The following is a 230,686-nucleotide window of genomic DNA, read 5'->3' as shown; positions in this document are numbered from 1 at the left end:
TATATCCTATTTGACAACAAAACAACAACCACTAAGGAAAAACCATGAGTCGCAAACAATTTTGGATTACCGCCCTACTGTCATCGTTCACTATGGCCCTATTCATGTCGGGGCTGATCTCTGGTTATCGACTGGGCTTTAGTAGTGACTGGCCTGCTATCTGGCGCGAGAGCTTTGTTGTCGCATGGCCAGTGGCATTGACCCTGAATCTGACGGTGCTGCCACAAATACGCAGACTATCCATTTGGCTAGCCGGGACAAATCCGGTTTCACAGGCATAAAAAAACCGAGCAAAGCTCGGTTTTTCGTTTAATGATTGACGCTATTACAGCTCAGCGTTGTGATAAACCTGCTGAACATCATCACAGTCGTCTAGCATATCCAAGAATTTTTGGAACTTCTCGGCGTCTTCACCTGCAACTGGCGTGTGCGTTTGAGGAACGAAAGTAATTTCTTCAACGTCTAGAGTCAAATCTGGGAATGCAGCGTTCAACGCGGTTTTGGTTTTGAAGAACTCAGTGTGAGGCGCAAATACCGTGATCACACCATCTTCTAACTCAACGTCAGTGACATCCACGTCTTCCATCATTAGGGTTTCGAGAATGATTTCGTCATCATCGCCCTTAAATTGGAATACCGCTTGATGATCGAACATGTGAGAAACGGAGCCTTCTACACCAATTTTTGCACCTGTCTTAACAAAGCACTGGCGAACATCTTGGAATGTACGGTTACCGTTGTCTGTTAAACAGTCAACAATCACACTTGTTCCACCTGGGCCAAAACCTTCGTAGCGTGCAGGTTGGTAATCTTCACCGCCGCCACCGTTAGCTTTATCAAGCGCTTTTTCAATAACGTGTGCTGGAACTTGGTCTTTCTTCGCCTTAGCAATCAGGTGCTTTAGCGACAGGTTCATATCTGGGTCTGAACCACCGTTTTTCGCGCACATGTAAATTTCTTTACCGTATTTGGAATAAACTTTAATTTTTGCGCCAGCAGTTTTCGCCATTGAGGCTTTGCGCACTTCAAAACTTCTTCCCATCGGGATGTTCTCTCTAATTCAATTTAACGCGGAAGATTCTAGCAAAATACGAGCGCTTTTCAATTTCTCGCCTTGCAGAGGAAAAGGCAGGTTACGCCACGCCCATTACTCGTTTGTATTTTTCAACAGACTCTAAGAATGAGGCTTTCTCATCATCGTCAGCAATTTTCGCGGCTTGCTGATCGATTTCATCAGGCATAGCCTTCGCTTCTCGGAGTTTCCAAACCAAAAACGACGCTTGTTTATCAAGCTCAATTTTGTTCTTCTCGCTCGCTGGAAGAGTAGACAAGTTGATCGACATACCTTGGCTCTAATCTGTAGAAATATGGAGTGGGAATATACCATACCGAAGCCGATTGTAGAGAGCCAATCTCAGTATGTGTCGCAGAATAGATCAAAAAAATGGCAAAAATAAAGGGCGGTATTCCAGTGCCACCCTCTAGTGTTCGTGTTAGTTGGTCGAACTAATGCAAAATGCCCAGTTCTTTTGCCTCTTCAATGGTCAAACCGCTTTCGCGAATCTCTCTCAGTGCTTCGATGCGACGACGAGCTTCGGCAGATTTGACACCTTTAGATGGCGCTTTCTCTTCAACTTCTTCCGTGAAGTCCCAAGTACTAGCAATTTTACTGATTTCATCATGGTCAATAGAATTAATGGACATAATCACCTCCGAACAAACCATGCTAGGGACGCTTAATCTGTAGCAAAACCTATCGCCCCTTGTTAAGAATTTTAGCTCCAGAATGTGATTGTGCTAATAGTTCGGTAACTCTTATTGTTTTTTGTATAAATAACTTTTGCACCCCTGTGTGTGGCGAAGTACATTTAAAGGATTACCCCTACAGAAATGAAGGCGATCAGCGTCTCACTTTCTTGCCCCCACTCTCTTGGTTAGAACCGCGCGGCATCAGCGCAATACCCAATGTGGCAAATCTCTCCAATCCGAGCCAAGCTTAACCAAAGCCCATAGTCGCCAACGGATGCATCATGACCCCTTTGACCATTGAAAACTGGCTCGTTCAAGTGAACGATTGGCACCTAAAGCGGAAGCATGATCAAGTACAAGAACTCGAGCAGCTTTTGCTCGCTACCCCCAAAGCGGTTTGGTCATCTCCCACTCATTCGTTGAGCCAACAAGTTCTTCCACTGTGGCTGGACGCGTGCCTGCGGCTCTATTTACATTACCGAGAATCAGCGCCGCTGCGCGCCTATTCGTTTATTCAGCTTGCTTACGGACGCTTGCAGCAACTGACCAGCCAATCCGGTGCCGAATTCGAGATAAAAAACTGGGCTATTCAGCGCACGCAACACTTGGTTGTGCTAAGTCTGGAGTTTTGTCAGCAGCAAACACAGGATCAATGGCGACAAGAGTCTAAACAGTTGATCGAGAACCATGTGCGATTTATGCAGCAACAGGCTTGGAATGAATCTCGAAACGATGATCAAGGCGGTGAGTTACGTCATTAGCAGAAAGTGAGTGGAACAATGATCAATATCGTCCTTGATCATTGTTCCAGTAGACCTGGTTAATTCACTGAATTTTAGGCAAAAAAAAGCGAGTTCAGAGAACTCGCAAAACAATTCAGAATGAATGTAACAATATGAGCCAATCTATTCGGGATAATCCTATCCCTCATTCATCAGAAAGGACAAAAGGTTGTCTATTCGGGATAAATAATAGCCAACACCAGTGGTGCCATTGTCAGTGCGATGTCAGGGGAATGTCGTAGGTTTGTATATATCGGCGTAGAGTGTAACAGGGTGTGAAAGGCGGTAACCGAACATAAAAAAGCCAGCAAATTGCTGGCTAAGTGAGTCGACATCGCTTGATCACACCGCCACTTCATCCAGTGCGCGAAACACGGTTTCGTCTAAGTGACCTTCGAATACCTGTTTACACACTTTACGCCGAACTGCTAAACCTGCGATCAAACGCTCGATCGACAAATGTTTATTCTCACTCTGGCTATTGTAGAGCTCGACCATCTTACTCAACGTCTCATACGGGATAACCTGCTCGCCTACTCGCAGGTAATCAAGCTTGTCAATGAGCTCCAGGCACTCTTCTTGGATAGAGGCGTGGGAATGTCCGGTCATAGCAGCTAAAGCCGTTATAGAGCGTTCTAGGGCCACTGGTGAGGTATATTTGGACAAGGTTATGGTAATTTCGTCCGCATTGATCTCGACGAGGTGTTTACGCTGTTTGACACGGCGGCCTAGTTTACCACGCGGTGAACGCTCTTTGCGTTGGATTGGCTCAAACTCGCCATCGATGATCTGTGACATTTCTTCAAGCTGTTGCTTAGAAACCATTTCATTTCGCAACGGGTTAGGAAGCGTTGGCGCCATATTGCGCTTACCGGCGTTAGTGGTGCGCGCACGGGAGTAACGCAACACCTCTTCAGCGTCACATTTAATGTCAAATTGATAGTCTTTGATCTTATCTTTTTCGATCTGAGCCGAGATCGTCAGATGGTAACCCCACAAATTGACCACAAAGAAATCATCGGATCCTTTGTCTTCAGACAGTCTTTTTAGCTCACGGATCAGATCCATAGAGAAGCGACGCCACTCAATATTGCGTGCTAACTTCTGATTGAGTTCACTCAGAAGCATGGAATCGGTATGACGACGTGACATCCGGCTACGGAAGTAACTGTAAAGCTGAAACACTAATGTGTGTTGCTTCAGGATTTCTGGCGGAAAGAGGAAGAAATAATCGCGCGTGAGTAGCTCTTCGTAGAATGAAGGCTCCCAAACCAGGATGTATAGGTTTGGTTTAATGCGAATTTCGCCGTCAGCGCCCTCTGTAGGGGCTTCTTCCGATGCAGTAATGGTACGAGCTAGAAAACGAAAACGATCGCTCTTAAAGCCTTCTGGCATGTTCTCGCTTAACCAACGTCCCGTCAGTTCGTGCAGTTGGAAATCGGTAAACTCGATGCGATCAATACTGTCACGGATCGAATCGCGAGCAGGACCACTGTCTTTTTTGCCACGCAGCGACAAAATATCGGTGATGTAGAGTGGGGTTTTGTTGGGAACATGAGTGCCATCGAGCTGGTACTGATGCTGGTGGTGCTCGTGGTACTGCACGGTCAGCGTGAACAGGGCGAACAGCGTCATCAGATCATCCACTGTCATGATGTTTTTCGATGATCGTGTTTCGATCACAGCGCGGGTTCCGGAGATCGAAACCATACTTTTTTGATAACTTTTGCGCGTGCGTGGTGGTGCGAGGGCCTGGTCAATGATACCTGCCCAATTGGTCGGAGATACCACAAATTGATCCGCTTCATCTTTCATTGCAGGCGGAGTATTGAGACCATGTTCGTTGAGTAGACGTTTGTTCACTTGAGTTTGTGCTAACGCCTTGGAACGTTTCTGTTTCTCAGTTTGTTTGACCGACTCGGTGACTAAGCTGGTGGCACCAAGTACTGAAATGAGCTGGTTCGGATTGACGAAGCGATGCAGCATGGTTTTCCCTGCAAGCCCTTCTTCAAAGCGAACGGGAATTTGTTGGAACAGGCCAATGTTAACCGCTGCGCGCAATCGCTGTTGAATTGCAGCGCGGGTCACTTGTCCGTCAGTGGCTTCAATCAGCTCAGTTGTCGACACCAGACCATCTTTACTGCTAAAGCCACGCAGTGAAATCAGGTTCAGAAGCTCAACGATGCTTTTCGTAACGCCTTTGAAATGTTGGTATTGCTCTATCCAGTTCACCGCCGATTCAGACACTTCAAATAAGTGTCCATCTTTATGGCTTCTTGGCGCTTTGATCAGTCGTTTTTCTTCAGAGCTCATTATTAGATCCGTGTCACACTAGCCGTAATATCGCTATAGTTCCGAAAGAATAAAGAAAAAAAGATCATAAATAAAGAAAAACTTATTGCTTTTAAATAACTGATCTTTTTGATTAATCTGATCTTAATTGATTATATGATCTATTGATCCGAGAGGTGTTAGCTCCGTAAGTAATTGTCTTTAAAGAGCTATTTTTTTAACGCTTGGAAAGCATGATCATGACTTTCTCGCAAGCATGATCATTAAGTATCTGAAAGCATGATCAAAAATCCTTGAAACCATGATCATTGTTCAACCGAATCAATGATCAAAGGGTTAATGAAAGCATGATCATCAAGGTTACACATCTTATCCACAGCTGAATGGATAAAGGCAACAATCAAGCTGCTTGTCACGGGTGAGAAAACCGCCATCTCACTCGAAACAATGATCAAGGTGAGCTCATATTAGCGTGATTTGCACGCTTAAGCATCAGATTTATCGGTCGAAATACACAGGATGATGAATTCGATTCGATGAGATAGCGGAACAAAACGTGCGAAAGCATGATCATGATGGGTGTCGCAATTGGTCAACTTAAGCTTTGTCATTCAATTGCTCGCCACGATAGCCAGTCAACGGACGTTAACCTTTAGTCTGTCTGCATTCTTCCGTAATTTGAGTGATATTTTTCATGCTTCCGGAGCTGGATATCACTTGATCATTTTTCCGATCTTTGATCATTTCAACCGACCATAAGTAAAACTTGCTATTGGGCGATTTTAGCCTTGATCATTGTTCCCTACCCTGACTTATCCCTCGCAAGCATGATCATGATAACCTTCTTGATCATCGTTCCGGTTACAAACGATGTAGAGAGTTTGTGTATGTCCTATTCAAGAGGATTTCTTACCGTCGTTCTCATTATGGCGTTACGTTAAATTGAAAATGCACTTGCCGTAAATTAGCAGTCAATCTTAATCGTTCCGAGTAAAACCTATTCAATTGCTTCACACTCTTTACATTGTAAATATGTGACACTGTAATATTTTAAAAGTAGTCCGTGTTCATTGGTCTTTGGATACAAAAAAATATCAATATTTAGACGATAGATTCGCTGATATTCATTAAATTTATGTAAAATTTATATTTAATGTGATTTCTATCGATAATTGCCCGTTCACCTTTTTATTGTATGATGCCAAAAATGCTGTACAATCGCACTTAGGTCAATAACAACGGAATTTGGCAAATGAAACGAGAACAGACCATAGAGAGTCTCATTCAGTTAGCAGATCAGACCGCTCAGGTTCAGGCTGATCGAATTGAAATCGTATTGGAAGAACGCAGTGACGAACACTTTCCTCCAATGTCGAAAGCCTTGATGGAAACGCGCTCAGGATTAACGCGTCGCAAATTGGATGATGCGATCAGTAAGCTTGAAGAAAATGGCCATCAGTTCACCAAAAATAATGCCAACCACTATTCGATTTCTTTGCAAGAAGCGCACATGCTTATGGATGCAGCCGGTATTCCTAAGTTTCATGAACGTAAAAAGAACAGTGACAACAAGCCTTGGATCATCAACGTACAAAACCAAAAAGGTGGTACTGGAAAATCAATGACTGCAGTGCATTTGGCGGCTTGCTTGGCACTTAACCTCGATAAGCGCTACCGTATTTGCTTGATCGACTTGGACCCACAAGGGTCTTTGCGCCTGTTCTTGAATCCTCAAATCAGCCTCAACGACCACGACAACATCTACTCTGCCGTCGATGTGATGCTGGATAATGTCCCTGAAGGGGTTGAGGTCGATAAAGAGTTTCTGCAAAAGAACGTGTTGTTACCGACTCAATACCCAAACCTCAAGACAGTATCTGCGTTCCCGGAGGATGCGATGTTCAATGCTGAGGCATGGCAACACCTATCCAAAAATCAATCGCTCGATATTGTGAAGCTACTTAAAGAGAAGCTGATTGATAAAATCGCGGATGAGTTTGACGTTGTCATGATTGATACGGGTCCTCACGTTGACCCACTGGTATGGAATGCGATGTATGCATCGAATGCGCTGCTGATCCCATGTGCTGCTAAGCGACTGGATTGGGCGTCGACGGTCAACTTCTTCCAACATTTGCCAACCGTTTATGAAATGTTCCCTGATGATTGGCAAGGACTCGAGTTTGTTCGTTTGATGCCAACCATGTTTGAAGATGACAACAAGAAGCAGGTCGCGGTGCTGACGGAAATGAACTACCTATTGGGGGATCAAGTCACAATGGCGACGATTCCACGAAGCCGTGCGTTTGAAACTTGTGCCGATACCTACAGTACGGTATTCGACCTTACTACGGGTGACTTCGAGGGCGGCAAAAAAACCTTGGCGACAGCGCAAGATGCGGTGCAAAAGAGTGCACTTGAACTTGAGCGTGTATTGCATAGTCACTGGTCATCACTCAATCAGGGGTAATTGAATAATGGCAATTAAAACTTCAGATTTGAACGCTAGATTATTTGGTAAAGCGAACAAGCGTCATGTCACCACACCACAGGAAGCCCAACAAGCGGCCAAAGAGCAGACTCAAGTGATTGAACTGGCAGTTGCTGGTGAAAATAAAGTGCAGTTTGAGTTGGTGCGCATTCCGGCCGAGTTGATTGAAGCGCAGACCGTTGTTTTTGCTGATAATGCCCGTGAGCAGTCTTTCCTCAATGAGCATGCTCTGTCTGATGTGTTGGTGACACTGCGCGAGCGAGGACAACAGTATCCGGCAGTGGGCCGCAAGCGTGATGATGGAAAAATTGAGGTGCTTGATGGCAGCCGTCGTCGCATGTCGTGTCTGTTGGCTGAGAAAGAATTCCTGATTTATGTGGGTGAAAACATCAGTGCTGAACATGCGAAGTTCTTGTCTGATGTCGCCAATGCCCACAAACCGCTCTCTTTGTACGAAAAGGGCAAAGAGATGCTCGCTAAACTCGAAAGTGGAGAGGCCGCTGATCAAAAAGCGCTCGCTAAGATGTTCCAGTGCAGCGAAGCCTTGGTAAGTGGCGCACTAAAAGCGGCCGATTTGCCACTGGAGTTGTTGCAAGCTTATCCAAACGTTGCCGATCTTGGTCGTCCAACGATTGTGAAACTGCACAAGCAATTTAATGGCTTAGATGATGAGCAACGCGCTCAGTTGCTAGATAAGTGCCGCTCAAAAGAGGGCTTTGTTTGGCAACGCAGTGAGTCACAGGGTGTAGCGCGAATTACCAAGGAAGTGAGTGAAACCATCGAAGCCTGGATTGAAGAGTTGTCTCCTTCCACCAAAGGGGCGGTTGCCAAAACCGAGCTAGTGAAAGGACGCGCGACCTACTCTCGTAAAGGCAATAATCTGACACTGAATCTAAAGAAAGTCGATGATGCTTTGATGAGCGAGATTTTGGCGCTGATTGAACAGAAACTAAAATAATCCTTCCCCCCTATTGAGAGCCGCTTTTTAGCGGCTTTTTTTATGCCATAATATTGGCCAGCCCAATGTTGCGCACCTATGGACCTATGAATTCAACTGATCTGTTTTTTACCCAACTCCTCGACATCGCTGCACAAGGTAATCACCGCTATGGCGTGGTACTTCAAGGCGATAGAGATTGGCAACTGCGCGCCCTAGCCCCCCTACTTCAATCTATTGCTGCGGAGCAAATTTTTTGCCTGGGGGCTGATATTGAAAGCCAAACCAATACCAGTGTGGCGTTTAACAAAGGTCATCAACTTTTGGGTCGTGAATGTCAGTTGTTGGTGTGTGATTTTGAACAAGGGTTTGATGCCAACAGTTTTAGCGCGGCCAGCGGGTGTATTGTCGGCGGTGGATTATTGGTGATATTGACCAAGCATGCCGAGCCATCCGGCTATGCTCAGCAATGGTTATCTCGAGCTTTGGAGAAGTTGATGGTTATCACTGATGGTGGTGTGTTACCCAGCTTACCTGTGGTCGCATCGAATCCAGCGCCTGCTTTTAATCAGCAGAATATAGCTGTCGACAAGATGCTTAAGGTGGTCAACGGCCACCGTAAGCGCCCATTGGTGATCACTGCTGATAGAGGTCGAGGCAAAAGCAGCGCATTAGGTATTGCCGCGGCGCAACTGATGCAAAGTCGCCCTATTCATATCGTGCTTACCGCGCCAACTTTATCTGCGGTCAAACCTGTGTTTGCCCACGCCGCTCGTTTGTTACCTGAGGCTGAGCACAGTTCGACTCGACTCAGTTTTCAAAACTCAGTTCTTGAATTTATCGCGCCGGATGAGCTACTTCGCTGCGGCTCCATAGGGGATTGCTTAATGGTGGATGAGGCGTCAGCCATCCCTATTCCTATGTTGCAATCCATGGTGGATTCTCATCATCGCGCTATTTTCTCAACCACCATCCATGGCTATGAGGGGTGTGGCCGTGGCTTTACGGTCAAGTTTCAATCTTGGCTCAAAGACCAACGACCAGGCTGCGCATTTTATCACCTTGATCAGCCTATTCGTTGGAACCAAGCCGACCCATTAGAGCGTTGGCTGTTTGATAGTTTTATTCTCAACGCAGAGCTAAGCAACGGGGTCGCGAGTCAAACCACTCATGAGATAGTGCTGCGCCCGATAGAAAAACAACGTCTAGTCGAACAGCCTCATCTATTACGAGAATGTTTTGCTTTGCTAGTCAACGCCCATTACCAAACAACCCCCAATGATTTAATGCTGTTGTTGGCTGATGAGGCGATTCAACTCTATGCCTATTTTGAGCAGCACCATTGTATCGGCTGCTTACTGACGGTAGAGGAGGGGGGATTGTCGTCTGAACTGGTGTCTCAAATACAAGTTGGTAAACGCAGACCTAGAGGACATCTGGTACCGGTCACTGTCGCTAATCACTTGGGCATTGCCGAAGCAGCGCTGCAACGCAGTCTGCGGGTGATGCGAATCGCCGTTCACTCAGAGCGGCAAGGACAAGGAATTGGCAAACAGATGTTGAGTCAGCTACGAGCGCAAACCGATTATGATTTTTACTCCACCAGCTTTGGTGCCACCGCAGAACTGATTAATTTTTGGTGTAGCAGTGGTTTTTATCCGGTTCGCTTGGGCAATCAACGCGATCAAGCGAGTGGGTGCCATTCGATAATCATGCTTCATGGAGAACCGGATTGGCGGGCGAAGGCTGAGCAACTCTACTTCGATTCGCTCTGCTTTGCATTGAGTGGTAACTTTACTGCACTTGAGACTGAAGTTGTCCGTAGTTTGTTAGCAAATTCTAATGCTTCCGTTGATTTTCCTAGTGGTTTCGAGCTGGTTGAACACTATCTTCAAGGTGGAGCAAGCTTCGAAACGATAGCGCCACTGCTCGATTTATGGTGGAAGCGGGTCCCTAAACATTGGCAAAATGCCACTCCTTTATTGATTAAGAGAGTGGTGCAAAGAAACAGTTGGAGTGAGTGTGTTGCACACTTTAATCTGGTTGGTCGCAAGCAAGCCGAAGCTCTGTTTCGAGAGCAACTCACCCATCTTCTTGGCTCAATCAATCCATCACAACGATCGAACTGATGCCGATAATTTACACTGTAAAGCCACGGCTGACCGTCTGCTTTTACAGTGTAAATTTCACCACCTGCTGCGAATTGAACACTCGCCTCAATACCTGTTAACTCGTTCTTTAGTTGAAATAACATCTCAACCTGCATGGCTGATTCAGCAAATATTTTTCAGATAGAATAGTCAATGTAATCGTTTAATTTATATCAATTTTTTCAGACTCACTCGCCCACTTTAACCGCCGTCTTCGGCTTACACACCTTTGCACCTTCTTGCGTATTATCAAATAGTTTCTACACTGATTTATAAGCAACGTGCTTAATATTTGGCTAGAAACAATAATGAAAAACGGTGATGACATGGAATGTTTATTGCCCGAGAGCCTTGATATATCAACCGTTCTCGATAGCACTGACCTCTATAAAACTTGGCTTAGCGAAGACTGCGCACTGTTACTCGACGCGTCGAACGTAAAAAAAGTCGATGCAGCCGGAATCCAAGCGCTGACCTCATTGTTCCTAACCGCTAAGGCCAATCAGACAGATATTCAACTACTTCGTCCGACTGAGCTGTTGATCGAAGGTATTAACACGCTCGGACTAACTGAAATTCTTGAGATTAACCATTAAGTTGGGGATAGGGATATGACAAAAATTCTTGCTGTGGATGACTCAGTTTCCATTCGTCAAATGGTCAGCCATACCTTGCGTGACGCAGGTTATGACGTTGAAACCGCGAATGATGGGCGTGATGCCTTAGCTAAGGTAATGCGCGCCAAATTTGATGTCGTGATCTCAGATGTCAACATGCCAAACATGGGCGGCTTTGAATTAGTGAAAGCGTTGCGAGAGAAGCCGCAATACAAGTTTACGCCCATATTGATGCTCACCACAGAAACCAGCAGCGATAAAAAACAACAAGGAAAAGCGGTTGGGGCAACGGGCTGGTTAGTGAAGCCCTTCAATCCAGACACACTACTCAAAACACTAAAACGTGTGATTTAACTACCGATCAAAACTAACAACGTCAACGGGTAGGGTGAACAATGGCTTTAGACATGGAACAACTGCGCAAGATGTTTTACGAAGAGTGTCGTGAAAACCTGACTGTGCTTGAAGAAATACTGCTCAACTTAGAGATAGAGCAGGTCGATGATGAGTCTATCAATACGATTTTTCGTGCAGCGCATTCTATTAAAGGTGGAGCGGGGACGTTTAACTTGCTCGATATTAGTGAGTTTACTCACAGTGTCGAAGCCTACCTCGATTTAGTACGCAACCACCAGCGTCAACTTACTCAGCAAACGGTCGACCTATTGCTCAAAAGCGTCGATTGCATTCACAGTATGCTCGAAGGGCATGAACTTGGCAGCGAGGTAGACAAAGAACTACAGCAGCAAGTCACTCAGAGCTTGGTGGCGCTGCTCGACGACTCTGGCGAGAGTGAGCAGAATCAAGATCAGGTGCAAACAAACATAGAGCCTACGCCTGATACCTCAAGCACAGACAAGCCTTGGGAGCTGCGCTTTATTCCCCATCCAGATATGTTCTTCAGTGGTAACGACCCACTGCGTATTCTTCGTGAATTAAAAGAGTTGGATGTCGAGTGCCACATTGATGTGGATACATCGAATTTACCCGAGATTGATGCGCTTGAGGCAGAGTTATGTTTTCTCCGTTGGTCTGCAACACTGCCCGCTCACATTGACGAAGCCTTAATTAAGGAAATTTTCGAGTGGGTTGAAGATGAGTGTGACCTGATATTAGAGCGATTCGAACCGTCATCATCCCAACCTGAAGATGCTCAACCCACTTCAAGCACGGAGCTTGCCCCAGTCGAACCCGCATCCAAACCGGTTGAGTCAGTGAGCGCAGCTCCGGCCGCGGCGAAAAGCGTCAAATCAGAGTCGAGCGTCAGTTCGATTCGTGTCGATATCGATAAAGTCGACAGTCTGATTAATCTGGTTGGCGAGCTGGTGATCACTCAATCCATGCTGACGGAAATTGGTAACGACTTTTCCATGGATAAGCTCGACAAGCTAAAAACAGGGCTGGAACAACTGCTGCAAAATAGCAAAGACCTGCAAGAGAATGTACTGAACATCCGTATGTTACCGGTCAGTTTTGCGTTCAGCCGTTTTCCTCGACTGATTCGGGATTTGTCGAGTCGCCTGGATAAGCAGGTCGAACTCAAGATCAAAGGTGAACACACTGAACTGGATAAAACGGTGCTAGAACGCATTGTCGATCCACTCGTGCACCTAGTTCGCAACGGTATTGACCATGGCATCGAAGCACCAGCAAAGCGGGTTGAAAACGGCAAACCCGCAGCTGGAACCATAGAGTTGAATGCCTACCATCAAGGCGGGTCTATCATCATAGAAATCAGTGACGATGGAGCGGGCCTTGATTGTGACAAACTGTGGAGTAAGGCGCTAGAGAAGGGCGTGTTGGCAGAGGAGGCCCGCCGAGAAGAGTTCTCTGACAAGCAGATCATGAATCTGATTTTTGCCCCCGGTTTCTCAACTGCTGAGCAAGTGTCCGATATTTCCGGGCGCGGTGTCGGCATGGACGTTGTTAGACGCAACATTGAAGAGCTCGGAGGCCATATCGAGGTTGAGTCTCAGCTTGGGGTTGGCAGCCGGTTTGTCATCAGTTTGCCGCTCACTCTGGCCATCTTAGATGGACAATTGGTCAAGGTGGCCGGGGAGGTGTATGTCATTCCTCTACTAACGATTGTCGAGTCGATTCAAATCGACCCTGCCAGTATCAAGTTGGCTTCAGGGGGCATCGAGTTGTACCGATTACGCGACGAAAACATTCCTATTTTGCGTCTTCAAGATGAACTGGAAATGGGGCAAAGCGGCGCCTTAGACCAACAACTCTTGTGTTTTGTTGAAGCCGCTGGCCAGCGAGTCGGTTTGCTCCTTGATGAGCTGTTAGACCAGCAGCAAGTCGTGATCAAAAGCTTAGAGTCTAATTACAGCAAGGTGTCGGGCATCTCAGGTGCCACCATCTTAGGTGACGGTTCTGTGTCACTAATACTCGATATTCAAGGTTTAGTGACCAGCTTTACCCACCGAACCCATGACACATCGCACAGTGGAATTGCTGCATAGGAGCAGGCTATGGACAACATCACTCTAGGCTCAGCTCAGACGAACTCACAGGATGCGCTAACCAAGATGCCACTGATCGACGGATTGGATCCGGTGACCGAAGTCAGCAATGAAGTGAGCGAAAACGCCGACTATTTGAGTTTCGAACTCGCCGATGAACTCTATGGCGTAGACATCAAAGACGTCGAAGAGATACGCGTTTGGGAACGACCTACGCCTATCCCAAGGGCACCCAAATTTGTACTTGGGGTGATCAACCTGCGCGGCATGATAGTGCCAGTCGTGGATCTTCGAGCCAGATTTTCAGTTGGAGAGTGTGACTATCGCCCCACAACCGTTGTGATTGTGTTGCGGTCTCAAGTAAGCAGCGGCGATAGGCTGATGGGCTTAGTGGTCGACGCGGTGAGTGATGTTATCAGTCGCGGCGAGAGTGAGTTATCTCCGTCGGTGGGCGACTCTCTAGTCACCCCTTATTTGCAGGGGCTGATCAATGTTGGTGAGCGCGTCATGGCGCTACTTGACACCCAAGAGCTACTCAATATCGACAGAATCTTGAGGAAGTGAGCATGACACAAGAATTCCTGAGCTTTGTGCTAGAAGGTGATGAGTACGCGGTACCCATTCTTGATGTCCGAGAGGTGCGAGGCTGGACGCCAGTAAGACAGGTGCCAAATTCGCCCACCTATATGCAAGGGGTACTTGAGATCCGAGGAGAGTACATCCCAATCGTGGATTTACGCCTGCGGTTTGGTTTATCCCCTGCTGAGATTAACGCCACCACTGTGGTGATTGTGCTTAATGACGATCAACGTCATCCGCTGGGCATCATTGTCGATGGCGTGTCAGAGGTCTACTCATTGCGTGATGATCAAATCAAGCCTTCACCGCACGTGTCCTCAGATGTTGATCACAGCTATGTCCATGGTATCGCCTCGGTGGCGAATGGGCATCTAATAGTCATCAATATGCAAGCTTTGTTCGATGCAGCAGAGCTCGCGCAACCCGACCAGGTACAAGAGAGTTGGGCTTAATGCCAATCTGAATGTGGTTTATTCGTTTTGGTACGACGGTCAGAAGAAGCAACCAGTGAGAGGTAACTCATGGCATTTTGGAATAGAAGAACCGAGTCAGAAACTCAATTTGTCGCCCCAACGCAAGACACGTTGGCGCAGGAGTTTGATATCGAACCTGAGCAAGGGATAAGCAAAAATCAACTCCTGTCAGCACTGAACGCGGCGCAGACGGCACTGATGATGATTGACCGTGACTTCAACATCACTTACCTCAACGCCAAGTCGCTTGAACTGTTACAGCAGCACGAGGCACTATTTCAGTCCGTGTGGCCCAATTTCAAAGCGACAGAAGAGTTCCTGTTGGGTTATTGCATTGACGCTTTTCATGCAAATCCAAGTCATCAGCGTCAGATTTTGTCTAATCCTGCCAACTTACCCTACACCACAACCATCAGTGTCAAAGACGTCAAGATCGAGCTTAACGTCGGTGCCATTATTGACGATCTCGGTAACTATGTAGGCAATACACTGGAATGGTCTGACGTAACTGAGAGCTTGAAACAGAGCCATGAGCTGAGCCGGCTGCAAGCAGCGATTGATCAAGCGCAAACCGCCATGGTGATGATCGACCGAGACTTCCTGATCACTTACATCAACCAAGAAACCTTACAGTTATTCGCGAAACATGAAGCGACGCTGCGAAGTGTCTGGAGTGGGTTTACCGCCAGTGAAGAGTGGCTGATGGGACGTTGTATTGATGAGTTTCATCGCAACCCCGCTCACCAGCGAGCACTCTTAGCTGACCCTAGCAATCTGCCTTACAGCACTGATATTCAAATTCAGAGCTTAAAAATCGAACTGAACGTTGCGGCTATACATGATGGTCAAGGCAATTATATTGGCAACACCCTCGAGTGGCGCGATGTCACCGAAGAGCGAGCCAAAGAACAAGAGATTGGTCGCCTAGCGTCAGCAGTCGAGGGGATGACAACCAACTTAATGATGGCAGACAAAGACGGCATCATTACCTATCTCAATCCCTCACTTGAAAGCCTGCTGCGCAGCCGCGAGAGTGACTTACAAAAAGTGTTACCCGGTTTCGATGCAAGTAATTTGGTGGGCAAAAACATCGATGTGTTCCATAAGAACCCGAGCCATCAACGTAACATCATTGCCAACCCTGACCGCTTACCGTTCTCATCCAACATTGCGGTGGGCGGGTTGGAATTTCACCTGACCTGTATTGCGATGCGCGATGGACAAGGCAACTACATTGGTCCGGCGCTGCAATGGGTGGATATTACCGAGCAGCAAGATGGCCAGCGCCAGGTTGAATCTTTGATTCAAAAAGCCATCGCAGGTGAGCTGAGTGAGCGCATTGATACCAGCGTCTATAACGGCTTTATGCGCGAGCTGGGAGATGGCATCAACAACCTACTCGATACCATGGTCGCGCCACTTGGACAATGTATTGATGTGATGAGTCAAGTGGCGGATGGCAATCTCAATGTCACCATGCCCGATGACAACACCGGAGAATTTGCGCGCTTATCGAATGCGGTCAATACCTCCATTGTCAATCTGCGCAACATGGTAGAAAAAATCACCCAATCATCTGCTCGTGTGGCAACGGCCTCGACGGAAATTGCCGAAGGTAATAACGACTTAAGCCAACGTGTTGAAGCACAAGCCTCCAACCTTGAAGAAACAGCGGCGAGTATGGAGCAGATGACCGCTACGGTACGCCAGAATGCCGATAATGCCCGAGGTGCCAATGAGCTGTCTGACGATGCGGCGAAAAAAGCCAGCAAAGGCGGAGAGGTGGTCGGTCAGGCCGTTTCAGCAATGGCAGAGATTAACGCCGCAAGTAAAAAAATTGCCGATATTATCGGCGTCATCGACGAGATCGCATTCCAAACCAACTTACTGGCGCTCAATGCGGCGGTTGAGGCAGCCAGAGCCGGAGAACAGGGGCGCGGGTTTGCAGTCGTAGCGGGTGAAGTGCGTAATTTGGCGCAGCGTAGTGCCGCGGCCGCTAAGGAGATAAAGGGGCTTATCAAAGATAGCGTCGAGAAAGTGGACGAAGGTTCGCGCTTAGTCGATGAATCGGGTGCCACCTTAAATGAGATCGTTGAAGCGGTAGAGAAAGTGACTGAGCTCATCGCGCAAATCGCCTCGTCGAGCCAAGAGCAGTCGACCGGTATCGACGAGATAAACCGCGCGGTCGCCACCATGGATGAAATGACCCAACAAAATGCTTCCTTGGTTGAGCAAACTTCGGCGGCCAGTCAATCACTCAAAGATGAAGGGAAACAGTTACTGCACTTAATGAACTTCTTTGTCACCGATGCCAATGTCGCGACGTTTGAAGCCAAACCGAGCACCTCACGTGACACCAATGTTAGGGAGATCCGCACCTCAAAAGTGGCCAACTCTGGCTTTAAGCTTGAAGAGGATGGAGACGAATGGGAAGAGTTCTAGCGCAATCGGAAAACCGAGTGGCCGACGAATTTGAACTAACGGATAAGGATTTTAAATATATCCAATGGTTTATGCATAAGAACGTGGGTATCTACTTTTCTGATCGTAAAAGAACCTTGGTCTATGGCCGGATCAGCCGTCAGTTAAGGCGGCTGGGCCTGCGTCGCTTTGCCGATTACCGTGTGTTGATTGAGCAAGACTCACAAGAGCACGCCAATTTTATCAACTGTTTAACCACCAATAAAACGCAGTTTTTCCGTGAGTACCACCATTTTGATTTCATAGAGAAGGTCTTAGTTAACGAGTGGCAGCAGCAAGGCGTCGAACGGATACGCATTTGGTCAGCAGGGTGCTCAACAGGGGAAGAGCCTTACAGCTTTATCGCCTCTTTATATTGGTCCAAGTTACTCGACAGCGTCTCTGACGTGAAGATTATCGCCTCTGACCTTGATACCAATGTGCTGAGTCACGCAAAGGCGGGTATTTACGATCAATCAGCGGTTGATTCGATCCCGGTTAAGTATCTCAAACCCTGCTTTGTGAAAGGCACAGGGGCTCAACAAGGCAAGATTAAATGCAAAGCGGGGCTGCAGCAGTTGGTCGAGTTTCGTCAGCTCAATCTGTTGAAAAACTGGGAGTTCGAGCAGGAGTTTGACGTAATTTCATGTCGTAACGTTATGATTTACTTTGATAAAAAAACACAGCGCCAATTGATTGAACGTTTTTATCAACACCTTAAGCCCAATGGCGTGCTGTTTCTCGGTCACTCAGAGAGTGTGCCTGCTGGCATCAATCTGTTCCATCACTTGGGACACACCATTTACGTGAAGAAATAGGATAAGACAGTGCTGGGTCCAAAACTAATGCCACCTCAATATCAAAACAGCCACTTTAATCGGTTCTATCATCCGCTTAGAGATAAGCACATCGTTAAAGTGTTGCCTGGTGGCGTTTACTGCACTGAGGCCGAGGACGAGTTGATTGCGACCGGACTGGGCTCCTGCGTGTCGGCTTGTATGTGGGACAGCGATTTACATATCGGTGGAATGAATCATTTTCTGTTGCCGTTTGATAGCAAATCGCAGCTTAAAACATGGTGCCCGGATGAAGTGGCATCGACTGCTTCGCGCTACGGCAGTTACGCGATGGAAATCCTGCTCAATGCGCTGCTAAAACGCGGCGCGCGACGCACCTCGCTGCGCTTGAAGCTGTTTGGTGGCGCGCAAATGCTTGGGCGTAACTCGATGATTGGCGAAAAAAACGTGGCGTTTATTCTCAATTACGTTGAGCAGGAGGGCATGGAGGTCGTCTCTCAAGATTTAGGAGGATTGAAGCCGCGCAAAATCTTATTTGACCCATACACAGGAAAGGCCTGGCTTAAGCGTATTCCGTTCACTGAAGTTCATCACCTCCAACATCAAGAAGAGAAATACGCCAGTCAGTTGGATAGAGAGAGCCACGCAACAGATAACAACGATGTGGAGCTGTTTTGATGAAAAAGATAAAAGTATTGATCGTTGATGACTCGCCGGTGTTTCGAGCGTTGCTGTCACAGCTTATCGATGCCGATCCTGAACTTGAAGTGGTCGCGACCGCTGAAGACCCGTTTGAGGCGAGAGAGCTGATCAAACAACACAACCCAGATGTGCTGACGCTCGATATAGAAATGCCAAAAATGAATGGCGTTCAGTTTTTGAAGAATTTAATGCGTTTACGCCCCATGCCGGTGGTGATGATTTCGACCTTAACCCAGCATGGAGCCGACGCGACTCTGGCGGCACTCGAGCTTGGTGCGGTGGACTATTTCCCCAAACCGGCAGTGGACAACACTGCCGAGATGCTCAACTACAAATCCTTGGTCAATGACAAGATAAAGATTGCTGCTGGAGCGAATGTCACCTCCGCACAGCCACCCAAACAACAAAAATTGGCTGTACCTAAACATCATAATGCGATTGAACTGATTGCGATTGGCGCCTCAACAGGCGGTACGGAAGCGGTAAGAAATGTTCTCTCTGCTTTACCCGCGGGGCTGCCACCTATCGTTATCACTCAACATATCAGCGCCAAGTTCTCAGCCTCATTTGCCGAACGTCTCAACCAGAACAGCGAAATTGAAGTCAAAGAGCTGACGGCCAATCAAGCACCTTTAACTCAAGGCTGTGCCTATCTCGCCCCCGGAGATAAACACTTAACCGTATCGCGTCGTGGGTCACACCTTTATTGCCACCTTGACGACAGACCCGCGGTCAATCGGCACAAACCTTCAGTGGATGTCATGTTTGATACCGTCGCCGAAACCGTGGCTGATAAAGCGATTGGCGTTATTTTAACCGGAATGGGGCAAGATGGTGCGCGAGGCTTATTGCGCATGAAGCAGCGAGGCGCGAAAACCATAGCGCAAGATCAAGCGTCTTCTGTGGTGTGGGGCATGCCAAGAGTAGCCGTGGAACTCGGCGCTGCGCTGTCAGTGGTCGACATTAACCAGGTCGCCCACCAAGTGATTCATTACCTCTCGCCTGACAGCTAGTCAGTACGACAACAGCAAGGAAGCAAACATGCAAACAGACAAGCGAAACATCAAAACACGCTACCTAGCGGCAATAAGTTTACAAGTGATTTTGCTGCTGGCAGCACTGAGCATGTCCTCCTCGATGGCCCATGTCGTGATCATGGTGTTGGTGGCCGCTATCCCTTGGTTTGCTATTGGCAAAACCGAGCCCCGCACTTCAACACAACCAAGCCCTGCTCTGCGCGAGAGCGAACCTGAGCGCTCGTCGGTTGATTTAAGTCCGACCCTTGATCTGATTTCGCACCAGTTAACCGAGCCACTCGATCACCAACGCAGTATCGTCGATGAGTCGGTAGAAACGCTTAACGAAAGCTATTTTGGCTTGCAGCAGTTGGCAGAAGAGCAGAACCAAATCACCTCTCAATTGGTCGAGAATCTACTCGGTAACCGAGACAGCGATAGCGACATCAGTCAGGTGCTGCCGAAAACCGAAGCCATCATTCGTCAGTTTGTCGACACACTAGTTAACGTGTCGGAAAAGAGCATTTCCGCAGTGCACAGCATTCACGATATGTCGGATAAGTTGGATGCGGTATTCAAACTACTCGACCAAGTTCGAGGCTTATCGGAACAAACCAACTTATTGGCGTTGAACGCAGCGATAGAAGCGGCGCGCGCGGGTGAGGCAGGGCGTGGTTTTGCGGTGGTCGCTCAAGAGGTGCGTAATCTTTCTGTCAAAGCAGAAGAGTTAAATGGTTTGATAGAGGCAGAGATTAATGTGGCGCAAAAAACGGTGCAAGAAGCGAACAAAACCGTCGGAGAAATGGCATCAATCGATATGACAGAGGCGATTGAGTCTAAGGAAAAAGTCGACGACATGCTGCGTGGTGTGCAGCAAGTCAATCATTCTGTGGAGCAAGAGGTTCATAAAATCAGTTCCAGTGGCGAGCAGCTGCGTGTTCAGGTCGACAATGGTATCCGCGCGTTGCAGTTCGCCGACATCATTACCCAGCAAGGTGATTATGCGAAGCACACCGTCACTTATCTGCAGAGGCTGTCGGATCTCTGCCAGCACTGGGCGAAGGGTAGCTTGACGATGGATGAGTTTACCGAGCAAGTGATGGCGCTTCAGCAACAGATCTCTGGGCGTGATGCGCCTGCCGCTTCACAGCACAGCATTGATGAGGGTGAGGTTGAACTGTTTTAACCCAAAATGAGATATCGCGGGACGATATCGACGACAGATGGTGAGGAAAAAATAATGACAGTAGAAGCACAAATTGATGCTGCGGCCAAGCACATAACAATCTTGATAGAGGGCGCCTTTGGTTTCAACTTAGTCCAAGAGTTTCGGCGCACCTACAGTGACCGCCAAGAGTTTCGTTTTACCATTGATCTGCGCAAGGTTGATTATATCGATAGTGCCGGGTTGGGGATGCTGCTTAACATGCACAACTACCTAGGCCAGCAAGATGGGACGATTCGCATCACTAACACCCTACCTCAAGTGAGAAAGATACTGACTATCTCTCGGTTCGACAAAAAGTTCGACATCGAGTAGATGGCTAAGGAGATCGTATGCATGTAATGATCGTAGACGACCATGCAACGAACAGAGAGCTATGTCGTTTTATGCTCAGTCACCTAGCCGAGCAGGTGACCACGTTTGAGAATGGACAAGGGGTCGTCGAGGCCATGAGCGAGATGAAGGCCTTGCCAGACATCATTTTGCTTGATGTGATGATGCCGATTAAAGATGGATTCACCACTGCGCAAGAGATCCGCCACGCGTTCCCTGATACTCATATACCGATTATTTTCCTCACGGTGCTTGACGATCATGCGTCGTTTGAGCGCTGTTTAAACTATGGTGATGATTTCATTCTCAAGCCGATAGAGCGCAGCATCATCATTGCCAAAGTACAGGCGCACTACCGCATTGTCCGTATGCACAATCAGGTGATGGAGCAGCGTGATGAACTGAGTCAGTTTCACGAGCAGGTGCGCTACGAGTATGCGATAGCCGAGTCTATTTTTTCCAACTTGATGCTGGAAATGAGCACTCAAGTGCAAAACATTTACGGCATTAACTACCTGTCTACCCCTTCTACTGTGTTTAATGGCGACTTAATCGTAGTGGCAAACCGCCCTCATGGCGGTGTGTATGTGATGATCGCCGACGCTACCGGACATGGTTTGCCCGCAGCGATTTCCGCGATTCCTGCTACTCGTGCCTTTTTTTCCATGGCGGCAAAAGGTCTGTCTTTAGGTGAGATAGCCCGAGAAATCAATGAAGTCTTAGTTCGGTTTCTACCGATGGGGATGATGCTGGCCGCCAGCATTTTTGAAGTTCGAGCCAATGGCTTTGAGGTGTCATGGTGGGGCGGGGGATTGCCTGATGGTTATTTGATCGACCGTAAAGGTGAGATAGTCAGTCGTTTGGTCTCCACTCACATGCCGCTTGGGGTGTTAAAGCCGCATGAGTTCGAAGCGGATATTGTCAACTTTCGCTTGGAGCCAGAGCAGCAGATTATCTGTTATACCGACGGGGTCATTGAAGCTTGTAACGAACAAGGGGAGCAATACGGTCAACAGCGGCTTGAGTCGGTGTTTAAGCAAAATCGCGCCATCATTCCCACGCTGTATGAGTCGGTGCGTCAGTTCGCCGACAAATCGGTCGGGGATGATTTGTCTATTTTGGCCATGACGTTTCCCATCTCCAATGCCAATATTCAAGAGCCACCACCCAACGAAATTGTGCTCAATAATATCCCCATCGACGCAAAACTGCATCTTAACGGCGCGACGTTACGTGGTATTACAGTGATGACCGAAGTGCGCAAGTTCTTGACCGGAATACTCAATGGCGGCGTGCACCTTGATTTGGTCTGCTCGGTGTTGTCCGAGTTATTTGCCAATGCGATAGAGCACGGTTTACTCAAACTGGACTCGTCAATTAAAGAGGAACCCGATGGTTTCTTTCTGTTCTATCAACTGCGAGAAGAAAAGCTGAAACAGTTGGACGATACCGCATGGGTTGATCTTAATATTCATTTCGATCCGCACCAAGCTCGTTTGGTGATGACACTCGAACACAATGGTGAAGGCTTCGACTACCAAGCCAATCAAGCGCGCACTGATAAGGTGCTCACTCATGGTCGCGGCATTGTTCTTGCTACAGAATTATGTGATTCATTGGAATATTCAAACCAGGGTCGCTGTGTCACCGCTGTGTATTCGTTATCGGCTTCACACCATTTTCCAAGCTCGAGCTAGTACCATTTACAGTGTAAAAAACATCTAGTGATGTACGCCTTAAAATGTCACAGTTTTGATACAGTCCCAAGAATATTTTCTATACACTGAGGTTAGGAAGTACTAAGGACAGAATGACATGTGGGATAAATTTGTCGCGTTTTCTGACGACAACACTCAGGTGCTAGCCAAGCTTTCACCTGATATCACGGTAGACTCGAATTTCGATACGCGCGGCCTCAACGAAGCGCTAGCGGCAATTGAAGCGGCTGACCTCTATCTAATGGAAGAGGCGGTGACTAAGTTCATCAATTACGCAAAAGAAATGAAAAGCGAGGCTTACGTGGGTGTGGCCATTGCTGAAGTCAGAGATGCGTCGATTAAGGTTGAGCTGTCTGAACAAGATATGCTGGCCAGTATCACAGTCACTGGCGCTTATCGTGGTAAACCGCTAAGAGGCCCGCAAATTGTTCAAGCGCTAGCAGAAGCCCATGTCACTAAAGGCATCAATAAACTGGCACTAAAAAAAGTGTTAGTGATGAGTCATCAACTCAAGCCGGGCGAAACCTTCACCCAACCTGTCGCCAAAGGTAAAGAACCGATCCAAGGCACTGACGCCAAATTTATCCCCCTGGTTGATGACCCGACCAAACAGGTTCTCGCGCCTAAAGAGTCGAGCCCGGGTGGTAAAGTTGACATGCTCAACTTGGGAGAAACCATCAACGTTGCGGCCAATCAACCCCTGATGAAGCGCGTCCCCGCGACCAAAGGTACGCCAGGTATGACGGTACAAGGCAAGCCGATCCCACCGAAACCGGGCAGTGATGCCGATTTAAAGGTTGGCAAAGGGACTATAATCTCGCCCGATAACCCTAACCTGCTGATTGCAGAAGTTTCCGGTATGCCGATCCTCAAAGAGCGCAGCGTCGAAGTGGAAGATGCGTTGTGCTTGCCTACCATAGGGGTTGCCACCGGGCATGTTAAGTTTAAAGGCAATGTGGTTGTGCTCGGTGATATCGAGTCGGACATGATGGTTCGCGCGACGGGTTCATTAACCGTTGGTGGGTTTATTGAATCGGCGGATGTTCAAGTGCAGGGCGATATCGAAGTGGCTAAAGGCATCATCGGCCACAATGTGTCAGAGGGCGAGAAGAAGAGTTGTGTCGTCAAATCTGGCGGCACCATCACCGCTAACTACGCCCAGTTTTCGGAGCTACAAGCAGCGAACGACATCAAGCTCAGTGTTCACTGTATGAGTAACGAACTGCGATGTGGCCACGACTTAGTGGTTTGTGATGCCTCTGAAAAGCAAGGTACCCTGAGTGGCGGTCATGCGAAAGTGGGCGGAAAAGTCACCTGTGTGAACTTGGGTGTTGAGGGCGATACCGCCACCTACGTTCACGCTTTCGCTCGTTTTCAGATGTTCAAAGACAAACAGGCGAAACTCAAAGAGCAATACACTCAAGCTCAGGAAGGAACCATGTCGATGGTGCGCAAAGAGCTGGAGTTCAAAAAAATACCTAAGTCTGAACGAACACCCGAGCAAGAACAAAAGCTAGAACAAGACAAACAAGCTGCCAATGCGTACCTTGAAAAAGTCAAAGCCGCGCGCGATAACCACGAGAACGAACTGGAAGTTGCCCTAGAAGAGTCGATTGTCGAAGTGAAAGGCAAGGTGTTCACCCATGTGACCGTTCAGTTTGGTGAAGAAAAAGTCATCACCAAGCGCGCTCATGGCGCCAGTATCTTCAAGTTTAATCAATTCGAGATTAAGTTCTCATCAATGTTCGAAGACGACGATTTAGACCAAGAGCTGTAGTCGTTGACCACCGATAACCCAAACACCCTCAGCAATCACTGCGGGTGTTTTTGTTTGTGTAGACTGGCGCAATGAAAAGGGTATCGCAAAGCAGAGACGCATCGATTGACTACAATCGTCGAACTCATTTAGGAAAAGTGTTTTGGCAGAACGCCTACAAAAATTTGATGAAATCAGCATAGACTGAAAGGAGCGAGATTATGGGCGTCCATGCCCTTGATTTAGTATTGAGGCGCTTAGAAATATACTTTGTAAAAAGCCCAAGCAACCGTATCATCAATATCAATCTTAGCTTTAGACGATTCCATGCTGCCATAGGTATTTTCAAGCTTAAATTGTCCCCATCGCTTACCATCCGCCGACAAAGGTGTACCCACCGTTAGTGAAGTTTTTAGTGTCGAAGTTTCAATACTACCGTCCATGTAGGTGTACTCCGGTGAGAACATAAGGTAGGTGCCATCGGCTCCAGTTTTCCAGGATAAATATGCGGCGGCCATCCCGCCCACTATATCTTTGTCTGTTTCTCCCATTGCCTGAGTAAAGCCCTTATCATATTGACCAGCTAATACACCTACACGGCCGAATATTACAAAGTTTTCAATTCCTGGGTTGAACATCGAAATCGCGCCGACTGCAGCAGTTGTAAAGTTTGTATTATCGATAATGTCTAGTGAGACTGCTGCTTTTGGAGCAATGCTATTGCCAGTATTAAAAACTTGGAAATACTGTGCACGGCTATCGCTGTAATTACCATCATCGTCAATTGTCCCTTCAATCGTTGCCATTCCCATTTGGCCTTCGGTTATGCCAAACCCGAACGATGCCGAAAGTTTAACATCACCTTGGTTATTCATGCCCACATATCCTGAGGTGCTGACTTGAGTAAGATCAGAAGGATCAATTTTATCTGTTACAGCATCTTGGGCGAATGTAGCCTGTGCACTAGAGGCAACTAGGGCAGTGGCAATTAATGTCTTAGTGAGTAGTTTCATGTTAGTTCTCCTGTATTGAATCTGTGGAGAACTATACGGATTTCGTTATACCTCAAATAGGTCAGTTCGCGCCAGGCGATGGGTCAGTTAGCGCCAAAACATTGCCTAGTTCAAGCCTAGTTTTACTATAGGTGAAATGGCTATATAGATATAGTGGATGAGGAACTCCTACTAGCAGGATAGAGCTTCGCCTACATTACTTGCTTTGACTTTTCTTAAACTCCGTAATGTATCTTTCGATTGCAGGTACAATAACGTGCTTAACATCTTTCAAAATATTTGAATGTTGACAGCATAACGTTAGAGGTACTTTGAACCCTTCCAACAATTGAGGTATTTTCAGCGGAACCAGTTCATCCACCGTAAGCTCTGATTGAGAAAGTGACAACGGAAGCCATGCCCAACCTAAATCATCCTTAACCAGTTTTACGGCCAGTGCCAATTGATCGACATCTTCATTATTGCCAGAAACAATGAACTTATCGCCCAACCCTTCATCAATGAGCGAGCGCAGGACGAACTGTCTTTCCGTTTGCAAAGTAGATAACAACTGGGATTCTGTTACCTGATGGATTTTTCCACCTTTCTTTACGAATGGTACAAACTCCGTGTGGCCGATAAATACAGTATCTAAGCTTTGTATCGCGGTGCTTTGATGTGAGTTAGCAATGCCAAAATGATACTTACCATCTAATACTCCGGTTCTAATATCTTCCCTATCTCGAACCAGAAAATCGACTTTCATGGTCGGGAATGCCTTTGAGAGCTGCTGGCGTATTTTTAGAAGGGCGTTGTGTGGGATATAGCTGGGATACGCGATAGTCACTCTTTCTAACTCACCATAAGAGAGACTGAGCGCAACCTTGTCAAACACTTTGGCGTGCTCAATCGCTTGCTTGGCATAGTGATAAAGCAAATGTCCATCTTTTGTCGCTTCAACAGAGCGGCCAAGTCGCTCAAATAGCGTGACTGCCAGTTGGTCTTCAAGGTTGGTGACAACCTGACCAATAGTCGTGCGATGTTTGTTCAGTTGCACAGCTGCTTTGCTAAGTGATGATTGTTCATAAACAGTCACAAACGCAAGGAGTTGTTCTAGGCTGAAGTTCATGTAGAGCACCATCGTTGTAAACTCGTATTTTAATCATACCACCAAGTTTTGATTGTCGGCTAGAAAGCGCAACTGTATATATCTCATGAGCAAGGGATTGAGATTTCGGTGGTGGTAATGTTGTTGCTTAGGTTAATGGTTCAACGAGAACGGATGGTGCTTCTTATGTTCAGTTAATTTGTTTTTTATCGATAAACTTGATCAGATCACAGCGTCATTAGTGGCTTTCTTAGCCGATGACCCATCCATAATCCAAACAGGATTGACAGCGCCACGGTAAAGGTTTGTGAAAACTGCTCTAAGCCAAGCGTCACATCTCCATCAGTGATATTAATCAGACCTCGAAAGCCTATTGTTCCACTAACTAGCATCACTACAACTGGAACCATAATTACTGAGCTAGGTCGACCTGTACGCGTCGACCATTCCCCCGCCAACAACACAGCGATAAGGCTGCCCAATAATGCGCCTAAATGGGTACCAGACAACTTGCCTCCCATTAAGTAAACGGCAAATGCAATCACAGCGACCAATGTTACCCACAAAAAATCTCGTCTTGAGACTTGGAATACCACATTCAGCCCCACCATTAAGATTGGGAACAGAATAACAAACCAGTATTCATTGACCGAAGGTACACTATATGGAGACACTGACAACGCTATCGACGGGTAAACAAGGTTAAGGCTCGCCCACGCACCTATGACCATTTTTGTCATACAGAGCATACCCATTGATAAATTAACCCAGCCAGACCGCCATCTAGTCGCCGCCAATTCACTGACCCCCAAACTAATGGAGTACCCTGGCAGTATAATTGCTGTCGCCGAAACAATAACGATGACGCTATTTATTGCGGGCAGCCAGGTGCTGACAACAGCCGTTAGTAGACCAACCGAAAAAGTCGATACTAATGGCATCCAAGGCTGTAACCGCACATTCCAACGAGAACTGGATTGGACGATAAAAAAGATAAGAGTACTCAGCATTGACGCAAACAATGTATCTAACCAGTTGCCGCCAATTATGCCTGGCAATCCAAATGCAACAGCGACATAGCCGAACAGCACCAGATGCGAATCCCATTCTGGTTGCATTGTGTCAATGGCCTTAAGGTGTCGTACCGCAGCGGCAGGAGATACCCTACCTTTTTCTAGCTTGGTGACAACGTCTCCAATCAAAGACAGTTTGTGTAATTCAACATCTCCAGCCACTTGAAAAAAATCACTTTTTTGCCAGCCATTATCAATCCTTGTCAGAGCTATTTGTAATCGGTCAGGGAAGCTCTCAACTTGAGCTCTATACCCAAAAAGTTCAGCAAGAGACTTGAGATACCCTTCAATCCGAATGGAGGAAGAACCATATTTGTGAGCACAAACTCCTACTAGAGAAAGTACCTCCCATATTTCTTCATCGCTATAATTTGAGCTTCTAGCAAGACATTCTAAATCAGCTGCACTCTTGCTGTCTCTTAAAGTCATTATTTCAGTTCTAGACATAATACAACTCTAATCAATAGTCCGAATCCGGACGTGGAATATGCAATATCATCAGTCTATTTAAAGGTGCCTAAATGGCGTACTCGCCTTTGTAGGATCTGATCCACTGAATCTAGGTGAAACGTTAGAAATTGCCACGGAAGCTAGTTAGCGCAGGCTGTATAGAGGTCAGAGGCAGTTGGCCGAGTAGGCTGAAGAGTGAGAGTAAAGTGACCTTATAAAGAGGAAAGTACTGAAATACTGTTTGTTGGTCGTTTGGCATACAATGACCTAAAAAAGGTTTCTCTACCGAAGCATAATGAGCTCAGTTCGAAAACAGGAGAAACAGCATGAAAACACAAACATCAAATCACACACAAAATGAAATCGACCTGAGCCGCCGAAACTTTATGAGCAAAGGAGCCGCTGTTGGAGCGACTGCTGGATTGGTTGGGATGGGATTAGCGTCTGCAACGAATGCCATCGCAGCACCGACGAAAGCGCCAGCCATATCAGATATCAGTACGGCAATCTCTCCGCTAGAGGTAGAGAGCAACATGGCGCGTTGGAAGCTGCCACAATCGATTGACTTTGTTAATGGCGCAACAGAGAGATTTGGCTTTAGAAACTGGCAGTCGGGGAATGATGATTCGGTGTACTATAACCTGAACATTCCATCATTCTTTAAATCTAGTGTTGTAGCGCCACCTTTCGCCCCATCAACTCTAGAGCGTCAAATAGATGAGCGAATTAAACACGTTTCGTTTACTGCTCATGATGGTTCGAAGACACCGACACTAGAGCGCTATCTTACTGGTCCAAAACAAGTACAAGCCATGATGATGGCTCATAAGGGTAAAGTCGTGTTTGAAACCTATCCGGGTATGAATCCGACCGACTTTCATGTGTGGATGTCAGCGTCTAAAACCACAGCTGGACTACTGGTGTCTATGTTGGCGCAAGACGGCAAAATTGACTTATCTAAACCCGTTTCTCATTACGTGACAGAGCTTAAGGGCAGTGCCTGGGACAAGGTGAGTGTCAAAGACACAATGAATATGGCTCCTGCGCTAGATAATGAAGAGACCTTTGAAAGCTTAAGTAACCCTAAGTCTTGGATGTCGACTTTCTTCACCGCAATTTTTGAATCGCCAGCGGGTAGTCACAAATGGAGAGAGCTTCTAAAAGAAGTTCAGCCATTACCAAACGAAAAGCCAGGAGAGCGCTTCCGTTACTCCACAGCTAACACTCAAGTTTTGGTGTTAGTTGTTGAAAGCGTTACAAATATGTCTTGGCAGCATTACTGGAATCAGCGCGTTTGGTCTAAAATTGGGGCCAAAAACTCGTTTATTGTCGGTTTGACCCCTGATGGTACACCTATTGGTGGTGGACTCAATTTCACCACCGCAGAAGATATGCTTCGTTATGCAATGATTTACACACCAAGTTACCAAGCAGTGAGCAACGAACAGATTGTTGATAATGAGTTGTTACGATTAATCCAGAACATGGGCAGCCCAGAAGCTTATAAAATCTCGACAGAGCTTGAGTATGGCAAACGTTGGTTCGGCGAAACCCCAAAGCTAAATACTGCGCAATGGGATCATGCTTTCGCCGATGGTGCAATGTTCAAACATGGCAACATGGGACAAGGTATCTATGTCGATCCTAAGCGAGACTTCTGCGCGATCTACTTTGGCTTGGCGAGTAATGATGAAAGCGTTACAGGAATTGACCACTCTCCTGGCTACCTGCGCAATGCAGCGAAACTTATGGCTGGCTTCTAACAGCGAACCTAAAACTTTATTATACAAAGCCTCACGAAGTGAGGCTTTGTCGTTTCGATTGTCCAGCTAGAATGGTGTTTGTCCATCTTTATTCAGTACAACATGCCTATACAACAAGGGTGAGATACTCCATTCCATTGCTCTTAACTTCGGTTGCTGCTGTCGAAAGTAAAAAAGTTAACTCATCCTCAATTGATAAGTACGCCCATAGCTGGCGTCGCCCTTACTGCTTCATCTTCATCCTATCTCGCAATGTGAGCCCATACCAGGCTTTGTGTTCCTTGATAGTTAAGCGAAATAGTCTTTAGTATCGCACACCTGCACAGACAGGTACCTAATATTAAATGATGACGCGAAATGACCTACTTTGGTGAGGCGAGATCTCCTATATTCTTCGTACAGAGCAAATCAATAGTCATGTGTCTATTTAGTTAATCAATGAAGATGATTGCTTTACTAGCATTTTATAAACCTTATTTAACTGTATGAGAACGAACCAATGAAATATTCCTATTCGGCAATAAAAAAGGCCTCTCTTCTTAGTCTCGCACTTTTGTCACCGGCCATTTTGGCGGCAGATTATGACACCGTCATTTTGAATGGGCGAGTTATTGACCCTGAAACACAGTTTGATTCAATCGCCAATGTTGGTATTAAAGACAATCAAATCGTGACCATTACCACCGACGCTATCAGTGGCAACAAAACCATCGACGCGACAGGCAAGGTTGTTGCACCGGGTTTTATTGACGTTCATGCCCACGGACAAAACATTGGCGACTATCGCATGCAAGCAATGCAGGGGGTTACGACAATGCTAGAGCTAGAATCAGGCGTTCTACCAATCAGTGACTGGTATGAGACACAAGGCGAGAAAGGGTTGCCTCTTAACTACGGTGCTGCTGCAGGCTGGACTTATGCACGCATCGCTACTTTTACTGATACCGAACCGAAGGCTACAGCCACTTACTTTCAGCAAGCACAATCTAGCGACGACTGGAAGATGGACATCGCGACCCCTGAACAACAAGACAAAATACTTAAACTTATTGAACAGGGCCTAGATGAAGGTGGCTTAGGCATTGGAGTTAATGCTGGCTATGCGCCGGGCCATGGTCAGAAAGAATATTACGCACTGGCTGAATTAGCAGCAGAACGCGGTGTCGCAACATATACTCATGTGCGTTATGCAAGTAACACGGAACCACAAAGTTCTTTTGAAGCGGTAAAAGAGCTAATTGGCAATGCCGCGATCACAGGCGCTCATATGCATTTATGTCATATCAATAGCACATCACTCAAGGATATTGATACTATTCTTCCAATGGTCGAAAGAGCCAAAGATCAAGGTATTAACGTTACTGTAGGTGCTTATCCCTATGGTGCGGCGAGTACCGTTGTCGGTGCAGCCATGTTCCAAGGGGAAGGTTGGCGTGAGCGTATGGGCTCAACAGCAGAAAATTTCCAGCTCGGAAAAGAGCGTATGACTGAAGAGCAGCTCGCTGATTATCAGGAAAACAACCCTGGAACCTTCATCGTTTGGCACTTTCTAGATGAAAATAATCCCCAAGATCTCGCTAAACTTGACGCATCAATTCTGAGTCCAGATGTCCTAATCGAGTCTGATGAAATGTTCTGGATGCATATGGATGAGGAAGGTCACGTAGATAACTACGAGGGAGATGAATGGCCTTTACCTCAAGACCTTTTCTCTCATCCACGCTCAAATGGTACCTTTGCCAAAGTGTTGAGAGTTTATGTTCGCGAACGTGGTTTATTATCTATGTCTGAAGCGTTACGAAAAATGACCTTAATGCCAGCTCAGTTGCTTGAAGACTTTGTTCCGCAAATGAAACGTAAAGGTCGAATTCAAGAAAATATGGACGCCGATATTGTCGTATTCGACCCTGAAACCATCACGGATGTCGGTACCTATCAAGATCCAAATCATCCTGCTGTTGGTGTTCATTGGTTGCTAGTTAACGGTGAGATTGTCGTTAACAACACTGAGCTCGATACTACGGTCAAAGCAGGCCAACCAATACGTCGTGAACAAAAATAATTGCTAGCTCTGCGCGCAGACTCACTGCGCGCATTGAAAATGCTTTCTACGATATTGTGCTGGTGTCATATTTAGCCAGCTACGAAAAGCTCGATTAAAGTTAGACAAGTCATTATAGCCACATCGCCAAGAAGTCTCGTCAGGAGAGAGCCCATCTTGAGTTAACAATTGGATGGCGACATCTCTTCTCGCTTCATCTCGCAACTGCTTCACGGATAAACCATGCTCTGCTAGTCGTCTCTGTAGTGTTCGAGCGGACATGCTCAAAAATTTAGCAAACCAATCAACACTAAAAAAAGGTAGTACGGCATAAGTTTGTGATAGACGTTTCACCCGTTGCGACCACTCTACTTCATCTTCGAGTGAAGGAGGGATCGGCTTAAAATCATCCTCAAGATCTATCCTAATGGCACCGAAAGGGTGGCCAAAGCTAAACGCTGTTTTAGAAAAACCAATGGGCAATCCTTTTGTTAAGTGTTCAGAAAAGCTCATAAAGGCATGTTCGGGTACCCAATCCTTCCCCAAAAATAAGCGGCACATTGATAATAAAGCAAAAGATCGAAACCACTCTGTCTGATCAAAGCCTGGTGTAGAAGGATGGTAGGCTCCTCTATGACAGAGATACCAATGGCCCTCCATTTTCTCCACCCAAACAACAACGTGACTATTGAGTTCCGGCATTAGCTTAATCAAGGCGACTATCGCCTCCTCTAAGTCATTGCACTGCTTAAACTTTTCTTCTAGCGAGGTTGATATTTGACCGAGAGTTATTAGCTTTCCGACTTCTATTCCTACTCTTTTATTACTATGGCGCATCATGTCCAATAGGAACGACATTACTTGTTGTGAAGACAGCCATACAGTACGACTGGTTAAATCTTCTGGAATTTGATGCACCTTCGCGAGCTGTTTCCATTCAATTCTGTGTTTTTCAAAATACCGAACAAATGGGACAAGATTACTGGAACTAGTGGTATTAATGTTAGTTAACACGAGTACTCCTTGGCGCTATATGACCTAAAAATCCACTCTACTATCAAATAGTATAGATACATAACAAAACAAGGGATGGAACAATGAAACTCCAATCTCTATCAGTCATTAAATGAATCCAAGCCAGTGGTGACTATAACGCTTATGCTGGGACAACCAATGAAGAGAGCTCTGTGCATGCCTTCAACCAAGCTGAAAAATACCAGGCTTAGCAGTTGGACTTCATATCCGAAAATGGTGCGATGGAAAAAGTGGACACCTAGGTCAATGATTATACATTAATCTAGAGCGTTACTTTATGGGAGTCTCCTACTTTACCAATCCACGTCAATCTGGGCTTGGTGAAAACACAGCACCTGCCCTTATGCGTTCCGAAGCTAAGAAGCTTGCTGGAGACTAACACTATTTTGGCGGTTTCTCCCTTGTTTCTCCTGTTGGCAAAAGGGAGAGACTGCCTTCTACCCCGAACTCGATGGTTCTTCAATGGTCAGGCTTAGCGTTGAGTTTATCTCGTCGATAATTCCCTCTGGTGATTGCTCCAAGCTGTTTCTTTCATTTAGCGCCAATGACTGGGCTATGCTGTTCTCCACTGGCTGATATACTGAGCGGAAAGCTAATAAGGAAGATTATGCCCCGTTCCATTCAATTGATTGTTGCTTTAGTCGCATTTGCGGCTAATTCGTTTTTTTGCCGCTATGCGCTCGCTGATGAATCCATCGATCCTGGTTCATTCACTTGGATCCGCTTGTTGTCGGGGGCGGTAACCTTAGCCACACTTTTATGCTGGCAAGGAAAGCTCAAAGTGTCGCTGTTTAACGACAAGTTAAGCTGGTGGTCTGGCGCGGCTCTATTTGGCTATGCGATCTGTTTTTCGTTTGCCTATACCGCCTTGAGCACCGGTACTGGGGCGTTGATTTTGTTTGGTATGGTGCAACTGAGTTTGGTTGCTTTCTACGTCGGCTCTGGGCATCGGCTATCAAAGAGTGAAATGCTGGGCGTTACCGTTGCATTGGGCGGTTTTGTGCTGTTGATGTTGCCCTCTGCGCAAATGCCGAGCCTCTCTGCTGCGCTATTAATGATGGTTGCAGGGGGATGCTGGGCGGCGTTTACCTTGATAGGGCGTAAAGCGGCCAGTGCGCCTGTGGCTATCACTCATGGATTTGTTCTCGCATCCGTCATGGCGGTGTTTGCCAGCCCTATGTTGTTGTCGCTCGAACAAATAACTTGGTCTGGCGCTGGTTGGGGCGTGTTGTCTGGCGTGTTAGCGTCGGGCTTTGGTTATATTGTTTGGTATCAGGTGGTCAAACAAATTAGCGTGTTGCAGGCCTCTGTCGCTCAACTTGCCGTGCCAGTGATAGCGTTTATTGCGGGTGGGCTAGGGTTGGGTGAGGTGATTTCTGTGATGGCGTTAATATCGTCTGCTTTGGTGCTTGGCGGTATCGCGTTGATCTTTATTGGTCATGCGCGGCAATAGGCCCGCTTGTTGCTTCAGCGGGCCATATATCATTCACTATACTCGATAGTGTTCTATCTCGTTACGCAGCACTTCTGCAAGCTCTGCCAACTCCTGTGTCGCCGCACTGCTTTGCTCGGCACCCACTGCGTTTTGATTAGAGATCTCGCTGATGCTACTGATATTGGCGTTGATCTCTTCAGTCACTAAACTCTGCTCCTCAGCTGCGGTGGCAATCTGCGCGTTCATCGCGGTAATTTGGTCAACGCTGGCTTTGATTTGAGTTAGCGCATCTCCGGCCTCGCGCGCTTTATCTACCGTCGATAGGGCATTGTTGGCCCCTGCTTCGAGGCGTTGGGTAGAATCTCGGCTGCCTTGCTGCAGACGTTGAATGGTTTGCAGAATCTCCTCGGTTGACTCTTGAGTTCGACTGGCCAATGTGCGTACTTCGTCTGCTACGACCGCGAAACCGCGACCTTGTTCGCCAGCGCGCGCGGCTTCAATGGCGGCATTGAGCGCCAATAGGTTAGTTTGCTCAGAAATCCCTTGAATCACATCAACCACACTGCCGATCTCTTCCGAGTGCTTGGCCAGTTGGTGCATCGCGTCGACCGACTCTTGCATCTCTTGCGATAAACGCTCAATCATGGTGACGCTGTCCATCACCACCTGTTGGCCGTTTGCTGCGGCGATATCGGCTTGCTCAGACGCATCGGCGGCAGAGGCGGCACTTTTCGCGACTTCGTGTACGGTGGCGGTGAACTGGTTAATCGCAGTGGCCACCTGCTCGGTTTGTGACTGCTGAGTCATGATGTTTTGTTTGGTTTGCATCGACACCGCTGAGTTTTCTTCCGCAGAGCGCGCCAGTTGACCAATAGAGTCACGATTGGTTTGCACCACGTGTTGGAAGCTGGTCACAATACGATTGACCGACTGGGCAATGTGCGAAAACTCGTCGTCTCCAGACGCATCTAAACGTTGGGTCAGATCGCCCGCAGCGATTTTGTCGGATTGCTGTTCTAGTTCAGCAACAGCATGGTTCACTCGTCGAATCACAAACAGTGACATGGTAATAATCACTAGCAGAGATAAGATGGTGATAACACTCACAACCCAAATAAAGCGCTCGCTATTGGCTTCAGCATCTTCAAAGCTTTCACGTCCTTCTTCTACCTGCATCGCAAAGAACTGCTCTGCGTATTGGTAGGCCTGCTGAAAATTGGGGTTGATGACTTTTAATAGCACCAGATTAGACCCGTCAAAATCGCCACTCTTCAATTTTTCTATGGCAGGGACAAAACCTAAATCGCTAATCCGATCAACAATCTTTGCCAAGTCGCTGACCAGTTGAGCCTCGCTAGCATCTAGGTCTGACTGAAGTAACTCGTTATCAATAATGTGGTGCAGCGTCTTAAGTGACTCTTCAATCTGCTTGATGTGAAACTCGACCGGATGATCGTGCATTGAGGAAGTTTTGGATGAGGGATCGTGTTGAAACGCCAGTAACAAAGCGCTACGAGCGTTACCGAGCTCATCGATAACTTTACTGGTACGTATGGTGTGCTGCATCCCCTGGCTGTAAAGCTCTTCAATGTCACTGGCGGCGATTCGCATCCCGGAAATACCTTGATAGCCCAATACTAAAAAGGCGATCAAAGTCAGCAGCACACTGATTTTAAGTTTGGTCCCGACACTTGCGAAAAAATTGGATAACTTCGTTTGCTCTGGACCATGAGCTTGAGTGGATTCTAGCGTCGCTGAAGTCATGTTCATTCCTTATTATTAAAATATGTTTTTCTAATATAGCTAGCATGGCGAAGATTGGCCGTTTTGGGGTTTGATATAGGTCATAAATGGGTGAGATTGTTCTTATCCGTACGGCTTATTGTTAACGCTGTCAAATAGTGAGCGCATCGATAGGTTAACCGAGCTCTCAAAGGTGTTTACCGATGTTGAACAAACCACACAATCGTGCATAGTGGTGTTAACCGTGAGTACACTTTTCATTAGTTCGGACACGACTTGATGACAATTACACTTGGCAACGTCAATCAACTAGATTCTCAGGGAGAGACTTCGTTAGAAAGCGGCTTGTTAATGGCGCTGCTTCATGGTGCGCAAGAGCTTGTCACCGGTGGTGGTTCGTTGCACAGCATTCAGGGGTTGCTAAAAGAGCTGGGTGGTGTCACTGGTGTGAGTCGGGTGTGGATCTTTCAAGTCTTGTCGCTCTCCGACGATGAGATTTTGCAAGATTACGTGTTTGAATGGGCCAAAGATGAACAATATGTACAAATAGGTTTACCTCAGTTCAATCACTTTCGCTCTTCGTTAGCCAACCCAGAATATGCCCAACTGGTTGCTAGCCGTCAGCGAGGTGAGTATCAAGCGGTCCTGACCGAGCAGTTACCGGAGTCCTGGCTTAAAGGGTATTTACAGCAGCAGAGCATTCGTTCGATGCTGACCATTCCTGTTGTGGTAGATAATCAATGGTGGGGGACGCTTGGTCTCGATGACTGCGCTCGCGAGCAAGCGTGGAGTGCCAGTGAAATTACCCTGCTGCGAACGGCCAGCTATCTTATCTCTAGCGCGATAGTGAAAGATAACTTGTGGGCTAAGCAGCGCCAATTAGAGATCATCAAGCAAAGTAGCTTTTTTAGTACCTGGGAAGTGGACGTTCGCCGCGGTTTTTGCTGGTGCACGTCAGAGATCCTTGGGCGAAGCAGCAGCGTCCGCTATCTAAATACCTATACCAGCCGCCAATGGCTGAGACGCATACATCCTCAGCACCGCTCTGCTTTTTTTCGCCATTTGCGGCTTTATCTCAGTGGGCAGCTAGACACATTGTGTTTAGACCTTGAAGTGTGTAACGACAGCGGAGAGTATTGTTGGGTCGATATCCGAACCAATCAAAGCTTTGATATGACAGGCTCCCGCGCCGTGATTGCTGGCGTCATGTGGGACATATCCGAGCGCAAACGCCGCGAAGCGGCACTGGAATCGCAGGCGGTGACCGACCCGTTAACTGGGCTAAACAATCGCCGTCAGTTTGATAAGGATTTGCCTGACTTGATAGCGCGCCCAGAGCACGAGCCCCTTAGCCTGCTGGTGATAGATATTGATTACTTTAAGTCGATCAACGATCAGTACGGCCACGCAATTGGCGACTTGGTATTAAAACAATTGAGTACTCTCTTCTGCAACCAAGGACTGAACATGGATTACGTGTATCGGATTGGCGGCGAGGAGTTCGCCTGCTTGCTGCTTAACATGCCGCTGCCGCTCGCAGAGCGCGTTGCGCACTCTTTGTGTCGGGCCGTTTTTGGTCACCCAATACGGATTGATGGGGTGGAAGTACGTTGTTCTATCTCTATTGGTTGTGCGCAGCGAAGTGATCATTCGAATGATGGCCAAGCGCTTTTCACTCAGGCCGACCAAGCGCTGTACCAGGCTAAGCGTTTAGGGCGAAATCGAGTGGTAGCGGCTAGCGCCTAGAAATCAGCATAATAGGTGAATGCCAGACGCTTTCTGATTTACATTGTAAACGGGCTTCCTAAAGGAAGCCCGTTGTCTGTTTGAAGCGGTTAGATCGGTACAACAAGGATATCGACCGGAGACTTATCCACTAAGTGTTTAGAGTAGGAGACGATTTTGCTCCAGAAGTCATGATGGTGGCCACACAACAGCAGGTCGACTTGATTGTCTTCAATTGTCCCTTTTAGCTTGTCGGCGAGGTCGCCGGTGCCGACGAGAATGTGTTTGATCGGATGCTCACTGTAGGCTTCAAAAGCACGAATTTGCTCAATCGTGTGCTCACCGAATGGCTGCTGATCTTGATTGGCCTGAATATCGGTCACTTCAGGATAAATCTCTCCATGGGAGCCATCGATATGGATAAACGAAATCTCAGCCTCGGTCAGCTTGGCTAAATAGTTTGCCTTGTCGATCAGCACCTTGGTCTCTTCACTAAGCTCAATGGCAACCAGAATGTGTTTGTAGTTCATAATCATGACCTTCTCGTAACTAGCCTAACTTAAGCATAATCTCTCAATCGCGACAAAGTTGTCGCGAATGTCTCGAAAACGTAAAAATTTTAAACGGCGTCGACAAACTCGGAAAAATTAGCCTCACAACTCAACCTTATTTGTGCCGATTTTGCTCGCTACAATGGGTGAAGTATTGAGCGTAATCTGGAGTAGACAATGACGTTTCCAAGTGACTTTTTGTGGGGTGGGGCCATCGCGGCTAACCAAGTTGAGGGGCATTTTGACGGTGATGGCAAAGGGCTATCAACCTCAGACATGTTGCCAAAAGGGATTTTAAGCCCACATCAAACTCGAGCGCAGCGTGGGCCGGGTATCAAAGATGTGGCTATCGATTTCTATCATCGCTATCCACAAGATATCGCGCTGTTCGATGAGATGGGCTTTAACTGCTTACGTTTGTCTATCGCTTGGACGCGCATTTTTCCCAATGGTGATGAACTCGAGCCCAACGAAGCAGGACTTGCCTACTACGACAAAATTTTTGATGAGTTGGCTCAGTATGATATTCAGCCGTTTGTGACTCTTTCCCATTATGAGATGCCGTATGCGCTGGTGGAAAACTATGGTGGATGGGCAAGTCGAGAGTTGATCACGCTATTTGAGCGCTATGCACGTACGGTCTTTGAGCGATACAAAAACAAGGTCAAGCTATGGCTGACGTTCAATGAAATCAATATGTCACTCCACGCACCATTTACCGGCGTCGGTCTGGCAGAAGAGGCGTCGGAGCAAGACATCTATCAAGCCATCCATCATCAGTTATTGGCCAGCGCCAAGGCGGTCAACTTGTGTCATCAAATCATCCCTGATGGCAAGATTGGCAACATGTTGCTTGGGGCGATCAACTACCCATTCACTTGTAATCCAGATGACGTATTGGCAGCCATGCATGAGAACAACAAATGGCTGTTCTTTGGCGATGTACAAACGCGCGGTAAGTATCCAGGCTACATGCTGCGTTACTTCCGTGATAACAATATTGATGTGCAGATGTTGCCGGGCGATCTTGAGTTATTGGCTAGCGCCAGTGTCGATTTTGTGTCGTTCAGTTATTACGCCAGCGGCTGCGCCAGTGCCGATGAGCAGCATAAAGAGGTGGGGAATATTGTCGATAGTGTGCCTAACCCGTATTTGGAGAAGAGCCAATGGGGCTGGTTAATTGACCCGAAAGGTCTGCGCATCTTACTCAACTTCCTCTACGACCGTTACCAAAAGCCGCTGTTCATTGTCGAAAACGGCTTAGGAGCGCGTGATGAAATTAATCCGCAAGGGGAGATTGTCGACGACTATCGAATCGCCTATCTGAATGACCACTTAGTTCAAGCACGAGAGGCTATCTTAGATGGTGTGGAGCTGATGGGCTTTACCAGTTGGGGACCGATTGATCTGGTGGCTAACTCAACCGCAGAGATGAGTAAGCGCTATGGTTACATCTATGTAGACCGTCACGATGACGGCACTGGTAGCTTGACCAGAAAACGCAAAAAAAGCTTTTACTGGTATCAAAGCGTGATTCAAACCAACGGCGAGTCACTCAAAGGATAATCATAGGGAGCTTTCGAGCTCCCTTTTTTCTGCCCTTGATTGTTGATATTACCATTTGGTGAGAAAATGAAGCGAAAAGATATTACGCATTCTCGCATTGTAAGAATATAGTTTGATCGAAACTCATTCGGAGCGATACAAATAGGCATAAAGGTTATGAAGCTAAATAGTGGACAGGTTAACGAGAAAGTTCTGCAACTTTTGATGCAAGTTGCGGTGAGCGATGAGCCTGTCACCGCCAAACAGTTAAGCGAACAATTGGGTACCCCGATCAGCAGTCTCTATCGACACCTGAAACTGCTCAAAGAGTGGAACCTAATAGAAGAAAGTCCGAATGACAAAACCTTGATCATCGGTCCGGCAGCTTTGCTGTTGATGCGCAGTTATGAGACCAGTCAGCACGATCTCGATGTGATTGATACGGTGCTGAACCGACTGCAAAAGCAGACTGGCGAGATGGCGGCATACATGGTGCCGGTTGGATATCGAGCTTTGTGTGTCAGTCGGAAAGAGAGTATGCAGGCGCTTCGTTGCAGTTACGTCCAGGGTCAAAGTCAACCCCTGCTACGTGGCGCCTCATCCAAAGTGATGTTGGCTTATATGCCAGTTGCGCGCTGCGAAAAGATTTTACGCCACTTTGGTGAGCAACAGAGAATCGAGCAGTGGCAGCAAGAGTTAGAGCAGATCAGAAATCAAGGCTACGCGGTCAGTACCTCGGAAATCGACGTTGGGGTATCGGGGATCAGCGCGCCGGTAATGAAAGGCTCAAAGTTGATTGGGGCAATTAGCGTGATGGCTCCGGCTCATCGCGTTCAACTCAATCAACAAAGGATTGTTTTACACGTTTTACAAGCAGCGAGGGCACTGCCCCCAGAGAGGTAATGGATATGTTTGGGCTATTTCGTCGTCACAATAAACACACAACCATTGGGATCACATCCCATCGTTTAGTGATGTTGAGCGTGAGTGAGAGGCTCAAACCTATGGCCCAAGTCGAGTTTGAAATGGCCAATCAGAGCCTTGAGGAGATGTATCAATGGGTCGCGGATAGCCAAGGGTCACACTGGTTTAATGGTGGACATTTTAACCTCACTGCTCAGTCGCGCGACGACTACCAGCTTAGCTTAAGTCATTGCTTGGGCTCGCAAGCGATGCCAGTGGTATTAACTAACCAGTGTGAAACACTGCTCTACACCTTACCGCTTATCCAGTCATCTAGTCGCGAACTTGGCATCGTCCATATTGGTCGTCAGTTTGAGCTTAAACCGTCACTTGAGTTGGAGCAGGGCAGTGCGTTTCACTTTGCGCTGAGCCGTTTCAGCGAATGTCGTCTATTTTGCTTGGGGATTGATGCACTGCAGCAAAGCGAGCGCGTGTTAGAATACGCCGAAGACTTGGGCTGCGACTGGCTGAGTATCGAAGAGTGTTCGTTTACCCACCGCTTTCAGGTGAAGCAGCAGTTGGCGACCTATCTTGCTCATTGTGATGATATCGTGGTTAACATCGACCTAAACAGCCTCTACCCGCTCACTCGTTTGGAAGGTCACTCGGCGCTCGAAGTGCCAATGGTGAATCGGATGCTGCGACAGTTGCTCCTTTTCAATAAAGTGCGTCAGGTGCAGTTGGTCGGCTATAAAGACAAGCACTTGTACTCGAAACAGACTCAGAGCATTTTGCATGAGTTGGGTCAGTTGAGCCCTTTTCGCGATAGGGCTGCATAATACTGAGCGCTAAAAACACAAAAGCTGGCGGTTAGGCCAGCTTAGTACGGTGGGTTGCGCGTTATGATGATTTGTTCGCGTTTTTGTTCGACTCTTTCCAGTATTGAATGCGAACGCGATGCAATTGCGCTTTTCTCATTTTTTTCATGATAATCCCTCACTTAAAAAACAACATTGCTCTTCAATGAGCCTTTTGTGAATCTAGTTCCTCATGAACAAAACTCAATGTAGCCGTCAATTGGCAAAAGATCTAGACCTTTGATCACATTTTTCTGTATGTAAACGCTGTTTTATTGCATTAAAGTGAAGGGTGACGCGTTTACATGAAGCTGTCATGCAAACTCACTTAAATTGACGTTTTTCTTTCATCATTTAGAAACAATAGCTTAACCACTTTGTCACGCTGCACTTCTACGATCTCTGCGCTTTTTATATAAAAATATCAACACAAGGAGTCAGCAATGTGGGATCGTGACAATCAAGATTCTCAATTCAGCCAAATGATCGATGCACGACTATCCCGTCGTCGATTCTTAGCCGGAACCGCCGCCGTCAGCGCGAGTGCTTTCCTCTCGCTTAACCCGATTACCAAAGCGTTTGCCGCTTCCAGCCAAGGATCTTTGCTCAATTTTGATCCCGTTCCCGCTTCAACCGCAGATGCGTTCGTTGTTCCCAAAGGCTACAAGGCAACGCCACTGCTCTCTTGGGGAGACCCAATTTTTCCCGATGCCCCAGAGTTTGACCCTAGTGGTAAACAAGGCTCACAAGCGCAACTCCGTCAGTTTGGTGACAACACCGATGGGATGAGCCTGTTCCCGATTAACGACTCACGTGCCGTGATCGCCGTCAATAACGAATACACCAATTACGATTTGCTGTTCGACCATGGCGGCAAAGCGATGACGGCTGATGATGTGCTCAAAGCACAGGCGGCGCATGGTGTCACTGTGTTTGAAATTGTTAAGTCTGGCGGTGAATGGCAGTTAGACAAAAATGGCCAGCGCAATCGCCGCATTACCGCGAACACGGAAATGCGCTTAACTGGGCCAGCGGCCGGTCATTCATTAATGAAGACCAAATTGGACCCAAGCGGCACCAAGCCACTTGGCACCTTCAACAACTGCGCCAATGGTGAGACGCCTTGGGGCACTTATCTCACTTGTGAAGAGAACTTCAACGGCTACTTTGGTACCAGCGGCAGCGCTGAGCTGTCTGCGGATCACAAGCGTTACGGTATTAAAGCGGCGAAAAGCAAATACCAATGGCATGACAGCGATGAGCGTTTTGATGTCGCCAAACATCCTAATGAACCGCACCGCTTCGGTTGGGTGGTTGAAATCGACCCGAACGACCCAACCTCTACGCCACTTAAGCGCACAGCGCTAGGACGCTTCAAGCATGAGAACGCGGCGCTACTTATCAATGATGATGGACACGTTGTGGTGTATCTAGGTGATGATGAACGTGGCGAGCACTTGTACAAGTTTGTATCGAAGAACAAGTACCAACCAGGCAATGACCGCGCCAATCGTGACCTACTCGAAGAGGGCACCTTATATGTGGCCAAATTCGATATGGATGATAAAGAGCTGAAAGGTCAAGGCCAATGGATTGAGCTTAGCTATGGCAAAAACGGCTTAACCAAAGAGAATGGCTTTAATGACCAAGCGGAAGTGATGATCTTTGCTCGCCGCGCAGCAACACAAGTGGGTGCGACTACGATGGACCGTCCTGAGTGGGTAGCGGTGCATCCAAACAACCAACACGTGTTCTGCACTCTGACCAACAATAAACATCGTGGTGTGAAAGAAGGTCAGCCAGTAGGTGGGCCAAACCCACGTCAAGAAAACCACTATGGTCAGATTGTGCGTTGGTTACCACAAAATGGTGACCATACCTCAGAGCGTTTTGACTGGGATCTGTACCTGATAGCTGGTAACCCAACGGTGCACCAGGGCGATCTGTATGCCGGTAGCGACAACATTAATGCCGACAATATGTTCAATAGCCCAGACGGAATTGGCTTCGATAAAGCGGGCCGTTTGTGGATTCAGACCGACGGTAACTACTCAAACCAAGGGGACTTTGCCGGTCAAGGCAATAACCAGATGTTGTGTGGCGACCCGATCACTGGCGAAGTGCGCCGTTTCCTGACGGGGCCTATCGCGTGTGAAATTACCGGGTTAACCTTCTCACCTGATTACAAAACCATGTTTGTTGGCGTTCAGCATCCGGGTGAGAGAGGCGCACCGTCTCACTTCCCAGCGGGCGGTAACAGTAAGCCACGTTCGACCATCATGGCCATCACTCGAGAAGACGGTGGCGTGATTGGCGCATAAGCCATCAAACGACATAGGAATGGGGCAGTGTGCCCCATTTTTTATGTATTACAGTGACGGTGAGCATAATTATGCGCGCAGCAGCATAAAATTTGTGATCTTTTGACCAATAGACACTAAATATGGTTGCTTCATCTATACGGTATCACTATATTGAAAGGGTAGCCGAATAACTTCAAAGGTGTAGAGAACCAAGTAAACTCCCAGAGCAAATACGAACAACTGAACGCAATAGACACACACAGCCTAACGAGCAATTCGTTATCGTGCATCGAAAAACGTATAAGAATTAGTATTTTCAACGGCCTTTTGCTTTACCCCTCTTTATCTCTCACCTGTGAGTTATCGATACATTTTTTGATAACCCAGAAGGAGAATGATTATGGTATCACTAGGTATAATCGCGTTAGCTTTCTTCGTATTTATGTGCTGCTGGGTTGCACAGCATGGCCTGCCCGTTTTGGGTATGAAGCTGGACGAGTCGGACTTACTGCTTATCTCAGAAATGTCTGGCGAAGATGTCCTTGAAGCATAAATGACTTTACGCTAAGCAAAAAAGGAGCCGTTGTGGCTCCTTTTTTGATCTTGTGGTTCGAGCTTAGCCGTTTCAATACCCCCCCACACAAATCCCACACCACCTATTTGTCCCGATTGGCATCATTCAGCGTTTGCTTAAGGGTGTGTTTGATAGTGTCGAACCTTGCCGGGAGGCGACGATGACGTTTGGTCAGCAAATACAGAGTTTCAATCACGGTTTGCTTGGATGGGTAAACGGCAATGCGCTCTTTGTCACTGAAAGCCTCCAACGCACTTTGTGGGAGCACGGTAAAGCCTCGCCCTTTGGCGACCGGGAGCAGAATTTGACTCAGTTGGTTGATATAACCTGTCACGGGCAATTGATTGATATTAATGGTGGCTAAGTCAGGTTCAGCGCAGCGTGAGAAATACAGCGATAAATAGTGCTCGGCATCAGGGTGACCAATTAAGCCGATCGCTTGTAGTTGCGCTAAAGTTAAGGTTTCGGTTTGGCACATTTTCGGCAGCATTAAACAGAGCGGTTCATCGCCGATTTTAACCGACTCGACTCTTGGGTCTGAGCTTTGATGAGTCATGAGGCCAATATCGACGTCGCCATTGATCACACCCGCCAAAATCTTTTGCTGTGGAGCAACCTCTAGGTGGGTCACCAGCTGAGGGTGTTTACATTGTAAATCGAGTAAGTGAGGGTAGAGCCGCAGTGCCAACGAGCCTGAGCATGACACAGCCAACTTGCCCGAAAAGGGATCATCTTGGTCAAGCGATTGCAGCATTTGCTGCTGCTGCGATTCCATCTCAAGCGCATACTGGTAAACGGTTTTGCCCGCCTCGGTAATTTCGAAGCTTTTGTTATGCCTTTCAATCAATGGGTGACCACACGCCTGTTCCAGCTTTTTAATGTGCTGACTAACCCCTGGTTGGGTCATAAACAGTTTGTCAGCGGTTTTGGTGAAGTGGCCAGTATCAATTAAGGTGGCAAATGTTTTAAGCCAAGCTGGATTGAGCATGCGCTATACCTATAAGAGATGGTTATGTTAATGAGTGTATATGATAACAATAAATTTCGGTACTGCGGCCACTGGCTCACCGTTGTGACATTTTACCCTGCACATGGGCAATAATTGCTGCTAATATCCAACTTCGATAGTCGGGGTGCCTAGTTAAGGCTGAGATCGCTGTGCGAGACCCGTTGAACCTGATTCAGTTAACACTGACGTAGGGAACTATAAACGCAGTCCTATCCTAGGCTGCGTCCTTATTCGCTTTGCAATAAGGGTTCCTGCGTCTTGTTGTAGGAGCTTTTATGCCACATTTACAAGACACTTCTCCCATTGTTCTCACTATTGCTGGCTCTGATAGTGGCGGTGGTGCTGGAATCCAAGCTGATATTAAAGCCATCTCTGCCACGGGTAGTTATGCCTGTTCAGTGGTCACGGCGATCACCTCGCAAAATACCCAAGGCGTACGAGCCATTCACCCGATTCCTATCGAGCATGTTGCCAGTCAGTTAGCGGCTGTGTTTGAGGATTTGAATGTGGTTGCGGTGAAAGTGGGTATGCTCGCCGATGCCAACATCATTCAAGTGGTCGCGGATCACTTGGCCAAGTATCGTCCCAAGTTTGTGGTTGTCGATCCGGTGATGGTGGCGACCAGCGGCGACCTGTTACTCGAGCAGCAAGCGATACAAAGCCTGAAGCAACAACTGCTTCCTCTTGCCGACTTAGTGACCCCTAATTTGCCAGAGGCGGCTGCACTGCTTGATATACCGACACCAAGCAGCGAGGATGAAATGGGCGCGCTGGTGGCTGAGCTGCGCGGGCTAGCGTCTAATGCCGTACTGCTAAAAGGAGGTCATTTAACCCACCAACCGACCAGCAACGATCTACTGGTCACAGCGGACGACTACGAGTTGGTGCGCGCCAAGCGAGTGCTCACCAACAACACGCACGGCACTGGGTGTACGTTATCGTCGGCGATTGCTTCCTATGTCGCGCAGGGGCATCGCTTGCATAAGGCAGTCTGTTTAGCTAAACAATATCTCACTCAGGCACTGACCCATGCCGATGATCTGCAAGTCGGTCACGGACACGGACCGGTGTCGCACTTCTTTCCTGGCCATTACAATGTGCGCTAGTAGATAGCGCAAACGGTGAGCAGGCCGAGGTTAATTTCGCTAATGGCTTCTCCTGACTCAACATCGCTGCTTTTGAGTGCTAAGATCTTTGTATCTAAGTGAATGAGATGATTACGATGCAAGCGCCAAAACAGCCACAAAACGAAGCGCAGCGAATTGAGGCGCTAAAACGACTCAATATTCTGGATACTAAACCTGAGGAACGCTTTGACCGAGTGACCCGTCTTGCTCGACGTTTGTTTGATGTGCCCGTCGCTGTGGTCAGTTTGGTCGACTCGGATCGCCAATGGTTTAAATCTTGCGATGGCCTGGATTTTAGTGAAACATCACGCGAAGTGTCGTTTTGTGGCCACGCCATTTTGGGCAACGAGCCGCTGGTGATTGCCGATGCACTGGAAGATGAGCGCTTTCGTGATAACCCTATGGTCACAGGAGAGACGGGGATCCGTTTCTATGCAGGCGTTCCTCTGGTCTACCTTGATGGTTACAAACTGGGAACGCTGTGCATTTTTGACACTCAGCCGCGTCACCTCAATTCTGAGCAGTTAGTCGACTTGGTTGATTTAGCCAAGATTGCTGAAAATGAACTCTCGGCCAGTTTAACCGCCACCACCGACGCCCTGACGCAGATTTCCAATCGGCGTGGTTTTGAGCTATTGGCACCTAAAGCGATGGACCACTGTTTGGTGGCAGGGTTGTCAGTCTCGCTGGCTTATTTTGATCTCGATAGCTTTAAACAGATTAATGACACCTTCGGCCATGCGGTTGGCGACCAAGCCCTAGTGAGCTTCACTCTGCTGTTGACAGAGTCGTTTCGAGATTCCGATGTGATTGCACGGATTGGTGGCGATGAGTTTGTGGTTCTGATGTCTGGTGCCAGCGATCGAGTGGCCGATGTTGCCATCAGTCGTTTTCGCAGTGCAGTCGAGAGGTTCAACCAAGACCATAGCGGACAATATCAGCTGCGATTTAGTGTCGGAGTGGCGTCGGCGAAAGACAAAAGTGACATGAAACTAGAGCTCCTGTTGCAACGGGCAGATAAGCAGATGTTTGCCTCAAAACGCTAGCGGGTTAACAGGACGATTTTCCTTGGCAACAAATTGACATTCCATTGATAAACCGTAGCGATCTCTTCGGCTAACATGCTGACTCAGCATTGTTAGGTGTGTCGTCTATCGTGAACAATCTTCTTCGAAACAAACGTAGCGGGTTACTGCTACTTGCCGTGTTTTTGCTTTCAGTTGCGCTGATGTCGCTGCAGGTAAGCCATATCAACTTAATGGAACCAGTCAGTGACCTGTCGGGCGTGGCGTTTAGCGCGATGACCGACTCTGCTGGTCATCACGGCTTTGCCATCACTTTGGTGGTGCTGATTGCCCTCTCTTGGCATCTCGTTAGGTACAGATTGCGCTTTGTCACCTTAATGGCACAGCTGGGGTTATTGCTGGTGGTCGGCTTTGCGGCGAAAACCGGGCTGAAACAGATGACGGAAAGTCCCCGTCCCTATACTGAGCTATTGACCCAGCAGCTTCTTATTCCTGAGCCAAGTCACTTCTACAAGTTGAACGATCAGCAACAGGCACAAATGATTGAGCAGATCTCTGCGAAGGTCTCACCGTGGCGAACTCAACATTGGCAAGGGGAGAAAGATTACTCGTTTCCGTCAGGCCACACTATTTTTGCCGCGATTTGTTTGGTCTTTTTCGGTTCACTGTTTATCGAGCATCGACGCTATCTTCTTACCGCCGCTTTGGGAGGATGGGCTTTGATGGTCGCCTACAGCCGGTTGTGGATCGGCATGCATCGTCCTATCGATCTGATTGGCTCGATTGTGTTTGTTGGCTTGGTCTATATACTCATGCCCAACGTTCAGCGCGTGGTTGAACGTCTTTTCTCTGGGTTGCCGCTGGTTCGACATCATGGCTAGGTGAGGCTCGAGTTAGTTCAAACCTCACTTTTGCCCATTTTTATAGGTCACACATCAACACTTCAAACTCGTCAGCAGCTTGATCAATTAAATGATGAACCTCAGCCGCGTCTTGATCAGACAAGGTCACTTGCCAGGGTCGACCAGCATGACGACCAATCAATTGCGTGCATCCGTCCGCTTTTTTAAACACTAACTCACTGAACTTTGCGCTATGGTGCTGCTCGCTTTCTTCGATATCGACATCAATGAAACCGACAGGATTGATGGCCACATGAGCGTGATAGTGGCCGGTGTCGTTTAACTGATAGTCTCTATGTAGCAAAATCATCAGTCTCCCTCCTTGCTTTTCCAATTTGGCTACCACAAGTTTAGGCGAGCCTATGCCGATACTTGACCAAATCACCACTAAACTTGATGTAGGTTAATTTTTGCTCAATTAATGGTTCGTTCTCGGTTTGCCGGGCAATAGATAGACATGGGTCAAGTTTAAAGGTTAAAAGCCGATTGAAAGGGATTGTAAGTTGCGTATGCTTCGACTACTTTGGAAATGTATCAACGAGTAGGAGTGATGAATGGAGCTGGAAGCGGTCGCTAAAGCGTTGAAAGAGTTAGGACACCCAACGCGACTGTCGATTTACAAAAGTGTGGTTAAAGCGGGATACCAAGGCATCGCGGTGGGTGGATTGCAAGAAAAGTTGTCGATTCCAGGGTCAACCTTATCACACCATATCTCCAACCTAGTCGATGTTGGTCTAATAAGCCAAAGGCGCGAAGGACGAATCCTTTATTGTGTCACTGATTATCAATGCCTCAAGGAGGTGATTGATTTCTTGCAGCAGGAATGCTGCGCGGATGAGCGAAGCTCGTCGGACTGCTCGATATCGGGATAAGCGGTTAAAGCAGCGGATGAATCAAGGAGTGAAAACATGGTAACGGCCCTTTATGCCAGTTTATCGGCGCTGCTTTTGTTGTGGCTTGCGATTGAGGTGATCAAGCAACGACGTAAAGCACAAATTAAGTACGCAGATGGCGGCGTGACCGCCCTGCAAATGGCACGCAGTGCGCATAGCAATGCGGTTGAGTATGTGCCGATCACAGTGATTATGATGGCTCTTGCCGAGTACAATGGGGCACCGCTTTGGATGATTCATCTACTCGGCGTGGCCTTTATTATCGGGCGTCTGCTTCACGCAAAAGCGATTTTGGCCGATAAACTGAAAGGGCGCATTAGCGGAATGAAGCTGACCTTTGCGGTGATGGTGGCGCTGGTGGCTATCAACCTTTTCTATCTGCCTTATCATAGCTTGTGGTAGAGAGCTAAAGTAATACCAATCACCCCAATTCTCTGCACATCTCATTAGTGCGATTGGTATGCAAAGCGATGAGTTAAACTCATCGCTTTTTTATTAAATCAACGAAACAACCATCGATACAGTGGCGTTTTCTCAAGAGCCTTAATCAAGCCAAACGTCAGGACCGTGGCGCCAAATAACAGCAGAATATCTTTGCTTAAACCGCTAAGGCCGGCCGCGCCCGCCACATTCATCATGACGATGATCATCGGTAAGTGTGCCACATAGAGCGGCAAGACATAGCGAGATTGCGCCGTTAGCCATTGGTTGCTGCCCAAGTTGGGTTTCGCCAATAGCCATAAGAAACAGCCCGTTCCCCACAATACGGTACCAAACACAAAGTCATTGGCGTTAAAAGCTTGATTGTGACCAGTGAGCACCCACGCTTCGGCGAAATGGAGGGTCATCCCCACCAAGGCCAAGATACCGGCTTGGCGAGCGGTTGCTTGAATCGATTTTTGCCGAATGGTAAAGCCAATCGCAAACAGTAAGGTGCTAAAGAAAGGGCCATTTCGCGTAAAAAATGGCGCGACAAAGCCCGTCAGTTCTTGATAGCTGCCAGCCAACACGCCATAGACGTATAAAGCGATGCCTAATGGGACAAACAGCGCTAATTGTCGATAGTGACTGAGCAATGCGCCAATGGCGGTGGCGATGATCAAGGCCGGAAGAAACCACAAATGAACCAGTCCGCCCTCAAGCAGCGAGTTTAGAGGCGCTTGAGCGAGAAAGCCCCAATATCCTTGGCGCTCAGCCAAATAGCCGTGCTGCGCCACCGTTTCAAGGTTAAACGGCATGGCGAGACTGATAAAACTCCAGACAACGAACACTCGTAGCAGTGGCGAGCTGTAGCGCTTTAACGTTTGCAGCGGTTGCTGGCTGAGTTTGGGCTCAATCAAGTAACCAGAGATGAGGAAAAATAGCGGCACGGCAAACCGTGTGGCTTGGTTGAAAATGTAGGCGACCCAAGGGGTGTCTCCAATATGCCAATAACTGAGGAACAGTTGGCAGTGCATGGCAGCGATGGCCAAAATAGCGACCACACGCCCAAGCTCGATACTCTGAATTTTTTTATTTTGCATAACGACGACTGAATAATCTAAAGTCGCCAAATTACCTCAGCTGCCCTTCAAGCGGGTATGATTTTTGTCAAGGAGTGGGTCGACTTGTGTGTGAGTGGTGAGATTATGCGGTCATTCACTCATCGGATTGGCTCATCCGGTTTGAATCTAAGTTGGAAAAAAAGAACGAGTGTGCTAAAACTAATAGGTTAGCGATGAGAGTAGATGATGAGTAAAGGAAAAATTACCCGCGAGAACATACTGAACAAAGCGTTTGAGTTGGCCAGTGAAAATGGTTTAGAGAGTCTAACCATTGGCGAGCTGGCGAAGCAGTGTGGTATGTCAAAAAGCGGTCTGTTTGCCCATTTTAACTCGAAAGATAACTTGCAAATCGCGGTGTTAGAGCACGCCAATCGTGTGTTTACTCAGCGAGTGATCGCACCGGCACGCGAGCAACAGACGCAAACCATCGAAGCTAAGTTGACCGCGCTGCTCGACAACTGGCTCGGCTGGAACCACTCATTTCAAGGCAGTTGTATGTTTTTGGATGCGTGGAAAGAGGCCGATTCAGACAATGTGCCGACTCAACAGGTATTGAAGCAGACCATTGCGTCTTGGGTCGAATACTTGCGAATTCAGATTGCCAAAGGTGTCGAGCAAGGTGAATTTCGCGCCGACCTAGACCCAAAGCAAGCCACCTTTGAGTTGTACGGGCTCTATCTTAGCGCGCATTTGTTCTACTCGATCCACGGTGAGCAAGCGAGCTATCAACACTTTTGGTCGGGTGTTAGGCGTTTGTTCAACGCTTGGAAATAATCGAAATATAGGCCGAGTCAGTGTGCTTGGCTTATTATTTAACTATAAATAGCACGGTCGTTCGCTTTTTGCGTAATCTAAAGACTGGCTGCAAAAGGAAAACCCCATGAGTGAGAAGATTTACTTTAATACCTCGCAAAAGTTCAGTGTGAAAAAGAGTTTGGTCAATATGACCACTCGGCTGCACCATACGCTGTTACCCAACCACGCGAAAAAAACCGCACGTCAGTTGTTGCTGACCCCTGCTCGCACTCAGCCCAAAAACAGTGAACCGCAGGGGCTGATCAAGGCGGAAGTTCACTCGAGAGAAGGGGTATTGAAAACCTACCAGCTTGGCTCAGGACCGGTGTGGTTGCTCAGCCATGGCTGGTCTGGCAGCGCCAGTCAGTTCTTCCCGTTGATGGCGCATATTGCCAGTCGTGGTTACACCGCGCTGGCGTATGATCATCCGGCACACGGTCAAAGCGAAGGCGCGTACGGTCATATACCCGCGTTTGTTCACGGCTTGGAGGCGATTCTCGATAGCGTAGAGCAAGAGGTCGCAGGCTTAGTTGCACACAGCATGGGGACAGTGTCGGCGATAGAGTGTCATCATCAAAAGCTGGCTAACAAACCTTTACTGCTTATTGCTCCGGTGCTTGATTACCTAGATAACCTGTTTGGCAGTGTGGCCCGCTCGGGGTACTCGATGCGTTTGTTTAATGCAGTTGTCTCTGAAGTGGAGCAGGAGTATCGCTATCCGCTTCAGTCTATCGACCCCTACAACAAACTTAAGCTGCGCACTTCACCAACAATTATCGTTCATGATCAAGGAGATAAGTTCGCAAAATATCATGTCTCGAGCAAAGCCGCTGAAGAAATAGCGCGAGTGGAACTGGTGACGACCCAAGGTCAGGGGCATGGCCGCGTGATGAAGTGCCAACAAGTGATGGACAGTTTCGACAAGCTCATTGGTTAGTCAATCTAAGGGGAAGACGTCACTTCCCCTTACCTCTCTATTCTCTTGACCTTTCTCTGCTATCAATGGTTGCTTTGTCTATAATTGCTAGCAACCAACAATGCTCTGTCAAAGATGTCTCCCGATTGAGATAAGACAGACATCGTCTTGGTTGGTGGTGGTTTTATCGTCAGGTATTGGGCGCAAAATATCCAAAATATTCATGACGTTAACATCCTTAACCTTGTTTATGATGTGGTTAACAAATTCGTAATGAATCGTTATTTCCGAGTGACGTTATGTGGGATCATTTGCAATGCCACAAGGCCCTCATAAGGAAAATAATAATGAATAGAAATGATAGTGTCCCTTTGCCCACCAATACCCGAGAGTGGTTTTTTAACCGCAACAGCATGATTATCTTAGCGGATATCGCTTTGTTTGCGGTGATGTACCTTACCTTACCCTTTGACCCTCAAGTGGTGTTGGGGATCTGCATGCTTACCTTTATCGCGATTCTTTGGTTAACCGAAGCCCTACATGTCACCGTCACGGCGATTTTGGTGCCGATCATGGCGGTGCTGTTTGGGGTGTTCAATACCCAAACCGCGCTCAATAATTTTGCCAACTCGATTATCTTCTTGTTTCTCGGTGGTTTTGCGTTGGCCGCAGCCATGCATCGCCAAGGTCTAGACAAGGTGATTGCCGACAAGGTACTGATTATCGCGAAAGGTAAGATGAGTGTTGCGGTGTTTATGTTGTTTGGTGTGACCGCAGCGCTGTCGATGTGGATAAGTAACACCGCGACCACCGCAATGATGTTGCCATTGGTGCTCGGGGTGTTGAGTAAAGTTAATTCAGAAAGCGGGCATAAAACCTATGTGTTTGTGTTACTTGGTATTGCTTACAGCGCCAGTATTGGCGGGATTGCAACCATTGTCGGTAGTCCGCCCAATGCTATTGCCGCTGCTGAAGTGGGCTTAACGTTTACCGATTGGATGCGCTTTGGTGTCCCTACGACTCTAGTACTATTGCCTGTGTCGATTGCGGTGCTGTATTTGGTATTGAAACCGAATCTGAGTGGCGAGTTTGAACTCAACTACCAACCAGTGAACTGGGATAAAGGCAAAGTAGTGACGTTGGCCATTTTTGCGGCCACCGTCTGCTTGTGGATTTTCAGTAAGCCGATCAATGCCATGATTGGCGGTTACGCTAAATTTGATACCTTGGTGGCACTGGCCGCGATTGTCGCAGTCAACTTTGCGCGTGTTGTGCACTGGAAGGATATCGAAAAGACGGCCGACTGGGGTGTGTTGCTGCTGTTTGGTGGCGGTATCTGTTTGAGTAACGTGCTCAAAGCGACCGGGACCAGTGTATTTTTGGCTAACGCACTGAGCGAGATGATCGCCCATCTCGGCATCGTGTTCATTGTCGCTGTGATTGCGGTTTTCGTTGTGTTCTTAACTGAGTTTGCCAGTAACACCGCCAGTGCCGCGCTACTGATTCCTGTTTTTGCCAGTGTTGCCGAAGCGTTTGGCATGTCGCCAGTGATATTGTCAGTGCTGATCGCTATTGCTGCCTCGTGTGCGTTTATGTTGCCAGTGGCAACGCCACCCAATGCGATAGTATTTGGCTCTGGCCATATTAAGCAGAGTGAAATGATGCGAGTTGGGATCTTGCTTAATTTCGCGTGCATCGGTGTGTTGACCATAATCGCACTAAGCTTCTGGACTTAACGAGCACTATGACAATCCCCGAAGTTTTCGGGGATTTTTTTCAGCTGTGAACCAGGTCGAGTTAAGTTATCACTATCAACGTCCGCCAGAAACTAGAGCATGGTTCACGCAACCTGCTGATTTCCATTTGAGTCAAATTCAACGGTTATCATCTACGACTGGGCATGTTAGCATAGGCAGCTTTTTGAACGTCCTCACACTTTTTTGTCGACTGTGTGGGGGAAATACACGGCTAACATAGCCCTAAAAAGCGAAGTAACTATGTCAAATATGACGAATACCGCCTCTCATGTCTCGATTGAGGACGCGGACTACTCTGCCATTCATCCTCCTTCTATCCTCAAGCGCCTTGAACTGACCAACCCTGTTTTTTGGTTAAGTGGCAGCTTCCTCACTCTATTTGTGCTTCTCGCTCTCACGAGTACCGACTCTCTGACCGCAATGGTTAACACTGGCTTTGGCCTAGCAACTCAATATTTTGGTGCCTATTGGCAAGTTCTACTCCTGGTTAATTTTCTCATTGGTTTGGCGATAGCGTTCGGACGCACAGGTTATGTTCGTCTTGGTGGTCTCGCGAAACCAGAAATCGATACCTTTAAATGGTTATCGATTGTGCTGTGTACCCTATTGGCCGGCGGCGGTGTGTTTTGGGCCGCTGCAGAGCCGATTGCACACTTTGTTTCTGCGCCGCCTCTGTTTGGCGAAGCACCTGCACGCTCGGCGGCGATCAATGCCCTATCTCAATCTTTCATGCATTGGGGCTTTCTGGCGTGGGCCATTCTTGGCTGTCTCTCATCCATTGTGTTGATGCACCTTCACTACGACAAAGGCCTGCCACTTAAACCGCGCACTTTGCTCTACCCGCTGTTTGGGCAGCGAGCGATCAAGGGCTGGATTGGCAACGTCGCTGACGCTTGCAGCATCATTGCCGTTGCTGCCGGTACCATTGGCCCGATTGGTTTCCTAGGCTTACAAATCAGCTACGCGCTCAATAGCCTTTTTGGCGTTCCTGATACCTATGTCACTCAAAGCCTAGTGATTGTGTTTGCCATTGCTATGTACACCTTGTCGGCTTTAAGCGGTTTGAGCCGAGGCATTCAACTGGTGAGTCGCTACAACATCATTTTGTCGGTGGCGCTGATAGGTTTCATCCTCGGTTTTGGCCCGACGAGTTTTATTGTTGATGGCTATGTCCAAGGGGTTGGACGCATGATAGACAACTTCTTCCCGATGGCACTGTATCGCGGTGATACAGGATGGTTGAGCTGGTGGACCGTGTTTTTCTGGGGCTGGTTTATCGGTTACGGACCTATGATGGCGATCTTTATCGCTCGTATTTCGCGTGGTCGCACTATCCGCCAATTGATACTTGCCATTAGTATCGTCGCACCGCTGATTACCTGTTTCTGGTTTAGCATTGTTGGCGGCAGTGGTTTAGCGTTTGAACTTGCCAATCCAGGCTCTATTTCATCGGCGTTCGAAGGGTTTAACCTTCCAGCGGCTCTACTTGCCATTACCGCACAGTTGCCGATGCCCATGGTGATTTCGGTGCTGTTTCTGATCCTAACCACCACCTTCATTGTGACCACGGGTGACTCCATGACCTATACTATTAGCGTGGTGATGACAGGCACGACTGAGCCGAGCGCGGGTATTCGTGCATTTTGGGGAGTGATGATGGGGGTGGTCGCGATTGCGCTTATCTCGATGGGGGCTGGTGGGATATCGGCGCTGCAATCCTTTATTGTGATTACTGCCGTACCGGTCTCTTTTATCTTGCTGCCGGGCATTGTCAAAGCCTATTCGATCGCCAATCAGATGGCGAAACAGCAAGGTATTATTTAATCGTTTTGGTCAACAGATCTTGTGATATTGAAGAGCTCCGTTTGGAGCTCTTTTTATATTGATGGTGTCAGAAATACCCGAAAATACTGTCCACAGCCGAAAAACAAGAATGTTGCAAAAGGTAAAAAAATGACTGCTTAGATGAATCGTTCCCCAAAACTGCGGTGAATGGTTTACGTTTAGGTATAGGAGCAACCTATCGTTAGCAGGAAGCAATGAACAAAGAGCGTTGTTTGGACTCACTCGAAGGCAGTAAAGGTACTAACCATGACAAGCGTCATGCGTTGCTGCTGTTTGCGCTTTTTCCAGCCGCCTTGTTGGTGTTGTTACTGGCCGAGTACTCGCCTGCAGGCTCTCGCTATCAATTGGAATGGGTGCCGAGTCTAGATATTGCTTTCGCGTTACACCTTGATGGCTTATCCATGCTGTTTGCCGGATTGATTGCTGGCATTGGTTGTTTGATTCAGCTTTATGCCTGGTCTTACATGCGAAGCTATCAAGGACGTTTCTCGTTCCATCTTTATCTCACTCTATTTATGCTGGCGATGCTGGGTGTGGTGCTCAGTGACAACATTTTATTGCTGTTTGTTTTTTGGGAGCTGACGACGATCACCTCGTACTTGTTGATCGGTTTTAATCATCATAAGTCGGTATCGAGAAAAAACGCGCTGCAAGCCTTGTTGGTGACCGGCAGCGGTGGGCTTGCTTTGCTCGCCGGTCTGATTTTGCTCGGCAATATGGCCGACAGTTTCCAGCTTGCGGTGATTATCGACCGGGCTCCAAGCTACTTCGAACATCCGGCTTTCATCCCCTCATTGGTATTGATTCTACTAGGGGCACTGACTAAGTCAGCACAGTTTCCATTTCACTTCTGGCTGCCCAATGCCATGGCAGCACCCACGCCCGTAAGCGCTTACTTACATTCAGCCACTATGGTCAAGGCGGGCATCTATTTACTGGCGCGTTTATCGCCGGTCTACTCTGCAAGCGAACTCTGGTTTTGGTCACTTACCAGCATTGGTGCGGTTACCGCCATTTGGTGCGCTTTGGTGGCTTTAAAGCAGACCGATTTAAAGCTGATGCTGGCGTACAGCACCAATGTCGCTTTGGGAAAACTCACTCTGCTACTCGGCATTGGCACCGAGCTGGCACTGGTGGCCGCGCTTATCTTCGTTTTGGCGCACTCTTTCTACAAAGCGGCACTGTTTATGGTAATCGGCAATATTGATAGAGCAACCGGGACGCGAGAGGTCGCGCAATTGTCCGGATTGCGAACCGTGCTGCTGCTCAGCTTTGTTGCGGCGATTGGTGCCGCCTTGTCGAAAGCAGGGTTGCCGCCGATGTTAGGTTTTATCAGTAAAGAGTACATGTACAAAGCGGCGTTAGAGATGAGTATTTGGCCGTCGCTAGTGCTACTTGTCGTCAACGCAACCATGGTGGTGATGGCTTTGGTTGTTCTGATCAAGCCATTTCTTGGTGAACTTAACAATCGCGAGGATAGCTCGCCTAAGCCGGTTGAGCGTGATTACAGTGCTTGGGCACCAGCGCTATTGTTGGCGCTGGCCAGCCTGTTCGTGCCAGTGCTGGCACTGAGTGGTTTGAGCGAGGCCTTATTGAGCAGCGGAGTTCGCGCTATGGCGCCGATGGCCACGATGCCAGAGGTTAAACTGTGGCATGGGCTTAACACGGCGTTAATGCTGAGTCTTATCACCTTAGCGCTTGGGGTATTGGGGTATCGTTACTATTCGCGTCTGATTACCTGGCTTGGCGCGATGATAGATTCCCTGCCAAGTGCCGATCGAAGCTTCGACCAAGTCGTCAAAGGGATGACTACACTAGCGAGCTGGCAAACACAGCAGCTACAGCGCAAGCGCCTCACCCTTTATGTTGCTCTGTTCTTTACGGTATTAGCGGCTTTGCTGCTCAACTCCGTCACTATTGCACCTATGGAGACGTTCCAGTCGTTTGGTGAGGTGAGCTTGTATCAAGTGGCGATAGCGTTGCTGATCATGGTCTCGGTGGGAGTGGTGATTTATTCTCGATCGCGATTGTTGTCGGTGGCGTCGCTGGGCGTGGTCGGTTTTCTCTCCACTTTGGTGTTTATGATCTTCAGTGCGCCAGATGTGGCAAAAACCTTGCTGCTGGTAGAAACCTTAATGGTGATTTTTGTTGCCATCTTAATGCGCCATCTACCTAAACTGGATCAAGTCGCCAGTCACAGTCAACAGCGTCGAGCCTGGCACGGTTTGGTTGCTGTAGCGATTGGCGCTTGTGTCTCACTGCTGCTGATAACCTTGACTTCGCAACCGATAGATACCCAACTGAGTGACTTCTTTGCCGAAAACAGTGTGCCGGGCGGCTTTGGGCGCAATATTGTTAATGTCATCTTAGTGGATTTCCGCGCGTTCGATACCTTGGGCGAAGTAGTGGTGGTGGTGATTGCGGGTTTAGCCGCCGTTAGCTTGCTGCCGCAACAAACCCACTACATCAATCGGATTCATTCGCTGATTTTTACCACGACGGCGCATATTGTCGCGACGCTAATGCTGCTGTTCTCGTTCTACTTGCTGCTGCGCGGACATAACGCACCCGGCGGCGGTTTTATTGGCGCGTTAGTGGCGGTGTTAGGGCTGTCGTTATTGATGTTGGCAGAGACGCCCAACTATGTGCAGCGCCGATTGCAGTTTGCACCCTTCAACATCGCCCTGTTTGGTATTGCGCTCAGTCTTTGCGCGGGTGTCATCGGCTTACTGTCTGGACAAGCCTTTTTGACTGGCTTGTGGTGGAAGCAGGTGCTGCCATTGGGTACGCCGCTGCTGTTTGATGTGGGCATTTACTTAGCCGTCATTGGTGGTGTCATGGGCATGATGTTGAGAGTAAATCAGGAGCTGGATTGATGGAAGTACTGTGGAGTTTAGTGATAGGCGTCATGGTGGCGGCTGGCATCTACTTGATGATGGAAAAGCACGTCCTGCGCGTGTTGTTTGGCCTGATCATATTGAGTAGCGCTGTGAACTTGTCGATTCTGGTTTCAGGTCGACTTACGGTCGCTGTACCGCCGTTGATTGATGCCAGTGCCACACTTCCTCCTGAAGGGGCCGCTAATTCGCTGCCGCAAGCCCTGATACTCACCGCGATTGTGATCGGTTTTGGTTTGCTGGTATTCGCCTTGCTGCTGATTTATCGCGCATTCGTTGAAACAGGGAGCGCGGATGTGGATAAGATGCGCAACTCGGAGCAAGAAAGATGAGCGGGCTACTTCTTACCTTGCCTGTTGTACTGGCGTTGGGCACAGGGGTGCTCCTGTACACGTTGCGTACGCAACCGCGCTGGGTTGAGTGGGTGAGTGTACTTGGCGCCGCTTTGCAGTTAGTGGTGGCTTTACTGTTAATGGCAGATGTTATTGGCACTGGCGTGCAGGCAGTGGCATTTGGTGAATGGGCTGCGCCGTTTGGGATTGTTTTTGTGGCGGATCATCTGAGTGCGGCCATGGTGGTGGTCACTGCGATCATTGGCTTGGCCGCTGTTGTCTATGCCATTGCTGATCTCGCCAAACAAACCAGCTACGGATTATATCACTGCTACTTTCACATTTTACTGGCCGGGATCTACGGGGCATTCTTGACCGGCGATGTATTCAATCTCTATGTCTGGTTTGAAGTGATGCTGATTGCTTCGTTTGCGCTAATGGTACTCGATGCTGATAAAACCCAAATTGATGGCGCGGTGAAATATGTGGTGCTGAACTTGATTTCAACCTTGAGTTTACTGCTCGCTATAGGCTTACTCTATGGGGCCACAGGTACGTTAAATTTGGCCGATTTACACAGTAAATTGCCGCAGGTTTCGCTGGATATGCAGCGGATGTTAGCTGCACTGTTTCTGTTTGCGTTTGCGATTAAAGCCGCCTTGTTTCCGCTGTTTGCCTGGTTGCCCGCCTCTTACCATACGCTTCCGAGTGGTGTTGTGGCGCTGTTTGCTGCCTTGCTCACCAAGGTAGGGGTGTATGCGTTGATGCGAATGTTTAGCTTAGTGTTTCCTTTACCTGAGATGGGCTTGCAACCGTTACTCATTGTGGTGGCCGGTTTGACCATGCTGACCGGCGTATTGGGCGCCGCCAGTCAGTTCGATGTTAAGAAAATCCTCTCGTTCCACATTATCAGCCAGATTGGTTACATGATTATGGGGTTGGCACTGTATACCCCGTTGGCGTTAGCTGGGGCGATTTTTTACATCATCCACCACATCATAGTGAAAGCGAACTTGTTTCTTATTGGCGGCGTACTCGAGCGCCAAATGGGGTCGAGCCATTTGAGTCAGCTCGGTGGCGCTTACAAAGCCATGCCTGGTTTAGCGCTACTGTTTATTATTCCTGCGTTTTCATTGGCTGGGTTTCCTCCGTTGTCAGGTTTTTGGGGCAAGTTTCTGGTGATCAAATCCAGTATTGAACAACAGCACTATCTACTGGCAGCAACTGCGTTAGTGGTGGGGCTACTTACTGTGTTCTCGATGAGCAAAATCTGGGCTGAAGCATTTTGGAAGCCAGCCCCGAGCGATGATACGCCGCTTCATCGTGTGCCCACTCGGTGGGGATACTACCTGCCAATCATTACCCTGACAGGGCTGAGTGTGATCATCGGCTTGGCGGCTGAGCCGTTTTATCAGTTTGCTCAGCACGCAGCGGCGCAACTGCTGAGTCCAGATGATTATGTGACTGCGGTGCTAGGAGAGGCGCGATGAACTATTTCTTGCTCAACTTGTTTCTTGCCATGGCTTGGATGCTGTTAAACGGGCAATACGACAGCCTGAGCTTCGTGGTTGGCTTCGCGCTCGGTTTTGTTGCTTTGCGGCTTAGTCAGCCGTTTGGCTTGAAAACCAGTTACTTTCGCCGTTTTCGTGCTTCACTCGGGTTATTGCTGTTCTTCTTTTATGAGCTGATCGTATCGGCTGCACGTGTGGTTTGGGATGTGGTTACACCAACTCACTTGAGCCAACCCGACATTGTGTATGTGCCACTGGAGGTCAGTAGCGATCTGGAGATCACCTTGTTGGCAAATATGGTCTCATTGACGCCGGGCAGTCTGAGTCTCGATGTGACGCCAGATAAAAAGCACCTTATTGTTCATGCCATGTTTGCTGAGCGGCATGATCAAGTGATAGAGCCGATCAAACAGGGTTTAGAGAAGCGCATTTTGGAGGTGACTCGTGGATAGTTGGATGACGATGTCGGTCTATTTTGCTTACTTTGGGTTAATCGTCAGCATTGCGATGGCTTTAGTGAGGTTGGTGCAAGGTCCAACTTTGGCTGATCGTGTGGTAGCACTGGATGTGATTGCCTTTATCACCATAGGCTTTATCGCGGTGTTTACCTTAGAGAGCGGCCAAGAAGCGCTGTTGGATATTGCCATTACCTTGGGATTAGTGGCCTTTCTCGGCACCGTGGTGTTTGCTCGTTTGATTGTGAAGCAGATAGGAGAGGAATAATGACGCTGCTGATTAGTGTGCTATTGATTGTCGGCACCATACTCATTTTTATTGCCAGTTTAGGCGTGCTGAGAATGCCTGACCTTTACACTCGAATGCACGCTGCCACTAAGGCGGGAACGGTTGGGCTCGGCGCTTTGCTATTAGCCGTGGCGTTTGCGTTGTCAGACTTAACCGTGTGGTCGCGTGTGGTGGGCACCGCGCTGTTTATCTTCTTGACCGCGCCGGTAGGCACGCATCTATTAGGCAAGGCGATGCGCCACAGCGGGTATAAAATGTGGCGCAACCAGAGTAATAAGCCTGAGAATAATAAACCTAACAGCTAATAACCTGATCTAGCTGATGGGTGACACGAACCCATCTGGCTTTAAGGCAACCAAAGAACACTTCACTGACTGCAATATATTCTCGGCGGTATTACCAATCACAAAGCCGGGAATTCCGGTTCTTGCCAGTGTCCCCATCACCAACACATCAATATCTTCACTTTCCACACAGTCAGGAATCTTGTCATCCGGCACACCATGCAAATGATGCACTTGAATATTGCCTGAGATATTGGCTTCAGCAATCATCGAATCGAGCGCTTGACGATGATGCTGTTTGGCTTTGTCGAGTTCACGGTTAAGCTCTTGGTCTTCGATTTTGATCCACACATGATTGCTTAAGTAGCGCTCAAGTTGATACTCCCAACACGACACCACGTGTAGGCGACTGTCGCAGCTATCGGCAATCGAGCGAGCCAACTCGAGCAAGCGCAATGACAATCGGTGGTGCTCTTCGCTGTTGCTGGTGGGATCTATCGCCACCGCGACACGACGCTTGTTTCTCGGCTGGTGAGCGGGGCGGTTTAACCAAACTGGGCATGGGCATTTACGTAATAGCGTCATGTCCATCGCCTTAAAGCCCTCGCCATCATCATCGACGGGCTCGGCGTCTTTGATCACCAAATCATGCTTTTGACTCAATACCGAACGAATAATAGTGACGGCAGGATGCTCGTCACAGGAGAGATGCAATGGAAACGGCGTATCAGCATGGCTGATGTCGTTGACTTGGCGAGCTTGGCTTATTTGTTGTTCCAAAGATTGAAACAGCGAGCCACGGTACAGCTCTTGATATTGTTCCATGTGCGCTGGCAGCGCGGGACTCACAATCAAGCCGTTGAGGGTTGCTTGGTTTGCCGACGAGAGACGCAGTGCTTGGCCAATAGAGTCGCTCTCGCTTGGCAGTCCTTGGCTGACATACAGTATGTTTTTAAACCTTTTCATCCCTGGCTCCTTAGATTGTGTTCAGTATGACGAGCGCTGAAACGATTGATCCTCAGCCATCGTCCTATTGATCTAAGTGTTGTACCAAGCAGGGATTTTTCCAAGTTCGATTTGTAAAGGTGTGTTGCGAATTGAGTAAAACTTGCAGGTTGTGAAACAGCTTGAAATAAATCTCGAACCCAACACTGTTTTTCTCGCGCTACGGCGCCTCGTACAGCAAGTGAAGCGGTGAGTTTTTGTGGTAGAGTGGACAGCACGCCTGATGCAAAAATAGATAACCATTTATCATGTCTCAAAAACTTGATCTCAACTTGCTGAAAGTATTTGCCGCCGTTTACGAACAAGGTTCGGTAACAAAAGCTGCCGATAAACTTAATGTCACTCAGTCTGCGGTGAGTAACGGTCTCACCCGCTTGAAGAGTCAGGTTGGTCAGGCGTTGTTTAGTCGCACAGGACGAGGTGTGAAACCTACCCGTTTTGCTCAAGAGTTTTACAGCCAACTGCAGGCGCCATTATTAGAGATGGAGTCGTTAATGGAGGGGCTGTCTGAGTTTAATCCTGTTACCTATCATCGATTTGTTGTCTATTGCCATGAAGCTATGTTTCACACTCTGCGCCAAAGCTTAGATCAACGGTTAATGGATACTTCTATCGAGGTGTTTCTAATTGAAATGCCCTCTGATGAAGAAAAAATCTACGATGACCTGATCAACGAGCGAGTGGATCTGGTGATTGATATCAGTCGCCCCACAGGCGCGATGTTTAACTCGGTGGTTGTAAAGCAAGAAGAGCTGTGCTGCATTGTCAAACAAGGACACCCGCGTTTAAATTCAAACACAATGAGTAAGTCGAGTTATCTCAATGAGCAACACGCGCTGTTTGATCTGACTCGACTCAATCTAAAGTTTGTCGATTGGATTACTGATGAAGTGCTGCCACAGCGCAATGCCTACAGTGAGCACAAGTCTCTACTCGGTATGATCGAAGCCATCTCTTATAGTGAAGCCGTAGGTGTGGTCCCTCTCTCGGTTGCTCAGCGCTACCAATCGGCTTTCAATCTAGATTTGCTTCCTTTTCCGTTTGCCAATCACACTTTTGATTCCTACATGATCGCTCTGGCAAAAATGCATACCAACCAAGCAAATAGCTGGCTAAGAGATTTGATATCGAGTGCGATTGAGTAATTAGATATCATATATATAAATATCAGATATGGATTATTACGGTTATTTGCTGATATCTAGTTCGTTATAGTGACCTCATCGAAACGCTACATGGTAGCGCTAATCAGTTTATTTACGGTTGCGGAATGAAGGTATCTACGATGAACAAGTCAATTCTAGCTCTTGCTGTCTCTAGTTTCTCTTTTGGTGTAGTGGCAAGCACTCATGATCACGAGCATATCAATGTCAGTGGTTTAACCAGCACCAAGGGCAAGTCAGCCTCCGAACATACAGTCGCGGCTAACCAGGCATTTGCCGAAACCTTGAACTACCAAGACACCAAGGTTTTCACTGACAACGACCGCGGTCTTATCGTTGAGTTGGACGAAAAAACGCACGCCACTCTGCGTGACCGTTTCGTCAACCTGCATGAAGGTCTACGCCTGCATGACTCGTCTCCAGACACAGTAAATCCATCACTATGGCGCCAAGGTCAGGCTAACTTTTCAGCCAACGGTCTTTACCAAGTGACCGATGGCATCTATCAAGTGCGTGGTACTGACTTAGCGTCAACCACCTTCATTAAATCAGATTCAGGCTGGATCGTGTACGACGTATTGATGCACGATAAAGCGATGGAAGCGTCATTAGAGTTCTTCTTAAGCAATGTGCCAGAAGGCGGTGATGAGCCAGTGGTTGCGATGATTTACTCTCACTCTCACGCTGACCATTTTGGTGGCTCACGCGCGGTTAAAAACCGTTTCCCTGATGTAAAAGTCTACGCGCCACATGGTTTTGTTAAAGAAACCGTTGATGAGAACGTGTTAGCGGGTAATGCCATGTCACGTCGTGCAGCCTACCAATACGGGGCAACTTTAGGTGCGGCGTCGACCACCGGTGTTGTCGATGCGGCGCTGTCAAATGGTTGGTCTCAAGGGCCGGATTACCAAATCACGCTAGTGATGCCAGATGAAACGCTGCCATCAGGCGACAAACAAAAATTCCACGAGCGTGAAATTGATGGGGTGAAGTTTGTGTTTATGGATACCGCAGGTACCGAGGCACCCGCTGGTAACGTGGCTTACCTACCTGAGCACAAAGTGATCTGGACTGGTGAGATGCTATACCAAGGCATGCACAACATCTACACTCTGCGCGGTGCCAAAGTGCGTGATGCTCTGAAATGGTCGAAAGACATCAACGAGATGGTCAACGCTTGGGGTGGCGAGATCGAAATCCTAATGGGTTCTCACTCAGCGCCAATGTGGGGCAATGACAACATCAACGAATTTATGAAAGCGCAACGTGACAACTACGGCTTTGTACACAACCAAACGCTTCGTCTAGCCAACAGCGGTATGGTGCTGCAAGACATCGGCGCGACCATCAACGATGAGCTGCCAATGAGCCTGCAGCAGATGTGGCACACCAATGGTTACCACGGCACTTACAGTCACAATGCGCGTGCGGTCTACAACATGTACCTAGGTTACTTTGATATGAACCCAGCGAATCTAGACCGCATGACAGTGGCTGAAGAAGCCGAGCGCTTTGTCACTGCATACGGTGGTTGTGACGCGGGTTACCAAACTGCGAAAACCTTCTTTGATAAAGGTGAGTACCGCTTCGCAGGTGTCATGCTTGACCACATTGTCCGAGCTTGTGACTCTCATCTTGAAGCGCGCAAACTGTTAGGTGATAACTGGGAGCAGCAAGGTTACCAAGCAGAAGGGGCTGGTTGGCGTAATATCTTCTTAACGGGTGCGCAAGAAGTTCGTATCGGTACCCGCCCAGGCAACCCGAAAACCACTTCACCTGATGTGTTGTCGGCGATGACGGTAGAAAACCTACTCGATTACATGGCAGTGAAAGTCGTAGCGAAAGAGGCGGATGGTAAAGACTTCACTCTCGCTGTGAACGTGCCAGACCTAAAAGAGACCTACTTTGTTGAACTGTCTAACGGTAACTTAAACAACATTCAGACCACAGAGCTTAAAGATGCCGACGCAACGCTGCACATCAACAAGGCCGATATCAACAAAATCTTGTTGCAGCAAACTAACTTGCAACAGTTGTTCGAAATGGGCCAAGCAGGCTTGGAAGGTGATAAATCAGTGCTACAAACTCTGATGTCGGTGAGCACAGACTTTGAATCAGCATTTGAGATTGTTCCTCGCCCGGCACAAGGTCAAGAAGTCGATACTAAGATTTATAACTAATCGCTGTTAACACTAAAGCCCCAATTGATTGACTCAATTGGGGCTTTTTTCATTTGGTATCGCAATAGTTTGATCTCGGTTGCATGACGGTGGCGATTTTTTGACTAATTTAATCATTAGAGACATGAGTCAATGTCCCAAACGTCAGGTGGGCTGCAAATCAAGGTGACGCCAATGAACGACTGGTTGCAACGGTCAACATATGCCAATGTGTCTGGCCATAATTTAGAGTATTTACTCACACTCGAGCTTGGGCGATTGGGCTTAAACTACTTTGTGCTGATGATTATTGACGCTAAGCAAACGCCAATCTATCAACACGTACATGGCTTTTCTGAGCACCAAATGGCCGTTTATCAGCGTCACATCGACCACGATGCATTCTTTCATCACTATATGCAGCGTGGTTTGCTGGGCAATTTGATGTACATGCAGCAGATGCTGCCAGTCACAACTATTCGCGACCCTATCTTCCAAGATATCTTAGTGCCGACCATGGAGCTTCACCACTCTCACAGTGGATTGGTGCATTTGAATCATCGCCACTATTTGATGTTGAGTAGCCATGGTGACGCGCGGTTAAGCCAACGCGACCAATCTCAGTTGCAAAACGTTTGGCAGTTTTTACGCAGTTGGGGCAATTATTGGCTGGCGCAGCGCGAGATGGAGAGCCGTTTTGCCCAGTTGGCCACGCACGCGGGGCCAGCTCTGCCGCTTGAACTGTTGACCAGCGCCGAGCTTTCGGTCTTGAGTTTGCTGGCGCAAGGCTTTGATGGCAGTGAAGTGGCCAAAATGCGTAACGTTTCAAAAGAGACGGTGCGCAGCCAAATCAAACAGATCTTGCATAAAACTGACTGCCGTCATCAGAATCAACTGCTGAGTCGTTATTTTGAGCGTGTGCCAGCGCCGACCAAGCGATGGATGAGCCCGCCTTCGCGTTTAGCAGAATTGATATAAATCAAAGCCGCTGTAACTAGAAATCATTCATCCCCCAAATGGGTGATGAGCTTTAAATGGCTGCTTTCTAAGCTGATTGTGACTCAACGAAGTGCGCGATTGCTAGGGAGGCAACATGAGAGCGAACAAGATAGCCCTGGCGCTGGGATTAACTGGCGCCTTGTTGCTGGTCGGGTGTGATAGTGGCGGCGATAGTCCCTCTTCCACCGGCTCGACTACCGCAACACCATACTCAGTCAAAGCCATTGATGGTTACTTGCGTAACGCTAAAGTATGGCTCGACATTAACCGAGACTTTCTCCACGACGAAGACAGCGAACCGAGCGCGATCACCGGTGAGGGCGGGGTAGCGCTGCTCGATGTGTCTGCCATTCCCGACTACCAAAACTACCCGATAGTGGTGCACGCCATTGCTGGTGAAACCATTGATGAAGACACCATAGATAGCACCAACCCCAGTGGACAAGTGATGCAAGGCAGTATGGTACTCTCGGCGCCTGCCGGCGAAGCCAATGTCACGCCGCTGTCATCTATGGTCAACCTGCTGATGAATAAGAACCCCGATGCTTTGTCTGATCCGGCTCAAATAAAACAGCTTAAACAGCAAGCCACGCTAGAGGCGGCGAACCTACTTGGCCTAGACCCGGATACTCTGTTTGATGACTACCTAGATCCAGCCACTCGCAGCCCCAAATCAACATTTGCGGCGCAAAACCTTGTTAAATCGCAACAGGTGCTGCCCGCTACCCCTGAACAGATGCTCAATCTGGTGCAAGATGTACAAAATGCCGGAGCCAACGCCAGCCAGAGTGTGCCGCAGTTGATGGTTGCTGAAGCGGTCAGCGATAAAATCAAACAAGTGTTGGATAACACCGCTGAGGATCAGCTAGCCAATACCCCAGCGCCGGTTACGCCACCAAGTGACCAAAACGCGAGTGTTGATAGTGATGGCGATGGCGTGCCGGATACGCTCGATGCCTTTCCCAATGAAAGCGATGAATGGTTAGACAGCGATGATGACGGCGTGGGTAACAATCAAGACGCCTTCGCCTTTAACCCTAATGAAACCAGCGACTTTGATAGCGATGGGGTCGGTGATAACGCAGACCTAGATGATGATAACGACGGCTATCTAGACGATAACGACAGTGAGGATTTCAATCCCAATATTGCCGGTGATCACGACGGTGACGGTTATGACAGTATTATCGACCTATTCCCCGATGACATTGCTGAGTGGGCTGATAGCGATGGCGACCAAGTTGGTGATAATGCTGACCCATTCGACGACGATCCCACCGAATGGGCAGATACAGATAACGATAACGTCGGCGACAACAGTGATGCTTATCCGGATGACAGCACTAAGTCCGTCGCTGATAGCCATCAAAGCAACGATGTTCGCCGCGCCGTGCTCAACATCAATCACCGCCATCCAATGCTGCTCAATATTGCCGTTAGCAAACGGGTAGAGCAGCTCAATGATGGCTCAGTGCGCACGACGCTCACTCACCTTTATACCGATGAAGACAATGATATTTATGGTGAAACTGAGAGTCGCGAATTGGCCTTAGCAGGCAGCTTTACTCGCGTGCATGAGTTTAGTTTTGATTTTAACCTCGATGGTAACGCCCAGTTTAATGGGCAATTGCTCGATATCGGTAGTCGCAGCCCAAATGGTGACAGCGAAACGTTCTGGCGCTATGTCGATGAGAGCGATGCCACTCCTGAAGGGGGCGTCAATGGCGATACGCCACGCCAAAATGATCACCTCGATTTCAGCATAAGGCAGCATCCTAGCGATTTAACCGCTATCGATACCATTCAGCACTTTACGGTTGATATTGCAGATAGCAACAATCAGCAAGTTGTGACGACCACCATGAAGCAGTATGTGGTGCAAGGATTCGACGTCGATAGCGGTGTAGCGCAGCCACAAGATTACATCAGCTACAACCGTACTGTGTGGCAAGACCTCATCGCGGTTGAGGTAGAAGATAAGCAAGACTGGCAGGCCGACGGCACCATTAACACAGTGTTAAGCCTGATCAACAATCAAGAGGGTAGCTACCAATATGGTTTTGCTCGTCCGATTTGGGCTAATCCGCAAGATGGTATTCATGAGGAATACGCCGACTTTAACTACACCGCAGGCAATTGGGACAACTTAACCAGTTATTGGTATGACTATTCTGTTTTGACCCGCGCGGATGGTAGTCAGCAGCAGTTTGGCCAACGCTTTGTGCTTGCCGATAACGACACCAAGCTCGTCGATGTTCAGTCGCCACAGGGCTATCGCTTCCATTGGTGGCAGATGGACTCGCGTGATGTCTCGGATAATGAGCGCAATGAGTATGTGACTTGGGCGCATCTTGCCCTCGATGGCTATGACTTTACCGCGGCCAGTGACAATATCGGCCAAGCGTATCGGATCTACAGCCGTCAACAGGATGATATTTGGACCACGCTCTCTTTTGATGAGTGGGGCAGCACCGATGTGGTCAATCTTGCCGAACGAATCGAAGCGGCTCGCTCTGGCGGTACTTGGATGTACGATATTGATGGGTCGATTATCCCCGGTCTCGATCGCTACGCGGCCTCATTGCCTAACGAGACTTTCCAATATCTTGCCGATGGCTCGCCACGTCAATGGTACGCCGTGACTCAAGATCCACGCTTAACCGACGGTACGCCGACGGTGGTTCCTCTCACCTTAACCCAAGATGGTGTGCTACCTGACAGTTATGTGGTCAGTAATGGTCCCGATCTCATTCTCACTGCGCCAATAGACAGCAACAATATCAAGCCTGAAGCGAGTGCATACTACCGTCAACGTATCGACATGTATGGTTTAGATATGGATCCGCAACGCTTTAGTTGGACCACCAATCTTGGTCAATTGTTTACCGACCAACAGGTGGCAGAGCAGCGGTTACATCAAGTGCTGAATCCGAGCTATCGCATTTGCGAGTGGCAAAATTCACTGCGTCAAGGTGAGGTAGATGCGTATGGTGACTACCTTGCAGCGGCCTATCGCTGTGGCTATATCGGCATTGATAGCAGCTACTTAGAAGGGCTCACACTACACTATCGTGAGAGCGATACCTTCTGGCTAAGCTATCAGTTCCTCGCCAATGGCACTGGCGACTATTACGAATCAAATGGATACAGAGATTCCTTTAGTTGGACGATAGATAGCAACGGTATCGTATCGATCAATAACGGTGGTGACCAAGAATATTTCGCCTACATCGCTCAACAAGGAGGAAAGTTCAGCTTACTTGGCTTCTTTAAATGGCAAGACAACGGTGTGGAACATAGCGAAATCAGTGGTATGGAACTGACCACTTACGCACCGAATGTGTTGATGGCGAGCAGCTGCGACTTGGCGAACACCCCTTGGGATGACGCCAACGACAAGCCTGAATCTTATGCCACCACCCAGGACTATCGAGACGCCTTAGCGAGTTGTTATCTACAGATAGGCGATGGTAGCAAACTCACCGCCGACTTGATGGCCGGTATCAACCCCAATGTGCGCGGCAACTGGTTAGTGGGCCACTATGCGGAGGTTAATGGTGAGCAGACCTTTGTCGAAGAGGAAAAAGTCTACTTTAAACCCAACGGTGAGGGGGCATTTGTTGACGCGGAAGATGGGGAGTTTGGTTTTACTTGGTATGTCGTGGATGGTCGACTCACCATCGACGTGACCCACCCAGCGTATACCGGGTCGTATGAGCTGAACGAGCTGATTAACTCTGGCAGCAGCGACCTTTCATTCAAAACGTTTTGGTATGACACCACTTGGTCTGATGTCAGCCCCGGACAAGGAGAAATCCTCGACCAAATCTATCGATTTGATGGTTATCGCTAAATGCTAACAAGAGAGACGGCTACCACCGTCTCTCTTATTTAGTGAGCGATTAAATTCGGGTCGTTTTGACTATTAAATCGCTCAAGTAAAAAGTCGATAAATAGGCGCAGTCGCTTAGGCTGATACTGACGGCTCAGGTAGATCACATTCAGATCAGCTCCTGCAGAAGAGGTTGATGCGTTGAAGTTCTTCATATAGCCATTTAACACCGTTACTAAACGCTGCTGTTTGATGTCTTCTTGCACATCGAGAATCGATTTCAACGCAATACCCGCCCCATCTAACGCCCATTGACGAATCACCTCGCCATCATCAGAAAACCGCTTCGGTACGACAGTAACAACGTTGTGCTGCTCTTGATCTTGAAAGTACCATGTTTTCAGCTCTTCGTTGCTGCGAACCATGGCTAAACAATCGTGCTGTGCTAAATCCTGAGGCGTGATCGGCGTGCCTTTCTTGGCCAAATACTCAGGAGAAGCGCAAAGCACTCGGCGACTGGATGCCAGTTTGCGAGAGATAAGGTTGCTATCGGCCAGTTCCCCATATCGGATAACGATGTCCAAACCGGACTCAGCTAAGTTGGATAAGTTATCATTCAAATACAGATACGGGATCACATCGGGATAGATCTGACTAAACTCCGACAGTATTGGTGAAATGTATTGCTTACCAATATCACGCGGGGCCGAGATTTTAAGTGTCCCGCGCACTTCTTTGGTGCCAGTTTGAAGTAAGTTCTCCGTTTCGTTGACGCTGTCGATGATTTCCAGACATGCCTGATGGTAGAGAGCACCAGAGTCCGTCAACGAGATATGCCTTGTACTGCGATTAAGTAATTTCACCCCATAACGATCTTCCAAAGACTGCAATCTCGCCGTTACCGTGGCAGGTGATAAGCCGAGCTCTCTGCCAGCTGCCGCCAACCCTTGGTTCTTCACTATGCTGACAAACAGCGTCATGTCTGAAAACTTGTCCACATTCCCTCCTTAAACCTCATTATTCATCTGAGCTGAATAATCAATTCAAATCTTAGCTAATTATCAAATTCATTCCAATCAATATACTGACTCTATTGAAACGAGATTGGAGCAACAAATCATGACAACAGAAAAAATTGTTTATGTCGTACTCGGTGGCACTTCAGGTATTGGTGCTGAGCTTAGCCAACAACTTGCGAGCGACAATACGGTTGTCCACGTTGCAAGCCGTAAAACAGGACTAGACATCAGCGATGAGCAGTCGGTTTATCACTACTTCGAAACCATTGGTGCTTTTGACCACCTAATCGTCACAGCAGGTTCTTATGCTCCAGCAGGCAAAGTAGTGGACGTGGAAATTCCCCAAGCAAAATACGCGTTCGATACCAAGTTTTGGGGCGCCATCAGCGCGGCGAAAAATGGCGCACGCTACATCAAACAAGGCGGATCAATCACACTAACTTCCGGCATGTTATCGCGTAAAGTTGTCGCTAACACCTACGTCAAAGCCGCCATCAACGCAGCCATTGAAGCAACCACGAAAGTACTGGCGAAAGAGTTGGCTCCGATCAGAGTGAATGCAGTCAGCCCAGGTTTGACCATAACTGAGGCGTATCAAGGTATGCACGAAGACGACAGAAATGCCATGTATCAACGCACACAAAATAGCTTACCAGTGGGCAAAGTAGGCGAAGCCAGTGACGTTGCAAAAGCTTATCGACTTCTGATTGAAAACAGCTACATGACTGGCGCCGTGATTGATGTCGATGGTGGCGCACTGCTTGGCTAACAACACACGCTTAGCTAACCGCAAATAAATGCAAGGTGACAGAGCAACAAAAAAAGCATGGCACCAATGGGTTCAAACAAAATAAAAAAGAGACTCCCCTATGAATAAAGAAAAAATGCCGCTGCAGGTATGGATCTTAACGCTTGCGGCTTTTGCTATCGGTACCGCGGAATTTGTTATTGCAGGAATTCTTCCTCAAGTTGCCAACTCATTGTCCATCACGGAAGGACAAGCGGGTTACCTAATTAGCGCCTACGCGCTTGCCATTGTGTTTGGCGGCCCGCTACTTACGATTTACTTAGCACGCTTTAACAAGAAAGCCGTACTGGCTGGGCTAATGGTGCTGTTTATTCTCGGCAACGTATTGTCCGCTTTCGCGCCGAACTACTTTGTGTTGATGGTTAGCCGAGTGATCACAGGTTTAGTTCAAGGTCCTTTCTACGGTATCGGAGCCGTGGTCGCGACCAATTTGGTTTCAGAAAAAATGGCAGGCCGTGCGGTCGGACAGATGTTCGCAGGCCTAACACTGGCTAACGTTTTAGGTGTGCCTGGTGGTACTTGGATTGGCTTGCAATTCGGCTGGCACACCACTTTCTTGACCGTTGCCGCTTTTGGTTTAGTGGCTCTGTTCTTCATCACTTCAGTGATCAAATCGACGGGTCATGGCGAAGCAAAAGATGTCAAAGCGCAATTGGCTGCGTTCAAAAACCCCATGCTACTTATCAGCCTTGCGATCACCGTATTTGCTTGGTCGGGGTTTATGACGTTGTATGGCTACATCGCCCCTATCGCCATGCACATCACTGGCTTTGGTGAAAGTGCCGTGACTTGGATTTTGGTTATCGTTGGCGTCGGTCTGATTGTTGGCAACACCATGGGTGGTCGTTCATCAGATAAAAACCTACAAAAAGCCTCCATGTTCTGGGCCATCGCGATGATTGTGTCACTGGTACTGGTCGGCCTAACTGTCGAAAGCAAAGTACTGTTTATTGCCACCGCCTTTGTATTTGGTATTGCTTCTTTCGCTAACGTGTCTGCAATGCAGCTTCGAGTAATGAACCACGGTGGCGAAGGTCAAGAGTTAGCGGCGACGGCAAACATCTCTGCGTTCAACTTAGCCAATGCCTTTGGTGGCTTCTTAGGCGGCATGGTGCTCGATAGCCAAATGGGCGCAGACATGATCCCTTACGCAGCCATCATTGTCCCGCTGATTGGTTTGCTATTCATCGCCAAGGCGAACCGCAAAGAAAGCAAACATGCTGAGCTAACACCAAGCTTCAACAACTAATTTCATCCCTACTGGTAGCCCTGACTTAACGCCTCCCGAACAAGAGGGCTACCCAATTAAATCACTAGGAAAACACTATGAAACTCTACATTTACGAACACTGCCCATTCAGCGCTCGCGTCCGCTATGTTGCTGGCATGCTGAATATCCAACTCGACGTCATCAATATTGCTTATGACGACGACAAAACCACAACAGACCTGATTGGAACCAAGCAAGTGCCACTTCTTATCAAAGACAACGGTGAAGCGATGGCAGAAAGTCTAGATATCATCGCTTACTTCCTTGAACTGGCAACATCAAGTGAAACAAGCCAACCGTCTCAGCCAGTGTTGGATTGGCAAAAAATTGCGTTCCTTCCATTACAAAAAGTGGGGTACCCACGTTGGTCAAACATGGATTTTCCAGAGTTTGCCACTCAGTCTGCACAACAAGCTTGGCGCGCAAAAAAGGAAACTGAAGCACTCAATTTTGACGCACTTCTGCAAGACACGCCAAACATTGCCAAAGAGGTCGAAGTACTCATCGAACGCGCTAGAAGCGTGTTGAATCTCGACTCTTATCAGCATGTGACTCTGGTAGACGAAGCGATCTTATTTTCTATTTTGCGCGGGTTCTTCAGTGCCGCAGAAATCCAATGGGACAAAACCGTGAAAGATTGGATGGAATCGGTAAGCAGTAAAACTCAAGTGCCACTACTTAAGTAAGGAGCCAATCATGAGCAAACTATTTGAACCAGCACAGCTAAAAAAACTGACTCTACAAAACCGTGTCGTCATGGCGCCAATGACTCGAGCGCGTACCAGCCAACCGGGAAACATTCCAAACCAAATGATGGCGACTTACTATAAGCAGCGCGCTACCGCAGGCTTAATTATCTCGGAGGCGACCCAGATTTCAGAGGATTCGCAAGGGTACTCGTTCACACCAGGCGTCTACACTGATGAGCAAGTGACAGGCTGGAAAACCGTCACCCAAGCAGCAAAAGAGCAAGGCGCAGCCATGTTTTGTCAGTTATGGCATGTTGGCCGAGTATCACACCCGACATTCCAAAAAGGCGAACAGCCCATTGCCCCATCGGCACTAAAACCGGTAGAAACCCAAGTATGGATTGCCGACGAACAGGGCAATGGCAACATGGTCGATTGCGGAGTGCCACGAGCCATGATTCAAGCGGATATTGACCGTGTAGTGAGTGATTTCGCCCATGCCGCGAAACGGGCAATTGAAGCAGGCTTCGATGGCGTTGAAATCCACGGAGGTAATGGTTACCTGATTGACCAGTTCCTACGGACCAATTCAAACCACAGAACCGACAACTACGGCGGTAGTCGCGAAAACCGACTTCGCTTTTTATTGGAAGTGGTCGATGCGGTGAGCGAAGCCATTGGTGCCAACAAAGTGGGAGTACGACTCGCACCTTTCATCACTTTCAAGGACATGAACTGCCCAGACATTGTGCCAACCATCCTCGATGCATCGAAACAACTTCAAGCTCGTGATATTGCGTACTTGCACCTGTCTGAAGCGGATTGGGACGACGCTCCAGTGATTCCAGAAAGCTTTCGCATCGAACTGCGCGAATACTTCACCAACACGATTATCGTTGCTGGCAGTTACACCCAAGAGCGAGCTGACGAGGTACTTGAGAAAGGTTATGTGGATTTAGTCGCGTTTGGACGCCCGTTTGTTTCCAACCCAGATTTGGTCGCGCGCATACAGCACCAACAACCTCTGGCCGAACTGGATGGCTCCACTCTCTTTGGGGGCAATCAGCGTGGATATACTGATTACCCTCAGTATGCGGAATAATCTCAATTTTGGTTAGCCGGCAGTGTGGATCTGCGCCTAGTCTCGAGGTGGAGAGAAGTGCAGCCGCAGTCGCTGTGGCCAAGAGATCCCTTTTCACCGGGCTAGCTTGGCAACTTAAAACAGCAAGACAATGGTGTGGAGTATAGCGAAGCCAGTGGTCTGCATGATGCTAGGTAACGGGTTAAGTGGTTTGGCGCTTTATCAGCTTGACCGGCACCATCATCTTGACCAAGTTACTGTTGTTATCATTGATTTGATCAACGATGATTTTTACGCTTTCACGCGCTAGGCGGCGGAAGTCTTGACGGAATGTGGTCAGTTGATAGCTCAACCATTCAGTTTGTGGAATGTTGTCGAAACCAATGACTTTAAGATCTTGGGGGATGCGAAGACCATATTCGATACGCGCGATGTCCATCACTGCCATGGCGAGGTTATCTGTGGCACAAAACACGGCTTGTGGGCGTTGTTTGTCTTCTAGTAGAGCACGCACTTTATCTAATGAGTGGGTGTAGTCGTAGCTTGCTTCTATGATTCGTGGCGTTTTTCCGGTGAGATCTTCAAACTCAGAGCAGAAACCGTTTTGCCGCTCGTCGTTAGTAAATGTCGGCACTTCGCCAGTCAGATAAACCGCATTGGTCACGCCGATTTCGTGCAGCAGTTGGGCTGCTTGTTGCCCCGCCTCATAGTTGTCACTGATCACGTAACTACTCTTAGTGCCCTCGACAACGCGTGCATACTGAACGATGGGAATATTGAACTCTTCACACTCTTCATACAGTGACTTATTGAATGTCGCAGAGGCGGCGATAACACCATCGACACGGTATTGGAAAATGTTAGGGATCGAGTGGTTATCGTTATCGTCTACTTGCCATGGGATCAGTACTGCTGAGTACCCCTGCTTTTGCAGTTCGCTTGAAATTAATTGAAGGGTTTTCATGTGAATAGGGTAGTCTGCGTCGGGGAAAACCAAGCCGATCAACTTAGACTCATTGGTGGTTAGGCTTCGGGCGAAAGCATTCGGGCGATAGTTCAAGGCTTTGGCGGCTTCGAATACTTTCTGCTTTGTTTTCTCTGATACGGAACTGCCCGGCACAAAAACACGCGAAACCGTCGATTGTGAAACACCAGCCAATTTGGCGACGTCTTTTGATGTAGCAGTTTGTTTCTCAGGGTTCATTTGAGTCGATTCATCAGTCAATTGGGATAGGAGTAGAGTAGCACATTTAGGTACGTAGTCATAAAGACAAGTTGAAACCTTCAAGCTAAATAAGGGATTTTCTGCGCGTAGTAGCCAGGTTTGGGTACAACCCAAATAATTTGAGGCCTGACAACCAATAAGCCTTACCCAGGAGGTAAGGCTGACTATTACTTTAGTATGCAGCAAGGTCCGTCTGCTGCTTGTTCACTCTGGTTATCAGAAGTAGTAGCGAATCCCTGCCGCAAATTGATCATCGCGGTTTTTGAACTTGCTACCATCGTACAGGTCTTTACCCAGATCAAATTGGTACTCAGTCCAAACCAAGAATTTGTTTTTTTGGAAGTGATATTCGAGCCCAGGGATCAGCAAATGGCGCTCAAAACCTTGGGTATCACTATCACGATCTTCTAAGTAGTTGTAGTTTAGGGTTGGACGTAGACCGCTGTCTAAGTGGTAGTAAGTATAAAACTCGCCACCTAAGGTATCGATCATCACATCGGTTGCACCTTGGCTAACCGCTTCCCAATTTTCACCGATATGCAGAGTCGCCCCTGCGTAGAAGCCGCCGCTGCTGTAGTTTGCGCCCAACAGCATGATACGCATGTTGTCGCCGTTTTTTACGCCCGCCACGCTTGCGTCCAGATCGGCAAGTTCATTTTGATGGTAAGCCGCACCAAGTGTTACTCCATCGACGGGTTTGTATGTGATCGACGCGCCCATACCATTTTTGAGTGAGGCAGTTGCATTGCTTGCTAGAGCCACATCTTCACGCTTAGTTTGATAGGTAAAGCCGTAGCTCACTTTTTCATTGATTGAATTGCGATAGGTAATTGAGTTTTCAGCGCGGCCAGTCCCTGATGCGATACCCCAATCAGACAAGTTATAAACACCTGAGCCGCGAGTACCAAATACTCGACCTAAATCGGTAAACCAGGCGACATCGTAAAACGTTGACCACTGCTTCGTGCCCGCCGCAATTTTACCGTATTTGTTGTGCTCCACACCCGCGTAGAGTAGGCGATCGTATATGTTGCTGCCGCTCGCGCCAGAATTGTAGGCCCACTCTGCGTGGCCAAAGCCTGTCCAACCATTGTCTAGGCCCATTTGGCCTTTTAAACCGAAACGAGAACTGCCACTGTTCCATTCGCCGCTGTGATCGCCACCGCGATCTTGGTAGCGCACATCGAAACGACCATCCAGTGTTAGGCTGTCGCCAGCATCATTGACAAAAGTGTGTGCAGCAAAAGCTGAGGTAGAGGTAAGCGCCGCTAGAATTACTGCGGAAAGGGTTGACTTTTTCATTATTAATCTCTTTATTCTGAGCGTAGAAAGCCACCGTGCTTTCCAGCTCGTTATGAATAAGGGTTCTATCTTGGGGTGTACCCCATCCATGAGGTACCAGTTGGGAGCATAACGCTCAAACCGAGAAGGGCGCTTGAGCGTTCAATCGAGCAGTTTGACGAACTGCCCTAATTGTTTTTATAGGGTAGGGTTTAGGATGCTTGACGTGCGTTCGAACACATCTAGACCTTGCTGTTTTAGCCAGTATGGGAGGTCAATCAGTACCCAGTTCTCTGACAGTTTGTCACCATCACGGTAATAAACATCGACAACTTGCATGTCGGCGCGCACTTCGCCACCTGTCATTCCTAGGAAACCGCCGATTGGCGTGTTGGATAGGTTTGGCCAACCGAAGAAACATGAGAAGTTACCTTCAGCGAAGCGACAGACGTGGCCGTTGAACTTCTTGTCTTTAAGGTTGTTACGGAACGGCAATTGGTGTTGCTGTTGGTAGCGAGGAATGGTGTAAGACGCTCCGATACCACATGGGCCGTACCAAATCATGTCTTTAGACCAGCTCTTTTCTAAGACTTCTGGTGGGCAGCCCATTGCGCCGCTGTCGTTGAGTGCAGATAGGTCATCCACCATCTTGTTGACGAGTGCCAGTGTTGCTACGCCCTCTTCTGGCGCTGCATCTTCGAACAGCAAACCATCGTGATTGCGAGGACCTGGGTAGACGAAGTGTTTACCTGTCGATGGCGGCAGTGGGTAACAACCCGCTTGGTCCATCGCACCGAGAAGATCTAGGAAAAGACCGGTTTTAGTGATCTTGCCGTTCTCGACACAGTTAAACTCTGCATAACGGATGTTCATGATCTTACCTGTAGGGCGCATACCTAGATATTCTGCGTCAAACAGACCCATGAAATGCCCCATGCTCATTACCCAAATTTCACCTGGTGTCACTTCGTTTTCACCACCAATGAAGATATCTTGGCGACGCTGCATGCGAGTCATGGATTTCATTAGAGGAGACCAGAACACGTCTGCTGCGGCTTGAGCACCTTGTTGCTCACGGAATGGATAAACACCACGCCATAGATAATCTTCAGATGTATGCGCTTTAAGAACTTCTGCTACGTTCTCGTGCGTTGCGTTTTCCATAGCGTCGAAATAGTTGCGAACAACACGCTTAGCTTCTTGATATTTAGACATAATAAACTCTCTTTCAGTTGCCGAGTCAGCAAAGTTGGAACAGGACTCGAAGTTGTTTTGTATCACCGACTGACGGTTCAGTCGGCTAAATTTGACTAATTAAGCAGTGGCTGATTGCGCTTTCTTGTTCTTGTCGAACACGCCGCCTTTCAGTGTTTCTGGTAGAGATAGCCATAGTAGACCAGCGACAATCCAGACAATCGGTGAGCCCCACATTGCGGTTTGTAGGTCGGTACGCTCTTGGATGAAAATAAGGACCATTGGCGCGAACATGCCGATAATACGTCCACCATGGAATAGCGCGGCACCAAAGCTACGTAGGTGTGGAGGGAACAGCTCTGAGAAGTAGCCACCCCATACAGCCGATGCTGACAGACCGAAGTTGTAGATAAGACCGAGTAGCGCCAGCATATTAAGGCTACCGATCATCACGTCACTTGGCGCAACGAAGAAGATTGAAACCATGATGCCCGCAAGAATGAAGCCAAATGCATTCACTTTACGACCAAATTTGTCAGCGATAGCGCCCCATACCCACGCACCAAACAGCGACCCAAATGCAGAGATTGAGAAGATAAGGCCTATGGTTGCACCATCAAATTGGCGAACTTCTTTCAAGTATGTGGTCACGAAGCCTGAGAAGAATTGATAACCGTAGAAGTTTAGACCAGCGAGTAGTAAACAAGTAATGGTAATCGTACGATACGGCTTGCTTAACATTTCGCCCCAAGAGCCTTTTTTCACTTCTTGCTGAGCATTGTTCTGGTCTGAATGTTGTTCTTCTTCCCCATAGGCAATCACTTTTTTATCGCTAGGCAGAATAAATAACATCACTACCGCGGCGGCTAGCGGCGGCACACCCCCTACCCACATCAGACTTTGCCAAGGCGCATCAATACTAGAAATAAAGGCAGCGTAAGCACCCATAGCCATCAAGGCCACAGAGAACATAGAAGAGGCGAAAGCAGTAAGCTTGCCGCGGACGGTGGGTTGAAATAGGCCAATCATCATGCTCACTGCAACGGTGAAATAACCACCCAGAGAAATACCAACGATGAATCGCATTGCCGCCCAAGTGGCGTAGTCGGTAAACATCATGTTGATAATGGTGGCGCCACCATTTAACGCTGTAATGGCGATTAGGGTGCTCTTCTTGCCAAACCGGGTGGCAAACCAAGCACAAGATAGAGCACCAATAAGCGCCCCCAGTGATTGCCAGGTGTAGAACTGAGCGGTATCTGACAAGCTAATGCCATCATACGCTTCCACTATGTAAGGGCGTACGTAGTCAATAATTACAAAGTTATAACAATAGAAAAAGTATCCGACTAGTATCGCAAGATACGCAGTTACTCTTTGAATCATAGGAACTTCGCTCATGTGTTTTTTCGCAGTCATGACCGATAAACCTCTATTTTCATTGGATTTTAAAAATTTAAAGACTAAATGATGTTGATCTTCACTTGATCTTATTTCGTTTCTGTTCGGTGCTAATCATAGTTTTAATGGTGAATGATGATCCGTGATCAAAATCAATTTTCAAATGAATGCGTACCCATTTTGGGGTTTTTAGTGATCACGATCTCGAACTAGTATGGCTTTGTCATTCTTGAACACAAAATCACCTATATTGGTGACAATAGTCACAGTTACTGTGACATTTTGGAAATGGGAAGTGAGTTTTAAGTAGTATAAAGCGCGTCACACAGCTTCCAAATAGATTCGGAAATTTCAAAATGGTTACGTACTCAAGTTTAATTGTTATTGCCGCGTACATAGCAACCACGCTGCTAATTAGCTACTTGGTGAATAGGCGATATCGCGTTGGTGGTGATTTCTCCACTGGCGGGAAGCAGTTTGGGTGGTTTACGGCTGGGGTGTCTATATTGGCCACCTACATCAGTGCGATGACCTTTGTGGGTATGCCCGGTTGGGTGTATAGCTCGGGTATGGAAGCGATGAGTATTCATCTTAACTATCCCATCGTGATCTTTTTTGCCGTTATCTTTTTTGTTCCGGTTTTTTATAAGCTGGGTTTAACCTCCATCTATGAGTACCTAGAGCACCGATTTGGTGTGTATGCCCGAACCATCAACTCAATTGTTTTTATTGTGGTGCAGTGTATTTCTGCTGGTGTGATTCTTTATGCGGTGGCCCTTATCCTGGTGCATGTTCTGCCGATTGATATTTTCCAAGCCATTATCTACATCAGTATTTTTACCGCTGGTTACACCTATGCTGGTGGAATCTCGACGGTGATTTGGACCGATATGTTGCAGTCTGCGGTGTTGGTTCTAGGTAGCATCGCTATTTTCATTATCTTATTGACCCACATTGATGCGGCAGAGCACTTGTCGCGCGAGCAACTGAATATACTCAACCTAAACTTAGACTTGGGCGTCGATACAACGCTTTGGGCTGGGGTTGTGGCGGTGAGTTTTTTGCACTTGAGTGTGTATGGCACCAATCAGTTGATCATTCAACGCACCCTGGCCACCAAATGTGAGAAAACGGCGCAGAAATCGATGCTGTTGTGTGGCTATGGCGCGTTTTTCATCTATCTGTTCTTTGCGTTAATTGGCGTGCTTCTGAGCGTTTTTTACCAAGATCACGCTTTTGAAAACAGCAATGAAGTGATCCTAGATTTCGTGTTCAATCATACTAACCCGATTGTGATTGGTCTTATCATTTCGGCTCTCGCAGCCGCAGCGATGTCAACCTTGGACTCTACCTATAATTCGATGGCCACTGTGGCCACTTTCGACCTGTACAAACGCTTTGTCCGCAAAAACGCAAGCGATAAGCACTATGAACACGTCGCGCGAAAGATGAGTTTGCTGGCCGCGGCTTTGGTGATTATCCCTGCCTTGCTAGCGGTATCTAACGAGTCGGTACTGAAAACCATTGCCAGTTTAACCTCCATCTTTGTCGGCATTCGATTAGGTTCGTTCGTTTTAGGCCTGTTTTGGTCATCTGCCAATGAGAAAGGCGTGATCGCAGGGAGTATTGCCAGTGTGATTGTAGTCTTTGTCGCGAGATTTATGGACATCGCCTGGCCTTGGTTTGCACCGCTAGGCACCTTGGTATTTCTTGTCGTTGGTGTACAGGTCAGTCGTCGATGGGGCTCGGTGAGTGCTGAGCAACAAATCTTCATCAATAATCAAAAACATCTGTTTGCCAAGCCGGCAGCAAGCCACTATGGCCTGTTGGTGTTCGCTGCCGCGACCATCGCAGCTTGTGTGGTGCTCCCTGATTGGCTTTATGCTGCACTGTCTTAAAGAGTAAGTTTATGCTGTCTATCTTTGACATTTATAAGATCGGTGTCGGGCCGTCGAGCTCTCACACCAATGGGCCTATGCTCGCAGGTTACCATTTCACAGGTTTGATTGAAGCAAACTTGGACGAGGTGGTGCGTATTCAAGTGGATCTCTATGGGTCTCTTTCACTGACCGGAATCGGGCATCATACCGATCGGGCGACGATTTTGGGTTTGCTGGGAAATAAACCAGACACCATCAAAATCACCTCCGCAAACCAAGCGATGCGTGAGGCAATAGAGAAAGGCGTGATGTCTGTTGCTGGTCGCCATCCGATCCCGTTCAACTATCAAACCGACATGTTGTTCCACGAAGAAAACCTTCCTTTGCACGAGAATGGCATGATGATTACTGCTTGGGATTCTCAGGGAAAAGCAGTTGGATCTGAAACGTATTACTCTATCGGGGGCGGCTTTGTTGTCACGGAAGATGAACTGAAAACTGGCAGCAAGAGTGCACCCGTTGAGGTTCAGTTCCCGTTTTCTAGTGCAGATGAAATGTTGGCACAAGCAGAGAAGCATGGCATGAGCCTAGGTGGGATGATTCTACAAAACGAGCGAGCGTTCCACGACATGCAGGTTATTGAACAGCGCGCAGAGCAGATCTGGCGAGTGATGACCCGATGCATGGAAAGAGGGTTCGAAACGGAAGGCATCTTGGATGGAGGCTTGAACGTGACTCGTCGAGCGCCGAACTTACTGAAGAAGCTCGAAGCCAACGCCGCGATAGAGAACGATCCGATGGAAATCATGGATTGGATAAACTTGTTCGCGTTTGCGGTGAGTGAAGAAAATGCCGCTGGTGGCCAGGTAGTCACATCGCCTACCAATGGCGCTGCTGGTGTGATTCCCGCGGTATTGATGTATTACCACCGTTTTATCAAAGCACTCGACACAAAACAGCTTAAAGACTTTCTTGCCGTGTCAGGCGCGATTGGCATTTTGTACAAAACCAACGCGTCCATTTCAGGGGCTGAGGTAGGTTGTCAAGGTGAGGTTGGGGTGTCTTCATCAATGGCAGCCGCTGGTCTAACAGCGCTGCGGGGTGGCAGCAATGAGCAGATTTGCATTGCGGCAGAAATCGCAATGGAACATTCATTGGGTATGACCTGTGACCCGATTGGTGGCTTAGTTCAAGTGCCTTGTATCGAGCGTAATGCGATGGGAGCAATGAAGGCGATCAATGCCTCGAGAATGGCGCTCAAGCGAAACAGTAAATGTCTGATTTCACTGGATAAGGTAATTGAAACTATGTACCAAACAGGTAAAGACATGAACAAAAAGTATCGCGAAACGTCATTGGGCGGTCTTGCTTTGATTCATCTTGCGCCACCGTGTGAATGAGGTAAGCAGACTAAGCGGATTAGTCTCGAGGTGGAGCGAAAAGCAGCCGCAGTCGCTGTGGCCAGGTTAGTCCTTTGGCGCGGAGGTCAAGCAACAAGCGCTGCCACTCGCTAAAGGTGACCACCAGTGGGTTGAAGCTGTTGACTGGCTTGGTGACACCATAGCGCACCGGCTCGACCTCGGGCTCGAAAGTGGCAAACAGTTTGTCCCAAATGATCAACACGCCAGCGTAGTTCTTATCGATATACTGTGGGTTATGCCCATGGTGGACGCGATGGTGAGAAGGCGTGTTGAATACCCATTCCAGCCAGCCAAGTGAGCGAATCCATTGAGTATGGACAAAAAACTGCAGGCCGAGATTTAACAGCACAGCGAACACCACCCATTTGGGCTCAAATCCTATGATCACTAGCGGTACCCAAAATAGCCACATGCCTGCGATGGGGTACATTAAGCTTTGGCGAAATGCAGTGCTGAAGTTCATACGTTCAGAGCTGTGGTGGGTCACGTGGGCGGCCCACATCCAGCGTACTCTGTGGCTGGCACGGTGGAACCAGTAGTAGCAAAAATCTTGCAACACGAGTAGCAGTAAGAAATTGCCAATTGACATCTCAATCTCAAACCAGCGCCACCCGAACAGCCATAAGTAGAGTTGCACGATCAATAAACCCGTGACCAAATCGGCCAACTGGTGCATGCCAGCTAAAGTAAAATTGCACACCACTTCTGGCCAGTGATATGCCGAGTTGTCGGGTAGCCGGCCACCTCTTTGACCAAGCCAGTATTCAGCGAGCATCAGCGCGATGAAAAGCGGTGCGAGTAGCATAAGCAGCCACTCCGGGTTGTCGATGATGGTGGTGATAGTCATGATTGCGTCACTCGCGAAAAAGTCACCACTTAGCAAAGTGGTCTTCAGTTAAACCAATGATCTGATCAAGTCGATGAACTGTGCCATCACTGGCGATGATCTCGCCGCTAAAGTGACCAATGAACTGGCGGAAGTTGCTTTTCAGTACCCCTAAGTTGAGTTTCTCACTGCGCAGATTCAGCGGCTCAAAAGTGAGGTCAATCCGACCATCTTGACTAGTGATTTTCCAAGGAGACTTAAGGTCATCGCGCTTGAAGTGAAACTGCACCGCGCCGAGCAAGTCTCTTTCGCCATCGACCCACAAGGTGTTCTCACTGCCTCCGGTTTCGTTGACACCTGCCGCAAGATTGAGCCCTAGCGAAACCTCACCGCTGGCGGCACTGATACTGGCCCAGCGCCAACTGGTTTCGCGGCGCATGTAGCCAGCGGAGAAGTCGTAGCCTGCCAAAGAATTGCTGAGGTCCACTGATTGGCCATTTACCTGCAAACTACCGCTCACCTTAAGAGCATTGTGTTTTTGAGTGTATGTCCAACCTGAGTAACCAGTGGGTGTGCACAGCGCGAGCGGTAGGCTGTTATTGGTTGGAGTGAGGCGCAGTTCGCACGCCAACAGCTGGCTATTAACACAAACCCGCCACTGCCCTTGGTGAAACTCAAACTTCAGTGCGCCACCGGCTATAGAGCTCTGCCCCTGATAGCTAGAAGCGGACATCTGGCTTGAAAATCCCAGCGGTCTAAGCCAACTGTTCTCGATCAGGCGGTTATGGTCTCGGTCATAGAGGTAGCAAAACCCGGTCGTAAGGTAACGAATGTCGGCGAGGGCAATACCAATCACATAGCGCTCAGTAAACACGCTGACGAACTGAAATTGCTTGAAGTGAAAGTGCTTGGCAAGGCGACTCGCCTTGTTGTCCATCCCGTTTCGATAGTCAAAGTGTTCGCTGTCGAGCGTCATTGGTATGGCGTCAAAACAGCCGAATGTTGGCGCTCCTTGAGCATCAATTAAGCGTTCGAACGGAAGTGGATGAGGCATAGTTAAATTTACATTTGTTTAACACTGTCATCAGTGTGCGCAAAAAGGCATACTTGTATCAGGTCATTTTCGGCCAGTTTGGTGCTAATTGTCACCTAACAGCGACACACTGCAGTGAGGTAAGGATGACAATCATTAGCCACTATCTACCTACCGACCACCGTCACCAGCTCGGGACGATGGACGTCGCTTTGCTACTCCAAGTTGCCAACCAGCATGGTATCGACACCACCCAATTGTTAGCAATGATGCCATATTCGCTGCCAGAGCTGGCGTCAGGCCAAGCGCAGATGACCTATGCTGACAAGTTGGTGCTGTTTCGCGCGGCTAACCAAGCGTTTCAGGGGAACGGGCTGGGGTTATTGTGCGGCGAGCAGGCCAGATTAAGCCACTTTGGTGTATTAGGCTATGCAGTGCTGAGCAGTGCAACGATTGAACAGGCGCTGCGCACCGGATTGAAATACCTTAATCTCAATGGCCCGCTGTTTTCGGTGACCTTGATTAAGCAACAAGGACGGGCATCGATCGTGATGGAAAATGTGCTCGACATCGGTGAGTTATTGCCATTTTGCAGTGAGTACTTTCTCAGCGCGCTGCTGACGCTATTTGACGAGCTAACCGGTCAGCCGTTATCGGATGCGATGCTTACCTTTCCCTATGCTGCGCCAAATTACGTGGCCGACTATCAGCGTCGTTTTGGCGACAATCTCGTGTTTGACCACACCCATTTATCACTCTCGTTTGACGCTCAGCAACTGGCATTACCGGTCAAAACTCACAACGTTAACCAACTTAAGCAGTATCTTCACTCCTGCGCAGCGGTGTGTGAAACCTTGGCCTCACCGCATCGGTTACCCAATCAAATTAAAGCAATGTTGTATCAATCTGGCGGTCAGTTTCCGAGTTTGTCGAAGTTGGCAGCGCAATATGGCTGCTCTGAGAGGACGCTACGTCGGCGCTTAACCGAATACAACACCTGTTATCAAACATTACTTAGTGAAGCGCGGGTCGATTTAGCGAAAGAGTATATACTGGGCACTCAACTGACGGTCGAGGAGATCGGCTTTCGCCTTGGTTATAGTGATGCGGCTAACTTTAGGCGCGGTTTCAAACGTTTAACCGGGCAAACGCCGCAGCAGTTTCGTGGAAATAAATTAAAAAAGCTGGCTCGATAGTAAAGCCAGCTGTTACAGGTTACTCGCTGTCGCGATGAGCAGCCCAGGCATACATCAGCTCAAGGGCGATGGTGGCACCGGCCAGCGCAGTGACATCACTATGGTCATAAGGCGGTGATACTTCGACCACATCCATACCTATGATGTTGATACCGGCTAAACCACGAATGATCTTCAGTACCTTGTCCGAGTTAAGGCCACCGCACACTGGGGTACCGGTACCCGGCGCAAATGCAGGGTCGAGACAGTCGATATCAAATGTGACATACACTGGCTTGTCACCAACGATGTCGCGAATTTGCATCACGATTTCCTCTGGTGATAGGTCGTTAGCCTGCATCGCGTTAATCACATTAAAGCCATGATCCTGCTGCTTATATTCAGTACGAATACCGATTTGTACCGAATGCTTAGGCGAAATTAGACCTTCATTCGGTGCGTGGTAGAACATGGTCCCGTGGTCGTAACTGCTGCCGTTCGCGTACGTGTCGGTATGGGCATCAAAGTGCACTAGGGCCATTTCACCATAGTGCTTGGCATATCCACGTAAAATTGGCAGGGTAATAAAGTGGTCCCCACCGAGGGCTAACATGGTTTTACCACTCTTAAGGATTTCACTCGTTGCCGCTTCGAGGCGGTAAGTAAAGTCTTCGGCGTCGCCACAATCAAACACGAGATCGCCCGCATCAATGACTTTGACGCGATCGAACAAGTTAAAGTCCCAAGGGAACTTCTTGCCTTCCCATGCCAAGTTGACCGAGGCTCGGCGAATGGCATCTGGCCCCATTCGAGCGCCAGACCGACCTGAGGTCGCCATGTCCAGCGGTACACCCAACACCACCAAATCTGCGTCGGCAGAAACTGGATTGCGCAGATAAGGTCTACGCAAGAAGCTCATTGAGTTGGAGTAGAGCGAATAATCAGTTTTAGTAAACAAATCATTCATTTAAAAATCCTCTAAGTAGGTGTAACCGCTTAGGCCACCTTCTAATTCTGCTAAAATCGACGCTTGCTCGTCGGCGGTGACGCGCTCTGTAACCAGCTCGCGGTAATGGAGGCGAATCTTTTCTACGTCAATGTGTACGTAGCGCATCATGTCCTCGACGCTGTCGCCTTCGTCAATTCGTTCGATCTGGGCTTCACCCTGTTCATCTACTGTGACCACCGCGCTATGGGTGTCACCAAACAAGTTGTGCATATCACCCAAAATCTCTTGGTAGGCACCCACAAGGAAGAAGCCCATCAAGTACTCCTGATCTTTGGTCCAAGCAGGTACCGGCAATGTGGTTTCGATCCCTTGGCCTTCTACATACTGTTCTATCGCCCCATCGGAGTCGCAAGTGATGTCGAGCATCACCGCGCGGCGATCTTCAACATTCTCCAGTCCAGACAAAGGCAAGACCGGGAACACTTGATCGATACCCCAAGCATCAGGTAGCGACTGAAACAGCGAAAAGTTAACGAAAAACTTGTCCGCTAGGCGCTCGCTTAACTGATCCAAAATAGGACGGTGGAAGCGGTTTTTGTTGCTCATTTGGCGACTGAGCTCAAAGTAAATACGTAGTGACAGTTGCTCTGCCCAAGCACGCTGCTGGAGGTTCATCACGCCAGTCGCAAATTGACTGTGGACTTCCGCCAAATCACTTTGGGTATCGTTATAAATTTCAATCAGTGCCCGCGCATTGCTGCCTGTTTGTAGATTCTGCCAACTGCTCCACATATTGTGCAGTAGGGTCGGTTCGTCGCTGCTTGGTGCGTTTACCTCTTCTGGATGATACGCCTCTGTTCCGATCACGTTTGTGATCAGCACCGCGTGGTGTGCGGTCAAAGAGCGGCCCGATTCAGAGATTATCACTGGCACTGGCTGAGTGTACTGCTCACAGACGTCGCCGACAGTCGTGACGATGTTGCGAGCGTACTCGATCAAACCGTAGTTCATCGAGTTAGACGATTGGCTGCGGGTGCCGTCGTAATCGACGGCCAAACCGCCACCGATATCAAAAAACTCAATCCCAGCGCCCATCGCACGCAGTTCACAGTAGAAACGCGCCGATTCATTCACACCGTTACGAATGTCGCGGATGTTGGCCATTTGCGAACCAAGGTGGAAATGCACCAGTTGCAGCGCATCGAGCTGATCTTCTTGTTTTAAACGATCGATCACCGTTAATACTTGAGACGCGGCCAAGCCGAATTTCGACTTCTCACCGCCGCTTGATTGCCATTTACCTGCACCTTGAGAGGCAAGGCGGATACGCACACCTAAACGGGGCTTCACACCTAGGCTTTTGGCTTCGTTAAGCACGAGATCAAGCTCTGACAGTTTCTCAAGAACTATAAATACCTTGTGCCCCAGTTTTTCACCGATAAGCGCGAGGCGAATGTACTCTCTGTCTTTGTAGCCGTTGCACACAATCACTGAGCTGGCTTTTTGCGCAAGCGCCAGCACCGCCAAAAGTTCAGGCTTACTGCCTGCCTCTAAACCGAGCTGTTTAGTTTCAAGCTGAGCCTGGCTCTCCAGAATCTCATCCACCACCTCTTTTTGCTGGTTAACCTTAATTGGGTAAACCAACAGATAGTTGTTTTGGTATTGATATTCATCAATCGCTTGGTTGAACGCCTCGCAGATACCGTGCACACGTTGGTGCAAGATTTGCGGGAATCGAACCAATACTGGCAGGCTAAGTTGCTGCTGCTCAAGTTTGGTCACGATATTGCTCAGTGGAACTTGAAACGCATTATCGCTGCGAGGAGAGACATACACCTCACCTTGGTTGTCGATACCATAGAAGCCTTGGCTCCAGTAATCTACGTTGTAATCAGCGCGAACACGGTCAAGTTTGGAATTGTTTTCCACATCAAATCTCACAAAGACAGAGAAAAAAGTCATGGCTAGAGTCGCCTCTAGGCCACACCAGTCACGATGTCCAATGGAGGGACGGACCTTCGTAACGAGCGCATTAACGGACAAAACATCCCCTGTGTCTAACAAAAAGGATTTGTCGTGTCGATAGCGCAATAAGCAGTGTAGTCAGAGTCTGGCTGAAGCGCATAATCAGCGCTTTTCAATAGTGAGACTTGGCTTTATTTGCCTGTGGTGAACCGTTAAACTGAAGCGATTGAGATAACGGATGGAATTCCCATGGCAAAACTGACCCTTCAAGAACAAATGCTGAAAGCCGGCTTGGTAAACGAGAAAAAATTGAAAAAAGCCAAAAAAGGCTCGAAGAAATCACGAGTGCAGGCGCGTGAAGTCAAAGCGGCGGTTGAAGAAAATAAACGTTTGCAGCAAGAGCGCGATAAAGCGCTGAGCAATGAGCAGAAAGAGCAGCGACTCAGCAAAGAGATCCAGGCGCAAATTAAGCAGCTGGTTGAGATGAATAAGCTGGATCAGAAAGACGGAGACATCAAGTACAACTTTACTGATGGTACCTTAGTTAAATCGATTTACGTTGAGCCGTTGGTTCGAGATCAGCTTGCCAAAGGCATCCTTTCGATAGCGCGTCACGATGAAGCGTATGTGGTGATCCCAAGCAGTGTGGCGAAGAAGATTGCATTGCGTGATGAGAGTGTCTTGATCGAGCAAAACGCGCCAGCCGAAGAGTTGGCGGACGAGGATGATCCGTATGCTGACTTTGTCGTGCCCGATGATTTAATGTGGTAACGCCAGCCTAATGTTAACTTGGCGAGTTTAATACCACGTTAAATTCGCCAATTATTTGCCCATCTTGCTGAAAAATAGTGCCTTTTTGGCGTTGTTCACAATAGTCGAGTGACAGTGGATTGTTGCCGACGTCACCTTTCACTCGAATCTGCCTTAACAGACTGTCGCTATTGAGCTGATGTAGCGCTGTTTGCCAAATTCTGTTGCTAATAAACAGATGAAAATAGATCGTCATAGATCTCCTTTATTTTTGTTGAATGTGCTTGTTGCGCGCGTTTTGAAACCAAAAACGCTTACGACCGTTAGAACGAGCCATAGTGTGCCTTGCTAGAAAATTGAGTATGGGTAATACCAAACCGGATACGTCGGTGATCAGATAATTGCGCAGCAGTAATCGCTGACAACAAAGTAGAGATTGCCGCTAGGTCAGTGGAGTTAACGATACTATAGCGCAGCCACCAGCGATGCTAATTCGCAACAAAGACTAGATATATTCTGATTGGTAGAAAACGAAACGAGTTGATTTGTCTTAGGAAAACTAGATAGTCGATTGCACAGAGAGGAGTGGTGCGAGGGTATGTTAGATTCGAAAGAGAAGGAATTCGTTATTGCAGTACTAAGAGTTGGTGCAAGCCAAAGGCTTGCACCAATTCGAAATTATAGAGCTACTACGTTTGCAGCTTGTGGGCCTTTTTGGCCTTGCTCAACTTCGAAAGAAACCTGTTGGCCTTCTTTCAGAGTTTTGAAACCTTCAGAAGCGATAGCACGGAAGTGAACGAATACGTCAGCACCGCCGTTTTCTTGAGAAATGAAGCCGAAACCTTTCTCTTCGTTAAACCATTTTACAGTACCAGTAGTTTTGTTAGACATAATGTGTCCCTTATATAAATTGAATTAATCTTCTAAAATTGCGCTGAAAATTTGAACTATTTAATGTAACGGTGAAGCTAAGGGAAACACTGAGGATAACAACGGTAACGCGGTAATTCTGAGGATTTACTTTTGACTTTCGGTTTCACTAATAACTCTGTATTGCAGAGCAGACTAGATAGTACCTGATAACTGTACGTTGTAAAGAGATATTTTCTATTAACTCAGTGGAATAAGAAAATAAAAGTAAAAAAGGCTCTCGAATGAGAGCCTTAGCGTTATAACTTTTTGAAAATAATTGAGGTGTTGATCCCACCGAAGGCGAAATTGTTACTCATCAAGTAGTCGACTTCGAGCTCACGTCCGGCCCCAGTGATATAATCGAGGTGACCACATTGCTCATCCAGGTTGTCGAGGTTGAGCGTCGGGTTAAACCAGCCAGAGTGCATCATTTCAAGGCTCAGCCAAGCTTCAATCGCCCCGCAGGCACCGAGTGTGTGGCCAAAATAACTTTTCAGTGAGCTGATTGGCACCTTGCCAAGGGCATTGGCGGTGGCGTTACTCTCAGCAATGTCGCCGCGATCCGTCGCCGTACCATGAGCTGAAACATATTGGATTTGCTCCGCCTCTATCCCAGCGTTTTGCAGTGCCATTTCCATACAGATTTGCATGGTTTCCATCTGTGGCTGAGTCACGTGGGCGGCATCGCAGTTGCTAGCAAACCCGATGATTTCAGCGTAGATCTTGGCGCCTCGCGCTTTGGCATGTTCGTACTCTTCTAGCACTAAGGTACCGGCACCTTCGCCGATCACTAGGCCATCGCGGTTGACATCGTAGGGGCGCGGGGTCCGTTTCGGCGCGTCGTTCATCAAACTGGTGGCAAACAGGGTATCGAACACTGCTGATTCAGTCGGGCACAGCTCTTCAGCACCGCCGGCAACCATCACGGTTTGATAGCCGTGTTTAATCGCTTCATAGGCGTAGCCAATCGCCTGACTGCCCGATGTACAAGCGCTGCTGGTTGGAATAACCCGACCGCGTAATCCAAAAAACAAGCCGACGTTGACCGCCGTGGTGTGAGGCATCATTTGCACGTAGGTGGTGGCGGTGATCGCTCGAGTGCTCTTTTCGTTGAGCATGACCCCAAACGCTCCTATGGCATCGGTACTGCCAGTGGATGAGCCATAGGCAATGCCGGTTTGGCCGTTAGTTAATACCTCGGCACCAATCAAATTTGCTTGAGTGAGGGCGTTTTCAGTGGCCACTGTCGCTAACTTAGACACTCGGCCCATACCGCGCACCTGTTTGCGCTTGTAGTGTTTTGGCAGCTCGAAGTGATCGATAGGGGCGGCCAGCTTAGTATTCAGGCCGTCATACTGCTCGTAGTTCGGCATATACTGGGTCGCATTTTCACCCGCTCTCAATTTAGGCTCGATGGCTTGCCAATCATTACCAAACGCGGTGACGCCCGACATGCCAGTAACCACAACGCGGCGACTCATACTAGACCTCCGTTGACCGAAATGACTTGGCGGGTAACGTAACCAGCAATATCCGACATTAAATAGCTCACAAGTCCCGCAACCTCTTCTGGTTCACCCATACGTCGCAGAGGGATCTGCGGCATAGCATGCTCTTTAACGTGTTCATCGACCATGCCGGTATCAATCAAGCCTGGCGCGACACAGTTGACGGTAATCTTGCGCTTCGCTAACTCAAGAGCGAGCGACTTAGTGGCACCAATCACACCTGCTTTGGCGGCGCTGTAGTTGGTTTGGCCGCGATTGCCCATCAAGCCTGATACCGAGGCCAAGGTGACGATTCGCCCGCCTTTTCGTTTTTGTACCATTGGCATCACGCAAGGGTGCAGCACATTGTAAAAGCTGTCGAGGTTGGTATGAATGACGCCATCCCACTCTTCTTCCGTCATGGCCGGAAACGCAGTGTCTCGGGTGATGCCAGCGTTGTTGACCACACCATAGTAAGCACCATGTTCGGCAATATCGGCCTCGAGTTTGTCGCGGCAGGCTTCTCGGTCACTGATGTCGAATTGGATCAGGCGTCCATGACCGCCATTTTCGTTAATGGTGGCGAGCGTTTGCTCCGCGCCTTGCTTGTCGCCCATATAGTGGACAGCAATGGTGAATCCGTCTTTGGCCAATTGAATGGCGATCGCTCTACCTATGCCTTTACTCGCACCGGTGACTAATACGTGTCGGGTCATGATTGACTCCTGATTTTCATTTCTTTTAGTTTTTGTGGTGATGGAACGTAGACATTGAGCTGGCAACTGGCGACAGCCTCGCCTTGCTGTTCAATCCGAGCGGTGAAAACCGCCATTCCGTTGTCTTCCATCATTTTTTCGGCATAAATGTCTAAGGTTTGACCTGCGGTAAACGCCTCACCATTGGTGTGATAGCGGCGACTGCCAAGCAAAAAACCGATCGGCGGTGGCTGGCCTTGCTGCAGGGCATGATAGCCAGACCAAGCCGCGACGGATTGAGCCATAAACTCGATGCCGACATAAGCAGGGATGGTACCTTGCTCGACATTAAAAAATGGATTTCGATTCGAGATATCCACTTGGCAGTGAATCGAATCTTGACCGACCTCGAGCGCACGATCGATTAAGATCATCGGCTCGTCATGAGGCAATAGTTGGTCGATTGAAGCAATGTTAGTCATTGGGATAACCGAAAATAAGACTAATGTTATTACCACCAAACGCAAAAGAGTTACTTAAAATGGCTTTGCCGTTGAGCCGGGTCTCGGTTTCTACTAGTGAAACCTCGATATCCTCGGCCTTCGCTTGGCAACGCTGAATCGGCAGTGGTAAGTCGAAATTTAAAATATGCCAGGCGATGGCGGCTTCCGTCGCACTGGCTGCCCCTAAGGTATGCCCAGTCAGGGGTTTGGTTGAGCTGACAGGGACTTGGTCACCAAACAGGCGCATGATGGCTTTGCTTTCCATACTATCGTTGAGTTTAGTGGCCGTGCCGTGGGCATTGATGTAGCCAATCTCCTCTGCGGTAAGGCCTGCATTCTCTAGCGCCTTTTGCATCGCTTGTTCAGCGCCTTTCCCCTCTGGGTGCGGGGCAGAAATATGGTGTGCATCTGAGCTGTCTCCTGCACCGAGCAGAGCGACTTTGGCCGGTTGGCGACTGAGCAGCATCAGGCAGGCAGCCTCGCCAATGTTGATGCCGTCGCGTGAGGCGCTAAATGGCTGACACAGCTCAGAAGAGAGCGCCTCCAAACCATTGAACCCATTCAGGGTTAAGCGGCAGATGGTATCGACACCCCCTACGATTACCGCATCGGCCAAACCGCTGTTGAGCAGTCGTTGGGCACTGATGAACACGCGCCCACTTGAAGAGCAGGCGGTTGAGACCGCGTAGCACGGACCGCTCAAACCAAAGTACGCGGCGATAAAGTCGCTGGTGTTGCCAAGCTCTTGTTTGCGATAGTGATAACCCGGTGAGAACTCACCTTGGGTGATTTTTTGCTGATAAGCGTTTTCACCGTCAGCAATACCGGAGGTGCTGGTACCTATCACCACCGCGACTCGGTCAGCGCCAAATTGCTTAACCGCGGCTTGCACTGACGCCTCGATTTGCTGCAGAGCAGAGAGCGCGAGGCGATTATTACGGGTATTGAAGTTCGCTAAATGGTCGGCAGGCGTTGGCAGTGGCTGATTTATGCGGCCAATAACCGTCGATTGACCAGAGTTGAGAATGTCGTCATCGCGAACCATATTGGCTTCGCGTTCACCAGACAGGCAGCGGTGGATGTCGGCGTGCGCCGCGCCCATCGCAGAGTGAAAGCCACAGTCTTGGATAAAAATGGGTTGAGAAACGTGTGTCAGCATGATGGCAATCTATGGTGTTATTGGTTGTCGCTGGAACTGCAGTGTTTTAATGCTAATGGTGTAGTTGTCGATCAGATGACGAAAAGTGATTGTCCCATTCAGTCTGTCTTGGTTGCTGTACTGGATATCAATGACCGGATCGCCATCACTATTGAAAATTACCCGGCTATCATCATTGTCGACCAGTTGCCACCTTACCTTATTTAGCGGGCCTTCCCAAGCGGAACTCGGCCAGAGCGTGATCATCAAGTTAAACAGCACCTGCTCTGGCTTGGGCAAGGTGGCACCCAAGCCAGCCATTACATCGCTGCTGATCCTTCCTTGTTGATAGTTAACAGAGAGAATTCGCGTTCCCCAAGAGGAAAAACCGGCCAGCACTAGTTGGTCTTCACCCACTTGCAGTTGTACTGGCAACTGTTGACTTTGACTCTGCTTATCTTGCTGCCAACTTGCCTCAATCAGTTGGCTGGCCGCGAGTCGGTAGCCGAGTGATTGAGGTGTTGGTAAGTGCACACTCTGATCTTGGCTTAGTGCCACTTCGGGAGTGCTGAGCTCAGGTGTCGAAGCGCACGCCGTCAACATTAGGCTTAACGTGAACAGGGAAAAAATTGTGCGCTTCTTCATTGTGGCTCCGGATCGTTAATGGCCAATGGCGAAAGTAGCCAAGCGACAAAAATACCACTTAATACCGTCACGCCAAAACTATGAATCGCATGGGTTTGACTCAGTGACAACAAACCGAACGACAGCAAGGTAGTCATGGCGGATAGGCTGATGGCAAGTAAGGTGCTCGCACTGCGCGCTTTTTCGGCAAAAAATAAGGTGTAGTCGATACCAATGCCGATGATTAGGATCAGCGCCAGCAAGTTGAACAGGTTGAGTGTCGAGCCTAGAGCGACGGCTGCGGCAAGCCCTGCGACACAGGCAATGACTGATGGCGCCAAGACAAGCAGCGCGTGTTTTATGCCATAGCGCTTGGCCAGCAATGCACCAATCACAGCGATCGCTAGCAGTAGCAATTCCATCACTTTGACCCGGTACTCTGCAAATAAACTGGAGATTTCTTCCGCCTTGTTCAGGTAACTGATATCGCCGTGCGCATCGGCAAAGGCTTTGACCTGATTAAGTTGCTCGATTTGATCAAGCACCACCACTGCGGCCACCTGTTCACCGACTTGACCGACATAAAGAAAACGCACCGGTGCAGCGACCTGCTGATCAAGATAGTTGTCTAAGGTCAGTAGCTTAAGAGGTTGCTCAAGGCTGGGTACTTGATTTAGTCGTAAGGCCTGCGCCAGTTTTGACCCTTGCTTTTGATACAGAGAATCAATCAGTGCGTAGTTTTGCGCTTGGGTCGCTAATGAGGGCAAATATTGGCTCAGACTTTGATAACCGCCCATCACACCCGTTTGCTGCCATTGTTCAAATGTCGGGCTTAATGACTCCAACCTTTGCATCAGTTGTTCATCATTAGCAGCACTCACCACCAACATCTGCTGTGACGATCGCAAGCCGCTGATGTCACTGATCAATTGCTCTTGTTGTTTAAGAGAGCTCGGCATGGCTTGCAGTTGACGAATATCGTCGTCGTAGCGCATGGCGGTCAAAGTGAGCAGACTAGCTAAAATACACAGCGCTGGAAGGGCGAATTTAACGCGAGGCGATGACCAAAGCGCGAGCCAGCGATGGGCTAAGTGTTGGCCCGGTAACGGACGCGAGGGCGTGGCTTTTCTTGCCAACAGCGGATACCAAACCACCACAGTGATATAGGCACCCAGTAGACCGATAGAGGAGAACAGCGCCAACTGCTGTAAACCGGGGAACGGTGCGATCAGCATGCCTAAGTAGCCAATTAAGCTCGTGATTAAACCAAGAGTGATCGCCGCGAATATGTGTTGCAGCCCGCGCTGGCTGTCCCATTGCTCGCCCGCCGCGAGTCGTTCAGTCAGGTAGTGGAACGCGTAATCAATCGAGACGCCGATTAAACTGGCGCCGAATACCAAGCTAAACAAATGCACCTTGCCAAATAGCAGGGTGGTCAGCGACAACGTCACCAACAGACCTGTGGTGATCGACAGCAGTGCCAGAGCAAGTGGAGCAGCGCTGCGAAAAACCGTCACAATTAACACCACCACGCCAAGTAGAGAAAACAGCCCGATGGTGCTGATTTCAGACTTGGCACTCTGACTGCCAAATTCGGCATAAAACAGCACCCCAGTATGATAGATCTTCGCCTGATACTTGGCGCTTACTGCTTGTTCAATGCGTTTGATTTCAGCCACGCCTTGCTGAGCGCTTAAGCTGTAAGGGGAACTGGCGAGTGTTGCGGTAACCAACACGTAGTGCTGGCCTTGGTACTCGGCAGTTAAGAAGTCTTGCTTAAGACGAAATTGGTTGTTGAGCGAGGTAAGCTCGGCCAAAAAGTCGCGAAATAGCAAAAAAGGATCGTTTTTTAGCTCGTTACCAGTGACGCCAGAAAAGGGGTTATACAAGGCTTGGATGACCTGCTGCGTTTGCTGCTCAGGGCTATGCTCAAGGCGTTCGCGTTGGGTTGGGGTGAGTTGCAAGTAACGGTGCTGATAATAGAAATTGGCCCACTGATTTTGCTCCTCGGCTGAGATTTTGCCGACCACTTTGGTAAATAGCCCCGTTGCCCGCAACTGCTGCTCAAGCTGATGCGCGGCGGCGTAGCGCTGCGGCTCGCTGTCGGCGCTGAGCACAAACACCACTTGGTCACTAAAATGGTTAGCGACTGACTCAAACGCTTGTTCAGCGATCGGATTGTGCTGGTTTTTGGGTAGCAGCTTTAGCACGTTGGTTTCAATCGGTGAAACGGGCGATGTCAGCCACTGTTTGACGAGCAAAGCCGCGCAGGCAAGCACCAGCACTAACCAGATCAATGCCAGTCGACGGCCAGAATTAGAAGCTGAATTGCGCTTGTTCAGCATCGGTGAGCGTCTCTGGTTGGTGAGTTTGGTGGCTAAATTGGATCTCGGTCTGATCGCCACGAAGCTCTTGCAGTACGAGTGAATCGATAGCTTGATCGCCGCTTAGGGTTATCGTGCTAAATACCTGATTGAGTGGGGCCTGTCGCGGAGTTAGCACCAGCTGCCACTGGTCGTCTTGCGCTGAAAAGTCGAGTTCAAACTCGGTTTGAAGGGCTTGAGTATCGCCATGGAAAACCGCCAGGAACACTCGGCTAAAATAGAACACCAGCGGGTTTTGCTCGGCACTGATGGTCTGCGGCGCTTGATCGACAAAGGTTTGCCTCAGCTTATCTTGAGTTAATACTAAGTTCACCGCAAATGGGGTGTTTTGTTGCCACAGTAACCCTTGCTGCTTGCTTAAGGTGAAACGACCGGAGGAACTGAGTGGCTCGGCGAACATCTCTAAGTGGCGCTGTTGGGTAAACTCGCCGCGAACAATTGGATGTTGCGCCAGTTGTGTTTCGAGTTGCTCTAAGGTGTTAATTTGACCCCAACACACAGGCGATAGGGCCAGCAACGCAAGCCAGCAGGTTCTCATTGGTCGACGCTCCCAAACTTGTGCCATTGTTCTATTTTATCAATGAACACCTTAGGTGAAGCAAAACACATCTCTTGCTGCTCAATCGAGACCGCAACTTGAGTGGTGTGCGCTTTACACATTCTTTGTCCGCTTTCGGCGTCGTAAATGACGTAGTCGACCCGCAGACGGTTTTCCCACTCGGTTAACGTGGCGCAAACGCGAATCCTGTGGTTGAACGGAATCGCTTTGACGTACTTCACTCGGGTATCGATGATCGGCCACATGTAGCCAGACTCATTCATTGCCAAATAGCCATAGTTGATTTTATCCATCATGACTCGGCGTGCTTCTTCAAAAAAGCGAAAATAGTTACCGTGATAGATAACTCCCATAGGGTCGGCGTCTTGGAATGAGGTGACCAATGTCACCTCAGCGTCGAGCGGAAATGCGATAGCTTGCTCCATTATGCCTCCGGGTATAGTGCCCAGTGGCGCTGCTGAATGCGCGCGATGAAATGACGCAAGTCATGTTCGAGCGGGCGGTCTTCGGCAACGAAATCAAACTCAGTCAACACGGCGTCACGAATCGCTTTTAAACTGGTGCTCATATGCTGCTCATCCAGTTCGTTGTGGCGGCGACGAATTTCAATTGCTTGAACACTGGCTAACAGCGAAGCTGCGGCCACTTGCTCAGTGAGTTCAAGGACTCTTAGGCAATCACGTGCTGCGATGGTGCCCATGCTGACTTTGTCTTGGTTATGACACTCGGTTGAACGAGAGAACACGCTGGCGGGCATAGTGTGCTTGAGGGCTTCTGCGGTCCAAGCGGAAATGCCAATTTGCACGGCTTTAAATCCGTGGTTGATCGGTTTGCGCTCGCCTTCCGCTCCCGTTAAGTTGAACGGTAAGCCGTTGTTGAACTTATAATCCATCAATTGCGCCATTTGACGATCGAGAAGGTCGGCTAAGTTGGCAATACCGGTTTTGAGTGTATCCATCGCCATCGCAATATGGCCGCCATAAAAATGGCCACCGTGTAGCACACGTTCATTATCGCCATCGATGATCGGGTTATCATTAGCGCTGTTGAGTTCGTTTTCAATCATCGAACGCAGCCAAGGCAACGAATCTTGCACCACGCCAATCACATGCGGCGCACAGCGGAGTGAGTAGCGGTCTTGAAGACGATCGCTGTTGCGCGGTGGACGCTCAGCTTTCAGATCGCTGCGCAGCCAAGCGGCAATTTGCTGCTGACCAGGGTGCGGCTTAACCGCAAACAGCGCTTGGTCAAAATGGAAGTCGTTGCCGTGCATGCCCACTGATACCAGAGCGGTAATCTTAGTACACAGCTGGGCTAAGTATTCGGCGCGCTTATAGGCTAAACATGCGAGAGCGGTCATGACCGATGTGCCGTTCATCAAGGCTAAGCCCTCTTTGGGTTTAAGCTTGATCGGTGTAATGTCGAGTTCGGCAAAGACCGACTCGGTAGGGCGCACTTCGCCTTTGTACAACACGTCTCGCTCACCAATCAGCGCTGCAGCCAGATAAGAGAGTGGCGTTAAATCACCGCTGGCGCCAACCGACCCTTCTTGCGGGATGCGCGGTGCGATGTCGTGATTGATCAGCGTAATAATTTGTTGCAGCAGCTCGTGGCTAACGCCTGACACCCCTTGCGCCAGAGAGCAGAGCCTTGTCGCTAGTACCGCTCTGGCTTGTTGGTGGCTGAGCAGCTCACCAAGTCCGCAGCCGTGGAAGCGAGTTAAGTGCAGTGGCAGCTCATCAACTAAATTGGGTGGGATCGCCACGGTACAAGAGTCGCCGTATCCAGTTGTGACACCGTAAATAACGCCTTCCTCTTGCAGTAATCGTTCAAGAAACGCCACCCCACGGTCGATTTTGGCGGTGAACTCAGGAGAATTATTGAGGTTGGCATTGGCCCCTTGGGCAATAGCAACCACGTCTTCAATGCTAAGCGGCTGCGCGCCAAACGTGATGGTATTAGTGTTGTTTGTCGTCATCTTGCTGATTACTTAAAGTCCAAAAATTGAAAAAATTATACCACTGCAGCGGTGCTTTTAGTGTGTAGTGTTGTAGGCGATTGGCGTAATCCTGAACCACTTGCGTCAGAGCTTGCTGACGTGTTTTGCGCGGCAGAACAATCTGCGGGCTAAACGGTTCGAAATAGACGTCAAAATGCGGCGTGTCACGACTGTCATCGCGCAGACCAAACAATAGATACACTGGCGCTTTGAGTACCGATGCCAGCATAAATGGGCCTTGTGGGAAAGGGGCCTGTTTACCTAAGAAGTCGGCCCAAACCGAGCGACTTTCTTTGCTGGTCGAGGTGCGGTCACCCACAATCACCACCCATTCGCCTTGCTCGATCTTTTGCTGCAACAAAATAGCGGTATCGGGGCCCATTGAGCTCACTTGAATCAGGTTCAGCTCTGAACTTGGGTTCACCGCTTTCATTACGCTGTTAAAACGCTCTGCGTGTTCGGTAAACACCAAGGCATTTATTTTTACCTGAGAATGTCTGCGACCTAGGGCTCGGCACAGCTCAATATTGCCTAAGTGGGAGCCTAAAATCACGACTCCTTGCTGTTGATCGACCATGTGCTGAAAATGCTCTTGACCATGAATGGTGAGATTATCGACACTGAAATCCCCCTTCCACGCGGCTAATTTGTCGAGCATGGTATGGCCAAATGACAGCAAATGCTGGTAACTATAGAGTTTGGCGGGCAAGCGAATCTGATGCTGATTGGCGTAGTGCTGCAATTGGTTGAGATAAGTTTGTGACGCGTGCTTGGCTTGTTTGCTGGTCAGATGGTAGTAACCGATCACCAGTTTGAGGATTTGATTGAACACCGGACGGCCAAGCAGGCTGTAGACAGCGAGTAACAACTTAATCCCGATGATGGTGCCTTGCTCTTGGCGGCGTGACCAGTGCGTATTGTCACTTTGCGCTCGGCGGCGGCGATTGCGAGCCAGCAATTGTGGAATTTTGGGCAGCATGGCGAAGAACAGCTTGGTGTGCATCCAACTGATCTTAACGTTATCCCAAAGGGCATCAAAATGGGAAATGCCGCCTTCAGGGTAAATCACTCGTGTTTCGACGAAATCGATCTCCACCCCATGCCAGTACATACGAACTAGGATCTCGATATCAAAATCCATCCGCGAGCCGATGTTGTGTTGATTGAGCACCTCGACCGTCTTGGCTACCGGGTAGGCGCGAAAACCACACATACTATCTTTTATCGTCAGTGATAGCGTTTCTATCCACACCCAAACATGGGTTGCGTAGCGGCCGTAAAGTCGAGATTTGGGCACGCTATCGTCGTAAACCGGTTGACCGGAGATAAGGTGGGTAGGCTCGGCTTTTGAGCGCGCAAGCAGTTCGGGAACAGCCTCAATATCGTGTTGACCATCGGCATCAATCTGAATGACGTGACTGTAACCGAGCTGGTGGGCTTGGCGTATTCCAGCCATGACTGCCCCACCTTTGCCCTGGTTTTCAGCTAAGGTCAGTAAGCAAATGGTGTCATTTTCCGCCAAGGCTTGTAACTCACGTTTGGTCTCTTGATTGCTGCCGTCATCGACTAAAATAAACGGCAGGTCAAAAGCGCTCAGTGATGCTACTACCCCCGCGACGGTACTGCCGTGGTTGTAGCAGGGAATAACAAAACAGGCTCGATAATCGCTCACGTTAAGCACCCAACTTCATTTTGCCTGATGAGTGAATCACGTGGCGATCCGCCTGCTGTGAGTGATACTTAAACGCCAGCTTTTGCTTTTCGTCATCCCAGTTGAGATCCAGTGTGACTTCGGCGTTTGGCAGGATAGGCTCTTGAAACTTAATCACTTCCATCCCCTTGAACGCCTTTGGCGTATTCAAATGAGCGATGGCGAAATGCAGCGCCCAATCAATTTGGGTAACGCCGGGTAACAGCGGAAAGTGACTAAAATGGCCGCGAAAATCGAGAATATCGGCGTCCACTTTGAAAGTCAGAGTGGCTTGAGAGTCAACCACGTTAACCTCGAGAAGGGTGGGTTTACGTTTATCCATCGTATTGCTCATCATTGTTCTTGAAAGTATTTCTCTATTTCAGCCACTTGTCGTTTACCTTGGCTGTTGAGCGGAATCGCTTCGACCTGTCGATACTTGCGCGGAATTGCAATCGGTTCTAACCAGTCTCGCAGAGCCTGGCGCAGCATCAACCAAAATTTACCTTTACCAACACTAGCCAGTTGCTCTGCACCCTGTGGTGATAGCACTATGACTGCGCAAAGTGCGAGACGGTTCCCTTGCTCTAAGGTTATCACCGCACTTTCTGCAATCCACTCTAATTGGTCGAGACGTTGCTCAACTTCCACTAAAGAGATGCGCTTTTCTTCAATCTTGATCACCCGGTCCGTACGCCCTTTCAGGTCGAAGCTCTGCGGATCGTGAAACTGGCATTGGTCTGCGGTTTGATACCACTCTGCGCCGCTGATATGCGCTGCGCGTAGTCTCAAGCAGCCTTCGCTATTGAGTTTCGCTTCGACGCCGGGGAAGAACCGCCAAGCTGTGGTCGCCTGATGTTGCTGACGATAAGCAATGCCTCCGGTTTCTGTGCTGCCAAACACCTCAATGGGTAGCTGTCCGAACAGGTGTTGGCTGTGCAGGGCGGCCTGATTGGGCAATGGACCACCAGAGGAAAACAGGCAGCGCAGCGGTTGGCTTTGCTGCTCTTCACTCAAACGCTTTAACAGCGCGGGACTGCTAACCAAGACGGTATCTGAGTCGGCTTTGTGGGTGACTTGCTCGGGAAACTCAAGATTAAAGGTTGCAAATGGACGATCGGTACACAATGGCCAAAGCAGACGAAACAGCAGACCATAAATATGTTGATGAGAGACAGTGCTCTCGATTCGCGCGCCGGACATCTGCTCGCCCCATAGCGACTCAAGCAGTGTGATTTCGTCCTCGAGTTGGCTCAGTGATTTGACTATCGCCTTTGCTTTACCGCTTGAGCCTGAGGTAAACAGAGTCAGTTCAATGCGCTTGGCATCTAGGGGCTTAAGCAAGTGCGAGTTCAAAGCTTGCGCAGCGTCGGGGCGTCGACTTTCGACGCGATATCCTTGAATGTCTTCGGCTGGAACGATGGCGCTATCGTGAAGCAAAACATCAAAATGTGGCGTTAACTCGCGCACCGCTTCTGGCTGATAGTTACCCGGTAAAACCAGTGATTTTTCAGCGTGACAGGCGGCGAAAAAACTGACTGCGAATAGGTAGCTGTCGGCAAAACAAAGCCCAACTCGTTGGCTCGACTGCCGCTGCAGCCAAGCTTGGACGGCCAGCACATCCGCTTGAAATTGCCGCCAGTCGATCGGGCGTTCAGCGTCAAACGCAACCACAGAGTGGGCAGGGCGCGGTGCTGCCAGCAGTTGAGATACGGGAGTAAAGCCTACAGTCATCTCTGGTTAGGATTCCTTAGTAACAAACTGACGCACCACCCATTCAATGGCAAACAGCGAGCCGGCCAACAGATAGCTGATTAAACCATTGTACAGCGTCCACAGCTCAAGTGAATGGAAGCAGGTATACAGGGCAAACAGGCCGTTAAAGGTAAAAAACGCACACCACACCTGGGTGACTTTGCGCGTATAGGCGATGCCACTTGCGGGCAAGTCGGGGTGCTGCAACCGCGCTAGGCGCTCGATAATGGTTTGTGGTTGCTTCAAGCTCGAGGCAAACACCAGCAACATGCACAGATTGACGACCACAGGATAAAACGTTAGCCAGCCATGCTGTTTAAACAGTATACCTAAGCTCACCAGCGAGATGCCGATCAGCGCACTCAACCTGGCGACAGACTTGAGTTCGTTTAATTGGGAGCGTTGCACAGATATCAGGCGGATGCCCAAGGCGGCGATAAGCAAGATCCCCACCGTGGACAGGCCATATTGTTCGATGCCGAAGTAAACGGCGAACGGATAGGCAAGCAGCACAACTGCAGACAAAACTGTCAGCAATTGACGCATTAGGCTTCCTTGAGCAGCTCAGTCACGGCGTTGACCACGTCATCAACGGTACGAACCGTGCTAAATTCAGCCGGTTTGATTTTTTTACCTGTGACATTTTGCAGGTGCACCACTAGGTCGACCGCATCAATGCTATCAAGATCTAGGTCTTGATAAAGGTGTGCGTCAGCGACGATGTCGGCAGCGTCGATTTCAAACAGTTCTTCAAGTGCCTGTTTCACTTGCTCAAATACTTGATCTTTATTTACATCTGTCATGGAAGTACCTAGGGATTATTCACCAGTTTGCGACGAAATGTAGTTAGCCAGATTGCTAACCGAAGCAAAGTGTTGACGCGTATTAGTATCATCTGCGTCAATTACAATGTTGTACTTTTTCTTAATCGCCAAACCGAGTTCTAGTGCATCGATAGAGTCTAATCCTAGACCGTCGCCAAAAAGCGCTGCATCCGTGTCGATATCTTCAATGGTTAAATCTTCAAGATTCAGTGCATCGATAATAAGTTGTTTGATTTCGTTATGGAGTTTTTCCACGTGGGCCTACTTCTTATTCTGTATTTTCTGGAAACAATGTGTCAGCTAAATGCTGCTGTAAACGACGAGCCGCAATTGTTGGGGACGTAGTTTGCGCTATAAATGGCATTACCTCAACTTTATCCTTAACCTCAACATGGAAAAAAGGCTTAGTTTTGGGTACTTGATACCATTTTGTCTCTTTTGTGAGAAAGCTCGGAGAAACACGGATATGGATGACGCGCATATCGCGTTGGGTGCGAACCGCGATCTGTGCCGCGCCGCGTTGCAGTTTTGATACTACCCCAGGCGTGGTTCTTGTTCCTTCAGGAAAAACCAACAGTACATTACCTTGATCGAATCGCTGTTCACAGGTTGAGAGTAAGTCGTCGGGTGTTTCATTGGGGATGTAGCCGGCCGCTTTTACGATGTGCTTCATAAACGGGTTGGCCCAAATGGCCGATTTGACCAAGCAGTCGCAGCGTTCAAGTTGCGAGGCGATCAGCACATAATCGATTAAGCTAGGGTGATTGGCGACAATCAAACAGTTGCGGTCTTGCTTGAGGATCTCAGCGCCAACGATTTGATAGTCGATAGCACCCGTGAATTTCATTAGCCGACAAAAAAGGTGAAAGGCGCGCTGGATGGCTCCTTGAACTCGGTACTCTCGCTCGGTTTGATCGTGAGTGATCAAGCGAATCATCGGGATGACGACAAAGCTGAGAAACAAGCCGCCCAGCCCAAACACAGCAAAACAAAAACCGGTTGCGATGACTCGCCACCACTGACCTAACTGATTCATTGTTTTCTGTACCAGCTCCAAGTTTGCATCGGCGTTTCTATCTGCCATTGTTGATGCTTGAGTAAGTAGTGTTGTAGAAAGCGCAAACCCGCGGGTAAAGCGCTCGGGTCGAATTGGCCTGCCGCTTGGCGACTGAGCTGCATGGTGTCGCCTTTAGAGAGCACAAGCCCCAATGCGTAGCCTTGATAACTTTGTTGCTCAAACTGCAAATAATCTTGTGGCAGCGGCTCATCAAAATCGACCAATAGAACTTTGCTGCTGGGGTTGGCCTCTAGATAGAGCCAAGCTTCGATCAGCGCGCTGTGGAAAGTGTTTTCGCTGGCGGCCACTGAGGTAAGCGGAATCGCTTGTTTGGTCGCAATGGTGGCGAGGCCCGCGGCGGTGTTATGGACCGATTGAGAAAATGCCATCGGCGAGGCTGGTTCACCGGATAAGATATCTCGCACCAGGGCGATACTGCGCTGCAACTCACCGTGGCGACTGGCGAACACTAAATAGTCCACCTGGTGTTGATTGAGTAACTCAATCGCCGTTTGCACCGCGACTTTGCTCAAGCTGCTCATTCGACGTCGCATCATGGCTGGGATCGCACCACATTCCAGCTGACCATTTTCTGGCCAGCACAAGTGACTCGCCCACTTTTCCCACTCTTGAGACTGCGAAAGTCCGCTAGAATGCGCACACCATGTATCGATGTTAAATGAGAGAAAAAGATCTGATTTTGGCATAGGTCATTGAATTGTCGTGATTACGGCGAAATACTATTACAGTTTTTACACTCTAAAGGAAAGATAGATATGTCACCATTAAAGTTAATCAGCGCAATGTTTCTTGCTTTGCTTCTCGCCGGTTGTGGGCGGGTGCAGCCTGTAATGAATGTCGAGGATACTCCAGTTGCTTACAATCTTCAAAGTAAACAGGTCAAGAGCGCGATCATGTCAGCAGCGACTAACCGCGGCTGGGTGGTGGAAGAAGTGAGTCCGGGCGAGCTCAATGCAAAACTGCACGTTCGTTCTCACTATGCGGAAGTAAAAATTCCCTACAATGACAAATTTTACTCCATTCTTTATCTCAACTCAGAAAACCTAAAAGCGAGTGATGGCAAAATTCACCGCAACTACAACCGCTGGATTAACAATCTTAACGTTGACATCAAGCGTCAGTTATCTGTGATTGCCGCTCAACAGTAATTCTCATTCACCATACATAGTTAGGTTTTTCGTGAAACAAGATAATCAAGAGCCGTACACTGCCTTAGAGGCAAAAACGCAAGCGCAAAAGCTCTCTTTTGCACCGATCGTGTTCCATACGGCGCGTACCCTGCGCGACCTTGGCATTTTATCGGTCCTGGATAAAGCTGGAGAGCAGGGGCTCAGTGCCGCCGACATCGCGGCGCAAACTCAGGTGTCTGAGTATGGAGTCAAAGTGTTACTCGACATGGCGATAAGCGCAGACATGGTCTTGTGGCGTCAACCTAACTATGTGTTGGCGAACCTAGGCTACTTTATTCTTCATGATGGTATGACCAAAGCCAACATGGACTTCACCGCTGACGTTTGTTATGCGGCTATGATGCATTTAACCGAAGCGATTGTGGAAGGCAAACCCGCCGGTCTGAAAGAGCTCGGCGACTGGGAAACCATCTACCAGGGGTTGTCCCAACTGCCAGAGCAGGCCAAGCAGAGTTGGTTTCAGTTTGATCACTTCTACTCTGACCGCTCGTTCCCCGTGTTGCTTGAGCAGGTGTTTGCCGACAGCCCTAAAACCTTAGTGGACATTGGTGGCAATACCGGTAAGTGGGCGGTGCAATGTTGTCGTCACAATCCTGAGGTGGATGTCACGATTGTCGATTTGCCGCAACAGCTTGAAATGGCGATGAACAATGCAGCCGAACACGGTTTTTCGCAGCGAATTCATCCATTTGCCGCCAATATGCTCGATAAGTCGCAACCGCTGCCTGAGCAGGCTGAGGTATGGTGGATGAGCCAATTCTTGGATTGCTTCTCACCGATGGAAATTTTGAGCATTCTGAAGCGAGTGAAGGCGCAGTTGCGCCAAGGGGATGTGGTCTATATTCTCGAGCTATTTTGGGATGCGCAAAAATACCCCGCAGCCTCATACAGCCTCAACGCCACCTCGCTCTATTTCACCTGTCTGGCCAATGGTAATAGCCGTTTTTACCGCAGCGATGATTTTCTTGAGATCGTTGCCGAGGCGGGGCTGGTGGTGGAAGCGCGCACAGATAACATTGGCCTTGGCCACACCTTGCTGAAGCTTCGTCAACGATGAGTGAGACCAACAAGGTGACAACGAAAGAAACCAATATGCAAAAACACAATACCCAAGTGGTGGTGGTTGGAGCCGGCCCATCCGGTGCCACGGTGGCGGCTTTGCTGCATGCGCAAAATATTCAGGTGATTGTGATAGAGAAAGCGCAGTTTCCACGCTTTTCGATTGGCGAGAGCTTACTGCCCGCTTGTATGGAAGTGATCGAGCAAGCAGGCATGCTAGAGGCGGTAAATCGTGCCGGTTTTCAATACAAGGATGGCGCGGCTTTTCGTCGCAATGGGGTGTACACTCAGTTCAACTTTACTGACAAGTACACCGCAGGTCCTGGTACTACGTTTCAAGTCCAACGTGCTCATTTTGACAAAGTGTTAGCCGACAGCGCGGCTGAACAAGGGGTCGAGATTCGCTATCAGCATGCGCTCACGGCGTTAGAATTTAATGGACCCCGTTCGTTGTTAACCGTGACAGACGAGCTTGAGCAAAGTTATCAGATGGAAGCCGACTTCGTGCTCGATGCTAGCGGCTTCGGTCGAGTTTTACCGCGCATGCTGGATCTTGAACAGCCCTCTTGCTTGCCAGCACGCAAAGCGATTTTTACCCATATCGTGGACAACATCAGCGGGCAAGCGCTGGAGTATGACCGAAATAAGATTTTGATTTCGGTACACCCAAACAATCACGATGTTTGGTATTGGCTTATCCCATTTGCTAATGGAGTGTGTTCGTTTGGTGTGGTGGGGGAGCCAGAATTTTTCGAGCGCTACCCACAAGACAACATCGCCGCGCTCAAGCAACTTGCCAGCGAAGAGCCGGGTCTTGCCCAGTTGCTTCGTCAAGCGGAATACCCCAACCCTGCGGGTGAACTCGGTGGTTACTCGGCCAACGTCAAGCATCTTGCTACCTCGCACTATGCGCTGCTTGGCAATGCTGGTGAGTTTCTTGACCCAGTGTTTTCCTCAGGGGTGACGATTGCGATGAAGTCGGCCCAGCTTGCGGCGGATTGCGTGGTACGACAGCTCAATGGGCAACCAGTAGACTGGCAAGCGGAGTATGCGCAGCCTCTGATGGTTGGCGTCAATACGTTTCGAACGTATGTTGAAGGTTGGTATCACGGTGAACTGCAGGACGTGATCTTTCATCAATCTCCCAATCCACGGATCAAGCAAATGATCTCGTCGATTTTGGCTGGTTATGCTTGGGATACCAATAATCCGTATGTGAAAAACAGTCGTCAGCGTTTAGCGACTCTGGCCGAGTTGGTGAGAGAGACGTCAAAGCCGTAGAGTTTGATATGGCGCAAGGGTTGAAGTTGGCGAAAACGGACTTTGTTGTACATACTTTTCCATATAAGACGAAGGAAGGTGGCGTATGAAAAACGAACTTGATCCCGGCAAAATTCTGCAAGCTTATGAAACGGTGATGGCCAATGGTACTCCGACCGAGCATGGAAAAATCTATGAAGGTATCGAAGCCTTTTCGGATTACGATGGCTACAACGTCTACATGCGTGGCAATGGCGTAGAACTCAAGGTGGGGTTCCACAATACCTACCACTTAGACTACGACCAAGAGCACCTTCGAGATAGCTTTTTGAAAAAGGTGGCCATGCTCACTAAATAGTCGCAACATCACAAGCCCCAAACACCTTGGTGTTTGGGGCTGTTCTGTACTAAACCCTATTGACTCACCGCCGCTGCTCTTAGCCTATGCTGGCGTAGCGTAAGCACAATTTGCGGCATTAACGACATCACAATCATGCCGAACATCAGGCTGTATTGGAAAGGCGTAAACGACTCACCAAGCAATATCAGCCCACAGACGATGCCAGCTATCGGGTTAGCGATGCCACCGAAGGTGAAGTCGACCACAGACATCCGCTGCAGTAGCCACACATACATGCCATAGCCAAACGCGGTGTTCAGCCCTACCACCCAAACTAAACCATAGATGTTGGTCAACGTCATCTGCTCAAAAACTGCGGCATACTTGTCAGGTTCCATGGTCGCTTGAACCCCCGCTGCGATAGACAAACACAGACCACCAAGAATTAACTGCCAGGTTAACACCGTCCACCAATGGATGCGGTTGCCCAGCGACTTAGTGATTGAGCTGCCCACCACGATACACATGATCGCCCCGAGCATGGCACTCAAGCCTAGCGGGCTCAAGCTGATGGAAGCGGGATCAAACAGCATCCAAGCCAGTGCAATCAAAGCAGCACCACTCAGGGTTTGGGTTAAACTTGGTCGATGCTTGTTGCCCAGCCAGTTGTACAGCATGGCAAACACCGGGACCGAGATCATGCCAACACCTGAGATGGCAGAGGGTAAGGTCAGGGCCATCACAAAGATTAAACCAAAGAAGGTGGCGATGTTTATCAAGCCGAGGCTGAATAAGATCTGCCAATCGCCCTTGCTGGGTAAGCTCGGTTTAATCGCCAGTAGGATTAGACCCGCGGGTAAAGCGCGAAAAGCTCCTAGCAACAGAGGAGGCCAGTCCGCCAGAGTGTATTGAGTCACCGCATACGTGGTGCCCCAAAAGAACGCAGGAATCATTGCTAAGAGGATATTCATAGTGATTTATCTTTACGTTAAGATATTTTGCTGGCAAATGTACGCGCAAAAATACTCTTTGTAAAGTATCTTTATGTTAAAGTAATTTTTCGATGGTTGGTGATGGGAGATAAAAACCGATGGATGCAATCGACAAAGTGGTCGAGCAATGGGCAACAGAGAAACCAGACTTAGACACACAGCCGATGGCAATGATGGGGCGATTGATGCGCATTGCCAAGTATATGGAGAGTGAGGTGGCTAAGCTTCACAAGCGTTACGATTTGAAGTTAGGCGAGTTCGATGTGCTGGCGACATTACGCCGCAGTGGTCAGCCCTATCGGCTCACGCCCTCAGCGTTAATAGACTCTATGATGTTAACCTCGGGCGCGATGACCAATCGCTTAGACAAGCTTGAAACGAAAGGCTTGATTGCACGTGAGCACAGCCAGGCGGATCGCCGCAGCGTCACAGTGCAGTTGACCGAGCAAGGATTGACGGTGATCGATAACCTGATGCAAGAGCATGTGGCCGTGCAAGCGAACTTGGTGGCGGGCATCGATGCCAAGCAAAGAGATCAGCTCAATGGTTTGTTAAAAACCTGGCTGGCCCAATATGAGTGATCACTGAAGTAAGTGACGAATATGCAGCTAAATACTTTAATTGCCCGACAAATCGTTGAAAGAGCGACCAAAATTATTCAGTTTCCCGTCAACGTGATGGACGAGAATGGTCAGATTATCGGCTCGAGTGACCCTTAGCGTCTGCACGTACCCTGCTGGCAGTTGAAGAAACAGTCGGAAAAACAAAAATGATAGAAGTCTCTACTCTTGGCGCGCTGACCGCATTGGTTGTCGCCATTGCTCTTATCCTAAAAAAAGTGCCGCCCGCTTATGGCATGATTATCGGTGCCCTGATCGGTGGTGTCATTGGCGGTGTATCGCTGACCGATACTGTCAACTTAATGGTTGGCGGTGCTCAAGATATCGTGTCAGCCGTTTTGCGCATCCTCACTGCAGGCGTGCTTGCTGGCGTCTTAATTGAGTCTGGCGCGGCCACCTCGATTGCTGAAACTATTATTAAAAAAGTCGGAGAAACCAGAGCACTACTGGCGTTGGCTATTGCGACCATGATTCTGACCGGCGTTGGCGTGTTTGTTGATGCGGCGGTGATTACCGTTTCTCCCATTGCTCTGGCGATTGCGCGACGCGCTGATCTATCGAAAACTGCCATCTTATTTGCCATGGTTAGCGGTGGTAAAGCGGGTAATGTAATGTCTCCGAACCCGAATGCGATTGCTGCAGCTGATGCCTTCAATGTCCCGCTAACGTCAGTCATGGCAGCAGGGGTTATTCCTGGTCTGTGTGGCTTGGTGCTCGCTTACTTTATTGCGAAAAAATTGGTGAATAAAGGCTCTAAAGTCGATGCTTGCGAAGTGGTGGAAGTCGATCATTCCCAGCTGCCATCATTCAATGCGGCGATTGTGGCACCTTTGGTTGTGATTGTTCTGCTCTGTATACGGCCAATCGCTGGAATTGACGTCGATCCAATGATCGCTTTGCCTGTAGGGGGCTTGGTTGGTGCCGTTGTGATGGGCCGTTTTTCTGATACCAACCACTTTGCAGTCGCAGGCTTAAGCCGCATGGCGCCGGTTGCGGTTTTGTTACTGGGTACCGGTACGCTAGCAGGCATTATTGCCAACTCGGGTCTAAAAGAGGGTTTGATTGATGGATTAACTGCGTCAGGCTTGCCTTCCTTCCTACTGGCGCCAGCCTCTGGTGCGATAATGGCGTTGGCAACGGCGTCGACAACAGCCGGTACCGCGGTTGCGGCCAGTGTGTTTAGCAGCACTATTTTAGAGTTGGGTGTTCCTGCTCTAGCAGGTGCTGCGATGATTCACTCCGGTGCAATGGCACTCGACCATATGCCTCACGGAGGCTTCTTTCATGCGACGGGGGGCGCGGTGCATATGGATATTCGTGAGCGACTTAAGCTCATTCCTTACGAGTCAGCCGTCGGTCTGCTGATTGCTTTTGTCTCAACCATGATGTTCGGCGTGTTTGGTTTATTTGTTTAAGGACTCGAGATGAAGATTGTCATTGCTCCAGATTCGTACAAAGAAAGTTTAACGGCGATGGAAGTCGCCACCGCGATCGAAAGTGGCTTTAAGCAAGTGTTACCCCACGCCGAGTATGTAAAATTGCCGATGGCGGATGGTGGCGAAGGCACAGTGCAATCGCTGGTCGACGCAACCGGTGGCCATATCGTCAGTGCAGAGGTCACCGGACCGCTTGGACAAAAAGTTGAAGGCTTTTATGGTGTGTTAGGAGATGGTTCAACCGCGGTGATTGAAATGGCGGCCGCGTCTGGCTTGCATCTGGTTGAGCCTGAAAAACGCAACCCAATGCTCACCACCACCTATGGAACCGGTGAGCTGATTAAAGCAGCGCTCGATGCGGGCGTACAACACATCATCGTCGGTATCGGTGGCAGTGCGACCAACGATGGCGGCATGGGTATGGCTCAGGCGCTGGGCGCTCGCTTTATCGATAGTGAAGGAAATGAGCTTGCCTCCGGGGGCGGAGCACTGGCGCAGTTAGCAAGCATCGACTTGGCCGGCTTAGATGCCCGTTTAAGTGACGTTAAGCTCGAAGTGGCGTGTGACGTCGATAACCCACTGTGCGGCCCGAAAGGCGCCTCCCAAGTTTTTGGCCCGCAAAAAGGTGCGACGCCGGAGATGGTCCGACAACTGGACCAAAACTTGGCGCATTACGCCGCGGTAATTGCTCAAACCAATGGCAAAGATGTGATTGAGCAAGCGGGAGCCGGCGCTGCTGGTGGATTAGGTGCTGCGCTGCTGGGTCTATTTGATGCCACGCTTCGCCCGGGAATCAGCATTGTCATGGACGCGGTGAACTTGTCACAAGTGCTTCGTGATGCGGATTTAGTGATCACCGGAGAAGGTCGTATTGATAGTCAAACCATCCATGGAAAAACACCGATTGGTGTTGCACGCACCGCCAAACAATACCATCTGCCGGTGATTGGTATTGCAGGCAGCATAGCGAAAGATTGCTCGGTGGTGCATGCGCATGGCATCGATGCGGTCTACAGTGTGGTGTTGGGGGCGACCGATTTGCCTACCGCGCTTAAAGAAGCGGCGTTTAACGTTGAGATGACATCACGTAATGTTGCAGCCGCGCTGGCGATGTCGCTTAAATAACCTTATTCGCCTTGTACGAAAACAGTCGCCAATTGGCGACCGTTTTGCTTTTTCGACATCACAAGAGTTGTTTTACTGCTCAGCCACTAAGGTGCGTTTTAGCAGGTTGCGTTCCTCTTGAGTCATACCGGTTTTGTTCATAAATGGCATATCTGCGCTTTCGACGGTTCGCGCCAGGATGCGTGGTGACCAACGTTGCACATCTTGCCAGCTATCAAAGGTGGCACCAGCGGGGGCCATGGCAAAGACATCGTCACTCGGTTGACTGCTATGACAGGTCGCGCAGCGCTGCTTGACGATAGCGAACACCGCCTGCTGCTCGACTGAGATCTGGTTAGTCTCGGTTGTCTGTGTACTGTGCTGTGTTTGCTGGACTGCCACATCAGGGCTATGAGTGGTTTGGCTGATTGGCCAGCTGACCACGACGGCGAGCAAAACCATTGCGCTGAGACCACTCACCATCACACTGGGCTTGGTTGTCCCTGTGTGTTTTAAATTAAAGTAAAAGCGTATCCAAGCACTGATCAACATGACCAAAAGCGCTATCAACCAATTGAATTGGTGTTGATAAATCATCGGATAGTGATTGCTGATCATAAGAAAAATAATCGGTAACGTAAGGTAGTTGTTGTGGATCGAGCGTCTCTTGCCTTCGATCCCGGGTGCTGGGTCAACCTCGCTGCCACTGGCAACTTGCGCCACCATTTTTCTCTGCCCTGGAATGATTTTGTAAAACACATTGTTGGCCATGATTGAGCCTATCAAGGCACCCATATGAATGAATGCCCCGCGGCCACTGAAAACCTGACTGAAGCCATAAAAAAACAGCGCACCAAGAGCGATTATCGAGAGCAAAAAAGCGACCTTGACTTTAGCCAATGGCGAGCGAAGCAGCAGCTCATAGCTGGCTACCCCAGCGACGATGCCAACGATACCTAACGCGACCGCCTCTAAGCTCGATAGCGGCATAATCCTTGGGTCGATGAGATAGGCTTGAGCATTGAAGTAATACATCCACACCAGCAGCACACTTCCGGTAATCCATGTGCTGTACGCTTCCCATTTAAACCAATGTAGGTTTGGTGGCATCTGCTGTGGGCCGACTTGATACTTTGCCACTTCGTAGAAGCCGCCACCATGCACGGCCCACAAATCCCCTTTGATTCCCTTGTCTTTCTTCCATTGAGGTGGCGTTTCTAAACTGTTGTCCAGCCAAGTGAAATAGAAACTCGCGCCTATCCATGCAACACCACAAATTACATGGAACCATTTGATAAATAACGCAATCCACTCGTAGAGTTGTGGCCACATACTTTACTTCCTTTTTTGTAGACTAAATTGCCGCACAGATAGGTGCGTTCGATAACACGGTCATCGCTAAGCGTGATGATGGCAAACAGTTGTTCACGCAGTGTTTTGCAGCGTAGCAATCGCTGTTGCAGTATCGGCGATGCCATGAAATCCAACTCGACGAAGTCGGCTTCACTGCCGGGGTTTAAGTTGCCCACTAGGTGGTCAATCCCCATGCCTGCAGCAGCGCCTTGTGTTGATAAATACAAGGACTCAAAGGGATCTAAGCTGCTGTTTTGCAGTTGACAGATCTTGTAGGCATCCGCTTGATTGGCGAACAAGCTTAAGTCGGTTCCTGCGCCCACATCGCTGGCGATGGATACATGAATCCCCTCAGCTTTTGCTCGGTCGAAATTGAACAGGCCGCTGCCTAGAAATAGGTTCGATGAAGGGCAAAAACTGATGGTGGCTCCAGATTGAGCCAAACTTCGGTACTCTCGGTCTTCGAGGTGAATCGCATGACCAAACAGAGCGCGCTCGCGCACCAGATCATAAGCCTCATACACACCAAGATAGTCACTATGCTCTGGATACAGCTCTTTAATCCACGCCACCTCACCTAAGTTTTCGCTGAGATGGGTTTGAATAAAGGTATCGGGATGTTCGTTGGCGAGCTGACCCGCCTTTGCCAGTTGCTCCGGCGTGCTGGTGGGGGCGAAGCGAGGCGTAATGGCATACATGGCGCGGCCTTGGTTGTGCCAACGCTCAATCAGAGCTTTGCTGTCGCGGTATGCCGATTCTGGGGTGTCTTGCAGCGTCTCTGGGCAAAAGCGGTCCATCATGACTTTGCCACAGATCATTCGTGCTTGCAGCGACTCGGCAGCGCAGAAAAAAGCGTTCACCGACTGTGGGTGCACCGTGGCAAATACGCTGGCGGTGGTGGTGCCGTGTGACAGTAGTTGGTTTAAGAAAAACTCAGCTTGGGCGTCAGCATAGGCCTGATTGGCAAATTGCTGCTCGGTTGGAAAAGTGTATTCGTTCAACCAGTCCAACAGCTGTTTTCCGTAGCTAGCAATCATCTCGATTTGCGGAAAATGAACATGGCTATCGATCATCCCAGGGATAATCAAACCTTTGTGCATTTCCACTCCGCCATAGTTGAGTCGCTGCTGATTGGCTGGCAGCTTAAAAAACTCACTGGCTTCGCCTAAATGACGGATTCGCCCGTTTTCGGTCACCAAAACCCCATCATTAAAATACTGATAGTTGGCCGCCGGATCGGACGTGGTTTTCGGAAAGTGCAGAATGCTGCCTCTGTGTACCTGTTGAGTCATAGTGTTAGCTCCCGCGATAAGTGGAATATGAATAAGCAGAGAGCAGCACCGGTACATGGTAGTGGCGCTGATCCGCTATCTGAAAATGGACCTCGATCAGCGGAAAAAACACGGTGCCAAAGCGTTGCTGACAATACGCCTGTGTTGCAAATCTCAAGGTGTAGGTTTGGTCTATAGCCAGCTCACAATCAAAGCGGGCTCGGCCATCGGTATCGGTGACAGCGGTGGCGATCGTGGTTAAGGTTCCAAACTCAAGCAGTGAGACAGGCACTTGCGGCGCAGGCTGCCCATGGGTGGTGTCGAGCACATGACAACTTAGGGAACTCATCGATAAGCCTCCATTCGGTGTTGACTGATGTTGCGTTGCTCAATGGCGGCGTTTTCCAGTTCAATATGGCGTGGGTTGGTGATGCGTGTTTTGAGCAAATCGAGCATCTCATCTGCGCTCTTGTTGGTCGCAAACACGATGAAAATAAAGCCAAATTTGTCCAAGTAGCGTTGGTTCTCGTTCAGGAGTTGCTGCAGCACTTGATCTGTCGCCAATGACACGCCTGATTGTTCTGCTTCACTGAGGGTTTTGCCTTGAGCGTACTTCTGCTGCAAGGTGGAGAGATCGCCAATCATCGGATGGCCAGCGAACGCTTCCAACCAATCTTGCTCTTGCAGTTGATCGAACGCCTTATTGGCGGCCAGGGTTAGACTGTCAAAGTCAGAATCAGGGCGGTATTCAAGCATCAGTTTTTGCCAGCGGCGACTGGTGCAGATCGAGGCTAGATTATCCATCAGGCTTGGCGCTTGGCAGTCGGTCATAAGCTCACCTGTTTAAGTGATTGACGCGCCTGACTGGCCGCTTGCCAGCTCTGCTTGCTCAGATGCTCCGCTTTGTGTTGTGTCTCTGAATTGGCAAATCGCTCAATCAATTGCGCGCTAATCGATACCGCCACTTGCATAGGCAACTTGCCTTGCACGTCGGGGTGACCGATAGGACAGATGAGCGGCTCGATCAGCTCTGGGCGTTTAAGTTGCTCTTCGAGACGAAAGCGAAAGCGTTGATTCTTGGACTCGGAGCCAATCAGACCCACAAAGGAAAATCGGTTTTGTTCGAGCGCCTTGCTGACGATGGCATAATCCAAGCTATGATCTTGGGTCATGACCACAAGATGGCTGTTGCTGCTCATCTCTGCTACCATCGAGGCAGGTTCATCACAGCAGTGGGTGGTAATGCCCACAGACGAGAGTGGCTCAAGCCATTCTGAGCGAGTATCGACCACGGTGAGATGGTAAGGGAGCTCGCGCAATATCGACGTCAGAGAGTGGCAGACATGCCCGGCACCAAACACCACCACCTTGGGCTGATTGGTTTGCATAAACTCGAGCAAGACTTGCACCGCGCCGCCGCAGCATTGGCCCAGATCCGCAGCAAGGGAGAAGCGCTCGATACTTGCTTGTTGCTTATGCTGCGCAAGGCCCTCTCTGGCTTTTTGAATCACCTGAAACTCAAGATTGCCTCCGCCTAAAGTGTCGTATTGATGGGTTGGGGTGATCACCATTTTTGCCCCGCGCGCTCGTGGCACTGACCCCACCTCTGCGACTACAGTGGCGATGCAGTAGGGTTGACCATGCTGCTCTAGCTCTTGGCAAGCAGTGAGCCAACCTTGCTTGATGGTGGAAAACGGCGTTGAGCCGGGTTGAGTTAATGATTGCATATTACGACTCCTGCTCAGATTGAGGTTGATGTGCTGAGGTTTGGTTTGGAGAGCCTGCTTGCAGCGGTTTGAACTGATTCACTTTGGCATTCGCGCCTAAGGTTTCACTGCGGGTATAACCGATACGGTCGTACTGCTCTAGGCACGCTTTGAGGATGCGCTCCCCAGTGGCGGGGGCGTGCAGTGTCGGTTCAATTTGGTGATCGCTAATTGAAGCAATCGCATCGTAAATCGCGCACCAAACGCTGATGCTGTGCATAAACGGGGGCTCGCCGACAGCTTTGGAACGATAGATACTGTGTTCGGGGTTAGCCTTTTGGTAGAGGGCGATATTCATCTGTTTCGGATAGTCGCCAATGGTGGGGATCTTGTAGTTCATTGGGCTATTACTGAGAAGCTTGCCCGACTCATCCCACTGCAATTCTTCGCTGGTGAGCCAGCCCAGACCCTGGATAAACGCCCCTTCGATCTGGCCCATGTCTATGGCGGGGTTCAGGCTGTTGCCGACATCATGAACAATATCGACGCGATCTAAGCGCATTTCCCCGGTCAAGGTATCAATAGTGACTTCTGAGCAAGAAGCCCCGATGGAAAAGTAAAAGAACGGGCGGCCGACGGATTTTTCCATGTCGAACCAAATCTTTGGTGTTTTGTAAAAGCCGCTACTTGAGAGCGACACGCGAGCCAAATAGGCGTTTTGTACCAGTTCTGCCCATGCGATCTGCTGTTCCCCCATTAGCACTTGACCGTCGCGAATAGTGGCAGCATGACCATAGTGCTGCGCAGCAAAATCGAGTAGGCGATCTTTGATGGTTTTGGCGGCATTGTGCGCTGCCATGCCGTTCAAATCGGCACCAGAAGAGGCTGCGGTAGGCGAGCTATTGGGCACTTTGTCGGTTCGAGTTGAGGTCACTAAAACCAAAGACATGGGTATGCCTAGAGTCTCGGCGACAATCTGCTGGATTTTGGTATGTAAACCTTGGCCCATTTCAGTACCACCATGTGAGACTTGCACACTGCCATCGGTGTAGATATGAACCAGTGCGCCTGCCTGATTGAGATGGGTTGCGGTGAACGAAATGCCAAATTTGACTGGGGTAAGCGCTAGGCCTTTTTTCAGCACCAGGTTGTCACGGTTCCATTGGCGTATCTGCTCGCGCCGCGCGCGGTAGTCTGCACTGTTGGCGAGTTGTTCGATGACCTCTTTCAAGGTATCGGTTTGTTCAACTTCCATCCCATATGGGGTGGTGTTTTTGCCCGGGCGATAGAGGTTCTGCAGACGAATATCGAGCGCATCTTTATCGGCATGAATGCTTAGTGCTTGCATCGCCTTTTCTATGGTAATCATCCCCTGAGGACCACCAAAGCCACGAAAAGCGGTGTGGCTCACCGTATCGGTTTTTAAGCGGTTACCGGTAATGCACGCTGCGCCGAGGTGGTAGGCATTGTCACTGTGAAACATGGCGCGATCGACGATGGCCCCGGACAAATCCGCCGAGTGCCCACACAACCCATTCACTTCAATCTTGGCGCTCTCAATCAGCCCGTGTTCAGTTGCGGATAACTGGTAACGATTGTAAAACGGGTGGCGCTTGCCTGTGCTGGACATATCGACGCTGCGCGGCAGACGCAGCTTAACCTGCTTGCCCGTGCAGTGCGCGCCGAGTGCTGCAAGACAGGCCCATTGCGCCGCTTGCGACTCCTTCCCGCCAAATCCGCCTCCCATGCGTCGCATATCGACCGTGACTTTGTTAAACGGAATATTGAGCACTTCTGCCACCAATGTTTGTACCTCAGTCGGGTGTTGGCTCGAGCTGCGAACATAGATGCCCCCTTCTTCCGTTGGTTCTGCCAGACTGATTTGACCTTCGAGATAGAAGTGCTCTTGGCCGCCAACAAACAGATCGCCCGCGATCATAATGGGCGCAGGTTCGCTGGCTTCACTTTGGCCAAATTGCCGCCTGGGCAATAGATGAGGCTGGCTCGCGGCGCTGGCGTAGTCGGTTGTGACTTTTTCAGCGGCGATGCAGATGTGAGCTTTTTTCGCTGCTTGCCAAGCTTGTTGGTGGCTGCGAGCTAACACCAGGGCAATAGGTTGGCTGTGATATTTGACTTCTCCTTCAGCCAGCAATGGATCGCCTTTAAAAATCGGGCCAATGTCTTTCTCGCCGGGAATGTCCTCGCCGCTAAGGACAGTGACGACACCAGGGCTACGTTTTACATCGGTAACATCAAGCTGTTCAATTGTGCCTCGGGCGACATTGCTGACGATGACAGCGGCATGTAAGCAGCCAGCCTTGGTCGCGTGATCATCGATAAATAAGGCTTCGCCTATCGCCTGCTTTTCTGCGCTTTCGTGTTGATGTGAGCGGCCAACGATAGGCAAGCCTACCTCTTCAGAGGAGGGTAAATTTGGGGTGAGGGTGGTGAGTCTACGCATGTTCGGCCAACCTTGTTGAAATTTGATGACACTCTAAGTAGAAACGTTGCAGTAGGTTTTGAACCAACTGGACGCGATACTCGGCGCTACCACGAACGTCAGAAAGTGGATGAATGACTTCAGGCACGACCGCTTTGACTTTTTGCACCAACAGCTGAGTAAAAGGTCGACCGATGAATAGGTTCTCCAGTTCAGTCAAGCGCACAGACTTGGCGGCAATCCCCCCTGCCGAGAGAATGCAGTGTTTGACTCTTTGCTCGCTATCTAGCGTCAGGTTGAGTGCGAGTACCACGGTAGAGATATCGTCTTCATAACGTTTGCTGACTTTGTAAATGGCATGTTTTTGATTGGGGGCAAGCCTTGGGATGTGCACTGCGCTGATCCATTGATTCGGCTTCAACTGCGTTTCTCGATAACCGGTAATGTAATCTTCAGGGGCATAGAGGATTTTATCGGTTCCATCATCGACTTCGATTTTGCCGTTAAGGCTAATCAGCAGTGGGGCGATGTCACCGATTGGCGAAGCGTGTCCCAGACTGCCTCCTAGAGAAGCGCGATTGCGAATGGTCAAGCTGCCCAAGCGTTCCAGCACTTCATTGGTGCTGGGAAAATGGGTTTTCATCAGAGTATGGACTTGTGTCAGTGGAACCGCCGCACCAATGCGCCAACCAGACTTGGTTTCGCTAATGGTGAGCAAGTCGTCCACTTCAGACAGATCAATGATTTGCGGTATGGTGTTTAATTGTTGGGTGACATCAAGGGCTAAATCGGTAGCGCCGCACAGCAGCTTAGCCTCGGGCAGTTGCTGTTTGGCTACAGCCAATTGCTGGCGAGTTTTCGGTTTAAGATAGTTGACCGTTTGTTGCTCATCGCACTGATTGAGCCAAGCTTTGAGCGCTTGTTCGCTCTGTTGTGCTGGGTCAAAGATCTCAACTTGGGCGATGTGTTGAGCTGCTTCGATAAGCGGGCCGTAACCGGTGCATCGACACAAGTTGCCAGCAAGATAGTCAGCAGGATTGTCTGGTGCTTGCTTTTGTTTGCACAGCGCGTACAGCGACATAACAATGCCGGGCGTACAAAAACCGCACTGTGTGCCATGGCGTTCAACCACGGCTTGCTGCACAGGATGCATGACGCCGTGTTGGCTTAAGTGTTCGACTGTGATGATCTGTTTGCCATGCAGCGCATTGAGTGGCGTGATACAGGCATTGATTTGTCGGTAGCGAAGCTCGTTATCGGCGTCGGTATCAACCATAACCACAGTACAGGCGCCGCAGTCACCGCTGGCACAGCCCTCTTTAGTCCCTGTTAAGCCTTGCTGCTCACGGAGATATTCAAGCAGCATGGAATCTGGCTTTGCGTAATCGATTTGGACAATCTGGTCATTGAGCATCAGTTCTAGCATCGCAACCTCTGTTGTTGTATCTGGCGAAGGATGGATTAAGCTCCCTCAATAACCTGTCCACTTGGTCAAGTTATTGAGGGTAAAAATGCCCGCAGATGGTGTTAAGCCATACAGCGGGCGATGAGGGTTAGTTCGGGATCTTGGCGTCGATACCTTCGACGTACCAGTTGATGCCCGCGAGCTCCTTATCATTCATGGTGTAACCTGCAGCTACCACTTCCTTACCGCTGTTATCTTTCAGTGGCCCGGTAAATGGGTGGAATTCGCCAGATTTGATTTTTGCTTGCGTAGCGGTGATCGCTTGCTTGAGTTCAGCAGGCAGTTCAGGGTTGATAGACACAATCTGCAGCACATCGTCTTTAAAGCCGCCCCAGAAATCTTCTGCTTTCCAATTGTTATCCATAACTTGCTGAACGCTGCTGATGTAATGAGGTCCCCACACATTGCGCACCGAGAACATGTGCGATTTAGGGGCGAAATGGCTCATGTCTGAAGCCTGACCGATACCCATCACGCCGCGTTTTTCAGCCGCGATAAGAGGTGCTGGGCTGTCTGTGTGTTGCAGAATGATGTCGACGCCTTGATCCATTAGTGCGTTAGCCGCATCAGACTCTTTACCTGGGTCATACCAAGTGTTGACCCACACAATCTTGATTTTTACATCAGGGTTGACGCTCTTAGCGCCAAGAAATACTGAGTTAATATCGCGAATCACCTCAGGAATGGGGAATGACGCAATATAGCCAATGGTGTTGGTTTTGGTCGCCATGCCCGCAGCTACGCCAGAGACATAACGCCCCTCGTAAGTTCTAAGCGCGTAGGTTGAGACGTTCTTCGAACGTTTATAGCCGGTGGCATGCTCAAACTTCACCTGTGGGAAACGTTTCGCGGCCTTGAGGGTTGGGTTCATAAAACCAAATGAGGTGGTAAAAATCACGTCGTGTCCAGATTTAGCCAACTGGGTGATGACACGTTCAGCATCCGCGCCTTCTGGCACATTCTCGACAAAGGTCGTTTCCACCTTAGTGCCGTAATGCTGCTCTAGATTCTGACGTCCTTGGTCGTGCTCATAGCTCCATCCGTGGTCACCCACAGGACCAACATAGACAAAGCCGACTTTTAATGGATCTTCAGCCAGAACCGAGGTTGAGAATAGAGTTGAAAGGGAGAGCGCGACGGCTTTAACCCAGGTTTTTGTTTTCATGAATGACTTCCTTTTCGATGGTGATATCCGTGTTTGCTGATAGCGACTTTGATTTGCTAGTCTCTTTCTGCGTCCTAGGGTCTTTTTGCAAAAACTTGACCAACTGGTCGTGTTTTTCGATGTTTTTGCCTGTTAGGTGAAAACTAATTAAAAATCAATGGCTTTTGTTATTGCTGGTCTCGCATTAGCAACAACGAAAAGCAGCCAGAGCGAAGAGGTTGTTTAGTCTTGGTGCATTTACATTCTGTTAACGCACTACTATGTGGCGTGCTTGTGTAGGTACGGAGAAAGCGAAAGAGGCAGCGAATGCTGCCTCTGAGTTGACTATCAAATTAAGGGGGTACACCAATTCTCGGAACATCTAATTAGTGCGATTGGCATTAATGCAGTTTCGGGTCAAAAGGTTTGCCTAAACTCATTGGCGTCGCGAGTTTTTGCTTGATCGCGTTGGAGCTGATGATCACCATCACGGCGATAGTTGCAACGTATGGGGTCATGGCGAGTAGATTCGGCGAGATGTCGAAACCGAACCCTTGCATCACTAAGTGCAGAATTGAAGCTAAGCCAAACAAGTAGGCGCCAAGGGCCAAATATCCAATCCGCCAAGAGGCAAAGACCACCAGAGCAAGAGCGATCCAGCCACGCCCTGCGGTCATGTTTTCCATCCACATCGGTGTATAGGCAAGGGATAAGTAAGCCCCAGCGAGTCCGGCCATCGCACCGCCAAACAGGGTCGCTAAGTAGCGGACTTGGATAACGCGAATGCCTAAGGCATTGGCTGAATGCGGGTTTTCACCTACAGCGCGAATGGTTAAGCCAATCCGAGTCTGATGCTTCACATACCAAGCCGCGGCAACAATCACGAAGCTCAAATAAACCAAAATATCTTGATGGAAAAGCAGCGCACCGAAAAATGGGATCTGGCTGAGCAAAGGGATGGCGATCGGTTTGAAGCCTTCCAATGTAGAACCGACCAGGCTGCCTCCCAGAAATGCGCTCAATCCAGTGCCAAAGATGGTCAGCGCCAAACCGGTTGCCACTTGGTTGGTGTTGAGAGACAAAGAGAGCGCCCCAAACAGCGCAGCCATTGTCATGCCCGCGATGATGGCCAGTGTTACGCCAAAAAAGAGATTGCCGGTGTAATACGCACCTGCAAAACCGGCCATTGCGCCCATCAGCATCATGCCTTCTTGGCCTAGATTGAGCACGCCTGATTTCTCGCAGATCAATTCGCCCAGCGCGATCAGTAGCAACGGCGTTCCGGTTTTAACCGCAGCTACTAAGATTTGTTGAATAAATAGAACATCCATCATGCCGCTCCTTGCTGCTGTGGGGATTTGTTGTCGGTTGCTAGTGTGTCTTGAGCGCGTTTAGCTTGCTCGAAGGCTTGTTCTCGACGTTTCGATGTCTCTCTTGGCGCGATGGTGATTCGGTAGTGAATTAAGAAGTCACACGCTAATAGCAGGAACAATAAAGTGCCTTGGAACAGCCCAGTAATGGCGGTGGGTAAGCCGAGCTCGATTTGTGCCAGATCGCTGCCCATATATAGGGTGCCCATAAATAAGGAAGCGAAGATAATGCCGAATGGGTTGAGTCGACCAAGGTAAGCGACAATGATCGCTGCATACCCATAGCCAGGTGACACCGAAGGAATCAATTGACCAATCGGGCCGGTCACTTCTGCGGCACCGGCAAAGCCCGCCAGCGCTCCGGCGAACAGCATTACCATCCAGATGATTTTGCTGCCTCCAAAGCCGGCGTACCTTGCTGCCGACTGATCTTCGCCAAATACGCGCAACTGGAATCCGGGTAAGGTTTTAAATAGCGCGACGCCCGCTAGAATCGCCAGCCCAACCGCGATAACGATACTGATGGTGGCGCGGCCCTGCTCCATTATGGTCGGCAGCAACACGCTATCGGCAAACATCACCGACTCAGGAAAACCAAACCCTTGCGGATCAGCTAATGGCCCATGTACTGACCACAGCAACACATACAAGCCGATGTAATTCAGCATTATGGTGGTGAGAATGATGTTGGTATGGAAGATGCGATTAAGCAAGGTAGGAATAGCGGCCCAACCCATGCCAGCGAGTACACCGCCCAATAGAGCCAGGATCAAGAGGACACTGCTGCTTTGCTCATTCGCTTGAATCGCTATCGCCCCTGCAACCACTGCGCCAACCAGCAGTTGTCCTTCGGCACCGATATTCCAGATGTTGGCGCGATAGCACAAGGCTAAACCTATGGCACACAGCAGTAACGGAGCGGATTTGACCATCAACTCGCCTAAGTTGTAGGGATCGCTTACCGGCTGCACAATGAACACGTCAAACGCCTTTAAAGGGCTGACGTCTAGGGCAATAAACATTAAGCTTGAGAAAAATGCCGTCAGTACGATGGCAATCAGCGGCGATAGCCAAGCCATGAGTTTTGAGCTCTCAATACGAGGTTGGACCTTAAGCATGGGCGCTCTCCTTCGATGTGTCATTGGATTCACTGCTGGCGCTAAAGCTGCCAGCAATCCACTTTCCGACCTCTTCAATATTGGTGCGCTGTGTCTCGACACTCGGTGATAAGCGACCTTCATAGAGAGCGGCCATGCGGTCGCAGATGACAAACAGCTCGTCTATATCTTCTGAGATCACCAAGATTGCGGCCCCCGCATCACGCAGGGCGATCAATTGGCGATGAATCGCACTGGCGGCGCCGATGTCGACGCCCCAGGTCGGATGGGCACAAATGAGCACTTGTGGCGTTTGCTGAACTTCACGTCCAATAATGAATTTTTGTAAGTTTCCGCCTGATAAACTTTTGGCTTGCGAACCTTGGTTGTGACATTTGACCTTGTTGTCTTTGATGATGGCATCGGCGAGGCGGCGCAGTTTTTTGCGCAAAATCCAGCCATTTTTGACCAATGAGCGGGAGTTAGTCAGCAAGGTGTTGTCAGTTAAACTCATTTCCGGCACCGCACCTTGCCCGAGGCGATCCGCGGGCACATAGGCCATGCCAAGCGCTCGCCTTTCTCCCGCGTGTTTTTTCGCCACCGGCTGCCCGTTAAATACAATGGTGTGGCTGTCTGCTCGGGTATCTTCACCACTGAGCGCCTGCAAAAGGTCCTCTTGACCATTTCCTGCAACCCCTGCAATACCGAGAATTTCTCCTGCATTGAGGCTAAGTGAGACGTCATTGAGGCCGCAGCCAAATGGATGAGAAGGGGGAAGTGTCAGTTGATGAGTTTCAAAGACCTTTTGCTGAGAGTATTTTTTTGGGTAGTTTTCAGACAGTTCCGCATCGCTACCGACCATCATGCGGGCGATGGAGTCGGGGGTTTCGTTGCTGGGAACACATTCACCACTGACGACCCCGCCACGTAATATCACCGCGCGATGGCAAAGCTCTGTCACTTCTTTCAGCTTGTGGCTGATAAATAAGATACTGCATCCTTCCGCGGCCAAACTGCGCAGCACGCGAAACAGACCAGCGACCTCTTGCGGCGTGAGTACTGAGGTTGGTTCATCTAGGATCAGCAGCTTGACGTCTTGAATCAAGCAGCGCAGGATTTCAACCCGCTGGCGCTCACCAATACTTAGACTATGTACGTATCTATCAGGGTCGACGTGAAGCTGATACTTCTTACTGATGCTGATGATCGCTTGGCGTAAATCAGGAAGTGAGTCAACAAAGTGCTTGTCTAAGCCCAGCTCGATATTTTCTGCAACGGTGAGGGTTTCAAACACAGAAAAATGTTGAAATACCATACCGATACCCATGGCTCTGGCTTGATTGGGTGAGCGAATTTCAACTTCTTGATTGCGCCACAAAATCGCCCCTTTGTCTGGGCGATTCACGCCGTAGATCATTTTAACCAGGGTTGACTTGCCTGCTCCGTTTTCGCCGAGCAAGGCCAAGATCTCTCCCTCATCGAGTCTCAGGTTGACGTTGTCATTTGCTATCACACCTGGAAAAATCTTGCTGACATTCCAGAGCTCTAACAGTGGTTTTGTTTTCATGTTGAGCGACTTCCTTTCATCTCTTGCCAACCAGCACTTTTGAATAGGTGTGATGATGTTGGCGCTTCCATTTTTGGTCTTAGTGAGGTCCAGTTTCGACTAAGACAGAGAGTGGTGATTATGAAATAGGCCAATGCAATAACCTGACCAAGTGTTCAGAAATTGAAATGCAACGTAGGTGCTAGCTTTTAGTGGTTTCTGTGTCGCAGTTTGGTGTCGCGGATTGGTGCAGGGGCACTAATCTGGTGCGCTAAATGGGCACAATGGCAGCAAATGTTGAGTGATAAATGACGGTCCTTGACAGAAGATGGCAGAAGGATGAATGTAGTCATAGATGGATTTGACAGCGGTGATGTCATAAAGGAACTAACAGATGGGAACAGCAACAACAACCAATGATAAGTCGGCCCAATCAGGGGCAATAAGAAAGAAAAATCAATCGCTTATATTGCGTGCGGCCGCTGAGGAGTTTGCAAAGCACGGCTTTAAAGGCACCACAGTGCAGGCCATCGCGGATCGCGTCGACCTGCCCAAAGCGAACATACTCTACTATTTCAAATCTAAAACGGGTCTTTATAAAGCGCTACTCGGTGAGATCATGGATATGTGGAACGAGGGGTTTTCCGACCAAAATGGTCAACAAGAGCCCGCAGAAGTTATCGCAAATTATATTCGCGAGAAAATGCGCTATAGCCGCTCACACCCTTTAGAATCAAAGATCTTTGCCATGGAAATCATTCAAGGCGCGCCAGTTATTCGCGATACGCTCGAGCGGCCAATGATCACCTGGAGTAAAGAAAAAACCGGCGTCATTCAAGGCTGGGTTGATGCGGGAAAGCTCCCTGCGATTGAGCCGCTTTATTTGATGTTTATGATTTGGGGGACGACCCAGTTTTACGCCGATTTTGATACTGAAATTGGTTTACTCAAAGGCCGTCAACTCAATGATGATGAGTATGCACAAGCTCAGGAATTTACCGTACAGACGGTGCTAAAAGGGCTGGGTCTACTCGCCTAAATCGAAAAACCTGAACACTTGGTCAGATTTTTGCTTAACAAAAAATAATCAAACCGTTTACATCTTGTGGGCGGTGTTAAGAGTGAACGCGAGTCGATTCACCATGTTAAGCAGAAAAGGAATCATATGACCAAGGACTATCCTCGTGATTTGGTAGGTTACGGAGCCCATCCACCTAACCCACAATGGCCGAATGGTGCCAAGATTGCACTGCAGTTTGTAGTGAACTATGAAGAGGGTGGCGAAAACTGTGTTTTGCATGGCGACCTCGGATCTGAGCAATTCCTGTCAGAGATTGTTGGCGCAGAGTCTTACCATGATCGCCACCTTAGCATGGAGTCTATTTATGAATATGGTAGTCGTGCGGGTTTCTGGCGACTGCATCGGCTCTTCACCCAGCAACAGATTCCCGTTACGGTATTTGCTGTCGCGACGGCGTTAGAAAAGCACCCGCAAGCCGTTCAGGCCATGCAGCAGGCAAATTGGGAAATCGCCTGTCATGGACTTCGCTGGATTCACTATCAACATTTTACTGAGGCGCAGGAACGCGAGCACATCGAGCACGCGATCGCGATTCATCAGCGAATGACCGGAGCTAAGCCTCGAGGCTGGTATACCGGTCGTACAAGTCCACACACCTTAAAATTAATCGCTGAACGTGACGACATTTTGTATTGTGCCGATAGCTACGCCGATGACTTACCCTATTGGGATTGCCATTACAGTAAACCCTTGCTGATGGTGCCTTACACCCTAGATAGCAATGATATGCGCTTTGCCACTGCGCAAGGTTTTAATAGCGGTGAGCAGTTCTTCCAGTATTTAAAAGATGCGTTTGACGAGCTGTATGCGGAAGGGAACGACAACCCGAAAATGCTTAGCATTGGTCTGCACTGTCGTCTGGTTGGTCGGCCTGGCAGGTTGGCCGGATTACGTCGATTTATCGATTATACCCGCCAGTTTGCCGATGTTTGGTATGCAACTCGCGAACAAATTGCTGAGCACTGGCAACACACTCAACCTTGCCCAGAACAACGTCACCATAGCGCCGATATTTCTGGCTGCAACCTCTCGACTCGACAAGGGCCACTGAGCCACCTGCGAGTGTCGGTCAAAGATCTGTTTGATGTCCAAGGGTTTCGCACCGGCGCAGGCTCACCGATATGGCTAAAAGGTGCAACTCCGGCTAAGGCTCACGCCAAGGCGGTGTCTCTGCTGCAACGTTCAGGGGCTTATCTTAGCCATAAGACGCAGCTCGACGAACTGGCCTACTCGCTGCAGGGCAGTAATGCGCATTATGGTGTGTCACGCAATCCTCTCGATAAACAGCGCCTTAGCGGCGGCTCAAGCTCTGGTGCTGCGGTTTCGGTGGCGCGCAAAGAATCTGACATTGGGCTGGCGACTGACACCGGCGGCTCAATCCGAGTTCCGGCCAGCTATTGTGGTTTATATGGGCTGCGCCCAACCTATGGCAGCGTATCGACCTCAGGGTTAGTGCCGTTAGCCCCTAGGTTTGATACCGCAGGCGTGTTAACGCGCGATCTTGAGTCATTGCGGCTGGCGATCCTTGCCCTGCAAAGTGAAGCTGAGGTGGAAGACAACTCTAGCGCCGATTGGAAGGATCAGAACAAGGCCCAGAGCATAGATACCCTAGTTTGGTGTGATGCGATTTGGCAAGGTGTTGATCCAAAGCTTCGTGACTATGCGTGGCGCTGGTATCAACAGGCCGAGTGCGCCAAACATAGCCTCTCTCCACCGATTTTAAACGCAACAGAGCGCAAAAATTGCTTCGCGGCTTTGCAAGCTGAGTCGATATGGAGCGCCCATGGCGACTGGCTGAATCAGCACATGACTGCTTTTGGCGCTGACATTCAGCAGCGATTACGTTGGGGGCAGTCCCTGCTCGCACAGGAATCTGGCCGCGACACACTAGCAAAAGCTGAGCAGGACTGGCGGCTGTGGCAACAGCATCAGTCTCAGTGGTTGCCCCAGGGCGCGGCGCTAATCATGCCGACCGTCCCATCGATCGCCCCTTTGATTGATGACGATCCCGAGTGTCAGCGCGATGCTCTGCTCGGTTTAACCTCAATCGCAGGGTTGAGCGGTTGGCCGCAGTTGCAGTGTCCGGTGTTTATTGATGGCGATCTTCCTCATGGATTGAGTCTACTGGGTCGTGAGCAATCCGATATAGCCTTGATTGAGTTCGCCACTGCGTTTCCATTCATTGGCCAAGCACCCCATCCATAACGCAAAAAAAATAGGCCCACAAGGATATCGAACACAAGGAGAGAGTATGTCTTACCAAGCAGCGGTAACGGCGCCGCACTATTTGGCCACTCAAGCAGGAGAAAGGATTCTCCAGCAAGGCGGCAATGCGATTGAAGCTTGTATCGCGATGGCGAGTGCACTGACCGTGGTGTATCCGCACATGACGAGCTTAGGCGGCGATGGCTTCTGGCTTATCCATCGCCCAGGTAATGAGCCAATTGCACTCAATGCAGCGGGAAAAGCGGCTGCCGATCTTCAGCATGTGGAGTTTGGTCAGCATCAGCGCGGTGCGAAGAGCGCGCTAACCACCGCGGGCGCGGTAGCGGGTTGGCAAACCGCGCGGGAACGATTTGCAGGAAGCCTGTCGCTACAACAGATATTCGCTCCTGCGATTGAGTATGCAGAGCAAGGCTTCAAAGTGACAGAAACGCTCCATCACGCCATGGTGAAACTTGCCGCGGAGTATCCGGGACAAGGGCTAGAAACGGTTTTCTTTAACCAAGGCCAGCCTTATCAGCAAGGCGAGCAGCTTAGACTTCCTGCGCTTGCCAGAACCTATCGAGCATTGGCGGAGAAAGGGTTGCAGGAGTGGAACACAGGTTCGCTAGCCCGTGACAATGCCGATTTTCTCACCAAAGCGGGCAGTCCAATCCGTTTTGCAGACATACAAACCACCAAGGCCAAGTGGTGTCAGCCGCTCAGGGTAAGTACCCAATGGGGCGACTTTTATAATCTCGGCGCGCCAACTCAAGGCGGTGCGTCACTCAATATCATTGGTTTGCTCGATCAGATGGTGTTAAGCGCCAATCAGCCTCAAGATTTCTGGAATACATTGCAGGGCGAAGAGTACGCGCTTCATCACTTGGTCGAAAGTGTCAAAGTGGCGTTTGCGTGGCGCAATGCTCGGTTAAGTGATGCTGAAGATTGCGACCATCAGATGCGGCAAAGGTTGACTCAGACTGAGCTGCCCCGTCAGTACCAAGCTATCACCCCGCAAGCTGCGCCGTGGCCAACACCAGGCCCGATTGGCGATACGGTTTGGATGGGGGTGGTAGACCAAGAGGGTTTGGCGGTCAGTTACATTCAAAGCCTTTACTGGGAGTTTGGCTCCGGCTTAGTCGATCCCGATACAGGCGTGGTGTGGAATAACCGCTGTTTAGGCTTCAATCAGGACCCGTCTCACCCCAATGCCATTGCGCCTAATCGACAGCCGATGCATACGCTCAATCCGCCAATGGCTCTTTTAAGCAATGGTGAGCGATTGGTGTACGGCACCATGGGGGGCGAGGGGCAACCACAAACGCAAGCCGCCATCATATGGCGTTACTTGATTCAACAAATGGACTTGCAGTCATCCCTCGCTGCGCCGCGCTGGCTGCTAGGTAAAACCTGGGGTAAGTCAGAAGACAATCTCAAAGTGGGGGAGTCTCTGTTTCGCCGATTCGGTCAGCAACTATTGGCGCGGGGACACGATGCGGTCGCGGCACCTGATATGGCTGAATTTTTCGGCCACGCTGGCGCCATACACATCGCTGACCAGCAAACACATGCCGCCAGCGATCCTCGTAGTGATGGTAAGGCGATCGTTATTCCAACCAACGACAACAGATAATCACACCAAAAACAAGGAACTCAAGCTTCATGGAATCGATGTTTCATTTTTTACCTATCGCCATTGCTCTGATGGTGACAGGTGTTATCGCCGGACTGTTAGCAGGATTGCTCGGTGTAGGGGGCGGTATTGTCATTGTCCCAGTACTTTTTTATTTGTTTCAATACTTTGGCGTAGAGCCTGTGTCAGCGATGCTGATTGCTACCGCGACCTCTCTGGCCACCATAGTGCCAACCTCGGTCAGGTCGATACGGGCTCACCACAATAACGACAATGTGGATTGGCCACTACTGCGTTGGTTGGCGCCATTTATCGTTATCGGTGTGGTGGCGGGGAGTTTGTTGGTCTCTCGTGTCGGCGGTCCATGGTTGACTGGGCTATTTGGGGTGATTGCTTCTCTTTCGGCATTAAATATGTTGTTTCGTGCCAATGCGGCGCCACTTGCCAAGCAACTGCCATCCAAGCCCGGACAAGGTGTGATTGGTACAAGTATTGGTTGCTTGAGCGTGATGGTCGGCATAGGCGGAGGGACGTTAACCGTGCCAACACTCACCGCTTTAAATTATCCCGCGCACCGAGCAGTCGGCACCGCCGCCGCGGTGGGCCTTCTTATTGCCCTGCCGGGCGTGATTACCATGCTGCTAGCTGGCAGTGCACCTGTTGATGCACCCATAGGCAATGTTGGCGTGGTGAACTGGTTAGGCTTTGCTTTTATCGTCCCTTTTACGGTGTTGTTTTCGCCAATGGGCGCTCGCCTTGGCAAAAAACTTGATAGTGTGAGGCTAAAAAAAGTGTTTGCGTTAGTGCTGGCATTCACCGGCGCGCGCATGCTGCTTCAGGTGCTTTAACAGCTTGTTTTGTCGAATAATTCAATAAGGATATGTTTAGATGACAACGTTCGAAAGACTTAACCCTCCCCCTCGTCTGCTGATGGGGCCCGGTCCCATCAACGCCTATCCCCGGGTGCTGCAAGCGATGAGCAACCAGCTCATTGGTCAATACGACCCAGTGATGACCGAGTATATGAACCAAACCATGGCGCTCTATCGTCAAGTGTTTAAAACCGATAATCCCGCCACCTTGCTGGTGGATGGCACGGCACGGGCCGGAATTGAGGCCGTGTTGGTTTCGCTTATCGAGCCAGGCGACAAAGTGCTGGTGCCGATACTGGGTCGCTTTGGTCATTTACTTAAAGAGATTGCACAGCGAGCGGGCGCAGAAGTGATCGGCTTTGAAGTGGAGTGGGGGACTGTGGTGCCAGACTTAATGATAGAGCAGGCGATAGTCAAACATCGTCCTAAGCTGCTGGCGATTGTTCAAGGTGACACTTCAACCACTATGCTGCAGCCATTGGAAAACTTAGGCGCGATCTGCCAAAAGCATGGTGTGCTGTTTTATAGCGATGCCACCGCCTCGATTGTGGGCAACGAATTTGCCACCGATCAATGGCAACTCGATGCGGTCTCTGCCGGTTTGCAAAAGTGTTTGGGTGGGCCGTCGGGCTCAGCGCCAGTGACCTTGAGTGACCGTGCGGTCGATGTTATCCGTTCGCGCAAACATGTCGAAGCAGGGATTCGTCATGACGGCCATATCGCCGGCAATCGCAGTAGAATTCGCTCCAACTACTTTGATCTCGGGATGATCCTCGATTATTGGGGGGAGGAGCGACTCAATCATCATACTGAAGCGACGAGCATGTTATTTGCAGCAAGAGAGTGCGCGCAAATAAACCTCGAAGAAGGGCTCGATAATGTGATTGCACGCCATCAACGCGCCGGAAACGCGATGGCAGCGGGTTTGAGTGCGATGGGGCTGACCCTGTTTGGCGACCAGCAGCATAAGATGAGTAATGTGGTGGGGGTGGTCATTCCATCTGGCGTAGATGGTGAAGTGATTCGAAGTGCGATGCTGACTCAGTTTAACATTGAGATTGGAACATCCTTTGGCCCTTTGCATGGCAAGATATGGCGCATAGGCACCATGGGGTTCAACGCACGTCTGGATACCGTACTGACCACACTGATAGCGTTGGAAGCGCTGCTTGTTCATGCTCGAGTTCCGATTAAGCAAGGCGCCGCTTACCCTAGCGCGCTCGCCACTTACAATGAGGGTGCGTGATATGGCAAATGCGCTTTCTTGTTCACAGGCTAGGCGCTTGGCTGATCAGGTGATGGCTTACTGTGACGACCTCGCAAAATACACTCAAGTCGAGGGCATGATCGATCGCCGATACTTAACGCCTGAGCACAAACAGACCAATCAGCAGTTGGCCCGCTGGGCAAACTCTTCAGCGCTACAAAGTTGGCAAGACAGTGCGGGCAATCAATGGATTCGACTGCCGAGTGTTAACCCAGCAGCTAAGCGCATTATCATGGGTTCGCACACTGACACCGTACCTAATGGCGGACGTTATGATGGGATGTTGGGCGTGGTTGCCCCTTTGGTACTGCTCAAGTTTTTCGCCGAGCAGCAGATCCAGTTTGATTTTCACCTTGATGTGGTTGGGTTTGGCGATGAAGAGGGCACCCGTTTTGGTTCGACACTGCTCGGAAGCTCCGCGGTAACGGGTGATTGGAAATCGAGTTGGCAAGATCTCTGTGACTCTGACGGGGTATCGCTTAGCCGAGCGATGGATGACTTTGGTTTAGATATGGATGATGTTGAGCAAGCAGCCATCAATTTTGACGAGGTTTTGCTCTATTTCGAAACTCATATTGAGCAAGGCCCTGTCCTCGAACAAGTTGATCGACCATTGGCGGCGGTCAAAGGGATAGCCGGCGCGAGACGATTTGAAATCAGTGTGATTGGCGATGCTGGGCATGCGGGTACAGTGCCGATGAACTTACGTCGCGATCCACTGGTGGTGGTCAGTGAGTGGATAACACAAGTCAATAACAGGGTGATGGAATACACGCAAGCACCTTGCCCGGTTGTGGCGACAGTGGGACGGCTACAAGTATTGCCCGGGGCGGTCAATGTGATACCTGGCAGAGTGAATCTGAGTTTAGATGTCAGGAGCTTAAGCGATAGCAATCGTGATGAGTTGATCGACGCTTTGAATGCGAATTTAGCGTCAACCGCTGCCCGCCAGGGGTTAAGATTGGAGTGGACACAAACCCACAATGCGTCAGCGGTCGCTTGCGATGAACACGTGACGCAAACACTCTCAGACACCATCGCTCAGTGCACTGACGGGGGCGAGGCCTTGGTATCGGGAGCTGGCCATGATGCGATGCTGTTTGCCAACAAGGTACCCACCACCATGTTGTTTGTTCGCTGCAAAGGTGGAGTGAGTCACCATCCGGCGGAGTCGATACTGGCTGAAGACGTGGCTGCTGGGTTAAAAGTCATGGCAGCGTTTCTCTCTCAATATCAATAAAAAAGCGGCTTTCCTTCGAAAGCCGCTTCTTAGTGTTTAATCGGTTAGTCTTCTTCGACTAGGCTAGCATCTTCAGAATAATCTTCTAGGCTTGCGTCGGGTTTGCTGCGACCATTTAGGGTATGGAAGCGTTTGCGTCCGCGTGCCAATTGAACATACTTGAGCCATACGCGCTCTAATTTAGACTTGGCTTTACCCGGGTTAGATAACACTTTTACGAAATGTTTTTCTTCCGTGTTTTCAGGGATTAACTCGCCAGACTCTAGGCCGAGCATAGTGTCGCCATAAAGGGTTAGTATTTCTTCCTCTCCAAGCGTAAAATCACCGGACTTGGCGAACCCGCGCGGAAACTTAGTGTTGTCGTAAAAACGTTTTTTGCCATGACGAAATTGAGTGTCTGACATTTCGGTAGCCTCTATTATGCCTACGTGGTTGAACTAGATCGAAAGTTAGGCCTAAATTTAACAAAAGAGAAACAAAAAATTTTTATCCTCACTATCGAAGATATTTATTGAATTTAGATAACAGTTTCGTGAACTAAAGATTAAAAAAAACGAGCAACTTGCTACCTTTAAACGCTTGTTGGCAGAGGAAAAATAATGGACGTAAAAGTCTTCAGAACCTTTCTAGAATTGGCGCAGGTCAGACACTTTGGCAAAGCTGCCGAGAATCTTTACATTACCCAAGCGGCAGTGAGTGCGCGAATCAAGCAGCTTGAGAGCTACTTCGATACCCAGTTGTTTATCCGTGATCGCAACAACATCAAATTGACATCATCAGGTGAGCGGTTGATAAGCTACGCCGAGGTGATGGTCAGCACTTTGCAACAAGCCAAGATGGAGCTATCCCTAGAGAGCGGTAAGGGCCTACAGCTGACCTTAGGAGGCACCCCAAATGTTTGGGATGCCTATTTGCAAAACTGCCTCTCGTTAATCACCGACGAGTTTGACGGATACGGCTTTATTGCCGAGATCATGGGCCGAGAAGCGCTGACCCGAAATTTGCAGGAGCGTACCCTAGATATGGCGTTTGCCTTTGATCAGATTAAAGCGGATGAGTTGCACTGCAAAAAAGTGGCGGACGTGGTGCTGACCCTAGTCTCGACCGAAGCAGACAGTGTCGAGTCGGTGTTTGAGTCTAAGTATGTGTACGTTGACTGGGGAACAAAATTTGCCTCAGAGCACGCCGAGCGCCACCCAAAAATCCCCGCGCCTTATCTGCGCACCTCTAACGCACGTATTGCCCTAGATTTTATTCTCGAGAAAGGCGGCAGTGCCTATTTGCCCGACTCATTAGTTCAGCCGTTCCTAGCGGGCGGGCAACTGCACGAAGTGAACGGGGTACAAGCTTGGTGTCGCCCGATTTATCTCAGCTATCGTAAAGCGAGCAGTTCGATTGAAGCGATTAAGCAAGTGGAAGAGATGGTGAAAACGATCGATCCAGTCACCGCCTTTAGTTTTCAACAGATGGCGGATCTGCCTGTCGACGAGTAACTTGCCATTTGCCATGAATACAAAAGCCCAGCAGAGAATGCTGGGCTTTTTACATTATGGGCGTTTATATCCGATTGGGATTAAACCAGTGCTAAACCAGTTCGCTTAGCGCTTGAGTGGCTTGCTCACGAGCAGCTTCAGCTTGTTCTTCACCCATGTTGAGCGCTTCGGCATAAACAAATTCAACGTCAGTCAAGCCGATAAAACCAAGCATAGTCGTTAAGTAACTTTCGATTGAGTTGCGTGGTGAGTCTTTGTGCAAGCCGCCACGGGTTGTCACTACGATCACTTTTTTATTGTCGATAAGTCCCACAGGGCCGTTTTCGGTGTAGGAAAACGTCACACCAGCGCGGGCAATCATATCGAACCAGTTTTTCAACTGAGTCGGTACCATAAAGTTGTACATTGGCGCACCAATCACGATTTGGTCTGCGGCTTTGAGTTCGTCGATCAGCTGATCAGACAGCGCCAAAATCGCTTGCTGCTGCTCAGTAAGATCATCACCACCGCGCAGTGCCGTCGCGACATCCATATCCAGGATAGGAAGTGGGTTTTCTGCAAGATTGCGCTCGATGATACCTGATTTGCCTTCTAGCACCTTATCAATCAGTTGTGTTGACTGAGAGTGTGGGCCAAGGATGCTAGATTTAAGAACGAGAGTGTTTTTCATAATGCTGCCTCACTAGGAAGTTGGGCTATATTAGAGCCGTTTTATTTCATTGGGGCCAGTATAGGTATCTGAGAGGGGCGAAAGAATGGGGGGATTTCGAGCGTAACCTTCAAATTTTTCGAATGAGTTGCTCCCGAAAAAGCAAACAGCCCCGAAGTGGGGCTGCTATCAGTAGTGAAGTCTTGATGCTATAAGCTCATCAGACTTTCAATCGACTCCTCGATAGAGAGCGCGTCGTAGCGACGTACCGCTTGCCCGTCAAACGCCTCAATCAGAATTTTGTCGATATTGGCGGGGCCGTGTTGATCGATAATGCCTAAGGTTTGTTCGACATCATCACACGTCATGGTGAGGTGATCTTTAAGCACAATAGTGCAAGAGTGCAGGTTCATAGCCAACTTCCTTATTATTAATTACTCTGCATAGCTAACTTTAGAACAAGCATCACACTTGGCAAATAGAATTTAGTTCCGAAAATGGCTAGTAATTAGCACCGATGCGATTAGACTCACATAAGGTTCTGAACAGCATCGGAAAATCCCATGAGTCGTGTAATCACAAAGCTTACGCAAAACGAGTGTCATACTGCGCGGGTTGCCCGTGACAGTCGTTTTGATGGCCAATTTTATGTTGCGGTCAAAACCACCGGGATATTTTGTCGACCGATTTGTCCGGCTAACTTGCCGAAAGAAGAGAACGTCGAGTACTTCCACGACAAGGCGCAAGCCCTGCAAGCGGGTTACCGACCTTGTTTGCGTTGTCGCCCAGACAGTGCACCGAGCTCCTGGGCGTGGAAGGGCACAGAAGTGACCTTTCAACGAGCGATTCGCTTTATCGAACAAGGGGAGTTGCAGCGTTGCTCTCTAGCCGAGCTTTGCCTGCGTTTAGGCATATCGGACCGCTACTTGCGAAAACTGTTCAATCACTATTTGGGCATGTCGCCTAAGCAATATGCGCTCTACTATCAGCTCATGTTCGCTAAACAGCTGCTGCACAGTAGCCAGTTGTCGGTAACGGATATCGCGTTAGCCAGCGGTTTTAACAGCGTTCGTCGTTTCAATGATGCTTTTTATAAGGTGATGAAGATGTCGCCATCGCAGTTGAGAAAGGTCGAGCAAAAGCAAGTACACACTAACTGCCTTGACTTGGCTTATCGTGGGCCGCTCGATTGGCAGCACATGTTGGACTTCTATCGTTTACGTGCGATTGATGGCTTAGAAGTCGTGACCGAGCATGCGTATCAGCGCAGTGTCTCACTCAACGGACAGCGAGCTTGGTTTTCCATCGCTCACCGCAAGCCTGGGGTTATGCGGGTTGAGTTCCAATTGGAACAGGTCAGTCAGTTGAGAGCTTTGGTTAACCAGTTCAGGCGAATGTTTGATTTAGATAGTGATGTGTTGAGTATTGAGCAGCACCTATCCAGTTTGGCTCCTGATCTGGTTAAGCGATCTGGTATTCGTATTCCCGGCGTTTGGAGCGCTTGGGAGGCAGGTGTTCGAGCCATCCTAGGTCAACAAGTGTCGATTAAAGCGGCGATTGGTCAGCTCAATTTGTTAGTGGCGACGTTGCAGCCGAATGAGGTGACGCACTTTCCTACGCCAACCGATTTGATCAACGCGGATTTGTCGTTTTTGCGTATGCCACAAAGCCGCAAACAGACACTTGCGCGCTTTGCCAGTTATGTGGCTCAGTATCCGCAACACGACCCTAGCGAATGGCTGAAAATCAAGGGGATTGGCCCTTGGACCGTAAACTATGCCAAGTTGCGAGGCCAAAGTGATCCAAACTGTTTTTTAGAAGGGGATTTGGTGGTGAAAAAAGCGTTGCAGACCTTTAACCAACTCAATCCTAAATCGGTTGCTCCGTGGGGCAGCTACGCCACATTTCATTGTTGGAGTCATGCATGAATTATTACTGTTACTGTCCTTCTCCACTTGGGGATATCACGCTTCAGGCCAATGAACACGGCTTGTTGGGCGTTTGGTTTGAGACTCAAACAACACAACCTAACACGCTGGGCGACTATACCCCACAGCACCCGATTTTGAGTCAGGCGGTACAAGAGTTGCAAGAATACTTTACAGGCCAACGTCGGGACTTTACCCTACCGTTAGCTGCTGTGGGAACGCCATTTCAACAGCAGGTTTGGCAAGCACTGACGCAAATCCCATTTGGTCAAACTTGGAGTTACCAACAGATTGCCGATGCGATTGGTAAGCCCAAAGCGGTCAGAGCGGTAGGGATGGCCAATGGTAAGAATCCGATTTCTATCATAGTGCCTTGCCATCGAGTAATAGGTAAAAATGGTAAGCTGACCGGATACGCGGGAGGTGTTGAGCGTAAAGCGAAGTTGCTTGCGCTCGAGCAAATGGAGTAAAGGAATGCGAATATCTGGTAGGGTCGCGAACTTGGCCTTAGTGGCACTGATGACAACAACGCTACTCGGGTGCTCAGACGAGCAGACTGAACGTATCCTCAATAAAGAGACTTACGAGTTTTCCGGGGTGTTTGACAACTTGTATAACCAAGATCGACTCGAGTTTCGCGACGCATATGTGACCATTATCAAAACCAAAGGGGAGAATTTTACTAAGCCCTTTGAAGTAAAGGATAACTTTCTCACCATTCAAATGCGCAACAGTTCTAAAGAGAAGCGCGAAGATATTGTGATGCGCATTCACGGCAATAACGAGCTACTTACCTGTAGCGTTTGTGCCAAGTACCAACTTGCCAGTACTTGGCAAAAGCGTCAATTCGAGCCGGATTCAGCCTCAAGTAAATAGTGCACTGTTGAGGGTTAAGTGCAGGGCGATACTGGCGGCATAGCCGATGGCAATCACCGGCGCCCACTTTAAGTGACCAAAGAAGGTGTACTTACCATGCGCGGCCCCCATCAAAGCCACACCCGCAGCCGATCCGATAGAGAGTAAACTACCGCCAACTCCAGCCGTTAATGTAACCAATAGCCAGTTGCCCATACTCATTGTTGGCTCCATCGTCAGTACCGCAAACATCACGGGAATGTTATCGACAATCGCCGACAAAATACCGACCATAACATTGGCCCACACCGGGTCCCACTGGGTGTACATCACCTCGGAAATCAGCCCTAAGTAGCCGAGTAAACTCAAGCCTCCGACACACATCACCACGCCGTAAAAGAACAATAGCGTGTCCCACTCGGCGTGAGACACACGGCGAAACACATCAAACGGTACCACTGAGCCTAAACGTTTTAATGCGTAGTCGTCTCGGTTTTCTATTGCCCGCAGCGCTTTTTTCTTTAACGAAGCCTTAAGCGTTTTACGGAGGAAAAAGCCGAAGAACTGGAGGTAAGCGAGCCCCATCATCATGCCCACTACTGGCGGGAAGTGAAGTACCGCGTGAAAAGCGACAGCCGTGGCGATGGTTAAAATAAATAAGCCGACGATTCTTCGCGCGCCGCGTTTAAGCTCGACATGCTGGTGAACCACGTCAGGTTTGGCATTGGGAATAAACAGCGACATGATGATCGCAGGCACTAAGTAGTTGAGTACTGAGGGCAGAAACAGTGGTATGAACTCTGAAAATGAGACATGACCGGCTTGCCAAACCATCAGCGTGGTGATGTCACCAAATGGGCTGAAAGCCCCGCCTGCGTTGGCGGCAATCACAATGTTGATGCACGCGAGATTGATAAACTTAGTGTTGTCGCCCGCTACCTTCATGACTACGGCGCACATCAGCAGCGCTGTGGTTAAGTTATCGGCGATAGGGGAAATGAAGAAGGCTAATATCCCGGTGAGCCAGAATAAGGTTTTAAAGTTGAAGCCTTTGCCAACCATCCAAGCTTGCAGCGCGTCGAACAGTCTGCGCTCTTCCATCGCGCTGATATAGGTCATCGCAACCAGCAGGAACAGCAGCAACTCAGCGTATTCAAGCAGATTATGCTCCAGCGCCGCTTTGGCCACTTCAACTTGGTCATACTGACTATACACATAACCGATCATCGCCCAGATGATCCCGGCGGCAAGCAGTACCGGCTTGGACTTTCTCAGTTGCAGGTACTCTTCGAGCATCACTAGCGTGTAGGCGATAGCAAAAATGAGTAACGATGCATAACCTATGGTTGATTGAGTTAATGGCAGCACCTGTTCGGTAGAAGAGGCGGCAAAGGTAGAAAAGGGCAACAAAAGTAGAACAGCAACACACCACTGCAGTTTCATGCTTTCACTCCTTTGAAAGTGACTTGTTATTATGATGTAACACATTGTAAAGCTGAAACGGTGCGAGGTGTGTGAGTTAGGTTGGATATGGTTGAATTGTCAGCAATAAAGCTGTCTCGGTCGCAATGGCCAAGACAGCTTTGTCACATCATCACAGAGATCGCGAGTGGGTGCACAGCGCTAAAACACGGTCACTGAGGTGTTCGAGCAGGTTTCCGTTCCTTGGTTGCACACCTTGTGATTATAGGTCGCGCCGCCTTTGCTGTTGATGTTGTCGTTATAGAAGCCAGAGTTAGTCACGGTTTCAACCAGTACGCCATTGCGGTACACATCGACTTGGGTCGCTTGACTACCACTCCACTCCAAATTGACTTTGTGTTGCCCTTTCACTTTGTAGCCAGAGGCGGTGAGTGCAAAATCGCCCGTAGGTGGTGGCGGTGCAGTCGCACTGTCAATGGTAACATTAAAGCGCTGTAATATCGGGGTGATTGGAGATCCTATGGTGTAAGACGACGAGCCCGCGAACAGCAGAGCGACTGCGGCATTGCTATCACTGGCGACGATCAACGAGCCAGAATCGCCACCTGCACTGAATGTACCTGGAGTGATGACCACCTGATTGACAAACATGGCTAATTTGGTACAACTCGATCCCCCTTCATAACAGACATTGACGGTGGCATTGATGCTGTCTACTGTGCCCTGAGTAAATCCGGTGGTGCGGCCGTATTTTTTAACCGCGAGTCCAGGCATCGCGGTTTCGACACTCGAGGACGGGGTGCCATAACCATCGGCGGGCGTTGCAGTCGCGAGTGAAGCTTCGTCGCTGCGGGCGATCGCTGCGTCCATTATATTGGCAGAACCATCAAACAAAATCGGCTCATAGTCGACTAATGTTGCATAAGTATCGCCATTTTCCACACCCCCATCATAAGGGCCAGGTTGGAGGATGTTTTCTGGCACACTCGTTTGGTTTGAGTTGGCAAACACATGGTTATTACTGAGCGCGTAGACATCCGTACCATCGGTCACCCTAGCACCTATGGTGCCAGCAGTAATATTGGGGTGACCAGTTGAAACCCCAATCGGTACTGGTCGCTCAAAGCGAGCGGTAGGGTCTACCGTTGGTTCTGGCTCTGGGTCAGAAAAGCACTCTGCGGGTCGCTCGGAAGGCGGACCGCCACAGAGCGGTGGTGCCAGTGCATAAAAGCGGCCACTAAACACGGTTTTGACTTTCACCCCATCGACAGCGACCGGCACTCCCGGCACGACGGGAGATTCAGTAAACACCACTATGATGCCGACTCCGTTGCTATCGGTGGCTAGGCCGTGCCCAACCACGCCCTCAACATCGAGGAAACGGTCGCCATGTTTTTGCTGCGCAGCGGCGGCAATGCTAAGACCTGGAGGCAGATCAAATGGCATGGCCGCAGACGCGACAAGTGACCAGACGATACTACTCAGGACGGTGATACAGGTGAGGATCCAACGAAAAACTGCCATAACAAATGCCCTATCAATTGCTATTGATGGATTTGTTAATTATGGCTGAGGTTGTTCAATTTTGCGTAGTGATAGTCGAAGAAAATGGTTGGGTTTTGTTTAACTTGTTGAGTGGAAACAACAAACCCGAGGCAGCCTCGGGTTTGTGGTAAAGCAGTGAGGGAGAATTAAGCGTCAGAGTGCTTTAAGTGCACCTCTTCCTCTTTTTCACCCGCTAAAGGATCGTTGAATCGTGTCTCGTCCAACGCGCCTTCTGACTTAGCCACAATCACAGTGACTGCGCTGTCGCCGGTAATATTCACTGCCGTTCGAATCATATCCAGTAAGCGGTCAACACCCATGATAAGCGCGATGCCTTCCAGTGGTAGACCTACCTGATTGAGTACCATCGCTAGCATAACCAGACCAACACCAGGTACACCCGCGGTACCAATCGATGCCAGCGTTGCCGTCACGATCACCATTAGGTAGTCACCCATGGTGAGGTCGATGTTAAAGGCTTGTGCGATAAACGCGGTCGCGACACCTTGCATGATCGCGGTACCATCCATATTCACGGTTGCGCCAAGTGGCACTGTGAATGAGGAGATGCGGTTATCAACACCCATACGGTTTTTTGCCGTTTCCATAGTAACTGGAATAGTGGCGTTAGAAGAAGCAGTAGAGAAGGCGAACATTACTGCGTCTTCCATCTTCTTCAAGAAGGTAATTGGGCTCAAACCAGTGAAGCCTTTGAGCATGACGCTGTAAGTGACCAGGCCATGTAGAACCAAGGTTCCGGCCAGCACTAAGAAGTATTCCGCTAGGTTGACGATGGCTCCTAAACCCAGGCCAGTAAACAGCTTGGCCATCAGGAAGAACACACCGAACGGCGCCAAGTGCATTAGGATCGCAACCAACTTCATGATCACTTCGTTCAGATCAGAGAAGAAGGCAGCAATACGCTCACCTGGTTTACCAGCGGCACTGATTGCAATACCAAACAGCAAAGCAAACACGATCACTTGCAGTGTCTTGCCTTCCGCCATAGCGCTGATTGGGTTGGTCGGGAACATATCAATGATCACCTGACCCAGCGATGGCGCCTCAGCGGACTGAAATGAACTGGCTGCGGTTAAATCGGCACCTGCACCTGGTTGGAAAACGTGACCCATGGTTAGGGCAAGCGTAATCGCGACCGCAGTCGTGATGATGTAGAAAGCAAGGGTTTTTCCCCCCATACGACCAAGCGTCGAAAGATCTTTCAGTGAACTGGTTCCACAAACTAGCGAAACGAACACCAGTGGAACAACAAGCATTTTCAAACTTGCGACGAAGACTTTTCCGCCGACTTCGAATAATCCATTAACAATGTATGCATCGACAAATCCGTTGTCTGCAAATAGGCTGCGAATAACAAAGCCTGTCAAGATACCAGCGACCATACCTAAAATAACACGGCTAGTCAGCGACATCGGTTTCTTGGTATTCATAGTGAACACTCCTTATAGTTATGCACCCTGAGTTCAATTCAAGGCGAGCAGGAGGTTAGCAGGCACGAGGAAAAATCAGAAAACAAAAACAGCAGATGGATGCTTGAATGTGATCAATGTCACCTGATTTCTTGGTCTTTTAACTAGGTGTTAACCTATTTTTCTGGGTTTATTATCTTTTATTTATCTATTTTAACGTCAGAAATTCCAAGTATTAAAGCTTGCTCCATTCTCATTACTTGAGAAATTGAATGCATAAACGTGCAATGACAAATGGCGATTCACTATCACAGAACTGCACCTGTGTTATAGCATTTGCTCAATCGGTAGTATTCCCGACAGCCACGCGCCAATTCTGCGCCAAACACTCGCTTGTGGCTCAGTGTCAACAATCTCACCAGAGGTGTTATCGCGCCACATCAGTTGGCCGTCTTGTACCATGAGTTGATAAGCATTGGCATTAAGCTCGCTCGGTAGTTTAGATAGTGTATGCTTGACGTATTGAGGCTGCTCAAAAACCGCGGCCATTTCAGTATTAAGATCGCTCGAGCGTGGATCCCAATTCATTGAGCCGACGATGAGGATACGTTGGTCGACCAAGATGACTTTTGCATGCAGGCTGGCGCGACTGCTGCCAGTGACACTCCACTTACTTTTACTATCGGCGCTGACTTTCATTTCCCAAAGCTTTATACCGCTTTGAACCAGTTGTTTACGATACTTGGCATACCAGCCGTGCACCGCGAACACATCATTGGAGGCGAGGCTGTTGGTAATAATGGTGACATCTACACCTTGCTGCACCGCCGCGATCAAGGCCTCTGTTCCTGCTTGAGCAGGAACAAAGTATGGAGAAATAATCACTACCGATTGCTCGACAGTCGCCAACAGCTGCTCAAGGTTGTCGACCAGTTGGCTTTGTTGATGGTCGATTTTGTCGGGATGGTCGTACCAAACTTGGCCTTTACCCCAGAATAGCTCTATGGTGCCGTCATTAAGGTGTTGATAGAGCGGAAGCTTACGAAAGTCATACTGTCCTGATGAAAATTTTTCTTTAAGTTGTAAACGACCGACTTGCTCTTGGATACTGCTTGCTTGTAAGGTCTCGCTGTGCTCGACAATCCACTCCATTGGAATCGCGTAACGGCTGTTCCAATAAAGATCGAATTGATCGGCGGTCTGCTCAACCACCTCGCCATAAAGTAATAAATCAAAATCGCCGAACTCAACATTGGAGGCAAAAGAGAAATATTCGTTGCCGATATTGCGTCCTCCCACTATGCTGGCGACACCGTCTGCGGTAAGTGATTTGTTGTGCATCCGACGATTGAGGCGTTCAAAGTCACTCGCCATGGCCAGTAGGCGTGCCTGTCGATACTGGTGAGGATTAAACAGGCGAATTTCGATGTTAGGATGACTATTTAGTTCGGCAATATGCTCATCATTGCGCTTTTGCATATCATCGAGCAGTAGCCTCACTCTTACACCGCGCTCGGCGGCTTCATACAGTCGCCATGTCAACAGATGGCTGGTTTCGTCGCTACGGTAGATGTAGTACTGCAAATCCAAACTTGCTTGTGCCGTTTCAATCAAGGCCAAGCGCGCCAACAGAGCGTCTTCGCCTTGGTCAAGTGCTAAAAATCCACTTAGATCGGGGTCTGAGTGCTGCAACTTTTCAAAGTAGTTAGCGAGTGGGGAGTGTGATTGATAACCAAGGTGGTAAGAAGCAGGCTTTTCCGCTAGATCAGCAACATTCAGTGAACTGCACCCAACCAGCAGACTGAAAATCAATAGGGTAAACAAGCGTTGAAACAGCAAAGAGCATCCTTCCTTATGAACAGTATCGACAGTGGATTATAGGCTGATTTAACCTAGTTACCATAATCGATGCTCAGCGTGGATTGGATTTGTGAGTTGATTCGATTATGTTATCAATAAAACCAACCTTACGAGCCACTATGAATACCACCCTACTAGGCATGTTTATACCCACTTTCTTTTTTGTCTCCATTACTCCAGGTATGTGCATGACATTGGCGCTCACGCTCGGCATGAGTATTGGTTATCGCCGCGCATTGTGGATGATGGCGGGAGAGTTGGTCGGTGTTGGGCTGGTGGCCGTCGCTGCGGTATTGGGAATTGCCGCTGTTATGCTGAACTACCCATGGCTGTTTATCGCCTTGAAATTCATTGGCGGTGGCTATCTATTTTACCTAGGTGTGCAGATGTGGCGTTCGCGCGGGAAACTAGCGATCAATCTTGATCAACGAGCAGAAGTCGTTCACTCCGACTGGGATTTGGTTGTACAAGGTTTCGTAACTGCAATTGCCAATCCCAAGGGCTGGGCATTTATGATTTCCTTGCTGCCACCGTTTATCGATCAAAGCAGTGCTTTAGCTCCGCAGCTGGTGGTATTGGTTGCGATTATTTTGCTGTTTGAGTTCATTTGCATGACACTCTATGCCACCGGTGGTAAAGGGCTCAAACGCTTGCTTGGTCAGGCGCACAATGTCCGTTTGTTAAATCGTATCGCGGGCACTCTGATGATGGGCGTCGGTGTGTGGTTGTTGTCCAGTTAATTGGTGTTTCACTATGTTGAAGAAGCTAAAAGCCAGTCTATTAGATGTACTCGATTTTCAGTCCAGAGTCTGGGTGGTGAATGTGTTTGCTGGCGAGCATAGAGGTGAGCCTTATGTGGTTAATGAAGATAGCTTTGCCGAGCCAATGCAGTGGATGAAACGCAAAGGCTACAGCCAAACCATGATTGAAAAGATTGAAAAAATGCAGCGCTCGCAAGTGATGGAGTTTGAACTGGGCACAGTCAAACATCGATTGCTACGCGTCAAATAGTCATTCGCCCCTAATCCGCATACTGCTTAGGGGCGAATTTGTTTATGCGGGTTTGTTTCTCGCGCTATGGTCAAAAAGAGTTGCAGTTGAGCAGCCTAGTTTCGATACTGAATCATAATCTGTGGTTTGCCGCAGTGTTTGAAAAGATGAAGTTAGGCTCTCACTCTAGTCATTTAATACGTAAGGAGAACACCATGTTAAAAACTACCACTGCCGTTGTCGAAGGGCGCCCAGTGCAAGATTACTTGGGCGTGGTTGTCGGCGAGGCCATCTTGGGCGCCAATATTTTTAAAGATATGTTTGGTGCGATTCGTGATGTGGTTGGCGGCCGTTCAGGGGCTTACGAGCGAGAAATGGGTCGGGCGCGAGAAATTGCCTTTGAAGAGATGGAAGCTAAAGCGCGTGAACTGGGTGCCGATGGTATTGTTGGCATCGATATTGATTACGAAGTGATCGGCAGTGGCGGCAGCATGATGATGGTCAGCGTGAGTGGGACCGCGGTGAAGTTCAAATAGCACTATCGAGATTGGCAAAAGTGCGGTCTAATGGCCGCCTTAGCGCTTTGTGTGCGCGAACAGCAGTAAGGAAATCAGAGTGAACAAAATATGGGTCGATGCAGACGCCTGTCCGGTTGTAGTAAGAGACATTCTTTATCGAGCAGCAGAGCGCACTGGGGTGGAAGTGACCTTAGTCGCCAATCAGTTTATTCGTACACCTGCATCGAACAAAATCACCATGCTTCAAGTACAAGCAGGGTTTGATGTGGCCGATAACGAAATCGTTAAGCGCTGTCAAAGCGGCGATCTTGTCATTACCAGTGATATTCCTCTCGCCGATGAAGTGATTACCAAAGGAGGGCATGCACTTAGCTCACGCGGTGAAATGTTTACCAAAGAAAACATCAAATCTCGATTGAACATTCGTGACTTTATGGAAACCATGCGCAGCAGCGGTCTCCAAACCGGTGGACCAGCGCCACTGAGTCAAGCTGACAGACAGCAGTTTGCTAACCATTTGGATAAGTGGCTGGTGCATTGGCAACGTGCGCAAAAGTAACCGATAGTGCCTTGTGCTTTCATTGCTTCCACAGCAATGAAAGCCACTTCTCGTTTAGCCTTGTCTCAAAAAATCATCACAATCACGATTGCAAAAATTTCATGTCAGTAAGTGCTGTTGATCGCTTTAATGATCGCCTTTCATTGCTATGGTTGAAAATTAGCCAGTTGATTCGATGAGTAAATAGGAAGGTCCATATATGCTTGGTGAAGACCACTCACTGTTGAAAGAGTTTCCAGAGTACAAACAAACCATTATCACCCTTGCCAAAAGTGATGAGACGTTTGACAGCTTGATGAGAGAATACAATCAGCTCGATAAAGATATCCGCAAACTCGAGTTACGCGACTCACCGATCAGTGATCAAGAAATGCTACTGATGAAACATAATCGCGCTGAAATGAAAGATAGGTTGCATCACTATCTAGTTGCCAAATAAAGCAGTGACTGGCATCAGCCAAGGATATTGAATAGGGGAGCGCGATGCTCCCTTTTTAGTGCCGTATCGCACGGCGCGCTTTGCGGGCACGTTTTGCCGAGTACATGCGCTGGTCGGCCAGATGAATCAGTTGATTAATCTCTAGTCCATCTTTGGGGATCAAGGCATAGCCGACACTGGCGCTGATTTGAATCTGTTGATCTTCAAATTCGATAGGTTCAGACAGCTCAGATTCGAGCTCATAGACGAAATCTTGTACCTCCGCACCATGGTTGATAGGGGCAAGAATCACCCCAAACTCATCGCCCCCTAATCGAGCTGCGGTATTCGAACAATCGGTGAGTTTTTGTACTCGGTTAGCAAACTCACAAATCGCGGCATCACCCGCTAGGTGACCTTGATTGTCATTGATTGTCTTTAGTCCATCCAAATCGCTAATTACAAGCGCCGATTGTTGTTCAAACTTCTGACACTGCTCCAGAGTGGTTCGAAAACGTTCCATAAATAGAGCTCGATTGGCCAGCCCGGTCAAATCATCATGAGTGGCTTTGATAAACAGGGCGTCTCGGTCGTATTTCTCACACAAGGACATCATCGCGGCAACCATAGTGGCTAACTTTTCGAGCAAGAAAATATCTTGTTGATCAAACTTATAGGCATGGGAAGACGCAGCTTTCAACACGCCTATTGTTGTTGCTTGGAACGTCAGCGGCACCACCACCATTGAGCGAATGCCCATATTTCGACAAGCCGTTTGGTCGACTCTCGGGTCGGATTCAGCATCAAAGCAGGTCAACACCTCGCCGGAGCGGATACATAAACCGGATAGACTCGAGTCGATTTTGAGCCGCAGACCTAAAGATTTGGCGGTGATACCTGAGGCGGCGCGATAGATCATGTCTTGTTGCTCGGCGAGTTCGATTACAGCGCCATCAGCGTCGACCAGAGAGAGGGTTCGTTCGACGACAAACTGCATGATTCTACCGAGATCCAGCCCCAGCTGAGCAATCTCCGACTGTATATTGATGACTTGTATTAACTTCTGATGTGAAGGCATGGCGTCCTCAGTGGTCGGTTTAGGTGGGACGGACAGTGAATAACCGTAAGCTAGCCACACCCAGTCCATCAATAACCCTCTCTATGTATAGTTTTATCAATAAGGCGTGAAATAGCCAGTAAGATTGAGCATTATCTGATCGATAGGGGATTTAGGCGTAACACTTAACCGGATCAAAGTGATCAGTGACTTGACCTGACATTCAATACATATACAATTTATATATATTTTGTATATAAGGTGAATATTTTGGGTATAGTAAAAATATCGGAAGAGTTGCACGAAGAGCTACGCAAGGCGAGCTCGGTCATGTCGCGCTCGATTAACTCGCAAGCCGAGTTCTGGATCAAAATTGGTCTACTGGCCGAGTTGCATCCACATTTGACGTTCAATCAATTGGTGGCTGATTTACTGCAATCAGCCGAGGTTTCACTGGCGAATGTTTCTAACGGTGAGGACATCAAGCATGGGGCGTAATGTCGTTATTAAAAGCGACGCGGAAATTGAGTTGATGCGTACCTCTGGCCAGTTGCTGGCCCAGGTGTTTGCCATGCTTGATGATTGGGTAAAACCAGGCTTGTCGACCATGGAAATCAATCAACAGGTAGAGGAGTTCATCGTTGATGAACTGCAGGCACGCCCGGCAAGTAAGGGGCAGTATGGTTATCAATATGTGCTCAACACCTCGCTCAATGATGTAGTGTGCCATGGGGTGCCTAAGGCCAGCCAGATTCTTAAGGATAGCGATATCATTAATCTTGATATTACCCTTGAAAAAGGCGGCTACATTACTGACTCAAGCAAGATGTACGTGATGCCAAACGCCAGCCCTTTAGCGCGCAGATTAGTGGACGTAACGTATCAAGCAATGTGGCGGGGGATTGAACAGGTGCGGCCAGGGGTTCGCTTGGGTGACATCGGCCATGCGATTCAGAGTTACGCTGAGGCTCATGGTTACAGCGTGGTGCGCGAATATTGTGGCCACGGTATTGGCCGAGAGATGCATGAAGATCCGCAAGTCTTACACTACGGGATTGCCAATACTGGCTTAGTGTTGCAACCGGGTATGGTGTTTACCATCGAGCCGATGATTAACCAAGGCACGGCAAAGACCAAAACCAAAAAAGATGGCTGGACGGTAGTGACGCGAGACAAAAAACTGTCTGCGCAGTGGGAGCACACGGTTTTAGTGACGAAAGATGGGTTCGAAGTACTGACTTTACGCGATGATGAACGCGTATAGTGACCATAGGGTTTTTACCTAGTCTGAGACGATAACCAGATTGGACATTTCATCGCATACTGTCTCTAACGAAAGGAACTGCGACTGATGCGGCATGAAGCTAAGCCAATAGATCAATCTGAGAATCGAGGTCATGATGAAAAACTTTAAACTTAACAAGTTCGCTACTGTTGCTCTTGCCGCTGCGACAATCGCCACTGTCTCTGGCGTTGCTAACGCCTGTTCACGTATCTTAGTTGATACGCCGCACGGTGAATCTGTAGTACGCACCTTAGATTGGGCAGAGCGTATGGGCGCTGTCGCTGAAGTGATGCCCGTGGGTAAAACGCACCAAACCGGCGCTGTGAACGAGTACCAAAATGCGGCCAAGTGGACTGCCAAATACCAAACTGTCGCGTTGCGAGATTTTGAAGTCTTCCATGGCGTCGCCGCCGAAGCGATCAACGTTGAGGGGTTAGCTTCATCTGTGCTCTATATGGAAGATTCAGTGCCCTTCTTAGCTCAGTATAAAGACAATGGCGCGCCGGCGGTCAATCTAGCCGATATTTCAACCTTCTTTGCACAGAACTTTAAAACGGTTCAAGAGGCCAAAGCGGCGCTTGAGCAAGGCGAGTTTCAAATTGCCTGGAATTCAGAGCTTCCTAACGCTGGCAAACACGGCTTGCACGTGTCAGTACAGGATAAATCTGGCGACGTGATGCTGATTCAATTGAACGAGGGTGGCAAAGTCGTGATTCACAACGGCCAAGATGACCTGCGCGTGATGGCCAACGAGCCGCTACAACAAGAGCACCGTGAATATGTTAAACAGTTCGATTTCAGTGAGATCACTACAGCGAACAAACTCAACACCTCAATAAGTTCTCTTGACCGAAATGCACGTCTTCTTTGGACGACTAACGGCCAGAAAAACTGGGATAACTTAACTTGGGCGCAAACGGAAGCGAAACTGCAATCGACTTATGATGCCGCCGCATTGGTACCACAAGATATTATTGACCCTAACTACATGGGTACTTACACCACGTGGATCCAATATATTTACAACTTGGAAAACGGCAGCGTAAAAGTGAAAAACTTTGATACCTACTCAAGCATTCGCTTTAACATGAACGATATTAAAGATGTTAAAGAGAATCTGTGTGCCGACTTGGCATCTCAAGCGAGCGCAGGGTTCCAAACAGCGCAATGGGAAACGTGCCAAGTGAGCTACTAAGCTGCTCATAACACCCCTAAACCCTCTGTCGGCGGCGTAGCGCTGGCAGAGGGTTTTTCCGTTATAACGTAACATGTGTTTAAGGTTGTATTGGTTGTTGATGTCATGGGTTAACAGCGTAAACGAGATAAAGTAACCACAACTAAAGGTGATCAAACCTAAGCCAACAATAAAGTAGCGAAAGTTTCTCACGTAGTCATTTTGGTTAAAATCACCATATTTTGCATAGAGTTGCCACTCGCCTTGCGACCAAGTAGGCAGCGTCTAGATTTAGCTCAGATACTTATCGACGTCTACCTCATCAATTTGCTCCGTTGCTAGGAACTGCTTGGCATAGGTTAAGTAAACCCCTTGCTCGATAAATAAGCGGAACAGTTCGCCATCAAGATGTTGGTCTTTAACCATAAAGTGCATGATATCTAAGGACTGAGATAAGGTTTTCGGCTGTTTGTATGGTCTATCTGAAGCAGTCAATGCTTCAAATACATCTGCAATAGCCAGTACTCTTTCGGGAATCGAGAGTTGGTCGGCGGCCAATTTACGTGGGTAGCCACTGCCTTTGAGTGTTTCATGGTGAGTGGTGGCATATTGCGGCACACGCTTGAGCTCTTCGGGGAAAGGAATATTGTTGAGCATCTTAATCCCGCTGATCATATGCTCATTGATCTTGAACCGCTCTTCTGCGGTAAGTGTGCCACGGCGAATCGATAGGTTGTAAATCTCGCCTAAGTTGTACAAGTGGTCAGGGATCGCCATATTGATGCCAAGCTCCGGTGCCAGCGAATACTGACGCTCGCGTTCAATCACATGCCAAGCTTTATCGCTAAGCAGTGTCTCACGGGTATCGTCATTGTTTGCATCGTCAGGGAAGCGCGCTAACTCGTTGGGTGACAAGCCTAATCGGTCATCAAAGTGCCGCTGCCAGGTTTGCTGCCCGATCTCAATAATCTGAGTTATCTCGTCGTCACTCATAAACTCACCGCCCAAATTGGCTTTGGCGATCTGTTCAAATTGTTGGGTGAGTTGTTCAAATCGCTCACTGAGCATTGCCGCTGCGTCTGGTGCTGATAGGCTCTGGTCGAGCTGACTTTGCAAAGCATCGATTTTGGCATCGCGCCACAACACTTCAAACCGAGTGCGAATTTCGTGGATACGGTTGTAGTTGGTTTCGAGTTTGGTGGCTTTGTCGACGACATATTCTGGAGTGGTGATTTTTCCGCAGTCGTGCAGCCAAGCTGCGACTCTAAATTCACGCCATTCGGCTTCGCTGTTGAAGCCAAAATCAGCGAATGTCCCATTTTTACTCGCTTGCGCTTGCTCAATCAACATCATGGCCAACTCGGGAACTCGCATACAGTGGCCACCAGTGTATGGCGACTTTTCGTCAATCGCATCGGCGACCAATTGAATAAACGAATCAATAAAGACCTGCTGCTCTTGCTGATAGCAATCGAGTGATTTGGCCATGTTGCACATCGACCTCGACAATTGATGCAACTCTTTTACCCGGCTTGGTACCAAATGAATATCGTCATAGCGACGCCGTGCGATTAACTTAGCTTGCTGCTCGATTTGCTTAATCGGACGCACCACCGGAATCGCAAAAAACCACACCACAGGCAGCAAAAGCAGTAACACCACCAATGAGTAGAGGATGAACTGGTAGATGCGTTGATTGACCAAATTGATAATCTGTTGCTCTGGAATCAAAACGGCAAAGATCAGTGACTCTGATGTGGTGAGCTTTTCTAGAAACAGATAGTGGGATTGACCGTTGAGCATCACGCTTTGCAGTTGACCTTGACGCTGAGCATCTTGGCTGAGATCGAGTACCGTGTCATAGGGGATATGGGTATAGATGGGTCGCTCTTTTGACCATTTTTTGCTTAGGTATTGCTGCGTTGCCGGGCGGTTGATTTGCTCAATCGCCTGCGACAGGATAGGTTTCAGGTACTTGTATTCGGGTGTAAGCACTAAGCGAAACTGGTCATTAAGCACCTGAGGTGAAATCGGCGTGAGCTCGATACTATCTATTGTGAGTGAGTCAACTTTTTTGCTCAGCACCAGACGATTGTCGAGCACTGCATCGATTTCACCCACTTCCAACTGCTCTAACGCACTTTCTAAGCTGGTGTAAAACACAAAGTTTGCTTGCGGAAAGGTCTGCTCGAAGCGCTGCTGTATGGTCCAACCCTCTAGCACCCCAATCCGATAACCCGTTTGCTTAATCACTTGGTCTATGTCTACGCTGCTTTCTCGGTTTGCCAAGGCGAACTCAGAGCGAAACAGAGGCAAACTGATGGCCTCAGCAAATGAGGATTGGTCCTCTGCGGCAACCGAATGCAATATGTCCAGCCGACCTTGATGGTATTGCTCGACCAATTGGGGCCAGCTTAAGCCATTAATATAATTGAACTTAAGTCCAGTTTTGTGGCTAATCAGGTTCATCATATCAATGGCGTAACCATAGGGCTGGCCTGATACCGCAAAATCGATCGGCTCCCAATCAAGTTGGCTCGATACTCTGAGTATCGGGGTACGTTGAATCAGGTCACGTTGGTGGGCAGTGAGTGCTAAGGAGGGAACGATGGGTAAATCTTGGTCGATTTTAATATTCTGATTGGTGGCAATCAGTCGGCCATCATCAAGGAACAGGTAGGCTTCAAACTCTTGCTCATCATCAACGACAGCCTCGGCGTTGCGCCTTAAGTACGATTGAATCGTGGTCTGAGTATAGTCAAGGCCGATGACTAGGTCGGTGTTACTAATTCTCTTGGAGTAAGTCTGGCCGGTGATATTGAGATGATTGAATAGATAGGGTTCGGTTTTATGTACCTTGTCAAAGCGAGCATTTTGATACCAAGGACGCAGTGACGGCAGTAAGTTAGTTCGACTTTGCGCGGTGCGAGTTAAAACGAGATCATCGTTGTAAAAAGACAAGGTGCGCACTCGGCCTTGGTCAGTCCTGTGGTGATAAACCACCAGCCAGCTTTCATCTTCGCGTCCGAGCAACTTTTGCTTGCTGATTTTGGTATCTAAATCGATGACTTGAAACAGGTTTTCTTGGCTGTCGGCGAGGTAGATACTGTAAATATTATCGTCGTACGCCAATACGGTGCTCAATAGCCGTATCAGGTAATCAGGGTTTTCCATATCGGGTTTAAAGAAATCAAACGACAGGGCGGCTTTGTTGATCAAGCCGACAGCAGTGCGATCAAGTTGCACGATCTGGTTTTTTACATTGCTGGCCACGTTATGATATCTGACCAAGGTATTGTCGAGTTCAGACTGTTTGTAAAAGTAGTATTGCAGTGAGACAGCCACGGCGATGGTTATCGTGGTCATTAAAACAAACAAGGTACCAAGCGCAACTCGGATGGTAACTCTGGGGTAGGTTCTTCTCATGCTGATGCCATTTTACTCACGCTGTTAGCTAACTATATGAATCGAAATGAAGATAAGCAAAATCTCCGTTACCACAAAGAGAGGTTGCCCCAATCTTGATACGCAGTTGCAGTTATTTCTTGTTGTTACGTTCTATTGGTGTGGTAAATGCATTGTTGATAATTATTTTAATCACCAATTTTGTTTTTCAAGATAAATAAAATTTGCTTTCTTTGTTGCAACATTTGCTCAATGATTCAGCCGATCCCCAGCATGGTGCTGGCTTTGTTTTGGACAAACAAACTATGAAATCATTGATCAAAGGCTTGATGTTATCCACGCTGCTAGTGAGCTCTGCCAGCTACGCACAAAAAGTGGTGCTGAATGTGTACGCTTGGGGTGGGTATCTACCGGAAGCGTCGCTGAAAGCTTTTGAAAAACAAGAAGGTGTCACCATCAACTACACCACGTTTGAAAACAACGAATCGATGTACACCAAGCTTAAGTTAGTTAAGGGCACTGGGTACGATGTGGTGTTTGCCTCGGCATACTTTATCGAAAAGATGGCGCGCGAAGGCTTGTTGTCTGAGCTAGACCATAGCCAACTGCCGAATATGCAAGACACCATGACTGGGCTGCTTGGTCAGGCCCATGACCCGAAAAACCAGTACTCGTTACCCTACATTTGGGGCGTGACTGGGATGAGCTACAACCCGCAGCTAGTGGATGCACCGGTGACGCGTTGGGCGGATCTTTGGGATGAGAAATACGCGCAACAAGTGATGCTTATCGATGATATCCGTGATGTGTTTGGTATGGCGCTGAAACTGAATGGTTACAGTATCAACAGCCAAAATGAACAAGAGATCAAAGCCGCGTACGACTCGTTAGTCGCATTGCAGCAAAATGTGTTGTTGTATAACTCGGATGCGCCGCACATGCCTTACGTAGCGGGCGAAGCTGCTGTTGGTATGCAATGGAACGGCAACGCGTATCAAGGTCAGGCTGAGATGCCAGAGTTGCAGTTTGTTATGCCGGCAGAGGGTGCGATTTTATGGATGGACAACTTCATCATTCCATCGGGAAGCAAAAACAAAGCGCTGGCACATAAGTTCATCAACTTTATGTACCAAGCAGAGAACCAGGCAGAAATTGTCAACAGCTTAGGCTATGCCTCTGCGACCAATGCAGGGCGAGCTTTGTTGCCAGCAGAGTTGAAGAACAACCCAACCATTTTCCCTGCTGAACAAGATGTGCAAAATGGCGAATTCATTAATGATGTTGGTCCACAAGCACTTGCCATTTACGAGAAATATTGGCAACGCTTGAGAACGCAATAATAGCAAAGCAAAAGGAGCGAATATCGCTCCTTTTCTGTTTGGTGTCACCCCAGATTTGCTAACCAGCTGGCTAAGCGGCGCACTTTTGGCATCACTGTCAGGTTGAGCAAAAACGCCACCGGCCAGGCGACAACAAAGGCATCTCGCCAGGCGGGAAACCAGGTAGGTTGCCAACCGATTTTGCTCAGCGAAATCACGCCCGACATCATCAGTGCCATGAACAGTGAGCCTAAAATAGCTTGTAGCAATACCTCTTTTCTCTTCATCGCTGTTTCCCTGAAAGCTGCGAAAAGTACAAGTGATTAACACAAGTGTCTATTCACTGATGACGGCTATTTTTGCACTATTATCCCACTGCTTCAGTGAAGCAACCTATAAAAATCATAACGTCATCACTCAACCGAGAAAGGAAGGATTATGTCTCTACAAAAGGATTTTCGCGATGCGATGTCAAAGCTCGCCGCAGCGGTCAATATTGTCACTACTGGTGGTGATGCGGGTACAGTGGGCATCACCGCGACTGCGGTTTGTTCAGTCAGTGACACCCCTGCTACTGTGCTGGTGTGTGTGAATCGCAATAGTGCCTCCAATGCGATCTTTAAGCAAAATGGCTATGTTTGCATTAACGTCTGTGCCAGTGAACACCAAGAAATGTCAATGCATTTTGCCGGTATGACGGGCTTGGCGATGGAAGATAGATTCGCGCTTGAAGGCTGGCAACAAAACGCGGCGCACGTTCCTGTGTTAAACGGTGCGTTGGCGAACTTAGAGGGTAAGATCACCTCTAGTCAAGAAATAGGCACTCATACGGTGTTCTTTGTTGAGTTGGATGCGATTCGCTGCAACGATAAAGATGGCCTGATTTACTTTGACCGCGAGTTTAAAAGCGTTGAAGCGAGGCAAGAAGTGGCCAAAGTGGCCTAACCCGAATAAAAACACCCACGCGAATGTGGGTGTTTTGCTATTTGTGGTGAACCGCAATTAACTCATTGAGTAAGTCAGAAAGCTGCTGGTACTTACTTTCCCCTAATGCTTCTTTTAATGCGACGTATTGCTGTTCAATTTGAGGTCGCAATTGCTCTAACAGCGACTGCGATTTGTCTGTAAGGTGAATATAGAATTGGCGACCGTCGTGGGGCGATTTCTCCTTGGTGACCAACCCGTGCTTCTCAAGGCGACTGATGATGCCGGTTAGGCTAGGGCTGAGAATACAGGTCTCTTTCGAAAGAGTGGAAAAGTCAATCGCCCCTTTGGTATCCAGCACTCTCAATACACGCCACTGCTGCTCAGTGAGATCGTTATCGGCCAAAACAGGACGAAAGAAATGCATCGCGATGTCGCGAGCTTTAATGAGTTGAAGTGGTAGCGAATTTTCGTATTTAGTCACGTAAAAAACCTTATTTATGCTCGTTTAGCCAACGGTGCCGTTCACTGTATTAGGCTCTTGTATTATCTATATTTTTGAACCTTAATACTCGAGAACTGGAATCGGCAGTTTCTACGAGTAAATAGTTAAAGAAAGCTCTTTCACTAGGAAAGAGCTCGTATCTATCAATAAAGCATATTTGGCAGGTAAAGTGCAATCGCTGGGACTAACACAATCAGGGCGAGGCGAACCATATCTGCCACCCAAAACGGCAATACGCCTCTGAAAATCGTCGCGGTGTTGATGTCTTTTATCAGACCAGACAACACGAACACATTCAGTCCCACTGGCGGAGTGATTAAGCTGATTTCCGTCACCACCACCACGATAATGCCAAACCAGATTGGGTCGAAGCCGAGCTCCACAATCACAGGGAAGAAAATCGGCACAGTCAACAGCATCATCGACATGCTCTCGAATACGCAGCCGAGAATAATGTAGATCAGCAAGATAATGCCAAGCGCCATCATTGGAGTGACATTGGCGGTTTGAATCAGCTCGACCAGCGCCATTGGCAGTCCTGCACGGTTGACGAAGTTAGACAAAATTAACGCCGAGATCACCACCGCAAACAGCGAGGCTGAGGTTTTTGCTGTATCGATAAGGATTTCTCGCACCACCGCATAGTTGAGCTTGCCACGCACCGCCGCGAGAGCAAACGCGCCACACGCGCCAATCCCTGCCGCTTCCGTTGGTGTAAATGCACCGATATAGATGCCGCCCATGACGATCACAAACAGCAGCAAGGTTGAGAAAATGCCTTTCAGTGCGATAAATCGATCTTTCCAACTGACGCGTTCGCCAGGAGGAGCGCTGTCGGGTTTGCGGGCGACCACCCACTGTACCGCGGCTAAGTAGAGTCCGATACCGAGTAAGCCGGGTAAAAAGCCTGCGGCAAAGAGCTCGCGGATACTGGTTTCGGTTAATAGCCCATAAATGACTAGCATAACGCTCGGTGGAATTAAGATCCCCAGCGTGCCTCCTGCGGCGATCGACGCGGAAGCGAGGCCGTCGGAGTAGCCATATTTTCGCATCGGTGGCATTGCGACTTTCGACATGGTCGCCGAGGTTGCTAGGCTGGAGCCACAAATGGCAGAGAAGCCGCCACAAGCCAAGATGGTCGACATCGATAACCCGCCGCGGCGGTGGCCAACAAACGCATTACAGGCACGGTACAATTCGTTAGAGATGCCCGCTTTGGTGACGAAGTTACCCATCAAAATAAACAGCGGAATCACCGATAGGCCATAATCTTGGCCCGTGTCGATAATGCGTCTGGCGGCCATCGACATTGCTGCGGTCCAGTTGTAATCGTTAATGTACCAAAAGCCGATAAAGCCAATCACACCCATAGCAAACGCCAAGGGTAACCGCAGTAGGATCAAAGCGATCAGCACCGCGAAGCCAATTATTGATTCAATCATTTAGGCCTCCTTGCCTGGCAGTGATACCTTAGATTCACTCGGTTTGCCAAACAGCATGGTTTTGCTGTAGTAAGCCGCGTTGAATAGGGTGAGTGCGCCGCCAATAAACCCTGTCACAGAGATTAAGTAGGTGACATAGCCAAGCGGAAGTTCAAGAATTTCAGTGACCTCTTCGTACTCAAGTGACCGACCGGCCAACTTCCAGTTGGTTGCCGCAACCAGAATTAACGAACAGGCACAGATGAGGTTGATGATGATTTGGCGCAAGCTGACCCACTTACTTGGAAAATAGTTGTCGAGCAGATCGACACAGATGTTCTCTTCTTGCCAAGAAACGAGCGGAAACGCCATAAACACCATGATCGCTAACAGCACTTCAATCATTTCAGTGGAGCCCAAGATCGGGGCATTGAGTAGGTTTCGCGCCGTCACATCAACAAAGGTGATGACCATCATCAGGAATAAGCTCAGAGCAGCGAGGGAACCCAGCCCTCGCTCAATGGCTTTAGCGAAACTAAAACCAGTCATAAGATTACAGCCCTTTTGCCAGTTGCTGGTTGAAGTACTGATACGCTTCTTGGCCGTTCACTTTGCGCTTTTCCGCCACCTTGTACCAATCTTTGACTAGCGGTTCACTGGCCTGTTTTAACTGGGTGATCATTTCCGCGCTGGCTGGAGTGAAGGTGTGGCCACCGGCGAGTGCCTCTTGATAGGCATTTTGGTCGGCGTTATCCCACATTTGACCAAACAAGCGCGACAGCTTTTCTCCCGATACCGAACGGATCGCCTGCTGATCTTGTTCAGATAGGTCAGCAAAGGTGTCACGGTTCATGATGATGGCGAAGCTGCCTCGGTATAGACCACCGGGAACCACTAAGGTGTTGTCAGCCACTTCCGACAAGCGGAATGAACTCAGCGCTTCAAATGGTAAATACGCCCCTTCGACCACGCCTTGTGATAGAGATTCGTATACCTTAGTGGTTGGAATAAACACAGGTGTGACTTTCATATCCTTGGCCATAGTGGACACCACTCCGCCACCAACACGGATTTTCTTGCCTTCAATATCACTTAATTGGCTCACTGGCTGTTTGGTGATCAGTTGACCAGGTCCATGTACGCTCAAGCCCATCACTTCAACACCACGGTGCTCTTTACCATTTTTTAGGTATTTGTCGTAGGTGCGCCAGTACGCCATCGACATCAACTCAGAACTGGTGCCTTCGGCAAAGGTTGGGATTTCAGGCAGTTGCGTCAGTTTAAAACGCCCTGCTTTGTGGCCATGAAAAATCCAAGTGACGTCGCCAATGCCATCGGTGACCACGTCGATTTGGGTATGAGGTGGAGCAAGATCGTACTCGACTTTTAAACTGACACGGCCCTCTGTGGCCTCCTCAATCCATTGTCCCCAAGTTGGCCAAACCACTTTATTGATACCGTGGTTCGGTGAGCCCCAAGTACTCACTTTGATGACCTTTTCTGGCTCGGCATTGGCCGACATTGAGCTCAACAGAAGTAGAGCGGATGTGGCCATAGTGGCGATTTTATTTACTCGCATGACGCTAGTCCTTTTTCGTTCACGTTAGGTGGGTTTGCTCACTGAGTGAGTCGTAGTCATTTTTATTTAATATATTAACTATCCAGATAAGATTGCAAATTGGATTGTTAATGAAGTGTGGCAAATATACTTAATATGTTAATCAGATCAATTATTGGCAAACAAAATAGCGTCTTTGATCAGAGATAACCGCGCTTAACTGGCAAACTTGTCTTCAAATAGCCTGATTTTAGTGATCTAAATCACTTAATTTGTGAATGCTACTGCGCTCGTTTTCAGCCCAAATTGAGGGGTTAAATTTAATTTATTGATTTTATTTGTTTTTTTGTGATTTTTTGCAGATTGGACAATAGTTAACATATTAAATAAAGTAGTTAACATATTAATTAAGTGTGAAAAGTCGAGGGAATCACGCCTTCGATCAGCAACAAAAATAGCCATCCGCAATCAGTCGGTTGAGAGAAAAGGAAGTAACCATGTTAACAACGGAGCAGCTGCAAGAGGCGGCAGAACGACTCTACCATGCCGAGAAACAGCGAGAGCAGATTTCGGCGCTGACTTTACAGTACCCACAAATGACGATGGAAGATGCGTACCAAATCCAAAGTGAGTGGGTCGGGCGTAAAGTGCGTGAAGGCGCAAAGATTAAAGGCTACAAAATTGGCCTCACTTCGCGAGCGATGCAGATGGCGGTCAATATCGATCAGCCAGATTATGGCGTACTGCTTGATGACATGTTTTTCCCTGACGGCGCGCAGATAAAAGCGGATGACTTCCTCGATCCACGTATCGAAGTAGAACTCGCTTTTGTCCTCAAACAGAAGCTAGAAGGTGAGAACGTCACCATATTTGATGTGCTTAATGCCACCGATTATGTGGTGCCGGCTCTTGAGTTGATTGCGGCTCGTTGCCATCGCACCGATCCAAATAGCGGCTATACGCGCAAAGTGTACGACACCATTGCCGACAACGCGGCGAATGGCGGCATCATCTTAGGTGGGCGCCCGATTAAACCCACTGAGTTCGACTTGCGCTGGGCGGGAGCCATGCTCTATCTCAATGGACAAATTGAAGAAACTGGCCTAGCGGCTGGGGTGCTTGGTCACCCTGCCAATGGTATTTGCTGGGTGTGTAAGCGTTTTGCCCCGCACGGTGTTTCTCTTGAGCCTGGCCAAGTGATTTTGGCGGGATCGTTTACTCGCCCAGTCGCCGTCAAAGCTGGAGACACCATTCACGCTGACTTTGGACCGCTTGGCGGCATTTCAGTCAAGTTTGTTTAGGAGTGGCTATGTTACCGACGAATCGATTTAAACAGCAGCTCAGTGAGCCACAAACCCTTTGGGGGCTGTGGCTCGGGCTTCCAGACACCAGCTGCGCAGAGATATGCGGCAGCGCGGGATTTGATTGGGTACTGATTGATGGTGAGCATGCGTCGTTTGACCTCACCAGTATTAAGCTGCACTTGCAAGCACTGGCGGCTCATTCAGCCTCGCCTATCGTACGTGCTGAAGAAGCCAATCCAACCTTGATTAAGCGTCTGTTGGACATAGGCGCGCAAACTTTATTACTGCCGATGATCAATACAGGCGAGCAAGCCGAGCAAGCGGTGCGAGCGGCCTACTATCCGCCGCTGGGCGAACGTGGCATCGGCGCAGCACTGGCGCGTGCTTCGCAGTGGAATCGCATTCCCAACTATCTTCATCAAGCCAATGAGCAAGTTTGTGTATTGCTGCAGGTAGAAACCAAGCAGGCGATCGACAACATAGAGCAGATCGCCAGTGTCGATGGCGTTGATGGCATCTTTATTGGTCCGTCGGATCTGTCCGGTTCTATGGGCCACATCGGAAATCCGAGCCATCCTGAGGTCGTCGCCGCCATTGATCACGCGATTGAGGTGATTCAATCGCACGGGAAAGCAGTGGGCATTCTTAGCCTAGATCCAAAGCAAGCACAGCACTATGCCAAGCGCAGGGTGAAGTTCATCGGTGCAGGGGTGGACACCTTACTGCTGCGCGCTGGTGCAGAGACGCTAGCGCAAACCCTCAAACAAACGGCATCCCATTCGAGCAAACTGGTCGATACGGTTTATTAATCGCGATCAGTCACAGATCAGAGAGTAAAGCATGAATACACAACTACAAGGAAAAGTGGTGTGCGTGGCGTTAAACGACGCAAAGCAGTTGCAAACAATGCAAGCCACTTTTGAGCAACCCCCTTATCAAGCACTGCCGACCGAACCAGTGCTCTATTTTAAACCGCACAATACATGGAATCAGAGCCAACAGCCGATCGCGTGTCCTCAAGGGGAGTCGTTGGTCGTCGGCGCGAGTGCTGCCTTAGTAATTGGCAAAACCTGTTGCCGCGTCGCTGCCTCATCAGCGCTCGATTATGTAGAGGGTGTGGCACTGCTGCATGACTTTTCGCTGCCTGAAGCTAGCTACTATCGCCCAGACATCAAAGGAAAGTGCCTCGACAACTCAGCGACTTTAAGTGGCGCGGTGATGCTGTCTGATATCGGCGATCTCGAGACGCAAACGGTGACCACGTACGTTAACGGCGTTGCGGCGCAATCCTTGCCATTGGCGCGCCTTGAGCGCTCGGCGGCGCAGCTAGTAGAAAGCATCTCGCACATTATGACCCTCGAAAAGGGAGATGTGATTGCCATCGGCTTTGCTGGGCAACGTACTCCGGTCGCTCCGGGTGATGAGGTGCGTTCGCAGTTAGGGGAATCGACAGTGTTAAACGATCAGGTACAAGGAGAGCCAGCATGAAACGCGCACGTATTGAATATTTGGGGGATGTGCTGTCCGTTACTATTGACCATGGTGGCAATGCGTTAACCCAAGATGGCCGACAAATTGAAGCCGGACATTTCACTTGGCTGTCTCCGATTGAGCGTCCGGGCACCATTTTCGCCTTGGGGCTCAACTATGCCGATCACGCCTCCGAATTGGCCTTTGAACCGCCAAAAGAGCCGCTGGTGTTTCTCAAAGGCGCCAATACCTTAACTGCTCATGGCCAGCCCTCGTATCGACCCAACGATATTGAGTTCATGCATTATGAATGTGAGTTAGTTGCTGTGGTAGGCAAAGAGGCACGTAACGTGAAACGTGAACAGGCGATGGACTATATCCAAGGCTTCACGGTCTGTAATGATTACGCCATTCGCGACTATTTGGAGAACTACTACCGCCCCAATTTGCGTGTGAAAAGCCGTGATTCGCTCTGCCCGATTGGGCCATGGATCGTTGATTGTGATGACATCAAGGACGTCAACAACTTGGCATTGACCACACACGTTAACGGCGAGCTGACCCAACAGGGCAACACCTCAGACATGATTTTTGATGTGCCGTTTTTGGTTGAATATCTCAGCAGTTTTATGACCTTGAAACCGGGCGATTTGATCGCGACCGGCACGCCAAAAGGACTTAAAGATATACAGCCCGGCGATGTGGTGCGTTGCACCATCGAAGGAATCGGCAGCCTAGAAAATCCCGTGCTGTCGGAAGACGAGTTTTATGCCCGCCGCAGCGCACAATAATAAGGAAGTAACATGACTCAACAGCTTGAACAAAATCTCGCCACCGCTCAGCGTTACTTAGCACGCTTTGCCGAAAATACCCTAGGTCATTACATCAATGGTGAGTGGACTCTTGGCTCGGATGGCGAGACGTTCGATAACTTAACGCCGACCGACAATAGCTCTCTTGGCAAAGTGGTTAAAGGTAGCGCCGCAGATGTGGATGCCGCCTGCCAAGCCGCCAAGCAAGCCTTCGGTGAATGGGCTGCCATGCCCGGAGCAGAGCGTAAGAAAATCTTGCACAAATTGGCGGATAAAATTGAACAGCGCGCCGAAGAAATCGCGCTGGTCGAGTCGATGGACTGCGGTCAGCCACTGCGTTTTATGCGTCAAGCGGCGATTCGCGGCGCAGCCAACTTCCGCTTCTTTGCCGACAAATCACCCGAGGCGAAAAACGGCTTGTCGCTACACCAAGACACGCACACCAACTACACCATTCGCACGCCGATTGGTCCGGTAGGGGTGATCACGCCGTGGAACACCCCTTTCATGCTCTCGACTTGGAAAATCGCGCCAGCGTTAGCCGCTGGCTGTACTGTCGTACATAAACCGGCTGAGTTTAGCCCGCTGACTGCGGCGATTTTGGCCGAGTGTGCCGAAGAGGCGGGATTGCCGAAGGGTGTCTGGAATATGGTCAACGGCTTTGGTGAGGTGGCGGGTAAAGCGCTAACTGAGCATAAAGCAATTAAAGCGGTCGCGTTTGTTGGTGAGACGACCACTGGCTCTATGATTCAAGCGCAAGGTGCGGCGACGCTAAAACGGGTCCACTTTGAACTCGGTGGTAAAAACCCAGTGATCGTGTTCGATGATGCTGACTTCGAGCGTGCGCTCGACGCGGTGGTGTTTATGATTTACAGCCTCAATGGTCAGCGCTGCACCAGTTCAAGCCGATTACTGATTCAAAACGGCATCAAACCGAAATTCATTGAAGCGCTCAAACAGCGTGTCGAAGCGCTGCAAGTGGGTCACCCGCTTGACCCTGAAACTGAGGTCGGCCCATTGGTGCATCAGTCACATTACAACAAGGTGATGAGCTACATGACGGCGGCGGAAGAAGATGGCGCAACGATTGCCGTTGGCGGTCGCAAGCTACCAGAGAAAGGAACAGGTAACTACTTAACGCCCACCCTGTTCACTGACGCGAACAACAGTATGCGTATCGCCCGTGAAGAGATTTTTGGCCCGGTTCTCACCTGCATTAGCTTTGACACTGAGCAGCAAGCCCTAGAGATCGCCAACGATACTGAATATGGCTTGTCCGGTTACATCTGGACGTCAAACACAGGGCGCGCGATGCGCATGGCGACACACGTTGAAGCGGGCATGATCTGGGTTAACTCAGAGAACAACCGCAACCTGCCTTCGCCTTTTGGCGGGTTGAAAATGTCGGGTATTGGCCGTGATGGTGGTGATTGGAGCTTTGACTTCTATATGGAGACCAAAAACGTCTGTATCGCCCATGATGTGCACAAGGTGCCCTCTTTAGGAAAGTAGCGTTAATGGTTGGAAAACGGGCGCCAGCGCGGTGCCCGAATAAGGAGTAACACAGTGCCACATTTCATCATGGAATATTCACCCAATGTCGAATCGGACATCAATGTGCCAGAGTTGATGCAGGCGATTCATCGTGAAGCGATCGCAACAGGCGTGTTCCCGAAAGGCGGAATACGCACCCGTGCTATTAAGTGTGATTATTACTTGGTTGCCGATGAAGACCCAGCCAATCGCTTTATTCATTTGACGGCCAAGGTCGGGGTAGGTCGCGACATCGAAACCTTGAAGCAAGCCGCGCAGCGGGTGTTTGATGTGTATTGCGACTATTTAGCTGAGGCGTTCGATAAACACTATCTCAGCATCGGTTTTGAGATGGTCGAATTGCATCCTCAGCTCAACTTTAAAAAGAACAATATTCACCAAAAGCTGGCGCAGCAAGCGTCTTAATTGGAAAGGTTAGTGGCTCAGCATGCAGCAGCTTAGTTATGTGGTGATGACAATTCTGCCGGTGTTTATTGTCATCGGTGTGGGGTATGTGGCGTTTAAACGCCAGATTATTCCCCCCAATGGGCAAAAAAGCCTCGCCGCATTTGTGTTTAATTTTGGTCTGCCCGCGGCCATTTTTAGTGCGCTAAGCAGTAAGTCGTTAGATCAAATTTGGAACAGCGACTATGTACTCGCTTACACCTTAGGATCATTGCTTGCGTTTGCCCTCGTTGCATGGGTGGCCTTGGTAGGGTTAAAGCGAAAGCCGGCTCACGCGGTGGTACTTGGGCTGGGGGGAAGTTTCTCCAATAGTTTGTTGATTGGGTTTCCGATCATCTACTTCTTATTTGGGACTCAGGCCTTGGTGCCTTTTTCACTGACCTTAGTGGTGGAAAACCTGATCATGTTGCCGCTGTTGTTGGCACTTGCCGATATGTCGAGCCAAGCATCAACAAGCAGTGTGGCCAAGACCTTATATCAAACCGCAGCCAATCTGGTTAAGAACCCGATTGTGATCGCCATTGTGCTGGGGATGCTTTGCTCTGCGCTCAACTGGCAAGCCCCCAACACGGCTGCGCGCATCATTGACATATTGGCAAGCACCGTAACTGGAGTGGCGCTGTTTGCCATTGGTGGTGGTTTAGTGGGTGTACAGCTCAGCGGTATGAAGCAAGAGATCGGCCTAGTGATGCTCGCTAAGTTAGTGCTGCATCCGCTGATGGTCTTGCTATGCCTGGTCGGTTGGTTCGAACTCGACCCGGTAATGAGTGCGGTGGCGGTGATTTTAGCCAGCATGCCGATGTTTGGTGTGTATGCAGTGATTGGCCAGCGCTATCAGCTTGGCGCAATGTGCTCAGCGGTTTTGCTGCCGACCACCCTGCTTGCCATGGTCACAGTGAGCCTGATTACCAGCTTTACATTAGGACTATTTCAATAATTCAGAAAAGGCAGGCGCGACAACCGGCTCGATGGCTAAAAAGGGCATTGGTTTTAGGCGTCTGCGACAGGTAAAAGGAAGATTACAATGGGTAAACTCTGTATTGCAGCAAAAATCACGCATGTGCCGACCATGATTATGTCTGAGCAGCCGGGGCGTTTGCATGGCTGTCGTCAGGCGGCGATTGACGGTCATAAAGAGATCGCCAAAATGGCCAAAGAGATGTCGGTCGATACCATTATTGTTTTGGATACCCACTGGCTGGTCAATGCCGGGTATCACGTTAACGCCAATGACAGTTTTAGTGGCAACTACACCAGTCACGAATTTCCGCATTTTATCCAAAATTTGCAATACCAATACCGAGGCAACCGCGCGCTTGGGGATTTGATTGCCGAAAAAGCGACCGAGAAAGGGGTATTTACCTTGTCGCACCAAGTTGAATCGCTCGATCTTGAGTATGGCACCTTAGTTCCGATGCGCTTTATGAACCAAGACAACCATTTTAATGTCGTCTCGGTAGCGGCTTGGTGTACAGTACATAGTATTGAATCGTCACGGCTTTTAGGAGAGGCGATTCGTGAAGCGGTTGAGCAAAGTGATAGCCGAGTGATGCTGTTGGCGTCTGGGTCACTTTCGCACCGAATTTGGGACAATGATGAGTACGAAGCCAATAATGGCACCTTTACCATCTCCAAAGAGTTCAACCGCCAAGTCGACTTGCGCGTGCTTGATCTTTGGCGCAGTCGCGACTACAAAACCTTTTTAGATATGTTGCCCGACTATGCCGCGCTTTGCTCTGGCGAAGGGGGCATGCACGATACCGCGATGCTGTTTGGTGCGCTGGGCTGGGATAAATATCAAGGTGAAAGCACGGTGGTGACTGACTACTTCCCAAGTTCGGGAACCGGGCAAGTCAACGTCGTTTTTGAAGTGACGGAGTAAACTATGCAGCTTAATTACCCTGCTTTGTTTCAGCAGCAGTGTTATATCAATGGCCAGTGGGTGGCCGCGCAAGGCGAAACACAGGCGATCACCAATCCCTCTAATGGTCAAGTGATCGGTGAGGTTCCGATGCTGGGGCGGATGCACGCTGAGCAAAGTGTCGCAGCCGCGCAAGCTGCCTTTGAGCAATGGAAGCAGACTACCGCCGATCAGCGCGCAGATATTTTACGTCGTTGGTATGAGCTGATGATGGAGCATCAGGATGATTTGGCGACCATTTTGACGCTGGAACAAGGCAAACCGTTTGCTGAAGCGAAAGGCGAAATCAGCTATGCGGCGAGTTTTGTCCAGTGGTACAGCGAAGAAGCGCGCCGCGCTTATGGTGAAATCATCCCCAGTCATCGTCCGAACGGAAAAATTGTCGTGACCAAAGAGCCTATTGGTGTGGTCGCCGCGATTACGCCATGGAATTTTCCGGCGGCGATGATCACCCGAAAATGTGCTCCTGCTTTGGCAGCAGGTTGCGCCATGGTACTAAAACCCGCACCCGAAACGCCGTTTACTGCCTTGGCGTTGGCGAAGTTGGCGCAAGATGCGGGTTTACCTGCAGGGCTATTTAACGTGGTGACTGGCGATGCGCTAGAAATCGGTGCCGTGTTTACCAGCGACACGCGAGTGCGCAAAGTCTCTTTTACCGGCTCAACCAATGTCGGTAAGATTTTGATGAACCAGTCGGCAACCACCATCAAAAAGCTCGCATTAGAGCTCGGTGGCAACGCGCCGTTTATTGTGTTTGACGATGCCGATATCGATGCCGCGGTCGACGGTGCGATGGTCGCCAAGTTCCGCAATGCAGGCCAAACCTGTGTGTGTGCGAATCGACTGTTTGTCCATGATGCCGTTTACGATCAGTTTGCCGCAAAACTGGCTGACAGAGTGGCGAACCTCAAGGTCGGTGATGGCTTTGACGATGGGGTAGTGATAGGCCCATTGATTAACGCTGAAGCCGTAGCAAAAGTGCAAGAGCATGTTGAAGATGCCTTGAGCAAAGGTGCCCGCGTGCTGTGTGGCAAATTTGCGCAAGGGGAGCAACTGTTCGTTGAACCTTTTGTTTTGACCGACATGAATGATGAGATGCTGGTAGCTAGCGAAGAGACGTTTGGTCCGGTCGCGCCCTTGTTCCGCTTTAGCGATGAGGCTGAGGTGTTGGCGCGCGCCAATGCCACTGAATCTGGCCTTGCGGGGTATGTGTATACTCGCTCACTTGGCCGAGCTTGGCGCGTGGCAGATAAGCTTGAGGTCGGTATGGTAGGAATTAATGAAGGTTTGATTTCCACCGCGGCTGCGCCATTTGGTGGCATTAAGGAGTCAGGATTAGGTCGCGAAGGCTCGCGTCATGGCATGGAAGAGTACCTAGAAATGAAGTACATGCTGATGGGCGGGTTAGACGACTAACTCAACAATCTGTTTGGAGTGAAAGGGAGAGCGAACTAACCGCTCTCCCTTTTTGGTGCGAGGCGAAAGTCGGAGGCCGTTTGTCCAATCTGCTTTTTAAAGAAACGGGCGAAATAGGCAGGGTCTTGATAACCAAGTTCATACGCCACCTGCGACACCGGGATCGGTGTGAGAAGCAATAGCCGCCGAGCTTCTTGCATTAGGCGCTCGGCAACCAAACGTTTAGATGATAAACCACTAATTTTTCGACAAATATCATTGAGCCGCGCCGTGGTGACCCCAAGTTGTTCGGCGTACTCTGGCAAGGTGAGATGCTGCTTATAGTGTTGCTCGATCATCTGGTTAAACTGGTTGAACAGGGTCACATCAGCACTGCGAAAAGGGGTCGATACTGGTTGTGTATTGGCGTGGCGCATTACTTCAATCAGCACCAGTTGCAGCAAGGCGTGGCTGGCCACATCGCCGAGCAGCTGCTGGCTCTGCTGCTCTAAAAGCAACTGTTCGAACAAGCTTACGACTTTGCTTGGATTGTCTAACCGCGCGCAAAACGGCTGCATGGCGGTCGCGGCAGCATCACTGCGACCAATTTCAATGTCCAGCAGTCGCCACACCAAGGGTTGACTGGCGGTAATAACGAAACCGTGCGCGTGATCGTCAGTGACAAACGAGTGCGGCACGGTCGGTGGGGTAAAAAACAGCGTCGGCCCTGAGAGCGAGTAGTGGCCTTGGTCGAGCACCACATGCGTTGTGCCCTCAAGGATCACATGAATCTGATAGTAGCGGTCGTGATAGTGGGTCGGCATATTGCGACCAAAAAACAGCGCTAAGTTATCGAGCTTTTCGATATGGAAGTCGCTGTTCTCATAGCGAGAATCATACACTTTGCCTATGTCTAGATTGGGGATCGCCACCGGTTCCATCAGCCTATCCTTGTTGTGACGGTGAGAGTTGTTTTAAGTCTATCAAATAATAGTTAATGTGTTATCTATTTCTGCGAAAAGTGCAAGTGAATGGCGGTAACATCCATTTAACATTACTTCTGGTGTGTCAATAATGTGCTCAAAGGCCCAAGTAGAAATACCCACAAGGGCTAGGTCAAAAGGAATGACAAAAGGAATCGATGATGAAACAGCACAACCCTCTGTTAGAAAAACTGCACACTATCTTGCCGACCATCGCCAAAAACGCCCAGCAAGCGGAACAAGACCGCACTCCACCCGAAGAAAATATCCGTTTACTACGAGAGATTGGCTTTTTCCGTGCGTTTCAACCTAAAGCCTACGGTGGGTTAGAAATCTCGTTGCCTGAGTTTACTGATTGTGTGGCGGCGCTGGCTGGCGCATGTGGCGGTACCGCTTGGGGCGCCAGCTTACTGGCGACTCACAGTCACCAAATGGCGATGTTCTCTAAGCAAGCACAAGACGAATTTTGGGGCAGTAACCCTGAGGCGACCGCCAGTTCGAGTATCGCGCCGTTTGGTCAAATTGAAGAGGCAGAGGGCGGAGTGACCATCAATGGCAACATGCGTTGGAGTAGTGGTTGTGACCATGCTGACTGGGCGATTCTCGGCTTCAATCGCTTTGACGAAGATGGCAACAAGGTATATTGCTTTGGTGTCGTGCCGCGTCATGAATACAAAATTGTCGATGATTGGTATGCGGCAGGCATGAAATCGAGTGGCACCAAAACCTTAGTATTGGACAATGTGTTTATTCCTGAGCATCGCATCGAAACGGCCAAAGGCATGATGGAAGGCTATTCAGCAGGCTTTGATCTCTACCCAGACAGCGACATTTTCTACACGCCTTACCGTCCTTACTTTGCCTGTGGCTTTGCCGCAATCAGTTTAGGTATTGCTGAGCGCATGCTGGTGGTGTTCAAAGATAAACAGAAAAACCGAGTTCGTGCCTATACGGGGGCCAATGTTGGCGTTGCGACCCCAGCGCTGATGCGTTTGGCGGAGTCTACCCATCAAGTGGCGGCTGCGCGAGCACTGCTGGAAAAAACTTGGCACGACCACAAAGAACACGGTGAGCGTAAGCAGTACCCAGATGCCGATACGCTTGCTTACTGGCGTACTAACCAAGCCTACGCGGTGAAAATGTGTATCGCTGCAGTCGACCGACTCTTTGATGCGATGGGCGGCATGGCCTGGTTTAGCGATAATGAAGGGCAGCGCTTGTTCCGCGACTCGCATATGACAGGTGCTCACGCCTATACCGATTATGATGTGTGTGCGCAAATCTTAGGTCGTCAGTTGATGGGTTTAGAGCCTGATCCAACGATGGTTTAAGCGCTTTTGCGTGTCTGTGTTGCCAACTCGGTGGGTGTACTGAGTTGGCTTTTTTTTATTGGCTCGCCAATTCAAATTGTCGTCGGAACGCGGAAGGGGTCATCTGCTTTACGGTTTTGAACTGGCGGTTAAAGTTTGACAGATTCTGAAATCCACAGCGCTCTGCCACCAAAGCGACGGGATACTGGCTATTGACCAGCAGTTCACACGCTTTGCCGATGCGAAACTGCTTAAGATGATCGGAAAAGCTCACGCCATAGTGTTTTTCAAACAAGCGATACGCGGAGCTCTCACTCAAATGCAGCGCTTGACATAGATCGGCAATCTTAATCGGCCGGTCATAGTGGTTCTCGATATAGCGTGAGGCGAGCTCGACTCGTCGATGGGCATCTTTATCATCAGCGAGTTGATTGAGCCGATAGGGTGTTGAGGAGATTTTGCACGACTCAAGATCGTCACTCAGATAGAGCAGCGCCTCCATTAATCGAACCGCTTGATGATGTCTGGGCAAACGGTCGATATCACTCAAAACTTCAGCCACTTTGTCTGCGATGGGCTGAGAAAACTTGACCCCAAATGTGGCTTTGTCCAACAATCGCTTCACATTGCGCGCCTCAGGAATGGCCGCTTGCAGTTTATCGACCCAGTGCTGCTTAAACCACACCACGATTGAGCGGTGGACTTTCTCTTCAGTGGCGTGAATGGTGCCCTTAATTAGGTGCGGGAGTCCCGGACCATACAGCAGCACCGTATTTTTGCTCACCTGACCAATCGTATCTCCCGCTAAATAGTGGCCATTAAACACATCGTTATCATCCAGATAAAGGACCAGCTCATACTCGGCGTGATAGTGCCAAGGACATGAGAATGTCTGTTTGTGGTGCTGACAGTGATACTCGCGCACCATCCAGTCGTAGTGCGGAGTACTCAATACATTTTCAATAAAGGGTTTCATGGCTAACCTTGCGCAATCACAACCCCGATAGCTTAGGGTTGCTGCTTCTTTTCTGTCAAAGATTTACTAAAACTTGACTGAAAAGTATCAGACTTGGCTCGAATATCATCATTGCGAACGGTCGCGTTTGGTTAGACTAGCGTCATCAAAAGTAGGGTCATCAATCAAAGCAAAGGGGGAACCATGTTTAAAGACAAAACAGCCATATTATTTGTGTTTACCGCGTTTGTGGCGGGGTTGTGTGGTGCATTTTTCTATCCCCTCTCAAGCTTGTTTATTGTCGAAGAACTCGGCGCTGAGCCGATTAAGCTCAGTTTGTATATGTTTTTATCTGTAGTGAGCTCGGTGGCGGTATCGCAATTATTGGCCGCAAAATCCGACACCAGTTGGTCACGTAAAACCATTTTACTGGCCGCGCTTACCTGTTATCTCATCACAGTATCAAGCTTTACCGTGATCCGCGATTATTGGGCCGCGGTGGCCGTGGCGACGGTGTTTGGCAGTGTCAGCGGTGCCTCATTTGGTCAACTGTTTGCGCTCGGGCGTGAATACGCAGACAAACATGTTGCCAACAGCACCACGTTTTTATCGACCATGCGTGCGGGGATCGCTATCGCTTGGGTATTTGGTCCGCCATTGGCGTTTATGCTCAAAGCCAGTTTTGGCTTCAACGCGTCATTTATGGTCTCGGCGGCGATTATCTTGCTAGGTATTGTCGTTATCGTTCTGTTTTTACCCGACGGACGAGTGGAAAAAACCGAGCAAGATCAGTCGATGGAAAATGGTATCAAGTCGGTGAGTCAGCCAGGTTTGATCGCGCTGTATTGCCTGGCGCTGGTGGCGGCATTTTCGGCCAACAATCTCTACATTACTAGCGTGCCGCTCTATTTGTCTCAGGAGTTGCAGGTCGACCCGAACTGGCTGGGTTTCTTATTTGGCGCGGCAGCACTGTGCGAAATTCCGGTGATGCTTTGGGCGGGCAAAATGTCGCAACGTCTCGGTACCATAAAGCTGATGACGCTGGCTGTGGCCAGTGGTGCGTTGTTCTATATCATTATGTTGACCAGCACCTCTTTCATCGCCATGCTCAGCGCTCAGCTCCTTAACGGCTTCTTTATTGGTGTGTGCGCTACGCTTGGCATGGTGGTGCTGCAAGATATGATGCATGACCGACTTGGCACCGCGTCAACGCTGTTCTCTAGCGTATTGAGTGTGAGTATGCTGGTCTCGAGTTTATCGGTGGGCGTTGTGGCTCAGATGTTCGACTACTACAGCACGCTTTACGTCTCGCTGACGGGAACGTCACTGTCGATGCTGTTATTGACACTGTTTGCGTTTAAAACGCGAGTGGCACCAGAGCCAGATAAAGCAGTCGCTTAATGGGGAAGTCGACAATTGAAAAACACCGCTAAGCACTGGATGTTTAGCGGTGTTTTAATTTAAGCCAATTTTAGCTCATGTTGTTGGCGATAGAGAACCATGTCTTCAATCGTTAACACGGGCATATTGTGTAGTTTACCGAATGCGACGATTTCTGGGGTTTTAGCCATGCTGCCATCGGGATTGGTGACCTCACACAGTACCCCGGCCGGTTGTAATCCTGCCATTTGCATCAAGTCGATGGTGCCCTCGGTGTGGCCGCGTCGGGTTAACACCCCACCTTTGCGTGCGCGCAGCGGGAACACGTGGCCTGGGCGAGCGAGATCGCTCGGTTTGGCGGTTGGATTGGCCGCCGTTTTAATGGTGGTGACGCGGTCTTGCGCCGAGACGCCAGTGGTCACGCCAACTTTGGCCTCAATCGAAACGGTAAATGCAGTTTGATTGGCACTGTTATTGTTCGCCACCATAGGCGCAAGCTCTAAACGGTCCGCCTGCTCTTCTGGTAAGCACAGACACACAATGCCGCTACATTCACGGATCATCAGCGCCATCTGCTCAGTGGTTAAAGACTCAACCGAATAGATGATATCGCCTTCGTTTTCGCGGTCTTCGTCGTCTAATAGCAACACGCCACGGCCTTGCTTGAGCGCAGATAGTGCGTTTTCAACACGAGTGATTGGATCGCCGAATTCGGCAAGTAGAGATGACTGATTCATGGTTTACTCCTAATAATCACCAGAATCAGGGCATACAAGAGCACCGAGGTCAAAGCCCCAGCCAAAACGAAATGCACCACGACTTGCAGCGCAAGGTGGTGAGTTTTCATTCTCTCTCATCCGGACTATAACCGTCGGCTCTGGCTTTTCACCAGATCTGCTGACCTCAAAAACATTTGAGCGCTCGCGGGCTCACCCCTAGTCATATCTCGGGGAATACCGCCGGTGGGGAATTTCGCCCCGCCCTGAGAATAAATTAAACGTTTGCTAGGGTCTGTTTATCTTTCGCGGTTAAATTTTGTTCGAGATAGAATCGTTTTAGGCGCGGCAAGGAGTATGTCGCCTAGTTATTCTAAGCCAATACTTCTTAACAAAGCATAAGACGATTCTAGCCGAACCCTTCGGGCAGCCTTTGTGGCTCATTTCTACTGCGTTATCGGCTTTTTATGTAGACCAACTCCACGTTAAAACTATTGTCTTGAACAAACTTCCCACAAAGGGCTGCAAAAATCAGCTCGAAAGGTCAACAGACCCTGATATAGCGGGCAAATTGTATCGGCTTGGCATGGAAAATCAATCGCCTCTGATGGTCGTAATTCACAGTTCAAGTGATCTAAGTGGGTTCAACTGTGTAAAAGTCATCAACGAAAACAAACGATTGGATAGGTCAATGGATTCAGTTTTAGCGCTGATTGCGGAATACGGTAACTTGGTATACGCCATTCTATTTGGTTACTGCGCTCTAAAGAGTGGTTGGTTACCCCTGTTTGCGGGCTATGCCGCTCATACAGGTGCGGTCAGTGTATCGATCGTCGCCATCGCCACCTTTGCAGGCGGATACCTGGGCGATGAGTTGCGTTTTGCAATCGCCCGGCATTGGGGAGTAAGCTGGGTTAATAGTGGATCGAGAATAGGCCGACTGCTCAAGCGTGCGATGCAGTTGGCACAACGTTACGGCGCCGCATATGTCTACTTATATCGTTATCCCAAGGGCCTGAGAACCATAGGCGCGTTACCTGTTGGTTTAACTCCTATCACTTGGCGGCGATTTACTCTACTTAACGCAAGTTCAGCCTTGTTGTGGAGTGTGGTGATGGTCGGAGGCGGGTATGCTTTCGGTGCCAGTTTCGAAGCATTTGGCATCGAGAATCTCACTGCCTTAAGTCTTTTATTGTTGGTGCTGTTTATCACCAGTCTTACCCACGTTTGGCGGTCCTCGAGTCAGCAAAAAGATATAGTATAAAATTTCATTATTATTTTTATAATTAATGATAATTTTCATTAATTTTAAGCGCCTCATATACTCTCCTCATCGAAACGGGGAACGCCTCCCCAACACTCTCATTCAGGAGCTTAATTATGAAAATGAATCACGTTGGCATTATGGTTGGCGATATGGACCAAGCGGTTGAGTTCTACACTAAAGCGCTAGGTCTACGCGTTGTAATGAACAACACTAAAGTCATCGAGGAGCGTGAATCTGCCATCGGTCGTATGTGTATTGCGGTATTTGGTGAGGGCTTTAAAGGCTTCAACATTGCTCACTTAGTGACAACCGATGGTATTGGTGTCGAACTGTTCGAAATGGTTGACCGTGAAGAGCGCCATCAAGTTGATTTCTCGCGCCTAGGTATCTTCCACTTCTGTCTACAGTTGCCAAAAGAGCAATTTGAGTCAGCGATTAAGCGTGTAGAAGAGTTTGGCGGTAAAGTACGCATGGATATTCATCGCTACCACCCAGAAGATGATTCAAAACAAGCACAAATGGTTTACCTAGAAGACCCGTTTGGCAACTTGTTTGAGTTCTACTCGCACTCATACGAAGACACTTACGCGTCTGATTACGAATAATAGAACCGTACCTTGAAAGGGAGTTGGCTCGGCCAACTCCCTTTTTTGTGCTTTTCATATCTAGAAACTTGGCTTGGTGCTGGATTTCACTAAACCAACCGCGGCATCGGTACGTATTATTGGCTTTGTGTTATTCAGTAGGATTGAAAAAGATGCGAGCAGCTGATGAGCACTCTCGAATTATTGAGATGGCATGGGAAGACCGAACCCCGTTCGAAGCGATCAAGACCCAGTTTGGTTTAAGTGAAAAACAGGTGATTCGCTTGATGCGCCAGAGTCTTAAACCGGGGAGCTTCAAGTTGTGGCGGCAGCGCGTATCGGGCCGCACAACCAAGCACCAAGCTTTGCGCAGCCCGGAGGTGACGCGTGGTTATTGTCCGACCCAATATAAGCCTCGATAATATTATTTGATATGGTGGTATTTCAATTCCAATAGCTGAGTTTGCTCTGACTAAGGAATTCAATAAACACCAATTCATGCCCGTCTGTTTTAATTAATATGAACGGCGTTCCAAAATCTCGCCGTTTCGAGCTTTTAAATGGGGCTGAATTTACATTATTCAGTGATATTTGTTCAGTTTCTAATTCAATATCGGCAGGTTATCGCTTTGTTGGCATTAATCTGTCCCACGCTATTATATTCACCTTGATTAATAAATAGCACTAATATTCAATAAGTTACCTAGTGTCGCTTGTTTGGTTTCGGGATGGGTATTTATTTGCTGCATAAATTAATTTTCTTTCTCAATAAAGTGGTGCAATTAACGACTTTGTTAGCGTCATATACGTGATTTGAGCCGAATAAAAATAAGAATCTTGCCAGATTTACTATTTAAATAGACTGAGAGTGCTAACTTATTTTTTGATAATTATTTATCTCGAATTATAAAAAGTTGTATGTATCAAAACGTGATTCAAATAGCCAAGTCTATTAATAGAAAGGAAAAACTATGTTTAGGATGAGCAAGATAGCAGCCACATTAGCGTGTGTTGTTCTGAGTGGTCACTTGTTTGCAGCTGAACCCTATGATGCCACGAAGTCGTATTCTGGCGGCTCACAAGTGACGGCGGGCGGCAACGTCTATGAAGCGAAATGGTGGGTCAATGCGGGACAAAGCCCGACAGACAACTACGCCAACGAATGGGACTCGCCATGGAAGCTAGTCAGCGCAACGACCCCAGACCCTACGCCGGATCCCGACCCTACACCGGACCCTGACCCAACTCCCGATCCTGATCCGACTCCAGACCCAGATCCTACACCGGATCCCACACCAGACCCAACGCCTGATCCCGCCCCCGGCGACTTATGTGCCGAGTTCAATGTCTACCCTGACTGGACACAAGGCACACATGCCACCGCTGGCGACATCATGGTTAACGACAATGTGGCTTACAAAGCAAATTGGTGGACGACATCGATTCCTGGCAGTGATGGTAGCTGGGCATTGCATCTGAACTGTTCTGACACTCCGGCGGGCGGTGGTACCGCGCTGTCGTTACCGAACCCTCTCGACCCAGTTCGACTCGAAGTGGCTGGATGGCCAAGCCATTTTGTTGCCGCAGGTCCGGCTACGTTCGATGTGCCGTCGACACTGGCTGTCGATACCATCAGCAGTGCCGATTTGGCTGATGTCACAGCGCTAACCAATGCGTTCATTGCTCTTATTGAGGCGGTGGAAGTGGCGGGCAATACTTCCATCATCATCAACAGTGATGTTCTTGATGTGGCGACCGCAGATAGAGGTGCAGCGCTGGGCACGGTAGCGGTTAAGCAGGCGTTAACGGCCGCAGTCGATACCACAGCGTCAGCGATTGACCTTGCGGATATCAATGCCTTAACCGATGACGTTCAAGGTTGGGCGCAAGCTTACAACCTAGTGATATCTCAGCTTGCACCTCAGGCGTCGTTTGGCTGGACGGTGAGCATTGGTGACTTTGCCTACAACGTATACTCAGGTAAGCGAGCAGTATGGAACGCCGCTTCTGCAGGTACGTCAGATCTGCTGTCAAGCTTCGAGCTGTACAAAGCCGATTCGCCAACCAAAGCGGACTTTATCTCCTTCACTAAATCTGCGTCGACGCCAGCATTAACCGATGAGCAATGGCATTACGCGCTTGAGTACGTGAAGCAAGTCTCTGACCACCTCAAAACGCCGGCACTGCTTTCAGAAATCCCGACCGCACAAGCGGCAACCTATTTCTTAGGTAATACCTCAGGCGATCGTCATATCCGCAAAGCCGCTCACAGCAACGTGTTTGCGCTGCTATTCGATGCAAACACTGTCGATCTAGATACTAAAATTGAACAGTATCAAACGGCGACAATCCCTCTGTATTACGTTGGTGAGAGTGTGCAAAATGGCCCGCTAACGCGTATCGCTTCACTCAATGCTGAGTTGACGGCGGCGGAAAACGCGATGAACAACCAAGCGTTTTTGTACGAAGTTTCACAAGGTAATTGGGCACCTTCTACTGTGTACAAGTGGGCTGATTTCTTAGCTGGCCTCAACTCTATGCACAACGTCGGTGTCGCAGGGAATACCTTCTGGCTACTTGATGAAACGGCGGATGACGCCACCAACTCCATGTACGCCAAAGTGGCGATCGCAGCCTTCCTTGCTCAAAGTATGCAAGAGACGATTCGCTATAACGCGTGTGACGAGAACAACTGGTCAGAAGTTCGCTATGGTGCACCGGTTAACTATCCAATGACAGCAAGTTGTGGTCAGTTAGGTCAGAAGTACGCTGACTACGGTATGGACCCAGTGACTGGCATTGATCATCCGTATTCATGTCCTCGCGATCCTAAGATGGAAGTGACGGCATTGACCAATGCTAAGTGGTATGGCGCTCCGGCACCGATTTTCGCTGCACCGGATTCCGTGCTGGAAGAGCAAGGACTACTGGTCAACGGCAATGTGGGGCGCTGGACCAACGATGGTCACTGTATGGAAGTACCAGCGTCTGTCGACGAGTCTAAGCAGGTTTGGGAGCGTGAAGACTGTAAGGTTTATGCAGGCCAGAAAGCGGGTAAATTCATCTGGGATGGCTCAGACACCACAGGAACCGTCGAAGGTTGTGGCTGGTGGGGGCGTGGTGTTATCCAAACCACAGGTCGTCAGAACTTTGGTACTCTGAACCACTTTATGGGCCGCTCGCATGTTGACCCGGAAACAGTAGGCACCACAGTCAATGGGGTAGTGGTTGAAGCCGCACCTGAAAACCCACTGTATGCCGATCTCGATTTCTGTTCTAACCCAGGCCTGATTTGTAGCTCTGAAGAGAACAGAGAGATCAAGTGGATAGCGGGTCTGTTCTACTGGGTATCATCCGTGCAAATCTACAACGATGTTGGCGGTCCATACGCGGATTGGAACTATCACGCTGAGCTAAAAGCATACGTCGATGGTGGCCTGAAAGGAACCGCGTTTATCGACGCAGTATCCGGCATTGTCAACCGCGGTTGTCCTGACTCTACCTGTCCGATTAGTGGTGAAGTACACGCTGTGAAAGAGCGTCAAGATAACTTTAAGCTTGTTCTACAAACGCTAGGTTTGAATCCGCAGTAACGGCTCAAACTAAATAGGGTGACTCGCCATCCAAGCAATGAAACGCCCTAGGTTTTATCGCCTAGGGCGTTTTTATTGGGCCATATTTCCCGCTTCTCGCGCTACTTTTTCTTCAACACAAAGTATTGGTAAGTAAAGTCTTTCGCCGCGGCTTGCTCATAAATCGCAATCTCGCGTTTAATATCCATCAGCGCCTGCGAGTCAGGCATAACTGGCGTTAGCTCTTTCACTCTTTCGGCAAGCGGTAGCCAGTAGTTTTGCCAAGCTTCTACGCCCAAAGAGAACTGAGCGACGAGCTCATAACCTGCTTTTGCAAATTGCGCTTCACGAGTGGCGATGGTTTGGATGTCAGGGTAGTCAGACAACCAAAACTGCTCCACTTTTGGCTGCGGTGTATCCGTTAACCACACAAGATCACTGACAATAAGAACACCGCTCTCTTTGAGCAAAGGCTTCCACTGTTTGAGTGCCTTTTCCATCCCCATGATGTAGACACAGCCTTCGGCCCAGAGTGCATCAAAACTCTTCGGTGCAAAAGGCAGCGAGGTCATCGAGGCATTGACTAGCGTCACTCTGTGGTCCAAGTCGCGACTTGTCAGCTTTTGTTCAAGCTGCTCAATGGCTGATGGCTCGTTGTCGACCGCTGTGATCTGTGCTTGCGTGTTTTCAGCGAGCAGTGTGGTCGAAGTGCCTTTACCACAGCCAATTTCTAACAGGGTTTGAGTATTGTCGGGAAGATGGGAGATGGCGTCTAGTGTTCCCGCTTCGCTACCAGGCCCCCAACGGTCTAGCGTCTCGAATACCGTCATAAAGTCTTGCATGTATTGATCGTGTTCGTTCATATCTTTAGATAACCATTTAATTCGTAATGCTTCTTTTTCGTCAAAGCCTTGCTGGCTAAGCCAGTGTAGATGTTCTTCAGGGGCGCTCTCACTCATTACACTGTGCATGTCTCTTTGTGAACGTTCACCCAATAAACCGAGCAACAGGTCACGCGCTTGTGTCTTCTGTTCTATTTCTTGATTCAAGGTCACTAGGCGCTGCGCGAGCACTTTCTTGTCTAGCTTCGCATCCATACACGCTTGGCATTCTTTCAAGGTTAAACCTGCGCTTTGCAGTTGTTGAATCAACAATAAGCGCTGCATATCTCGTTCGCTGTATTGGCGATAGCCGTTGCTCAGCCGCTTTCCCTTAATCAAACCTAGCTTTTCGTAATAGAGTAAGGCGGTGCGAGAAAGCCCAACCTTAGTGGCCAGCTGTGAGATTAAATACATAATGAACAAGCCCTTGCATTGCTATGTTGGGAATAACATAAAGTGTAATGCTGTAGACAGGTCAAGGCGAATTTTGCTTGGAATAGGATGAAAAGTGACAACATAAAGCGCATTACTGAACCTGAGCGGTGGGAGAGTGTGAGCCGACGTCTTCGCCGGCTCTTGAGATTAAGGCTTAGCTTTGAGTTGGTGGAGGCGTAGCTATTTCCACTCTCACTGCCGCCACTTTAAATTCTGGGATTTTCGCGTGCGGGTCGGTGGCGGTGGAGGTTAAACGGTTGACCGGAGACTCAACAAAGTGGAAAGGGATAAAAATCACCCCTTGCTGAATCCGTTTGGTAACAAAGGCATCGATCTCGATTTCGCCGCGGCGGGTTGAGACTTTCAAGCGTTGGCCATTAGATATGCCTAGTGCTTCTGCGTCTTGCACGCTGATCATCGCCCTTGGGCCGGCGAGATTATCCAGCCCCTTAGTTTTTCTCGTCATGGTGCCGGTGTGAAATTGCTCCAGCACTCGGCCTGTTGTGAGTACCAATGGGTACTCTTCATCAGGCAGTTCTGCGGCATAGCGAAACGGAATGCCAACCATTTGGCCTTTACCCCGAGTGAACTGGGTTTGGTGCATGATGCGTGTACCGTTGGGGTTGTTCTTGTTACTTGGCCACTGTACGCCATCGGGCGGAATGGCATCCCAGCGTAGGCCGGCATATTGCGGCGTCACTCGGGCAATCTCGCTAGTAATGTCAGACACAGTTTTATACCGCCAGTCACCGCCCATAGCATTGGCAACTTGTTGAATGATCCACCAGTCCTGTTTCGCTTCGCCGGGCGGTTTCACCGCAGGATTTATCCGTTGTACCCGCCGTTCGGTGTTGGTGAAATGCCCTGACTTTTCGGCAAACGAGCACGATGGCAGCACCACATCCGCGTATTGCGCAGTTTCGGTCAAGAAGATGTCTTGCACCACCAGAAAGTCGAGTGTTTCTAGTGCATCAATGACATGAGCTTGATTGGGGTCGCTCAGTACTGGATTTTCGCCCATGATATAGAGGCCGCGCACTTGGCGCTGGCATGCAGCATCGATGATCTCGGTTAGGGTTAAGCCTTGCTCGGGCGAAAGATCGGGCGCATTCCACTCCATGGCAAACTTTTGTCTCACCATGGGGTTGTAAACTTTTTGATAGCCGGGATAGCTATTCGGAAGTGCGCCCATATCGCACGCGCCTTGAACATTAGATTGGCCGCGTAACGGGTTGATTCCACCTCCTTCGATACCGATATTGCCGCACAGCAGCTGTAAGTTGGCAATGGAACGCACGTTATCGTGACCTGTGGTGTGTTGGGTGATGCCCATCGAGTAGTAGACCGCAGTGCGTTTGGCGGTGCCTATCATTCTTGCCATAGCAAAGATGTCATCGGCGCTGACGCCAGTCACTAGCTCTACTTTATCGGGGGCGTAGGCGGGTGACATCACCTCTTGCAACAAGGTATCAAAGCCATCAACACGCTCTTCGATGAACTCGTGATCGTACCAACCGTTCTTGATGATCTGCTGCATAACCCCATTGAGGAGCATTACATCGGTGCCCGGGCGGTGTGCCAAATAGAGCTCAGCATGATCGGCCATGTCGATGCGTTTGGGATCGGCCACAATCAGACGCGCCCCATGATGACGAATGGCTTGCTTAATGTGCGAGGCGATGATCGGGTGCGCTGAGGTGGTATCGGAGCCGATGATAAAAATGACGTCAGAGTGTTTAATGCTTGGGATGTCATTGGTCATCGCACCGCTACCGAGTGATGCTTCTAACCCGGTGACACTTGAGGCGTGACAAAGGCGCGCACAGTGGTCGATGTTATTGGTGCCAAGCTCACGGCGAATGAATTTCTGAAATACATAGTTATCTTCATTGGTGGTCTTGGCTGAAGAAAAACCCGCCAGCGCATTGCCGCCAAAATCTTGTTTCAAACTACTCAACTTGCTAGCGATAAGACTGATGGCCTCGGGCCAACTGGCCGGTTGTAGCCAGCCATCTTTGCGGATAAGTGGTGTGGTTAGGCGGCTACTATCGGCGATAAAGTCGAAACCAAAACGGCCCTTAACGCACAGCATTTGTTGGTTGACAGGGGATTGAGCGCCAGTAATGTACTCAATTTTGTTTTGCGCTGGGTTGACGTGCATGGTCAGTTTGCAGCCCACACCGCAATAGGTACAAATGGTGTCGACTTGGGTGAGCGGATCGGTTCTGCCTTGAGCGCGATGGCGCTTATCGACCATAGCGCCGGTGGGGCAAGCTTGCACGCAGGCGCCGCATTGCACACAGTTTGAATCGCCCATCATCATTCGCCCATGGCGCATCGAGCCAAAGTGAGGTCGATCGTCGGGTCTTAACGCAGGGCGGCCCTGTTGGTCATTGACGAAATTGAGGATGCCATGCACCGCTTGCTCGCTGCATGCATCAATACATTGACCACAACTGATACAGCGGTTGGCATCGAACTCAATAAACTCGGCGCTGCGATCAACACTAAATTTGTGCCGCGTTTCTTTAGCACGCAAAGCTTGCCAGTCTTGCGCGGATTTCACTTCGAGATTGTCTTCAAAGCATTGCTGCGCACCATATTGGGTTGAGTAATCACGCAAGTTACATTGGGTATTGGCTTGACAACCACACTCCAAGCAGCGCAATGCTTCACGGATCGCATCGTTGTTGTCGAACCCAAGCTCGACCTCATTAAAGCTTTGCGCCCTTTGCTCTGGAGTGAGCTCCGGCATTATCGCCCGCGTCACTTTTTCTAGTTGGGCAAAATGGATTGGATCGATATGTGAGAGCTGTTGCTCTTTACGAGCATTGAACTCAGGCCGTGGCATCATCGCCATATCGCCGTGTAAATAGAGATCGATCGCTTTCGCGGCTAGGCGGCCGTCACCCACAGCTTCAACGGCGGTCGCCGGGCCACGACGGAAATCACCGATGCTAAATATGTTACCGACCCCGCTATGCATCGTAACATCGTCAGTTTGCGCCGTATTCCAACGAGTGAGTGGCAGTTCAAGCGAGTCATCATCGAGAAAACTGAGATCCGGCTTTTGCGATACCGCGGCAATCACAGTATCAAACGCTTGGGTAAAAAATTCGCCAGTGGCTTGCGGGCGGCGACGGCCAGATTCGTCCGGCTCACCAAGGGCCATTCTTTCCAGTTTAATTGCCTTAACTTGCCCCTGTTGATTGCTGAGATTCTCAACCGGGTTGGTTAAGAACAGAAATTGGACGCCTTCTTGCTCGGCTTCTTCAATTTCGTAATCTTCGGCGGGCATCTCCTCGCGGGTTCGGCGATAGATGATGGTCGTCTCTGCGCCAGTGCGCCTCGCCGTGCGTGCGCAATCTATCGCGGTATTGCCGCCGCCGATGACTGCGACTTGTTGCCCTGTGGTGTAGCTTTGCTCGGTGACATAATCTTTAAGGTAGTCGACACCTAAGTAACAGCCCAATAAATCGCTGCCTGGATAGTTCATCTCAACCGCGAGTGACGCGCCGACCGCAAGACACACGGCGTCGTAATCTTGGCTCAGTTGAGACAGGGTAAACTCTCTGCCCAACTTGTGCTCGGTTTTTATCGTCATTCCGTTACGGCACATTAAGGCAATTTCTTGATCGAGAATGGTTTTAGGCAGGCGATATTCAGGAATGCCATAGCGCAGCCAACCTCCGGCTTTAGGCATCGACTCAAACACGGTGACGTCGTAGCCCTCATTGGATAGGTAGTAACCCGCGGTTAAGCCGCCGGGGCCACTGCCTACTACTGCAATTGAGCGATGCTTGGCAGGCTTTTTCGTCGGCACGTAAGCCTCGGCGGCAGCTAAATCGGCGTCGGCGGCGTGACGTTTGAGTTGGCGAATCGCAATCGGCTCATCCACGAGGGCGCGGCGACATTCACTTTCGCAAAATGCCGGACAGACGCGACCAATCGACAGTGGCATTGGTAGTGTCTGTTTGATGATCTCAATCGCTTTTTGGTGGTCATTTTGGCCGATGTAGTAGAGGTAAGATTGAATATCGACCCCAGCAGGGCAGGCTGTTTTGCACGGCGCTTCACAGTCGGCGTAATGGTCGCGCATAATGCGATTAAGTGCCTCTCGGCGGCGTTGATCTAATGTAGGCGATTGGGTTGTCACATTTAAGCCGCGACGTACCTTGAGCTCGCAAGCGCGCTGTATCTCCGCTCCTTCTACCTCAACCACACACAAATCACACGGGATTTTTTGTCCACTTTTATTGAGTCCGCACAGTGAGGGAATCTCTATGCCACAGATGCGCGCAGCATCAAGTAAGCTGGTGTCGGGGTCGACAATTCGGTACTTGCCATCAACTACTATCTCAATCATAACGCCCCCAATGGCAACAACCATTAGCCATACATTCTTTAAGGATAATGCCTTGCGAGAAAAGTTCGTGTGACAAAAAACTCAAAGTTTAGATATTTCGCTACCGGTAATAAGTAGGCCACGATGTCTTGCCAGTTAGCGAAATAGACGTCCTCTCTGCGTTGAGTTGTAAAACTGTGACATAGGTAAAAGGCGTTTATTGACGTTCATCAAACCAAGTGCGATCCACCCCTTTTGGGGTATAGGTCGATAGGATTGGCGCACGGAAAATGTCCATAATAAAAGTATGGTTGCTATGCTTGTTGTGCAGAGTCGTCTGTGACCTTGCAGCAAGCGGTATGTCGGGGTGAGGTTATGAGTAAGGCCAAGTCAAATGGTGAGCAGAGTCGGCGCCGATTCTTGCGTGATGCAACTCGAACGCTGGTCGGTGTCGGGGCTGCAGCGACAGTGTTGGGCTTGCAGTCAACACAGAGTCGAGCTCGTGACGGGCAAGGGGTTCCGATTCGCCCGCCCGGCGCATTGGCTAAAGGAGAGTTTGAACAAGCCTGTATTCGCTGTGGCTTGTGCGTTCAAGCTTGTCCGTATGACACGCTCAAACTGGCCACATTACTATCGTCGGTTGAGTCTGGCACCCCTTATTTTGATGCGCGCCAAACCCCGTGCGAGATGTGTGAAGACATACCTTGTGTGCCAGTCTGTCCAACTGGGGCGCTCGATCCTAATTTAACCAATATCGATGATGCTCGTATGGGCACCGCAGTGCTCATAGATCATGAAGCGTGTCTTAACTGGCAGGGGCTGCGCTGCGATGTCTGCTATCGTGTTTGCCCGTTAATCGATCAAGCCATCACCCTTGAAAACATTCGTAATGAGCGAACCGGCTACCACGCCAAGCTAATCCCGACGGTTCATTCCGACAAATGCACCGGTTGCGGTAAGTGTGAACAGGCGTGCGTGACGGAAGTGGCGGCCATTAAGATCATTCCAACCGAACTGGCGAAGGGAAAAATGGGCGCCCACTATCAACTCGGCTGGGAAGAGTTAACTAAGCCGCTCGAAAATAGCGCGCCGCAAGTGCCGGCTGAGGCTTTGGAGACGTTAGGAGGTAAGCGCTAATGGCTAAGAATCTCGCCAAAGATGCCGGAAAAGACGCTGTCCGAGTATTAGGTTGGTGGCAAGCTCACCGCTTCTTATTGCTGCGTCGATTGTCTCAGATTGTCATTATGGCGCTGTTTATGGCAGGGCCGACACTTGGCGTGCTGAAAGGCAATTTGTCGTCGAGTAACTTACTGGATGTGATTCCATTTAGTGACCCTTTGATTGTGTTGCAAACTCTTGCTGCTGGTCACCTCCCTGAAATGACAGCCTTAATTGGCTTTGCTGTGGTGGTCGGTTTTTACGCTTTGATCAGCCCGCGTGCATTTTGTGCATGGGTTTGTCCGCTCAATGTTGTGACCGATTTAGCAGCGTGGCTGAGGCGCAAACTTAACTTGAAAGCCAGCTATCGTTGGTCGCCGCAACTGCGCTACTGGCTGATCCCAGTGCTGCTGGTGGGCAGCGCACTATCAGGCAGCGTGCTTTGGGCCTGGATCGATCCTGTAGCCACCTTGCACCGTGGTTTAGTGTTCGGCATGGGCGCTGGTTGGATTTTGATCCTGTTGGTGTTTTTGCTCGATCTACTGTTGGTTGAGCATGGCTGGTGTGGTCATTTGTGTCCGCTTGGCGCCACCTATGGCGTGATTGGCAGCCAGAGCCTGTTGCGTGTAACCGCAACTCGCCGTGAAGCTTGCACCAAGTGTATGGACTGCTATTACGTTTGTCCTGAGCCTGAGGTGTTGCGTCAACCGCTTAAACAGGGCGATCGGCGGATAATGGACCAAAACTGTATCAGTTGTGGTCGCTGTATCGATGTGTGCGCTGAGAAAGTGTTTGAGTTTAAAAATCGCATCTCAGTTAAACAGATCGACTGATACTTGCCAGAGCGCTGTTGCAATGAGACGAAGGTTGGCTGGCTACCTTTTGTGCAATCTTTGGTTGTAGTTTGACCTATAGGTACTCTATACTCTCCCAATCACTTCTTAAGGAGATTACGCCAACATGAACAACTAACACCTGTTATCCGTTATTTCTTCTTTTTTGGATTTCACAGGGTTAGTCGGCGTAGCCTCTATCTTGCTTTCGGCAGCACTTTTTTCAGCGATAATCGACGCGTGTTTTGACGCCGGTCCTTTATTGAGCCGTTTCGCTACGCATGATGCCTAATCCTGTCTATCAGGAGGCACATTATGCCTATACTTCAAGCTCATCAACTCAGCTATCAGTTTGCCGATGGCAAATCATTGTTCAATGACGTCAGCGTCACTTTACGCCACAAACGTGTTGGTTTAGTGGGACGTAATGGCAGCGGAAAGTCAGTGTTGGCGGATGTACTCAGTGGTGAGCGACGACCGACTTCAGGCTACGTTAAGGTGACTAAAAAAGTACACACTTACCACCAGCTACCTTCATCGTTACTTAATAGTGACTTGACTATCGCGGGCTATTTAAATCTCGAGCCACAACTGCACGCATTGGCGCAAATCGAATCTGGAAAGTGCGATCAGCATTGGTTTGATCTGGTGGCAGAGCAATGGTCGCTGAAATACGATTTGCAAAACCAACTGCTCGCACTGGGTTTACCGAGCGATGTCCATTTTCCTTGCGCTAAGCTCAGTGGTGGTCAATTGGCCAAACTGCAGTTGTGGCAGTTGTTTCAATCCGACGCGCAACTTCTCGTGCTTGATGAACCCTCAAACCATTTAGATCAAGCTGGTCGTATGTGGCTACGTGACCAGTTACGCCAATTTTACGGCTATGTCGTATTGGTCAGCCATGATCGGCTATTGCTGCGTGAAATGGATCAAATTTGGCAGCTGTCGAGTCTAGGCTTGACGCAATATGGCGGTAACTATGACCACTATTATGCGCAACAGCAGCAACATGCGGCCGCTATCGAGCGACAACTCGACAGCGTGCATAAACAGCAGAAAGCGTTACAACGTCAAGCTCAGCGTAATAAGGAGAAGGCAGACCAACGCACTGCGCAGGGGATGAAAGTGCGCCGCAGTGGCAGCCAACCTAAGATTTTGCTTAACGGACTGCGCGACAAAGCGACGTCGGCCGTGGCACATCGAAATAAAAACGAGTTGGGGCGCAGTGCTTGTTTACAGCAAAAAGTGCAAGCGCTTACAGCGCGCCAAGCGCGAGACCAAACGCAAAAATTCTACATGCATGACGCGATACAAAAAAGAGGCCCACTGATAAGCTTGGTCAATGCGGTGTTGCCGTTTGGCCAGTGTGAGCCAATTCATTTTCAGCTTGGTCACGGAGATAAACTGTGGCTGAAAGGCGACAATGGTAGCGGTAAGTCGACGCTGCTCAATGTCATTCGCGCTAAGCAGACCTTGAAAGGCGGACGTTGTTTGGTCAACGCGCCGGTTTACTATCTCGACCAACACTTTGCGTTGCTAGCGCCGGAGTTATCCATGTTGGAGGCATTTCACCAGCGCTGTGCGACTATCCCTGCCAGTGAAGCACGCACCTTGCTGGCTGGGATCGGTTTTCGCCGGGATGATGTTCATCGCAAGGTGGCACATTTAAGTGGCGGCGAAAAGATGAAGCTGGCCATGTTGATTGTCAGCCATCAAGACAGCGCGCCAATTTTGCTGCTTGATGAGCCGGATAATCACCTCGACTTGGATTCAAAAATATTACTCGCACGCACCTTGGCCAGCTATCCAGGCGCGGTGATGATGGTTAGTCACGACAGTGATTTTGCTGAGCAAAGTGGGGTTACTCTGAGCTACCAGTTATCATCCTGATTGGTTCAGTCGTGGTAAATATGGTACCGGTTTCTACCAGCACGTTTGGCCTTGTATAGGGCTGAATCTGCACGGGAAAAAACTCTTTCCCATTGAAACTTTAGGGCACTTTTTTTACAGCGACACGCGCCCAGTGACACTGTGATATAAAAGGTATTGTTGTTGCTGTCTTTAGCCGGTGAAGCTTCGACTTGGTGCCGCAGTCGCTCAAGCGTTTCTTGCGCCTGAGTGCTTGCGTTCAATGGAACTATGATAACGAACTCTTCACCGCCCCAGCGGACCAGCATGTCTTGGCTGCGGATCGATTTTTGTAGTGTCAGCGCCGTTTGGGTTAGGACCAGGTCTCCGGCTTTGTGCCCGTACTGGTCGTTGAACTGTTTAAAGTGGTCGATATCGACTACGCAGACTAAGTAGTTTTGATTGGCTTGTTGGTCATTCAACTGTTGTAGCCAGTTTTCCAAATAACGTCGGTTGTGAATGCCAGTCAAGGTGTCGGTGGCATTTTGGCTCATTAACTCGCGGTTAGTGCGTTTAAGCCGCATTAAGGTCCGCAGTGAAAAGTAGCCGAAGACGATAAACAGAGTCACGGTAAGGGTCTCGCGCAGACGCTGCTCTTGCAGCCGGATATCTTGCAGCTCATTTTGAGCTTCAAGCAACTCGACTTCGCGGCGATTCAGTTGACGTTCGAGGCTGTTCTTTTCACTCAGTATTTCGTCATTGTGGGTTTGGTCGTAGTATTTTTTTTGCACAGACATCTGCTGCTTGGTCAGTTCCAGCGCGGTATGATATTCCCCCAGTTGTTCATGGGCTGCTGTCAGGGTGCTGAGAATTTGTGCTTCCCACACCAATTCCTCGACCGTCGAGTTAGTCACGGCATCAAGCACTTTGTTGGAATACTCGATGGCTTGGGTGTAGTTGTGCTGACTGAGAAAGGCCGAGGCCATGGCATCTTCGCAAATAGCGAGTGTGATTTCAGACTGGGTTTCACTTTGTGCGATGTCCACACACCGCTGGGCAATCTCGAGTGCTTTATCGCCATTGCCAATTTTAGAGTGCTGCTGTGCCATGTCGGCTAAGGTAACCACTCGGATGGTCACTGAGCCAGTCTGTGCGGCTTCGTCAATCGCCATCTGCATATACTGTTCGGCACGCTGGTACTGCTGATTGGCAAAAAATATCGCGCTAGAGTTGCCGTATAGAATCGCTTTGAACAAGCTGTTGTCAAAGCCGTTATCATGATAGAGCGACATTGCCCGGTGGATATACTCCTCAGCTCGCGGCAAATCTTGCAACTGCATGTACACGTTGGCGATATTGTTGAGTGTCATGGTGGTTTGAAAAGCGTCACCAATTTCCATTGCCAGCTGGTAAGCCATCTTGTAGTAATTTAGCCCTGCTTTTAGCTCAGCCTGTTGAAACTTGAGGTTGCCTAACCAACGATATGCGCGAGAGAGTAGGCGGGTATAGCCGATATCGCGCGCAATGGGAATCACCTCGTGGAGCAGTTTCTCTCCTTCAATTAATTGGTCAGCATCGATCTTTGTTATTGCTAAGTTGAGCTTGGCTTCTGCTTCTATCCAGTCAATCTTGGCCGTTTGGCCGACAGCAACGAGGTCAGGTAACGGAGGGATCTCTACCCCTTCGTAACGGCTTAGGTTCTTGAGAGCAAAATAATAGAGAGCTTGCCCCTCGACTGAGGTCGCCTCGTCAAGGGAGAATGCTTGTCGGTCGACCTGCTCTGGACGACATTGTGACGCGTAGTAGAGATCTAGCTGGGGTTGTTCCGCAGATCTTATGCGTGAGGCAAGATAATCATTATCTAGTTTACAGGCTGCTATTCCATCCGGCGCAACCATGACACAACAGCATAAGAGCAGCAACAGAGCGGGCTTCATTTAATCAGTTCGAATACAACAATCACACGAGCGGCAATAATAGCATCTTATTGTGATGAACTACTCAATAATCCTTATTAAAAGCGCATTTTTTTCATCACCTTGGTTTTTACGTTTGCCCTTCAAAAGGGACCGCCGAATTGAGGCTGGCCACTCTAGTTAGTTGCAACGACAACGATTGGTATTGGCTTGACACCGCTTGCTGAGTCTTATCAACCATTGACTCCGCTTACTCAACTCAGAGACCGAATCGTTCCTAGCTTTCATCGCTTAGCGGTACCACGATGATTCCCCCAGAGTAGAGCGACAGCCTTTGCACAGTTTAAGACCCGCGATTAACAATTGGATTTATTCTAGCGTGGTCATGTTCCATTCTAAGCAAGTTTGAGAATGGCTAGATTCGGTTATTATAGACCCATCAAGACGCACTAACGATAACCCAATCAGAGTTAGCTGCGACTGTCAGGACAACAATCCAAATGGATTAGTAACGAACTATTGAGGTCAAAATTATGAAAAAGTCTCTCGTTAACCTAGCTATCGCCGCTGTCGCTACTGCTGGTATCGTGTCTACTGCAAATGCGTGTACTCGTATCCTATTTGATACCAACCACGGTATCGTCAACACTCGCTCGTTTGACTGGTCTACCGAGCTAGATAATGTTGCGAACTTCCGTCCGGTCGGATTTAAAAATGCGTCTAAGCCACTCGACAACTACAAAAATGTGTTGCAGTGGGAAGCGAAATACCGCTCAATCTCATTTGTTGAAACTATCATGCTAGCAGGTGCGACCGGCCACGGTATCAACGAACATGGCATGTCAGCTGACTTGCTTTACCAAGGCTGGTCTGAAGATGCGCTAGAGCTACACCAAGACAATGGCGTACCAGCGGTTCACATTGCAGATTCTCCAAGCTACCTACTTGAGAACTACAAAAACGCCAAAGAAGTGTATGACGCATACCAAAATGGCGAGTGGCAAGTGGGCTGGAACCAGTTAACTAATGGTCACAAACACCCATTCCACGTTTCGGTCAGCGACCCAAGTGGCGATGTGTTCCAACTTGAGCTACTGAAAGACGGTACGGCGAAGGCTTGGTTCGGCAACATCAAAACAGAAGAGGGCAAACTGCTGCGCGTTCACGGCAACGATCCGTTGGTGGATGAAGCACGCCGCATCTTGGAAACGTACGGTGACCTAAACAATCCTAAGATTGCCAAAGGGCTTCCAGCCTCGCCATCACCGATTGGCCGTTTTGTTCGCTCACAGTGGTTGGCAGAAGTCACTAACTTTGACAACTTGAACTACAACGAGTCAATGGGTAAAGCGCGCAACGCCTTCACAATGGCAGCGGTGAATGCGATGGATGCACCAGATGAAGATACGCCACTAGGTCAAGAGAGCCGTTACGGTACTTGGGTGCAGTTCACTACCAACCTAGACAGCAAAGAGATTTTGGTGGATATGCATAAGTATGGTTACCAGATGTCGTTCAACTTTGATGACACCAGCGAGTTTACGACCGCGATGTGTGCCGACATGGTTGAGCAATCACCAAACTTCCGTACTCCGCAGTGGACTGAGTGTTCAGACCCAGTCGAGTACAAACACGGTAAGTAATACCTAGTTCGTTAGGTAGTCCTGGCAAAGCCACAGTTTCGACTGTGGCTTTTTTTTTGTTCTGTGGAGTCATGTTGGAGGCGTTTCACCAGTGCGGTACGACGATCCCTAGTAGCGAAGCCCACACCTTGGCCAGCTATCCAGGCGCGGTGATTATGGTTAGTCACGACAGTGATTTTGCTGAGCAAAGTGGGGTTAATGCGAGCTACCAGTTATCGTGCGCGCAAGCGCTTAAGGTGGGCGCTTAAGGTGGACGCTTGTAGGGAATGATATCGGATTTATCCTAGCATGGTCGTATTCCATTCTAAGCAAGTTTGAGAATGGCTAGGTTCGGTTATTATAGACCCATCAAGACGCACTAACGATAACCCAATCAGAGTTAGCTGCGACTGTCAGGACAACAATCCAAATGGATTAGTAACGAACTATTGAGGTCAAAATTATGAAAAAGTCTCTCGTTAACCTAGCTATCGCCGCTGTCGCTACTGCTGGTATCGTGTCTACTGCAAATGCGTGTACTCGTATCCTATTTGATACCAACCACGGTATCGTCAACACTCGCTCGTTTGACTGGTCTACCGAGCTAGATAATGTTGCGAACTTCCGTCCGGTCGGATTTAAAAATGCGTCTAAGCCACTCGACAACTACAAAAATGTGTTGCAGTGGGAAGCGAAATACCGCTCAATCTCATTTGTTGAAACTATCATGCTAGCAGGTGCGACCGGCCACGGTATCAACGAACATGGCATGTCAGCTGACTTGCTTTACCAAGGCTGGTCTGAAGATGCGCTAGAGCTACACCAAGACAATGGCGTACCAGCGGTTCACATTGCAGATTCTCCAAGCTACCTACTTGAGAACTACAAAAACGCCAAAGAAGTGTATGACGCATACCAAAATGGCGAGTGGCAAGTGGGCTGGAACCAGTTAACTAATGGTCACAAACACCCATTCCACGTTTCGGTCAGCGACCCAAGTGGCGATGTGTTCCAACTTGAGCTACTGAAAGACGGTACGGCGAAGGCTTGGTTCGGCAACATCAAAACAGAAGAGGGCAAACTGCTGCGCGTTCACGGCAACGATCCGTTGGTGGATGAAGCACGCCGCATCTTGGAAACGTACGGTGACCTAAACAATCCTAAGATTGCCAAAGGGCTTCCAGCCTCGCCATCACCGATTGGCCGTTTTGTTCGCTCACAGTGGTTGGCAGAAGTCACTAACTTTGACAACTTGAACTACAACGAGTCAATGGGTAAAGCGCGCAACGCCTTCACAATGGCAGCGGTGAATGCGATGGATGCACCAGATGAAGATACGCCACTAGGTCAAGAGAGCCGTTACGGTACTTGGGTGCAGTTCACTACCAACCTAGACAGCAAAGAGATTTTGGTGGATATGCATAAGTATGGTTACCAGATGTCGTTCAACTTTGATGACACCAGCGAGTTTACGACCGCGATGTGTGCCGACATGGTTGAGCAATCACCAAACTTCCGTACTCCGCAGTGGACTGAGTGTTCAGACCCAGTCGAGTACAAACACGGTAAGTAATACCTAGTTCGTTAGGTAGTCCAGGCAAAGCCACAGTTTCGACTGTGGCTTTTTTTTGTTCTGTGGACAACGGACTATGATCTGAGTTGCTTAAAGTGATAAGCCGCGCCTTTTTCTTGTTTCCCGCTCTGTGACGATAGCCAAAATGGCCCTGTTCATTCTATGATTCACAACGACAATGATTGGTAAGGAAAAACGATGAAATGGATGATTGCTGGGCTACTGTGCTTAGTGACTTTGGTCAGTTATGCGAGCAACGAGGAACCGCTCCCTCGCTCTGCGCCTTTTTTAAACGTCGAGATGACATTAGAACTCGACGGTATTGAGCGAGCGATGGATGATACTCGCGTCTCGCTGGATAACATTGCCTTGGCGCTGGAAGAAATTGCCGATAGTGAAGAACTGACGCCGGACCAGCAAGCCTTGATGGACGATACCACCGAGAACATCAATCAACTGGTGATACTGTCAAAACAATCACTGCAAGGGTTGCCACAAGCTTTTGACGAAACCAAGCAGGTGTTGGCGACCAGCAGTGAGCGCTTTCTCGCCGATGTTCGTCAGCAGGTGATTCTGACGCTGAGCTTGATTGGTTTTATTATTGTCGCGATTATTGCTGCGATTGCTTGGTTTATTTTACGTCCGATGCAGCAAACACTATCGACAGCAACCGCTAACCTCGCCTCAATGGCGAGCGCTATTAAAACGACCGCTCAAGCGCTGCAAGCCGTTTCTGCTCATCAACAGCAACTCGCCGATCAACTCGACTCTCTCCAAAGTGACGTTGATCCTAAAAGCAAAAATAAGGAGTGAAACATGCAGCTAAAGCGCATTCACCACGTAGCGGTGATTTGCTCAGACTATGCACGTTCGAAGCACTTTTACAGCCAAATATTGCAGCTTGAGATAGTTGCGGAAAACTACCGTTCGGAGCGGGATTCTTACAAATTAGATTTGGCGCTGCCTGATGGCGGGCAAATTGAGCTGTTCTCGTTTCCCAATCCGCCAGCAAGGCCGTCAAGGCCAGAAGCCCAAGGCTTGCGCCATCTCGCTTTTGCTGTTGACTGTGTCGCGAGTTATAAGGATTACTTACTCAGCCAAGGTGTCGAGGTTGAGCCGATTCGCATCGATGAGTATACCGGTAAGCCGTTTACCTTTTTTCAAGACCCTGACGGCTTACCGCTTGAACTCTATCAAGCGTGACCCAGCACTTCACGCTTGATTACCGTTATCACTCCTGAGTCGCGGTGACTTGGCGCGGTGAAGCGGGCAGTCTGTTTAACCTTAGGATGCGCATTGTCCATCGCATAGGAGTGATAGCTGACCTTAAGCATCTCTAAATCATTGAGGTAGTCACCAAAACTCATGGTTTGCTGGTCGCTAAAGCCGAGCGTTTTTTGTAGATGTTCGATAGCGGCACCTTTTGAGGCGCTGGCGTTCATCACATCCAGCCATATCTTGGCACTCACCACGACTTGATGGGTGTCACCAAACTGGCGCTCAAAGCTTGGATACATCTGTTGTTCTGCACCATCGAAGTGACAAATGGCGACTTTAATAAAATCGTCTTCGACATTGAGCAGATCCGTCACATATTGGCAGCGATGGTAATACTTAGAGATCTCTCTTAGAGCTTGTGGGTCTTGAGTCTCAATGTAGGCCGATTGCGTGCCGCACAACACAATATGTGCGCCCTCGATGGCACGCGCCTGTTGAATGATCGCCGCAATTGATGCCTTGTCTATTTCACAGCGATACAACTCTTTGCCTTGGTGCATCACCATGGTGCCGTTTTCAGCAATAAACATCATCCGCTCGCGAATCGGCGCAAACGTCTCCATTAGGCTGAAGTACTGTCGGCCCGATGCCGCAGCGAAAATGATATTGCGCTGCTCTAGTTGCTGATAAATCGTGTAAAAGTTTTGTGGGAGCTGGCCGTTATGATCGAGTAGGGTGCCATCCATATCGACAGCGATGAACTTAATATCTTGGTTAGGCATAGTGAATCGAGAGTTACGCATAGAGAATAAAGGTCAGAGGCGAGAATTTACATTACTTGGGTTTATGTTCAAGTGATTTATGTCAACTGAGGACAGCTCCTTACGTTTGCCAAGTTAGCCACCTACTATTATTGTGCATCGACAGGCTTGACCTTTACCTAGGGTTAAGGTTTAAGGTCGGAGTCTCTTAGTTGAGGAACGTTATGACCCATTCAATTCGCACCACATGGATTTTGATGATCGGCATCGCTGCGATGTTGATGTCGAACTATGTCTCGAGTGCGCCAGCGATGGCAGTGAATGCGGTAATCACTCCTCAAGTTATGACTGAGCACAGTACCCACGAAAACCATGCTGTGGCGACCCAGGCCAGCGATTGCTTGCCGTCGTCTGTGGTCAATCAGCACAGTAACGCTGATATGTCACCGGCTCAGCCATGCAGCAATCCAGGTGAAGAGCATCACTCTTGCTGCGGCTCTGTCTGCTCCAACTCTTCTTTCCCTCTCACAGATGTGACTTTTCAACGCGATGGTTCTAGTCAGCTCGCGCCGTTTCACGGTTTCGATATTGGTAAGAAAATGTCGCGCCAACAGGGCATACTTCGTCCACCTTCCGCTTAATTCAACACTCACATTTCTCCCCTAGTGCAGCTCTAAATGCCTGTATTTGCTAGGGATCGATCTATCACGTTTCTACGTCATACCAATCGGCACAAATAGATGATCAAGCATTTATGCTGATTGGTATCCAAAATGGATGACAATTGTGAATATTGAATTTGATGCTTTTGCCAAGCCAAAAGCACTAGCGGTGTGTATTGCCTTTGCTGCATTCACCCTACCCACACTCTCTTTGGCGCAAGTTAGAGAAAACTCGCTCGAGATACAAAGCGCCACTCGCTCGCTCAATCAATGGATTGATGTGGCGATCAATCAAGATAGCACGCGCTCACAAATCACCTCGCAATCACAAGCGATACGAGAGAGTGGGATTGCCAGCTCAACCTTAATGGATCCCAAACTCAAAGTCGGCTTTGGGGGTTTACCCGTGGATTCACTTAAGTTTGATCAAGACCCAATGACCAACCTGTCTGTTGGCGTGATGCAGCAGTTTGAGCGGGGCTCAACGTTAGAGCTGAATCGACGTAAGGCCAATCAGCAAGCGGACGGGGTGTCACTGCAAACGCAAGTGCGAGAGCGAGACATTACTCGGCAAATGACCCAACTATGGTTAGAGATCGGTTATCTGCAACGTGCTCATGAGCTGATGGCGCAAAACCTTCGCCTCATGGCTGAGATGGAACAATTTGTTCAAACCAACTACTCGATAGGGAAAAGCGAAGCACAAGACTTGCTCAATGCGCAGCTTCAAGTGAGCAAACTTGAAGATAAGTTGGCGGCCAACGTCAAGCAGCAGCAGCGTGTGGTGGCTCAGCTTTCAGAGTGGCTCGGTATGGAGTGGCTTGCGCATAACCAAAACGAAGCCAAGCTGTTTGCAGCGTCCAATCAGTTGGATTGGACTGGTCTTGATCAGCGTTTAGAGCGCTATCAGCAGAGTGGTGAGTACTATCCGCTGCTCAATCAACACCCTTTGGCCAAAATTGCCGACATCAATATTGCGACCACACAAACCGACGTCGAGTTGGCAGAGCAATCGTATACCCCGCAGTTTGGTGTCGAGGTGATGTACGCCTACCGACAATCAAACAATATGCGCGGCGAGCCTGCGTCTGATTTGCTTAGCGGCTATGTCACCATGGATATTCCGCTGTTTACCGGTAACCGACAAGACAAAGCTTTGTCGGCGGCGCAATACAAAGTTGGCGCCTCCCAGTACCAAAAAGACGCGTTGCTGGCGCAGATGAATGCCGAGGTTAATGCGTTAAGCAAAGACCGCATCAACCTGACTCAGCGCATAGAGCGTTATGAGCAGCGTCTGCTGCCGCATGCCAATGCACGTATCGAAGCGGTGGAGCGTGGCTATCAAAACAATACCGCTCAGTTTGGCGATATGATTTCTGCCACCACTGATGCGATTGCGCTTCAGACTGAACATGCGCGCTTGGTGACCGATCTTAATATCACCAATAGCAAATTAGCCGCGCTAGTTGGCGGTGACCAATACCCATCCTCTCAATCCAATGCTGCTAACGCTGCGCACAATCAATAAGAAGGAAACAGTATGAGTACGTTTAAAGTCGCCACGGTTGCACTATTGGTGGGTGGTGTTATTGGCATAGGTGCGAGTCGCTTTTTACCGACCATGGACCACGATATGACGGCCGTTGCCGAGCAAGCTGGCACTGCGAGTGATGAGCCATTGTATTGGGTGGCACCGATGAACCCAAACTACCAGCGTGATAAGCCGGGCAAATCGCCAATGGGCATGGATCTTATCCCCGTCTATGCCGAAGATTTAAGCGGCGCAAGCTCGAAACCGGGCACAGTGACAATTGATCCTAGGGTAGAAAATAACCTGGGTGTAACAACAGATAAAGTGGTGCTTGAACCTTTGTCACCACGCATTGAAACCGTCGGTTATGTTGCGTTTGACGAAAGCAAGCTTTGGCAGACCAACGTCCGTGTGTCTGGTTGGGTTGAGAAGTTATACATCAACGCAGTCGGCGAAAAAGTGCAGAGTGGTGAAGTGCTGTTCACTCTCTATTCGCCAGAGTTGGTCAAAGCACAAGAAGAGCTGCTGAGTGCCTACAAAACTCAGCGTAGCGGCATGATTAAAGGAGCGAGAGATCGACTCGCGACATTGGGTGTCGATAAGGCGCAAATCGCCGAAATAGAACGCCGAGGCAAAGCGACTCAAACCATTGAGATCAAAGCCCCGTCTGACGGCATCATCGCCAGCCTCAATATTCGTGAAGGCGGCTACCTCTCTCCAGCGCAAGCGGTCATCAGCGCTGGACCGCTAGACGAAGTATGGGTCGATGCCGAAGTGTTCGAACGTCAATCGCACTGGATTAAGCAAGGCAGTCAGGCATCGATGACTTTGGATGCTCTACCCGCTGGCAGTTGGCAAGGCGAGGTGGACTACGTTTATCCGATCTTAGACCCTAACACGCGCACCTTACGGGTGAGGCTGAAATTTCCTAACCCCGATGGCGAACTCAAGCCCAATATGTTCGCCAATATCGCTCTACACCCTGTCAGCAGCGATGACGTGCTGACGATTCCGCGTTCCGCTGTCATCCGCTCCGGTGGCATGACCCGTGTGGTGTTAGCCGAGGGAGAGGGCAAATACCGCTCGGCACGTATCGAGGTTGGGCGTGAAGCAGGCGATAAGATTGAAGTGATTAAAGGGCTTGAGCTTGGTGAGCGCATCATGACGTCGGCGCACTTTATGCTCGATTCTGAGTCGAGTCAGAGCGCCGACTTAGCCCGAATCAATGGCTCTGAACCAGAGCTGGAAAGCGTGTGGGCCAAAGGCGAAATCACCGACGTGATGGCAGACCATCGGATGCTCACCATTAACCATCAGCCAGTGCCAGAATGGGATTGGCCGGGGATGACCATGAACTTCACTTTGGCAGAAGGGGTCGATATGGAGCAGTTGCAATCCGGTCAGGCGATTGAGTTTGCCATGCAGAAAACCGAGTCGGGTCAATATCATATTGTCGATTATCGCGCTGATGACACGGTGATCGCGGCACAGGTTTGGATCCAAGGCGATATTACCATGTTGATGGCCGACTTTGGCATGGTGACGCTTAAGCATCAGCCTGTTGCAGAGTGGGGCTGGCAAGCCGGAGAGATGAACTTCTCGGTACGTGATGAGGTTGATTTGTCGGGCTTTCAGGAAGGACAAACGGTTCGATTTCTAGTCGAAAAACTAGGGTCTGAATACCAACTCAAACAACTGACAACGAGTGAGGACAAAGCATGATCAGTGCCATCATTCGTTGGTCGATTACCAACCGTTTTCTTGTTTTAGTAGCCACGATTGGTTTGGTGTTTGGTGGCCTATACAGCGTGAAAAATACCCCGGTCGATGCGATTCCTGACCTTTCTGATGTGCAGGTGATCATTAAAACCAGTTACCCAGGTCAGGCGCCTCAAGTGGTGGAAGACCAAGTCACCTACCCATTGACCACGGCAATGCTCGCGGTGCCCGGTGCAGAAACGGTGCGCGGTTTCTCCTTCTTTGGCGATTCGTATGTGTACATCATCTTTAATGATGATACCGACATGTATTGGGCACGTTCACGGGTGCTGGAGTACCTGAGTCAAGTCGCCCCCAATCTGCCACCTAGCGCAAAACCGACACTAGGGCCAGACGCCACGGGTGTGGGTTGGGTGTATAACTATGTACTGCAAGATAAAACGGGCCAACATGACTTGGCTCAACTGCGTAGCTTGCAAGATTGGTTCTTGAAATATGAACTGCAAACGGTCGATGGCGTCTCGGAAGTGGCCACGGTTGGCGGCATGGTCAAGCAGTATCAGATCCAGATTGATCCGGCTAAGCTGCGTGCCTACGACTTAACGTTACAACAAGTCAATCAAGCGATTCAAAATGGTAACCAAGAGAGCGGCGCTTCGGTTGTCGAGGTAGCTGAGGCTGAGCACATGGTCCGAACCACTGGGTATCTCAGTGGGATTGAAGACATTGCTGCGTTGCCACTCAAAGTCACCGCAAAAGGAACCCCGCTGCTGCTTGGCGATGTGGCCGAGATTAACCTCGGGCCACAAATGCGCCGTGGCATCTCTGAGCTCAACGGTGAAGGTGAAGCGGTGGGCGGCGTGATCGTGATGCGCTTTGGTGAAAACGCCAGTGAAGTGATCAGTAGGGTCAAGCTCAAGTTAGAGCAGCTGCAGCAAAGCCTGCCGGATGGCGTCGAAATTGTGACCACTTATGACCGCTCGACTCTGATTGACGCGGCTGTTGAAAACTTATGGAAGAAGCTGGCAGAAGAGTTCATCGTGGTGGCGATCGTCTGTGCGCTATTCCTGTTCCATATCCGTTCGTCGCTGGTGATTGCCCTGAGCTTACCGGTTGGGATTCTCGCCGCTTTTATCGTCATGTACTGGCAAGGCATCAACGCCAATATCATGTCGTTGGGCGGGATTGCGATAGCGATTGGAGCCATGGTCGATGGTGCGATCGTGATGATAGAGAATGTGCACAAACATATTGAGCGCACTCCGCTGAACGATAAGAACCGTTGGCAGGTGATCGGTGATGCTGCGCAAGAGGTGGGGGCGCCGCTGTTCTTCTCACTGCTTATCATTACCTTAAGCTTTGTGCCTGTGTTCGCCTTGCAAGGTCAAGAGGGCAAAATGTTCTCGCCCTTGGCATTTACCAAAACCTACGCGATGGCGGCGGCGGCCGGGTTGGCGATTACCTTAGTGCCAGTACTGATGGGGTACTTTATCCGTGGCAAGGTGCTGCCCGAGAATAAGAACCCGATTAATAAAGGGTTGGTGGCTCTGTACAAACCGCTCTTGAGTCTTAGCCTGCGTTACCCAAAAAGTATGCTAGTACTCGCTCTTGGCTTGATGCTGTCGGCGTACTATCCCGCCAGCAAGCTCGGTAGTGAGTTCATTCCTCCTCTGGATGAAGGGGATCTCATGTACATGCCGACTACGTATCCTGGGATCTCTATCGGTAAGGCGCGCGAAATCTTACAACAGACCAACAAGCTGATCATGACGGTGCCGGAAGTGGAGACGGCCTGGGGTAAAGTTGGCCGCGCTGAAACCGCCACTGACCCTGCGCCATTAACCATGATTGAAACCGTGATTCAACTGAAACCGCGTGATGAGTGGCGAGAAGGCGTGACCTCCGAATCTCTGCGCAAAGAGTTTGATGACTTGGTGAACTTCCCTGGTCTCACTAACGCTTGGGTGATGCCGATTAAAACTCGGATTGATATGTTGGCGACCGGTATTAAGACGCCAATAGGCATCAAGATCGCAGGGCCAGACCTTAAGGTCATCGAGCAGGTAGGCGCGGACCTAGAGCCGATTCTCAACCAAATAGAGGGCACTGCTTCGGTGTACGCCGAGCGCGTGGCTGGAGGTCGTTATGTCACGATTGACATCAATCGCCGCTCTGCCGCTCGTTATGGACTGAGCATCAAAGAGGTGCAGCAAGTGGTCTCCACTGCTGTGGGTGGGATGAACGTGGGTGAGACGATTGAAGGGCTGGAACGCTACCCCATTAATGTCCGTTATCCACAAAGCTATCGTGATTCGGTCGTGAAACTGCAAAACCTACCTTTGGTTACGCCCAATGGAGCACGGATTGCGCTAGCTGATGTGGCGGACATTCGCTACGAAGATGGCCCACCGATGATCAAGACCGAGAATGCGCGTCCAAATGGTTGGGTATATGTCGATATTGAAGGTCGAGATCTCGGTTCTTACGTCGAAGAGGCAAAACGCTTGGTGAGCGAACAGTTGAACTTGCCCGCTGGCTATTCACTGGCGTGGTCAGGTCAATATGAGTACATGGAGCGAGCCAAACAGCGCTTGGGTGTCGTGGTACCCATCACCATTGCCATCATTATGCTGCTGCTCTATTTGAGCTTCCGTCGCGTAGGCGAGGTGATGATCATCTTGCTCACGCTACCCTTAGCCATGGTCGGTGGCTTGTGGTTGATGTATAGCCTCAACTTCAATTTCTCCATCGCGGTTGGCGTTGGGTTTATCGCGCTGGCTGGTGTGGCGGTCGAGATAGGGGTGATCATGTTGGTTTATCTCAACCAAGCATGGCACTACACCAAATTGAGCCGTCAGCAGCAAAGTAAGCCGCTAGCGCTGGATGACCTCAATCATTCCATTGAAGAAGGGGCGGGCCTGCGTGTGCGCCCAGTCATGATGACAGTACTCACGGTGATCATCGGCCTCATTCCGATTATGTATGGCGACGGCACCGGTTCTGAAGTGATGCAACGTATTGCTGCGCCAATGATTGGCGGCATGGCTTCGGCGCTGATGCTGACGCTGCTGGTGCTTCCGGCCATTTTCAAATTGTGGAAACTCCGCGAAGTTAAATAGTTTTCAACCCAACAACACTAAACGAACTGAACAAGGCCAAGTTTATGGCTTGGCTTTAATACCGAAAGGTAAGGAAATACGATGAAAAAAACACTGATTGCGCTCTCTTTGACCCTAGCTTCAACCTTTGCTTTGGCAAGCAGCGACCACATGGACCACAGCAAGATGGATCATGGCAACATGGACAATGGCAAGATGGACCATTCGATGATGAATATGGAGGGAATGTCGGATGTGGGTATGCCTGCTCATGGGGCTAAACCGGATAAAGTGGTCCATGTTATTCTTGACGATGACATGAGCATCAAGTTTAAGAAACAAGTCGACATTCAGCCTAATGATGTGGTCCAGTTCGTGGTCATGAATGTGGGTAAAATCGATCATGAGTTTACCATTGGCTCTGAAAGCGAGCAGCTAAAGCATCGTCAGATGATGAAAACCATGGCCCACCATAACCACGACTCAGGCAATGCGGTAACAGTCAAACCGGGCAAAGCTAAGCAGCTGATGTGGCACTTCCACGGCAACAATCAAGTCGAGTTTGCTTGTAATATTCCCGGTCACGCTGAAGCGGGCATGGTGAAAAAAATTAACTTATAGTGAGAACAACAGGACCTAGGGCACACATTGTGTGCCCTAAACTTTTGTCGTACGGATGACGATACTTTTCCCTTCCGGTATATTGGCGCCATGACAATCACAAGTAATTGACAGCGGAAGTATAGTGAACGGATTAGAAAAGTGGTTAGGGGTGAGTCGCGACCATGAAGACTATAGAGAAAGTTGGTTTGTTTTCACGTCTCTGAGTTTATTGTCCGCACTTCTCGCCTTGCTGACTTACTACAATACTCTGGTGATACCCAGTTATCTTCTGGCGTCGATTGAAGCGGGTGGATTGGTCTTTTGTCTGCTCGGTCATTTCTTTGTGTGGCGTAAGCGCAATGTCAGTGTCGCGGCCCTGATTCTGGTGCTGGTGATGTGTGTGGTCAGTCTGCTGTTTATTGTCGGCTCTGGGCACAGTGAGTTCGCGTTGGCCTTCGCCTTTCTAACCCCGGTCGTGGCCGTGTTCGTGTTGGGCCACAAGCTTGGCTCGTTAATCAGCCTTATCAACTTTGCCGTGGTGTTCTATGTCTGCTTGATTGATATGGCAAACTGGCCGCCTATACCTTTTGATGGAATGAGCTTAGCTCACCTGTCGATTGTTTATCTTTTCCTGTTTCTTACCGCCTATTTCTATGAATCCGGACGACGTCGAACCATGGCTCAATTGAACGAGTCGAATCGACAACTGAAAATCTTGTCTCATACCGATACGCTTACCCAACTGTTCAATCGTCGCTATATCGAGACGCTATTGCTTGAGCAAGAGAGAATTCAGTGGATTGCCTTGGTGGATGTGGATAATTTTAAAGCGATCAATGATGAGTTCGGCCACGATGTCGGTGATAGAGTGTTGCTGCAAACGGCGCGGATACTACGAGAGCAGTTGGAGGGGCATGCACAAGTTGGTCGTTGGGGTGGTGAAGAGTTTTTGATCGCTTTTGAAGCGAGCGATTATGCCGAGATTGAGCGCCGTGTCAAAGATATCCAAGTCGCTATCTCCCATTATGATTTTGGCACAGGCAGACCTGTCACTATCAGTACCGGCATTGCCAAACATGACGCCGAAGCGATGATCATGACTTTTCGCCGTGCAGATGAAGCCTTGTATCAAGCCAAGAGTGCGGGTAAAAACTGTTTTTACACTGCACTTGCAGGAGAGTGACGCGCAACCGTTAACGACGCAAAGGTCGCTTTAGTCAATGACGACCTATTGGGAGCCAATATGCCAGTATCAATAGAGCAACTAGAATCTTTTGTCGCCACCGCCGACAAGGGCAGCTTTCGCGCGGCCGCCGCCAGCTTGGGCAAGCATGCCTCAACTATTAGCGTAGCGGTGGCTAATTTAGAAATCGATTTAGGTGTCGACCTTTTCAACCGCACCGCCAAGTCATTGCAGATCACCTCTCAAGGCCAAGACTTGTATCAATACGCCAAGATGGTCTTGGCCGAACGTGACCACCTTGAGGCGAAAGCGGACAGCTTGCTGCGCGGCGAACCACAAAAGTTGACCATCGCTATCGATGAAGCCTTGTGTATTCCTGAGGTGGTTCAAGCTTGTGCTGAGGTGCTCAATCATCAACCACAGATCAGCCTTAACATTATGTATGGTGACCCGAATCAGGTGGTCGCTTGGTTGCTGGCCAATCGTGCCGATATCGGGCTGCGTTTATCGGCGGCGAGCTTGGCTCATGGATTATCGATGGATGACGCCTTTAGTTTTGAAGGGGTGCGAGTCACGAATGGGAGGCAAAAAATGGCGGATGGGGCAATTAGTCAGTTGCAGTTACGTCAGATGCGTCAAATTGCGCTCAGTTATGTCCGTGATGAAAAAATTGGTCAGTTGCATAGCCAAAGTAACCACGTTATCTATGCCAATAGTGTTGGTGGGGTGGTAAAGATGGTCGCTGCGGGCATGGGATGGGCGATTTTACCTAGATTTTCTTGTCGGGATGCGCTTGAAAGAGGGGAGGTCCAAGAGTTTTATTGCGAAGATGAGGCCAACTTGAAATGGCATACCGAGCTGCTCTGGCCAACCGATAAACCACTTAACTCAGCAATGAAAGTGTTTAAGGACGAGATTATCGCCATACCGGATATGTAGCGGACAAAAAAGCGAGCAACCAAGATCTCCCCCGAAATCTTTACTTGGTTGCCCGCGTAACCAATAACGGTTAAGGACTATCGCAACAATGTGGTTGGAATGGTCACTGTCACTTTCTTGATCTGATGATCACGAGCGAAGATGTGCTCACTCACGGCTTTTGGTAACGCTAGTGCTGTAAAGGTCTCACTCGAGCCATCGCTCATTTCACAAGTCACGCTGGCGCTGTCACCTTTCTGATAAATGAACGGCACTTGACAGTAAGTGAAGGCTAACTGACCTGCATCTATGCTGTAGCTGCAGTGTTCGCCATTGACGTTTAAGCAATCAAACTGCGCAGAGTGACTGAGGAACTCACTGCGGTTTAGTAGCGTTGGGTTAATCGCAATCGCGCCTTGAGAGACTTCAAGACCGAGTTCAACAAAGCGAGTAATCACTTCTTCTTTCACTTGGCCAGTCATACCCGGTTGCTGAGCACCCGCTTGTTTTGGTGTGTGCGAGTAGGGATCGGTTGGGAAGGCACCGTAGTTATCTGGTGTCTTGTTGAACCCGATACCGGCACGTACTTTGTAGTAGTACTCGGCCAACTGAGCGGTCTCTTGGCTATCAGCATCAAGCTCACGCGCGGCCAAGTAGTTCTCTTGCACGGCCAGGAGCAACTTAGACACCATATGCCAGTAGATACAGCCAAGTCCTTCGTAGCCAAACATAGTGCCTGAGCGACCGGTAAAGGCTTTGTGATTGAACACCTGCTCGTACAGGGCTTGCACTGCTTCGATGCTTTCCTCATCCGCGCTTGGGTAGTCGCTCTTCGCCTGCTTAAGTGCGCGGCTCAAGTAATCCGCGTTTTCAAAGCTTGGGTGGAAGTGGAACTGACCTTGCGAATCTTTATTGATGATGCGCTGATCGCCCGCTTCTACCATCGCAGACAGCAGTTTACTGTTGGCAACGTCCTGCTCTGGTAGGTGGTTTTTCTGTACAAAGCGCTGTAGATCGCGATCTGGGTAGAGCATAAAGCTATTTTGGTCGGCGCGGTACATGTCGCTTGCGAACAGGTTGTCGAGCAGGTTAACCGCTTGCTTAGGCGTTAGCACACCTGAGCTGAGCACCGCCACTTGGCCTTCCAGCATTGGGTATAGCTCATCGATATCGAGGCTTTCACCTGAGTAGCTGACGATGTTGTAGGCATTGTACAGACCATCTTCACGTAAGTTATTCGCGATGCTCGAATCCAGAACGTTTAGGCTGGTTTCTAGCATATCTAGCACAGCAGAGACTTCGGCGTTGGTTTTACCCGAGAAACCTTTCATGCGGTAAACGCGGCTACGGTATAGCTCAAACGCTTTTTCCAACTGAGTCAAAATCGCCTTGCGGGTTTGACGGGTGACCGTTTCCTGCTTGATCTCTTTGTTGGCCTCTTTGAGTACTTTATGAATCGCCAGCATCCACTCAAACACCTCTTTCGAGATCGAGATTGAGTTTGGTGCATTGTTGAGTAGCTTCTGCATGAACGCAACGTAGCGGCGCATGTAGTAAAGAGTGACCATCGACAGACCGTTGCCGACAATGGCGTTGTTGGCGTCGTTCCACTCTGGGCGTTGGGTATTGAGCCAGATCCCGCCATCAATGACTAAGTTACTTAGCTTAGACAGCAACGGCACTAAGATCTTCTCTGTCAGGTTGACTGTGTAGACTTGGTTATTACGTTCAACTAACAAACGGCCATCGCTGCCGAGTTCATCAACACGCTGTTCAATTTCGTGTTGCAACTCTTGATCAAACGACACCGTATCTTTTGGATTGGCGAACAGCTGCTCGACATCGCACAACTTGTACGGCACGTTGGCGTAGCTGTAGATGTCGCTAGTGAGCATCTCATTGAGATCGTCGCTTTGATACTTGTCGGCCAACTCAAGGAACTTGAGCAAATAAATGATTTGGTGATCGCCCCAGTAGCCGATGTTGCTCCATGGATCGTCTGGCTCAAGCAGTTCCCAGTCAATGCCGTCTTTGGTAATACGGTATGGGTTGTAGCCGTCAATGGTTGAGGCGTTAACAAACTTGGCGATAAAAGACTGGATAAAGCCAGGGTAGCTTAGAGCAATCGCTTCCCAGTTCTGGAAGATATCTCGCCAGTTACCTTGATAAGAGAGTAAGCGCTCACCATTTTCATCTTTCAGCTTGATTTCATAGTGGTTCCACGGACGGCTTGGATCACCATGGCGGCGACCGAAGGTTAGCGGCAGGTATTCATAGCTGAGACGAATTAACTGAGAATCGCTGGTGTTCTTCGCGAGGCGAATCAATTCAGCGTGAGTAAAGCTCTCTGGCAGATCGGCAAAGAACGCCGCGTGTTTGTCGACAACGGTTTTATTGGCCTTGCCAATGGTTTTAACCACGTCGGCCTTATCCAGTTGGTAATTGTGCTCAATCACACCGCCGCGCATGTTATTGAACAACACGTTGGCATAGTGGTGAACGCTGGTGTTCTCATCGGCGGTGAGCTGCCAAGCATCGGCGCCTGACATGAGTGTGACCAGATCACGCTGGTTATCGGCAATGCTTTGCTCAACGTCTAAGCGCAGCTGGTTTGGATTGGCAAGTTGGTCAGTCAGTTCGCCAATCTCTTTATGACCCTTATCGATGTCGGCGACAATGCTCCACTCCTGAACGCCATTGGCGGCAATGGTGAGCGGTTTGTGCAATAGGTAGCTGCCACGCACGCCTTTGGTTAAAGCTTCCGGCTCAATCGCTAACCCACGGCGGAAGGCACCGAGCTGCTCGCTACTCAGCAGCAGTTGACTTTCCCCTTGGTCAAGGGAGAATACCGCCGTTGCCAGAAGAGATTCCGCAGGCTCAGCGCGGTCGCTCAATTTCGCGTACATGGTGTATAGCGCCAGTGATGAGTCGGCAACTTGCTCGTTCCATTTGTAGGCATCGACTAACGCGCTGCGAGTTTGCAGGGCAGCGAGCGGAGCGCCCGATGGCAATAAGTTTTGCACACCGTCGATCACTTCAAGCTGACGAGCTTGACCCGACAGATCAGTAAACTGGCTGTGGCGGACAAAACCAAAGCGTTCGCTCGAGCTCCAGCTATAGCTGAACTTGAGTTTTAACGTGTGGTTGATCTCTTCAAATACGATTTTGTCGCCAATGGTGTTTTTGTAAAGGTTACGTTCTGTATGATACAGGCCATCATGGAAGCGGTTGAACGGTTCCCATAATGTCACGCCGCGCTCAGATTGCACTTTGACAATGGTTTTTGAGCCAGTGTTCTCGGCGTTTTCATGAATATGATCGACTGAGCGATATGGAAATAGCGCGTTCTCTGGGCGAATTCGACCTGCTGATAGGCTGCCCGTCGAGGAGATAAACAGCCAGTGGTCGCTAGCCGATACCACGCTGATAAAAAAGGGTGCCATTTGGTCTACATTGGCAATCTTGTAAAAACGTTCGCCGTTCAAGTCGACAAATTGTCCAGTGACAGCAAGCTCAGATAAATAGTCAAGGTTCATGGTTGGTCGTCCTTATGTGGCCCCTAAGCTGTTATTTTGGCAGCAGTTGCCCGTGCCAAGTTATTTCTCTGCATCGACTTGGCAGGGTAGGAACCGAATAAATTGAGTTAATTATAGGTGGTGACAGCGTACGTAGTGGTTTTCTCCCACTTGAGTCGCGTCCGGGATCGACTGAGTACACGTCTCGGTGGCGCGTAGGCAGCGGCTGGCGAACGGACAACCGACACTGCTTGGCTTCCACAATGGAATCTCACCCTTTTTCGCCGACAGTTCGCGGCGACCTGCTTGGCCCGGCTCTGGCACCGCAGACAACAGCAATTGTGAGTATGGGTGGTGTGGGTTTTGCGTCACGCTGTCGCTGTCGCCCCACTCAACCATATGCCCGACGTACATCACCGCCGTTTTCTCGGCAAAGTAACGCGCAGTGGCGATATCGTGAGTGATGTACATAAATGAAATGCCGTGCTTGTCTTTCAGATCCGCCATCAAGTTCAAAATCCCAAGGCGCACTGAAACATCCAGCATTGAAATTGGCTCGTCGGCCAAGATAACCTCTGGCGATACCGCCAGTGCGCGAGCAATCGCCACACGCTGACGTTGACCACCACTGAGCTCGTGTGGGAATTTTTCCGAGGTTTCTTTGGCTGGGGTTAAGCCGACCAACTCGAGTAGCTCTAGCACCAATTTCGGCACAACATGTTTTTCTGCACGATTGTGGATCAGCAGTGGGCGCGCGATGTGGTGATAGATGGTATGGACCGGATTGAGCGAGCCAAATGGGTCTTGAAAGATCATTTGCACTTGGCGTGCGTACTCAAGCTCACCGTTCTCTTCGATGTACTTGGCCAGAGGTTGGCCTTTGAACTCGATATCGCCATCCGTCTTGTCGAAAATTCGAGTTAGGATACGAGCACCGGTACTCTTACCAGAGCCAGATTCCCCAACAATGGCCAGCGCTTCACCTTTGCGCAGTTCAAACGACACATCGTTGACTGCGCGCATCATGTCTTTCGACTGCCCGAGGCGGAAGTCTTTTACTAGGTTCTTAACCGATAGAATCGTTTCGTGTTTCGCGATGGTTTCCATCTTACATCCCCTCTACTAGGTGACAAGCGACTTGGTGATTTGGCAGCGTATGAACAAGTTGAGGATCGCGCTGTTTGCACGCCTCGTGACACTCAGTGCATCGCTCTTGGAAGTTACAACCTTGAGGAATGTTAAGCAGGTTCACCGGGTTACCAGGAATGCCATACAAACGCTCTTTCGGGCCAAAGATGGTTGGGAACGAAGAGATCAAGCCTTTGGTGTAAGGGTGATCAGGGTTACCAAACACTTTCTTTGCTTCACCAAGTTCAATCAAGTTGCCGGCGTACATAACACCTATGCGATCAGCGATTTCACCCATCAGGCTCAAGTCGTGACTGATAAACAGAATCGAGAAACCGAACTTCTCTTTTAGGTCGTACAGTTCGTTGAGGATTTCGCGCTCAACCACCACATCAAGCGCTGTCGTTGGCTCATCCATGATGATCAGTTTTGGTTCAAGGGCGAGGGCAACGGCAATCACCACACGCTGACGCATACCACCGCTCAATTGGTGAGGGAAGCTCTTCATGCGATCGCCATGGATCCCCACGATACCCAGTAGCTCAACCGCACGCTCGTGGGCTTGTTGATATGGAATTTTGCGATGGGCAAGGATCACGTCAGTCAGCTGTTCACCAATGGTGATAACTGGGTTGAGTGAGTTCATCGCGCTTTGGAAAACCACTGACACATCGTTCCAGCGGAAATCGCGTAACTGTTTGTCGTTCATCTTTAACACATCTTTGCCGTCATAGATGATCGAGCCTTCCGAGATAAGCGCAGGCGCTTTGTGTAGGCGCGAGATGGCAAAGGCAAGGGTACTCTTACCACAGCCAGACTCGCCAGCAATACCCAGCGTTTCACCCGGTGCGATGGTTAAGTTTACGTTATTAACTGCGCGTGCTACGCCGTTTGGAGACACGTAATCGACGCACAGGTTATTGATTTCTAGTAAGTTGCTCATTATAGACCTCTGCGCTTATCTGCTTCTTTTTTCAATTTACGCCAAAGTTTCATGTGTGGACCGGTACGCAGTTTCGGGTTACTGACTTGGTCGATAGACATGTTGATCAGAGCTAATGCACCGCCGGTAATGGCCAGCGCACAAGCAGGAACTAGCATTTCCCACCAAGCGCCGGTGTAAAGTGAAGCAGACGTCTGTGCCCAGTAGAGCATAGAGCCCCAGCTAACTTCGGTCGCGTCGCTCAAACCTAGGAAACCTAGACCTGCTTCGGCACCCATGGCGTAAATCACCGCACCAAGGAAACCACCAAACACAATAGAAATAAGGTTGGGTAAAATTTCAACGAAGATGATGCGCGCTTTTGATTCGCCCATAACCTCTGCTGAGATAATGAATTCTTTGCTGCGAATCGCCATGGTTTGCGAGCGAATCACTCGCGCGCCCCATGGCCAGGATGTGACCCCGAGCAGTAAGGCGATCACCACCGACCCGACTTGGCCAAAGAAGGCGGCCAGCACTATTAGCAAGGGGAGCTGTGGGAAGACCAAAAATACGTTGGTCAGGAAGTTCAAACGCTCGTCGATTTTTCCGCCGAAGTAACCCGCAGTCACGCCCACCACAACGGCTAGCGTCATCGCGATAAGGCCTGCTGAAATAGCTACCGCGAGAGATTTACGCGCGCCGTGTAGCACTTGGCTGTACACATCGCGGCCGTTACGAGTGGAGCCTAAGTAGTGCTCTGCGCTCGGTGCTGTGTGTGGTCTGGCGACGCGACGCTCAGGATCGTGCGTGGCTAAAACCGGTGCAAACAGTGCCCCCATCAGAACGACAGTCAGCAGAAAGGTGCCGATAATCGCTGGTGGGTTACCGTAGAAGAAGTTGTATAAAGTGTGCAGTTTCTGCTTAAGATTCTTTTTGCTAAACATAGATTGCTTTACGACCACTTCACTTGAGTCAGGCTGAGTATTGAGTAATTTGTCCATGATGCACCTTAGTGAGAGATACGTGGGTCAAGCCATACGTAAAGAAGGTCTGCAATGAAGTTTGCAGTGAGTACGGCGGTGACTAAGATAAGCAGAATCGCTTGAATTAACGGGTAATCACGGGCGTTGATGGCACTGAGTAGCACGTTACCCAAACCCTGATAGTTAAACACGATTTCTGTCATGATTGAGCCAGCAAACGAGAAACCAATCGCCATCGCAATCGCGGTTGCCACTGGAAGAATCGCGTTACGGCCTGCGTAGCGGTACATCACGCGGAAACTGCTGAGGCCTTTGGCTTCGGCCATAGTGACGTAGTCTTCACCGAGAACGTTGATCATCGCGTTACGCATGTTGAATACCCAGGTAGCGATGCCGACAACCACCATAGAACCGACTGGCAGTATCGCATGTTTAAGTACGCTAGAGATAAATTCCCAAGTGAAGGCAGGTTCCAAGCTTTGATCGTAGGTATAAGCGAGCGGAAGTAGCTCAAGCTTAAGGCCAAAGAAGTAGAACAGTAGCAGCGCAGTGACCACGTAAGGGAAGTTACTGATGAAGGATAGAATCGGTGGCACGAACTGACCAAAAAAACCTTCACGACGGTATGAGGCATAAGTGCCGATGCTAACGCCAATAATCAGCGCCACAATCAAAGAGCCAAGCGCGAGAAACAGTGTCCAAGGCAGCGACATCCAAATTACTTCAGACACGCTCACCGGGAACATTAAGATTGATGGACCGAGATCCAAAGTAAACACGCTTTTAATGTACGAGAAGTACTGAACGAAAATGTTACCATCGACAAAACCATACATTTCGCGCACTGCGTCCATTTGTGCAGGGTCCATACGACCTGCTGAGGCCGCAAATAGCGCCGCAACTGGGTCACCAGGCATGATGCGTGGCAACATAAAGTTGAATGTGATAGCGACGAAAAAGGCAGTAAAATAAAAACCAAAACGGCGAAGAATAAACGACATAAGAGACCTACAAATATCTGGCATACAGCCATAGCCAATTGGCTATGGCTGTAATCACGGCGAGTGAGGGTTATTTAAGGTGCAAATTGTTTAGGATAATTGCACGCTTACCTGCATCGTAGAAAACGGGTTGAACGTATGGGTTCTCTTCTGATGGCCAGCCGGCAAACTTCTTGGTGCTGTATTGGTACCAAGTTGGGTTAGAGAACAGCGGGATAAACGGTAGATTTTCCGCAGTGAACGCTTGCAGCTCAGAGATGATTTCGCTCTGCTCTGTCGCTTCAGCGGTTTTACCGAAAGACTCAATGAGTTTGTCGATGCGAGGGTCGTTAACACCGTGGCCTGCGTGCCAAGATTGACCAACACGTGCAGTGTGGAAGTACTCTTGGTAAGCCAGGATAGGGTTAGCTGCAACCATCGACCAGTTGATTGACATGGTATAGTCACTGTTCTTCAGGTTGGCGTCGTACACTGACCAGTCAACTGTCTTAACGTTCGCTTTTACGCCAACTTCAGCAAAGTACTCAGAGACCATTTGTACCGTTTGGATCCAGTCAGTCCAGCCGTTCACCACTTCGATGCCAAATTCGAAGGTTTTGCCATCTTTCGTGTCACGCCAGCCGTCACCATTGCGGTCAACGATGCCTGCTTGGTCGAGTAGCGCTGCGGCTTTTTTAGGATCAAACTTAGTGATGTCGCTGTACTTAGCATTCACCGACTCATCGATGTGCGATTTGTAAAGCTCACCGATACCACCAACGTTAAAGTTTGCTGTTGGGTAACCGTAGGCGGCAAATTCGACTATTGACTCACGATCCAGAGCCATAGATAGGGCTTTACGTACGTTAAGGTCATCAAACGGCGCTTCTTTGGTGTTGATGTACAGGTTGATCGCGTCGTTTGCTGGGTACCAGTAGTGGTTGTTGGCTTTATCGACTGCCACGTAGGTGGTATCAATGTCAGCAATAAAGTTTGAACCCCAGTCGATTTCACCACGGATCAGTGCAGGTTGGATCTGAGAGTTGTCGTTGAACGAACGGAAAGTCACACAGTCTAGGTAAGGGCGGTTTTCATTCGCTAGGTAGTAATTTGGGTTACGACACAGTTCCATTTGCTGCGCACGTTGGTATTTCACTTCAGTGAATGGACCGTTGCCAATTGGATTTGGGTTAGTGAAGGTCGTTAAGTCTTGCGCTTTAGACCATTGAGCTTTAGGGACAATGTGGTAAGCGCTGATGTGCCAAACAAATGTGGAATCGGCTTCTTTAAGGTTGAATGCGACCGTAGTGTCATCAACAACGGTAATTGACTCCAGGTTACCAGATTCAGTCCAGAAACCTTTTAGGTCGAACGCTGGCGTGTCTTTGGTCATGGTGTAGCTGTACGCTACGTCTTCAGCGGTCAGTGGTGAACCGTCAGACCATTTAAGGCCGTCACGAATTTTAACCGTTAGCGTTTTAAGGTCATCAGAGTACGAGTATGACTCTGCTAAACGGAACTCAGTTTGGCCTGTCATGTTGTTCTCAACCATCAACGGCTCGAACATGGTACCGCCAAGGATGTCCTTAGTGGTGTACGGGTTGTAGTTTTCGACAAAACCATTATTGATGACCGGTACGGTTAGCGTACCACCTTGCTTAATTCCGTCTGCTTGTGCAGCGGTCGATAGCATCATGCTGGCAGCAAGCGTAGCGAGCAGAGTTTTCTTATGCATCACATTGTCCTTATATATTTCGTTATGTTTAGGATTCATCCCCCGAAGCACTCAAGAAAGCGCTTTCTTGGAGTCGTTTTATGCGCTTATGAGTGGGATTTCAAACTTTTGTCGGCAAAGTAAACCTTAGATCACAGAAATTACTCGAAAATTTTGGACAGCGTAAAACGAGACGTTAGATATAATTTTCATTACTAAACAGATGTTTACGCTCAATTTCTGATCTTGATCAATCTTCGTGCGTGATATCAACTGACAAGGTTATCAGTGGAAAAAATCATAAAATAGTGCTGATATTTGAAGCTAGTCACGCGTTTTGATTCGCTAATTTTGCTAGAGATCACAATTACCACCGAAATTGAAGAAAGCGCTTTCTTTGGGTGCCGAATGGGATAATGTTGGACTCAGTTTTAGTTAGTAAGAGAGCTGTTATGATTCACTTTTGGAATGGCAATAAATCCGCCGCACGACAGGCTTACGAGCATCAGTTGTTAGCATTGGTACTTCGTTATGCGGACATAGAACAACCGATTGATAATGACCTCACCGACTACCCTAAAGCTCGAGACGAAGGTTTGGTCTTTGAGCGCGGGACGGATGTGTTGGTGACGGTCGCAGGTAATCGAAAATTTGCCGACCAAGCGTTTATCGAGGTACCTATCCCGCTGTGCAAAGGGTTACTTGGTTGCCGTGTGGCCATCATTCCGCGCGCACGCCAGGCTGAGTTTGCCAATATGTCACAGCAGGCGCTAAAGCAACAACGTGTCGGTGTGCCGGCGACATGGGTGGATGCTGAACTATTTCGACATAACCAATATCATGTCGTGGAGAAGGGCAGTTTGTCTGAGATGCTTGAGTGGATCGCTAGCGGGGAGGTGGATTATATGACACTTGGCGCCAATGAAGCGGCAGAGATCTTAGCTCAGTACCCGCAACAAACGGCATCATTGATGATAGAGCCGACCAAAGTGCTCACCTATCCTTTCCCAGTGGTATTTTACGTCAGCCCGTCGCAACAGGCGCTGGCAGATGCGTTGACGAAAGGGCTACGAGAGATCATGGCCAATGGTGAGTTTGACGCGCTGTTTAATGCGCACTTTGGTCAAGTGCTCAAACAGGTCGACTTAGCGAGTCGAGAGACCATCGCGCTGGAAAATCCGTTATTGCCACAGCACTATCAGTCCCCAGATTAAGCAGAAGTAAAATCAAGTGGAACTGATTTCAAGGTGCTCGATATGAGCACCTTTGTTTTTGTCGTTTAGATTCGGCAAACCGACTCGCGAACAATCAGCTCTGGATTGAGCCGGTGGTTGATGTTTGGAGTTTGCTTGTGTACCAGTGATAGCACGGCTTGCGCAGCTTCTGTACCCATTTCTCGCACAGGGAAGTTGACTGTGGTCAGTCTTGGACGAATGTGTTGGCTATGACTGTCGTTATCGAAACCAACAACCGACAACTGCTTGCCAATTTCAATATTCCTTTCAACCGCGATGTCATAGACGGCGAGCGCGATATTGTCGTTTTGACAGAAAATCGCACTAATATCTGGGGCTCGGTCGAGCAAGCGGCGCGCTTTATCATGATTACCGTCGTGATCAAAGCGACCTTCAATCACCAGATTGGCGTCGTAGTCAATGCCATACTCGGTCAATGCGTTGCGATAACCTTGTAGGCGATCGCGACTATCTCCCTTACTTAACTGACCTGTTATACAAGCGACGCGTTTGTGGCCTTGCTCGAGCAGATGCTTGGTCGCTAGGTAACCACCGAGCTCATTATCTATGTAGATACAGTGATCAGCGACTTCAGGAATATAGCGGTTGAGAATAATGGTTGCGCTGTTTTGTTCCACCACTTCGATCAGTTCATCGTCAGAGAGTTTGTCTGAGTGGATGATTAACCCATCGACTTGTTTAGAGCGCAGAAAATAAATCGAATCTTGCTCTTTTTCATAAGATTCTTGGCCGCTGGTCACGATTAAATGGTTGTTCTTCTTACGCACCGTATCTTCTGCAAAATGCATCAAGGGGCCATAGAAAGGACCATCGAGGGAGCCAACCAGCATACCAATGCTGTTCGAACGACTGGAGGCGAGGGCCTGAGCAAACGCATTCGGCTTATAACCGAGTTGTTCAATGGCATCGAAGACTTTTTTACGATTGGCCTCTTTCACCGTAGGGTGGCCGTTAAGTGCTCGAGAAACCGTTGACTGAGAAACTTTTGCCAACTCTGACACTTCTTTAATCGTTATCACTGGGATTACCTTATCCATTCTACAATTGCGTGGTCCTTGCATTGAGAGGTTCTCGGTGACCACGTTCGTCGATTCTATCTGAAGTTTTGTTACATCAGGTGCAATTTAAACGCATAACTGTGAACTGACACTTGAGAAAGCGCTTTCTTGTCGGCAATGATCACATAAATGAACGTCAGATAGCAATAGTCTTTATCTGAGATGACTGCATGATAATTATTTGCGCTTTTTCAGTTGGTTATGTGGAAGTGGTGGTCTTTTTGGTTTTCATGCTTGTTTGTCTACTTAGTCGAAATCTGTCATAGAAACAAAAATTTAAGAAAGCGATTTCTCAATGGTCGCAAGGAGAATAGATGTGAAAAACAGTAGCAAAATCATTTTGATTGGCGCAAGTGCATTACTGCTCAGTGGTTGCAATCAATCTAAATGGGAACTGGTTTGGAGTGATGAGTTTAAAGGCCACGAAATTGATACCAGCAAATGGAGCCACGAAGTCAATTGTTGGGGTGGTGGTAATGCAGAGCAGCAATGCTATGTCGACAATGAGGCCAACTCGTTTATTAAAAACGGCAAATTGGTGATTCGATTACTTAAGGAGCCAACAACGGGCCCTGATAGTGTCGAGGGCAGTGACGGGTATGGTGAAACGACCACGACCTTGCCTTACTCATCTGCCCGTTTAAGGACGATGAACCAAGGCGATTGGAAATATGGTCGATTTGAGGTGCGCGCGAAACTGCCTAAAGGCCAAGGCACCTGGCCTGCAATCTGGATGTTACCTACTGATTGGGTTTACGGCGGCTGGGCGGCGTCGGGTGAAATTGACATCATGGAAGCGGTAAACCTAGGCACGACCTATCAAGATGATGGCGTTACTAAGGTTGAAAATCGCGTGCACGGCACCCTGCACTATGGCAAGGCTTGGCCAAATAATGTCCATTCAGGTGAAGCGTATCGATTCGCTCACCCAGATATTAACCCAGCCGACGATTTTCATACCTATGCCATTGAATGGGAACAAGGGGAAATTCGTTGGTACGTCGATGATGTGCACTACGCAACACAAACTGAATCTGGATGGTGGAGTCACTATCAAGATTCACAAGGTAACTGGGTGAGTGGAGAGGGTGATGCGCCATACAACCAAAGGTTTCATCTGATCTTAAACTTGGCGATGGGCGGCAGCTGGCCAACCGCAGTCAACGAAGGGGGTATTGACCCGAGTATCGAGCAAGCGGAAATGCTGATTGACTATGTGCGTGTGTACCGCTGCCCACTCGATCCAGAAACAGGCAAAGGCTGCGCTTCAAATGTATCGCAAAATGCGGTGCACAATGAAGGTGTCAGCGAACCTGATTTCCCGTCGGACATCGATCTCTCTCAGCAGCGCTTGGCGTTATTTAACAATGGAGAGCTGTTGCATGGTTTTAACCTCAATGGTTGGGACGATGGTGCAAATGATTCAAGAGCGATCGACCAAGATGCCATTGCTATCACGATTGTCGATAATGGCAATGCCTATATTGAAACGCTCGGTGAGCCTTTGGATATGCGCGATTTTTCAGGGGGTGAACTGAGCTTTGACTTGAGCTATCAAGCGGGGAGCGCCAGTGAAATAGCGGTGAAAATGGACAGCGGTTACCCTGCATTGGCTGCTCTCACTATTCCTTTTGATAAGCTACCTATGGCTAATGAGTGGCAGCACTATCGTTTTGCCGTTGATGAGTTCATCCAACAAGGGGTCAATGGCTTCAATATTGGTTCCGTGGTTAATCCTATCGTCTTTGAGCCGTTCAACAACAGCAACTTGAGTTTTAAGGTCAACAACATTCTATTCACTAAGCCGTTTACTGTGCTCGGTGAGGAGATAGGGCTGGGATTGATGCTTGATGGCTATAACCCTGATGCTGAGGACAGTCGTCGAATGATTAATGGTGTGGTAGTGGCCGAGTTTGATGGGGCAGGTAATCTCTACTTTGGTGCCGCCCAACCGATAGACATGAGTGATTACGCCAATTGGCAACTGAAGTTTGATCTTAAGATCAAGGACCTTGGAACCAACAGCGATGTGCTGATCAAGCTAGACAGTGGCTGGCCCAATGTCAGTGATATCGCGCTTACGCAAACAGCAAAGGGCTTGCTCGCCGATGGTCAATGGCACACCTATTCGATTGCGGTGAGTGATTTTGTGGCTGCTGACAACCGTTATTCACCCGGTAGCCGATTTGAGCTGAGCAATGTGATCAATCCGTTTGTGCTTGAAGGCTTAGGTGGTGAACATCTTTCTATTGAACTAGCGAATATTCGTTTTGCTAAATAATCACTGAAGTGATTTTGATCAGGCTCACAGTCTTAACTGTGGGCTTTTTTTTGTTACCGAAGCGATGCGATTGACTCGCGTTGATGTGATCAAACTCATTACGAAAGCGCTTTCTTTGAGGTTTGGATCACTTTTTGTAGGGGTGTGTAACCCCTAGACTGCAGTTACGCCAACACGTTATAGCAACAAAATGGACTTAGGCAGTGGGGGATCTCGTTGAGTGACAGCTTAATTTCATCGTGCTGGCGAATTTTTTAAAAACATAAGAAAGCGCTTTCTTTGGGCGTGGAACAAAACAAGAACATGGAGTGATTATGAAACACCTTAAGGTATTACCTCTTGCTGCAGTGGTTGCGGCTACAATTGCCTCTTTTCCTTCGGTTGCAAATTCAGAAATTGAAGCACTAGAAAAACGTATTGCTGTACTGGAATCAAGTCAAGCGTCTGCAGCGACAGATTCTGGTATCGAGTTTACTGGTTATGCGCGTTACGGTGCTCACTTTGAAAACGATGAAAATCCATACGTCAGTGCTGCGGGTCAATTAGCGGGCAATGCTGCCGGTCGCTTAGGCAATGAAGTTAACGGAGGTGAATTCCAGTTTACTAAACGTTTTGAAGGTGCAAATGGCACTCAATGGGATCTCAACGTCATGATGGAAAACTGGTGGAAAGCGCCAGATGAGTATGGTGATGTGAGCTTGAAGAAGTTTTATGCAGGGGCATCGAATGTATTTAAATCACAGCCAGACCTTTACGTATGGGCAGGTCGTGACTTCCATCAGCGCCCGCAAGAAGGTCTTAACGACTACTTCCTAATGACCCACGATGGTCAAGGTGGTGGTTTTAAAAACATGGACCTAGGCGGAGCTAAGTTTGATCTAGCGGTAGTAGGTAAAACTGGTGAAGCTACCGGCGATAACGGTGACTACGCAGTAACGTCGAAGTTTGCTTTCTCCTTAGGTGAGTCATCAAGTATGGACCTACTGATGAACTACGGTTTTTCTGACAAAGGTAATAAAGCGGATAACGCGTTCCAGGTTGCGACGCTGTTTAACTTCTCAGGACATAAGCTCAATCTACGTTACAGTGACAACAGTGACAACAGTGCGTTCAATCGCACTAATGGTTTGAAAACAATCTACGCAAGCTATCAATCAGGCATTAGTCTCGGTGAACGAACAATTGTTGACTACCAATTTGCTTACCACAATTCTGACGGTTTGAACGATATGGAAGATGACCGTACTAACTACAGTGCTATTGTACGTCCAATGTACGCTTGGAATGACATTCACTCTACTTGGTTAGAAGCGGGCTACTCAATGGTCGACTACGACAAGCTTAATGAGAAGAATGCAGCGTGGAAAGTGACCCTCTCACAAAACATTTCTCTAGATTCAGTGCCATGGGGCCGCCCAATGCTACGTTTCTACACGACAGTGGGCGAAGCGGACAACAAGGTTAAGTTTGATGGTGGCAGCTTAGCCAAAGCAGAAAAAGTCGATACATTGGCGTTTGGCGCCATGTTTGAAGCTTGGTGGTAATCGAGGCAGACGATTAACATCTTAGGTGTGCCGAGCCAAGCGGCACACCGACTTTTTCATTATTATCCATTTTTAGTCACGTCAGCTACGTGATTGCTTCATCTCTGATACAGGACTTGCTCCTAGATATCGCTTTAGCCGCTCACTGAGCGGCTTTTTTTATCTCGTCGCGCGGTGTTTGGGCAAAATGCTGTTTGTAACACTTAGAAAAATAGTTGCTATCACTAAATCCACTGCGCTCTGCAATCTCTTGCACCGAGGTGACTTTTTCATCGGTGATCAGTTTGGAGGCATAGTTGAGTTGTAGCGAACGAAGATATTGGATAGGTGAGCACTCAAAATATTGGCGGAAAAGACGCTGCAGTTGGCGCGGGCTAACGAACGCGGCGTTGGCGATTTGATCGATGTCGATATCACTAGAGGTAAAGTGCTGTTCTAAAAACACCAAAGCGCGACTCAGCGCAAAGGTGGTTTGAGGAGCGTTGAGTTGATGGCTTTGGTAGATACGCGACAGGTTAACCACCAATTGTTGCATCAAACTGCTAATAACAATCTCAAAGCCGGGCTCGGCTTGTTGGTATTCCTGTCTAATTTGTTCGAGTAAGTGCGCTGTGACTTGCAGTTGCTGGCGGTCTAGCGTCAACTTGGCACTGTACTCACTGGTTTGCCGAGCAATGGGTTCAATCTTGAACAGGGCTTGATAACCCGAAAGGGCGCGCATCGATGGTAGTTCAAAGAAAGGGGCGGAATCATCAAACATTAAGTTGATAAGCTTGAGGTTACGGACATCTTTAAAACCGTGCTCGGTGTCGCCATTGATGACAAAAATATCTCCCGCGCAGAGAGGGTATTGGTACTCAGAAACCAAGTGCTTGCCTTCGCCTTCAAGCACTAAAAACAGCTCGGAAAAGTCATGCTTATGCATCGCAAAGTCGGTTCGATGGTCCCCGTCGACAAACGCAAAATTTAGGTGTTGGTATCTTTGATGTGATCGCAGTCGATAGCGCGGCGTCATGTCGTTATTTTCCTTCTTTGTGTCGCTTTATTCGTAGAATTGCGCTTATCGCCAGCATACTATGATTATATGTAAAAACGTATTGGTTTATGGCCACATCGCGCTGGTAGGCGCAATACGTTACCCGTGATATGACGAGTAGAGTAAAATGATGAACAATGATCTGATTACCCAAGCACAGCAAAATCTGGCCCCGGTCAGCCGTCAAGCGGCAACTGAGGGAATAGTGCTACTGAAAAACGAAGACGCCACTTTACCCCTACGTGCTCATGAAACCGTGTCGCTGTTTGGCCGCTGTCAAATCGATACTTACCGCAGTGGGACCGGATCGGGTGGGGCCGTGAACGTGCCTTACTCTGTTAGCGCGTTGCAGGGACTCTCTGAGCACAGCGCTATTAGCCTAAACCAAGAGTTGGTCGATGTTTATCAACATTGGATTGAACGCCATCCGTTTGATGATGGCGGCGGCGGCTGGGCAGCAGAGCCTTGGTTTCAACAAGAGATGCCGGTCACTCAGGAACTCGCGCAGCAAGCGGCATTAAAGTCAGACAAAGCGATTGTGTTTATCGGCCGCACAGCGGGTGAAGATCAAGATAACGCCGATGCCCCGGGTAGCTACCGACTCACAGAGACTGAGCTTGACATGCTAAACCAAGTGAGCAAGCACTTTGCGTCTGTGATTGTGGTCATGAATGTCACCAATATCATGGATATGTCTTGGCTCAACACTTTAGCGCACAAAGAGAGTATCAAAGCAGTGCTATACAGCTGGGCGGCAGGAATGGAAGGCGGACATGCTCTGGCGGATATTCTGGCGGGAACGCATGCACCAAGCGGTCGTCTCACCGATACCATTGCTTATCGCCTCGAAGATTACCCATCATCAGCAAACTTCGGTCGCAAAGATGTCAACCTGTACGCAGAAGATATTTACGTCGGTTACCGATATTTTGAAACTTTCGCCAAACAGGCAGTGCAGTTTCCCTTTGGTTATGGCTTAAGCTACACCGATTTTTCGCGAGAGTTTATCGACTTTACTGTCTCTGGGCAGGGTCGTGATACGGTGCTGATGTTCAAGGTGAAAGTGACCAACATTGGTGATACCTATGCTGGCAAAGAAGTGGTGCAGCTCTACCTTGCGGCTCCACAAGGTGAACTCGGTAAGCCTGCCCGAGTATTGGTCGGTTTTGATAAGACGCAGCGTCTACATCCTGGCGAATCGCAACTGGTGACGATTGAGGTGGGCGCTGACCGTCTCGCCTCATTTGACGACAGCGGTGTCACCGGTTGCAAAAATTGCTATGTGATTGAGCAGGGTGACTATCAATTCTATTTGGGTGCCAGTGTCCGTGAGGCGCAGCCGATTGATGCCAAATGGAATGTGGCGCAAACCTTAGTGATTGAGCAACTCACCGAAGCGGGGGCGCCAGTGCGCGCATTTGAGCGAATTAAGCCTGTGGCTGCGCAAAATCAGTACACAATTCGCTACGAGCCGGTTCCGCTGCGCAGTGTCGATATGGCACAGAGAATTCAAGCGGCAATGCCCGAAACCTTGGCATTGACGGGCGATCAAGGTATCAAACTGCAACACGTCAAACAGCAAAAAGCCTCCTTGGAGCAGTTTGTCGCGCAGCTCAACCCGTCTCAGTTGGCAACCCTAGTTCGCGGCGAGGGGATGTGTAGCCCGAAAGTCACTCCCGGCACAGCGGCCGCGTTTGGTGGTGTCAGTGATGAGCTGTTTTCGTTTGGGATTCCAGTGGTCGCTGCTGCTGATGGTCCCTCTGGGATTCGTATGGACAGTGGACACAAAGCAACCCAAGTGCCGATTGGTACACTGCTCGGTTGTACATGGAATCGCGCCTTAAACCGCAAGCTATTTAACTTGGTTGGTCAAGAGCTCAAGGCGAATCAGATTGATACCCTACTCGGGCCGGGGATCAATATTCATCGTCACCCGTTAAATGGCCGCAACTTTGAGTACTTCTCCGAAGATCCATTGATGACAGGCACCATGGCGGCAGCGCAAACCTTAGGGTTGAAAGAGGCCGGAGTGAGTGGAACCATCAAGCACTATGCGGCCAATGACCAAGAGACTGCCCGCGTCGATGTTGACAGTGTTATGTCGCAACGCGCCCTGCGCGAAGTTCACATCAAGGCGTTTGAAATGGCCGTCAAAGAGGGGGGCGCCACCACCATTATGACCGCTTACAATCCTGTGAATGGACATTGGGCCGCGTCCAACTTTGACCTCAACACCACGATTTTGCGCCAGGAGTGGGGTTATCAGGGGATTGTGATGACGGACTGGTGGGCCAAAATGAACGACCCGATTGAAGCAGGAAAAGAGGCGAAAACCTTTACCTCATTTATGATTCGATCGCAAAACGATCTGTATATGGTGGTGGAAAATGATGGTGCCAAAGCCAATGCAATGGGTGACGATACGCTAGAGGCGTTAGAAAACGGCACTTTGCAGCTTGGCGAATTGCAGCGCTGTGCGATCAATATTTGCCGGTTCATATTAGACACGCCAGCTATGGCACGACCACTGGTACCTTATGAGCCGATCAAATCCTTTGCAGCTATTGCCGATAGCGCAACCGATGCGTTGGCGCTGTCACAGCCATTGCAAATAGAAAGTAAAACCAATACTCGACTGACGTTTAGCGTAGAGCAGGCCGGTGTGTATCAATGCTTTGCAGACCTGAGCTATGATCGCGACTCGCTAGCGCAATCGGCGTGCAGTTTGTGGCTTAACGGTGAGTTTAGCCAAACTCTGCCTACCAACGGTACCGAAGGCAATATGGTGAGAGTGGAGGGTTTGAAAGTACGACTCGAGCCGGGCATTTATCACCTCGATCTCGACTTTGTTAAACCGGGATTGCTACTCAAACAGTTAGAGTGGATTCAAGACTAAAATATAGATAACGGGCCCTTACAAAATAAGGGCCCGTTGCTTTTGGAGCTCAGTATTAACCCGCTTTATCGACGCTAGGCTTCGCCTGATCAGAGTCTGATTCGCTTTTCTCTTCACTAGAGTCGGCAAAAATCTCCGCGACCGCGCTACGTTCTAGCTCACCTTGCAGGTTACCTTGTTCGTCGACCACTGGCAGAGAGTAGTCGCACGACATGGTTTCAACCAGCACTTCTTCGATGACCGCATCAGGTGATACTGAAGGCACTTGCTCATAGTGTTGCTGATCGATGGTATCGCTACTGCTGACCTCTTTGGTTGCATCAAGCAATCCTTCTTTGGTCAGCACCCCTTGATAGCCATCTTCGGTCACGTGGTACGCATAATCTTGCTTGATCCCTTTCATTTGCGCTAAGGCTTCTTGCAAGGTGGTGGCGGTGATGCGCGAGGCAGGTGGATTCATCACCGTTTCGACGGTTAATGCTCGAGCGCGATTGACGTCTTTGACAAAGGCTTCGACGTAGTCGTCAGCAGGGTTGAGCAAGATTTCATCGGGTGTGCCTTGCTGAACCAATTCACCGTCTTTGAGGATTGCAATCCGGTCACCCAGTCGCAGCGCTTCGTCGAGATCGTGAGTGATGAATACGATGGTTTTATGCAGCTTCTCTTGCAGCTCGATCAACTGATCTTGCATTTCACTGCGGATCAAAGGGTCGAGCGCCGAAAACGCTTCATCCATCAGTAAGATCTCTGCGTCAGTACACAGCGCTCGCGCTAGGCCGACTCGCTGCTGCTGACCACCAGAAAGTTGAGAGGGGTATTGGTTTTCATAGCCTTTCAGCCCAACGGTATCGAGCCACTGGTTCGCTTTATCGAGTCGTTTGGCTTTTTCAATACCTTGAATTTCCAAGCCGTAGGCGACGTTATCGACCACTGTGCGATGTGGCAACAACCCAAAGCGCTGGAAGACCATCGACATCTTGTGACGACGAAACTCTTCGAGCTGTTTTTGGTTAAGCTGCATAATATCGCTGCCTTCGACCAAGATTTGGCCTTCGGTAGGGTCAATAAGGCGGTTGAAGTGGCGAATTAGGGTCGATTTCCCTGAGCCAGATAGCCCCATAATGACGAAAATCTCGCCCTGTTTGATGCTCAGGTTGATCTCTTTTAAACCGACGGTATGCCCGGTTTCAGCCAGCACTTGATCTTTACTTTCACCATCGCGAACGCGCGGCATCACCGCTTGTGGCTTAGGACCAAAGACCTTGTATAAGCCACTGATTTCAATAAGTGGTTTAGTCATGTTTTAGGTCTCCTAGGTGAGCTTGAGTGCGTTTGGCATAAGCTTGTGAGGCGCGGTCAAACAGAATTGCCAGCGCGACGATGGCAAAGCCGTTGAGAAGACCAAGGGTAAAGTACTGGTTAGTGATTGATTTTAATACCGGTTGGCCTAACCCTTTGACACCAATCATTGATGCGATGACCACCATAGAGAGTGCCATCATGATGGTCTGGTTAATACCTGCCATGATGGTTGGCATCGCCAGCGGCAGTTGCACGCCGAACAGCCTCTGTTTGGCGCTGGCACCGAATGCCGTGGACGCCTCAAGGACTTCTTTATCGACCAAACGAATACCGAGGTTGGTCAGGCGAATCACGGGCGGTATAGCGTAAATGACCACCGCAATCAGGCCCGGAATTTTACCAATCCCAAGTAGCATCACCACGGGGATCAAGTAGACAAAGGCTGGCATGGTTTGCATGACGTCAAGCATTGGCGTTACCATCGACTGGACGCGATTAGAGCGTGCCATCGCAATACCAATTGGAATGCCGAGTATTATCGACAGCAAGGTACAGACGGTAATGATGCTTAAGGTGCGCATCGTGTCTTCCCACATCCCAAAGTAGCCGATCAAAATCAGTGAAATAAAACAGCCTAAGGCTAATTTCCATGAGCGACTCGCGGCATAGACTAAACCCGTACACACTGCGAGGATGATCATCCAAGGTGTGGAAATGAGCAGTTTTTCAAACCAAATCAGAAAAGAGAGTAAGGGGTCAAAGAAGGACTCGATCATTTCACCATACTCGCGAGAAAACTCCCGGTAGGCGCCATCAAGTGTTTTGCGGATCTCTCTAAGATCCGAGCGTTCCATCTCTGGAAAGCTGTTGAACCAACTATCATTAGACATCTTTAAAATTCCTTTTATTCTCCCCCATCGTTTAGATGGGGGAGTACCGCCAAGATACAGCTAAAAGTTGTTGAAAGTGGTAGGGGTTAGAGTGCTTGTTGAATTTTCTCTGCCACGTCTTGTGGCACCCATTGCTGCCAGATCTGCGGGTATTGTTCTAGGAAGTAGAACATCGCTTCTTCGCCATCAGCTTGATTGTCTTCC

Annotated in this window: 201 protein-coding genes, 2 pseudogenes and 2 riboswitches (1 of these 205 only partly in view); of the genes and pseudogenes, 117 read left to right on the top strand and 86 right to left on the bottom strand. The window is 49.2% G+C overall.

Annotation, left to right across the window (positions count from 1 at the left end; translation table 11 throughout):
* Positions 1-44 precede the first annotated feature (44 nt).
* A complete protein-coding gene (locus tag MTO69_RS16940) occupies positions 45-281 on the top strand; it encodes a DUF2798 domain-containing protein (RefSeq protein WP_248334611.1) in 237 nt (78 codons plus the stop codon).
* A 44-nt stretch (positions 282-325) separates the two neighbouring features.
* Here the strand turns inward: MTO69_RS16940 and MTO69_RS16935 are convergent, their stop codons facing one another.
* The 3 genes from MTO69_RS16935 to MTO69_RS16925 form a co-directional block, all read right to left on the bottom strand.
* A complete protein-coding gene (locus MTO69_RS16935) occupies positions 326-1,042 on the bottom strand; it encodes a YebC/PmpR family DNA-binding transcriptional regulator (protein ID WP_248334610.1) in 717 nt (238 codons plus the stop codon).
* Positions 1,043-1,133: 91 nt separating this feature from the next.
* Positions 1,134-1,343, bottom strand: coding sequence for a DUF3283 family protein (locus tag MTO69_RS16930; RefSeq protein WP_248334609.1), 210 nt, complete (start codon positions 1,341-1,343; stop codon positions 1,134-1,136).
* Between the two features lie 163 nt (positions 1,344-1,506).
* A complete protein-coding gene (locus MTO69_RS16925; RefSeq protein ID WP_248334608.1) occupies positions 1,507-1,704 on the bottom strand; it encodes a PA3496 family putative envelope integrity protein in 198 nt (65 codons plus the stop codon).
* A 326-nt stretch (positions 1,705-2,030) separates the two neighbouring features.
* On the opposite strand from MTO69_RS16925, the gene MTO69_RS16920 reads away from it, so the two are divergent.
* Positions 2,031-2,510, top strand: coding sequence for a transcriptional regulator (locus MTO69_RS16920; RefSeq protein ID WP_248334607.1), 480 nt, complete (start codon positions 2,031-2,033; stop codon positions 2,508-2,510).
* 363 nt (positions 2,511-2,873) lie between these two features.
* On the opposite strand, the gene MTO69_RS16915 is transcribed toward MTO69_RS16920, so the two are convergent.
* Complete coding sequence (locus MTO69_RS16915) at positions 2,874-4,844, bottom strand: replication initiator protein RctB domain-containing protein (protein ID WP_248334606.1); 1,971 nt, start codon at positions 4,842-4,844, stop codon at positions 2,874-2,876.
* A gap of 1,231 nt (positions 4,845-6,075) precedes the next feature.
* Between MTO69_RS16915 and MTO69_RS16910 the strand changes: the two genes are divergently transcribed.
* From MTO69_RS16910 to MTO69_RS16835, 16 genes are all read left to right on the top strand, one after another.
* Complete coding sequence (locus tag MTO69_RS16910; protein ID WP_248334605.1) at positions 6,076-7,293, top strand: ParA family protein; 1,218 nt, start codon at positions 6,076-6,078, stop codon at positions 7,291-7,293.
* A gap of 7 nt (positions 7,294-7,300) precedes the next feature.
* Positions 7,301-8,272 carry a ParB/RepB/Spo0J family partition protein gene (locus MTO69_RS16905; RefSeq protein WP_248334604.1) on the top strand — a complete coding sequence of 324 codons (972 nt, stop codon included), beginning with the start codon at positions 7,301-7,303 and terminating at the stop codon, positions 8,270-8,272.
* 86 nt (positions 8,273-8,358) lie between these two features.
* Positions 8,359-10,380: a tRNA(Met) cytidine acetyltransferase TmcA gene (locus tag MTO69_RS16900; RefSeq protein ID WP_248334603.1), complete on the top strand. Its 2,022-nt coding sequence runs from the start codon at positions 8,359-8,361 to the stop codon at positions 10,378-10,380.
* A 329-nt stretch (positions 10,381-10,709) separates the two neighbouring features.
* Positions 10,710-10,997 (top strand): STAS domain-containing protein, encoded by a 288-nt coding sequence (locus MTO69_RS16895; RefSeq protein WP_432715659.1) that lies wholly within the window; start codon positions 10,710-10,712, stop codon positions 10,995-10,997.
* A gap of 15 nt (positions 10,998-11,012) precedes the next feature.
* A complete protein-coding gene (locus tag MTO69_RS16890) occupies positions 11,013-11,372 on the top strand; it encodes a response regulator (protein ID WP_248334602.1) in 360 nt (119 codons plus the stop codon).
* A 41-nt stretch (positions 11,373-11,413) separates the two neighbouring features.
* The gene (locus MTO69_RS16885; protein ID WP_248334601.1) at positions 11,414-13,486 is read left to right on the top strand and encodes a chemotaxis protein CheA; all 2,073 of its coding nucleotides are present in this window, start codon (positions 11,414-11,416) and stop codon (positions 13,484-13,486) included.
* A 66-nt stretch (positions 13,487-13,552) separates the two neighbouring features.
* Positions 13,553-14,050: a chemotaxis protein CheW gene (locus MTO69_RS16880; RefSeq protein ID WP_248335599.1), complete on the top strand. Its 498-nt coding sequence runs from the start codon at positions 13,553-13,555 to the stop codon at positions 14,048-14,050.
* A gap of 2 nt (positions 14,051-14,052) precedes the next feature.
* The gene (locus MTO69_RS16875) at positions 14,053-14,517 is read left to right on the top strand and encodes a chemotaxis protein CheW (RefSeq protein WP_248334600.1); all 465 of its coding nucleotides are present in this window, start codon (positions 14,053-14,055) and stop codon (positions 14,515-14,517) included.
* A 69-nt stretch (positions 14,518-14,586) separates the two neighbouring features.
* On the top strand, positions 14,587-16,980 hold the full coding sequence (gene aer2 / locus MTO69_RS16870) for an aerotaxis transducer Aer2 (protein ID WP_248334599.1): 2,394 nt from the start codon (positions 14,587-14,589) through the stop codon (positions 16,978-16,980).
* Positions 16,965-17,816 (top strand): CheR family methyltransferase, encoded by an 852-nt coding sequence (locus MTO69_RS16865; RefSeq protein WP_248334598.1) that lies wholly within the window; start codon positions 16,965-16,967, stop codon positions 17,814-17,816. Before aer2 ends, MTO69_RS16865 begins: the two co-directional genes overlap by 16 nt.
* 27 nt (positions 17,817-17,843) lie before the next feature.
* Positions 17,844-18,473: a chemotaxis protein CheD gene (locus MTO69_RS16860; protein ID WP_248335598.1), complete on the top strand. Its 630-nt coding sequence runs from the start codon at positions 17,844-17,846 to the stop codon at positions 18,471-18,473.
* Positions 18,473-19,510 (top strand): protein-glutamate methylesterase/protein-glutamine glutaminase, encoded by a 1,038-nt coding sequence (locus tag MTO69_RS16855; protein WP_248334597.1) that lies wholly within the window; start codon positions 18,473-18,475, stop codon positions 19,508-19,510. Before MTO69_RS16860 ends, MTO69_RS16855 begins: the two co-directional genes overlap by 1 nt.
* Before the next feature lie 28 nt (positions 19,511-19,538).
* Positions 19,539-20,699: a methyl-accepting chemotaxis protein gene (locus tag MTO69_RS16850; RefSeq protein WP_248334596.1), complete on the top strand. Its 1,161-nt coding sequence runs from the start codon at positions 19,539-19,541 to the stop codon at positions 20,697-20,699.
* Between the two features lie 54 nt (positions 20,700-20,753).
* Entirely contained in the window at positions 20,754-21,053 is a 300-nt protein-coding gene (locus tag MTO69_RS16845) for an STAS domain-containing protein (RefSeq protein ID WP_248334595.1), read from the top strand.
* 17 nt (positions 21,054-21,070) lie between these two features.
* Positions 21,071-22,768, top strand: a complete 1,698-nt coding sequence (locus MTO69_RS16840) for an ATP-binding SpoIIE family protein phosphatase (protein ID WP_248334594.1) — start codon at positions 21,071-21,073, stop codon at positions 22,766-22,768.
* Between the two features lie 118 nt (positions 22,769-22,886).
* Entirely contained in the window at positions 22,887-24,566 is a 1,680-nt protein-coding gene (locus MTO69_RS16835; protein ID WP_248334593.1) for a DUF342 domain-containing protein, read from the top strand.
* A gap of 236 nt (positions 24,567-24,802) precedes the next feature.
* Here MTO69_RS16835 and MTO69_RS16830 read toward each other — a convergent pair whose 3' ends face one another.
* The 3 genes from MTO69_RS16830 to MTO69_RS16820 all read right to left on the bottom strand — a co-directional run bounded on the left by MTO69_RS16830 (position 24,803) and on the right by MTO69_RS16820 (position 28,165).
* On the bottom strand, positions 24,803-25,558 hold the full coding sequence (locus MTO69_RS16830) for a hypothetical protein (protein ID WP_248334592.1): 756 nt from the start codon (positions 25,556-25,558) through the stop codon (positions 24,803-24,805).
* 196 nt (positions 25,559-25,754) lie between these two features.
* On the bottom strand, positions 25,755-26,666 hold the full coding sequence (locus MTO69_RS16825) for a LysR family transcriptional regulator (protein WP_248334591.1): 912 nt from the start codon (positions 26,664-26,666) through the stop codon (positions 25,755-25,757).
* Between the two features lie 206 nt (positions 26,667-26,872).
* Positions 26,873-28,165, bottom strand: a complete 1,293-nt coding sequence (locus tag MTO69_RS16820; protein ID WP_248334590.1) for a threonine/serine exporter family protein — start codon at positions 28,163-28,165, stop codon at positions 26,873-26,875.
* Positions 28,166-28,494: 329 nt separating this feature from the next.
* Between MTO69_RS16820 and MTO69_RS16815 the strand changes: the two genes are divergently transcribed.
* On the top strand, positions 28,495-29,931 hold the full coding sequence (locus tag MTO69_RS16815) for a serine hydrolase (protein WP_248334589.1): 1,437 nt from the start codon (positions 28,495-28,497) through the stop codon (positions 29,929-29,931).
* 499 nt (positions 29,932-30,430) lie between these two features.
* Complete coding sequence (locus tag MTO69_RS16810; protein ID WP_248334588.1) at positions 30,431-31,993, top strand: amidohydrolase family protein; 1,563 nt, start codon at positions 30,431-30,433, stop codon at positions 31,991-31,993.
* A 21-nt stretch (positions 31,994-32,014) separates the two neighbouring features.
* On the opposite strand, the gene MTO69_RS16805 is transcribed toward MTO69_RS16810, so the two are convergent.
* A complete protein-coding gene (locus MTO69_RS16805; RefSeq protein WP_248334587.1) occupies positions 32,015-32,986 on the bottom strand; it encodes an AraC family transcriptional regulator in 972 nt (323 codons plus the stop codon).
* 628 nt (positions 32,987-33,614) lie between these two features.
* Between MTO69_RS16805 and MTO69_RS16800 the strand changes: the two genes are divergently transcribed.
* Positions 33,615-34,460, top strand: a complete 846-nt coding sequence (locus tag MTO69_RS16800; protein ID WP_248334586.1) for a DMT family transporter — start codon at positions 33,615-33,617, stop codon at positions 34,458-34,460.
* A gap of 36 nt (positions 34,461-34,496) precedes the next feature.
* On the opposite strand, the gene MTO69_RS16795 is transcribed toward MTO69_RS16800, so the two are convergent.
* Positions 34,497-36,206 carry a methyl-accepting chemotaxis protein gene (locus MTO69_RS16795; protein ID WP_248334585.1) on the bottom strand — a complete coding sequence of 570 codons (1,710 nt, stop codon included), beginning with the start codon at positions 36,204-36,206 and terminating at the stop codon, positions 34,497-34,499.
* Between the two features lie 258 nt (positions 36,207-36,464).
* Between MTO69_RS16795 and MTO69_RS16790 the strand changes: the two genes are divergently transcribed.
* Entirely contained in the window at positions 36,465-37,931 is a 1,467-nt protein-coding gene (locus tag MTO69_RS16790) for a sensor domain-containing diguanylate cyclase (RefSeq protein ID WP_248334584.1), read from the top strand.
* 89 nt (positions 37,932-38,020) lie between these two features.
* On the opposite strand, the gene MTO69_RS16785 is transcribed toward MTO69_RS16790, so the two are convergent.
* A complete protein-coding gene (locus tag MTO69_RS16785; protein ID WP_248334583.1) occupies positions 38,021-38,440 on the bottom strand; it encodes a universal stress protein in 420 nt (139 codons plus the stop codon).
* Between the two features lie 198 nt (positions 38,441-38,638).
* Between MTO69_RS16785 and MTO69_RS16780 the strand changes: the two genes are divergently transcribed.
* The 5 genes from MTO69_RS16780 (at position 38,639) to MTO69_RS16760 (ending at position 44,622) form a co-directional block, all read left to right on the top strand.
* Complete coding sequence (locus tag MTO69_RS16780; protein ID WP_248334582.1) at positions 38,639-40,027, top strand: glycoside hydrolase family 1 protein; 1,389 nt, start codon at positions 38,639-38,641, stop codon at positions 40,025-40,027.
* 156 nt (positions 40,028-40,183) lie between these two features.
* Positions 40,184-40,909, top strand: coding sequence for an IclR family transcriptional regulator (locus MTO69_RS16775; protein WP_432715658.1), 726 nt, complete (start codon positions 40,184-40,186; stop codon positions 40,907-40,909).
* 5 nt (positions 40,910-40,914) lie between these two features.
* Entirely contained in the window at positions 40,915-41,748 is an 834-nt protein-coding gene (locus MTO69_RS16770; protein WP_248334581.1) for an arginase, read from the top strand.
* A gap of 461 nt (positions 41,749-42,209) precedes the next feature.
* Positions 42,210-44,087 (top strand): PhoX family protein, encoded by a 1,878-nt coding sequence (locus MTO69_RS16765; protein ID WP_248334580.1) that lies wholly within the window; start codon positions 42,210-42,212, stop codon positions 44,085-44,087.
* A gap of 382 nt (positions 44,088-44,469) precedes the next feature.
* On the top strand, positions 44,470-44,622 hold the full coding sequence (locus tag MTO69_RS16760; RefSeq protein ID WP_176289720.1) for a hypothetical protein: 153 nt from the start codon (positions 44,470-44,472) through the stop codon (positions 44,620-44,622).
* 103 nt (positions 44,623-44,725) lie between these two features.
* Here the strand turns inward: MTO69_RS16760 and MTO69_RS16755 are convergent, their stop codons facing one another.
* Positions 44,726-45,631 (bottom strand): LysR family transcriptional regulator, encoded by a 906-nt coding sequence (locus MTO69_RS16755; protein WP_248334579.1) that lies wholly within the window; start codon positions 45,629-45,631, stop codon positions 44,726-44,728.
* Between the two features lie 131 nt (positions 45,632-45,762).
* Positions 45,763-45,863, top strand: a riboswitch (TPP riboswitch).
* A 64-nt stretch (positions 45,864-45,927) separates the two neighbouring features.
* Between MTO69_RS16755 and thiD the strand changes: the two genes are divergently transcribed.
* From thiD to MTO69_RS16740, 3 genes are all read left to right on the top strand, one after another.
* Complete coding sequence (gene thiD / locus MTO69_RS16750) at positions 45,928-46,758, top strand: bifunctional hydroxymethylpyrimidine kinase/phosphomethylpyrimidine kinase (RefSeq protein WP_248334578.1); 831 nt, start codon at positions 45,928-45,930, stop codon at positions 46,756-46,758.
* A gap of 116 nt (positions 46,759-46,874) precedes the next feature.
* Complete coding sequence (locus MTO69_RS16745) at positions 46,875-47,825, top strand: GGDEF domain-containing protein (RefSeq protein ID WP_248335595.1); 951 nt, start codon at positions 46,875-46,877, stop codon at positions 47,823-47,825.
* Between the two features lie 110 nt (positions 47,826-47,935).
* Positions 47,936-48,685, top strand: coding sequence for a phosphatase PAP2 family protein (locus tag MTO69_RS16740; protein ID WP_248334577.1), 750 nt, complete (start codon positions 47,936-47,938; stop codon positions 48,683-48,685).
* 40 nt (positions 48,686-48,725) lie between these two features.
* Here MTO69_RS16740 and MTO69_RS16735 read toward each other — a convergent pair whose 3' ends face one another.
* A complete protein-coding gene (locus MTO69_RS16735) occupies positions 48,726-49,016 on the bottom strand; it encodes a hypothetical protein (RefSeq protein WP_248334576.1) in 291 nt (96 codons plus the stop codon).
* 244 nt (positions 49,017-49,260) lie between these two features.
* Here MTO69_RS16735 and MTO69_RS16730 point away from each other — a divergent pair, with 244 nt between their 5' ends.
* Positions 49,261-49,578 (top strand): ArsR/SmtB family transcription factor, encoded by a 318-nt coding sequence (locus MTO69_RS16730; protein ID WP_248334575.1) that lies wholly within the window; start codon positions 49,261-49,263, stop codon positions 49,576-49,578.
* Between the two features lie 36 nt (positions 49,579-49,614).
* Complete coding sequence (locus MTO69_RS16725) at positions 49,615-50,001, top strand: MAPEG family protein (protein WP_248334574.1); 387 nt, start codon at positions 49,615-49,617, stop codon at positions 49,999-50,001.
* Positions 50,002-50,099: 98 nt separating this feature from the next.
* Here MTO69_RS16725 and MTO69_RS16720 read toward each other — a convergent pair whose 3' ends face one another.
* On the bottom strand, positions 50,100-51,122 hold the full coding sequence (locus tag MTO69_RS16720; RefSeq protein ID WP_248334573.1) for an acyltransferase: 1,023 nt from the start codon (positions 51,120-51,122) through the stop codon (positions 50,100-50,102).
* A 207-nt stretch (positions 51,123-51,329) separates the two neighbouring features.
* On the opposite strand from MTO69_RS16720, the gene MTO69_RS16715 reads away from it, so the two are divergent.
* The 10 genes from MTO69_RS16715 to mnhG all read left to right on the top strand — a co-directional run bounded on the left by MTO69_RS16715 (position 51,330) and on the right by mnhG (position 62,245).
* A complete protein-coding gene (locus MTO69_RS16715; protein WP_248335593.1) occupies positions 51,330-51,917 on the top strand; it encodes a TetR/AcrR family transcriptional regulator in 588 nt (195 codons plus the stop codon).
* A gap of 106 nt (positions 51,918-52,023) precedes the next feature.
* Positions 52,024-52,875, top strand: a complete 852-nt coding sequence (locus MTO69_RS16710) for an alpha/beta hydrolase (protein ID WP_248334572.1) — start codon at positions 52,024-52,026, stop codon at positions 52,873-52,875.
* Positions 52,876-53,201: 326 nt separating this feature from the next.
* Positions 53,202-54,590 carry an SLC13 family permease gene (locus tag MTO69_RS16705; protein WP_248334571.1) on the top strand — a complete coding sequence of 463 codons (1,389 nt, stop codon included), beginning with the start codon at positions 53,202-53,204 and terminating at the stop codon, positions 54,588-54,590.
* A 261-nt stretch (positions 54,591-54,851) separates the two neighbouring features.
* On the top strand, positions 54,852-56,435 hold the full coding sequence (locus MTO69_RS16700) for a BCCT family transporter (protein ID WP_248334570.1): 1,584 nt from the start codon (positions 54,852-54,854) through the stop codon (positions 56,433-56,435).
* Between the two features lie 215 nt (positions 56,436-56,650).
* Complete coding sequence (gene mbhE, locus MTO69_RS16695; protein WP_248334569.1) at positions 56,651-59,332, top strand: hydrogen gas-evolving membrane-bound hydrogenase subunit E; 2,682 nt, start codon at positions 56,651-56,653, stop codon at positions 59,330-59,332.
* Positions 59,332-59,685, top strand: coding sequence for a Na+/H+ antiporter subunit C (locus MTO69_RS16690; protein WP_248334568.1), 354 nt, complete (start codon positions 59,332-59,334; stop codon positions 59,683-59,685). The genes mbhE and MTO69_RS16690 overlap by 1 nt, the downstream gene beginning before the upstream one ends.
* The gene (locus MTO69_RS16685) at positions 59,682-61,175 is read left to right on the top strand and encodes a proton-conducting transporter membrane subunit (protein WP_248334567.1); all 1,494 of its coding nucleotides are present in this window, start codon (positions 59,682-59,684) and stop codon (positions 61,173-61,175) included. Before MTO69_RS16690 ends, MTO69_RS16685 begins: the two co-directional genes overlap by 4 nt.
* The gene (locus MTO69_RS16680) at positions 61,172-61,648 is read left to right on the top strand and encodes a Na+/H+ antiporter subunit E (RefSeq protein WP_248334566.1); all 477 of its coding nucleotides are present in this window, start codon (positions 61,172-61,174) and stop codon (positions 61,646-61,648) included. The genes MTO69_RS16685 and MTO69_RS16680 overlap by 4 nt, the downstream gene beginning before the upstream one ends.
* Positions 61,649-61,652: 4 nt before the next feature.
* Positions 61,653-61,919, top strand: a complete 267-nt coding sequence (locus MTO69_RS16675; RefSeq protein WP_432715664.1) for a monovalent cation/H+ antiporter complex subunit F — start codon at positions 61,653-61,655, stop codon at positions 61,917-61,919.
* Positions 61,919-62,245, top strand: a complete 327-nt coding sequence (gene mnhG, locus MTO69_RS16670) for a monovalent cation/H(+) antiporter subunit G (RefSeq protein ID WP_248334564.1) — start codon at positions 61,919-61,921, stop codon at positions 62,243-62,245. Before MTO69_RS16675 ends, mnhG begins: the two co-directional genes overlap by 1 nt.
* 9 nt (positions 62,246-62,254) lie before the next feature.
* Here mnhG and MTO69_RS16665 read toward each other — a convergent pair whose 3' ends face one another.
* Complete coding sequence (locus MTO69_RS16665) at positions 62,255-63,190, bottom strand: universal stress protein (protein WP_248334563.1); 936 nt, start codon at positions 63,188-63,190, stop codon at positions 62,255-62,257.
* A gap of 287 nt (positions 63,191-63,477) precedes the next feature.
* On the opposite strand from MTO69_RS16665, the gene MTO69_RS16660 reads away from it, so the two are divergent.
* From MTO69_RS16660 to MTO69_RS16645, 4 genes are all read left to right on the top strand, one after another.
* Entirely contained in the window at positions 63,478-64,374 is an 897-nt protein-coding gene (locus tag MTO69_RS16660) for a LysR family transcriptional regulator (RefSeq protein WP_248334562.1), read from the top strand.
* Between the two features lie 140 nt (positions 64,375-64,514).
* Positions 64,515-66,572 (top strand): alkyl/aryl-sulfatase, encoded by a 2,058-nt coding sequence (locus MTO69_RS16655; protein WP_248334561.1) that lies wholly within the window; start codon positions 64,515-64,517, stop codon positions 66,570-66,572.
* 132 nt (positions 66,573-66,704) lie between these two features.
* Complete coding sequence (locus tag MTO69_RS16650) at positions 66,705-67,529, top strand: helix-turn-helix transcriptional regulator (protein WP_248334560.1); 825 nt, start codon at positions 66,705-66,707, stop codon at positions 67,527-67,529.
* Between the two features lie 115 nt (positions 67,530-67,644).
* A complete protein-coding gene (locus MTO69_RS16645; protein WP_248334559.1) occupies positions 67,645-71,403 on the top strand; it encodes a hypothetical protein in 3,759 nt (1,252 codons plus the stop codon).
* Between the two features lie 38 nt (positions 71,404-71,441).
* Here MTO69_RS16645 and MTO69_RS16640 read toward each other — a convergent pair whose 3' ends face one another.
* Positions 71,442-72,380, bottom strand: a complete 939-nt coding sequence (locus tag MTO69_RS16640; RefSeq protein WP_248334558.1) for a LysR family transcriptional regulator — start codon at positions 72,378-72,380, stop codon at positions 71,442-71,444.
* A 121-nt stretch (positions 72,381-72,501) separates the two neighbouring features.
* Between MTO69_RS16640 and MTO69_RS16635 the strand changes: the two genes are divergently transcribed.
* The 4 genes from MTO69_RS16635 to MTO69_RS16620 all read left to right on the top strand — a co-directional run bounded on the left by MTO69_RS16635 (position 72,502) and on the right by MTO69_RS16620 (position 76,270).
* Entirely contained in the window at positions 72,502-73,170 is a 669-nt protein-coding gene (locus MTO69_RS16635) for an SDR family oxidoreductase (protein ID WP_248334557.1), read from the top strand.
* Positions 73,171-73,270: 100 nt separating this feature from the next.
* Positions 73,271-74,458 (top strand): MFS transporter, encoded by a 1,188-nt coding sequence (locus MTO69_RS16630; protein ID WP_248334556.1) that lies wholly within the window; start codon positions 73,271-73,273, stop codon positions 74,456-74,458.
* Between the two features lie 77 nt (positions 74,459-74,535).
* Complete coding sequence (locus MTO69_RS16625; protein ID WP_248334555.1) at positions 74,536-75,165, top strand: GrxB family glutaredoxin; 630 nt, start codon at positions 74,536-74,538, stop codon at positions 75,163-75,165.
* A gap of 10 nt (positions 75,166-75,175) precedes the next feature.
* Positions 75,176-76,270, top strand: a complete 1,095-nt coding sequence (locus tag MTO69_RS16620) for an alkene reductase (RefSeq protein ID WP_248334554.1) — start codon at positions 75,176-75,178, stop codon at positions 76,268-76,270.
* Between the two features lie 181 nt (positions 76,271-76,451).
* Here MTO69_RS16620 and MTO69_RS16615 read toward each other — a convergent pair whose 3' ends face one another.
* From MTO69_RS16615 to MTO69_RS16600, 4 genes are all read right to left on the bottom strand, one after another.
* Positions 76,452-77,453: a LacI family DNA-binding transcriptional regulator gene (locus MTO69_RS16615; protein ID WP_248334553.1), complete on the bottom strand. Its 1,002-nt coding sequence runs from the start codon at positions 77,451-77,453 to the stop codon at positions 76,452-76,454.
* A 237-nt stretch (positions 77,454-77,690) separates the two neighbouring features.
* The gene (locus tag MTO69_RS16610; protein WP_248334552.1) at positions 77,691-78,776 is read right to left on the bottom strand and encodes a porin; all 1,086 of its coding nucleotides are present in this window, start codon (positions 78,774-78,776) and stop codon (positions 77,691-77,693) included.
* Positions 78,777-78,953: 177 nt separating this feature from the next.
* Positions 78,954-79,970, bottom strand: coding sequence for a nuclear transport factor 2 family protein (locus tag MTO69_RS16605; protein ID WP_248334551.1), 1,017 nt, complete (start codon positions 79,968-79,970; stop codon positions 78,954-78,956).
* Positions 79,971-80,069: 99 nt separating this feature from the next.
* The gene (locus MTO69_RS16600; RefSeq protein ID WP_248334550.1) at positions 80,070-81,368 is read right to left on the bottom strand and encodes an MFS transporter; all 1,299 of its coding nucleotides are present in this window, start codon (positions 81,366-81,368) and stop codon (positions 80,070-80,072) included.
* A gap of 338 nt (positions 81,369-81,706) precedes the next feature.
* On the opposite strand from MTO69_RS16600, the gene MTO69_RS16595 reads away from it, so the two are divergent.
* Both MTO69_RS16595 and MTO69_RS16590 read left to right on the top strand, forming a co-directional pair.
* Positions 81,707-83,248: a sodium:solute symporter gene (locus MTO69_RS16595; RefSeq protein ID WP_248334549.1), complete on the top strand. Its 1,542-nt coding sequence runs from the start codon at positions 81,707-81,709 to the stop codon at positions 83,246-83,248.
* Positions 83,249-83,259: 11 nt separating this feature from the next.
* Complete coding sequence (locus MTO69_RS16590) at positions 83,260-84,630, top strand: L-serine ammonia-lyase (protein ID WP_248334548.1); 1,371 nt, start codon at positions 83,260-83,262, stop codon at positions 84,628-84,630.
* A gap of 19 nt (positions 84,631-84,649) precedes the next feature.
* Here MTO69_RS16590 and MTO69_RS16585 read toward each other — a convergent pair whose 3' ends face one another.
* Positions 84,650-85,498, bottom strand: coding sequence for a sterol desaturase family protein (locus MTO69_RS16585; protein WP_248334547.1), 849 nt, complete (start codon positions 85,496-85,498; stop codon positions 84,650-84,652).
* Positions 85,499-85,520: 22 nt separating this feature from the next.
* A complete protein-coding gene (locus MTO69_RS16580) occupies positions 85,521-86,531 on the bottom strand; it encodes a DUF2804 domain-containing protein (RefSeq protein WP_248334546.1) in 1,011 nt (336 codons plus the stop codon).
* 125 nt (positions 86,532-86,656) lie between these two features.
* Between MTO69_RS16580 and MTO69_RS16575 the strand changes: the two genes are divergently transcribed.
* Complete coding sequence (locus tag MTO69_RS16575; RefSeq protein WP_248334545.1) at positions 86,657-87,706, top strand: AraC family transcriptional regulator; 1,050 nt, start codon at positions 86,657-86,659, stop codon at positions 87,704-87,706.
* Between the two features lie 19 nt (positions 87,707-87,725).
* Here MTO69_RS16575 and speB read toward each other — a convergent pair whose 3' ends face one another.
* Complete coding sequence (speB, locus tag MTO69_RS16570) at positions 87,726-88,652, bottom strand: agmatinase (protein ID WP_248334544.1); 927 nt, start codon at positions 88,650-88,652, stop codon at positions 87,726-87,728.
* Entirely contained in the window at positions 88,653-90,563 is a 1,911-nt protein-coding gene (speA, locus tag MTO69_RS16565; protein WP_248334543.1) for an arginine decarboxylase, read from the bottom strand.
* Positions 90,564-90,848: 285 nt separating this feature from the next.
* On the opposite strand from speA, the gene MTO69_RS16560 reads away from it, so the two are divergent.
* The gene (locus tag MTO69_RS16560; RefSeq protein ID WP_248334542.1) at positions 90,849-91,370 is read left to right on the top strand and encodes a DUF2058 domain-containing protein; all 522 of its coding nucleotides are present in this window, start codon (positions 90,849-90,851) and stop codon (positions 91,368-91,370) included.
* 13 nt (positions 91,371-91,383) lie between these two features.
* Here the strand turns inward: MTO69_RS16560 and MTO69_RS16555 are convergent, their stop codons facing one another.
* The 19 genes from MTO69_RS16555 to MTO69_RS16465 all read right to left on the bottom strand — a co-directional run bounded on the left by MTO69_RS16555 (position 91,384) and on the right by MTO69_RS16465 (position 107,683).
* Entirely contained in the window at positions 91,384-91,605 is a 222-nt protein-coding gene (locus MTO69_RS16555) for a hypothetical protein (protein ID WP_248334541.1), read from the bottom strand.
* A gap of 422 nt (positions 91,606-92,027) precedes the next feature.
* On the bottom strand, positions 92,028-92,240 hold the full coding sequence (gene cspE / locus MTO69_RS16550; RefSeq protein WP_176289753.1) for a transcription antiterminator/RNA stability regulator CspE: 213 nt from the start codon (positions 92,238-92,240) through the stop codon (positions 92,028-92,030).
* Positions 92,241-92,518: 278 nt separating this feature from the next.
* On the bottom strand, positions 92,519-93,742 hold the full coding sequence (locus tag MTO69_RS16545) for a beta-ketoacyl-ACP synthase (protein WP_248334540.1): 1,224 nt from the start codon (positions 93,740-93,742) through the stop codon (positions 92,519-92,521).
* Complete coding sequence (locus MTO69_RS16540; protein WP_248334539.1) at positions 93,739-94,464, bottom strand: 3-ketoacyl-ACP reductase FabG2; 726 nt, start codon at positions 94,462-94,464, stop codon at positions 93,739-93,741. The genes MTO69_RS16545 and MTO69_RS16540 overlap by 4 nt, the downstream gene beginning before the upstream one ends.
* Positions 94,461-94,925 (bottom strand): hotdog family protein, encoded by a 465-nt coding sequence (locus MTO69_RS16535; RefSeq protein WP_248334538.1) that lies wholly within the window; start codon positions 94,923-94,925, stop codon positions 94,461-94,463. Before MTO69_RS16535 ends, MTO69_RS16540 begins: the two co-directional genes overlap by 4 nt.
* Positions 94,918-96,105, bottom strand: a complete 1,188-nt coding sequence (locus MTO69_RS16530; protein WP_248334537.1) for a beta-ketoacyl-[acyl-carrier-protein] synthase family protein — start codon at positions 96,103-96,105, stop codon at positions 94,918-94,920. Before MTO69_RS16530 ends, MTO69_RS16535 begins: the two co-directional genes overlap by 8 nt.
* 9 nt (positions 96,106-96,114) lie before the next feature.
* Positions 96,115-96,729, bottom strand: coding sequence for a DUF3261 domain-containing protein (locus MTO69_RS16525; protein ID WP_248334536.1), 615 nt, complete (start codon positions 96,727-96,729; stop codon positions 96,115-96,117).
* On the bottom strand, positions 96,726-99,053 hold the full coding sequence (locus MTO69_RS16520) for an MMPL family transporter (RefSeq protein ID WP_248334535.1): 2,328 nt from the start codon (positions 99,051-99,053) through the stop codon (positions 96,726-96,728). Before MTO69_RS16520 ends, MTO69_RS16525 begins: the two co-directional genes overlap by 4 nt.
* Positions 99,025-99,630: an outer membrane lipoprotein carrier protein LolA gene (locus MTO69_RS16515; protein WP_248334534.1), complete on the bottom strand. Its 606-nt coding sequence runs from the start codon at positions 99,628-99,630 to the stop codon at positions 99,025-99,027. The genes MTO69_RS16520 and MTO69_RS16515 overlap by 29 nt, the downstream gene beginning before the upstream one ends.
* On the bottom strand, positions 99,627-100,076 hold the full coding sequence (locus MTO69_RS16510; RefSeq protein WP_248334533.1) for an acyl-CoA thioesterase: 450 nt from the start codon (positions 100,074-100,076) through the stop codon (positions 99,627-99,629). The genes MTO69_RS16515 and MTO69_RS16510 overlap by 4 nt, the downstream gene beginning before the upstream one ends.
* Positions 100,076-101,629 carry an HAL/PAL/TAL family ammonia-lyase gene (locus MTO69_RS16505; protein ID WP_248334532.1) on the bottom strand — a complete coding sequence of 518 codons (1,554 nt, stop codon included), beginning with the start codon at positions 101,627-101,629 and terminating at the stop codon, positions 100,076-100,078. The genes MTO69_RS16510 and MTO69_RS16505 overlap by 1 nt, the downstream gene beginning before the upstream one ends.
* Positions 101,610-103,331 carry a glycosyltransferase family 2 protein gene (locus MTO69_RS16500; RefSeq protein WP_248334531.1) on the bottom strand — a complete coding sequence of 574 codons (1,722 nt, stop codon included), beginning with the start codon at positions 103,329-103,331 and terminating at the stop codon, positions 101,610-101,612. The genes MTO69_RS16505 and MTO69_RS16500 overlap by 20 nt, the downstream gene beginning before the upstream one ends.
* The gene (locus MTO69_RS16495; protein WP_248334530.1) at positions 103,324-103,683 is read right to left on the bottom strand and encodes a 3-hydroxyacyl-ACP dehydratase; all 360 of its coding nucleotides are present in this window, start codon (positions 103,681-103,683) and stop codon (positions 103,324-103,326) included. Before MTO69_RS16495 ends, MTO69_RS16500 begins: the two co-directional genes overlap by 8 nt.
* Positions 103,684-103,694: 11 nt before the next feature.
* Positions 103,695-105,074 carry an AMP-binding protein gene (locus MTO69_RS16490; protein WP_248334529.1) on the bottom strand — a complete coding sequence of 460 codons (1,380 nt, stop codon included), beginning with the start codon at positions 105,072-105,074 and terminating at the stop codon, positions 103,695-103,697.
* Positions 105,075-105,080: 6 nt separating this feature from the next.
* Positions 105,081-105,641, bottom strand: coding sequence for a hypothetical protein (locus tag MTO69_RS16485; protein WP_248334528.1), 561 nt, complete (start codon positions 105,639-105,641; stop codon positions 105,081-105,083).
* Positions 105,641-105,898, bottom strand: coding sequence for an acyl carrier protein (locus MTO69_RS16480; protein WP_248334527.1), 258 nt, complete (start codon positions 105,896-105,898; stop codon positions 105,641-105,643). The genes MTO69_RS16485 and MTO69_RS16480 overlap by 1 nt, the downstream gene beginning before the upstream one ends.
* 15 nt (positions 105,899-105,913) lie before the next feature.
* Positions 105,914-106,174 carry a phosphopantetheine-binding protein gene (locus MTO69_RS16475; protein ID WP_248334526.1) on the bottom strand — a complete coding sequence of 87 codons (261 nt, stop codon included), beginning with the start codon at positions 106,172-106,174 and terminating at the stop codon, positions 105,914-105,916.
* A gap of 13 nt (positions 106,175-106,187) precedes the next feature.
* Complete coding sequence (locus MTO69_RS16470) at positions 106,188-106,955, bottom strand: lysophospholipid acyltransferase family protein (RefSeq protein WP_248335591.1); 768 nt, start codon at positions 106,953-106,955, stop codon at positions 106,188-106,190.
* Positions 106,952-107,683: a beta-ketoacyl synthase chain length factor gene (locus MTO69_RS16465; RefSeq protein WP_248334525.1), complete on the bottom strand. Its 732-nt coding sequence runs from the start codon at positions 107,681-107,683 to the stop codon at positions 106,952-106,954. The genes MTO69_RS16470 and MTO69_RS16465 overlap by 4 nt, the downstream gene beginning before the upstream one ends.
* 69 nt (positions 107,684-107,752) lie before the next feature.
* On the opposite strand from MTO69_RS16465, the gene MTO69_RS16460 reads away from it, so the two are divergent.
* From MTO69_RS16460 to MTO69_RS16445, 4 genes are all read left to right on the top strand, one after another.
* Entirely contained in the window at positions 107,753-108,145 is a 393-nt protein-coding gene (locus tag MTO69_RS16460) for a hypothetical protein (RefSeq protein ID WP_248334524.1), read from the top strand.
* 31 nt (positions 108,146-108,176) lie between these two features.
* Entirely contained in the window at positions 108,177-109,244 is a 1,068-nt protein-coding gene (locus MTO69_RS16455; protein WP_248334523.1) for a methyltransferase, read from the top strand.
* Between the two features lie 35 nt (positions 109,245-109,279).
* Positions 109,280-110,527, top strand: a complete 1,248-nt coding sequence (locus MTO69_RS16450) for an NAD(P)/FAD-dependent oxidoreductase (protein ID WP_248334522.1) — start codon at positions 109,280-109,282, stop codon at positions 110,525-110,527.
* An 85-nt stretch (positions 110,528-110,612) separates the two neighbouring features.
* Positions 110,613-110,864, top strand: coding sequence for a DUF3081 domain-containing protein (locus MTO69_RS16445; RefSeq protein WP_248334521.1), 252 nt, complete (start codon positions 110,613-110,615; stop codon positions 110,862-110,864).
* Between the two features lie 56 nt (positions 110,865-110,920).
* Here MTO69_RS16445 and MTO69_RS16440 read toward each other — a convergent pair whose 3' ends face one another.
* Positions 110,921-111,817, bottom strand: coding sequence for a DMT family transporter (locus tag MTO69_RS16440; protein ID WP_248334520.1), 897 nt, complete (start codon positions 111,815-111,817; stop codon positions 110,921-110,923).
* Between the two features lie 119 nt (positions 111,818-111,936).
* Between MTO69_RS16440 and MTO69_RS16435 the strand changes: the two genes are divergently transcribed.
* The 4 genes and pseudogenes from MTO69_RS16435 (at position 111,937) to MTO69_RS16420 (ending at position 115,019) form a co-directional block, all read left to right on the top strand.
* Positions 111,937-112,419, top strand: a complete 483-nt coding sequence (locus MTO69_RS16435; protein WP_248334519.1) for a MarR family winged helix-turn-helix transcriptional regulator — start codon at positions 111,937-111,939, stop codon at positions 112,417-112,419.
* Positions 112,420-112,440: 21 nt separating this feature from the next.
* A pseudogene (locus MTO69_RS16430) lies at positions 112,441-112,554 on the top strand (sugar diacid recognition domain-containing protein); the annotation flags it as partial.
* Between the two features lie 53 nt (positions 112,555-112,607).
* On the top strand, positions 112,608-113,873 hold the full coding sequence (locus MTO69_RS16425) for a GntP family permease (RefSeq protein WP_248334518.1): 1,266 nt from the start codon (positions 112,608-112,610) through the stop codon (positions 113,871-113,873).
* A 9-nt stretch (positions 113,874-113,882) separates the two neighbouring features.
* Positions 113,883-115,019 (top strand): glycerate kinase, encoded by a 1,137-nt coding sequence (locus MTO69_RS16420; protein WP_248334517.1) that lies wholly within the window; start codon positions 113,883-113,885, stop codon positions 115,017-115,019.
* Between the two features lie 72 nt (positions 115,020-115,091).
* On the opposite strand, the gene MTO69_RS16415 is transcribed toward MTO69_RS16420, so the two are convergent.
* The 11 genes from MTO69_RS16415 to MTO69_RS16365 form a co-directional block, all read right to left on the bottom strand.
* A complete protein-coding gene (locus tag MTO69_RS16415) occupies positions 115,092-116,330 on the bottom strand; it encodes a urate hydroxylase PuuD (protein WP_248334516.1) in 1,239 nt (412 codons plus the stop codon).
* The gene (gene guaD / locus MTO69_RS16410) at positions 116,276-117,643 is read right to left on the bottom strand and encodes a guanine deaminase (RefSeq protein ID WP_248334515.1); all 1,368 of its coding nucleotides are present in this window, start codon (positions 117,641-117,643) and stop codon (positions 116,276-116,278) included. The genes MTO69_RS16415 and guaD overlap by 55 nt, the downstream gene beginning before the upstream one ends.
* 4 nt (positions 117,644-117,647) lie before the next feature.
* Positions 117,648-117,971 (bottom strand): hydroxyisourate hydrolase, encoded by a 324-nt coding sequence (uraH, locus tag MTO69_RS16405; protein ID WP_248334514.1) that lies wholly within the window; start codon positions 117,969-117,971, stop codon positions 117,648-117,650.
* Positions 117,968-118,453 carry a 2-oxo-4-hydroxy-4-carboxy-5-ureidoimidazoline decarboxylase gene (locus MTO69_RS16400; RefSeq protein WP_248334513.1) on the bottom strand — a complete coding sequence of 162 codons (486 nt, stop codon included), beginning with the start codon at positions 118,451-118,453 and terminating at the stop codon, positions 117,968-117,970. The genes uraH and MTO69_RS16400 overlap by 4 nt, the downstream gene beginning before the upstream one ends.
* A complete protein-coding gene (gene xdhC / locus MTO69_RS16395; RefSeq protein ID WP_248334512.1) occupies positions 118,450-119,349 on the bottom strand; it encodes a xanthine dehydrogenase accessory protein XdhC in 900 nt (299 codons plus the stop codon). The genes MTO69_RS16400 and xdhC overlap by 4 nt, the downstream gene beginning before the upstream one ends.
* Position 119,350: 1 nt before the next feature.
* The gene (gene xdhB / locus MTO69_RS16390; protein ID WP_248334511.1) at positions 119,351-121,789 is read right to left on the bottom strand and encodes a xanthine dehydrogenase molybdopterin binding subunit; all 2,439 of its coding nucleotides are present in this window, start codon (positions 121,787-121,789) and stop codon (positions 119,351-119,353) included.
* Positions 121,782-123,194, bottom strand: a complete 1,413-nt coding sequence (gene xdhA, locus MTO69_RS16385) for a xanthine dehydrogenase small subunit (protein ID WP_248334510.1) — start codon at positions 123,192-123,194, stop codon at positions 121,782-121,784. The genes xdhB and xdhA overlap by 8 nt, the downstream gene beginning before the upstream one ends.
* A gap of 127 nt (positions 123,195-123,321) precedes the next feature.
* Positions 123,322-124,398 (bottom strand): BMP family ABC transporter substrate-binding protein, encoded by a 1,077-nt coding sequence (locus MTO69_RS16380; RefSeq protein WP_248334509.1) that lies wholly within the window; start codon positions 124,396-124,398, stop codon positions 123,322-123,324.
* Positions 124,399-124,778: 380 nt separating this feature from the next.
* A complete protein-coding gene (locus MTO69_RS16375) occupies positions 124,779-125,711 on the bottom strand; it encodes an ABC transporter permease (protein ID WP_248334508.1) in 933 nt (310 codons plus the stop codon).
* Positions 125,708-126,865 carry an ABC transporter permease gene (locus MTO69_RS16370; RefSeq protein WP_248334507.1) on the bottom strand — a complete coding sequence of 386 codons (1,158 nt, stop codon included), beginning with the start codon at positions 126,863-126,865 and terminating at the stop codon, positions 125,708-125,710. The genes MTO69_RS16375 and MTO69_RS16370 overlap by 4 nt, the downstream gene beginning before the upstream one ends.
* A complete protein-coding gene (locus MTO69_RS16365) occupies positions 126,858-128,411 on the bottom strand; it encodes an ABC transporter ATP-binding protein (protein WP_248334506.1) in 1,554 nt (517 codons plus the stop codon). The genes MTO69_RS16370 and MTO69_RS16365 overlap by 8 nt, the downstream gene beginning before the upstream one ends.
* Before the next feature lie 373 nt (positions 128,412-128,784).
* Between MTO69_RS16365 and MTO69_RS16360 the strand changes: the two genes are divergently transcribed.
* From MTO69_RS16360 to MTO69_RS16330, 7 genes and pseudogenes are all read left to right on the top strand, one after another.
* Positions 128,785-129,429, top strand: coding sequence for a TetR/AcrR family transcriptional regulator (locus MTO69_RS16360; RefSeq protein ID WP_248334505.1), 645 nt, complete (start codon positions 128,785-128,787; stop codon positions 129,427-129,429).
* Positions 129,430-129,555: 126 nt separating this feature from the next.
* Positions 129,556-130,452 (top strand): annotated as a pseudogene (gene puuE / locus MTO69_RS16355) (allantoinase PuuE); the annotation flags it as partial.
* An 81-nt stretch (positions 130,453-130,533) separates the two neighbouring features.
* Complete coding sequence (locus tag MTO69_RS16350; RefSeq protein ID WP_248335589.1) at positions 130,534-131,676, top strand: amidase family protein; 1,143 nt, start codon at positions 130,534-130,536, stop codon at positions 131,674-131,676.
* Between the two features lie 46 nt (positions 131,677-131,722).
* The gene (locus MTO69_RS16345) at positions 131,723-133,309 is read left to right on the top strand and encodes a gamma-glutamyltransferase family protein (protein ID WP_248334504.1); all 1,587 of its coding nucleotides are present in this window, start codon (positions 131,723-131,725) and stop codon (positions 133,307-133,309) included.
* 29 nt (positions 133,310-133,338) lie between these two features.
* A complete protein-coding gene (locus MTO69_RS16340; RefSeq protein ID WP_248334503.1) occupies positions 133,339-134,157 on the top strand; it encodes a sulfite exporter TauE/SafE family protein in 819 nt (272 codons plus the stop codon).
* Positions 134,158-134,197: 40 nt separating this feature from the next.
* Positions 134,198-135,427: a pyridoxal-phosphate-dependent aminotransferase family protein gene (locus MTO69_RS16335; RefSeq protein WP_248334502.1), complete on the top strand. Its 1,230-nt coding sequence runs from the start codon at positions 134,198-134,200 to the stop codon at positions 135,425-135,427.
* A gap of 1 nt (position 135,428) precedes the next feature.
* The gene (locus MTO69_RS16330) at positions 135,429-136,688 is read left to right on the top strand and encodes an allantoate amidohydrolase (RefSeq protein WP_248334501.1); all 1,260 of its coding nucleotides are present in this window, start codon (positions 135,429-135,431) and stop codon (positions 136,686-136,688) included.
* Between the two features lie 44 nt (positions 136,689-136,732).
* On the opposite strand, the gene MTO69_RS16325 is transcribed toward MTO69_RS16330, so the two are convergent.
* Positions 136,733-137,092: a DUF413 domain-containing protein gene (locus tag MTO69_RS16325; RefSeq protein WP_248334500.1), complete on the bottom strand. Its 360-nt coding sequence runs from the start codon at positions 137,090-137,092 to the stop codon at positions 136,733-136,735.
* A 195-nt stretch (positions 137,093-137,287) separates the two neighbouring features.
* On the opposite strand from MTO69_RS16325, the gene MTO69_RS16320 reads away from it, so the two are divergent.
* Entirely contained in the window at positions 137,288-138,181 is an 894-nt protein-coding gene (locus MTO69_RS16320; protein ID WP_248334499.1) for a LysR family transcriptional regulator, read from the top strand.
* 91 nt (positions 138,182-138,272) lie between these two features.
* Here MTO69_RS16320 and MTO69_RS16315 read toward each other — a convergent pair whose 3' ends face one another.
* Together MTO69_RS16315 and MTO69_RS16310 are read right to left on the bottom strand one after the other, a co-directional pair.
* Positions 138,273-138,851 (bottom strand): FMN-dependent NADH-azoreductase, encoded by a 579-nt coding sequence (locus MTO69_RS16315; protein WP_248334498.1) that lies wholly within the window; start codon positions 138,849-138,851, stop codon positions 138,273-138,275.
* A 188-nt stretch (positions 138,852-139,039) separates the two neighbouring features.
* Entirely contained in the window at positions 139,040-139,243 is a 204-nt protein-coding gene (locus tag MTO69_RS16310) for a hypothetical protein (RefSeq protein ID WP_248334497.1), read from the bottom strand.
* A 150-nt stretch (positions 139,244-139,393) separates the two neighbouring features.
* Between MTO69_RS16310 and MTO69_RS16305 the strand changes: the two genes are divergently transcribed.
* Genes MTO69_RS16305 through MTO69_RS16295 form a run of 3 tightly spaced genes read left to right on the top strand, consistent with a single transcriptional unit; the run spans position 139,394 to position 141,634 of the window.
* Positions 139,394-140,758 carry a DNA-3-methyladenine glycosylase 2 family protein gene (locus tag MTO69_RS16305; RefSeq protein ID WP_248334496.1) on the top strand — a complete coding sequence of 455 codons (1,365 nt, stop codon included), beginning with the start codon at positions 139,394-139,396 and terminating at the stop codon, positions 140,756-140,758.
* Positions 140,755-141,228, top strand: coding sequence for a methylated-DNA--[protein]-cysteine S-methyltransferase (locus tag MTO69_RS16300; protein WP_248334495.1), 474 nt, complete (start codon positions 140,755-140,757; stop codon positions 141,226-141,228). Before MTO69_RS16305 ends, MTO69_RS16300 begins: the two co-directional genes overlap by 4 nt.
* Positions 141,229-141,232: 4 nt before the next feature.
* Positions 141,233-141,634: a hypothetical protein gene (locus MTO69_RS16295; RefSeq protein ID WP_248334494.1), complete on the top strand. Its 402-nt coding sequence runs from the start codon at positions 141,233-141,235 to the stop codon at positions 141,632-141,634.
* On the opposite strand, the gene nhaD is transcribed toward MTO69_RS16295, so the two are convergent.
* The 4 genes from nhaD to MTO69_RS16275 form a co-directional block, all read right to left on the bottom strand.
* Complete coding sequence (gene nhaD, locus MTO69_RS16290) at positions 141,623-143,056, bottom strand: sodium:proton antiporter NhaD (RefSeq protein WP_248334493.1); 1,434 nt, start codon at positions 143,054-143,056, stop codon at positions 141,623-141,625. The genes MTO69_RS16295 and nhaD overlap by 12 nt on opposite strands.
* 180 nt (positions 143,057-143,236) lie before the next feature.
* On the bottom strand, positions 143,237-144,559 hold the full coding sequence (locus tag MTO69_RS16285; protein WP_248334492.1) for a S1 family peptidase: 1,323 nt from the start codon (positions 144,557-144,559) through the stop codon (positions 143,237-143,239).
* A 167-nt stretch (positions 144,560-144,726) separates the two neighbouring features.
* Positions 144,727-146,031 carry a dicarboxylate/amino acid:cation symporter gene (locus tag MTO69_RS16280; RefSeq protein ID WP_248334491.1) on the bottom strand — a complete coding sequence of 435 codons (1,305 nt, stop codon included), beginning with the start codon at positions 146,029-146,031 and terminating at the stop codon, positions 144,727-144,729.
* 306 nt (positions 146,032-146,337) lie between these two features.
* A complete protein-coding gene (locus tag MTO69_RS16275) occupies positions 146,338-147,846 on the bottom strand; it encodes a phospholipase D family protein (protein ID WP_248335587.1) in 1,509 nt (502 codons plus the stop codon).
* A 143-nt stretch (positions 147,847-147,989) separates the two neighbouring features.
* Here MTO69_RS16275 and MTO69_RS16270 point away from each other — a divergent pair, with 143 nt between their 5' ends.
* From MTO69_RS16270 to MTO69_RS16250, 5 genes are all read left to right on the top strand, one after another.
* Entirely contained in the window at positions 147,990-148,610 is a 621-nt protein-coding gene (locus MTO69_RS16270; RefSeq protein WP_248334490.1) for a LysE family translocator, read from the top strand.
* Positions 148,611-148,623: 13 nt separating this feature from the next.
* The gene (locus MTO69_RS16265) at positions 148,624-148,881 is read left to right on the top strand and encodes a hypothetical protein (protein WP_248334489.1); all 258 of its coding nucleotides are present in this window, start codon (positions 148,624-148,626) and stop codon (positions 148,879-148,881) included.
* Between the two features lie 194 nt (positions 148,882-149,075).
* Complete coding sequence (locus MTO69_RS16260; protein ID WP_248334488.1) at positions 149,076-149,396, top strand: heavy metal-binding domain-containing protein; 321 nt, start codon at positions 149,076-149,078, stop codon at positions 149,394-149,396.
* Between the two features lie 79 nt (positions 149,397-149,475).
* Positions 149,476-149,937 carry a YaiI/YqxD family protein gene (locus tag MTO69_RS16255; RefSeq protein WP_248334487.1) on the top strand — a complete coding sequence of 154 codons (462 nt, stop codon included), beginning with the start codon at positions 149,476-149,478 and terminating at the stop codon, positions 149,935-149,937.
* 199 nt (positions 149,938-150,136) lie between these two features.
* Positions 150,137-150,376, top strand: coding sequence for a YdcH family protein (locus MTO69_RS16250; RefSeq protein WP_248334486.1), 240 nt, complete (start codon positions 150,137-150,139; stop codon positions 150,374-150,376).
* Positions 150,377-150,431: 55 nt separating this feature from the next.
* On the opposite strand, the gene MTO69_RS16245 is transcribed toward MTO69_RS16250, so the two are convergent.
* Positions 150,432-151,502, bottom strand: a complete 1,071-nt coding sequence (locus MTO69_RS16245) for a sensor domain-containing diguanylate cyclase (protein ID WP_248334485.1) — start codon at positions 151,500-151,502, stop codon at positions 150,432-150,434.
* A 180-nt stretch (positions 151,503-151,682) separates the two neighbouring features.
* Here MTO69_RS16245 and MTO69_RS16240 point away from each other — a divergent pair, with 180 nt between their 5' ends.
* The 3 genes from MTO69_RS16240 to MTO69_RS16230 all read left to right on the top strand — a co-directional run bounded on the left by MTO69_RS16240 (position 151,683) and on the right by MTO69_RS16230 (position 153,892).
* Positions 151,683-151,910, top strand: coding sequence for a ParD-like family protein (locus MTO69_RS16240; protein WP_248334484.1), 228 nt, complete (start codon positions 151,683-151,685; stop codon positions 151,908-151,910).
* A complete protein-coding gene (gene map / locus MTO69_RS16235) occupies positions 151,900-152,676 on the top strand; it encodes a type I methionyl aminopeptidase (RefSeq protein WP_248335585.1) in 777 nt (258 codons plus the stop codon). The genes MTO69_RS16240 and map overlap by 11 nt, the downstream gene beginning before the upstream one ends.
* Positions 152,677-152,809: 133 nt before the next feature.
* Positions 152,810-153,892, top strand: coding sequence for a linear amide C-N hydrolase (locus MTO69_RS16230; protein WP_248335583.1), 1,083 nt, complete (start codon positions 152,810-152,812; stop codon positions 153,890-153,892).
* Positions 153,893-154,162: 270 nt separating this feature from the next.
* On the opposite strand, the gene MTO69_RS16225 is transcribed toward MTO69_RS16230, so the two are convergent.
* Positions 154,163-157,297, bottom strand: coding sequence for an HD domain-containing phosphohydrolase (locus tag MTO69_RS16225; protein WP_248335581.1), 3,135 nt, complete (start codon positions 157,295-157,297; stop codon positions 154,163-154,165).
* Between the two features lie 284 nt (positions 157,298-157,581).
* Between MTO69_RS16225 and MTO69_RS16220 the strand changes: the two genes are divergently transcribed.
* Entirely contained in the window at positions 157,582-158,616 is a 1,035-nt protein-coding gene (locus MTO69_RS16220; RefSeq protein WP_248335579.1) for an ABC transporter substrate-binding protein, read from the top strand.
* A gap of 44 nt (positions 158,617-158,660) precedes the next feature.
* Here the strand turns inward: MTO69_RS16220 and MTO69_RS16215 are convergent, their stop codons facing one another.
* Complete coding sequence (locus MTO69_RS16215) at positions 158,661-158,882, bottom strand: DUF2798 domain-containing protein (RefSeq protein WP_248335577.1); 222 nt, start codon at positions 158,880-158,882, stop codon at positions 158,661-158,663.
* Positions 158,883-159,033: 151 nt separating this feature from the next.
* Between MTO69_RS16215 and hpaC the strand changes: the two genes are divergently transcribed.
* Positions 159,034-159,540 carry a 4-hydroxyphenylacetate 3-monooxygenase, reductase component gene (hpaC, locus tag MTO69_RS16210; protein WP_248335575.1) on the top strand — a complete coding sequence of 169 codons (507 nt, stop codon included), beginning with the start codon at positions 159,034-159,036 and terminating at the stop codon, positions 159,538-159,540.
* Positions 159,541-159,577: 37 nt separating this feature from the next.
* Here the strand turns inward: hpaC and hpaR are convergent, their stop codons facing one another.
* The 4 genes from hpaR to MTO69_RS16190 form a co-directional block, all read right to left on the bottom strand.
* Complete coding sequence (gene hpaR, locus MTO69_RS16205; protein ID WP_248335573.1) at positions 159,578-160,003, bottom strand: homoprotocatechuate degradation operon regulator HpaR; 426 nt, start codon at positions 160,001-160,003, stop codon at positions 159,578-159,580.
* Positions 160,004-160,167: 164 nt separating this feature from the next.
* Complete coding sequence (locus tag MTO69_RS16200) at positions 160,168-161,466, bottom strand: TRAP transporter large permease (protein WP_248335571.1); 1,299 nt, start codon at positions 161,464-161,466, stop codon at positions 160,168-160,170.
* Positions 161,467-161,994, bottom strand: a complete 528-nt coding sequence (locus tag MTO69_RS16195) for a TRAP transporter small permease (protein WP_248335569.1) — start codon at positions 161,992-161,994, stop codon at positions 161,467-161,469. It abuts the gene before it with no gap.
* 4 nt (positions 161,995-161,998) lie between these two features.
* Positions 161,999-163,024, bottom strand: coding sequence for a TRAP transporter substrate-binding protein (locus tag MTO69_RS16190; protein WP_248335567.1), 1,026 nt, complete (start codon positions 163,022-163,024; stop codon positions 161,999-162,001).
* A gap of 476 nt (positions 163,025-163,500) precedes the next feature.
* Here MTO69_RS16190 and hpaH point away from each other — a divergent pair, with 476 nt between their 5' ends.
* The 9 genes from hpaH (at position 163,501) to MTO69_RS16145 (ending at position 171,924) form a co-directional block, all read left to right on the top strand.
* Entirely contained in the window at positions 163,501-164,304 is an 804-nt protein-coding gene (hpaH, locus tag MTO69_RS16185) for a 2-oxo-hept-4-ene-1,7-dioate hydratase (RefSeq protein WP_248335565.1), read from the top strand.
* An 8-nt stretch (positions 164,305-164,312) separates the two neighbouring features.
* Positions 164,313-165,116: a 4-hydroxy-2-oxoheptanedioate aldolase gene (gene hpaI / locus MTO69_RS16180; protein WP_248335564.1), complete on the top strand. Its 804-nt coding sequence runs from the start codon at positions 164,313-164,315 to the stop codon at positions 165,114-165,116.
* Between the two features lie 31 nt (positions 165,117-165,147).
* Entirely contained in the window at positions 165,148-165,795 is a 648-nt protein-coding gene (locus MTO69_RS16175; protein ID WP_248335562.1) for a fumarylacetoacetate hydrolase family protein, read from the top strand.
* The gene (locus MTO69_RS16170; protein WP_248335559.1) at positions 165,792-166,568 is read left to right on the top strand and encodes a fumarylacetoacetate hydrolase family protein; all 777 of its coding nucleotides are present in this window, start codon (positions 165,792-165,794) and stop codon (positions 166,566-166,568) included. The genes MTO69_RS16175 and MTO69_RS16170 overlap by 4 nt, the downstream gene beginning before the upstream one ends.
* A gap of 12 nt (positions 166,569-166,580) precedes the next feature.
* A complete protein-coding gene (gene hpaE / locus MTO69_RS16165; RefSeq protein WP_248335557.1) occupies positions 166,581-168,101 on the top strand; it encodes a 5-carboxymethyl-2-hydroxymuconate semialdehyde dehydrogenase in 1,521 nt (506 codons plus the stop codon).
* A gap of 54 nt (positions 168,102-168,155) precedes the next feature.
* Positions 168,156-168,548 (top strand): 5-carboxymethyl-2-hydroxymuconate Delta-isomerase, encoded by a 393-nt coding sequence (locus MTO69_RS16160; RefSeq protein ID WP_248335555.1) that lies wholly within the window; start codon positions 168,156-168,158, stop codon positions 168,546-168,548.
* 22 nt (positions 168,549-168,570) lie between these two features.
* Positions 168,571-169,524: an AEC family transporter gene (locus MTO69_RS16155; RefSeq protein ID WP_248335553.1), complete on the top strand. Its 954-nt coding sequence runs from the start codon at positions 168,571-168,573 to the stop codon at positions 169,522-169,524.
* Positions 169,525-169,611: 87 nt separating this feature from the next.
* Positions 169,612-170,469, top strand: coding sequence for a 3,4-dihydroxyphenylacetate 2,3-dioxygenase (gene hpaD, locus MTO69_RS16150; RefSeq protein WP_248335551.1), 858 nt, complete (start codon positions 169,612-169,614; stop codon positions 170,467-170,469).
* Between the two features lie 3 nt (positions 170,470-170,472).
* Positions 170,473-171,924 carry an NAD-dependent succinate-semialdehyde dehydrogenase gene (locus MTO69_RS16145; protein WP_248335549.1) on the top strand — a complete coding sequence of 484 codons (1,452 nt, stop codon included), beginning with the start codon at positions 170,473-170,475 and terminating at the stop codon, positions 171,922-171,924.
* 35 nt (positions 171,925-171,959) lie between these two features.
* Here the strand turns inward: MTO69_RS16145 and hpaA are convergent, their stop codons facing one another.
* Complete coding sequence (gene hpaA / locus MTO69_RS16140; RefSeq protein WP_248335547.1) at positions 171,960-172,844, bottom strand: 4-hydroxyphenylacetate catabolism regulatory protein HpaA; 885 nt, start codon at positions 172,842-172,844, stop codon at positions 171,960-171,962.
* Between the two features lie 200 nt (positions 172,845-173,044).
* On the opposite strand from hpaA, the gene MTO69_RS16135 reads away from it, so the two are divergent.
* Positions 173,045-174,217 carry a p-hydroxyphenylacetate 3-hydroxylase oxygenase component gene (locus MTO69_RS16135; RefSeq protein ID WP_248335545.1) on the top strand — a complete coding sequence of 391 codons (1,173 nt, stop codon included), beginning with the start codon at positions 173,045-173,047 and terminating at the stop codon, positions 174,215-174,217.
* A 55-nt stretch (positions 174,218-174,272) separates the two neighbouring features.
* Here MTO69_RS16135 and MTO69_RS16130 read toward each other — a convergent pair whose 3' ends face one another.
* Entirely contained in the window at positions 174,273-175,172 is a 900-nt protein-coding gene (locus MTO69_RS16130) for an AraC family transcriptional regulator (protein ID WP_248335543.1), read from the bottom strand.
* 183 nt (positions 175,173-175,355) lie between these two features.
* Here MTO69_RS16130 and MTO69_RS16125 point away from each other — a divergent pair, with 183 nt between their 5' ends.
* Positions 175,356-176,552: a sugar efflux transporter gene (locus tag MTO69_RS16125; protein WP_248335541.1), complete on the top strand. Its 1,197-nt coding sequence runs from the start codon at positions 175,356-175,358 to the stop codon at positions 176,550-176,552.
* A gap of 59 nt (positions 176,553-176,611) precedes the next feature.
* Here the strand turns inward: MTO69_RS16125 and ribB are convergent, their stop codons facing one another.
* Positions 176,612-177,268, bottom strand: a complete 657-nt coding sequence (gene ribB / locus MTO69_RS16120) for a 3,4-dihydroxy-2-butanone-4-phosphate synthase (protein WP_248335539.1) — start codon at positions 177,266-177,268, stop codon at positions 176,612-176,614.
* 104 nt (positions 177,269-177,372) lie between these two features.
* Positions 177,373-177,525, bottom strand: a riboswitch (FMN riboswitch).
* Between the two features lie 413 nt (positions 177,526-177,938).
* On the opposite strand from ribB, the gene MTO69_RS16115 reads away from it, so the two are divergent.
* The 4 genes from MTO69_RS16115 (at position 177,939) to MTO69_RS16100 (ending at position 182,691) form a co-directional block, all read left to right on the top strand.
* Positions 177,939-178,511, top strand: coding sequence for a DedA family protein (locus MTO69_RS16115; RefSeq protein WP_248335537.1), 573 nt, complete (start codon positions 177,939-177,941; stop codon positions 178,509-178,511).
* Positions 178,512-178,627: 116 nt separating this feature from the next.
* Entirely contained in the window at positions 178,628-179,119 is a 492-nt protein-coding gene (locus tag MTO69_RS16110; RefSeq protein WP_248335535.1) for a VOC family protein, read from the top strand.
* A gap of 152 nt (positions 179,120-179,271) precedes the next feature.
* A complete protein-coding gene (locus MTO69_RS16105; protein WP_248335533.1) occupies positions 179,272-179,520 on the top strand; it encodes a TIGR03643 family protein in 249 nt (82 codons plus the stop codon).
* 549 nt (positions 179,521-180,069) lie between these two features.
* The gene (locus tag MTO69_RS16100; RefSeq protein ID WP_248335532.1) at positions 180,070-182,691 is read left to right on the top strand and encodes a cellulose-binding domain-containing protein; all 2,622 of its coding nucleotides are present in this window, start codon (positions 180,070-180,072) and stop codon (positions 182,689-182,691) included.
* Positions 182,692-182,792: 101 nt separating this feature from the next.
* On the opposite strand, the gene MTO69_RS16095 is transcribed toward MTO69_RS16100, so the two are convergent.
* Both MTO69_RS16095 and fdhF read right to left on the bottom strand, forming a co-directional pair.
* Positions 182,793-183,965 carry a MerR family transcriptional regulator gene (locus MTO69_RS16095; RefSeq protein WP_248335530.1) on the bottom strand — a complete coding sequence of 391 codons (1,173 nt, stop codon included), beginning with the start codon at positions 183,963-183,965 and terminating at the stop codon, positions 182,793-182,795.
* Positions 183,966-184,140: 175 nt separating this feature from the next.
* A complete protein-coding gene (gene fdhF / locus MTO69_RS16090; protein ID WP_248335528.1) occupies positions 184,141-188,352 on the bottom strand; it encodes a formate dehydrogenase subunit alpha in 4,212 nt (1,403 codons plus the stop codon).
* A gap of 354 nt (positions 188,353-188,706) precedes the next feature.
* On the opposite strand from fdhF, the gene napG reads away from it, so the two are divergent.
* From napG to MTO69_RS16075, 3 genes are all read left to right on the top strand, one after another.
* Entirely contained in the window at positions 188,707-189,468 is a 762-nt protein-coding gene (gene napG / locus MTO69_RS16085) for a ferredoxin-type protein NapG (protein ID WP_248335526.1), read from the top strand.
* Positions 189,468-190,322 carry a quinol dehydrogenase ferredoxin subunit NapH gene (gene napH, locus MTO69_RS16080; protein ID WP_248335524.1) on the top strand — a complete coding sequence of 285 codons (855 nt, stop codon included), beginning with the start codon at positions 189,468-189,470 and terminating at the stop codon, positions 190,320-190,322. The genes napG and napH overlap by 1 nt, the downstream gene beginning before the upstream one ends.
* Before the next feature lie 315 nt (positions 190,323-190,637).
* A complete protein-coding gene (locus MTO69_RS16075; RefSeq protein ID WP_248335522.1) occupies positions 190,638-192,212 on the top strand; it encodes an ATP-binding cassette domain-containing protein in 1,575 nt (524 codons plus the stop codon).
* Positions 192,213-192,217: 5 nt separating this feature from the next.
* Here MTO69_RS16075 and MTO69_RS16070 read toward each other — a convergent pair whose 3' ends face one another.
* Positions 192,218-194,107: a tetratricopeptide repeat-containing diguanylate cyclase gene (locus MTO69_RS16070; protein WP_248335520.1), complete on the bottom strand. Its 1,890-nt coding sequence runs from the start codon at positions 194,105-194,107 to the stop codon at positions 192,218-192,220.
* A 512-nt stretch (positions 194,108-194,619) separates the two neighbouring features.
* Between MTO69_RS16070 and MTO69_RS16065 the strand changes: the two genes are divergently transcribed.
* From MTO69_RS16065 to gloA2, 5 genes are all read left to right on the top strand, one after another.
* A complete protein-coding gene (locus MTO69_RS16065; protein ID WP_248335516.1) occupies positions 194,620-195,729 on the top strand; it encodes a linear amide C-N hydrolase in 1,110 nt (369 codons plus the stop codon).
* A gap of 71 nt (positions 195,730-195,800) precedes the next feature.
* Complete coding sequence (locus MTO69_RS16060; RefSeq protein WP_248335518.1) at positions 195,801-195,977, top strand: hypothetical protein; 177 nt, start codon at positions 195,801-195,803, stop codon at positions 195,975-195,977.
* A gap of 194 nt (positions 195,978-196,171) precedes the next feature.
* Positions 196,172-197,281, top strand: coding sequence for a linear amide C-N hydrolase (locus tag MTO69_RS16055; protein ID WP_248335516.1), 1,110 nt, complete (start codon positions 196,172-196,174; stop codon positions 197,279-197,281).
* Positions 197,282-197,479: 198 nt separating this feature from the next.
* A complete protein-coding gene (locus MTO69_RS16050) occupies positions 197,480-198,094 on the top strand; it encodes a hypothetical protein (RefSeq protein ID WP_248335514.1) in 615 nt (204 codons plus the stop codon).
* A gap of 3 nt (positions 198,095-198,097) precedes the next feature.
* Positions 198,098-198,484 (top strand): SMU1112c/YaeR family gloxylase I-like metalloprotein, encoded by a 387-nt coding sequence (gloA2, locus tag MTO69_RS16045; protein WP_248335512.1) that lies wholly within the window; start codon positions 198,098-198,100, stop codon positions 198,482-198,484.
* Here the strand turns inward: gloA2 and MTO69_RS16040 are convergent.
* On the bottom strand, positions 198,475-199,281 hold the full coding sequence (locus MTO69_RS16040; protein ID WP_248335510.1) for a Cof-type HAD-IIB family hydrolase: 807 nt from the start codon (positions 199,279-199,281) through the stop codon (positions 198,475-198,477). The genes gloA2 and MTO69_RS16040 overlap by 10 nt on opposite strands.
* A 203-nt stretch (positions 199,282-199,484) precedes the next feature.
* Here MTO69_RS16040 and MTO69_RS16035 point away from each other — a divergent pair, with 203 nt between their 5' ends.
* From MTO69_RS16035 to MTO69_RS16005, 7 genes are all read left to right on the top strand, one after another.
* Positions 199,485-199,901, top strand: a complete 417-nt coding sequence (locus MTO69_RS16035; protein WP_248335508.1) for a hypothetical protein — start codon at positions 199,485-199,487, stop codon at positions 199,899-199,901.
* Positions 199,902-200,037: 136 nt separating this feature from the next.
* Positions 200,038-201,450, top strand: coding sequence for a TolC family protein (locus MTO69_RS16030; RefSeq protein ID WP_432715662.1), 1,413 nt, complete (start codon positions 200,038-200,040; stop codon positions 201,448-201,450).
* Positions 201,451-201,462: 12 nt separating this feature from the next.
* Positions 201,463-203,175, top strand: a complete 1,713-nt coding sequence (locus tag MTO69_RS16025) for an efflux RND transporter periplasmic adaptor subunit (protein WP_248335506.1) — start codon at positions 201,463-201,465, stop codon at positions 203,173-203,175.
* Positions 203,172-206,291, top strand: coding sequence for an efflux RND transporter permease subunit (locus MTO69_RS16020; protein WP_248335504.1), 3,120 nt, complete (start codon positions 203,172-203,174; stop codon positions 206,289-206,291). The genes MTO69_RS16025 and MTO69_RS16020 overlap by 4 nt, the downstream gene beginning before the upstream one ends.
* Positions 206,292-206,372: 81 nt before the next feature.
* Positions 206,373-206,891, top strand: coding sequence for a copper-resistant cuproprotein CopI (gene copI, locus MTO69_RS16015; protein ID WP_248335502.1), 519 nt, complete (start codon positions 206,373-206,375; stop codon positions 206,889-206,891).
* A gap of 124 nt (positions 206,892-207,015) precedes the next feature.
* Complete coding sequence (locus tag MTO69_RS16010; protein WP_248335500.1) at positions 207,016-208,056, top strand: GGDEF domain-containing protein; 1,041 nt, start codon at positions 207,016-207,018, stop codon at positions 208,054-208,056.
* Positions 208,057-208,116: 60 nt separating this feature from the next.
* Positions 208,117-208,995 (top strand): LysR family transcriptional regulator, encoded by an 879-nt coding sequence (locus tag MTO69_RS16005; RefSeq protein ID WP_248335498.1) that lies wholly within the window; start codon positions 208,117-208,119, stop codon positions 208,993-208,995.
* A 77-nt stretch (positions 208,996-209,072) separates the two neighbouring features.
* Here the strand turns inward: MTO69_RS16005 and MTO69_RS16000 are convergent, their stop codons facing one another.
* The 6 genes from MTO69_RS16000 to MTO69_RS15975 form a co-directional block, all read right to left on the bottom strand.
* Complete coding sequence (locus MTO69_RS16000) at positions 209,073-212,510, bottom strand: hypothetical protein (RefSeq protein ID WP_248335496.1); 3,438 nt, start codon at positions 212,508-212,510, stop codon at positions 209,073-209,075.
* A 111-nt stretch (positions 212,511-212,621) separates the two neighbouring features.
* On the bottom strand, positions 212,622-213,596 hold the full coding sequence (locus MTO69_RS15995; RefSeq protein ID WP_248335494.1) for an ABC transporter ATP-binding protein: 975 nt from the start codon (positions 213,594-213,596) through the stop codon (positions 212,622-212,624).
* Position 213,597: 1 nt separating this feature from the next.
* Entirely contained in the window at positions 213,598-214,560 is a 963-nt protein-coding gene (locus MTO69_RS15990; RefSeq protein WP_248335492.1) for an ABC transporter ATP-binding protein, read from the bottom strand.
* The gene (locus MTO69_RS15985) at positions 214,560-215,543 is read right to left on the bottom strand and encodes an ABC transporter permease (RefSeq protein WP_248335490.1); all 984 of its coding nucleotides are present in this window, start codon (positions 215,541-215,543) and stop codon (positions 214,560-214,562) included. Before MTO69_RS15985 ends, MTO69_RS15990 begins: the two co-directional genes overlap by 1 nt.
* Before the next feature lie 8 nt (positions 215,544-215,551).
* A complete protein-coding gene (locus MTO69_RS15980; RefSeq protein WP_248335488.1) occupies positions 215,552-216,526 on the bottom strand; it encodes an ABC transporter permease in 975 nt (324 codons plus the stop codon).
* Positions 216,527-216,596: 70 nt separating this feature from the next.
* Positions 216,597-218,240, bottom strand: coding sequence for an ABC transporter substrate-binding protein (locus MTO69_RS15975; protein ID WP_248335486.1), 1,644 nt, complete (start codon positions 218,238-218,240; stop codon positions 216,597-216,599).
* Positions 218,241-218,671: 431 nt separating this feature from the next.
* On the opposite strand from MTO69_RS15975, the gene MTO69_RS15970 reads away from it, so the two are divergent.
* A complete protein-coding gene (locus tag MTO69_RS15970) occupies positions 218,672-219,433 on the top strand; it encodes a substrate-binding periplasmic protein (RefSeq protein WP_248335484.1) in 762 nt (253 codons plus the stop codon).
* A 65-nt stretch (positions 219,434-219,498) separates the two neighbouring features.
* Here the strand turns inward: MTO69_RS15970 and MTO69_RS15965 are convergent, their stop codons facing one another.
* Entirely contained in the window at positions 219,499-220,494 is a 996-nt protein-coding gene (locus MTO69_RS15965; RefSeq protein WP_248335659.1) for a LacI family DNA-binding transcriptional regulator, read from the bottom strand.
* A 355-nt stretch (positions 220,495-220,849) separates the two neighbouring features.
* On the opposite strand from MTO69_RS15965, the gene MTO69_RS15960 reads away from it, so the two are divergent.
* Complete coding sequence (locus MTO69_RS15960; protein WP_248335482.1) at positions 220,850-222,814, top strand: glycoside hydrolase family 16 protein; 1,965 nt, start codon at positions 220,850-220,852, stop codon at positions 222,812-222,814.
* A gap of 314 nt (positions 222,815-223,128) precedes the next feature.
* A complete protein-coding gene (locus MTO69_RS15955) occupies positions 223,129-224,358 on the top strand; it encodes a carbohydrate porin (protein WP_248335480.1) in 1,230 nt (409 codons plus the stop codon).
* A gap of 142 nt (positions 224,359-224,500) precedes the next feature.
* Here MTO69_RS15955 and MTO69_RS15950 read toward each other — a convergent pair whose 3' ends face one another.
* Positions 224,501-225,373, bottom strand: coding sequence for a helix-turn-helix domain-containing protein (locus tag MTO69_RS15950; protein ID WP_248335478.1), 873 nt, complete (start codon positions 225,371-225,373; stop codon positions 224,501-224,503).
* A 151-nt stretch (positions 225,374-225,524) separates the two neighbouring features.
* Here MTO69_RS15950 and MTO69_RS15945 point away from each other — a divergent pair, with 151 nt between their 5' ends.
* Positions 225,525-228,290 (top strand): glycoside hydrolase family 3 protein, encoded by a 2,766-nt coding sequence (locus tag MTO69_RS15945; RefSeq protein WP_248335657.1) that lies wholly within the window; start codon positions 225,525-225,527, stop codon positions 228,288-228,290.
* 55 nt (positions 228,291-228,345) lie between these two features.
* Here MTO69_RS15945 and MTO69_RS15940 read toward each other — a convergent pair whose 3' ends face one another.
* The 3 genes from MTO69_RS15940 to MTO69_RS15930 form a co-directional block, all read right to left on the bottom strand.
* Entirely contained in the window at positions 228,346-229,590 is a 1,245-nt protein-coding gene (locus MTO69_RS15940) for a quaternary amine ABC transporter ATP-binding protein (protein ID WP_248335476.1), read from the bottom strand.
* On the bottom strand, positions 229,583-230,482 hold the full coding sequence (locus tag MTO69_RS15935; RefSeq protein WP_248335474.1) for an ABC transporter permease: 900 nt from the start codon (positions 230,480-230,482) through the stop codon (positions 229,583-229,585). Before MTO69_RS15935 ends, MTO69_RS15940 begins: the two co-directional genes overlap by 8 nt.
* Before the next feature lie 86 nt (positions 230,483-230,568).
* Positions 230,569-230,686, bottom strand: partial view of an ABC transporter substrate-binding protein gene (locus MTO69_RS15930; RefSeq protein WP_248335472.1) — the final stretch only. 872 nt of this gene lie beyond the right edge of the window; the window shows 118 of its 990 coding nt (coding positions 873-990); its start codon lies beyond the right edge, outside the window; its stop codon occupies positions 230,569-230,571.

This window comes from Vibrio sinaloensis, assembly GCF_023195835.1.
Classification (GTDB): Bacteria; Pseudomonadota; Gammaproteobacteria; order Enterobacterales; family Vibrionaceae; genus Vibrio; species Vibrio sinaloensis_C.
This window is presented reverse-complemented; position numbering and strand designations above follow the sequence as displayed.

Coding starts and splice junctions, on each gene's coding strand:
- MTO69_RS16940 (WP_248334611.1), top strand. CDS start 45: ATGAGTCGCAAACAATTTTGGATTACCGCCCTACTGTCATCGTTCACT.
- MTO69_RS16935 (WP_248334610.1), bottom strand. CDS start 1,042: ATGGGAAGAAGTTTTGAAGTGCGCAAAGCCTCAATGGCGAAAACTGCT.
- MTO69_RS16930 (WP_248334609.1), bottom strand. CDS start 1,343: ATGTCGATCAACTTGTCTACTCTTCCAGCGAGCGAGAAGAACAAAATT.
- MTO69_RS16925 (WP_248334608.1), bottom strand. CDS start 1,704: ATGTCCATTAATTCTATTGACCATGATGAAATCAGTAAAATTGCTAGT.
- MTO69_RS16920 (WP_248334607.1), top strand. CDS start 2,031: ATGACCCCTTTGACCATTGAAAACTGGCTCGTTCAAGTGAACGATTGG.
- MTO69_RS16915 (WP_248334606.1), bottom strand. CDS start 4,844: ATGAGCTCTGAAGAAAAACGACTGATCAAAGCGCCAAGAAGCCATAAA.
- MTO69_RS16910 (WP_248334605.1), top strand. CDS start 6,076: ATGAAACGAGAACAGACCATAGAGAGTCTCATTCAGTTAGCAGATCAG.
- MTO69_RS16905 (WP_248334604.1), top strand. CDS start 7,301: ATGGCAATTAAAACTTCAGATTTGAACGCTAGATTATTTGGTAAAGCG.
- MTO69_RS16900 (WP_248334603.1), top strand. CDS start 8,359: ATGAATTCAACTGATCTGTTTTTTACCCAACTCCTCGACATCGCTGCA.
- MTO69_RS16895 (WP_432715659.1), top strand. CDS start 10,710: ATGAAAAACGGTGATGACATGGAATGTTTATTGCCCGAGAGCCTTGAT.
- MTO69_RS16890 (WP_248334602.1), top strand. CDS start 11,013: ATGACAAAAATTCTTGCTGTGGATGACTCAGTTTCCATTCGTCAAATG.
- MTO69_RS16885 (WP_248334601.1), top strand. CDS start 11,414: ATGGCTTTAGACATGGAACAACTGCGCAAGATGTTTTACGAAGAGTGT.
- MTO69_RS16880 (WP_248335599.1), top strand. CDS start 13,553: ATGCCACTGATCGACGGATTGGATCCGGTGACCGAAGTCAGCAATGAA.
- MTO69_RS16875 (WP_248334600.1), top strand. CDS start 14,053: ATGACACAAGAATTCCTGAGCTTTGTGCTAGAAGGTGATGAGTACGCG.
- aer2 (WP_248334599.1), top strand. CDS start 14,587: ATGGCATTTTGGAATAGAAGAACCGAGTCAGAAACTCAATTTGTCGCC.
- MTO69_RS16865 (WP_248334598.1), top strand. CDS start 16,965: ATGGGAAGAGTTCTAGCGCAATCGGAAAACCGAGTGGCCGACGAATTT.
- MTO69_RS16860 (WP_248335598.1), top strand. CDS start 17,844: ATGCCACCTCAATATCAAAACAGCCACTTTAATCGGTTCTATCATCCG.
- MTO69_RS16855 (WP_248334597.1), top strand. CDS start 18,473: ATGAAAAAGATAAAAGTATTGATCGTTGATGACTCGCCGGTGTTTCGA.
- MTO69_RS16850 (WP_248334596.1), top strand. CDS start 19,539: ATGCAAACAGACAAGCGAAACATCAAAACACGCTACCTAGCGGCAATA.
- MTO69_RS16845 (WP_248334595.1), top strand. CDS start 20,754: ATGACAGTAGAAGCACAAATTGATGCTGCGGCCAAGCACATAACAATC.
- MTO69_RS16840 (WP_248334594.1), top strand. CDS start 21,071: ATGCATGTAATGATCGTAGACGACCATGCAACGAACAGAGAGCTATGT.
- MTO69_RS16835 (WP_248334593.1), top strand. CDS start 22,887: ATGTGGGATAAATTTGTCGCGTTTTCTGACGACAACACTCAGGTGCTA.
- MTO69_RS16830 (WP_248334592.1), bottom strand. CDS start 25,558: ATGAAACTACTCACTAAGACATTAATTGCCACTGCCCTAGTTGCCTCT.
- MTO69_RS16825 (WP_248334591.1), bottom strand. CDS start 26,666: ATGAACTTCAGCCTAGAACAACTCCTTGCGTTTGTGACTGTTTATGAA.
- MTO69_RS16820 (WP_248334590.1), bottom strand. CDS start 28,165: ATGTCTAGAACTGAAATAATGACTTTAAGAGACAGCAAGAGTGCAGCT.
- MTO69_RS16815 (WP_248334589.1), top strand. CDS start 28,495: ATGAAAACACAAACATCAAATCACACACAAAATGAAATCGACCTGAGC.
- MTO69_RS16810 (WP_248334588.1), top strand. CDS start 30,431: ATGAAATATTCCTATTCGGCAATAAAAAAGGCCTCTCTTCTTAGTCTC.
- MTO69_RS16800 (WP_248334586.1), top strand. CDS start 33,615: ATGCCCCGTTCCATTCAATTGATTGTTGCTTTAGTCGCATTTGCGGCT.
- MTO69_RS16795 (WP_248334585.1), bottom strand. CDS start 36,206: ATGACTTCAGCGACGCTAGAATCCACTCAAGCTCATGGTCCAGAGCAA.
- MTO69_RS16790 (WP_248334584.1), top strand. CDS start 36,465: ATGACAATTACACTTGGCAACGTCAATCAACTAGATTCTCAGGGAGAG.
- MTO69_RS16785 (WP_248334583.1), bottom strand. CDS start 38,440: ATGAACTACAAACACATTCTGGTTGCCATTGAGCTTAGTGAAGAGACC.
- MTO69_RS16780 (WP_248334582.1), top strand. CDS start 38,639: ATGACGTTTCCAAGTGACTTTTTGTGGGGTGGGGCCATCGCGGCTAAC.
- MTO69_RS16775 (WP_432715658.1), top strand. CDS start 40,184: ATGAAGCTAAATAGTGGACAGGTTAACGAGAAAGTTCTGCAACTTTTG.
- MTO69_RS16770 (WP_248334581.1), top strand. CDS start 40,915: ATGTTTGGGCTATTTCGTCGTCACAATAAACACACAACCATTGGGATC.
- MTO69_RS16765 (WP_248334580.1), top strand. CDS start 42,210: ATGTGGGATCGTGACAATCAAGATTCTCAATTCAGCCAAATGATCGAT.
- MTO69_RS16760 (WP_176289720.1), top strand. CDS start 44,470: ATGGTATCACTAGGTATAATCGCGTTAGCTTTCTTCGTATTTATGTGC.
- MTO69_RS16755 (WP_248334579.1), bottom strand. CDS start 45,631: ATGCTCAATCCAGCTTGGCTTAAAACATTTGCCACCTTAATTGATACT.
- thiD (WP_248334578.1), top strand. CDS start 45,928: ATGCCACATTTACAAGACACTTCTCCCATTGTTCTCACTATTGCTGGC.
- MTO69_RS16745 (WP_248335595.1), top strand. CDS start 46,875: ATGCAAGCGCCAAAACAGCCACAAAACGAAGCGCAGCGAATTGAGGCG.
- MTO69_RS16735 (WP_248334576.1), bottom strand. CDS start 49,016: ATGATTTTGCTACATAGAGACTATCAGTTAAACGACACCGGCCACTAT.
- MTO69_RS16730 (WP_248334575.1), top strand. CDS start 49,261: ATGGAGCTGGAAGCGGTCGCTAAAGCGTTGAAAGAGTTAGGACACCCA.
- MTO69_RS16725 (WP_248334574.1), top strand. CDS start 49,615: ATGGTAACGGCCCTTTATGCCAGTTTATCGGCGCTGCTTTTGTTGTGG.
- MTO69_RS16720 (WP_248334573.1), bottom strand. CDS start 51,122: ATGCAAAATAAAAAAATTCAGAGTATCGAGCTTGGGCGTGTGGTCGCT.
- MTO69_RS16715 (WP_248335593.1), top strand. CDS start 51,330: ATGAGTAAAGGAAAAATTACCCGCGAGAACATACTGAACAAAGCGTTT.
- MTO69_RS16710 (WP_248334572.1), top strand. CDS start 52,024: ATGAGTGAGAAGATTTACTTTAATACCTCGCAAAAGTTCAGTGTGAAA.
- MTO69_RS16705 (WP_248334571.1), top strand. CDS start 53,202: ATGAATAGAAATGATAGTGTCCCTTTGCCCACCAATACCCGAGAGTGG.
- MTO69_RS16700 (WP_248334570.1), top strand. CDS start 54,852: ATGTCAAATATGACGAATACCGCCTCTCATGTCTCGATTGAGGACGCG.
- mbhE (WP_248334569.1), top strand. CDS start 56,651: ATGAACAAAGAGCGTTGTTTGGACTCACTCGAAGGCAGTAAAGGTACT.
- MTO69_RS16690 (WP_248334568.1), top strand. CDS start 59,332: ATGGAAGTACTGTGGAGTTTAGTGATAGGCGTCATGGTGGCGGCTGGC.
- MTO69_RS16685 (WP_248334567.1), top strand. CDS start 59,682: ATGAGCGGGCTACTTCTTACCTTGCCTGTTGTACTGGCGTTGGGCACA.
- MTO69_RS16680 (WP_248334566.1), top strand. CDS start 61,172: ATGAACTATTTCTTGCTCAACTTGTTTCTTGCCATGGCTTGGATGCTG.
- MTO69_RS16675 (WP_432715664.1), top strand. CDS start 61,653: ATGACGATGTCGGTCTATTTTGCTTACTTTGGGTTAATCGTCAGCATT.
- mnhG (WP_248334564.1), top strand. CDS start 61,919: ATGACGCTGCTGATTAGTGTGCTATTGATTGTCGGCACCATACTCATT.
- MTO69_RS16665 (WP_248334563.1), bottom strand. CDS start 63,190: ATGAAAAGGTTTAAAAACATACTGTATGTCAGCCAAGGACTGCCAAGC.
- MTO69_RS16660 (WP_248334562.1), top strand. CDS start 63,478: ATGTCTCAAAAACTTGATCTCAACTTGCTGAAAGTATTTGCCGCCGTT.
- MTO69_RS16655 (WP_248334561.1), top strand. CDS start 64,515: ATGAACAAGTCAATTCTAGCTCTTGCTGTCTCTAGTTTCTCTTTTGGT.
- MTO69_RS16650 (WP_248334560.1), top strand. CDS start 66,705: ATGTCCCAAACGTCAGGTGGGCTGCAAATCAAGGTGACGCCAATGAAC.
- MTO69_RS16645 (WP_248334559.1), top strand. CDS start 67,645: ATGAGAGCGAACAAGATAGCCCTGGCGCTGGGATTAACTGGCGCCTTG.
- MTO69_RS16635 (WP_248334557.1), top strand. CDS start 72,502: ATGACAACAGAAAAAATTGTTTATGTCGTACTCGGTGGCACTTCAGGT.
- MTO69_RS16630 (WP_248334556.1), top strand. CDS start 73,271: ATGAATAAAGAAAAAATGCCGCTGCAGGTATGGATCTTAACGCTTGCG.
- MTO69_RS16625 (WP_248334555.1), top strand. CDS start 74,536: ATGAAACTCTACATTTACGAACACTGCCCATTCAGCGCTCGCGTCCGC.
- MTO69_RS16620 (WP_248334554.1), top strand. CDS start 75,176: ATGAGCAAACTATTTGAACCAGCACAGCTAAAAAAACTGACTCTACAA.
- MTO69_RS16615 (WP_248334553.1), bottom strand. CDS start 77,453: ATGAACCCTGAGAAACAAACTGCTACATCAAAAGACGTCGCCAAATTG.
- MTO69_RS16610 (WP_248334552.1), bottom strand. CDS start 78,776: ATGAAAAAGTCAACCCTTTCCGCAGTAATTCTAGCGGCGCTTACCTCT.
- MTO69_RS16605 (WP_248334551.1), bottom strand. CDS start 79,970: ATGTCTAAATATCAAGAAGCTAAGCGTGTTGTTCGCAACTATTTCGAC.
- MTO69_RS16600 (WP_248334550.1), bottom strand. CDS start 81,368: ATGACTGCGAAAAAACACATGAGCGAAGTTCCTATGATTCAAAGAGTA.
- MTO69_RS16595 (WP_248334549.1), top strand. CDS start 81,707: ATGGTTACGTACTCAAGTTTAATTGTTATTGCCGCGTACATAGCAACC.
- MTO69_RS16590 (WP_248334548.1), top strand. CDS start 83,260: ATGCTGTCTATCTTTGACATTTATAAGATCGGTGTCGGGCCGTCGAGC.
- MTO69_RS16585 (WP_248334547.1), bottom strand. CDS start 85,498: ATGACTATCACCACCATCATCGACAACCCGGAGTGGCTGCTTATGCTA.
- MTO69_RS16580 (WP_248334546.1), bottom strand. CDS start 86,531: ATGCCTCATCCACTTCCGTTCGAACGCTTAATTGATGCTCAAGGAGCG.
- MTO69_RS16575 (WP_248334545.1), top strand. CDS start 86,657: ATGACAATCATTAGCCACTATCTACCTACCGACCACCGTCACCAGCTC.
- speB (WP_248334544.1), bottom strand. CDS start 88,652: ATGAATGATTTGTTTACTAAAACTGATTATTCGCTCTACTCCAACTCA.
- MTO69_RS16560 (WP_248334542.1), top strand. CDS start 90,849: ATGGCAAAACTGACCCTTCAAGAACAAATGCTGAAAGCCGGCTTGGTA.
- MTO69_RS16555 (WP_248334541.1), bottom strand. CDS start 91,605: ATGACGATCTATTTTCATCTGTTTATTAGCAACAGAATTTGGCAAACA.
- cspE (WP_176289753.1), bottom strand. CDS start 92,240: ATGTCTAACAAAACTACTGGTACTGTAAAATGGTTTAACGAAGAGAAA.
- MTO69_RS16545 (WP_248334540.1), bottom strand. CDS start 93,742: ATGAGTCGCCGCGTTGTGGTTACTGGCATGTCGGGCGTCACCGCGTTT.
- MTO69_RS16540 (WP_248334539.1), bottom strand. CDS start 94,464: ATGACCCGACACGTATTAGTCACCGGTGCGAGTAAAGGCATAGGTAGA.
- MTO69_RS16535 (WP_248334538.1), bottom strand. CDS start 94,925: ATGACTAACATTGCTTCAATCGACCAACTATTGCCTCATGACGAGCCG.
- MTO69_RS16530 (WP_248334537.1), bottom strand. CDS start 96,105: ATGCTGACACACGTTTCTCAACCCATTTTTATCCAAGACTGTGGCTTT.
- MTO69_RS16525 (WP_248334536.1), bottom strand. CDS start 96,729: ATGAAGAAGCGCACAATTTTTTCCCTGTTCACGTTAAGCCTAATGTTG.
- MTO69_RS16520 (WP_248334535.1), bottom strand. CDS start 99,053: ATGCTGAACAAGCGCAATTCAGCTTCTAATTCTGGCCGTCGACTGGCA.
- MTO69_RS16515 (WP_248334534.1), bottom strand. CDS start 99,630: ATGAGAACCTGCTGGCTTGCGTTGCTGGCCCTATCGCCTGTGTGTTGG.
- MTO69_RS16510 (WP_248334533.1), bottom strand. CDS start 100,076: ATGGAGCAAGCTATCGCATTTCCGCTCGACGCTGAGGTGACATTGGTC.
- MTO69_RS16505 (WP_248334532.1), bottom strand. CDS start 101,629: ATGACGACAAACAACACTAATACCATCACGTTTGGCGCGCAGCCGCTT.
- MTO69_RS16495 (WP_248334530.1), bottom strand. CDS start 103,683: ATGGATAAACGTAAACCCACCCTTCTCGAGGTTAACGTGGTTGACTCT.
- MTO69_RS16490 (WP_248334529.1), bottom strand. CDS start 105,074: ATGACTGTAGGCTTTACTCCCGTATCTCAACTGCTGGCAGCACCGCGC.
- MTO69_RS16485 (WP_248334528.1), bottom strand. CDS start 105,641: ATGCGTCAATTGCTGACAGTTTTGTCTGCAGTTGTGCTGCTTGCCTAT.
- MTO69_RS16480 (WP_248334527.1), bottom strand. CDS start 105,898: ATGACAGATGTAAATAAAGATCAAGTATTTGAGCAAGTGAAACAGGCA.
- MTO69_RS16470 (WP_248335591.1), bottom strand. CDS start 106,955: ATGAATCAGTTAGGTCAGTGGTGGCGAGTCATCGCAACCGGTTTTTGT.
- MTO69_RS16465 (WP_248334525.1), bottom strand. CDS start 107,683: ATGCCAAAATCAGATCTTTTTCTCTCATTTAACATCGATACATGGTGT.
- MTO69_RS16460 (WP_248334524.1), top strand. CDS start 107,753: ATGTCACCATTAAAGTTAATCAGCGCAATGTTTCTTGCTTTGCTTCTC.
- MTO69_RS16450 (WP_248334522.1), top strand. CDS start 109,280: ATGCAAAAACACAATACCCAAGTGGTGGTGGTTGGAGCCGGCCCATCC.
- MTO69_RS16445 (WP_248334521.1), top strand. CDS start 110,613: ATGAAAAACGAACTTGATCCCGGCAAAATTCTGCAAGCTTATGAAACG.
- MTO69_RS16440 (WP_248334520.1), bottom strand. CDS start 111,817: ATGAATATCCTCTTAGCAATGATTCCTGCGTTCTTTTGGGGCACCACG.
- MTO69_RS16435 (WP_248334519.1), top strand. CDS start 111,937: ATGGATGCAATCGACAAAGTGGTCGAGCAATGGGCAACAGAGAAACCA.
- MTO69_RS16425 (WP_248334518.1), top strand. CDS start 112,608: ATGATAGAAGTCTCTACTCTTGGCGCGCTGACCGCATTGGTTGTCGCC.
- MTO69_RS16420 (WP_248334517.1), top strand. CDS start 113,883: ATGAAGATTGTCATTGCTCCAGATTCGTACAAAGAAAGTTTAACGGCG.
- MTO69_RS16415 (WP_248334516.1), bottom strand. CDS start 116,330: ATGTGGCCACAACTCTACGAGTGGATTGCGTTATTTATCAAATGGTTC.
- guaD (WP_248334515.1), bottom strand. CDS start 117,643: ATGACTCAACAGGTACACAGAGGCAGCATTCTGCACTTTCCGAAAACC.
- uraH (WP_248334514.1), bottom strand. CDS start 117,971: ATGAGTTCCCTAAGTTGTCATGTGCTCGACACCACCCATGGGCAGCCT.
- MTO69_RS16400 (WP_248334513.1), bottom strand. CDS start 118,453: ATGACCGACTGCCAAGCGCCAAGCCTGATGGATAATCTAGCCTCGATC.
- xdhC (WP_248334512.1), bottom strand. CDS start 119,349: ATGCAATCATTAACTCAACCCGGCTCAACGCCGTTTTCCACCATCAAG.
- xdhB (WP_248334511.1), bottom strand. CDS start 121,789: ATGCGTAGACTCACCACCCTCACCCCAAATTTACCCTCCTCTGAAGAG.
- xdhA (WP_248334510.1), bottom strand. CDS start 123,194: ATGCTAGAACTGATGCTCAATGACCAGATTGTCCAAATCGATTACGCA.
- MTO69_RS16380 (WP_248334509.1), bottom strand. CDS start 124,398: ATGAAAACAAAAACCTGGGTTAAAGCCGTCGCGCTCTCCCTTTCAACT.
- MTO69_RS16375 (WP_248334508.1), bottom strand. CDS start 125,711: ATGATGGATGTTCTATTTATTCAACAAATCTTAGTAGCTGCGGTTAAA.
- MTO69_RS16370 (WP_248334507.1), bottom strand. CDS start 126,865: ATGCTTAAGGTCCAACCTCGTATTGAGAGCTCAAAACTCATGGCTTGG.
- MTO69_RS16365 (WP_248334506.1), bottom strand. CDS start 128,411: ATGAAAACAAAACCACTGTTAGAGCTCTGGAATGTCAGCAAGATTTTT.
- MTO69_RS16360 (WP_248334505.1), top strand. CDS start 128,785: ATGGGAACAGCAACAACAACCAATGATAAGTCGGCCCAATCAGGGGCA.
- MTO69_RS16345 (WP_248334504.1), top strand. CDS start 131,723: ATGTCTTACCAAGCAGCGGTAACGGCGCCGCACTATTTGGCCACTCAA.
- MTO69_RS16340 (WP_248334503.1), top strand. CDS start 133,339: ATGGAATCGATGTTTCATTTTTTACCTATCGCCATTGCTCTGATGGTG.
- MTO69_RS16335 (WP_248334502.1), top strand. CDS start 134,198: ATGACAACGTTCGAAAGACTTAACCCTCCCCCTCGTCTGCTGATGGGG.
- MTO69_RS16330 (WP_248334501.1), top strand. CDS start 135,429: ATGGCAAATGCGCTTTCTTGTTCACAGGCTAGGCGCTTGGCTGATCAG.
- MTO69_RS16325 (WP_248334500.1), bottom strand. CDS start 137,092: ATGTCAGACACTCAATTTCGTCATGGCAAAAAACGTTTTTACGACAAC.
- MTO69_RS16320 (WP_248334499.1), top strand. CDS start 137,288: ATGGACGTAAAAGTCTTCAGAACCTTTCTAGAATTGGCGCAGGTCAGA.
- MTO69_RS16315 (WP_248334498.1), bottom strand. CDS start 138,851: ATGAAAAACACTCTCGTTCTTAAATCTAGCATCCTTGGCCCACACTCT.
- MTO69_RS16310 (WP_248334497.1), bottom strand. CDS start 139,243: ATGAACCTGCACTCTTGCACTATTGTGCTTAAAGATCACCTCACCATG.
- MTO69_RS16305 (WP_248334496.1), top strand. CDS start 139,394: ATGAGTCGTGTAATCACAAAGCTTACGCAAAACGAGTGTCATACTGCG.
- MTO69_RS16300 (WP_248334495.1), top strand. CDS start 140,755: ATGAATTATTACTGTTACTGTCCTTCTCCACTTGGGGATATCACGCTT.
- MTO69_RS16295 (WP_248334494.1), top strand. CDS start 141,233: ATGCGAATATCTGGTAGGGTCGCGAACTTGGCCTTAGTGGCACTGATG.
- nhaD (WP_248334493.1), bottom strand. CDS start 143,056: ATGAAACTGCAGTGGTGTGTTGCTGTTCTACTTTTGTTGCCCTTTTCT.
- MTO69_RS16285 (WP_248334492.1), bottom strand. CDS start 144,559: ATGGCAGTTTTTCGTTGGATCCTCACCTGTATCACCGTCCTGAGTAGT.
- MTO69_RS16280 (WP_248334491.1), bottom strand. CDS start 146,031: ATGAATACCAAGAAACCGATGTCGCTGACTAGCCGTGTTATTTTAGGT.
- MTO69_RS16270 (WP_248334490.1), top strand. CDS start 147,990: ATGAATACCACCCTACTAGGCATGTTTATACCCACTTTCTTTTTTGTC.
- MTO69_RS16265 (WP_248334489.1), top strand. CDS start 148,624: ATGTTGAAGAAGCTAAAAGCCAGTCTATTAGATGTACTCGATTTTCAG.
- MTO69_RS16260 (WP_248334488.1), top strand. CDS start 149,076: ATGTTAAAAACTACCACTGCCGTTGTCGAAGGGCGCCCAGTGCAAGAT.
- MTO69_RS16250 (WP_248334486.1), top strand. CDS start 150,137: ATGCTTGGTGAAGACCACTCACTGTTGAAAGAGTTTCCAGAGTACAAA.
- MTO69_RS16245 (WP_248334485.1), bottom strand. CDS start 151,502: ATGGACTGGGTGTGGCTAGCTTACGGTTATTCACTGTCCGTCCCACCT.
- map (WP_248335585.1), top strand. CDS start 151,900: ATGGGGCGTAATGTCGTTATTAAAAGCGACGCGGAAATTGAGTTGATG.
- MTO69_RS16230 (WP_248335583.1), top strand. CDS start 152,810: ATGATGAAAAACTTTAAACTTAACAAGTTCGCTACTGTTGCTCTTGCC.
- MTO69_RS16225 (WP_248335581.1), bottom strand. CDS start 157,297: ATGAGAAGAACCTACCCCAGAGTTACCATCCGAGTTGCGCTTGGTACC.
- MTO69_RS16220 (WP_248335579.1), top strand. CDS start 157,582: ATGAAATCATTGATCAAAGGCTTGATGTTATCCACGCTGCTAGTGAGC.
- MTO69_RS16215 (WP_248335577.1), bottom strand. CDS start 158,882: ATGAAGAGAAAAGAGGTATTGCTACAAGCTATTTTAGGCTCACTGTTC.
- hpaC (WP_248335575.1), top strand. CDS start 159,034: ATGTCTCTACAAAAGGATTTTCGCGATGCGATGTCAAAGCTCGCCGCA.
- MTO69_RS16200 (WP_248335571.1), bottom strand. CDS start 161,466: ATGATTGAATCAATAATTGGCTTCGCGGTGCTGATCGCTTTGATCCTA.
- MTO69_RS16195 (WP_248335569.1), bottom strand. CDS start 161,994: ATGACTGGTTTTAGTTTCGCTAAAGCCATTGAGCGAGGGCTGGGTTCC.
- MTO69_RS16190 (WP_248335567.1), bottom strand. CDS start 163,024: ATGCGAGTAAATAAAATCGCCACTATGGCCACATCCGCTCTACTTCTG.
- hpaH (WP_248335565.1), top strand. CDS start 163,501: ATGTTAACAACGGAGCAGCTGCAAGAGGCGGCAGAACGACTCTACCAT.
- hpaI (WP_248335564.1), top strand. CDS start 164,313: ATGTTACCGACGAATCGATTTAAACAGCAGCTCAGTGAGCCACAAACC.
- MTO69_RS16175 (WP_248335562.1), top strand. CDS start 165,148: ATGAATACACAACTACAAGGAAAAGTGGTGTGCGTGGCGTTAAACGAC.
- MTO69_RS16170 (WP_248335559.1), top strand. CDS start 165,792: ATGAAACGCGCACGTATTGAATATTTGGGGGATGTGCTGTCCGTTACT.
- hpaE (WP_248335557.1), top strand. CDS start 166,581: ATGACTCAACAGCTTGAACAAAATCTCGCCACCGCTCAGCGTTACTTA.
- MTO69_RS16155 (WP_248335553.1), top strand. CDS start 168,571: ATGCAGCAGCTTAGTTATGTGGTGATGACAATTCTGCCGGTGTTTATT.
- hpaD (WP_248335551.1), top strand. CDS start 169,612: ATGGGTAAACTCTGTATTGCAGCAAAAATCACGCATGTGCCGACCATG.
- MTO69_RS16145 (WP_248335549.1), top strand. CDS start 170,473: ATGCAGCTTAATTACCCTGCTTTGTTTCAGCAGCAGTGTTATATCAAT.
- hpaA (WP_248335547.1), bottom strand. CDS start 172,844: ATGGAACCGGTGGCGATCCCCAATCTAGACATAGGCAAAGTGTATGAT.
- MTO69_RS16135 (WP_248335545.1), top strand. CDS start 173,045: ATGATGAAACAGCACAACCCTCTGTTAGAAAAACTGCACACTATCTTG.
- MTO69_RS16130 (WP_248335543.1), bottom strand. CDS start 175,172: ATGAAACCCTTTATTGAAAATGTATTGAGTACTCCGCACTACGACTGG.
- MTO69_RS16125 (WP_248335541.1), top strand. CDS start 175,356: ATGTTTAAAGACAAAACAGCCATATTATTTGTGTTTACCGCGTTTGTG.
- ribB (WP_248335539.1), bottom strand. CDS start 177,268: ATGAATCAGTCATCTCTACTTGCCGAATTCGGCGATCCAATCACTCGT.
- MTO69_RS16115 (WP_248335537.1), top strand. CDS start 177,939: ATGGATTCAGTTTTAGCGCTGATTGCGGAATACGGTAACTTGGTATAC.
- MTO69_RS16110 (WP_248335535.1), top strand. CDS start 178,628: ATGAAAATGAATCACGTTGGCATTATGGTTGGCGATATGGACCAAGCG.
- MTO69_RS16105 (WP_248335533.1), top strand. CDS start 179,272: ATGCGAGCAGCTGATGAGCACTCTCGAATTATTGAGATGGCATGGGAA.
- MTO69_RS16100 (WP_248335532.1), top strand. CDS start 180,070: ATGTTTAGGATGAGCAAGATAGCAGCCACATTAGCGTGTGTTGTTCTG.
- MTO69_RS16095 (WP_248335530.1), bottom strand. CDS start 183,965: ATGTATTTAATCTCACAGCTGGCCACTAAGGTTGGGCTTTCTCGCACC.
- fdhF (WP_248335528.1), bottom strand. CDS start 188,352: ATGATTGAGATAGTAGTTGATGGCAAGTACCGAATTGTCGACCCCGAC.
- napG (WP_248335526.1), top strand. CDS start 188,707: ATGAGTAAGGCCAAGTCAAATGGTGAGCAGAGTCGGCGCCGATTCTTG.
- napH (WP_248335524.1), top strand. CDS start 189,468: ATGGCTAAGAATCTCGCCAAAGATGCCGGAAAAGACGCTGTCCGAGTA.
- MTO69_RS16075 (WP_248335522.1), top strand. CDS start 190,638: ATGCCTATACTTCAAGCTCATCAACTCAGCTATCAGTTTGCCGATGGC.
- MTO69_RS16070 (WP_248335520.1), bottom strand. CDS start 194,107: ATGAAGCCCGCTCTGTTGCTGCTCTTATGCTGTTGTGTCATGGTTGCG.
- MTO69_RS16065 (WP_248335516.1), top strand. CDS start 194,620: ATGAAAAAGTCTCTCGTTAACCTAGCTATCGCCGCTGTCGCTACTGCT.
- MTO69_RS16060 (WP_248335518.1), top strand. CDS start 195,801: ATGTTGGAGGCGTTTCACCAGTGCGGTACGACGATCCCTAGTAGCGAA.
- MTO69_RS16055 (WP_248335516.1), top strand. CDS start 196,172: ATGAAAAAGTCTCTCGTTAACCTAGCTATCGCCGCTGTCGCTACTGCT.
- MTO69_RS16050 (WP_248335514.1), top strand. CDS start 197,480: ATGAAATGGATGATTGCTGGGCTACTGTGCTTAGTGACTTTGGTCAGT.
- gloA2 (WP_248335512.1), top strand. CDS start 198,098: ATGCAGCTAAAGCGCATTCACCACGTAGCGGTGATTTGCTCAGACTAT.
- MTO69_RS16040 (WP_248335510.1), bottom strand. CDS start 199,281: ATGCCTAACCAAGATATTAAGTTCATCGCTGTCGATATGGATGGCACC.
- MTO69_RS16035 (WP_248335508.1), top strand. CDS start 199,485: ATGACCCATTCAATTCGCACCACATGGATTTTGATGATCGGCATCGCT.
- MTO69_RS16030 (WP_432715662.1), top strand. CDS start 200,038: ATGACAATTGTGAATATTGAATTTGATGCTTTTGCCAAGCCAAAAGCA.
- MTO69_RS16025 (WP_248335506.1), top strand. CDS start 201,463: ATGAGTACGTTTAAAGTCGCCACGGTTGCACTATTGGTGGGTGGTGTT.
- MTO69_RS16020 (WP_248335504.1), top strand. CDS start 203,172: ATGATCAGTGCCATCATTCGTTGGTCGATTACCAACCGTTTTCTTGTT.
- copI (WP_248335502.1), top strand. CDS start 206,373: ATGAAAAAAACACTGATTGCGCTCTCTTTGACCCTAGCTTCAACCTTT.
- MTO69_RS16005 (WP_248335498.1), top strand. CDS start 208,117: ATGCCAGTATCAATAGAGCAACTAGAATCTTTTGTCGCCACCGCCGAC.
- MTO69_RS16000 (WP_248335496.1), bottom strand. CDS start 212,510: ATGAACCTTGACTATTTATCTGAGCTTGCTGTCACTGGACAATTTGTC.
- MTO69_RS15995 (WP_248335494.1), bottom strand. CDS start 213,596: ATGGAAACCATCGCGAAACACGAAACGATTCTATCGGTTAAGAACCTA.
- MTO69_RS15990 (WP_248335492.1), bottom strand. CDS start 214,560: ATGAGCAACTTACTAGAAATCAATAACCTGTGCGTCGATTACGTGTCT.
- MTO69_RS15985 (WP_248335490.1), bottom strand. CDS start 215,543: ATGGACAAATTACTCAATACTCAGCCTGACTCAAGTGAAGTGGTCGTA.
- MTO69_RS15980 (WP_248335488.1), bottom strand. CDS start 216,526: ATGTCGTTTATTCTTCGCCGTTTTGGTTTTTATTTTACTGCCTTTTTC.
- MTO69_RS15975 (WP_248335486.1), bottom strand. CDS start 218,240: ATGCATAAGAAAACTCTGCTCGCTACGCTTGCTGCCAGCATGATGCTA.
- MTO69_RS15970 (WP_248335484.1), top strand. CDS start 218,672: ATGATTCACTTTTGGAATGGCAATAAATCCGCCGCACGACAGGCTTAC.
- MTO69_RS15955 (WP_248335480.1), top strand. CDS start 223,129: ATGAAACACCTTAAGGTATTACCTCTTGCTGCAGTGGTTGCGGCTACA.
- MTO69_RS15950 (WP_248335478.1), bottom strand. CDS start 225,373: ATGACGCCGCGCTATCGACTGCGATCACATCAAAGATACCAACACCTA.
- MTO69_RS15945 (WP_248335657.1), top strand. CDS start 225,525: ATGAACAATGATCTGATTACCCAAGCACAGCAAAATCTGGCCCCGGTC.
- MTO69_RS15940 (WP_248335476.1), bottom strand. CDS start 229,590: ATGACTAAACCACTTATTGAAATCAGTGGCTTATACAAGGTCTTTGGT.
- MTO69_RS15935 (WP_248335474.1), bottom strand. CDS start 230,482: ATGTCTAATGATAGTTGGTTCAACAGCTTTCCAGAGATGGAACGCTCG.